We start from the raw sequence: 175,856 nt of genomic DNA, 5'->3' as shown, positions 1-175,856 counted from the left end.
CGTAGAACACCTTGATCAACGAGGAAGAGCCCTCCTCATGCCGTCCCGCACCTGCGAATCATCATCCAAGGGCTCCCCGCAACAGAGCCGCACCCAACTCGGAAAGTTGAAGAGCGTCGTTCGTACGGGAAACTCCGACATAGGACTCGACGGCCCCCGTATACGCGGCGGTACTTCGGCACATGTATGACGAGACACCCGATCCACACCCCGCGGGAGAGCGACACATCACATGCAAAACGCCCTGCATACGACATGAACGCAGAGGGCTGCGCCCCCGTAGAAGGCAGAAATACCTCCGAAGCACACAGGTCCGGACACGTACACGTCGCATTGCGAGGAAGAGGTGCGATGAACGGTTCCACACCCTGCCGGAACCCCGGCCCTGCACGGATCAGAGTGCTCGTCGTCGAGGCGGATCCTGTCGCCGCCAGAGCCCACGCGCTGTACGTGCGGCAGCTGACCGACTTCGAGCTGGTGGGCATCACCCACACATGCGCCGAGGCGCACCGCCAACTCAGCCGCACACGGGTGGACCTACTCCTTCTAGATCTTCACCTGCCGGACGGGCACGGCCTCGCACTCGCACGCACCCTGCGCGCCACCGGCTACCGCGCCGACGTGATCGCGGTGTCCTCCGAAAACGACCTTGCCGTGGTCCGCCAGAGCGTCGCACTGGGCGTCGTGCAGTATGTACTCAAGCCGTTCACCTTCCCCATCCAGCGTGAACGGCTGCTGCGCTACGCAGAGTTCCGATCCGCATCAGGCCTGGCCGGCGGGCAGGAGGAGGCCGACCAGATCTTCGCCGCCCTGCGCGGGTCGCAGCCGGCCGACCTTCCCAAGGGGCTCAGCGCCCCTACCTTGGAACGGTCAGACATGCCCTGCGTACGGCCGCCGAGGAAGGACTCTCCGCAGCTGCGCCGCTCGGCCTGGGCATCGGGATCTCCCGGATCACAGCCCGTCGGTACCTGGAGCACCTCGTCAGTACAGGCAGGGCCGAGCGCAGCCCTCGCTATGGGCAGGTAGGGCGGCCGGAACTCAATTACCGCTGGGTGAGCGCATCGGTGTCTCGCGAGCAGCTCCAGGCACGCACGATCCCGGCTGTGCACGTTGTGGATAACATCTGCCCATCACATCCAACTCGGGTGCCCCCAGGACGAATTCAGTCCTCACACTTCTCGGCATACAGGTACTCCGCCATCGCCTCGGTGTCTACCGACGGATCCATCACCCGCACGCTCAGGAGAGCACCGAACGCCCCCGGCCCCTTCTCGTCCATCAGCCCGCACATCAACGCCTGAGCATCCGCGTCGAGCGCCTTCCAGGCCTCTTCGTAGACCAGCTCGGCGGCAGCGCCGTCGAGGATGTCCTCCTTGCGGCCGGCCAGCACATCAACCACTACCTGCGCGTATTCGTCGCCGGTTAGGGCCTGGCACTCAGGCCGCTCCGAGACGTCCGCGTTGGTGTCAGCGGCGAAATTCTCTTCCAGAAGCGCCTTGCAGTCCTTGATCGTGTACGTGGCCTCGCTCCGCGACGGCGTGGTGCCGGCCTTGGCGCCGGTTGCTCCTTCGCCGGAGCTGGAACATCCGGTCAGCGCAAGGCAAGCGGACGTGATGACAACAATGGTGGTACGTCGCATGTGGCCCCCAAGTGTTTGCGGGATGGTAGCGATGGGTTGGTGGATGGGGCAGGACGGCTACAGCCGATCTCCAACCGATATCAGCGCCACCGGTCACGCTGCTGTCCGCGCGGTGGTGCCGATGGCTACTCCCCCGGCGCTCTCCCAGCGCCCTTCGGACGGCTCGGCGAGTTGGCGCGAGCGGCTTCCGCAGCTCCGCCCACCGGTAGGCGTTTCCCGTAGCGCAGTCGATGCCACATGGGCATGCCGAACCAGAGCCAGATGATCCCGCTGAAGGTCGCTGAGGCGATGATCCTGGATGCGTCGGACCCCATGGCCATGGTGACGATGAGCAGCATGGCGCTGCTCATCGCGATCATGAGCAGCGCCAGTCCCACGATGGCCATTCGGTTGGAGACTGCGAGCAGTTGGGAGCGCAGACCATGCCGGAAAACGACACGGTGGAAGGGGGCCGGAGCGGTCAGGCATGCGGCTGCGCTGAACGCGGTGATGAGCGTCGCGACGTACTGGTAGGTCTGCGCCTCACTCAGGGTCTCGAAGCGCGGGCTGAAGGCGAAGGTCATGAGGAAGCCGAGGAGGAACTGCACCCCCGTCTGCGCAACACGTACCTCCTGAAGCAACTCGGCGTATGCCTTATCGGGATTCAACCCGCCGATCTCACCAGGGTCGACCTGGCTGTTGCTGCCACGCTCCGACTTCTTCGACAGGACAACCGCCACGGAGTGGTCCCTTCCTTCTTGCCGGTGTAAGCCCAGCATGCGCCCTCACCTTCATGTGGAGCGGAGCGGCGGCTATCGCGGCTGCTGCTTGCCGCGTACCAGACACGCCAGAACCAGGAATGCCAGCAGAGATGCGCCGACGACAACGGTGCTCACGAGCGTTATGCCATGGAATTCGTCCTGCCACCCGGCGCCGCGCTGCCCCTGCCGATCGCTCGCATCGCGCACTCCCGAGGCCAGAGCCACGTCATCCGACGCTCCGGCGGCGGGAGTTGTACGGCCGGCAGCAATGTCATCGGCGCGGAAGTGCACATCGGAGCATGAGTAGTAGGTGTCTGGCATGTCGCTGTTGCGCCACACGGTGAGGATGAGGTGACGCCCTACTTTGTCCATGGGGAGCTGCCCCGTGAAGGTATATGCGCTGGCGTCCGGGACCGGATCCGTCACGGTGAGGAACGGCTCCGTTTCCAGGTGGGACCACTTCAGCGGTTTCTGCGAGTCGTAGTCGTCGTTGGTGACGTAGAGCTCGAATCGCCCTGGCGTCTGGACAGTTGTGGCGTAGCGGAAGGCGAAGTCTGCGCCTGGTATGAGCTCCGTGACGGGCCAGTCGTCCCGAGCAAGGTCGAGACCGCGGAACTTGGACTGACCTGCGCTGCATAATCGGCCATCGGGGATGCGCTTGCGCTTCTTCCCTTCCGCGTCCGTGACACGGACGTTGTCCCATTCGTAGAGCGCCCCTGGGTCACTGGCAGCGGCTGCCGCGCTGCATGCGGGGGTCCCCAAGTACCGGCCGGTCTCGGGGACGCACGCGACGCTTCGACTCACCGGGATGGTCGGCGCCCCGTGCGCGAGGGCCTGGTTCGGGGACGGCAGTGCCAGGCCTGCCAGGAGTCCCAACACCGTCCACGATCGCGCGACTGCAGTGCTGGTCATGCCGCTCCCTGGGTAGGTCGCGGCCGCCGGTCCCGGTCCGATTCCGCCCGCAAGGCGGGTGCGTGACTCATGTCACCGTCTACGTATAGAACCTGCCTCAAAGTTCAATTCATCGCCCCAGAATGTTTGAGCGTTCGCAGCCATGGTTTGTTCATCCGAACACGCCTTCGCGTTCCGCTCAGCTCTGGGATCGGGCAGGGCCCGAACGGGGCGTGTCCACACGGCTCAGGGCGGCGCGACGCACACCGCCCGCCGTCCCGCAATAGCCTCACAAGCCCCCGCAGTCACACCCGGCGGGGCTACAGTCGCCGTGCTTGGAACATCCGGGGTCGGCGCGAGTTCGCCACGGGACTGTGAGAAAACCTCGTACTACCGCACGTCAAACCCTTCTGCCGGCCATGCCATCGCAGGCCGCGCGACGACGAATGAGTCAATGACCGATGAACAGCCCATCGCAGAAGGAGCGCGTCGGCTCCCTGTACACGCGCTCACTGCCCTTGCTGATGATGTCTCTCGGGGCGCTCGGCTTCCTGATCGCCACCACTGCTATCTGGGATCTGGCCTGGCCTTGAGCCCCACAACAGCGCCGACTGCTTGACACCGGAAACGTTGCGGCTCACCACCCACGCCTTCGGGGCCCTCGCACGCAATTGGGGCGGGACGCCATTGGATCTGGCGCCCCGCCCCGATGATGTAGCGCTTGGAGATTGCGTCGCCCTACGAGAGAACGACGATTCCACGCCACGACCAGTCGCAGCTCACGTCTTTACGAAGGTTCCCTCACCGATGGTGTACGAGCAAGGAACCGACTCTCCAAACTGGCCCTTCGTCCAATGCCTGCCGACTCGGTACGAGTCGAACCTGTCATACATGGGCCAAGGGATGGCGTAGTGCCAGCCTCTTGGTTTCACCCAGAGGCACTCGCCGGTGTAACTCGTGTTGAGGTAGAGCGTGGCCCATTCGGCCCGGTTGTTCCAGAGGGAAGAGGCCGAATCGGTCATGGGGCCGAAGTACCAGGTGTCGTACCTTGCCTGGCCAAAATCCCCGGTGTAGTTCGAGTGCTCCCACTGGCAGTAGTAGCCGTCGAAGCACTGATTGAGGTCCGCGGAGGCCGGGCTGGCATTCGCCACCCCGAAGCCTATCGCGAGCATTCCCGCTACTGCTACCCCTGCGAGTTTTCGACGAAGCGCACTTAGCATGCGATCCACCCTTCTCCAGCCACTAAGCGACTGGAAAGTCACTTGCGCCGTCGAGCAAGACGGTAGGCGGCGAGCGAACCCTTCGCCAGATGTCACACTTATTACGGGACAAGAACAGCTGAAGGCGTTCACTGGGATGTTCACACAGGTGTAGATCACTGCCACGCAAACAGGGATCTTGATGCCATGTCGCCGACAGTCCCCAAGGGCACCGGGCGGAATGCAACGTTTACTGTCATGTACCTGCAACCTCGATTGCATCCACTGCCGCAGTCCCGAGTCTCAGGCTTGTCCCGCAAGCGGCGTGGGCGCAGCAACACGGTCGAACGGCGGGTGAACAAGTGGAACCACCACCGCTCAGTCGCGACCCACTACGACAAGCGCAACCACGCCTTCAGCGGCACGCTCACCATCACCACGATCCACATCTGGCCCAGGGACACGGTCCAAGAGCCATCAGAAACGCCCTAGGGTTCGGAACATGGCCGACAACACCGCCTTTCTCGCCACCGGTCCTCGCGTCGCCATACGCCACCTCACGTATGCCGACGGCGAAGCCTTCACCACGCTGGCCCGTGCGAGCCGCGAACTCCACCACCCCTGGCTCGCCCCGCCAGTCACCGCCGAGCATTTCGCGTACTTCGCGGAGCGGCTGATCGTGGACGCCTCGCGTGCCGGCTTCCTCGTCTGCGAGCAGGACAGCGGACGGATCGCCGGCTACGTCAGCATCAACAACATCGTCGAGTTCGGCTTCCATTGCGGTGCTCTGGGATACGGCGCCTTCGCGCACGCTGTGGGCAAGGGCCTGATGACCGAAGGGCTGCGGCTCGTCATCGCGCACGCCTTCGGACCCGCGCTCAAACTGCATCGTCTGGAGATCAACGTCCAGCCGCGCAACGCCGCTTCGATCGCGCTCGCCCGCCGCTGCGGATTCCGCCTCGAGGGGTTCTCGCCGGACTTCTTGTACATCGACGGGGCGTGGCGCGACCATGAGCGGTGGGCCCTCACAACGGAAATGGTCCGGCAGCGGACCAAATAGGGTCCCGCGCCGGAGCGAGGGCCCGGGGAGCGTCGCGCCATCCCTGGCCGAGGTACAGCCCGGGATTCAGGCTTCGCGCGCCGGCTGCTGATCCGCGGATCAGCGCGAGTCCTTGCGACGCGTGGCCGCGAGCGTCAACCCGGTTGCTCCCGCCGACTTCTTCCGCGACATCTGCCCGCCGGACTTTCCCACTGCGCCGCCGAAGATAGTCCGCAGCGGACGCAAGAAGTCGTCATGCGCAGCGCCATGGTGCGACATCACGAACACGGGCTGATCCACGTGGTCGATCCAGCGAACGGTGAACGGGGCGATCCAACGGTGACGGCACAAGCCGGTCCGAACTCCTTGTCGTACCAGCCCGCGGCACGAGACTTCATGCCACCGTGATGGAGGTCCGTAAAGCTAACGGTGGCTGTGCGCTTGGTGGATTCAGCGGCGGGCCGTGGAGATCCGGCAGTCGAAGGTGCTCGAAGGGTCCGAGGCCAAACCTTTGGCCTGCACACGGTGTTGGACTACTGCCGGCGCCAGGGCGATGGCTCCACAGGTAGGTCGGGGGCCCTGACAGGGCGACAATTCCCGCCGCACCACAGCGACTGAGACGGCGTCCGCTCTTGAGATGACCGAGAAGAGTCTTGCCAAGCAAGACGGCGCCCTCTTGTGTCCCGTTAAACTAATGACTACTGTCCAGCCCATCGCGACCCCACTGGCTGTCTCGCGACCTGAGCGCAGCACTCCGCACCAGAGTTTACGGGGAGGTCAGAGCGATGCGACAGGTCCGATGCAACGCCGAACCATGGGGCGGGAGTCGGGAGGGCTTCGCATGTTTCCTTCATCCGCAATCGATGGCCTCGATCCCGAGCCCGAGTCGGACGACCTGTTCGTACGCCAAGTTGAACGACGCGACCGTGACGCGCTCATAGCGCTGTTCACCGAAGCCCACACCGCCCCGGACGGAACACCCGCGACCTCGGTCGGCTGGTGGGTGCAGGACCTCTTCGGCCGCCCGCATCCCACGGTCAGCTTCTCGGAAATGCTGGTCGCCGAGGACCTGCGAACCGGCGCGCTGGTGTCGAGCCTGATGATGATCCCGCAGACCTGGTGCTACGACGGCGTTCCGCTCAAGGTCAACTGCCTGGAACTCGGGGCCACTCGACCCGAGTACCGGCGGCGGGGGCTGATGAGCCGCCAGCTGGAGCTTCTGCTCGAAGGAAGCGCCCGTCGAGGCGAGCTGATCCAAGCCCAGACCGACATCCTGTACTTCCAGCGTGGCTTCGGCTATCTCCCCGTCATGACGCAGCGTGCGGGCCGCGGCGGCCACGCACGTGAGCTGCCGCCGGTTCCGTCCGGCGGCGAACCCGTGCGGGTGCGCCCGGGCAGCGCGGCAGACATCCCGCTGCTCACCGAACTCGACGACCGGATGCGCCGGCGTGTCCTTCTCTCCTGTCTGCGCGACGAGGCGCAGTGGACGTACGAACTCTCGGGTCGAAGCCCGGGACACATGATGCGCAGCGAGATCCTGATCGTGGAATCCTCGACCGGTCCGGTCGGCTATCTGTTGCTCGGATACGGCGGAATCCCCAGCCACCCCATCCCCCACTGGCTGCCGGGCTTGGAGTGCCCGGAGCCGGTGGTGTCGGTCGCCGGATTCGAGCTGCTGTCGGGAGTCTCCTGGTGGGAGGTCGTTCCCAGCGTGCTGCGGCAGTTGACCGCGGGCGGCGAGATCGAGGGGCACGACAAGCCGATGGACGGCTACATGCTGTGGCTCGGCACCCAGCACCCTGCGTACGACGTCCTGTCAGACCTTCTCGTACGCAACCCACCGCACATCGGCTGGTTCCTGCGCGTCCCCGACAAGGCCGCTCTGCTCCAGGAGATACGTCCGGTACTGGAGCAGAGACTGATCGGCACCGCCGCTGAGAGCTTCACCGGCGAGCTACGGATCCACCTGTACCACCACGGCCTGAGCCTGCGCTTCGAGGCGGGCAAGCTGTTCGGCATCGGGCCGTGGCCCGCGCACAGCCGCAGAGGCTCCGACGCCTCCCTGCCCGAGCAGATGTTCCTGCAGTTGATCTTCGGACATGCGACATGGGACGAACTGGCCCCCGCGTTCCCCGACTGCCGGCTGCAGACCCGGACGGCTCGGCTGCTCCTCCCCCTGCTGTTCCCCCGCGGTACCTCAAGCATCTGGCCGCTGATCTGAAACGCCTTACCCCACTCTCAAGGAGCACGATCATGGTCATGGCTCATGCCTCGCATGTTCAGGACATCCTCGACACCTACGTGGCCCGCACTCCGCGATCACGTGCGCTGCACGAGGAAGCGAAGAAGTACCTTCCAGGTGGCGACACCCGGACCATCAACCACCACACCCCGTATCCGATCTTCATGGAGTACGGACGTGGCGCGAGACTGACCGACGCGGACGGCAACGAGTACATCGACTTCGTCAACAATATGAGCGCCATCGTGCACGGGCACGCCCACCCGGCTCTCGTGGCCGCGGCGCAGCGGCAGGTCCTGGACGGCACGGCGCTCGGCGCACCCGTCCCCGTGCAGATCCGGCATGCGGAGCATCTCACCTCCCGTATCCCGGCTTTGGAGCAGGTGCGGTACTGCAACTCGGGGACCGAGGCCACCATGATGGCCATCCGGACCGCGCGCGCCTTCACCGGCCGGGACACCATCGTAAAGATTACCAACGGCTATCACGGCATGCACAACGACGTGCAGGTCAGCATGATCACCGCGCTGCCCGGTGAGTGGTACCCGCAGGACGGCCTTCCCGACTCGTTCCCGTCGGCACACATCCCACGGGGCGTGCCCCGGAGCGTGCAGAACGACGTCCTGCTGTTGCCCTTCAACGACGTTGCCGCGGCTGAGGAGTTGTTCGAGAGGCACGGCGGGCGGATCGCGGGCATCATCGTGGAGCCGATGATGGGTGCTGCAGGTTGCATTCCCGCCTCTCCCGAGTACCTGCACGCGCTGCGACGTCTGACGAGCGAGCACGGCAGCCTGTTGATCTTCGACGAGTGCGCCACCTTCCGGCTCGGCCTACTGCAGCTGCACTACGGCATCGCTCCCGACCTGATGTCCCTGAGCAAGGTCATCGGTGGCGGTCTTCCGCTGGGCGCGTTCGGCGGCCGCGCGGATGTGATGTCGCTGTACGACCCGACCCGGCCTGGATCGGTCTTCCACGCCCAGGCGTTCGCCGGAAACAACCTCTGTCTCACTGTCGGACTCGCGGCGCTGGAGACGTTCGGGCCCGACGAGATCGAGCGGCTCAACCTGATGGGCGAGCACCTCAAGAAGCAACTGGCGGAGGCCGCTTCGGCAGCCGGGGTGAAGGTCGAGATGACCGGGTTCGGCTCGATCGGCCACCTTCACTGGGGGGAGGGTCCGATCCACAACCCTCACGACGCACAGACTCGGGCCGCGGACACCGGCGCCCTCGCCGAACTGGTGCATCTGAGCCTGCTGAACCGAGGAATCTATACGTCCCGCCGCGGCGTCTTCACCCTGTCCCTGCCCATGACAGACGGAGATCTGCAGCACTTCGCCACGGCACTGCGCGAGGTTCTGAACGAGTTGAAGCCGTACATCCGCGACACCCTGCCGCACCTCATTCGGGAAGGCGTCGCAGCGTCCAGGGAGAAGGCCTGAGATGGACCTGCCCGGACTCGGCCTGACGACGGTGGCGGGCCTCATCAAGAGCGGGGCCGTGTCTTCGGCGGAGTACGCAGCGGCGCTCTTGGACCGTATCGACGCGCGCGCGGATCTCTGCGCGTTCATCACCGTGGACCCCGATGCGCTGCTGGCTTCGGCCCGCCGCGCCGATGCGCACTTCGTCACCGCTCCGCCGGGTTCCCTCGGGCCCCTGCACGGTGTGCCGATCGCCGTCAAGGACAACATCGACACCGCGGATCTGCCCACCACAGGCGGCACCCCGGCCTTGCGTGACCACCGGCCTGCCGCGGACGCGCCTGCCGTCCGGGCGGCACGCGAGGCCGGGGCGCTGGTCCTCGGCAAGACGAGCCTGCACGAGCTGGCGTACGGGGTCACAGGGGAGAACCCCGCATTCGGTACGGCCCGCAATCCCTACGCTGCCGACCGGATCGCCGGCGGGAGCAGTTCGGGCACGGCCGTCGCAGTGTCCGCCCGGCTTGCACCTGCTGGTTTCGGGACCGACACCGGTGGGTCGGTCCGTATCCCTGCCGCGCTATGCGGCATTGCGGGACTGAGGCCCACAGCGGGCCGCTACGACGCTCGCGGCACCATGATGGTCTCCCGCACACGGGACACCGTAGGGCCCATGGCACGCACGGTCGCCGACCTCGCCCTGCTCGATGCCGCAGCCACGCGGGCAGCGGAGCCGCACGTCGACACCGATGACCTGCATGGTGTCCGCCTGGGAGTGATCCGAGGGCTCTTCTACGACGATCTCGCACCCGACATCGACGAGCTCATGGACAAACGCCTGAGCGAACTGGAGGCGCACGGGGCGCGCCTCGTGGATGTCGAACTGCCGGACGGCACCGATGAATTGATCACCGGGACCCACCCGATCGCCTTTCGTGAGACACCCGAAACCCTGCAGGCGTACCTGAACACTGTCCCAAGTGCACCCAGCCTGGCGGAGCTGATCGAGCAGTGCGGAAGTCCTGATGTCCGGCACATTCTCACCAGCATCTCGACAGACGGCAGGATTCCTGCCGTCGTGTACCAGAAGGCCATGGAGGTGTACCGACCCGCACTGCAGGCCGTCTTCCGGGACGTGTTCTCCGCGCATCGCCTCACGGCGCTCGTCGGACCGACCACACCGCTCACTGCCGTTGCTCCGGGCACGGAGACCGCCCGTCTCGGTGAGCGGGCCGTGCCGCTCCTTCTCGCCTATACGCGCAACACCAGTCCTGGCAGCGCCATGGGCTGGCCTGGACTGACGTTGCCCGCCGGACTGGGTGACACCGGATTGCCGGTCGGGCTGTCGCTCGACGGGATGCCCGGCCGCGACCGAGAACTCCTGCGGGTCGGGGGCGTCTGCGAACGCATCTTCGGGTTCCTTCCCGAGCCGCCCGGCTGAGCGGACCCTCGAGCACCCGCCCTGCTCAACTCGCCCTCACCAAGCCCAGATCGAAGAGGCCCGCACCGTGCCGATCCCGTTCCGGGAGGTCATCTCCCATCCCGACCTTCCCGCCAGATTCCCCGACGCGGAGATGATCGAGCGCTACCTCGGGGCGGGCAGCCCCGCGGGCGAGCTCATCTACCTGGGCCTCGGCGAGACCTGGACCCAGGTCGCCCCCGGTCTCGTGTCCGCTCTCGCCGGGCCGCTGCCGAGCCACAGCCACGGATACATCGTGTCGCAGTACGGCCTCCCCCGGCTGCAGCGGACCCTGCGGTCCTACATCGCCTCGTCCCACCGATTGCCCTCCGGTCTCGAAGCAGGACGGGACTTCGAAGTCGCGGTGACCAGTGGCGGCACACGCAACGCGATGTTCGACTTCGCACGACTGCTCCAGAGCGAGCCAAGCCTCGGCCTCATAGCCGAATCCGGTGTGACTCCCGTTCTCATCTCCACGCTTCCCGGCTGGAGTTACGAGAGTGTGGTCGACGCGCTCGGCTACCGGAGCCGGTATCTGCCGCTGTGGCAGGACAACGGATACCAGCCCTCGACCAAGGAGTTCGACGAACTGCTCGACTCCGTGATCGCCGACCCGGGGCAGAAGCCGGCCATCATCGCCATCAACGCCCAGCACAACCCCACCGGTGTCAACTGGCGTCCGGACACGGTCCGGCACATGATCCGACGCGCCCTGGAGGCCGGGGCCGCCGTCCTCATCGACGACGCGTACTACGGCGTACACGACCCAGGAGTGACGCCGACATCGGCTTTGCGCATACTCCTCGAAGAGCTCCAGGGCGCGCCCCCCGAGGCCCACCGCCGCTGGCTCGCCGTGCGCTCCCTGGGCAAGCAATTCCACTGCAGCGGCTGGGGAATCGGAGCGGCGACAGCCCATCCGGACACCCTGGACGCGCTCGTCAACACCGTCCTGCTGACCCGCAGCTTCGCCACGGCGGTCCCTCTCCAGGAGGCCATGGCCGACTGGCTGGAGGATCCGGCGGCCGAGCGCTACCGGGAAGAGAAGAATCAGGAATTCGCGGCCAAACGAGCCGAGGTCAGCGAGCTCGTCCGTACCCGCCTCGGCTATCCGCCCGACGCGATACACGTAGGCGACTGCACGGCATTTCTCTGTGTGAGACTCCCCTTCCCCGCGCACCGCGGCGGAGAGCACCTCGCGGAGTTCCTGGAGGAGTGCCTCAACAAGACCGGTGTTCTGATGGGCGTCGACCGCACGATCGCCGACCGCTCAGGCGAAGGCGCACACGAACCGATCTGCTTCCGGATCTATCTGGGGCCGCCGCAGGAAGTCCTCACCGAAGCAGTCACCAGGCTGGCCACTGCTGGATACACCTACCGGCTCTGACCGCGGCCGGATACACCTACTGGCCCTTACCGGCCAACTCTCCCTCCGTACACACCTGACGAGGACCACCCCATGGAGCACAAGCCCTACGTCATCGACCCCACCGGTCGTGACCTCCCAGGAGAGTCCGCTCATCTCCACTCCCTGGGTCCCGCCGTTCTCGTGGAACTCCCCGGCGGCATCCGGGCGTGGGCCGTCACCCATCACGCGGTGCTGCGACAACTCCTCATGGATCCCCGCGTCTCGAACGACCCCCGGCAGCACTGGCAGCCCTGGATCGACGGGGAGTACCGCGATCTGTGGATCCGGAACTGGATCGGCGTCGCCAATATGACGACCGCTCATGGCCCCGATCACCAGCGCCTGCGCAAGCTGGTCGCCCCCGCCTTCACCGCTCGCCGTATCAATGCCCTTGCGCCACGCGTCGAGCAGATCACGAACGACCTCCTCGACGCGTTGTCGACCGGCCGGCATTCCGAGGTCGTGGACCTGCGGGCCGCGTTCGCCTACGCCTTGCCCGTGCAGGTGATCTGTGTGCTCTTCGGCATCCCTGACAAGACCCGCTCCGCCATGGTCCGCCTCGTCTCACGCGTGGTGAACACCACGATCAGCCCGGAGGAGGCCGGCGCGACCAATGCGGAGATTCACACGATCCTGAGTGACTTGGTCGCGCTCAAGCGCCGGCAGCCTGGGGAGGATGTCACCAGCGTCCTCGTGCACGCGTACGACGAGGACAGCGGCGGCCGCCTCAGCGAAGCAGAGCTCCTCGACACGCTCCGCCTGTGTATCAGCGCCGGCTACGAGACTACCGGCCACCTCATCGTGAACGTCATTCGCACTCTGCTCACCCACCCCGCCGCACTGGAGCTCGTGCGTACGGGTGCCGTGGCCTGGCAGAACGTCATCGAGGAGACGCTTCGCTGGGCGCCGCCCGTCGCCAACGTGCCCCTGCGCTTCGCCGCCGAAGACATCGCCATCCCCGGCGGTCCGACCATCCGCAAAGGTGAGGCCATCCTGCCCGCGCTGGCCGCGGCGGGCCGGGACCCCCTGGAATACGGCGGCGACGCAGAGCAATTCGACCCCCGGCGCTGCCCCGTCGAGCACATGACCTTCGGCCACGGCCTCCACTACTGTCTCGGGGCTCCGCTGGCCCGCCTTGAAACCCGTATCGCGCTGGCCGCCCTGTTCGACCGCTTCCCGGACATGGCGCTCGCCGAACCGCCCGCCGCCCTGAAGCCGGTCGAATCCTTCATCATGAACGGCGTGCAGGCTCTGCCCGTACGGCTCCATCCGGGACGTTCGGAAACGGCCACCCGGCCCTCCTTGCTGCGTCGGGCGCGGGCAGACCACCCGACCGGGGCCCGACCCTGAATGTTCCAGGGCGACGACTCCTCTCCAACTCGTTGTCCCGTTATGCCTCGTCGTTATTGCTCCGTTTTCGTGGCCACTCCTACGCTGACGGCCCGACCCCACCACCTCGGAGAGAAGCGACCCCTACTTCATTCCGACGGTTACCCACAGCCGGGTCTCCGTCTGGTGAATGCTCGCAGCTGGATCTTTACCCTCCCCTACGCATCCTGCTGCGTGCGGGCGTCATTTCTCCCCTGGGACTTCTCCTTACCGGCGCATTTGCACCCCACTGCGCCTCTCCCTCTCCCGAGGAGATCGATGCCACCCCAACCGAAGCGCTCCTCCGACAAGCCGCTTCCTGCAGCACCCGGCAAACTCTTGACGGCCTGGCTCACGGGCGATGATCCGCATGCCGTTTACCGGGAGTTGCGCGCGATCGGTGAAATCGTCACCTACCCAGGCGGCCTGTTCGCGCTGAGCCACCGCACGTGCCGAGTGCTGCTCACCGACTCGCGCTGGGAGCCGGTGCCCCGTTCCGCCGGGCCGGAGAGCCTGGGGCTGCAGCGCTTGGGCCGCACCATGCTGTTTCGCTCCGGGGCGGAACACCGCACCGCGCGCAGGACGCACGGCGCGGCGGTCAGCAACCGGGGCCTGACGGACCTGCGGCCCCTGGTCGAACGCCGGGTGGACGAGGCCGTTCGCCGACTCCTCGATGCGTTGAATGCGGCGGGCGAGGGCGCCTCGGTGGACGCGGTCGCGCTGGTCTCCGATCCACTGCCCGTAGAAATCATCTGCGATGTGCTCGGACTGCCGCAGGACGGTCGCGGCGAGCTCGCCCGACATGCGGAACACTCCTTCCGCGTCCAGGAGTTCACCGCATCGCCCGAGGACTTGGCGGTCGCCAACCGTTCCATGCTTGAGGTGGCCCGGTACATCTCCGAGAACGATCCAAGCCTTGGCATCGACGCGATCGACAACCGCACGCTGATGCTGGCGGGCGGCGCCACGACGACATCCGCGCTCCTCGGAGCCGTGCTGCATTACGCGGCCTCCGGTGCTGTGCTGCCGCCTGCCGGCCCGCCAGGGGACGAAGCCAGGGTGCGTCTCGTCGACGAACTGCTGCGATACGACCCACCGGCCCATATGTTCACGCGTCGGGCGGCCGAGGACACGGAACTCGGCGGATTCCCGATGGCCGCGGGCACGCTGGTGCACGGAGTGGTCGCATCGGCCGCCCGCGACCCCGAGTTGCTCGACGACGGCGACGCGTTCCGGCCGGACCGGACCCCGGTGCCGCACCTCGCGTTCGGTGCGGGCCCGCACTTCTGCCCCGGATCGCGACTCGCACGGATGGAGGCGGAAGTTCTCCTCGACCGACTCGCCAGGGACGTACCGGCGTTCGTCAGTGCGGGCGCGCCGCGCCGGCCCGACTGGGCGCGGCTGATCCGGCACTTCGCACACCTGCCGGTGCGGCTCGCGCACGTGATGCGGGATTCCGCCCCGGCACAAGGCGAGGCACCACCCGGGGCCCGACGCTTCGCCCACGTCGGTGGCGGGGGTGCGGTGTGACCGTGAGCGCCGAGCACGTACCCCCGAATCGCCCGCATCCGGTGGAATCGAGCGAGGACAGCCTTGTACGGATCACCCAGCCGCACCCCGGCGTCGTCCAGCTCGCCCTGGGCGAACCTTGTCTCAGCACAGAACTCCTTGAGCGCCTCGCCGAACTGCTGACTCAGCACCAGGACGCCACAGCCGTGATCATCACCGGTTCGGGGCCCGGTTTCAGCCGAGGCGGCAAACCACGGTCCGTCCTCGCCGACACGCTCGCGCTCGCACGGGCGGGTGCCAGGGCCCATGACGCGCTGCGCGCCGTGCGCGGCGTCACCCTGTGCGCCCTGCACGGCGACTGCTTCGGCGCAGGAATCGCCCTCGCCCTCGAATGCGATCTGCGTATCAGCGACCCCGCCACCCGCTTCCGAATGCCCGAACTGGCCCTGGGGATCAGCCCGGCCTGGGCAGGAACAGCGCGCCGCATGCGCGAAGAGCTGGGTGCGGTACGAGCCCGATGGCTGCTCTACACCGGCGAGCCCGTAGACGCCCGGACCGCGTACGACTGGGGACTCGTCCAGGACATCGCCGAACCTGGACGTGCGCTGGACCGCGCGCTGGAGCTGGCCGAGCGACTGACCAAGGCGCCGGGACGCAGCGTCACCCACGCCAAAGCCTATGTGCAGGCGCAGAGTTCGGGCGACTGGCGCGCTCTGGATGCCCAGCTCCTGGACTCCTCCATCAGTGCGCTGCACAACGGCCTGAGACCTGGATGACGGGCGGCACCCGAAAGATCGACGCGCATATGACAAGCAATGCGCAAGGTACTGACAAGCGGCGATCCGCAGGATTCCTTCCACACCCCGCACAGGTATTTCGACGCGGTCAGCGTTGAACGGCAGAAGGAATCCAATGCGAAAGCGTTCACTCAGGAGATGGTCGATCACCGCGGCCGCCGCCACCGCACTCGCGGCCGGCGCCGTCCTCATTCCGGCTACCGCGGCCGAAGCACGACAGCCGTACGTGTTCCGGCTGTGCAACGAAGGCTGGAACTACTCCGTCCCGGCGGAGGTGTACGGCACGACTTCCGGCGGCCAGCTCTACAGATTCCAGCAGAGCCTGGTCAATCGCGGCGAGTGTCATGTCATCAACATCGACGCGCGCTTTACCGCCAAGGTCAACGTCCGGGCTTACGGCCCCGGCGGGGGCGCCTATGTCACCCACAGGGCCTTCGACACCGGCAAGGGTCTGAACATCACCACCTGGGGCGACCGCTACACCTACATCCCCTACAAGGTCACCTGAGAGGGACAGCGCAACACGGAGCTCCTGGCAGCACGTACGGCACTCTCATCCGCCATCTGCCAGGCGCTCTCTGGGAGTTCACGTGTTCCTACGGTCGCGGTCGCTGTCCTCCCGGACATGCGTGGTGTCCCAGATGGCGCGACAGGTGTCGAGTGCGTCGCGGTCGGTGCCCGGAATCGTAGGGATGAAAGGCGCCTGCCCGAGCAGCTCGGAGTGCGGGCGCCCGGCCGCGGCCCGAGGGTCCGCGAACCGGGTGTCAAAGGTGGCAGTCCTGTGCCAGTGCTGGCGGTCAAGCCACCAGGCGGCCCGGCGGGCGATACATCCGAGGACCGCGAGGAAGGCGAGCAGGACGACGATGGCCAGCAGTGCGACCAAGTAGTACGGAGTGGCGGTGACGATCCGGTCGAAGACGCCGAAGGCGTTCACATCCACCCCCTGTGCGCCCATCCAGAGACGGCTGAAAGGACCTTGATCTCGCCGGCCTTGTGCACGTGCAGTTCTTGTCTCATGTGCGTCCATCGCCTCGCGCGGAATCCTGACGCAAGTTGCTACGCACGCAGCGCGACCTTGGTTCACCCGACCTGGTAGACACCATCCTGGTCGGTCGCTTCCATGTACTCACTGAACTCCACGTTCGCCAGCCACAAGTTGGCGTCGACGGATGCGAAGTCGGAGACCATGGCGCGGAAGGTTCCGCCGTGTTCCTCGTACCCCGGGTCCACGTTCACGATGAGCAGCGTGCGGTCGTGGGGGCGGTCAACCGGTGCGGCCGTCCGGGCGTCGGCCACCGCCAGGTAGACGCAGCCGCTGTCGTCCGGGACAAGGTTGAGCAGTTGTTCTGCCGACAGGCCTTCGTACGCGGGATCGTTCACCAGACGAAGTCCACCCAGCAGTCCATCACTTGCGTCTTCCTCGACCCGCACGCACAGGTCGTCCCACACTTGCTCGGAGGTGAAGCACGTACGGATCAAGAAGTTTCCGTCGCCGTCAGGAAGGTTTCTCACGGGTGGTGACCTCGGTTCTGTCAGGTAGGGGTCACAGTCCAGCACATCGGATCCGGTGTGTCGCGATGGCTGCACAGGCACCTACATCCACGGAGTCAGGTGGTACATGGTTCGCGCACGACCGACATGTTGGCCGAAAGTGACATGTCCATCAGATTCGCGTGAACTCATGCACACACCGGTGCGTAGGAACCTGTGAACTGGCTGCAGGCGCTGCTGCGGCCAGTTCACTGATGCCATCCTTCGAGGAGGTCTGCTCATGTCGCTCCGACGCAAGCACCACCAGCACGAGGACTCCGCTGAGGATGATGCCCAGAGCGATGCCGAAGAGCAGTCCCCAGAGAGCGGTTCGCAGGTTTCCGACGACGCTGCCGAGCTGCTCGACGACATCGACGATGTGCTCAATGAGATCGAGAATCCGCAGGAATGGGTCGCTGCGTTCGTGCAGAAGGGCGGCCAGTAGGCGTGCACACGCCGGAATCCCGTAGCCAGGATGTTCTCTTCGTCAACGGTGGGGCCTTCCAGCATCAGTGTGCGACGTCCCCCGGTCTGGAACTAGGCGACGAGGCCGAAGCCTACTTCTGCGGGATCGAAGACATCGCATTCGCGATCTGCACCGGCCAAACCCTCGTATTCGACACGATCAGTGGCCGGGACCTGGCCGAGTTCGGGCTGATCCAGATAACAACCTATCCGCGCCCGACAGCCACGCTGCTGAGTACCGTCTCCGCGTACTTGGCCCATCGCGAGCGGCCACCCGTCAACTCGGCGGCGATCAGCGCGCCGACCAAGCTCTATCAACTGATGGTCCTCGCGCAGGACGATCTGCCGGTGCCCAACACATTTCATCTGGCAAGGCCCCTCCTGGCCGACTCCTACGCGGACCTCGCGGACCAGCTCGGCCTGCCGTTCATCCTGAAGGCGGTCAACGGCACCGGCGGGCGGCTGAACTATCTCATCGAAACCGAGGTCGATTTCCGCCGTTACCTCGAAGACCCCGCCCATGCCGAAGTCGCCTTCCTGGCCCAGCAGTTCATCCCCAACAACGGCACCTTCCGCGCCCTTGTCCTCGGCCGGGACGTACCGATCGTCATGCACCGCTGCAGCACCGACGGTTCACACCTCAGCAACACGGCGCAGGGCGGACATGCCACGTTGTTCGACGTGGACACCTTCGAGACGGATGTGCTCTGCATGGCGGTGCGCGCTGCTGCGCTGATGGGGTGTGAGGTCGCGGGGGTCAATCTCGTGCAGGACCGGAATACGCGCCAGTGGTACGTCCTGGAAGTCAGCTCCAACCCCGCGATCGCGACGGGTGCTTTCGCCCAGCAGAAGACTCGCGCCTACTCCGCCTATCTCCGCTCGAAGCTCGCGGCCAAGCCCTCCGTCGCCCGTCTGTGAGCAGCGGCAGCTCGCGGGGCGCGGCCCGGGACACGGCGGTTGTCCCACGCGCCGGCCCCGGGCCCCAGCAGGGTCGCTTCGCTCCCGGAGCGACCCCCAGTCACCGGCGACAGGTGCCAGTGACGGTGCACGCCGCTCAGGCAGCCTGCACCATCGAGTACTACGCGCCCAAGGTCGCGCAGGTTCAGCATGCGTCGGAGCGCACTCGCGAGCGTCCGCCACGTCGAGGGTCAGCCTTCGGGAACGGCATCAGAGCAAGGATCCCGCAAGGGATCCGCAAGATCCGAACGTCACGCTTGCCGGCACGTTCCCGCCATGGGAATTGGTCATGCCGCGTTGACAGTTCAGGAGAAGGTGAATGGGTACGAGCACCATCAAGAAGTGGGCCGCACGAGGCGCTGCCGCTGCCACGGTCGCGGTGTCCGCCGCACTGCTGCCCGGTTCCAGCGCCACCGCGGCCGTGGTACGGCCGGAGATTCTTTCTGTCTGCAATTACGGTCAGGACTTCCACGTCCTGGTCCGCCTCGAAGCCAAGAGTCTCTGGCCATGGCCGGGGCAGGCGCCGGAATGGACTTCTGGTCCCATCTATCGAGGAACTTGCACCGTCATCACCGTGCCCAAGGATCCCAGAATCGGCGGTGAGCGGATGGCCACCATCATGGTCAAGAGCTTCAGCAAGCAGATAAAGACCGCCCGCCAGACACCGGTCGATCCCAGTCGCGGCATGCACATCAATGTGCGCAATACCTTCCAGGCCCCCATCGTGGCCCGGTACTAGCGAGTTGGTGAGTGAGCGCAGGGCTCACGGCCGGCCTGCACGACAGCTGTTCCACTCCCGCTGGTCACGCGAAGGTCAAGACAAAATGTCAGTCTCCTTCGGCGCATTGACGCTGCATTGCGGTCACTTGTAAACGAATGGTGACCAAGATGGTGGTAGGGCGAGAGCAGCGCACTCCCCCGCCCATCCTCCCTTTCGTACTCCGATCCAAAGGACGACTGTGTTCAAGACCTCCCCAATAGCCGCACGCGCCGCGCGCGTTGCCGGTGTCGCGGCCGCCGCGACAGCCCTCACCCTCGGTCTCGCCGGCTCTGCCCTGGCATGTGACATCAGCGAGTTCAGCGCCGCCGCCGTCTGCGACGGTGAGCAGGGTGTCATCACTGTCACCGACAAGGACAGAACGGGCACACCCGCGACGGTTACCGTCTACCGACAGGCGGACGGTACCGAGAAGCTCATCGGCACCCAGGTGGTGAAGGGCAACCGCGAAGGTGTCACCATCACGTTCAAGGAGAACTGGCAACCGAAGGCCACGTACCGCGTGCATGTGAAGGCCGCCGACCAGGTCGACGAGGACATCAAGCCGCACCTCACGACCCCGGACAAGGGCTGCATGCCGGACAAGCCGACCGAGCCCCCGAAGCCGACGCCGACCCCGACTCCGACCCCGTCCAAGCCGGTCGAGACAACGCCTCCACCGACTTCGGCTCCGACACCGACCCCGACCCCGAAGCCCACTCCGGCGGGTGACTCCGAGCTGGCCGAGACCGGCTCCGACTCGAATACCGGCCTCATCGCCGGCATTGCCGGCGCCCTGGTCGTCACCGGCGGCGTGATGTTCGCACTGCGCAAGCGGGGTTCGGCCAACAGCTGACCCACTGGACCGGCCGTACGAGGACAGTCATGTCGCCTCGTACGGCCGGTTCTGCATGACCGTGCCGGCGTATCCCGCAGGCCCCATCAGAGTCGGCTCACTGATGCCTGACGACACATCACAAGAACCCACCGTGGATCTGCTCGGGATCGTCATAGGCGGAGCCGGCGAAGTCTTCGAAAGACATGTTGGCGATGGCCAGGTTGCCCACCATCTCCGCCACGGCTGCGGGCAGGATCCGGAACCGGCGTGTGAAACCCAGCCCAGGCACCTCAGCGTCTCGGTCCTCCATGTCCGGGTCAGTACTCACTGCCAGCAGCGTCTGTTCCCCTTGAATCGTGTGGCCATCGGCCAGGAACACGACTTCGTGCAGTGTCTCGTGCAGGTCTTGAGGGAGCGCAGCCAGCACCTCGTCGGCATCCGCTCCTGCCCAAGCCGGGTCGTTGACGAGATGGCATGACGGTTCGGAAGGGTCTTCGTCCCCCCACGGCTGCCGCAGGCCCAGGACGACTTGCTGCCAGGCAGCTCCGTCGGAGTAGTCGGTGCGGATCACGAGAGCGTCCCACACCGTGTCATCGGCCAAGTCGACAGGGGGATGGTTTTCCATGGCGGTCACAGCCCTGACCACGCGTTGTTGCCGCCTCGAGTTCATCGGCGCCAACTGCCCGGCAGGGCCTCGGCGCCGGACCTCTCTCAAGTGGCAAGGGTTCCGCAAGGGCAAAACAAGACGCGTCCTGACCATGAGGGGTGAAGCAACTCGACAGTGACGCCTTCCCGGCGCACCAGCATGTGAAGGAGATCCATGCACACGAGCACACGCAAGAGATGGTCGGCGCGGTTTGTGGCCCTGGCCATGGTCACAGGGGCGTTCGCCGCAGTGCCGGCGGCGTCGGCCCAGGCAGGCACCCCCGGCTTCTTCACGATCTGCAACAACAGCTCGTCCTTCGGCGTCGATGTACAACTGCCGGCCACAGGTACTCAGCGCGCCTACTACCTGCCCTTGATCGGATACAAGCAGTGCACGATCCAGACTCTGGAAAGGAATGAGACCCGCCGGGCGATCATCCACGTCCACGCCAACGGCCGCTCCAAGGAAGTACGCAACTTCACCTTCTCCAGCAATAGCGGCGTCGACGTCAAGGTTCGCGGCACTTTCACCACACCGATAGTGGCCCGCAGCTGAGCGTTTGAGCGGCTGGGATCGATCCGGCCGATGGCACACATCGAGTGGACCTGACGGCCTCTCAACCGGCGCCACCGGCCGGACCTTCCCCGGGCACAAGAGTTCAGCAAGGACACGACAAGGCACGTCGCGAATCCTTACTGACGCACCATCACCAGTGCGGCGCCCTGCGTCGCCCGTACTTCAGAAGGAAGATCATGGGACAGCTCACACGGAAGAAGTGGCCGGCACGGATCCTGGCTTCGGCCATGGTCGTCGGAGCCGCGGCGATTCTGCCGACGGCTTCGGCGCAGGCCGGCACGCCTGGCGCGTTCACCATGTGCAACAACGGCACAGACTTCACCGTCCATGCCCTCCTGCCTCCCACCGGCAACCGCCAGGGCTGGGGGTCCCGCAACCTGACCCGCGGCGAATGCGTTGGCGTCGCCCTCCTGAAGGGCTACAACCAGCGAGCCATCATCACCATCCGCTCCGGCACCAACCGCAAGGAAGTCCGCAACTTCACCTTCCCGACCAGCAGCGGTGTGCACGTCAACGTCCGGGGCACCTACGTCTACCCGATCGTCGCCCGTAGCTGAGCAGATCCGTGACGACGGCCGGCCTTCGCAGACAGCGAAGGCCGGCCGTCGTCCGTTGCCCGGGGTCGATGCCGGCTAACCGATTCCCCCTTCATCAGGACACATCCCGAGCAGCAAGGCCGACGCAAGGGCAAGACAAGACGTGTCTTGACCATGAGGGGTGAATCAACTCGACAGTGACGCCTTCCCGGCGCACCAGCATGTGAAGGAGAACCATGCACACGAGCACACGCAAGAGACGGTCGGCGCGGTTATGGACGCAGCGACTCCACAGCGAGACGGAAGGCCACACGACGGAGATCGGTCAGCCGAACCGGCCCAGGAGCGGGTTCGGGCGTGCGGCCCTGAAGGTGGGCATCGTCGCGCTCGCCCTCTTGCCTGCAGCCGCCCTCTCCGTAGTGACCTCGGGGAACTCCGCGCAGGCGTCCGCGGGCGCCAGCATCCTGCGGAACATGGAGACCGGACTCTGCCTGGACAGCAACTTCAACGGCGATGTCTACACCTCGCCATGTGGCTCGCCCATCGACAGCAACGCATTCCAGCTGTGGGAGCGGTTCGAATTCAGAGGCTCGGTGCAGCTGACGAACATCGCAACGGGACGCTGCCTTTCGCAGCGCTGGGACCGCCCCATTGCGACCGAGCCGTGCAGCCTGTCCCACCCCAGTGCCGGCTGGCAGTTCTGGGGAGTCGAAGGAGGCTGGGACAACATCGTGCTCCGCAACAGCTACTCCGACGCTCTCGATAGTGACCGGGCAGGGGGCGTCTACTCGTACCCGTACAACGGTGGCGGTTTCCAGCGCTGGAAGCTCGGCTACTGAGGCCCTCCTGTAATGATCTTGCGCCATGCCTCGGCACTCTCGCGCAGCTCGGCGGCGAAGGTCATCGAGCCGGCGAGCGGTGCCGGGGTACGCATCGTGTAGGGCGCACGCCCTATTCCGCAAGCCGCAGCGAAAGCTCTATCTCCCACTTCTCCAGGTCCGGCTCCAGGCGTGGATCGGTGTGGTAGCTCTCCAGGCGGCAGCCCCACACCTCACCCGCTTCCGTGCGCACCATGTCCCACTTCAGGCTCTTGGCATGCCCCCACTTGAGCAGGGAGGCGGCCAGGCCCAGAAGTTTGTCGGGGTGGCCGATGTGGTGGACCGTCGCATAGCTGCCGGCCGGGAGAGTGCCGGCGAACAGGTCGGCGTGCGGGAGCCGCACCCGCTCGCCGACGGGAACTCCGGCCACCACTTCCAGCTTCCCGCTCCAGGTCCGAGGGGTCGATCAGCTCGTACTTGAAGAACGGCCCGTCGACCGGAGTGATGCCGCGTTCGGCGAGCAGACCGACGATCTCGGGCAGCCGGTCGGCGATCAGCCCGAACTCCGACCAGGTGACGCGGCCCCGGACGCCGACGAACGGCTGCTCGGCCCGCTCAACGATGCGCGGTTGAGTCCCCATGCGCCGATACTGCCGGCCGCCCGGCACATCGCACCCCGACGGGCCGCGCCACATCCGTCAGCTGTCGCCGTCGAGCAGCCCCGCATCATGCGCGAGCAGCGCGATCTGCACCCGGTTGTTCAGGTCCAGCTTGGTGAGGATGCGGCTGACGTGGGCCTTCACCGTGGCGACGCTCATGAAGAGCTCCTCGGCGATCTGCGCGTTCGACTTGTCCTGGCCGACGGCGACGGCCACCTCGCGCTCGCGCTCGGCGAGTTCTGCGATACGGGTACGGGCCTGCTGTCTGCGGCCGCCGGCCGAGTCGGGGTCGGCCGTCTGAGTGATCAGCTGACGCGTCACGGCCGGCGAGATTGGCAGCACGATCATCATCCACCTGTCGATCACCCAGAACACGGTGACCGTCGGGCGCAACATGAGCGCCGACACCTACCAAGTCAGCGACGGCAAGCCGCTGTTCGAGCTCGGCGAGGAGAAGACCGGCGGCTGCACCCCCAACGATGTCGCGGGCGGCAAGAAGCTCCTGGTGCTCGACTGGTGCCTCAACGAGATCACCACATACGGGCAGATCAAGGAGGTCGATCCCAAGTCCGGGGAGATCAAGTGGCGTTACCGGCTGACGGACAAGAAGACCAAGAAGACCATGGCGTGGAAGTTCAACAAGGTGTACTCCGTGGACCCGCTCGTGGTCTCCGTCCACGAGTCCAAGGACCAGTTCAACTGGTCGGTGATCGCCCTGAAGCCCAACGGCAAGCTGCGCTCCACCATCAACGGCGGAAAGTACAAGTTCGAGCCCTGCGCGGGATCCGGTGACTCCGGGCGTGGCGCGCAGAACTGCGATGGCGACCTGGTTGGCAAGGGCCTATTTTATCTGACGACGAAGCTGGCGGGCGAGGACCTCATCGGCCGCACCGAGATCGTTGCCTTCGACCTCGACACCGGAAAGGTCAAGTGGCGTCCGGGGCCGAGGACAAGCGCCAGATCCTTCCCGTGGCGACCGAAGGGTCGTCCCTGATCGCCTACGTCGAGGCGAGGATGGGGAAGCCAGGCCGGATCGTGCGGATCGGTCCGAAGGGCGAAAGCCCAAGACCGTGCTGCAGTTCGGCAAGACGGCGCAGCCGCTTGAGTACGAGGCGATGGCCGGCCTGACCGCGCACCGCGACGGCCGCTTCTTCCTGTCGAACACCCCTGCTCACCGGCGACGACGTGGGTGAACAGGCCCGGCTGCTGTCCCGACCTACACCAAGGCCGGGGCGCCCTTCCGGTCTGCCGCCTGCGCTTGCTCCAGCTCATGATCGATAGATTTACGCAGATATCGGCCCCACGGACGGCTGCCGCTCGTTCCCGTGGACCAAAGTCGCGGGCGCGCCGATTTTCCGCCACCGCACTCGCGACCGACGGCCGATGTCACACTGAAGACTCCGTTGCTCGGCAGGTCGGTCACGGCAGTGGGTTCTCGCTCAGCTCGGCGTACAAGCGGGTGTACGGGGATCAGCCCGCAGGAGCATCGCAGCGCAGCGCTGACGCAGTGAGTGTTCGGGGAGACAGCTGCGGCTTGTTCGCTCGGCACGGCAATGTGGCCGACCGAGTCATGTTGGCACCTGCGTGCGTACACCAGCGCGCGGAAGAGCTCCCCCAGGGTCGGGAACCGCTCGTGCGCCGGACCTCCACCCAACTCGTCCAGCGCCCAGAGCGATTGAGGAATCGACGTGACCAGACTTGATCTCTCCCGGCCGGATCGTTGAACGCTGCGATCAGGGCGTCAGACTCCTACGGGGGCTTCCGCAGCACAAAAAACAGGGCCGCCCGGCACGACGCGCGCAAGGGGCCAGATGAGGCGCAAGTCGGTCAAGCAAGCCGCTCAAGCCACAGCCGTGGCCAGAATGTGGTTCCACCTGGAATCCCAGCGGCTCGCGACGAGAAGAGAGCCGCCTTGGTCTTCTGCGACATCCGCGCCTCCTCGCGGCGGGAGCACACCCATGCTCCCGCCGCGATTCGTTGAGGCCAAGGCTTTCTTGCACATGTGCCCCAACTGCAACGCTAAAGAACCAGCAGGAGTTCACGTGCTCCGGCCACCCCAAGTGCCACACCAACGCCGCGCATCGACACACTCGCTTGGCCTGGTGAACACTCCCCCAACAGTTCTCCGCCGAGCAGACAGCTCTCCGCGAGCCACTGCCACGCGCGCTCGGCCTTGTCCAGGTCGGCCGTAGTGATGAAGTCCTGTGGGCAGATCAGTTGGGCCTGACACCACACCGCCCACTCGACATCATGCTCAACAAGCTCACGGACACACCGCATGGCTTGCGCAGGATCCGTCCGATCGATGAACAGCAGCGTCAGCGTGAGGACGTCATGCGTGGCGCGGAACTCCATCGAAGCCCTGCGCCATGTCGGGCGTAACCGGCTGATCAGCCCGTACGCGAATGCCTGAGCGCATGTCCAGTCCTGCGCTTCCCATTCCGGCTCCGAAGGGTTCGCGTTACTGGAAGGAGTCGCCACAGCCGCAAGTACCTTGTGCGTTCGGATTGTCGATCGTGAACCCCTGCTTCTGCAGCGTGTCCGCGTAATCGATCACGGCGCCATCGAGGAATGGCCCACTCAGCTTGTCCACGACGACGGCGAAACCCTCGAACCACTGGAGGGATTCGCCGGCTGCCTCCATCGCGGCACGCTGGTTCGCCTCTGTGACATCGTCGGGTTCGGCGAAGCCTTCGTCGGAGTCTTCGTCCAGTTGCTTGCGCAGCGCCTTCGCGTACTCGTCGGTGAAGTACAACTGGTAGCGCATCCCTGAGCAGCCTCCTGGCTGCACCGAGATGCGCAATGCGAGTCCGGGCTCCTCCGGCTCCAGCAACTTGCGTATCTTCTCGACTGCGGCATCCGAGAGGTTCACGGAGTACCGCGGCCGCTGCGTGATCGTACGCTGCTCAGTCATCTAACCCGCTTCTTTGTCTGATGCCCTTGGTGACTGGTCGGCTGCTCGCCGGAAGACAGGGTGCAACTGATGCGAGGAGCAGCGCCCAGGTGACGCCCCAGACTCGGGCAACCTCCGTACACAGTCGGTCAGTTCGCCACGCAGGAGTTCCCCCCCACGTGGACACCAGCGGCGCTCAGTGCGCCCGGTTCGGGCACACACCCGACAGCAGTGACACCAACTCGGAAAGTCGAAGCGCGGTGTTCGTACGGGAAACTCCGTGAAAGGAACCGACAGTCCAGAACCTGCGGCGGTACTTCGGCCGCGTTGCTGGCGAGACACCCGGCCGTACTCGACAGGAGACCCACACCACGGATACGAAACGCCCTGCGTACGGCATGAACGCCGAGCGTCGCACGCCCGTAGAAGGCAGAAGAGCCCCCGCGGCAGACAGGTCCGGAAATGTTGCTGTGCGAGGAAGAGGTGCGATGAACGGTTCCGCGCCCGGCCGGAATCCCGACCCTGCACGCATCCGAGTCCTCGTCGTCGATACGGATCCGGTCGCGGCCAGGGCCCATGCTCTGTACGTGCGGCAGCTGACCGACTTCGAGGTGGTGGGCATCGCACGCACCTGCGCCGAGGCCCGCCGTCAACTCGGCTGCACGCGCGTGGACCTGCTCCTTCTCGATCTCCATCTGCCGGACGGGCACGGCCTCACGCTCGCCCGCGCTCTCCGCGCCGCCGGCCATCGCGCCGACGTGATCGCGGTTTCCTCCGAGAGCGACCTTGCCATGGTCCGCGAGAGCGTCTCGCTGGGTGTGGTCCAGTACGTACTCAAGCCGTTCACCTTCCACAACCTGCGTGACCGGCTCCTGCGCTACGCAGAGTTCCGAGCTGCATCGGGCGAGGCCAACGGGCAAGAGGAGGTCGACCAGGTATTCGCCGCCCTTCGGGGCCCCCAGCAGGCCGAGCCACCCAAGGGACTCAGCGCCCCTACCTTGGAACGAGTCAGGCACACCCTGCAGACGGCCTCCGACGAAGGACTGTCAGCAGCCGCGCTCGGCTCGGGAATCGGGATCTCCCGCATTACCGCACGCCGGTATCTGGAGTACCTCGTCGGCACGGGCATGGCGCAGCGCAACCCACGGTACGGACGGGTGGGGCGACCAGAACTCAACTACCGTTGGGTAAGCGACGTCGGCAGGTCGCGAGCGGGGACGGGTCGGCACTGCCCTGGCTGCACACGCTGCGGATGATCCTTGCTTGAAGGCTCGACACATGCAGGCAGCGGGGCCTCAAATAGGGGTCCGTGACACCAAGGTGTACGTGACAAGAGGCTGCTCTCCGGAGGTGTCAGTGGGGAGTTGCGGACGCATGGTTCCCAGAGGTCACACAGCCACTGACCGACGCACCGCCGCAGAAACGTCCCAGGGCACTTTCACTCGCATACATCAGGAGGCGCAAAGGCCGTGTCGCCGCACGTTCAAGCCATCCCTCTCGAAACCCGTTGCCGCCCCGAGATCAGGCCCTCACTTTGGAGCGTTGGGCCTTCCCCCGCGAAGGTGGGCACGCGGTTATTGATCACGCGGCGAGCGTGAGTTTAGCGGTGTGGTGTCGGTGTTCGTATTCGTTGGGGCTGAGGTGGCCGTTGGCGGAGTGCCGGCGGCGGGTGTTGTAGCGGGTCAGCCAGGCGAAGACGGTCCTGCGGCAGGTGTCGGAGTCGCCGTAGTCGTGTGCGCCCTGGAGGCAGGGACGCGTGGAAGCTTTCGCAGGCCGCGTTGTCGGCGCTGGTGCCGACAACGCCCATCGACCGGGTGACCCCGAGTTGGTCGCAGAGACCGGCGAAGGCCCGGGAGCCGTATTGGGCGCCGTGGTCGGAGTGGAACACGGCGCCGTCCAGGCGACCGCGGGTCGAGGCTGCCATCCGCAGTGCGTCGGCGACCAGGTCGGTGCGCATGTGGTCGGCGATGGACCAGCCGACGACCTTGCGGCTGAAGCGGTCCAGCACGGTCGCGAGATAGAGGAACTCCCCGTTCTCCAGGGGGAGATAGGTGATGTCGCCCATGTATTTGCGCCCCGGCTCGGTGGCGGTGAAGTCCCGCTGGAACAGATCCGGGACCGGTGAGGTGGCCGGGTCCGGGACGGTGGTGCGCACGCGTCTGCGTAGGCGGATGCCGGTGATGGAGAACGTCCGCATGATCCGGGCGACCCGCTTTTCGTTGACCCGCCGCCCTTTCCCGCGGAGTTCGGCGGTCACTCGCGGGGATCCGTAGGCGCCGCCGGACTCGCCGTGGACCTCGCGGATCTCCTCGGCCAGGACCCGGTCCTTGTGCTGCCGGGCGGCCCGGGCCTCGGCGCCGGCGAGCCACTTGTAGTAGCTGGACCGGTTCACATCCAGGACTTGGCAGAGCCGCTTCACCTCGTAGGTGTCCCGGTGGTCGTCAACGAACTGGAAGCGGCTCCTCACCAGTTCGTCTCTCCGGCGAAATACTTGGCCGCCTTGCGGAGGATGTCCCGCTCGGTGGCGAGCTTGCGCTCACTCGCCTCGAGCTCGGCCACCCGGGCCTCCAGCCGCCGCACCCGCTCGTCCCGATCAGCGGACGGCACCGCCTCCCGACGTTGGGCGCCCGGCTGCGCAGCCGCAGCGGTGACGCCACGACGCTCGCGGTCCCGCAGCACCCACTCACGCAGGGTCGCCCGGTTGATGCCCAGGTCAGCGGCGATGCTCTTGTAGGTCGCCCCGGGTGTGGACTCGTACAGGGCCACGGCATCGGCCTTGAACTCGTCCGAATAGTCCTTCATCGCCATCGGCGGTCTTCTCGCTTCCTCCGGATCAAGCAGATCCAGTATCAGCGTGTCCACCACTCAGGGGGAGGCCCCATCCGCCCGTTGCCCGGCGGCCGACGCGAGTGATCCGCCCATGGCTGAGGAGGGGCCCGGGCATGAGCCCGTGCGTGGCGCGGACGGACACGAATGGTGGAAGGAGGAAGGCACCGTCCGCCGAGCCGAAGCAGTGGATGAGCTGCGCGCGTACGGCGCGTGGCTCGGCCGGTGGCGCAAGCAGGCAGAGCGCGAACGCACCGAGCACCAGCTGCGTGACCTGTACGACCGGATCTACGCATGGCACCAAAAGCTCGCGCAGGAGGATGACCAGACGGAACTCGTACTGGCCGTTGGACTGTTGACCTTGCGGGAACCGATGGCGAGGCCGTACACCGGCATCTGCTGACACACCGCGTGGAGACCTCGGTGGAGCGCCGCTGCGCACGCGTGACAGTGAGGCTGTCGTCCGAGAGCGCCCTGCACCCGGCGGACCAGGACTTCCTGGACACCCACGACAGATAGCTACGGGAACGAGGCGCCGCGCCGGCCGAAGAGATCGTCGCCCAGGCGATGCATCCCCTCGGTCCCGAGACGCTGGAGCAGTTGGCGCAGTGGCAGGAGCGCGTGATGTCACGCCCCATGACGTTCAGCGCCGAGTGGCAGTCACCGCGTGATCCGGAGCCCGAAGCCCGGCTCTCGTACGCTCCAGCTCTGGTGATGCGCCCCCACAATGTCAACTCGCTCCTTCGCTTCTACAACCAGATTGCCGACACCATGGCGTCCGAGGCCCATGCACCACTGGGTCTGGCACAGATGCTCAGGGCACTCGGAACTGAAGAACGTGCGGCGTGGGACGGCGAGCAGCGCGCGCCACTCTTCGGCGGTGATCCGCTCTTCCCGGCAAGACCAATGCGCACCAGCACAGCATGCTCGGCCGCGTTGAGCACGACACCGGCGCATTGGTCCAAGGGCCACCCGGTCTGGGAAGACCCATACGATCGCCTGTCTCGTGTCAGCTCTGCTCGCGCAGGGCCAGCGGGTCCTGGTGACCAGCGCACGCGACCAACTGCTCACCGTCCTCCGTGACAAACTTCCGCCCGGGATCCGTGGCTTGTGCGTGCTGCTGCTCAGCTCGACGCGGCCGGACGGTGACGGAGAGCTGGAACTCCGCCCCCTCCTTGCTGCGTACCGCGTCGTGATGGCCCACGAGGCCCCGCGGAGCGCTGCCCGCCACCGAGCACGTGCCGTCTCCGAAGCCTGTCGCTGAGGTGTTCGCGGCCAGTCGCCTCAGCGACTGGGGGCTCTCCGGAGGCCATCAGGCTCCGGGACGCCCTCGCGGGTCTTGAGTCAACAGCGACAACCGAGTTGACGCTACTGCTCCACCGGAGCAGAACGGCGGTTCGGCTGTCGAGTACCGCCCGCCTCCCCGCGGCGGTAGGGCGCCGACTTGGCTGCTGCGAAGCGGAAGGCGCCGGGAATGGAAGAACTCCCCCAGCGGCAGAGCCACCGGCTGATCCCCGTACCAGCTCAACTCGAACGGCTGCGAGGCTGGACTGGCTGATGGTCGTGCCGCCGATGGATCTGGACGCGGAGGCCGCACCGACGGGCCGTTACCGCACGGCCGAGGGCCGGCTGATCGACGGCGGCGGCCATATCGCGCACGCGGATCTGGCCGTCGCGCTGCTGGACGAGATCGATCGCCCGCGCCACCACCGCATCCAGCTCGCGGTCGCGGACTAGGGCCTGTCGTCTGGATCAGTCCGGATCAGGCCGCGGGCACCAGGGCGCAGCGGACCACCAGCTCGTCCATGGAGAGGCCGAGCACCGCGGCGATCGCGGCCACCGTGAAGAAGGCGGGCGTCGGGGCGCGACCGGTCTCGATCTTGCGCAGCGTCTCGGCGGAGAGTCCGGCGGCCGCGGCCACCTCCACCATGCTGCGGTCGCCGCGCGCCCGGCGCAGCAACCGGCCGAGCCGCTCGCCGCGTTCACGCTCTTCGGGAGTGAGAGGAGTGCGCACCATGCCGTTATTCTAATGCCGGTATTCCAATACCGCCAGAACCGGTATAGTAATTGGCATGGTGGAGATCAAGACCGATACATCGATCGAGGCGATGCGCGAGGCGGGCCGCGTGGTGGCCCAGGCCCTCACGGCGGCCCGCGAGGCGGCGGACGTCGGCGTCACCCTGCTGGAGCTGGACCGCGCGGCGCGTGCCGTACTCGACAAGGCCGGCGCCGGATCGCCGTTCCTCGACTACCGCCCCAGCTGGGCGCCCGTCCCCTTCCCCGCCGTCATCTGCACGTCCGTCAACGACGCGATCGTGCACGGCATCCCCGACGACTACCGGCTGCGCGACGGCGATCTTGTGAGCGTGGACTGCGGCTCGATCCTGGACGGCTGGGTCGGCGACGCGGCCGTCAGCTTCACCGTCGGCCGCGCGCGCCCGGCGGACGGTCGTCTGATCGCCACCGCCGAAGAGGCACTGCAAGCGGGCATCGCGGCGGCGGTCGTCGGCAACCGCATCGGCGACATCGCCCATGCCGTCGGCCAGGTGTGCCGCTCGGCGGGTTACGGCATCCCGGACGGCTTCGGCGGCCACGGCGTGGGCCGCACGATGCACGAGGACCCGGGCGTCCCGAACGAGGGACGGCCGGGCCGCGGGATGCCGCTGCGCCACGGCATGGTGCTGGCGATCGAGCCGATGCTGATCGCGGGCGGCTCGGACGACCACTACACGGCGCACGACGGCTGGACGGTGCGCACGATGGACGGCAGCCGGGCGTCCCATGCCGAGCACACGGTGGCGATCACGAACGACGGCCCGCGCATCCTGACCGCGCTCTAGCCACCGCGCTCAATCACCGTGCTCCGGCCACCGCGCTCAAATCACCGAGCTCAAGTCACCGCACACTGACGACAGTAGCCGTCAGGGCGTCCGTACGAATTCCTTGGCCAAGGCCTCGCCCAGCATCACCGCGCCACTGTGGCTCTCGATCGGCGACACCCGCGTGTTCGTGAACAGGATGTACGTGACCCCTGACGCGACACCGCCGGTCCGCGGATCGGGGTTGATGCCGAGGGCCTTGGCCGTGGCGTAGGAGGCCTCACCGATGATGGCGCTCGGGCCCGTGTCACCGACGACGGCGTACTGGACCTGGTTGTTGTAGATGACGGCGACGACCGTGCCGCCCATGATGCGCTGCGTGCGGTAGTCCCAGACCGAGCTCGGCGTCGGCACCACGATGAAGGGCAGGGTCTCGGCGTTCAGCTGCTTGCCGTCGGACTGCTGGAAGGCGGTCGTGTTCTGGAACCACGGGTCGGTCGTGACACTGCAGTGAGTGGTGCGCTGCCCGTCGCAGTCGATGTCCATGTCGGCCTTCCAGAACACCGCCTCGCCCGTCTTGCAGACCGGGATGTTCGCGGACGTGCCGCTGTCCGACCTGTACCGGCCCGCGGAGATCTGCGTACAGCTCTTCACCTTGGCGAGCAGCTCGGACGCGGTGACCGAGCCCTCTCTTTCCGCGGGGCTCGTGGGAGCGGTCGCGCGATGGTGGGCATGGGCGGCGGCCGGCAGTACCGCGGCCGCCAGCAGGGCTGAACCGGCGGCCACGGTGAAAACCGCATGTCGAATACGCACAGGGAGCCTTTCTGTCCGAAAGTGTGCGAAAGGCTCCCTACCCGTTCGCGGGCCCGGCGCGTTCGATCAGCCGCCGGACGGGTTACCGCGAGAGGTTGCGGCTACGGGTTGCGGCTACGGGTTGCCGCTGGGACGGACCACCATCGCCGAGCCGCCGCCCCTGCGCACCTTCTCGGCCGCCGCCAGCCATCGCCCGTCGGGCAGCCGCTCGATGCCGGTCGCCGCGCCGATCTCCGGGTTCTGCCGGAAGCCGTGGCCGATCGCCTCCAGTTCGGCCCGCAGCGGGCTGTTCCACAGCGCCGGCTCGAGTTCCGTCGTCGTCTGGTTGCGCTGGCTGGCGCGCGGTGCCGCGATCGCCTCCACCAGCGGCAGGCCCCGGTCAAGACGTCCCGTCAGGGTCTGCAGCACGGTGGTGATGATCGTCGCGCCGCCCGGCGAGCCGACCGCCAGCACCGGCCGCCCGTCCTCCAGCACGATCGTCGGCGAGATGGAGGAGCGCGGACGCTTGCCCGGACCCGGCAGATTCGGGTCGTGGACCGCCGGGTTCGCCGGGGCGAAGGAGAAGTCGGTCAGCTCGTTGTTGAGCAGGAAGCCGCGTCCCGGCACGGTGATGCCGCTGCCGCCGGTCGACTCGATGGTCAGCGTGTACGCGACGACATTGCCCCACTTGTCGGCGGCCGTCAGATGGGTGGTGTTCTCACCCTCGTACGTCGTCGGCGCGGCCGTGCCCGATGCGGCGCAGGCCGCCGGGTTTGCGGGATCGCCCGGCGCCAGCGGACTGGTGAGCACGGCGTCGTCCTTGATCAGGCACTCGCGCGAGTCGGCGAAACGCTGCGACAGCAGACCCTTCGTCGGCACGTCCTCGAAGGCCGGGTCGCCGACCCACCGTCCGCGGTCCGCGAACGCGATCCTGCTGGCCTCGATGAAGCGGTGCAGATACTGCCGCTGCGTGGCCTTGGAGAGGTCGGTCCGCTCCAGGATGTTGAGCGCCTCGCCGACGCTGGTGCCGCCCGAGGAGACAGGGCCCATGCCGTACACGTCAAGACCGCGGTAGGAGACCTTCGTCGGCGCGCGCCGGACCGTCTCGTACGACCGCAGGTCCCGTGTCGTCAGATCGCCGGGCCGCACGATCCGCGTGGCGCCGGGGGCCACCGGCGGCTTGTTCACCGTCCGCACGATGTCCTCGGCGATCTCGCCGCGGTACAGCGTGCGGACGCCCTTGCGCCCGATCTCCTGGTACGTGTCCGCCAGGTCCGGGTTCTTGAAGACCGATCCGACCACCGGCAGTTCGCCGCCCGGCAGGAAGAGTCCCGCGGTGTCCGGGAAGTCCGCGAAGCGTGCGCGGTTGGCCTCGGTCTGGGCGCGGAAGGTGGCGTCGACGGTGAAGCCGTCCTCGGCCAGCTTCTCGGCCGGCTGGAGCAACTGCCGCAGCGGTCTGCTCCCCCACGCGTCGAGCGCCGTGTCCCAGGTCGCGGGTGTGCCCGGAGTGCCGACGCCGAGGCCGCTCGTCATGCCTTCCTCGAACGGGATGGGCTTGCCGTTCTCCAGGAAGAGCGAGGCGTCGGCGGTGCGCGGGGCGGTCTCGCGGCCGTCGATGGTGTGGACCTTGCGGGACTTGGCGTCGTAGTAGACGAAGAATCCGCCGCCGCCGATGCCCGCCGAATACGGCTCGGTGACGCCGAGCGCCGCCGCGGTCGCGACCGCGGCGTCCACGGCGTTACCGCCGCGCCGCAGCACCTCGATGCCGGCGGCCGAGGCGTCCGCGTCGACGCTGGCGACCGCGCCTCCGTAACCGACGGCGACCGGCGTCTTGCCGGGAGTACTGACCCCCGGTGCCGGCGGCGCGGCCGCGCCGATCGAGACCACGGCCGCGGCAAGGGCCAGAACCGACACATTTCGTGCGGCGGAGCGACGCATCCGTACCTCCAGTCAACGTACGTCCGCGCAGGGTAACTTCACCGCACCGTCTGCGTCAGGACCGCCTCGAACAATGTTCCAACAACACCGCTAACATGCGCGCCCATGGATGACGACGTACGCAACATCGTGCTCGGCGTGTTGGCCGCCGGCATCAGCGCCTCGCTCGGCTGGCTTGCCCGCACCTATCTGTGGCGGCGCAGACTCCACCGCAAGCAGACCTTCTTCGGGCTGCCCGGAAATTCCGAATCGCTGCTGGTCGTCAACCGCGAGGCCGGCCGGGACGGCTCGGTCCACCGGTTCGACGTCTTCGCGCTGCTCGAGCTCTCCGCGCTGATCAAGGACTGCGGCGCGCATGCCCAGATCGTCTGGCACGACATAGCCCAGCAGGGCTTCGGCGACCGCACCGAGTTCTGCGTCGGCGGACCGGTCTCCAACCGGCGGATGGCGGCGCATCTGCACTCGATGCTGCCCGGAGTGCGCATCAACACGGACCCGGATCCGGGCCCGGACCAGGGCGCGTTCCAGATCGGGTCGGAGCGCTACCGCATGGAGCCGGGCGTCGCCGAGTACGTCCTCCTGGCGCGGCTGACCGCCGGGCAGGACTCGCGGCCCGTGTTTCTCTTCTGCGGCCAGCGCGCCATCACCAACCAGGCGGCGACCCGCTATCTCGCCCGGCACCACGAGAAGCTCGCCCGCAAGCACGGCGGCAACTCCTTCTGTCTGCTGCTCAAGGTCGTCAACTCCGCGGCGTACGGACCCGACGTGGTCGAGCTGGTCGCCGATGTGACCCGCTCGGCGCAGTCGCCGGCCCCGGCCGCCCGGAGCTCGCAGCGGGCGAACACCTAGGGCCTTTCGTTTGGATCAGGCCGGATCAGTGAGCGGGTCTGGTGCCATGGGGCCTCACCGGGCCCTCAGGGCCCAGGGGACGGATCGCAAGGCGGAGGAGGGAGGCATGGCGGAGCCATGCCGACCGACGACAACGCGGCGAGGCGCGGTGCCAGGGCACGCGAGCCCGGCAAGATCCAAACGACAGGCCCTGGGACCAGCTACGCGGCGGTGAGCGGCAGCGACTTGATGCCGTTGATGAAGTTCGAGACCAGCCGTCGCGGCTCTCCCGCGGTCACCAGCGGCGGCAGCGCCGCCATCGCCTCCTCGTGCAGCACGCGCAGCTGGAGCCTGGCGAAGTGAGCGCCGAGGCAGACATGCGGCCCGTCGCCGAAGGAGACATGCGGATTGGGTGAGCGCGCGAGGTCGAGAGCGGCCGGCCGGTCGAAAACCCGTTCGTCGTGGTTGGCGGATGCGTGGAAGACGACGACCTTGTCTCCCGCGCGGATCCGCTGCCCGGCGAGCACGGTGTCTCGCACCGCCGTGCGGCGGAAGCTGAGAACGGGCGGATGGCGCCGCAGCAGCTCGTCCACGGCCCGGTCCAGGTCCACCTCGCCGGCCCGCAGGCTCCGCTGCGCGTCGAGCTGCTCGGCGAGCACCAGGAAGCCGCCGGGCGCTGCGCTGCGTACGGTGTCGTTGCCCGCGACGGTGAGCAGGAAGAAGAACATCTCCAGCTCTGCGTCGGTCAGTTCGGACGTGGCGAGCGAGGTCATGACGTCATCGGCCGGACGGTCGCGTTTGTACGCCGCCAGCTGCTGGGCGTAGCCGAACATTTCCTGGAGCATGGCCGGCGAGCGCGGATTGACCGGCCGGCCGTCGGGTCCGAGCACGGGCGGCTCATCCGGGTCCTGGTAGGCGATGACCCGCTCGGTCCACTTCAGCAGCAGCCCGCGGTCGCTCTCCGGGACGCCGAGCAGATCGGCGAGATTGAGCAGGGCGTAGTCGTCGGTGACGGCGTGCACCAGGTCGAAGACGGGGCCCGACTCGCGTGCGGCGACGAGCAGTTGGCGGGCGCGCGCCCGAGCCCTGGCGGTGAACCGGTCGATGCGTCCCGGGGTGAAGGCGCGGCTGACGAGCCTCCGCAGCCGACCGTGGTCCGATGGGGTCTCCCCCGCGAAGCGAGGGGAAGGGTCCTGGTTGAGCATCATGCGCCGGATGAACGGCAGATCGGCCGGATCCGGATCGCGGATCTGGGTGGCTCCGAGGTGCGAGGAGTACGACGCCGAGTCCTTGAGGACCCGTACGACGTCGGCGTGCCGGGTGACCGCCCAGAAACCGGGTCCCGCGGGCCAGCCCAGTACTTCGTACTCCTCCTGCCAGGCCACCGGATGATGGTCCCGCAGCGCGCGATAGGCGTCGTACGGGGGCCCGGCGGCGTAGATCCGCGGGTCGAAGACATCGGGCACGCTCTGATCCGGTGCACTCTGATCGGGCATGCCTGGCATTGTCATACGCGGACGGCGGCCCGGAGAAAGTCTTCGACGGTACGGATCAGCTGAAGCGGGGTCTCGTCCATGGCGTGGTGTCCGGCGCACGCCAACTCGGCCAGTTCGCCCCGCTCGTAGCAGCGCATCCACGTCTGGCGCATGAAGTCCGCGCTGATCGCCGGGTCGAGCGCGCCGGTCACCGCCAGCGCCGGAGTCTCGGAGCCCGCCACCTCGGTGTGGAAGTCCTCGCCCGCCCAGGAGTCGAGCCAGGCGCGGAGCGCGGCTGGGTCACTGTGGGCCAGCGACCGGTCGACCATCCGGTCCAGCCAGGCCGCGGGCCGCATCCATCCGGTCGTCGAGTCGATGATGACGCGGCGGTTCTCCGGCTTCTCGGCGGCCGATGCGAACAGTTCCCACTGCTCCGGCGGCATGGTCAGCCCGCTCGCGGGCACGGGCGAGATCCCGACCAGCCGTCGCACCCGGTGCGGCGCCGCGGCCAGCACACGCTGGACGACCGAGCCGCCCATCGAGTGCCCGACGAGCGAGAACGAGTCCCAGCCGAGCCGGTCGGCGAGCCGGAGGATGTCGTCGGCTCCTTCGGCGGTGGTGAACTCGCCGGGCGCGTGCAGCGCCTCGCCGTAGCCGCGCAGATCGACGAAGAGATAGCTGAAGCTCTCCCGGTCGAGGTCCGGCAGTACGGCGGCGTAGTCGGCGCGGTCGGCGAGCCAGCCGTGCACGGCGATGACGTGGTGGGGGCCCGATCCGTGAAGGGAATGGGGCAGGAGGAAGGGGGCCACGGCTACTCCGATCGCCGGCGGGCCTGACTCCACCACGGTGGGGTCAACGCTCTTTCCGGGCAAGGGACGGGAGGGGGCCTGCGGTTGCGCGATGGCGCGTTCTGTCTGTCGGTCCGGTCGAGCCGCTCCTGCCCGGCGCGCGGGATGAAAGGGGTGTTCAGCGTCACACCGGGTGTTGCCGGAAATACGAGCACTTCCGGAACCTCCGGTCTCGGCTCGGGCTCTTCGTCCGCGACAGAGATCGCATCGGAGGTTTCCCCTTGAGCCGCATACGCCCGCGCTTTCCGCTCGGCCGCCGCACCACCCGCCATGCCGTGACGGCCGGCGCAGTGACGCTCGCCGCCGCGCTCACCGCCTGCTCCGGCGCCACCGCGGACTCGGGCAGCGCGGCGGCGGGCGGCGGCAAGAAGCCGACCGAAATCTCGGTGAGCCTCTCGGGCAAGCAGGCCAAGGCGGGCGAGCCGGTACGGGTGACGATCGCCGACGGGAAGCTGACACAGGTCACGGTCACCGACTCCAAGGGCGCGCGGCTCGACGGCCGGCTGTCGTCGGACGGCAGGAGCTGGATCTCCTTGCGCGCGGCCGCCCCGGGCACCGGTTACTCCGTCGCGGCGAAGGACGGCAACGGCGGCAGCGCCACCGCCGAATTCACCACCGCGGCACCGGAGAAGGTCAACAAACTGACCCTGGCGCCCGGTAAGAACTCCACGGTCGGCATCGCCCAGCCGCTGTCCATCGTCTTCGACCACCCGGTGAAGAACAGGGCCGAGGTCGAGAAGCACCTCAGGGTCACGACCTCGAACAAGACCGAGGGTTCCTGGGGCTGGATGCAGGACTGGTCCGGCAAGGACCGGGTCGACTGGCGGCCCAAGGAGTACTGGAAGCCGGACACCAAGGTGACGCTCGCGGCCGAGCTGAACGGGATCGACTCGGGCTCGGGCGGCTGGTTCGTACGCGACTACACGACCAACTTCACCATCGGCAAGAACCAGTTGGTCGCGGTCGACCTCGACAACCACCGGCTGAAGCTGGTGCGGGACGGCCGGGAGATCAAGGACGTGCCGATGTCGGCGGGCACACCCGGCGGCGAGAAGGCGTCCTGGCGGGGCAGGACCGTGCTGATGTCGAAGGAGGGCACGATCAATATGCGCTCCGAGACGGTGGGCCTCGGCGACGCCTACGACAAGATGGTCGACTACTCGATGCGGCTGACCTGGTCGGGAATGTATGCACATGCCGCTCCGTGGAACGCCGGGTACTTCGGCAGCGCCAACAAGAGCTCCGGCTGCATCGGCATGAGCGACGCCGACGCGCGGTGGATCTACGACCAGGTACAGGTCGGCGACCCGTTCGAGGTCACCGGCGACGACGCCAAGGGAACCCAGGCGCTCAACAACGGCTACGGCGAGTGGAATCTGTCCTGGAGCGAGTGGCAGGCGAAGAGCGCCCTGCGCTGACGCTTCGCCCGTTCCGGGCCATCGCTACTGACGCGACGTCCAATTATCGTTACCCTCACGTAACTTACCGAGGAGTTACTTCGGGTAAGGCCGCGCGGTTACCGTCGAGTCACTTCGCAAGTGACACGAGTGAGGAGTGACCGTGGGACAGCCGCGCAAGGTTCTGCGTACGGCCGCGATCGGCACGGTTTCCGCCGCGCTGCTCGCGGGCCCGGCCGTCGGGGCCGCCCCCGCCGCACCGGTGGCGGGGGCGGTCCAATCCGCCTCCTCGGGCGTACGGTTCGTCGACATCGAGGGCGACGGCGGCACCGTGCTGAAGGCCAATGTCGTCACACCCGCAGACGCCGACGGCAGCCGCACCTATCCGGTGATCGTGCTGCCCACCAGCTGGGGCATGCCGCAGATCGAATACCTCGCCCAGGCCAAGAAACTCGCCGACTCCGGCTATGTGGTGGTGAGTTACAACTCGCGGGGCTTCTGGCAGTCCGGCGGAAACATCGAGGTCGCCGGCCCGCCCGACATCGCCGACGCGTCCAAGGTGATCGACTGGGCGCTGGCGAACACGCCCGCCGACCCGGACAGGGTCGGCATGGCCGGAGTCTCGTACGGCGCGGGTATCGGCCTCCTTGCCGCCGCGCACGACAAGCGCATCAAGGCCGTCGTCGCGCTCAGCGGCTGGGCCGACCTCATCGACTCCATCTACAGCGGCCGCACCCAGCATCTGCAGGCCGCCCTGCTGCTCAGCGGCGCCGGCTATCTCACCGGCCGCCCGAGCCCCGAACTCCAGAAGGTCATGGCCGACTTCCTCGGCTCCAACCTCGCCGAGGAGGAGAACATGATCGCGTGGGGCAAGCTGCGCTCCCCCGCCACCTACCTGGACCGGATCAACGCCAACGGCGCGGCAGTCATGCTCGGCAACGCCTGGGGCGACTCGCTCTTCCCGCCCAATCAGTACGCGGCCTTCTACGAGCGGCTGAAGGGTCCCAAGCGGCTGGAGTTCCGGCCCGGCGACCATGCGACGGCCGAGGGCACGGGTCTGCTCGGTCTGCCCAACGACACCTGGACCAGCGCCCACCGCTGGTTCGACCACCATCTCAAGGGAGTCGACAACGGCGTGGACCGCGAGCTGCCGGTGCGGCTCAAGTCCCGTACCACCGGCGGCTACGAGAGCTACCCGGACTGGAAGTCGGTCACCGCGACACAGCGCAAAATCGAGCTGGGCGGCACCAAGCGGATCCACGCCAATGTCGACTCGGGCGCCAACGGCGGCGTCATCTTCCTCTCCAGCATCCTGGACCAGTTCGCCAAGCTCCCCCCGATGGCGTCGATCCCGCTGCTGCCCCGTTCCTTCGCGGCGGTCTGGCAGTCCGAGCGGTACGGATCCGAGCAGCAGGTGCGCGGCACCGCGAAGCTGCACACCACGGTCACAAGTACCAAGGAGAGCGGCACCCTCGTCGCCTATCTCTACGACGTGGGCCCGCTCGGCCTCGGCAAGCTGGTCAGCAATGCGCCGTACACCTTCCACGGCAAGACGCCCGGCAAGCCGTTCGCCGTCGACCTGGAGCTCTTCTCCACCGCCTACGACGTACCGGCCGGCCACCGTCTCGCCGTGGTCGTCGACACTGTCGACCCGCTCTACATCGAGCACAACCCGTCCGGCGCGCAGCTGACCTTCTCCTCGTCCGCAGCCGACCCGTCCTATCTGTCGGTCCCGCTGCGGCAGAAGTGATCACCGGCTGCTGCCAGGTCGTGCCCCATGTGCTGCTGCACCGTGCTCCCGGGCCCTAGCGGGCCTGGGCGGGACCCCCTGGCAGCAGCAGTCCCCGTTCGGCCGGAACGACGTCCTCGGCCGGTGTGGAGGGCAAATCGTAGTCGAGATCCGACGCGATGAGCTTGCCCTCGGGTCGGAATTCCTCGTAGCTGAGCATCAGTCAACCCCCGTCAGTGCTTGAGAATCTTGGAAAGGAAGTCCTTGGCGCGGTCGCTCTCCGGATGGGTGAAGAAGTCGTCCGGACTGCGGTCCTCGATGATCCGGCCGTCGTCCATGAACACCACACGGTTGGCGGCGGAGCGGGCGAAGCCCATCTCGTGCGTGACGACCACCATCGTCATGCCGTCCCGGGCGAGTTGCTGCATCACCTCCAGCACCTCGTTGATCATCTCCGGGTCGAGTGCCGAGGTCGGCTCGTCGAACAGCATGACCTTGGGGTCCATGGCGAGCGCGCGGGCGATGGCCACGCGCTGCTGCTGTCCGCCGGAGAGCTGGGCCGGGTACTTCTCGGCCTGGTCGGCGAGGCCCACACGGTCGAGGAGGCGGTGGGCGCGCTGTTCCGCGTCGCCCTTCTTGCGGTCGCGGACCTTGATCTGGGCGAGGGACACGTTCGACAGCACGGACTTGTGGGCGAAGAGGTTGAAGGACTGGAAGACCATGCCGACGTCGGCACGGAGTCCGGCGAGCGCTTTTCCCTCATCCGGCAGAGGCTGTCCGTCGATCGTGATGCTGCCGGACTCGATGGTCTCGAGTCTGTTCACCGTCCGGCACAGCGTCGATTTTCCCGAGCCGGAAGGGCCGATGACCACCACCACCTCTCCGCGTCCGACGGTGAGGTTGATGTCCTTGAGGACGTGCAACGATCCGTAGTACTTGTTGACATCACGCAGCTCGATCAACGGATCGACGGCCATACGCAGCCCTACCCACTCTCAGCTGTGTCGAGATCACGCAAACTATCCAGTCCGATAAGGGACTTCACACTCGACACGCATAAATAGGGCATAAGCCGTATTTATGATTCAGGCCTCGGCGGCTTCCGCGTAGACCTGGGAGAGCTCGGGCACTCCGTTGACCGCCCAGTCGAGCCCCGCCTCCACAACGCCGATCTCCCGCCCCGAGGCCAGCCGCACCACCGGATGGCCGCCGGGCCAGATGTGCCAGCTCGCGCCCGGGACCGTACGCACGATCACGGTGCCGAGGTAGAGACCCGCGTCATTGCCCAGCCAGGGCAGCTCCTCCGGGTCGTCGCGCCAGCGCGGCGGCAGCTGGTCGAGAGCGGTCAAGGAGGCCGGGGAGTCGTCCAGTTCGAGCCCCAGCTGCCCTGCTCGGACACGCAGCAGCTCACACTCCGAGAGCAGCTCGGCGATGGCCGCCGCGCGCTCCGGGTCGTTCTCGGCGGCGGCGAGATCGGTCTCCTCCTTGTCAGCGCCGTGCCGCCTGAGCCAGTTGTCCAAGAAAGGGATGTTCATACCACTCAGCCTCGCATCCCGGCCGCCGGACGCACCACAGGGCGCGCGTCAAGCAACATCAGATGTCCAGATCGACAACGACCGGGGCGTGATCCGACGCGCCCTTGCCCTTTCTCTCCTCACGGTCGACGTAGCTGTCCTTGACCGCCTTGGCGAACGGCTCATTGCCATAGACCAGGTCGATGCGCATGCCCCGGTTCTTGGGGAAGCTCAGCTGGCGGTAGTCCCAGTACGTGAAGGGGTGGTCGTACTTGAGCGGGCGCGGCACCACGTCGCCGAGGCCCGTCTCGCGCAGCGCCGTGAGCGCCGAGCGCTCGGGCTCGGTGACATGCGTCTGGCCCTCGAAGAACTCCCGGTCGAAGACGTCGTCGTCGGTCGGAGCGACATTGAAGTCGCCGAGCACCGCGAAGGCGCGGGCCGCCGAAGCGTCGGCGGCGACCGCCGCCTTCAGGGCCTCGATCCACTGCAGCTTGTAGGCGTAGTGCGCGTGGCCGGGCTCGCGGCCGTTCGGCACGTACACCGACCAGAGGCGGACCGGGCCGCAGGTCGCGGAGACCGCACGCGGCTCCTGCACCCCGTCGTACTCCGGGCCGCCGGGCAGGCCCTTGACGACATCCTCCAGGCCGAGCCGGGAGACCAGCGCCACCCCGTTCCACCGGCCGGTGGCGTGCACCGCGGACTCGTAACCGAGCTCGCGCAGCTCGTCCGCGGGGAACTGCTCCTCGGTGGTCTTGGTCTCCTGGATGCACAGCACGTCCGTGCCGCTGCTCTCCAGCCAGGCCAGCAGCCGCGGCAGCCGGGCGGTGATCGAGTTGACGTTCCACGTGGCGATGCGCATACGGAGAAGCGTAGCCGGGGGGTGTGACAGTCAGAGCTCGGTGGTCTCGCCCGGTGCGAGACGGCTGTGCTCGGCGCCGCCCAGGTTGCCGATATGGGTGTCGTAGATGGGCCGGGCGAGGTCGGTGAGCAGTGCGTCGTGGACGTCGATGGCACGGCGCGGCTTGACCTCGCGGACGTACTCGATGACCTCGGACACCTTGCTCCAGGGAGCCATCACCGGGAGCATCAGCGTCTCGACGACCTGGGCCGGGACGGTGAGCGCGTCGCCGGGGTGGAAGACCGAACCGTCCACCAGGAAGCCGATGTTGGTGATCCGCGGGATCTCCGGGTGGATGACGGCGTGCAGTTCGCCGTGGACCTGCACGTCGAAGCCCGCGGCGGTGAAGGTGTCGCCGTGGCCGACAGTGCGGACGCGGCCCGGGAAGGCCGCCGAGAGCTTCTCGGCGACGCTCCGCAGCGTCCAGACCACGGCGTCCGGATTGGCTTCCAGTGCCGTGCGCAGCCGGCCCTCGTTGAAGTGGTCCGGATGCTCGTGCGTCACGAGGACGGCGTCGGCGCCGACCGCGGCGTCCTCCTCACTGAAGCCGCCGGGGTCGATGACGAGGGTCTGCCCGTACTTCTCCAGCCGGATACAGGCGTGCGATTTCTTCGTGAGCCTCATGGACCCATCCTGCTACGGACACTCCCTAGGGCGTGGTCTCCTCCTGGATGACGGCGTGGGCGACTTTGAAGGCCGAGTTCGCCGCCGGAACGCCGCAGTACACCGCCGTATGGATCAGCACTTCCCTGATCTCGGCGGGCGTCAGGCCGTTGCGCAGTGCGGCCCGCGTGTGGAACGCCAGCTCCTCCAGGTGACCGCCCGCGACCAGCGCGGTCAGCGTGATGACGCTGCGGGTGCGTCTGTCGAGCCCCTCTCGGGTCCACACCTCGCCCCAGGCGTAGCGGGTGATCAGCTCCTGGAAGTCACCGGTGAATCCGTCCGCGCCGGCCGTCGCGCGGTCGACATGCGCGTCGCCCAGCACCTCGCGGCGGACCTTCATCCCGGCGTCGTACGGATCGGGCCGGCCGGAGTACACCGCCTCGGGCTGTCCGGGCGAGGCGGGCGCGATCTCCGCGACCGGGGTCACCGGCGCGGAGATCGCCGGCGTCACCGGGGGCGCCGGGATGGCGCTGAGCGTGTCCTGCCAGGAGGTGGAGAAGTGGCGGCCGAGCAGATCGGTCACCGCGGCGGGCTGCTCGACGGGCGCGAGATGAGACGCGCCGGGCACGAGCGCGAGCCGGGCGTCCGGTATGCCGGCGACCAGCGTGCGGGCCTCGGCGGGACCGGTGACCTGGTCCTCGGAGCCGACCAGGACCAGCGTCGGAACGCCGACCCGGCCGAGTTCGGCGCGTACGTCGAAGGCCGCGAGCGCCTCGCAGGAGGCGATGTAGCAGCCGGGGTCGGTGGTGCGCACCATCTGGACGGCCCACTCGACGATCGCGGGCTGCGCGGCGGCGAAGCCGTGTGTGAACCAGCGCTCCGGCGCGCTGCGGGCGATCGGGTCCAGACCGTTGGTGCGTACGATCACGCCGCGCTGGCGGAACTCGTCGGCGGTGCCGAACCGCGGCGAGGCGGCGACCAGTGCGAGCGAGGCCACCCGGTGCGGATGGCGCAGCGCCAGCTCGATGCCGATCGCGCCGCCGATGGAGCAGCCCACGTAGCCGAAGCGCTGGATCCCGAGCTCGTCGAGCGTCGCGAGCAGCCGGTCGGCCAGCTCGCCGACGGCGGTCGCCGGGTGGGCGGGTGCGCCGCCGTGGCCCGGCAGATCGAAGCGGAAGACCCGCCACTCGCGGGAGAGATCGGGCGTCTGCCGGTCCCACATGTGCCATGTAGTGCCGAGGGAGGGTCCCAAGATCAGGACCGGTGCGTCTTCTGGCCCGTCAATGCGGTATTGCAGGCTCTTAGCCGTCGTCTCACTCACCCGCTCACGCTCCCACATCTCACAACTGCCCCTATGACGGGGGTCACGGCTGTACGGGCCTGACCAGCTGGAACACCTCGCGGGCAGCGTAGCGCTTGAGGCATCGGACGATTTCACGTCGGGTCTTGCCCTCATTGATGCGGCGTTCGTAGTACTCCTGGGTGCGCGGGTCGAAGCGCAGGCGGGTCTGCACGATCCGGTGCAGGGCGGCGTTGGCCTGCCGGTCGCCGCCGCGGTTGAGGCGACGGTACTGCCGAGTGCCCGTGCGCGGAAACCCCGCGATAGGTGACCGCGCATGCTGCGGGGCCTGTGCGCAGTGCCCGCTCAGCTGCCTGGGGTAGTGCGTGTGGTGCGGCCTGCGAAGGGAAGGAGACGGTGCAGTCGGGGTTGACCGCTCCGAGACGGTTGTAAGGCCGGCAGAACAGGTGGGTACGGGCCTGAACCGTCTGGGGATACCGGCCGCCGTCCTGGCCCTGTCCTTAACGCTCGCCGGATGCGGGGGCATTGGCACCGGGACAGCCGACGACGCCCGGTCGGCGACCGTCGGTGCAGGGGACGCATCACCCACCGCGTCCGGCGTCCCCAGCACGACACGGGCCAGGCCCCGACAGACACCGGCGGACGCCGATGCGTCCGCCGCATCCGTCCCCGCGCAGCTGCCGAGCCTGGGCCCCCAGACGCTGGCCGGAATCCCCAAGAACGCGTGCGGCAGGTTGTCCTGGTCACCGGCCGCGGCAAGGACTCCCCGAAGTCGCAGGTGGTGCTGTACCGGCGTACCAGCGCGGGCTGGGAGCCAGGAGCCACTTGGCCGGCGCACAACGCTCTCAAGGGCTGGACGGACGACCATCGCGCCGGCGATCTCCACTCGCCCATGGGTGTGTTCACCCTCACCGATGCCGGCGGGCTGCTGGCCGATCCCGGCACCAAGCTGCCGTACGACCAGTCGTCGCAGGGCTTCAGGTTCGGCGGCACGGGCTTCGAGGGCGAGCCGCTTGCGGGCTCCTTCGACTACGTCATCGCGATCAACTACAACCGCAAGGCCGGAACCTCCCCCCTCGACTGGACCCGCCGCCTCGGCGACGACAAGGGCGGCGGCATCTGGCTGCACGTCGACCACGACGGGCCTACGCACGGCTGCGTGAGCCTGGCGCGGAAACACATGAAAGAACAGCTGCTCACGCTCGATCCCGACCAGCACCCGGTGATCGTCATGGGAGACGCCGAGTCCCTCAAACGCTGACGCGAACAGTCGAAGACGAAAGCCAGGAGCGCTCCGGAGATCCCGGGGCGCTCGGGCGCTCGGGCGCTCGGGCGCTCGGGCGCTCGGGCGCTCGGGCGCTCGGGCAAGTGCCGAACAGGAGGGGAACGTTGATCCGTACTCGCTGGTACGTGACGGTGTCCATCTCCGCCAACGGGATCAACGCGCAGGATGCGATGGAGGACGGCGCGGCCCAGGCCCGTTCCAGCGGCGGGAGTGAACGGTGAGGTAGCGCATGCCGAGCGTTCGGGCCGAGCATCTGCCAATGGCCCTGTAGCGGCCCGCCGGGTCGCAGGGCCTTGAGGGTGCCCCCATCCGGAGACTGGACGCACCCCCGTACGCTCCCAACCTGGTCCTGAAATGATCAGTACGGCCGGGTCGGCACCCTGGTGCGGTAGGCGCCCGGGGTCGCACCCGTCCACCGGCGGAACGCGCGGATGAACGCCGCCGCATCGGCGTACCCGAGCCGTACGGCGATCTGGTCGAGTCCCAGTCCGAGGGTGGACAGCATCTCGACAGCGCGAGCGTGCCGCGCTCCGTCGACGAGACGCCGGTAGGAAGTGCCCTCCACAGCCAGACGCCGGTGCAGTGTGCGGGTGGAGACGTGCAGCGCGGCTGCGGCAACGCCCATGTCGGGGATCCCGTCCGGCCACTGCATGAGCAGTTCCCGTACCCGCGCTGCGAATTCGGTGTGGGCGCGCCGGGCCAGCAGGAGGCTGCACTCGCGTTCGCACACCCGCATCGTGTGGCGGTCCGCCTGCGGCAGCGACTGCTCCAGTACCGCGGCCAGGGTGACGATCGCGTTGCGCGGCGCCCCGAAGGCGATCGGCGCGTCGGCGAACGCCTCGTACGCTGCGGGCTTTTCAGGCCGCGGGAAGCGCACCTCCAGCCGGAGGGGGGTGAAGGCCCGACCCAGAATGGTGTCCAGGATGGTGCGGATGTTGGCCATTTCCCGCTCGACGAAGAAGTGCCGGACGGGCTGGGGCACAAACCCGTCGTCCAGGACGAGGTGGACCTCGTCCCCTTCCTCCTGAAGGTGGATCCCGACCATGGTGAAGGTGAGTTCCAGGTAGCGCAGTCCCACAGCCGCCGCTTCGCGCAGTGTTGGGCTGGCCAGCAGTGCGAAGCCCCACACGCTGTACTTGCGCAGCGGAATCCGGCTGCCGACCTCCAGCCCCAGGCCGGGAGCATCGCCTGTGGCACGGACCAGGTTCTGCGCCACGACGAGCTCCTGCCAGGCGCGGACGTGTGCGGCATCGTCGGCAAGAGTGTTCTCGTCCACACCGCTGCCGTCCAGGCATGCCGGTACGGGAACTCCGCGCTCGACCCCGACATCCACCATCGCTCGCACGCCTGCGATGCCTCGCGGGAACAGCCGCGGAGCCGTGGAGACTTCGTCGACCCCCGCCCCGTGTCCGGAACGGCCAACAGCATGGCCGCCATTGCCTAGAACCAGCATTGCCAATCCCCCTAGCATCGGAAGGGATCGATGCGGCGAATCCCGCCGCAGGCTGTCATTCAGCCTAACCGGGATCTGCGTGCCGGCCAGGGGGGCATATGCGGTATCAGCCACGGTCACCAGTAGGGCTCAGCGCGCGCCACAGCCATCGCGTGTGCAACCGCTGTACCGGAATGCGTTCTTCCCAGTACCCGTGAAACCACGCCGGTCAGGAGACCACGGAGTGGAATGGGGACCACACTTCCGAATCGCACAGGCGGAGTGATTGATGGACGAATTCAGCACGTTGGAAGTAATGCTGGTCGACAATGAGGACCTTGTGCGCCGCGGTTTCCGGCATGCACTCGGGAAGGCATCGGACATCACCGTGGTCGCCGATACGAGGGTCGGCGAGGAGGCATTACGAATGTTCGAGCTGCGGCGACCGCAAGTCGTACTCGTCGATGCCGAATACGAATTCATCCGCAAACTCGCCAAGCCTTCGGCGGCGGCAGCACCAGGAATCGCACCCGGAATCGTACCCGGAATCGTCGTCCTCACCAGCATCGACCTCGACAGCCATCTGTTCGGGTCGCTGAAGGCGGGCGCAAGCGGTTTTCTGCTCAAGAGCAGCAGCCAGGAGGAGCTGACCTCAGCCGTCCGCGCGGTCGCCGGCGGCGCGGCTTTCATCTGCCCCACGATGACCCGACGGCTGATCGATCGGTTCGAGATTCTTCCGCCGCCACAGGAGCGCTCCCACGCGGTCGCCCTGGCCACCCTGAGCGGCCGGGAGACCCAAGTCCTGTCCGGTATAGCCATGGGGAGGTCGAATCAGGAGATCGCCCGCGAGCTGCATGTAACGCCCGCCACCGTGAAGTCCCACGTCTCGCGCATCCTCGCCAAACTCGAGTTGCCGAACCGGATGCACGCGGCGCTGATGGCTCAGCGGAGCGGTCTGGTGCACCCGCCCCAGCCTGCGCAGGCTCCACGGGCCTCCGCAGGCCCTCCAGTAGCCCCCAGCCCCTCAAGCCCCCTCTCCTCCGGGCGGTCCCGCGCCCCTGGTCAGGCGGACTTGGTGAAAGCGAGGACCACGTTGTGACCGCCGAAACCGAACGAGTTCGAGATGGCCGCGGTGACCTTGGTGTGCCGAGGACTTCCCGTGACGATGTCCACCTTCACCTCGGGGTCCTTGTCGTCGAGGTTCCTGGTCGCGGGAATCACGTCGTTGAAGATGCTCAGGACCGTGAAGATGGCCTCGATCGCGCCCGCCCCGCCTATGAGATGGCCCGTGATCGACTTGGTCGCCGTCACCAGAGCATGCGGACCGATCGATTCCAGCAATGCCGACGCCTCGATACGGTCACCGACGGGCGTACCGGGAGCGTGAGCGTTGACGTGAACGATGTCGTGCGGGCCGAGGCCGCCGGAGCTCAAGGCCTGGCGGATCGCACTGATCTGACCGTCCGCTGAGGGAGCTGTCATGGCGTGGGCGTCGGAGCTCATCCCCGTACCGGCAAGCGTGGCATACGCCCGCGCGCCACGAGCTCTTGCGGAATCGGCTCGTTCCAGAACGACGGCTCCGGCGCCCTCCGCCATGACGAAGCCGTCACGCGCGCTGTCGAACGGCCGCGATGCGCTCTGAGGTTCGTCATGACGGCTGGACAGGGCTCCCATGCGGGCGAAGGCCGCCATGGACAGCCGCCCGATGCATGCCTCGGTGCCGCCGGCGACAACGACGTCGGCCCGCCCGGCACGAAGTATGGCGAGTCCCATGGCGATTGCCTCCGCTCCAGAGGCACAGGCGCTGGTCGGTGCGTGGGCGCCGGCACGGGCGCCGAGGTCCAGACTGACGGCGGCGGCCGGGCCGTTGGGCATCAGCATCGTCACAGCGAAGGGCGACACGCGCCCCGGCCCCTTCACCGAGGACAGGTCGTGCTGGTCGACCAGGGTCTTCCCGCCGCCGAGGCCGGTGCCCATCACCACGGCCAACCGCTCCGGCGCCACCGCGGGCGCGCCGGCGTCGGCCCATGCCTGCCGCGCCGCCACCATCGCAATCTGCTGGCAGCGGTCCATCCGCCGGGCCTCGACCCGGTCCAGTACCTCGGTCGGTTCCTGACTCAGTCGGCCTGCCAGCCGTACGGGCAGGTCGCGGGCCCACGCTTCGTCGAGCACGGTGACCGGGGATTCGCCGGCGAGCAGCCCCGTCCAGGTGGAGTGGACGTCGGCACCCAACGGCGTGGTCATTCCCAAGCCGGTGACCACAACGCCGGTTGTGCCGAGGACCCCGTCCGGGGAACCGGGGAGATCGGGGAGCTTCGGATAACCCAAGAAGTAGTCGTCAGATGCTTCGTAGGACATCACGGTTCCCTTTCTGAAGCCTTCTAGGGAATGGTCTCCCTTGGACACGGGCGTGGGCACGGGCCATTCGTTGTCAACTGGCCGTCGTCATTACGGTAGAGAGCACGAGGTGCTTTCCATAACGGCCGGCGGACGGAACCGTGAGGGCGACCGGAGGCTGGTTGTCATCCGTCCTACGACTTACCCGGCACTCGCCTCCGGTAGGGGGTGGACGCCTTCCGCCGGCGGATACCCGATATTTCTCCGCCGACCTAGCATCTCTCCGAGTGGAACGAACGTGACGCAGGCGTACAGCAATGGCTGGGCAAATAGCCAAGTCCTCGCGGCCAGTGGGGGAAATGGCGGGGCAATGGCAATGGCCAAGCCGAACAGGAGGACCACGATGTCAGAGGATGCCATCACAGAATTCCGACTCGAGCCGACGACCTTGGTCGAGCTCTGCAGGTATCGCGCGTCCAGGGACCCGGATCGACGGATGTTCGCCTTCCTGGAGAACGGCCTCGAAGAGTCCGACTCGCTCACCCTCGCCCAACTCGACGCCCGCGCAAGGGCGATCGCCGTGCGTCTGAGCAGGCATGCCCCGCCGGGCGCCCGCGCCGTTCTGAGTTACCCGCCGGGTCTGGACTTCGTGTCCGCCTTCTTCGGCTGCCTGTATGCCGGCCTGATCGCGGTGCCGGCTCCTCCGGTTCTGCGCGTCGGCGTCGACGACCGCTATACGCGCTTCCGGGCAATCGTCAACAGCTGCCAGCCGGATCTGGTGCTGTCGAACGGGTCCAGGCTGGACCGTGTCGACACTTTGCTGAAGGACATGTCCACACCGCGCCGGCCGACCTCTGTGGCGACTGACGAGATCAGTGGGACGGACGCATACGGCTGGAATGCCCCCCGCATCGGCCCGGACACGATCGCGTACCTGCAGTACACCTCCGGCACGACCGGTCCGCCCCGGGGTGTGGAGCTCACCCATGGCAACGTCCTGCACAACCTCTCGCTGATCCTGGCCAACGGTTCCCGGGACACGGACGACTTCGACCGGCTGCCGCCCGTTGTGTCCTGGCTGCCTGTGTTCCACGACATGGGACTGATCACCGGGGTCCTGCAGCCGCTCTATGTCGGGTACGACGCCGTACTGATGCCGCCGTCGGCGTTCACCCAGGATCCGGTCAACTGGCTCCGCGCGATATCGGACCGCGGGGCGGGCATAAGTTCGGCACCCGGTTTCGGGTACGAGCTGTGCGTGCGGCGCGTCTCCGAGCAGCAGCTGCGTTCCCTCGATTTCAGCGGCTGGCGGATCGCGGTGGTCGGGGACGAGCCGGTGCGTGCAAAGATGATTGACCAGTTCAGTGCCGTGCTCGCCCCGTTCGGCTTTCGCCGAGAGGCGTTCTTCCCGAGTTACGGCATCGCCGAGTCCACCGTGATGCTCAGCGGCGGGCCGGTGGAGCCCGAACCGGTGATCCGGCGGTTCGACGCGGTGGCGCTGGCGAAAGGCAAGGTGCAGCGAGCCGGTCGCGAGGACGGGGCCCGCCGACTGGTCGGCCTGGGCCAGTTGCACCCGTCCATGACCGTCGCGGTGGTGGATCCGGCCACCGGCGAACCGTGCGCCCCGGACGAGACAGGGGAGATCCTGGCATCCGGACCGAGTATCGGTGCCGCGTACTGGAACGCCCCGGAGGAGACGGCAAGTACGTTCAACGCCACCGTGCGCGGCCACGAGGGCCGCCAGTTCCTGCGCACCGGCAGCCTCGGCTTTCTGGACGGCGGTCAGCTCTTCGTCACCTGCCGGGTGGACGACCTCATCGTCGTGGAGGGCATGCAGCACTACCCGTACGACATCGAGGCGACCGCTGGAGGAAGCCACGCGGCCATACGGGAAGGCTGCTGCTGCGCATTCACCGTCGAGGACGGCGGACGCACGCGCCTCGTCGTCCTGGCTGAGATCAACAGCCGGCACCGCGTCGTGGCCGGCCCCCCGCCGGACGCTCCGTCAGGTGCACGCGCGACCGTCGGGGCGGACGAGGTCGAAGAAGCCGTCCGGGAGGCCGTCTTCGCCGGGCACAGCCTCCGGGCCGACGAGGTCCTCCTGGTCAAGGCCGGTTCGCTGCCGTTCACCACCAGCGGCAAGCTGCAGCGCTCGCGGTGCCGGTCCAGGTACCGGGCGCGGGTGTTCGAGACGGTCTGAACCTCGCTCCATGCAGGGAGGGCGCGCGAACTGCCGCCGCCTTCTTCCTCCTTCCTCCGTTTGGAGTGGTCTCATGCAAACCAAGCATCAGCACGGTGTCCGCCTGCCCGAGGGCGTGGCCGGTGAGCATGGCGCACTGACGACGTTGATCGACCTGTGCCGCACTCGTGCGGCAGCCGAGCCCGACCGGAAGAGCTTTGTGTTCCTGGGCGATGGTGTCGATGAATCCGACTCACTGACCCTGGCCGAACTCGACCGCTATGCGCGGGCGATCGCCGTGACGCTGCTGAAGCAGGCTCCAACCGCACGCGCATGCGCGCTGCTGAGTTACCCGCCCGGACTGGAGTTCCACGCCGCCTTCCTGGGCTGCATCTATGCGGGTCTGATCCCGGTGCCGGTAGCTCCGCTCGACGGCACGCGGGGCAATGCCAAATGGACTCGGGTGGAGTCGATTGCCGCCAGTTCCGAGTCCCGGCTGTTCCTGTCCACCGGCCCTATGCTTGCCGCCGCGGAGCCCGTCCTCACCGGCACCGAAGGGCTCGCCCGACTCGACCGGGTGGCGACCGACGAGGTATGCCTGGACCTGGCCGGGCAGTGGACCCCGCCGGTGATCGCCGCTGAGATGGTCGCCTACCTGCAGTACTCCTCGGGATCGACCGGAGTGCCGAAGGGCGTCGCGATCACTCACAGCAATGTGCTGAACAATCTGTCGTTGATATACGACAACACGCGTCGGTCTGCCGACGACGCCGGGCTGCCCCGCCCGTCGTCGGTGTCGTGGCTGCCGCCGCACCACAACATGGGCCTCATCTGCAACGTCCTCGAGTCCCTCTTCTCCGGCCGGGACGTCACACTGCTGCCGACGATGACGTTCGTACAGCGTCCGCTCACGTGGCTGCGGGCGATCTCCCGGCTCGGACGCGCGGACAGCTGCGCGCCGAACTTCGCCTACGACCTGTGTGTCCGCCGGGTGACCGACGCTCAGCGCCGGGAACTCGACCTCAGCCGTTGGGAGATGGCTCTGGTCGGAGGTGAGCCAGTCCGCGCCGATACCCTCGACCGCTTCTGCGCGGCATTCGCAGAGGCCGGCTTCCGGCGCGGGGCGCTGTCCCCCGCGTACGGCCTCGCCGAGGCGACAGTGATGGTCACGGCCGTGCCGGTCGGCCAGGGCCCGGAGGTCCTGCGCGTGGACTTCGAGGCGCTCGCCGCCGGAAAAGTGCGCCCAGCCGCGTCGGCACTGGACAGTCGGGAGCTGGTCGGCTGCGGCCCGATCCATCCGTTGAGCACGGCTGTCGCCGTCGACCCGGAGACCGGCAAGCCCTGCGATGAGGACGAGGTGGGCGAGATCTTCGTGTCCGGCCCGAGCGTCGCAACGGGCTACCTGAACGCTCCCAAGGAGAGTGCCGAGACCTTCATGGGGACCCTTCCCGACCAGCCGGGCGAGCGGTTTCTCCGTACCGGTGACCTCGGATTTCTGCACAGCGGGGAGCTGTTCATCACCGGTCGGGCGAAGGACGTCATCATCATCGCCGGTGCCAACCACTACCCGCAGGACATCGAAGCCACTGTTGAGGCCAGCCATCCGGCAGTCCGCGAGTTCGGTGCTTGCGCGGTGTCGGTCGACGACGGCGCACATGAACGGCTCATCGTGCTCGCCGAGACGACGGCGGCAGCCGGCGGCGGGAGTGACGAGCCGGTGACCGCGCAGGAGATCAAGCAGGAGATCAGGCGCGCCGTCCATGCAGGACACCGCATCCAGGTACACGATGTCGTCCTCCTCAAGCCGGGGACGCTGCCGCTCACGACGACCGGCAAGCTGCAACGTCGCGACAGCCGGGACCGATACCTGGGGGGTTCCTTCGAGGCCGCCCTCATCGAATGAGGGGATGCGGTCGAGTGGCGCCGCCGGCTGTTGAGCTCAGTCGGCGGTGGCGGTGGCGGCGCGGTCGTCGGATGCCGGTGTGCGAACGGCGATGAGGGCGACGTCGTCGCTGCTGTCCTGAGCGAGGCCGGTGAGGAGCTCGTCGCAGAGGGCTCCCAGGGTTTCTTGGGCGAGGGCGGCGGCGTGCTGGCGCAGCCGGGCCGCGCCGCGGTCGAGGTCTTCAGTACGCCGTTCGATGAGGCCGTCGGTATAGAACAGGATCGTGGCGTTCGCCGGCAGGACTTCGGTCGCGTCGGGGCGTCGGGATCCACTCCCAGAAGCATGCTGCGGCCGTCGGTCAGGAAGCGTGTGTCGCCTTCAGCTGTGATCAACAGCGGGGCGGGATGGCCGGCGGCGGCGTACTGAAGAGCCCACGGCTCATGCTCGGCCGGTTTCTCGACCAGCGCGTAAAAGCAGGTCAGGGTCTGGTGTGGGTAGAGGATGCTGTTGGCCGCGTCCATGCGGCCAAGGATCTTGCGTCAGGTCCTGTCAGGGTGTCGTGGTTGACACGACATAAACCCTGGGCCGGGACGTATCGGTCATGTCGACGGTGATGTCCTGGGAGGGTCGCGGCTGCTTCTGCGTGTGCGTGGTGCCGGCCCAGTCGCCGTCCGCTCCGAAGTCCCAGCCGACCGTCTCGGCGTCCCGCTCGTTGATGGTCACCGCGTCGTCCTCGAGCGCGGCGCGGCTGGTCCCGACACCCTCGAGGAACAGGTCGAGGCCGGCGGATGTGGTGCGGAACTGCACATACAGCCGACTGGTCTTCCAGTTGCTCGTCTCGTAGTAGGCGACGCTCGTGGACTTCGGCGGGATCGGAACCTCGAAGACACGGCGCTTCATCTGGGACGGCCAGGTCTTGCGCAGCCCGCTGGCCGACGACTCGGCCTCCTTGTCCCGGCCGCTGTTCCGGCTCTGCTCGGCGGAGATCACCAGATAGCCGGCCGGGATGCCGACGAGCAGCACGATGGTGATCGCCGTCAGCCAGCGCCTGAGCAGCATGTGGCGCCGGCCCTCGGGCGGGCGGAAGCTCTCGTCCGAGGACGTGGACTGTCGGGGCACTGTCATGTGACTACGGTTCCTGGGTGGGGCGGGGTGAGCTGGAGTTGCGAAGGGCCTGCGCATAGCGCTCGTACCGCTCGTGGCGCTCCACCCGGCGCCGGTTGGCGCGGCGGAAGCGGCGCGCGACGAGCCGCGCGAGGTCTGCGGCGCCGACCATACCCGCCTCGGGGCCCAGCTGTGCTTTCGCGATGCGCGCCTCTGGCCGGTAACCGCGGCCGGTGAGATGGCGGCGGAAGGCGTCCCTGGCCGGGCCGATGAGCAGGTCGTCGGCCGCGCTCACACCGCCGCCGATGACAAAGCAGGACGGGTCGAGGGCGGCCGCGAGATTGGCGATGCCGACGCCGAGCCACTGGCCGATGTCCTGGAACAGCTCGATGCACATGGCGTCGCCCTCGCGGGCGAGCTCGGTGATCAGCGGTCCTGTGATGTCGCCGACATTGCCGCCGACCCGGTCGATGAGGCTGTGCGCGACGGGCGAGTCGGCGGCGGCGAGCTCACGGGCCTCGCGCACCAGCGCGTTGCCGGAGCTGTACTGCTCCCAGCAGCCGCGGTTGCCGCACGGGCAGCGGTGTCCGCCGGGCACGACCTGCATATGGCCGAACTCGCCGGCGACTCCGTACTTGCCGCGCTTGACCTGGCCGTCCTCGAGGATCGCGCCGCCGATGCCGGTGCCGAGCGTGATCATGACGAGATGGTCCTCGCCGCGTCCGGCGCCGAAGCGCCACTCCGCCCAGGCGGCGGTGTTGGCGTCGTTGTCGACGAGGACGGGCACCGCGAGCCGGCCCGCGAGCGCGTCGCGCAACGGCTCGTTGCGCCAGGCGAGATGCGGCGCGAAGAGGACCTTGGAGCGGTCCGCGTCGACCCAGCCGGCCGCGCCGATGCCTACCGCGTGCACGTCGTGCCGGTCGGAGAGGTCGAGGACCAGCTCGACGATGGTGTCCTCGACGACCTTGGGGCTCTTGGACTTGTCCGGCGTCTCGGTGCGGACCTTCTCCAGGATGATCCCGTCGGCGTCGACGACGCCCGCCATCACCTTCGTACCGCCGATGTCGATGCCGACGGTGGGGACGCGGGGGGCGGTGAGATGCGAACGCCGCTCGCGGGTGCCGACGGTACGCAGGACGGTGGCGCGGGCGGAGCCGCGGTTCGCGAAGTCGCGGTAGGTGCTCATGTCCCTGCGGGGTCTCGGGGGCGGTGCCTGTCAGGGCCTTGATTCTGCCATCCGCGGCCGCCCCGCGCGGTCGGGCGCGGTCCGAGCCGGATCCAGGCCCGCGGCCCGGGGCGGGATCCGGCGCGGTTCGGGCAGGGACCGGAGTGGCCAGGGGGCGTCCGCAAGGTCCGGGCGGGTCCGGGGCGGAGCCCGGGTGATCCGGGCCGGTCCGCACGGCGGCCCGGATCCGGGCGGGGTCCGGGGCGGAGCCCCGGGTCACGGATTCGGGTGCCCGCCCAGGTGCGTCGGCGTCGGGGCCCGCTCCAGTTCGTGGCGGAGGTCCTCCAGCTCGCTGCCGCCCGCCATCTGGCGGGTGAGCTCGTCGAGCGTGACCGAGTCCTTGGTGTGGCTGGCGGACATCGTTCCGCGCTTGAGCAGGATGAACCGGTCGCCGACCAGAAACGCGTGGTGCGGATTGTGGGTGATCAGCACGACTCCGAGGCCCGCGTCCCGTGCCGCCGCCACGTACTTCAGCACCACACCGGACTGCTTCACACCGAGCGCGGCGGTCGGCTCGTCCAGCACCAGGACCTTCGCGCCGAAGTAGACGGCCCGGGCGATGGCCACACACTGGCGCTCGCCGCCGGACAGCGTCCCGATCGGCTGGTCGACGTCGCGCAGGTCGATGCCCATGCGCAGCAGCTCGGAGCGGGTGGTCTCGCGCATCTTCTCGACGTCGAGCCGCTTGAAGGGGCCCGCGCCCTTGGTCGGCTCGGAGCCGAGGAAGAAGTTCCGCCAGACCGGCATCAGCGGGACGACGGCCAGGTCCTGGTAGACCGTGGCGATGCCGCGGTCCAGCGCCTCGCGCGGGTTGGCGAGGCTCGCTTCCTCGCCCTCGATGCGGAAGGTGCCCGCGTCATGCTGGTGCAGACCCGCGATGATCTTGATCAGGGTGGACTTGCCCGCGCCGTTGTCGCCCAGCACGCAGGTGATCTCGCCCGCGTGGACCACCAGGGACACGCCTTCGAGCGCCCGGATGTTGCCGTAGTACTTGCTGACGTCGTCGAGCTCGACCAGCGCGGTCGAGCGCGCGTCGGACGTCTTCGCTGTCTTCGCGGTTGTCATCGCGTCGCCTCCGCACGCTTGCGGACCCATGCGTTGAGCAGGGTGGCCAGGAGGAGCATCGCTCCGAGGAAGAACTTGAACCAGTCCGGGTTCCACTCCGCGTACACGATGCCCTTGCTGGTCATGCCGAAGATGAACGCGCCGACCGCCGAGCCGATGGCGGAGCCGTAGCCGCCGGTGATCAGACAGCCGCCGATGACGGCCGCGATGATGTACGTCAGCTCGTTGCCGACGCCCTCGCCGGACTGCACCACGTCGAACGAGAAGAGCAGGTGCTGGCCGGAGATCCAGGCGGCGAAGGCGACGCCCATGTACAGGCCGATCTTGGTCCTGGTGACCGGGACGCCGACCGCCCGGGCCGCGTCCGCGTTGCCGCCGACCGCGAAGATCCAGTTGCCGAAGCGGGTGCGCAGCAGGATCCAGGTGGCCACCGCGACGAGGGCGATCCACCACAGGATGGTCACCTTGAGCGTGACGTCGCCGAGGGTGAGCTCGGAGGCGAAGAGCTTCTTCGCCGACTCGAAGCCGTCCATGTCGGCGATGGACTTGGTGGAGACCGTGCCGCTGATCAGCTTGGTGAAGCCGAGGTTGAGGCCGGTCAGCATCAGGAACGTGCCGAGCGTGATGATGAAACTGGGAAGTTTCGTACGGGTCAGCATGAACCCGTTGAAGACGCCGACCGCCAGCGTGACCAGCAGCGAGACAAGGACGCCGGCCCAGACGTTCGCCGTCATCTGGTAGCTGAACATCGCGGAGATCAGCGCGGAGCTGGTGACCATCACACCGGCCGAGAGGTCGAACTCGCCGCCGATCATCAGCAGCGCGACGGGCACGGCCATGATGCCGAGCGTGGAGGCCGCGTACAGCACGGTCGAGAAGCTGGACGCGCGCAGGAAGGAGTCCGCGACGATCGAGAAGAAGATGAAGACGGCGACGGCACCGACGACCGAGCCGAGCTCGGGCCGGCCCATCAGCTTGCGCAACGGCGAGGTGCGCAGCAGCCGTTCGTCGGTCTTGCCGGGCTGCCGGGTGCCGGCAGGTGGTGCGGTAGCACTCATCGTGTCCCCCGCTCGGTGTAGGCCTCGAGCGCGGCGGCGCTGCTCTCGGTGATGATCTGCGGCCCGGTGAGCACGGGCCGGCCGCCGCCGAGGACATCGGCGTTGTACTTGTAGAGCCACAGCAGGTCGATGGCCTGGTACCCCTGGAGGTACGGCTGCTGATCGACCGCGAAGCCGAGGGTGCCCGCCTTCAGCGCCCCGGCGACCTTGGCGTTGAGGTCGAAGGTGTCGACCTCGGCCTTGCTCTCCGCGGTCTTCTTCGCCTGTACGGCGGCGTCCGCGAACGGCGCGCCGAGCGTGACCACGGAGTCGATCGAGCGGTCGGCCTGGAGCTTCGCCTCGATGGAGGCCTGGACGTCGGGCATGTTGGTGCCGTCGACGTACAGGTTCTGCAGCTGTCCGCCGAACGTCTTCTTGACGCCCGCGCAGCGCTGCTCGTGGCCGACGTTGCCCTGCTCGTGCAGCACGCACAGGGCCTTCTTGCGGCCGCGCTTGTCGAGTTCGTCGCCGACGGCCTCGCCGGCGACGGTCTCGTCCTGGCCGATATGGGTGAGCGCGCCGTACGCCTTGGACTGCTCGGAACCCGAGTTGACGGTGATCACCGGGATGCCGGCCCTGGTGGCCTTGGCGACGACGTCCTTCATCGCGTCCGGCTTGGCCAGCGTGACGATCAGGCCGTTGACCTTCTTGTCGATGGCGGCCTGGACGAGCTGGGCCTGCTGCTGGCCCTCGTCGCTGTGCGAGTACAGGAAGTTGATGTTGTCCTTGGCTGCGGCCTGCTTGGCGCCGTTCTGGACGATGTCCCAGAAGGTGTCTCCGTCACCGGAGTGCGTGACCATGGCGAAGGTCCAACGGGGCGTGTTCACCGCCGCCTTGCCCGCGGCCGCCTGGGCCTTGCGGGCGTCCTCGGCGCGCTTGCCGCCCGTGCTGCTGCATCCCGCGAGAGAGGCTCCGAGTACCGCCGCCAGCACCGCGCCGAGTGCGCGTGCCCCTGTCCTTGCCCAAGGGTCTTTCGTCTGGATCTTGCCGGGCTCGCGTGCCCTGGCACCGCGCCTCGCCGCGTTGTCGTCAGTCGGCATGGCTCCGCCATGCCTCCCTCCTCCGCCTTGCGATCCACGGCACCAGACCCCGCTCACTGATCCGGCCTGATCCAGACGAAAGACCCTCACCACGACGCCGTGCCCTTCATGCCGTACTTCCCGGTGCGGCCGGGGGGCGAATGATCGCGCCCCGGCCGCCCAAGTATGTGTCACGGCAGGTCGGCGGGTCGGCATGGGGTGTGCCGGGGTTGTCATCAGGCAGACCCGATGAGTCATCGGGTGCCGTCGGCGGTCAGCTTCTCGAGGGCCGGCACGTCCTTCTCGGTGATCAGCGCCGGGCCGGTGAGGATCGGCTTTCCGCCGCCTATGACATTGCGGTTGACCTTGTTGAGCCACAGCTCGTCGATGGCGAGGTAGCCCTGGAGGTACGGCTGCTGGTCGACGGCGAAGCCGATCTCGCCGGCCTTGAGCTGCTTGACCACTTCCGCGTTGAGGTCGAACGTGTTGACCTCGGCGCTGGAGCCCGCGCCCGACTTGGCCTTGACGGAGGCGGCGGCGAACGGCGCGCCGAGCGTGACGACGGCGTCGATGTCCTTGCCGCTCTGCAGCTTCGCCTCGATGGAGGAGGTGGAGGCGGGCATGTTGGTGCCCTCGACGTTGATGTTCTCGACCGAGCCCTTGAAGGTCTTCTTCACGCCCGCGCAGCGCGCCTCGAGCGAGACATTGCCCTGCTCGTGGATGACGCAGAGCGCCTTCTTCTTGCCGCGCTTGTTCAGCTCCTCGCCGACCGCCTCACCGGCCACGGCCTCGTCCTGACCGATGTGGCTGAGCGCGCCGACCGCCTTGGAGAACTCGGCGCCGGAGTTGATGGTGACGACGGGGATGCCTGCGGCGACGGCCTTCTTGACGACCTCCTGGACCGCTTCGGGCTTGGCGAGGGTGACCACGATGCCGTCGACCTTCTGGTCGATGTAGGTCTGGACGAGCTGCGCCTGCTCCTTGCCCTCCTTGTTGGCGGCGTAGAGGAACTCGACGTTGTCCTTCTTGGCCGCGACCTTGGCGCCGCTCTGGACGATGTCCCAGAAGGTGTCGCCCTCGCCGGAGTGCGTCACCATCGCGATCTTCAGCCGTTCGGTGGCGGCGGGCACGCCGCCTCCGCCGCCCTCCGAGGGGCTGTCCTTCGCCTCCTTGCCGCCGGAACTGCTGCATCCGGCGACGACGACCAGGGCACATGCGGCGAGCAGCGCTGCTGCCGTGCGGTTGGTACGCATGGTGGTTCCGCCTTCTCTCCCGGCCGCCCGGTTGCGGCTGGGAGCGTTTTTACGGCGGCTGCGCGACCCCGTCAAGACTTTGTCCGAACATTCTTACGCGAAGGACATTCTTACGTGACCTGAACGTGCCGGTCGGATGCCCGCTCAGGGCCGTACGAGCAGCTGGAACTCGAAGGCGTACCGCGAGGCCCGGTAGATGTGTGACCCGAACTCGACCGCGCGGCCCGTGTCGTCGAACGTGGTGCGCTCCATGGTGAGCACCGGAGCGCCGGCCGGCTCGGTGAGCAGTTCGCCCTCGTCGGCGGTGGCGGCCCGCGCACCCACCGACTGGCGTGCGCTGTGCAGCGTGATCCCGGCGGCCCGCATCATCCGGTACAGACCCGTTGCCTCGAGCCGAGCGGTGTCGCAGTCGAAGAGGCCGGCGGGCAGATGGTTGCGCAGCAGAGCCATGGGCTCGCCGTGCGCGTACCGCAGCCGCTCGATCAGCTGGACGTCACTGCCCTCGGCGACGGCGAGAGCGGCGGCGACCTCGGCACTCGCCGGTTCGACGGTGTTGCGCAGGACGACGGTGGCCGGCCGCTGACCGGCCGCCTCCAGGTCGTCGTACAGGCTGCTGAGCTCCAGCGGACGCTTGACCTGGCTGTGCACGACCTGGGTGCCGACACCGCGGCGGCGCACCAGCAGGCCCTTGTCGACGAGGGACTGGATGGCCTGGCGGACGGTCGGCCGGGACAGGCCGAGCCGGCCCGCCAGCTCGATCTCGTTGCCGAGCAGACTTCCGGGGGTGAGGGTCCCTTTCTCGATGGCTGCTTCCAGCTGCTGGGACAGCTGGAAGTAGAGCGGGACCGGACTGGTGCGGTCCACGCTCAGCTGGAGAGACAGGGACGAATCCGTCACGTGTCTGGGCTGCTTGGGCACGGGGCGAGCGTAGTCGCAGGGAATGTTGACGGGAAGTCGTGAAGTTCGGTTGTCAGGACAAAGTCTTGACACGATGCCTGGCACGGCAGCACCTTTGGGCCATGCGCATCGGACTCATCGGGACGGGACGAATCGGGACTTTCCACGCGGGGGTGCTCAGCCGCCACCGGGAAGTCGGCTCACTGGTCGTGGCGGACGCCGACCCGGCCAGGGCCGCCGCGGTCGCCGAGCGGACCGGGTCCACCGCGGCGCCCAGCGCACGCGAGATCTTCGCCTGGGGCGTGGACGCGATCGTGATCGCCTCGGCGACCGCGTCGCACGCCGATCTGATCGCCCGCGCTGCCCGCGCCGGGCTCCCGGCCTTCTGCGAGAAGCCGATCGCGCTCGATCTGCCGGGCACGCTGGGAGCGCTCCACGAGGTCGAGTCGGCGGGCACGGTGCTCCAGCTGGGCTTCATGCGCCGGTTCGACGCGGGTTACACGGCGGCGCGCGAACTGGTGCGTTCGGGCCGCCTCGGCCGGCTGCACACCGTACGGGCCATGACCTCCGACCCCGCCCCGCCGCCCGCCGAGTATCTGCCGCTCTCCGGCGGCCTGTACCGGGACTGCCTGGTCCATGACTTCGACATCCTGCGGTGGGTCACGGGCCGCGAGGTCGTGGAGGTGTACGCGACCGGGTCGGACGCGGGCCCCTCGATGTTCCGCGAGGCCGGCGACGTCGACACGGCTGCGGCCGTGCTCACCCTGGACGACGGCACGCTGGCCACGGCCACGGCCACCCGGTGCAACGGCGCGGGCTACGACGTCCGCATGGAGCTGGCCGGCGAGCTCGACCAGGTCGCGGTCGGCCTGGACGACCGCACACCGATCAGCTCCACCGAACCGCAGGGCCCGCCGGCCGCCGACAAGCCGTGGCCGGGCTTCCTGGAGCGATTCGCGCCGGCGTACGAGGCGGAGCTGGACACCTTCGTCCGAGTGGTGGCGGGCGAGGCGGACAACCCGTGCGACGGCCGCGAGGCGCTGACGGCGCTGCGGATCGCGGAGGCGTGCGAGCTGTCGCGCCGGGAGCACCGGCCGGTCCGCCTGGAGGAGATCCCGTCGGACTGACCGCCCGCGTCCGGCCTGATCGGCCGGACGGGCCCTAGGCGGGCTCCTCCTCGTCCAGCAGGCCCGCATCATGCGCCAACAGGGCAATCTGTACTCGGTTGTTGAGATCCAGCTTGGCCAGGATCCGGGACACATGCGTCTTGACCGTCGGCACGCTCATGTACAGCGTCGCCGCGATCTCCGCATTCGACTGGCCTCGTCCCACGGCGACCGCAACCTCCCGCTCCCGTTCCGCCAGCGAGGCCAGCCGCCGGGCCGCAGCGCCGCGGCGGGTCTCCGGTGCGCGGTCGGCGACATGGGTCATCAGCTGGCGGGTGACCGCCGGTGAGAGCACCGGATCGCCGGACGCCACCCGGCGGACCGCGGCGACGATTTCGGCGGGCGGCGTGTCCTTGAGTACAAAACCGGCCGCGCCCGCCCGCAGCGCGCGCAGCACCTGCTCGTCCGCGTGGAAGGTGGTGAGGACGACGATCTCCGGCGCATCCGGCCTGCTGCGCAGTTCCTCCGTGGCGGTCAGCCCGTCCATCGTCGGCATCCGGATGTCCATCAGCACCACGTCGGGCGTCAGCCGGTCGACGAGTTCCGCGACCTCGGAGCCGTCCGCCCCCTCCCCCACGATCTCCAGATCGTCGGCCCCGCCGAGCATGAGGGAGAGCCCTGCCCGTACGAGCGGATCGTCGTCGACGACGAGCAACCGGATAGTCATGCCGCCCACGGTAGCCAGGCCCGGACACGGAACCCGCCGTCGCCCGTCGCTCCGTGCTCGAGCCGGCCGCCCGCGAGCGTGGCGCGTTCGGTCAGCCCGATCAGGCCCTGGCCGGATCCCGGCACCTTCGGCACCTCTCCGAGAGGGGCCGGGTTGTCGACGTCCACGGTGAGACCGCTGCCCGGTCCGCCGACGACCGCGACGGTGACCTCCGTGCCCGGCGCGTGCTTGCGGGCGTTGGTCAGGCCCTCCTGCGCGATGCGGTAGACCGTGCGCCCGATGGCGGCCGGGACGGCATCCGGGTCGTTGATCCGGTTGTCGAGAGTGACCTTCATCCCGGCGTCCCGGGACTCGGCGACCAGCGATTCCAGCGTGGCGAGCGTCGGCTGCGGCCGGTCCGCGCCGTCGCCCTCGCCGGGCGCCCGCAGCACGCCGATGATCTCGCGCAGGTCCTGGAGCGCCTCGTGCGCGCTGTCACGGATCACACCGGCGGCCCTGGCGACCTCGGCGGGCGGCGCGTCCGGCCGGAACTCGAGGGCCCCCGCGTGGACGCTGAGCAGGGTGAGCCGGTGCGCCAGCACATCGTGCATCTCGCGGGCGATGGCCTCACGGGCCAGCCTCTGCGCCTGCTCGGCGCGCAGCTCGGCCTCCGTCTCGGCCCGGTGGGCCCGCTCGCGCAGTGCGACGACCAGCTGGCGGCGGGAGCGTACGAGCATGCCCCAGCCGGTCATCAGCAGGATCAGGACCAGCCCGGCGATCACCGAGGCCAGAAAGGACATGCCCGGGTCGGGGCGGACGGCGGCCTGGACTACGGAGCCCGCGACGGCGAGCGCCCCGACGATCGCGACGGGCTTGAAGGGCCGGTGCACGGCCAGGCTGAACAGGCTCACCAGCAGCGCGCCCGCGGCGACTGGCACCAGCACGCAGACCACGATCAGCGCGACCGCGAGCCCGACCGGCGCCCGCCGCCGCACCCACAGGGCGCAGCAGGCCACCGCGCCCACGAGTTGGTCGGCGAAGACGACCAGGTCGGTGTTGCCCGCCTGCTGGCTGGTCTCGGCGGCGAGCATGCCGATGATCGCGGCGAAGACGAAGAGCAGGATGTCCACGACCCAGTCGCGCACGGTACGGCGCGGCCTGGCCCGGCCTCCGTCGCCCGGCCTGTCCGGGTCGGACGGTCCTGCCATGGCCGACGGAAGCAGCCAGGGGTATTCCGTACGCGTCATGTCGACAAACCTACGCAGGTGAGCGGTGTCCGGCCGTGCCTCGGCGGCGGGAAGCTACCAAAGTCGCGGACGTCGAGACTTTCGACGCTGCGGCACATCCCGAGGGCCGACGCGAGGGCCCGGCCCGGGCCGCGAGGATCGCGGCATGAAGAAGATTCTCGAGGGCGTCGGCACCGTGCTGCTGGTCGTGGGCGGGTGCGGAGTGATCCGTGAGCTGACCGGTTGGTTTCCCTTTCTGGGCTTCACCCGCTTCGTCACGGAGCACATCGCGTTTCTGCACGGCCGCGAACTCTTCACGCACATCGTGCTCGCGGTGGTCGGCTTCGGCGTGCTGATGATCGCCGACCAGTACCGCAAGGCGTGAGCGCCGGGGTCAGACCTTCGCGTTGTTGAGCCGCGTCACTTCGGCCAGGTGCTCCGCCATTCGGTTGCTGACGCCGCCGCCGGTGAAGAGCACGGCCCCGACGACGGAGACCGGCACGGACAGCCCGAGTACGCCGAGCAGCTCGGGCCAGTCGCGCTCGGCCGTGCACTTGTTGCCGTCGCTGTACCCCTCGTCGGCGGTCGACCGCTCCGTGAAGAGCCGCGCCTCGCAGGCCGACTCGTAACCCGCGTCGTACGGAGTGAGCAGCAGCACGCCGAACCACACCCAGAGCAGCGCCGCGACCGAGAGCAGCCCCGCGCCCCATGCCTGCGCGCGCTTGGCACGGCTGCGGAATTCGATGTCGTAAGGGAGTGATCGCATGGGCCCCGAAGCTAGCAACGGCCAGGCAGGCGGCCCGGATCGGGTCGCTCGACTAGGCGTTTTCGGGGAGTTCGTACGTGCCGAACTCGGGGCGGCCCGCCAGTTCGAGCGTGTGGATGGACACGCCCGTGCTCGTCGTGCGGGACTCGACATGCTTGAAGGCGGTCGGCACCGCGCCGTTCGCGAAGAAGTGCCGGCCCTTGCCGAGGACGACCGGGAAGACGAGCAGATGAACCGTGTCGATCAGGTCGTGCGCCATCAGGGACTGGGCGAGGGCGGCGCTGCCGTGGATCTGGAGCTCACCGTCCGTGCGTTCCTTGATTGCGGCGACCTCTTTGACGAGATCGCCCCTGACGACGGTGGTGCCGTCCCAGTCGGCCTTGTCGATCGAGTCCGACACGACGTACTTCGGCAGCGAGTTGAGCCGGGAGGCAACCGGGTCATTGGGGTCCGTCACCTTCGGCCAGTAGCCCGCGAAGATCTCGTACGTATGGCGGCCCAGGAGAAACGCGCCGGCCCGGTCGAAGACCTCGGTGATGAACCGGCCGAAGTCCTCGTCGGCGTACGGCACGGTCCAGCCGCCGAGGTCGAAGCCGCCGCTGCGGTCCTCGTCGGGGCCGCCGGGAGCCTGGTGGACGCCGTCGAGCGTGACGAATGCAGTGATCGAGAGCTTTCCCATGACTGCGCCTGCTTTCGAGTCGTGCGGGTCTCCTGCCATCAGCTCAGACCACGCTCCGGCCCGCAACTCATCGCTCTAACCCGTGTGCGTCGAGAACGTGCCGCCCGTCGGGCCCTGCTTGTCGCCGCCCCGCGCCTTCCGCAGCGCGTTGGCGAGGCCCTCGATCGTGAGCGACTGGAGGATCACCCGGCCGTTGCCCTCCAAGGTGGCGAGCGACAGGCCCTCGCCGCCGAAGACGGCGTTCATCAGCCCCTGGCGGTTCAGGCCGCCGACCCGCTGGACTCCGTACTGGATGCCTTCCTCGAAGGCGACGATGCAGCCGGTGTCGACCTCGACGCGGCCGCCGAAGTCCGCCGGGTTCAGGTCGATGAAATTGCCCGCGCCACAGATGATCACCGTTCCGGTGCCGGTGAACTTCTCCAGGATGAAGCCCTCGCCGCCGCTGCGGCCCGTCTTGCCGCCCCGGAAGGCGATGCCGAAAACGACGCTGGACTCGGCGGCCACGAAGGCGTCCTTCTCGGCGAACCAGGCGCGCGAGCCGTCGAGTTCGAGCGCGCGCATCTCACCGGGCAGGACGCCGGCGAAGCCGACCGTGCCTTCACCGCCGGTGCAGGTGAAGTACTGGAAGGCCAGCGACTCGCCGGCGAGGGCGCGCTGGCCCGCCTGCATGGCGGTGCCCATGGCCTGGCGCAGCACGCCGCCCATGCCGCCGCTCCCGGGCTGCTGGCCGCCCGCGGACGGTGAACCGGGTCCGGAGAGGCGGGTCTCCATCGTCACGTTGGACGTCTTGAACAGGAACTTTCCGGCCTCGCAATAGACAGTCTGGCCGGGCTGGAGGGAGACGACCGCCATCTGCATGGCGTTCCCGACGATCTCTTGCTGAAGGGTCACACCGGGATTCAACGTCCGTTTGCCGCCAGCGCGGAGGAGGCGGGGCCGCTTTCCTTGAGCCCGTAAGCACTACGGATAAAGCCGATGAAGCGGGCAAAAGGGGAGCGCATGTCCAGGACAGCTCTGGTGACCGGAGGCAGCCGCGGGATAGGAGCGGCGATCGCGCTGCGGCTCGCGCAGGAGGGCGTCGATGTCGCGATCACCTATGTGCGGGACGAAGAGGCCGCACAGGAGGTGGTGCGCAAGATCGAGGCGGCCGGGCAGCGGGCCGTCGCACTGCGGGCGGACGCGGCCGACGCGGAGGCGGCGGGCTCGGTCGTCGGACGGGCCGTGGACGCGCTCGGCTCGCCCGGCTCGCTCGACATCCTGGTCAACAACGCGGGCGTCGGTGTGCTCGGCCCGATCGGGACGCTGTCGGCCGACGACGTGGACCGGGCGCTGGCGGTGAATGTACGGGCGGTCTTCCTGGCCTCGCAGACGGCGGCGGCCCGCATGGAGCGCGGCGGCCGGATCGTCTCCGTCGGCACCTGCATGACCAAGTACGTGCCGGGCCCGGGCGGCACGCTCTATGCCATGAGCAAGGCGGCGCTGATCGGTCTGACGAAGGCGCTCGCGCGTGAACTGGGCGACCGCGGGATCACGGCGAACCTGATCCACCCGGGCCCGATCGACACCGGCATGAACCCGGCGGACGGGCCGTACGCGGACCCGCAGAAGGCGAGTACGGCGCTGGGCCGCTTCGGCACACCTGACGAAGTCGCGTCGCTCGTGGCGTACGTGACGAGCGACGAGGCGGCGTACATCACGGGCGCGGAGCTCTCGGTCGACGGCGGCCACGCGGCCTGACCTCGGGGCTGTGCCCCGAACCCCTGCCGGCCATCGGGCACGGAGCCGACGGGGCCGCCAGTTCCGGCCGGCGGCCGTGTGCCCCGGACTCGGCTTCGCGTCACGCACGCCGCCTGGTGCGGAGCCCTGGCGGGCCGCCGCTTCCGGCCGCGCGCCGGGCTGCGCCCGAACCCGCGCCTGCGGGTTCGGGCGCGGAGCTCTCGGTCGACGGCCGCCACGCGGCCTGACCTCGGGGCTCGCCCCGAACCCCTGCCGGCCATCTGACACGACGGGGCCGCCAGTTCCGGCCGCTGGCCGTGTGCCCCGCACTCGGGCCTCTCGCCCGCGCACGCCCCCTGGTGCGGAGCCCTGGCGGGCTGCGCCCACCGGCGCTCCGCTCGCCGGGGCGTCGGCGGAGCCGAGGTGCCCGGCCCGGATCGAGGAGCCTGCCCCCAGGCCCCGGTCACGTCCCTCGGCGACGATCGGCTCTTCCGCGGGGCCGGACTTTCCAGCGCCGCGCGGGCCCTGTTGTCGGCCCGGCAGTTCCCACCGATGTCCGGGCTCCGCCTGAAGCTCGCCCACGGCGGTGGTCTGGAGGCCTGACCGGGGGACTCGCCCCGGGGCCTTCACGCCTCCGCCCATGGCTGGACGTGTGCCCCGCACTCGGGCCTCGCGCCACGCACGCCGCCTGGTGCGGAGCCCTGGCAGGCCGCCGGTTCCGGCCGCGCGCCGGGCTGCGCCCGAACCCGCGCCTGCGGGCTGGAATTTCCAGGCCCGCCCGGTGGGCCTCAGCGCCGCCTCCCACGGCCTGCGGGTGTGGGAGGCCGGCTGAGGTGTGATGCCCGGTCCGGGGCAAGGGGCACCCCCCGGACCACGGACGTCCCGGGCGGCGAGGGGCGGTCCCTCGGACGAAGTCCGGCTCACGCCCGCAGGGCGTACGGGGTCTGGGGGCGGAGCCCCCAGACCAACATCAGCCGCCCAGTTCCTGGTGGCGGGCCTTCAGGCGGGCCGCGCCGTCCGACGTCAGCGAGCCGAACAGGCGGAGGCGGGAGATGCCTCCGTCGGGGTAGATGTCCACCCGGACATGCGTGCCCACCGCCGGGGTGTCGAGCACGAAACGGTGGTTCGTGTCCGGCTGGAGGCGCGTCCGCGGGAGGACCTCGGTCCAGGAGTCCGAGCCGTCCGAGCCGTCCGAGACGGACAGGGACGCCCAGCCGGCCGAGTTGCCCTTGAGATACGCCGTGTCGATCTCCACCGCGCGGATCTCGGACTGGGCCACCAGCTGGTAGCGAATCCAGTCGTTGCCCTTGTCGCGCCGCCGGCGGGTCTCCCAGCCGTCGTCCATCTTGCGCGAGCGGCCCGGCTGGATGGTGTTGGTGGCCGGCGAGTAGAAGCGGTCGGAGGCGTCCTCGACCTGGCCGCCGTTCTCCAGCGCGACAAGGTCGAAGGTGCCCAGCGTGCCGAGCCAGGCCGGGTCGGGCGCGACCTCTCCGTAGACGCGCAGCCGTGCGATGCCGCCGTCGGGATGCTGGTTGACGCGCAGATGCGTGAAGCGCTGCTCGACGTCGACCGCGAAGCCGTTCGCCGCGTGGCCGCCGACCGCGGTGCGCGGCACGAGAGTCACCCACTTCACGTCGTCCGCGAGGAGGTCGTCGGGGGACGGGGAGCCGGGCAGGGACGTGGCCTCGACGGAGACCGCCTGCGGATAGTTCCCGCGGAAGTGCGCGGTGTCGACGACGATGCCGCGTACGACGCCGGGCGCACCGAGGCGTACCAGCGCCCAGTCGTGGTCCTCGTCCGTCGGATGCGGCCGGTCGGCCGATACGCCACGGCGGCGGCGGGTCTCCCAGCCGTCCATGATCTTGCCCTTGTGGCCGAAGTGCTCCGGGTCGAACTCCGCGGGCTCGGGCTTCAGCAGGTTCTCGCGCTCGGCGAAGAACTCGTCGTTGGCGGCGAGGACGCCCGCGCCGAGACGGCGGTCGGCGAGGTCGGCGTGGTGCACAAACGGAAAGTCGGCCGTGCGGTAGTCGGCGTACGGGTCGCCGCCGCCGAACGGGCTGGCGTCACCGGTGAAGGAAGGGATGGACACGATCAGTTGTTCCTTTCGAGCAGCCGGCCGGTCGGTGCGGCCAGGGTGCCGTTCTCGACGATGCGTTCGCCGCGCAGCCAGGTCGATGTGACGACTCCGTGCAGGGTCTTGCCCGCGTACGCCGTCACCTGGTTGCGGTGGTGCAGCCGGGCCGGGTCGACGGTGAAGGTCTCGTCGGGCGCGAGGACCGCGAAGTCCGCGTCGCGTCCCGCCTCGATGGCGCCCTTGCGGTCGAGTCCCGCGAGCCGGGCCGGGGCCGCCGACATCCAGCGGACCACGTCCTCGAGGCTGTGGCCGCGCTTGCGGGCCTCGGTCCAGATCGCCGGGAGACCCAGCTGGAGCGAGGAGATGCCGCCCCAGGCGGATGCGAAGTCCGGGGTCTTGAGGTCGGTGGTGCACGGCGAGTGGTCGGAGACGATGCAGTCGATCGTCCCGTCGGCCAGGCCCTGCCACAGCGCGTCCTGGTTGGCCGCCTCGCGGATGGGCGGGCAGCACTTGAACTCCGTTGCGCCGTCCGGGACTTCCTCGGCGGTGAGGGTGAGGAAGTGCGGACAGGACTCGACGGTGAGCCGCACGCCTTCCGCCTTGGCGGCGGCGATCAGCGGCAGCGCGTCACTGGACGACAGATGAAGTACGTGCACCCGGGCGTTCAGCCGCCGGGCCTGCGCGATCAGGTTCTCGATCGCGGTGTTCTCGGCGTCCCGGGGCCTGGACGCGAGGAAGTCGGCGTACTTCGGGCCGGACTCCTGCGGGGCGGCGGCCAGTTGGTGCGGGTCCTCGGCGTGCACGATCAGCAGTCCGCCGAAGCCGGCGATCTCGGCCAGCGAACGGGCGAGCTGCTCCTGGTCGAGCTCCGGGAACTCCTCGACGCCGGACGGCGACAGGAAGCACTTGAAACCGAAGACACCGGCGTCGTGCAGCGGCCGCAGATCCTTGACGTTGGCCGGCAGGGCTCCGCCCCAGAAGCCGGTGTCGACATGGGCCTTGGGCCGGGCGACATCCTGCTTGGTCCGCAGATTGTCGACGGTGGTGGTGGGCGGAAGGGAGTTGAGCGGCATGTCCAGCAGCGTGGTGATGCCACCGGCGGCGGCCGCGCGCGTGGCGGTCCAGAAGCCCTCCCACTCGCTGCGGCCGGGGTCGTTCACATGGACATGCGTGTCGACGAGGCCGGGAAGGACGACCTGGTCACCGAAGTCCTCGAACCGGGCTCCGGCCGGCACCTCGGTGTCGTACGGCAGCACCGCGGCGATCTTCTCCCCGGCGACGGCGACCGAGGCGGCACGCGTCCCTTCCGGAGTGATGACGCGTGTCGAGCGCAGCACCAGGTTCACGTCCACGTTCACGTCCGCGTTCACGTCCACATTGGACACCCGTGCCCCTCACTTCCGCTTCACCCGGCTTTCCGCCCGGAAAATTCAACGAACTGTTGAAGGAGTCTTCACTTCCGAGTCCGGCCAGTCAAGACCCCGCCAAGACGCCGCCCCCGGCGCTCCATCACCTTGGACGTTTCCATGAAGTGAAACTAGAATTTCACTGAGCAGAAGGTAGCTTTACCCTAGGAATGAGTCGAGAGAGCGCGGGAGGTGCGGACGACACCCTGACAAACACCCCCTGACCGGCAGAGACGCCTTTGACGAGTGCACTGTGCCGGACTCAGCCGCCCGGTAGGCTGCTCACTTGTCTGCCTGCCCGAAAGGACCGCCCACGTGCCGACGCCCAGCGCCAGCGCCACCGACGCCGCCAAGACCGCGAACAGCGGCGGCGTGCAGTCCCTGGAGCGCGCCTTCGACCTGCTCGAAAGAATGGCCGACGCCGGCGGCGAGGTGGGTCTCAGCGAGCTCTCGGCCAGCAGCGGGCTGCCGCTGCCCACGATCCACCGCCTGATGCGCACGCTCGTGGCCTGCGGTTATGTACGCCAGCAGTCCAACCGCCGCTATGCGCTCGGCCCCCGTCTGATCCGCCTCGGCGAGTCCGCGTCCCGGCTGCTCGGCACCTGGGCCCGCCCGTACCTGGCGCGGCTGGTCGAGGAGACCGGCGAGACGGCGAACATGGCGCTGCTCGACGGCGACGAGATCGTTTATGTCGCGCAGGTGCCGTCCAAGCACTCCATGCGCATGTTCACCGAGGTCGGCCGACGGGTCCTGCCGCACTCCACGGGCGTGGGCAAGGCGCTGCTCGCGAACACCGCGCCGGACGAGGTGCGGGCGCTGCTCGCGCGGACCGGCATGCCCGCCGCGACGGAGAAGACGATCACCACGCCGGACGGCTTCCTGGACGCGCTCGAACAGGTCCGGCGCAGCGGCTACGCGGTGGACGACAACGAGCAGGAGATCGGGGTGCGCTGCCTCGCGGTCCCGGTCCCGAACTCCCCCACCGCGGCGGCGATCTCGATCTCGGGCCCTGCGGGCCGGGTCACGGAGGCGGCGACGGAGAAGATCGTCCCGATCCTCCAGGAGGTGGCGGAGGAACTGTCCTCGGCGCTGGCGAACACGGCGGCGCAGGGCTGACGCGCGGTTCGGGTAACCCGGGGCGTTCCCGTAACCGGCGGCGTTCGCGTAACCGGCGGTGTTCCCGTGACCGATGGTGTTCGTGTGGCCGGGGTGTTCGCGTAACCGACGGCGTTGCCGCCAACGCGGCTCGGCCCGTGGTTACGCGCGCCTGCGCGGCGGGATCTCGCCGAAGTGGTCCACCGCGTTCCGGACCTGCATCAGCGCCGGGCCCAGCGCGCTCACCGACCCGATCGCGCCCGCGATCAGCAGTAACGACCGCCGCATCCGCGGGATTTCGGGGTCACCCGCCGCCACCATCGCGGCCAGTACCGCCAGTTCGTCCTCCGCGATGCCGCGGTCGGGGAACTCGGCGGGATGACCGGCCAGTTCACGGCGAAGCCGGGAGACGGCGGATCTCAGCGCCGTCGCCCTCGGGTCCTCGCCGCTCTCTGTCACCCGCGTCTGCCCTACGCTCCGCAACAAAGCCCTCCCCCTCGCACGTCGTTGTGCCGATTCGACGACCGTCAGCAGTTGGACGGACACTGAGGGTCGCGGGAAAGCTACGCCATCCGATGCGGTACGCGCCACTCCACGGACGGAATTCAGTAGGAGGGCTGTACGGAGTCGATCGCGCCGCGCCAGACAGTGACATCAACGGTCACGTAGTGGCTGGGATCCGACTCCGGCGACCTCCCCTGGAAAGTCACCAGGCCCACGTTCCCCGTCTCGCTCAGCACACAGAACTTCGCACCCTTCGAGAGGTTCTCGATCTTGAGCGAGGTGGCGAAGCGGGTTTCACCCTTGCAGGTCGCCAGATCGGCCTTCTGATCCGTGCGCAGCAGGATGATCTTGCTGTTCGTGGCAGTGATGGTGCCGAGGTAGTACTCGTGCTCGAAGTCGACGGTGTTGGCGCCGTCACCCTCGGTCGGCTTGACCGGATCGTCGCCGAGGTTGATGCCGTAATCGTCGGTCACATTGAGGCCGTTGTACGTCTTGGGCGTCGGGTCCTTGACCGGTTCGCTGGGCTTCGAGGACTTGTCGCCGCCCGGGCTGTCGGTGGCGCCGTTCCCGCTCGCGTCCGGCGTGCTGCCGGGGTTCTCCTGGCCCTGCGACTGGTTGTCCTTGTCCTTGTCCTTGCCGGACAGATAGATGCCGCCGCCGACGAACGCGCCGAGCACCGCCACGGCGATGACGACGGCGATGCCGACGCTTCGGCCGTTCTTCTTGGGCGCACCGGGCACACGGGCGCCGGAGGCCGCCTGGTACGGCTGCACCGGGTACGGCTGCACCGGCCTGACCTGTTGAGGCGCGGTGTGCGCGTGCGGGGTTGCGTGTGCCTGCGGGTAGCCGTAGGTCGGGTTGTGGGGTGCCGGCCCGAAGCCGGGCGGCGGGGTCGCCGGTGCGGACGCCGTGGTGGGCGGCGGAACGGGAGCGGACGCGTGCATCTGGGCCTGGCCGGCCGCCTGGGTGGGCGCGTAGTGCGGCGACTGGGCGGGCGGCTGCTGAGCCGGAGCCTGAGTGGCGGCCTGCGTGGGCGGGTGGGCCGGCGGCTGCAACGGAGCCGGGGCCTGTCCGGCCGGCGGCGTCACCGGCGGCGCGGGGGCTGCCGCGCGCGTCGTGATCTCGGCCGCGACCGCACCGGGCAGCCACTCCTCGGGACGCCGCAGCACCGTTTCCGCATTGGCGGTCTGGCACATGGTCAGCAGCTCGGCGACCGACGGCCGGCCCTCCGGCTCCTTCGTCAGACAGCGGGTCACCAACTCCCGCAGCTGGTCGGGCAGTTCGGTGAGGTCGGGCTCCTCGTGCACGATCCGGTACAGCACGCCGTGCGAAGTGCCTTCACCGAAGGCTGCCTTGCCGGTCGCCGCGTACGCCGCGATCTGGCCGAGCGCGAAGATGTCGGTCGCCGGGGTGACCGTACTGCCGGCCGCCTGCTCGGGGGCCATGAAGGACGGCGTGCCGATGGTGACGCCGCTGCTGGTGAGCGAAGTGGCGTCGGCGGCACGGGCGATGCCGAAGTCGATGACGCGCGGCCCGTCCGAGGCGAGCAGCACGTTGGCGGGCTTGAGGTCGCGGTGGACGATGCCCGCACCATGGATGACATGGAGCGCCTCGGCGATACCGGCGACCAGCAGCAGCACAGTCTCCACCGGCAGCTTGCCGTGGTCGCTGACGGCGTCGGCGAGTGAGGGCCCGGGGACGTACGCCGTGGCGAGCCAGGGCTGCTTGGCCTCGGCGTCGGCATCGATGACCGGCGCGGTGTACAGGCCCTGAACGCGCTGCGCGGACTGCACCTCCTGTGCGAACCGGCGGCGGAATTCCGCGTCTTGGGCGAAGTCCGGCCTGATCACCTTGATGGCGATGGGCCGGCCACCGGGCGTGTACGACAGATAGACCTTGCCCATGCCGCCGGCGCCGAGCTTGGCGGCGAGCTTGTATCCCGCAACGTTCTTCGGGTCGTCCTCGCCCAGCGGCTGAAAGACCGTGCCCTCGTGTGCTCGCCCACTCATCGACTCTCGTCCCCCATGCCGAACTTCAGTACCGGAGGGCACCCTATCCAAGGCGCGCCCCGCTCTCCACGTCGGACGACGGGTGCGGTGCACGCGGTTGCGGAAGACGGCGAGCGGTCCATGAATCGTTCGGCATTTCGACCGGCGAGGTTCGGCACTTCGACCGGTTATGAGGTAGGGAGTCCTTATGGCACACCCGCACTCAGGCCCCCACGCGCGGCCATCCAAGGAACCCGTCGTCGCCGGGCTGTTGCTCGCCGCCGGTGGCGGACGGCGGCTCGGCGGACGGCCGAAGGCACTGCTCGAACACCGAGGGCGGCCGCTGGTCGAGCACGCGGTGCGCGTGCTGCGCGACGGCGGCTGCGGCCCGATCCATGTGGTGCTCGGCGCGGCGTCGGACCGGGTCCGGGAGCGGGCCGAACTCGCGGGCTGCGTACTGGTCGACAACCCGGACTGGGAGCAGGGCATGGGCTCCTCGCTGCGCGCGGGCCTGGAGTCGCTGGCCGGCACAGGCGCGGACGCCGCGCTCGTGTCGCTGGTGGACCAGCCGGGGATCGGCGCAGCCGCGGTGTCCCGGGTCCGGGCGGCGTACGGCTCCCGGGATGCGCTCGCGGCCGCGGCGTACGAGGGTGAGCGGGGGCATCCGGTGCTGTTCGGCGCGGACCACTGGAAGGGCGTCGCGGCGAGCGCGGTGGGTGACCGCGGGGCGCGCGCGTATCTGCAGGAGCACGCGGCCTCGGTGGCCCTGATCGAGTGCGGCGACATCGCCCAGGCGTACGACATCGACACGGCGGAGGATCTGACGCACCTCGAGCAAGGCCGGTCCGGCACGTGAGTGACACCATGCGTGAACGGCGTGGCACTGAGAGCCATGGTCCCTCGACCCGGAGAATCTCGATATCAACAAACCATTGAACTTCCACCATGAGGAAACTACTATCCACTGGTCAGAAGCGCCCGACTCCACAGAAGCGCCCGCGACCGCACCTCGGCTCCGGCGGCACCGAGTGCCGTATACCTTGCCCCGGCGGCCGTCAGGCACCGCCCGCTGAAGGAAGTGACAGCTCATGTCCGCACCAGCGCCCTCCCCGCTGGCCATCGTCGAAGCCGAACACCTGCCCCGGCAGGAAGAGGTCCTGACCGACGCGGCCCTCGCGTTCGTGGCCGAGCTGCACCGGCGGTTCACCCCGCGGCGTGACGAGCTGCTCGCCCGCCGCGGCGAACGCCGCGCCGAGATCGCCCGCACTTCATCGCTGGACTTCCTTCCGGAGACGGCCGCCGTCCGCGCCGACGACTCCTGGAAGGTCGCACCGGCCCCGGCGGCCCTGAACGACCGCCGGGTGGAGATCACCGGACCGACCGACCGCAAGATGACCATCAACGCGCTGAACTCGGGCGCGAAGGTCTGGCTCGCCGACTTCGAGGACGCCTCCGCTCCCACCTGGGAGAACGTGATCCTCGGCCAGCTCAATCTGATCGACGCCTATGAGCGCCGGATCGACTTCACCGACCCGAAGTCCGGGAAGTCGTACGCCCTGAAGCCCGCCGACCAGCTCGCCACGGTCGTCATGCGCCCGCGCGGCTGGCACCTGGAAGAGCGCCATCTGCAGTTCGACGGACGCCCGGTGCCGGGTGCGCTGGTCGACTTCGGCCTGTACTTCTTCCACAACGCCAAGCGCCTGATCGAGCTCGGCAAGGGCCCGTACTTCTATCTGCCGAAGACGGAGTCGCATCTGGAGGCCCGCCTCTGGAACGACATCTTCGTCTTCGCGCAGGACTACGTCGGCGTCCCGCAGGGCACGGTCCGCGCGACCGTCCTGATCGAGACGATCACCGCCGCGTACGAGATGGAGGAGATCCTCTACGAGCTCCGCGACCACGCGGCGGGCCTCAACGCCGGGCGCTGGGACTACCTCTTCTCGATCGTCAAGAACTTCCGTGACGGCGGCCAGAAGTTCGTCCTCCCGGACCGCAACGCGGTCACGATGACGGCCCCCTTCATGCGCGCCTACACCGAACTCCTCGTCCGCACCTGCCACAAGCGCGGCGCGCACGCGATCGGCGGCATGGCGGCCTTCATCCCGTCCCGGCGCGACGCCGAGGTGAACAAGGTCGCCTTCGAGAAGGTCAAGGCGGACAAGGACCGCGAGGCGGGCGACGGCTTCGACGGCTCCTGGGTCGCGCACCCGGACCTGGTGCCGATCGCCATGGCCTCCTTCGACGCGGTGCTGGGCACCAAGCCGAACCAGAAGGACCGGCTGCGCGAGGACGTCTCGGTGGCGGCCGGCGACCTGATCGCCATCGACTCGCTGGACGCCAGCCCGACGTACGACGGCCTGCGCAACGCCGTCCAGGTCGGCATCCGCTACATCGAGGCATGGCTGCGGGGACTCGGCGCGGTCGCGATCTTCAACCTGATGGAGGACGCGGCGACCGCGGAGATCTCCCGCTCCCAGATCTGGCAGTGGATCAACGCGGGCGTGGTGTTCGAGAACGGCGAACTCGCGACGCCGGAGCTGGCGCGCAAGGTGGCGGCGCAGGAGCTGACGGCGATCCGCGAGGAGATCGGCGAAGAGGCGTTCGCGGCGGGCAAGTGGCAGCAGGCCCACGACCTGCTGCTGCACGTCTCACTCGACGCCGACTACGCGGACTTCCTGACGCTGCCGGCGTACGAGCAGCTGATCGGCTGAACCTGTCTGTACGCCTGACGACGCCCCCGGTACCGCACAGCACCGGGGGCGGAGCCGTATCTAGGCCTTCTCCGTGTGCCCCAGGGTCCGGCCCGGCGCCACCCGGTCACGGACCAGCCGCTTGACGGCCGTCGGCTCCGGAAACCCCTGCTCGCGCCGGTCCCAGACGACCTCGCCGTCGACCCGCACCACGAACACACCACCGGTCCCCGGCTTGAGCGCGAGCTCGGTCAGCTCGGCCTCGAAGGTGGTGAGGAGTTCCTGGGCCAGCCAGGCGGCTCGCGGGAGCCAGCGGCACTGGGTGCAGTACTCGATCTGCACGTGGTGAGCAGACGTGTTCAAAACTGGACGCCACCTTCCGGCTGGTGCGGGCGTACGGTGCGGACTCCATTGTCCCAGGTGGCGTCGGCCGAGAAGTCGCCCCACTTGGGTAGGCGCACAGAGCTATGTGCCATCTGGACGGAATGAACGGGCTTGGCTACCTTCGCCGTAACCGGGCTGCGGGGGCGGGCCCGCGGGAGGGGGCCCGAGCGCCGTGCTTGCCGAGGTTGCCGCCGGAGTGATCGTCGAAGCCGTCGCGGGAACGGCGCGCTGGCTCAGGAAAGAGTCAGCCGGACCAGACGACGCGGAGCAGGCGCTCGTGCGCTGGTTCGACACCTATCAACTCTGCGGTCCAGGCCTCGATATGGACCTTCCGCCAGACCTGGCACCCGCGCGCGTTGAGGAGTTCCTCCGCTGCGACGACAGTCATGCCGTACTGCATGAGCTGCTCGCCGCGCGGCTTACCGATGCGCCGGAGGCAGTCGTCGAACAGCTTCGTCAGGCATACGAAGCCGCAGGGCGAGCCATGCTGGCTCCCGCCGGTGCGGATGGTGTGGGCGAGGAGCTCTTCGACTACTTCGACGTGGAAATCGCCTCAGCAGTCGGCCGATTGGCCGCCTCCAATGCAGAACTGCACCAGTGCGTACGCAACGAGGCGTTCTCAGCGCGCATCGCCGCCGTGCTCGGCGCGATCGAGCAGCATGTGCGGGCCCTCACTGTCCGCGACTCGGCTTGCCTGGCGGCGGACCAGGCCTTTATGACGGAATACCGCCGCCAGCTCGCGTCGGCGCACGGATCACTGGAGCCCCCAGACTTCGCGCGCCGACGACGCGTACCGATCGACGCCCTCCACGTCAGTCCAAGCATCCAGCGGGATCTGGAGCGGCACTCCACCGGGGAAAATGGACAGGGGGTAGGCATCGCGGAGTTCGAGGACATCATCGATCGGACGGTGCTGCTCGGGGACCCTGGCTGCGGCAAGTCCACCACCTGCCAGGTCCTCATGCACCGGCGCGCGACCGACGCCGGTGGGCCGCTGCCCTTCCTCGTCGTGCTTCGAGACTTCGCACTCTCGGACGCCGACGAACGCTCGGTCGTCGACCACATCGAACACCGGCTGGAGACGTACTACCAATGCCCTCCCCCGCCCGGTGCGGTCAACCGACTCTTGCTCGCCGGGACGGCATCGGTGATTTTCGACGGCCTCGACGAACTGGTCGACTCCGCGCGCCGCCGGGAGGTCACCGAGATCGTCGAGCTCTTCGCCACCCGGTACCCGCAGGCAGCCGTCCTCGTGACGTCACGCGTCGTGGGCTACAACGAGGCACGGCTCGACGACCGCTTCTTCGAGTGCTACCGGCTGGGACCCTTCGACGAGGCGCGGACCGAGGCCTACGTCACCAAATGGTTTGCCCAGGAGGAGGGGCAGACGGCGGAGGAGTCGCGGCATGTCGCAGACGCTTTCCTGGCCGAGAGCGGCGGCATCGAAGATCTGAGATCCAATCCCCTGATGCTCGCGCTGATGTGCCTCCTCTACCGAGGCACGGGCAGCATCCCGCGCAGCCGCCCCGAGGTGTACGAACAATGCGCGACGATGCTCTTCCACAAGTGGGACGTACGGCGCAGGATTCACGTCGAACTCAAGATGGCCTACCTGGTCGAGCCCGCCCTGCGGCACCTTGCCTATTGGCTCTTCACCCAGGACCGCGATCCTCACGCGGTCGCTGAACGCGAACTCGTCGGCAGGGTCGTGGACTTCCTTCGCGCGCGTGGCTACGAGGACCTTGGGGAAGCCGAGTCTGCGGCACGGCAGTTCGTCGGCTTCTGTCGCGGACGAGCCTGGGTGTTCAGCGAGGCAGGCACAACGGCACACGGCGAGAGCCTCTACACCTTCACGCACCGCACCTTCCTCGAATACTTCGCCGCGGCACAGCTGGCCAGCACCAGCGACACTCCGGAGGCCCTCGCACGGCGTCTGGCCCCGCGCGTGGCCCGGCAAGAGTGGGACATCGTGGGGCAGCTCGCTGTCCAGATGAAGGAGCGCACAACGGAGGACGGCGGCGCGCGAGTATTCACCGCGCTGCTGTCCGAACGGCGCCGCAGGTCTTCGGCCGGGCGCGGAAACGTGCTGGCGTTCCTAGCCCGTTGTCTCACGTATGTGGATCCACCACCCCGTCTCGTTCGGCAGCTGACCCGCGCGGCAGTAGAGCACGTGGCCAGCGGAGACGCGCGCTCGGACGAATTCAGCGGGCCGGTCAGCTGGTTGCTGAGCAGTTGTCGGCACTGCAGCGATTGCGTCAGCGACGAACTCGCCTCGGCGATCGCCGACCTGGTGACCTCGGAGGACGAGCACCGGCGGTTCACAGGCCTGCGCCTTGCCGCGTACACGGGAAATGGCACCGCCGGCCGGTCCCCGTCGCCGGAGCTGCAGAGCCTGTGGTGGGGCTTCGCGTATCGCATGATCCGCGAGTACGCGGAGCAATACCGGGCAACGGCGCACATTGACGTCGGTCTGATGGATGTGTGCCTAGGGCATGGTCTCGCCGGTCTCGGGGACTACCTGCCACAGTTCCGCACAGGGATCAGCTCGCTTTTCGAGTCCTGGCCGACGGGGATCTTCGGCAACTGGCATCCCTATGCCACTCGGTGCATCTATGTGCTCCTCGGCGGCCAAGAGGGCTCACGCCCTCCCTTCGAAAGTGCCGTCCGAGACTGCTCGGCGGTCGGTGCTTGGTTACGTGAACACCCCAATGCCCCGTGGGCGTCAGCGCCGGTCGACGTGTCGGGTTTCCTGGAGTACTTCACACAGGACCTTGCCTCGTCGACGCCCGGTACCCCTGCCGTACTGGACCCGGATGGCTACCTGGGCGCTGCCGTCCTGCTCCTGACGTCGATCGAGGCCAGCCAGGACGTTTGCCCCCGGCACCTGCCAGAGGTGCTCGGTCCGCTGGCCGGACTTGCCCCATACCTGCAGGCGCGGCACGGCGACGGGACGACGGCCCTCCCCGACCTGCCGGTCCCGGACGGATTCGGCGAACTCCTGCGATCGTGGGCGCGGCGCGAGGTGCGATTCGTGCGGCAATAGCGTCTGGCGACGCCCGTCCGAACGCACCCAAGGCGAGTTTCGGCAGCCGGTAGGGGGCTCGGGCAGCCAATTGGCGTCAGCTCTCTAGCGGACCACCACCGTGCGCTGTGCCGAGAAGTCACCCCACTTGCCGTCGGGCAGCTTCGCTCGGAGCTTGACGCTGAAGCGGGTGCCTGGCTTGTCGGTGACCATGAGTTCGTACGTCGCCGTCCCGGCCGGCGGCATCGCGCCCCAGACGATGGTGGTCGTCAACTTCCCGTTGAGGAACAGCTGATGCTCCTTGACCTGCGTGCCGGTCTCGGGTGGGGTCCAGGTCAGGTCGATGGCCCCTTTGCGGGCCGTGGCCTTGAGATTGGCGGGAGCGGTGCTCGGTCCGTCGCCCGGGGCGGCCGGGGTCGTGAGGTCCACGGCGGTGCTGTCCGGCGACGAGTTCTCGGCGGCGTCCCGGGCGCGGACGGTGAAGGTGTAGACGGTGCCCTGGCGAAGTCCGGTGACGCGGGCGGTGGTTGAGCTGCCGGGCACGCTGTGGATGCGGGAGTCCTCCTGGTAGATGTCGTACGAGGTGACCTCGATGTTGTCGGTGGCTTTGCCCCAGCTCAGGGTGACCGCCCGGCTCCCGTCGACCTTGCCCTGGAGCTTGGCCGGCTGCGTCGGCGCCTTCTTGTCCTCCGGCGTGGGGGCCGGGGTGGTGACGGCCACGGCAGGGCTGGGCTCCGACAGGTTCCCCGCAGCGTCGCGGGCCCGCACGGTGAAGCTGTACGCCGTCTTCGGGCTGAGCCGGTCCACGTCGACCATGTGCTTGGTCGCGGGCAACGACTTGACCCGGGTGCCCTGCTGGAACACCTCGTAGCCGGTGACGGCCTTGTTGTCGGTGGCGTGGTCCCACATGACGTGGACGGATGTTGCGCTGCCGGCCTGGGCGGTCACGCCGGAGGGCTTGGAGGGGCTCTGGGTGTCTTTGTCCTCGCCTCCGCAGGCGGTGAGAAGAGAGCTGAGAAGGAGGGCGGCGGCGCAGGCCAACGCGGGGAAGGTGGGGGGACGTTGCACGGTCGGGCCTCCGCGGACGACGGCAATGGTCCAGACCTATATCCCATGGACGGCCGCTGCCGACAAGAGGGCCGGGCGAGATGCACCTGCCAATACGCCCGGATCTTCCTCATCGGACTCTTTCGGCTTTCTTAGGGCTTCTTGAAGAAGCCCTTCCGAGCCGCCCTCCACGCCCTGTCACCTCTACGCTCTCGTCAACCCCCCACGATCCCGGTGGGCGCGGTCGCGCCTACCGGGGTCCCCTTGCTGGACCGATTTCTCCTTTCGAGGTGTCGTACGCATGAGTTCCCGCCGAGCCGCTCGACCTCAGCCCCGGTCCCACGCCCGCCCCAAGAGCGGGCTGCGGGCACGCAATGTCGTCCTGGCGCTGGGCGCATTCACCGTCGCGACGGGCGTCGGAGTCACTCTTGCGACGGGCGGCGGCCAGGGCGGGGCAGCGGACCGGGTGAAGACGAACGCTGCCGACGATGTGCCCGGCTCGGCGAACGCCGATGCCGCGGCGGGCAGCGCCACGCCCCTGGCCACGCCGTCGGCGAGCCCGAGCGTGACCGCCTCCCCCAGCCCCAGCATCAAGGTCTCGGCCAAGCCCAAGCCGAAGGCGAGCCCGATCGCCACCCCGAGGACGCCGGCGAAGAGCCAAGGCACCTCGGGCGGTGGCGCCGCGCCGACCCCGAGGTCCGGTGACTCGGGAGGCGACGGCGGATCGTCGAACGGCGCCGAGGCGCAGGTCCTCGCTCTCGTCAACAAGGAGCGCGCGGCGGCCGGATGCTCGCCGGTGACCTCGAACGCGAAGCTGGTCAGGGCAGCCGACGACTACAGCGACGTCATGGCCGACTCCGGCGTGATGTCCCACACCGGGCCCGACGGCTCCACGATGACCAGCCGGGTGGAGGCCGCCGGGTACGCCTGGTCGACACTGGGCGAGAACATCGCCCAGGGGCAGTCCGACGCGGCAGCGGTCATGGACGCCTGGATGAACAGCCCCGGCCACCGGGCGAACATCCTCAACTGCAGCTTCAAGGAGATTGGCGTCGGCGTGCATTTCGGGGACGGCGGCCCCTGGTGGACGCAGAACTTCGGAACCGGCCGCTAGAAAGCCACGAAGCTACGAAGTTACGAAGCCGGGCCAGGGCCCCATGGGAGGGGCCCGGTCACAGCTTGGCTGCGACCAGGCCGAACGTCACCTGCACCCGAGCCCCTCCCATGGGGCCCCGAGTGATCCGCAGCTCTCCGTCGGCGGCGCGGGCGGCACGGGCCACGATGTCCAGTCCGAGGCCGGTGGAGCCGCCGACGCTGACCCCGCGGGTGAGCGCGGCGTCCGGGTCGGCCACGCCGGGGCCCGCGTCATCCACGGTGAGCAGCACGTGCCGGTCGGTGCGTTCCACGCGTACGGCGAGGTTGGTGCCCTGAGGGGTGTGCCGGAAGACGTTGCCGATCAGTGCGTCGACGACGGCGGCGAGGTCGTCCTCCGGGAAACGTACGGGGGTGGGCCTCGGCGTGAAGGAGCGTTCGCAGAGCCGGTCCTGCTGCCCGGCGAGCACCGACCAGAAGTCGAGCCGCATGGCGACGACCTCGGTCACTTCGCACGGTCTCGCGGGCATGGTTCCCGCGCCCTGGCCCGACGCGGCCAGTGGGGTCCGCGCCGCCGTGATGATCGAGTCGAGCTCGCTCTCCAGCTGCGCGACGGCAGCCGTGACCCGCCGGGCGCCGGGTGAGCCGCCCATCAGGTCCGCCTCCAGGTAGAGGGCGGTCAGCGGGGTTCTCAGCCGGTGGGACAGGTCCGCGACCATCTCCCGTTCGATGGCGAGCAGTTCCACCACCCGGTCGGCCATGGTGTTGAACGCGACACCGGCCTCTTGCAGCTCCGGCGGGCCGTCCGGTTCCACCCGTACGCCGAGATCTCCCGCACCCAGCTCGAGCGCGGCACGCTTGAGGCTCCGGGAGGAGCGGACCACGCGGGCGCCCAGCCGGTCGGCGACCAGGACCGAGCCGCCCACGAGGCCGAGCGCCAGCAGCGACATGACGCCCCACGAGGCCCACACGCCCCGGGTGAGATCGGGTCCGGGCACATATGCCTGGACGACCGCCACCCGGTCCTCGGCGAGGACGACGGGCTGGAGGTAGACCCAGCCCTCGGCGGTGTCCATGGCCAGCGTCTCGCGGTTCCGGACGGCGCGCTCCAGCGCTTCCGGCGGGGCGTGCAGGGTGCCGACGAGTTCTCCCTCGGGGAGGCGTACGGCGAGCCGGTCCGGCGAGCTGAGCCCGGAGACCGCCTGCTTGACGTCCTCGGCCCTCGTGGTCAGGGCGAGGACGGGGGAGAGAGCGGCCGCCCGTTGTTCGGCGGCTGTGGTCACCCGGTCCCGGGCCTGTTCGCGTACCAGGAGGGCGAGGGGGATGAGGAAGGACAACGCGACCATCAGCGTGGCGGCCAGTGCGATTCCCGCGAGGGCACGTCTCATGGGGCGGTGACCAGTTTGATTCCGATTCCGCGCACCGTGTGCAGAAAGCGCGGATCCGACGCTCTTTCGCCCAGTTTCCTGCGGAGCGCGGAGAGATGGACATCCACCGTCTGATCCTCCAGATACGGCTGCTGCCACACCTCGGCGAGTATGCGCTGACGGGATATGACCTGGTCGGCATGGGCCGCGAGGTAGGCGAGCAGGTCGAACTCCCGCCGGGTCAGCGACAGTTCCTGTTCGGCGAGATGCGCGGTGCGGGCCAGCGGATCGATCCTGAGGTCAGCGACCTGGACGACCGGCTGCCGGTCCCCACCGGTTCCGGCCGGCACGGATCGCCGCAGCACCGCGGCCAGTCGGGCGGCGAGCTGCCCTCCGGAGAAGGGCTTGACCATGTAGTCGTCGGCTCCGGCGTTGAGCAGCCTGATGATTTCCGTGTCGTCGTCCCGAGCCGTGGCGACGAGCACGGGAACCCTGGAAATGCCGCGGATCATCCGCAGTACGTCGAGTCCGTCCAGATCGGGCAGCCCCAGGTCGAGAACCACGATGTCGGGCGGAGCCTGGGTGACTTCGCGCAGCGCTTCAAAACCCTGGTGGGCGGTCTTCACCACATAGCCGTGCGCGGTGAGGACCTCGATCAGCGCCGCACGGATCACAGGGTCGTCCTCGACGACAAGTACGGAGGCCATGAGCAGGCACGTTAGCCGGTCCGCCACTATGGTGTCGTGCCCCGGTTCCTGCGCTACCTGCTCATCTGGCTGTCCTGCACGGCGGCCAGTGTCACGGCCGTCATCATCACGGTCCACTTCGTGGTGGGATCGACCAGACCGACCGCACCGGTGGCGCAGTCGGCGCCGACGGACTTCGCCGCCTCGCCGTCGCCCTCGGCGACACCGAGCCCGTCGCGGAGCCCCAAAACGACCCCGAGTGCGTCGCGCAGCCCGGAGCCGACGCCGTCACGGAAGACCGAGAATCCCCGTACCGCGACGCCGACTCCCGCGGCTCGCACGACTTCTCCTCCACCCGAGCCGTCGGAGCCGTCGAACCAGGGCTGCGAGGAAGGCGGCTCTGGCGTGCACACCATCCCGTCCGAGGGCGGCCAGGCCACCGTGCGCTACGGAAGCGGCGGGGTCTGCCTCATCTCGGCCGTGCCGAACCAGGGCTTCACGGTGAGCACCACGCAGAGCGCGCCCGAGACGCTGACGGTGACCTTTTCGGCCAGCCGCCATCGTTCGGAGGTGACGGCGACGACGGAGCCGGTGGACAAGGCGAGTGTGAGCGAGACGTCGTTCTAGGGTTCGCCGGGCGCATACACGCCAAAGGCCGGATGCTGGAGATATGCAGCTACGGCCGAAGGAGAGGAAGTCCGCCCGCCACCGCTCAGCGGGAATGGTCGGGCTGCATATGGACGGCAGCATGGCGGCCGGGCTGGTGTACGAGACGCTGAGCGCGATCTTCAGGCCCGCGCCGCCCGGGGCCGGGGCGATCGGATCGGACGGTGGTCCGACCGTCTCGACCAGGTCCTTCGACGTACGCAGACAGCATCCCCTCAGCGAACTGGTACGGCTGCGTGACGAGGTCCCCGCGCTCGTGCACGGCCGCCCCGCGGACGTGAAGCGCCTCGTCGCGGGCCTTCGGTCGTACTTCACGGTGGTGGAGGAGACAGGGGCGCGGGACGTCGGCCACAGGCAGGAGGAGCGGGGGCTGCGGATCGGGCCGAAGGAGTGACCGGTCGAAGCGATGACCGGTCGAGCGATGAGTTTCGGGCGGCGGGGTCGTCTCCCCTGTATGGACTCCACATCGCAGACCTCCACCCCTGACCTCCGCCCTGCCGCCGACGCCGTGGCGGCGCTGATCGACGCGATCGGCGACGAACGGCTCGACGACCCGACCCCTTGTCCCAAGTACGCCGTACGGGAGCTGCTGGGCCATCTCGTCGGCCTTGCCACCGCCTTCCGCGACGCCGCACGCAAGGACCTCGGGCCGACGACGAACACCGACCCCGGTTCCGTGCTGCCGGTGCTCGAAGCGGACTGGCGGACCGTGCTTCCGCAGCGGCTGGACGAGCTGGCGCAGGCCTGGGACCGGCCCGGAGCGTGGGACGGTGACACGCAGGCCGGCGGCATCACCTTCCCGGCCGCGATCGCCGGGCGCGTGGCCGTCAACGAGCTCGTGATCCACGGCTGGGACCTGGCACGCGCCACCGGCCAGGCGTACGCGCCCAGTGAGGCGAGCCTGGCGGTGTCGTACGAACTGCTGAAGCCGGCCGATGACGATCGGAGCCCGGACGGCATGTTCGGGCCCATTGTCACGGTGTCCGGGGACGCGCCGCTGCTCGACCGTGTCGTCGGGCTCAGCGGCCGCCGCCCGGACTGGCGGCCCGGGGACTGAGCAGTTCGCGGGCCTGCTCGCGGAGGCTCTCGTCGCTCGGGACGATCCGGGGCTCCACTCCGGAGGTCACCACCCGCAGGTCGCGCTCGGCGAGCGCGGTCAGTCGGGCCGTGACCTCAGGTATGAGCGCGTCCGGGCCGAGGGCGTGCAGAGCTTCGAGGGCGGTCACCGGGTCGGCGTTGCGTTCGGCGGAGTCCAGGAGGTACTCCGCCGCGCGGGCGGGGTCCAGGCCGTTGCCGGTGGCGTGCAGGGCGAGGACCGCCGACGGAGCCTGCTCGGGATCGTCGAGCAGAGCTGCCAGGTCCGGGCCCAACGCGTGTGCCGCGGGGCCCAGTTCGGCGGCCGCCCGGGACGCGTGCCGGGCCGACCAGCGGGTCCAGGTGTTGCCCAGGGACTCCTTCAGGACGCCGGAGAGTACCGGGACGGCCTCCTCCTCGGATCCGGTCAGCCGCCACAGCGCGCGAGCGATCTGCACGTCCCTGTTGAGCTCCGGAACGGTGCGCTGCTTGCCGGGCGCGGTCAGCGCGGCACGCAGCTGCGGCAGGAGCACGGCACCGTCCGGACCGAGGTCGGCGATCGCAGCGGGCGTCTCGGGGGACACATGCTCGGCCGCGAGTTGGCGCTTGAGCGCCTTCACCAGCGGGCCGGTTTCTCCGGTGAGCTCCCGCAGCGCTTTGGCCGCCGCGTACCGGCCTCCTTCCGGGCCCTTTCCGGCCGCGCGCCGCAGCAGCGCGGCCGTGCCGTCGCGGGCGCCGGGCGGGCAGACCGCGGCGAGCGCCGGCGGGACTTGGGACGGGAACCGTCGCAGCGCTTCGGTCAGTTCGGGCGTCGCGGCCGCGGCCCGCACTCCCCAGTGCGCGAGCAGCCCGGTCAGCTGGATCGGCTCGTTGCCGTCGAGGCCGTCGTCGGTCAGCCGGTGGCGGATCGCGTCCAGCAGCTCGGCGGCGAAGGGAATCGCAGGCTCGGTCCGCGAGCCGGGAAAGCCCGCCGCGGCCGCCAAGGCCCGAGGGCGGTCGGGCAGATCGCGGGCCAGCAGGGGGACGGCCCGCTCGGGCGCCACGGAGACAAGGACCGCAAGGGCACGGTCGGCGAGGTCGCCGTCCGCGGACGCGACGGCTGCCAGTGCCGGTGCCGCCGCGGCGGCCCGGCCGCCGAGCTTGCCGAGGACCGGCAGCAGCGCTTCGGTGTGCGGGCTCTGCGGGGACGAGTCGTCGCCGAGCAGCGCAAGCAGAGGAGGTGCCAGCGACTCCGGCGCGCTGCGGGAGATCATGCACGCATGGTCGGCCGCCCACACTGCCTCCGCCCGTGCGTCGGCGTCCTCGGAGCGCAGCGCCGCATCGAGCAGTTCGTACGCCGCTGAGCGGTCCGCGTCCGTGTCGCGGCGCAGCAGCACTTCGACGACGTAGTGCAGTGGCTCGGTCCGGTCCTGGTCGAAGCGGCCGGAGACCAACGGGTCCGCGGGAAGCAGCGACAGCATCGCTTCCCGGTGCTCCGCCGACCAGGGCAGGCCCGCGTCGAGACAGGCGAACACGGCGACGACGCGCAGCTCGCCGGGCTCGTCCGAGGACATCGCGGCGAGCGCGGTCGCGCCGGTGCCCGCCGGGTCGAGGCGGACCGTGGCGGCCAGCGCCTCCGCCCGCACGCCGGGCTCCTGTTCGTCGGCCCAGCGCTGCCGCAGCACGGGAAGTGCCGCGCCGGCGGCGCCGGTCCGGCCTGCCGCCCAGGTGGCGGCCTGCCGCACCTGCGCGTCCGAGGCCTCCATCAGCGGGAGTATCAGCGGCAGTTGGGCCGCGACCGCGGCACGGCATGCGCCGGGTGCGTCCAGGCCGTACTCGTCCTCGCTCTCCGCTATCGCGCCGAGCAGCACCAGCAGATCAAGGGTCCGCACTCCGGCCGCGGCCATTCCGGCGAGATACGGCACCGCCGCGGCGGTCGCGGCGTACACAGTGCCCTGGTGCACGAGGCTGGACCAGAGCTCGTCAAGGGCTTCGGTGGACTCGCCGTCGTCGTCGGACGCCAGCGCCCGCAGCGCCTGCGGCAGGTCCTCCGCGCTGCCGTAGGCGTGGCTCAGCTCTGTCCACCGGGGGCCGTCGAGACCGGCGAAAACCTGTGCAAGATCCATGTCCCCGAGCATGGCACGGGGGTCTGACAACGCCCGTCGACCGGCCTGCCGTTGCGGCGCAGGCGCCTCTCGGCGGCGTCGTCACGGCACCCCACGCTTCTCGTCGTACGCGGCACGCGACTCCGCGATGGTGACGCGATGACGGTCGGCCCAGTCGGTCAGCGTCTGCAGCCTGCTGTGCAACTCCCTTGCCACCGGGGTGAGTACGCACTCCGCCTTCGGCGGCACCGTCGGGTAGACCGTGAAGGTCAGCAGTCCGTCCCGCTCCAGATTGCGCAGGGTCAGCGTGAGAATCCGCCGAGCGCTAGTGGCCTTTGCCGTGCCCGACACCCCCGAGGAAGTGGAGGTGAACCAGCGTGACCGGGCGGCTCAGGACCGGCAGATGGAGGTAGCGCGAATCGGCGTCCTCAAAGTCGAGGCTGCCATTCACCGCGTAAAGGAGCTGGAGCGCCGCATCCACGGCCGGAGCTAGGCCGTTTCGAATGGATCTAGACTTTGCAGCTCGCTGCCGTCACCGGCTCTGACGGCGGTGGACGCCCTGGATCACTGGAGGGAGGGTGGCGGTGCACACTGTGCCCTGGGTGCACGTCGTTCCGGAGCAAGGCGCCCTGCCTGTCGATCTGCTGCTTCCCAAGACCGGCAGGACGTACGTAGCGCGTCTCGACGGCCGGGAGATGCGCGACACGGACGCCGCCTTCCAGCAGTTCTACGACGGACTGAGGCTGCCTGATTACTTCGGGTGGAACTGGGATGCCCTCTCCGACTGTCTGCGCGATCTGCAGTGGCTGCCCGCGGACCACTACGTACTGATCGTCGAGGCCGCGGATGAGGCACTGTCGGACGATGCCGCCGGACGGCAGCTGCTCCTCAGGACCCTTCTGCGGGCAGGACAGCGATGGTCCTACACACAGCGGCCCGAGGGCATCGACCTCAGCAGACTCGTAGTCGTCATGTCCTGCGACGCAGCATCCGTTTCGGACCTGCAAGAACAGCTGCGGTTGTGCTGGGAAGAGACGGTCTCGTCATAGGAGCGGCTTCATCTCGCGGGCCAGAGGAAGATGCCCGCGACGTGGAGTCCCGCCAGGCAGATGGTCGCGGTCTTCTCAAAGCGGGTGGCGATGCCGCGCCACTGCTTCAAGCGGTTGATGCACCGCTCAACCGTGTTGCGATGACGACGTTAGCTTCGCCCATGTCGGTAACGGCCGTTGCCCGGCCGGCGATGCTGGTCATGCAGACCAGACTAACGAGCTGGTGCATGGTTGGCGGTGAGGCGTCGAGGGGTTCGCTTGGGCTCCGGTTTCACATCTGCTGAGCTGATGTCAGGTCTGCGCTCTGCTGATGGGACAGCAGGCCGGCGATGGCTTGGACGGTCTCGCTCATGTGCTCGCGACGGCCGAGGTGGCGGGCCAGGGCCCGCCAGTTCTTGAGATGTGCAATGCCGTGCTCGACGCGGATACGGCGTGAGGAATGCGCCTTGCGCTGGCGCTCGTACATCTCCTCGTACCAGTCCGGTGCGTTCTTCTTGAACTTGCGGTGCGGTGGGGTGACCACGCGTCCGCCGGTCTGTGCGCCCAGCCCTTGGTAGCCGGCATCGGCGAGGATCTCGACCGCGGGCCCGCCGGCCAGGAGCTTGACCAGCCCTAACTGGCGGGCGTGGGTGATGTCCGCGCAGCTTCCGGGCCGGGTCGAGCTGCAGAACAGCACGCGGCCTTCGCCGTCCGTGACCACCATGGATTTGACGGCGTTCTGCTTGTTCTTGCCGGAGATGAACTTGTCCCGGTCCTTGCGTCCGGCGGCCGGCCGCCGGACCCGGATCTCGGTGCCGTCGATGATGCCGGTCTTTCCGGTCGCGCCCAGATGGTCTACGACTTCGGCCAGGGTCCGCAGCCGCACATCGGGGCTGATGGTGCACCCCCGCTCGGCGAGCAGCGGACGCACCTCGTTGATGGCTCGAGTGATGGTGGAGCGGTCCGCGCCGAACCAGCAGGCCAGCACGTCGTGGGTGGCCCCGTGACGGAGATGGATAAGGGTCGCCAGGAGCCGGTCGATGAACACCAGCCGGTGCTTCGCGCCGGCGCCTACGGCCCGCTTCCGCTGCCGGGAGGCAAGCCTTGCCTGGTGGCGTTCGTGCCACAACGGGCCGATTTCGGCGACGAGTTCAGCGATCACATCGGCCGTCAGGCCCGTGATCCGCCGGTTGCTGATGACCACTGCTCGAGTCGCATTTCCCACCACACAACCATGATCAACGATCAAGGGTTCGACGCCTCACCGCCAACCATGCACGAGCTCGTTAGGGCGTGTTGCGAAATTGCTGGCACAGCTAGTTGTTGACGGCGATCGCTATGCCGACCTCGTCGGCCATTCCGCCCTCAGCGTGATCGATTGCCGCTGGCTGCAGCGGTGTTGGAGCGTTCGAGGATGACCGTAGCCATCGCGCATCTCAGCGATCCGCATATCACGACCGGTCCCCTTGCCGGCGCTCCCTCGGAGGGGCTGAACCGGGCACTGGGCCGTGTCCTCGCGCTTGACCCGCAGCCCGACTGCGTGGTGATCACCGGCGACCTAGTCGATCAAGGCAGTCCGCAGGAATACAAGATCCTGCGCGAGGTGATCGGCAGCTTCCCGCTGCCACTGCACCTGACAGCAGGCAATCACGACGATCCCAAGGCGCTGCTGGAGGAGTTCGGCGGCACGCGTTTTCTGGGTGGTGCGACAGGGGCGCACTACAAGGTGGACTACCCCGCGTTCACCCTCATCGTCCTGGACTCGAAGGTGCCCCGCTCAGCAGGCGGCCACCTGGGAGCCCCGCAGCTGGAGTGGCTCGATGGCGTCCTCGCTCGCAGACCGCAGAACCCGGCGATCGTCTGCCTGCATCACCCTCCGATCGCGGTCGGCATCCCGTTCTTGGACGGGATGCGCCCTGGACGACGGTGACGAGCTAGGGGAAGTACTCGCCCGACACAGCCAAGTCGCCAGGATCCTGGCCGGCCACGTGCACCGCCCCGTCGTTGCTGGCTTCGCGGGCAGCACCCTGGCCATCGCTCCCAGCACTCACCTCCAGAGTGGCCTGATGCTGCGCCAGGGAGTCCCCAACTACCTCCCGGAGCCGACGTCCTTCATGCTCCACCTCCTCAGCGGCCCTTCCTGGGCCACGCACATCGTCCCCGTCAGCCACGCCGCAGCACCGATCGCCGGTTTCTAGGTAATCGGGCGAAGATGCTGGTCACAGCCACTCGTGGATCACTGCGACCGGCACCGTCGCTTCGTAGCGGACCGCAAGCTCGTCGTATCTCGTAGCCACCGCCCGGTGCCGCTTGAGCCTGTTGATCCCGCACTCGACGGTCGGCCACCGCGAGAGCCGAGTCGCTTGCGGTTGTGGACCTGGTCGGCCTTCTCGGGGATGGCGCAGCCGATCCCACGCCTACGCATGCAGGCTCGATTGGCGCGAGAGCCATATGTCCTATCGGCCCGGACCTTCTGGATCGCCGACACCACCGCGGACGCGCTGCCGGTGTCGGCGGTGGTGTCGGCGATCCGGCCTCGTACAACTGGACGTCCTGTACTGGTATCTGCTGCGCCTCACCGGCGCGAGCCCCTTCGTGCACTCGAGCTGCCTGGACATGAAGACGCTGTAGGCGACCAAGGCGCGCCTGCCGCAGCGTGCCGTGGCGAAGGGCACGATCCCGCCCGACCTGCTCTCGCAGCGCAGGCACACGCACCACGCGCTGGATGGCGCGATCGAACAGGCGGAGCTGTTCAGCAACCTCGTGACTCCTCCCCCCGGGTAAGTCCGGGGGGTTCTCCATTCGGTGGCTAGGCCACGTCAGGAAGGACCAGCCCGGCCCTCACAGCGACGTTGAGTGCGCCGATCTGATCGGCGTTGGAGGTGTGACCGCAACTGGTGCACTCGAACTTCTCTTGGGTGGTGCGGTTCTCGCCGGACACGTGCCCGCAGGCGGGGCAGGTGCGGGAGGTGTTGCGGGGGTCCACGGGGATCAGTCGACGACCGGCGCTTTCAGCCTTGTGCGCGAGGATGCCCAGGAACACCCCCCAACCCGCATCGTGGATGCTTCGGTTCAAGCCCGCCTTCGCCGCAGCACCATTTGGCAGGAAGCTGCCGAGCTGTTCGGGGTCGGGCTTGGGCTTGGGTGCGCGGACCATATTCGTGATGCTCAGGCGTTCGTGCGCGATCACGTCGTAGGTGCGCACCAGCGCCAGGGCGGTCTTGTGCGCGTGGTCGGTGCGCTGACGGCGCACCTTACGGTGCAGCTTGGCAACCTTCTCCACCGCCCGGCGGTGCTTGGCGGTGCGGCTCTCCCGCTTCCGACGCGGGAACACTTTGAGTGCCCGCTGCGCTTCGGCGAGAGCATCTGCATGGCGCTTGCCGTGCCTCGGGTTGGGCTGGTGCTCGCCCTCAGAGGTGGTGAGGAAGTGGGTTACGCCCATGTCGATACCGGTCACGGCTCCGGCCGCAGGCAGCGGCTCGACGGGGACCTCGTCGCAGGCGAGGATCACGTACCACCTCTTGCCCTCACGCTTCACGCTGACGGTCTTGACCCTGCCCTTCACCGGGCGGTGCTGGTGCACGCGGACGTGCCCGACCCCTTGTAGACGGACGCGGGTCACGGGGTCGTGCGGGGTGGAATCCCAGCGACAGCCGTCGCCGTCCTTGGGAAAGTCCACCGTGTCGAACCACATGGCACCCCGAAAGCGCGGATAACCCGGCTTCTCCCCGGCCTTGACCCTGCGGAAGAACGCCTGCATCGCCTTGTCCAGCCGGCGCAAAGTGGCCTGCTGCGAGGAGAAAGACCAACGGCCCTGACTCTCCGGATCGAACGCCCGGATCTCCTTGAGCTGCGCCGACTGCTGCCCGTACTTGATGCTCGTCTTCGACGAGTGCCGGTAGGCGTCACGGCGTTCCTGCAAAGCCCCGTTGTAGAGGGAACAGTGATCGCGCAGCATCTCGCCCAGAGCCTGCCCCTGACGGACCGTGGGGCGAAGGAGGAACCTATACCCGCGGTGCACGTTCGCCCTCCACCTCCTTCCGCTGCTTCGTCCCGGGGCCCACTGGGTGTTGATGCATTGCTTCGATCAGCCCGCGCAGCCGGACCGCGACACTACCGTCGAAAACCCGGCGGCGGCACTTCAGGTACCACACCACATGCAGCCCAAGGCATACACGCCACCGGAGTACCGGCGAACCTCCGCGTCACGGCCATGACGATCACCATATACATGACCCAAATCTACTCAATGCGGGTCAACAGTGCAGGCTCGCGCCAACAGTTGAGGCCAACAACGGCCCAGAGGAGGGACTCCCCCACGCCCAAGGGCCTGAGCCCTTTCGCAACCTCATGGCGTGGCCCGGGCGCTGAGCCCGGCCCGGCCGGAACGCTCCAAATTCCGTGCAACGAAGGGGTGTACGAGCCGTTCGACTCTCTGATAGGAAAGCTTCCTAACAGAACACGAGAACGACGAACTCCCGATGGAGGCATGGTGCCCACCCCCCATAAGCGCGCCAAGAGTCCGATCAGGTTCCTCCCCCGCGTGGCACTCGGAGTCGCGCTGATCGCGATACCCGCCACCGCTTTCGCGGCCGCCTCACCCTCCGGCTCCGACGCGCCGGCCACTACCACGGCAGCGCCGGCAGCCGTCGGACTCGACGACCCGGCGAAGAAGGAAATCGCCATGAAGCTGGTGTCCAGCGCCGAGAACTCCTCGCTGGACTGGAGGGCGCAGTACAAGTACATCGAGGACATAGGCGACGGGCGCGGTTACACCGCCGGGATCATCGGATTCTGTTCCGGTACCGGCGACATGCTCGATCTGGTGGAGCTGTACACCGAACGCAAGCCCGGCAACGTACTCGCCAAGTACCTGCCCGCCCTGCGCAATGTCGACGGCAGCGACTCGCACGAAGGCCTCGACCCCAACTACACCAAGGACTGGGCGAAGGCGGCCCAGGACTCGGAGTTCAAGAAGGCGCAGAACGACGAGCGCGACCGCGTCTACTTCAACCCGGCGGTCAACCGCGGCAAGAGCGACGGCATCGGCGTTCTCGGCCAGTTCATCTACTACGACGCGATCGTGATGCACGGCGACGGCGGCGACTCCACCAGCTTCAGCAACATCCGCAAGAAGGCACTCGCCAAGGCCAAGCCGCCGGCCCAGGGCGGCAACGAGAAGGCCTATCTCAATGCCTTCCTGGACGCCCGGGTCTGGGCGATGAAGCAGGAGGAGGCGCACGAGGACACCAGCCGCGTCGACACGGCGCAGCGCGTCTTCGTCAAGAAGAACAACTTCAACCTCAACACGCCGCTGGACTGGAAGGTCTACGGCGAGAGCTTCCACATCGACTGAGACTGAGCACGGCGCAAAACCCAGAGGGCCGGGTGCACCGCAATTGCGGGCGCCCGGCCCTTCGGCGTGCCCTCAATCGATCGATACGCTCAATTGCGCAGAAATACTTGAGCACTTGACCACAGCGATGCTAGAAACCGGTCACTTCGCAAGGTGCTCGTGCCCCGGCACACCCCCCTCGGCTCCGGAGACCCCCAATGACGACTCCCTGGACCCGTCGCGGCTTTCTGCGCGTGACAGGCTGCACCGCCCTCGCCCTGACGATCACCGGACCGGCCTTCACCGTCGAAGCCGCCGAAGCCGCCGACGCGTACGACGCGCTGCGCACCACCTGGCGTGATCTGATCCTCGGTACCGGCTTCAGCCCCACCGCCGAGCCCTTCAGGACCAGGCTCACCGAGATCGGCACCGCGGCCGCCGGCTGGCGCGACTCGATGGCTCCGGCGAGCGGCTCGCTCTGGCCCGACCTCGTCTTCGCCGACCCCGAGCCGGACACCGACCAGGAGTCGTACGGCTTCTCCGCGCGGATCGTGGACAGTTACTCCCGGCTGCGCACCATGGCCGAGGCGTATATCCGCCAGGGCACCGGCCTCACCGGGAACGCCGCCCTCACGGCGGACGTCCTCACCGGCCTCGACCATCTCCACACCCAGGTCTACAACGCGACTCAGGCGCGGTACGGCAATTGGTACAGCTGGCAGATCGGCGCGCCCCAGATCCTCCTCGACATCTGTGTGCTGATGTACGACCGGCTGTCGGCCGCCCAGATCGCCAACTACTGCGCCGCTGTCGACCACTTCGTACCGGACTCGGCGGTCGCCTCCTACACCGGCACCAGCACCGGCGCCAACCGGGTCGACCTCTGCCGCGTCCTCGCCCTGCGCGGGGTCGTCGGCAAGAACTCCGCGAAGATCGCTCTCGCCCGGGACGCGCTCTCCCCGGTCTTCCCGTACGTCACCAGCGGCGACGGCCTCTATACCGACGGCTCGTTCATCCAGCACACCTATGTGCCGTACACCGGCGCGTACGGCTCGGTGATGCTCGGCGGGCTCGGCCTGCTCTTCGCCCTGCTCGCCGGATCCGGCTGGGCCGTCACCGACCCCAACCGCCAGATCGTCCTCGACGCAGTGGAGGACGCCTGGGCGCCCTTCCTCTTCAACGGCCTGATGATGGACGGGGTCTCCGGCCGCTCCATCAGCCGCGGCGTCCAGGGCACGGACCCCAAGCAGACCCAGCAGGACGACCACACCCGCGGCCACGGCGTCATCACCTCGATCGCTTTGCTCGGACAAGGCGCGAGCAGCGCCGAGAACGCCCGCTGGCGCGGCCTGGTCAAGGGCTGGCTGCAGCGCGACTACTACAGTCCGGCCACCAGCAGTCCGGCGCTGAGCATCGCGGGACTCGCCCGCCTCGCCGCCGTCCAGAACGACGCCTCGGTCACCGCGATCGCCGAGCCGAATGGGCACCGGCTGTTCGCGGCCATGGACCGGGCAACGCACCGCCGGCCCGGGTGGGCCGCGTCGATCAGCATGGCGTCCAAGAGGATCGCCCACTACGAGACCGGCAACGGCGAGAATCTGCGCGGCTGGCACACCGGCAACGGAATGCTCTACTGGTGGGGCGACAGCTACGGCAACGGGCAGTACTCGGACGCCTTCTGGCCCACCGTCGACCCGTACCGGCTGCCCGGCATCACGGTCTCCAGGAAGCCGCTGGCCGACGCCGCGGGCGGCGACTGGGGCGCGTCCCGGCCGGACGTCAACTGGGTGGGAGGCGCCACCGACGGACAGCACGCGGCGATCGGACAGTACGTGAAGGGCCTCTCCAGCACTCTCGTCGCGAAGAAGTCCTGGTTCTGCCTCGACGACACGATCGTCTGCCTCGGCGCCGGCATCGGCTGCACGGACGGGACGGCCGTCGAATCGGTCGTCGAGAACCGGAACCTGGGCCCGGCGGGCAACCACGTGCTGACCGTCGACGGCGTCGTCCAGCCGTCCGCGGCGCTCCCGTGGTCCGCCACGCTGTCCGCCGCCGGCTGGGCCCACATCGGCGGCTTCGGCGGCTATGTCTTCCCGGGCGGCAGCACGCTCAAGGCGCTGCGCGAGCAGCGCACCGGCAAGTGGAGCGACATCAACAAGGGCGGTTCCACGAGCGCGCTGTCCCGCCGTTATCTGACGCTCTGGTTCGACCACGGCACCGCCCCGGTCGACGCCGGATACGCGTACCAGCTGCTGCCGGGCGCGAGCACCGCGCAGACCTCGGCACGCGCCTCCGACAGCGGCTGGCTGCAGATCCTCGCCAACACCGACGACCAGCAGGGTGTCCGCGTGCCCTCGCTCGGCTTCACCGGAGTCAACTTCTGGTTCGGCGGGACGGTGGGACCGCTCGTCGCGAGCGCGCCCTGCGCGGTGATGATCCGGGAGAAGGGTGACGGCACGGCGGTGGTCTGTGTGTCCGATCCGATGCGGATGCAGACCTCGCTCACGCTCACCTGGAACCGCGCCGTCACCTCGGTGATCTCCAAGCCCGCCACGGTCACTTCGGCGACCACCGGCAGCTCGCTGCGCCTGACCTTCGGGAATCTGAGTGGCACCGGCGGCGCCACTCAGAAGATCACCGTCAGGCTCGGCTGAAGCCGACCCGTAGCCTCGTCGGCCTTGCGTGCAGGGTGTGCTCCGGCAGCGTGCCGGGACCGCAGGACGCCGTGCCGATGCCGTGGTGGCCGGCGTCGATGTTCACGAACACCCGGTCCCGCGGGGTGAGTTCGGCGGTGTGCCGGGCTGCGTCGAGATCCTCGGAGGTCCAGCGGCGCACCGTGAGGTCGATGTGCGGTTCACCGGTGACGATCAGTCCGCCGCCGTCTCCGGTGAGCCGCGCCTCGCGTACCTCGCGGCGGTTGCCGTTCTCCTGCGGCCGTACGTACGGGGTCTGCATCGCGTCGACCGTCAGACGGTGCCGGCCGACACGAGCGGCCGCTGTGGTGTCGCGGTATGCCTCGCCGGGGCCCCGGCCGTACCAGTCCACGGCGGAGATCGAGCCGGGCAGGGACAGTCGGATGCCCAGGCGCGGCAGCGGCACCGGCCACTCGCCGGCCGGAGCGGTGGTGAGATCGAGCCGGAGCCGCTCCGCGTCGCCGGTCCAGCGCCAGGTCGCGGTCATCGCGGCGTCGGTGCCGGCGGCCGCCGTCCGGGTGGTCACGGTCAGGCCGTCGCCCGCGGGCTCGACGGAGAGCACCTTGGTGGTGAGCCGGTGCAGTCCGAGGGCCCGCCATTGGTCGGCCAGCCGGAGGCCCAGCTCGTCGTTGTCGGTCGGGGCGCGCCACAAGTCGAGCCGGGGGCCTTCGAGTTCGAGGTCGCCGACGCGGACCAGCCGTCCGGTCACCGTGTCGAACACCCCGGGGCCGAGCTCCAGACGAGTGCCGCGGCGGACCGCGGAAACGGGCCGTTTCCGCGGCACCCGGGCGCCGTCGACCGCCGCCTGGCCCCAGGCGATCTCGTGTCCTGCTTCGGCCCAGGGTTCGTCCTTGGCGAGTTCCGCGCAGACAGTGAGCCATCGCTCGCCGCCGTCCCCGGCGGGCACCTCCGGCCAGGTCAGTACGGCGCTCTCACCCGGCGGCAGGACCGGGACGTCGAGATCGCCTCCGGCGGTGTCCTCGACCCGCCAGCGGAACGCCAGATGGGCCGTGTCCCGGAAGTCGTGACCGTTGCGGACCGTGATGGTGCGGGCGGCCGCGTCCACCGTGATCCGTACCGGCTCGACGACCTTCTTGTACTCGGCGAGCCCGGGCGAGGGCGTACGGTCCGGGAAGACGAGACCGTCGGCCACGAAGTTCCCGTCGTGCACCGGCTCGCCGAAGTCCCCGCCGTACGCGAAGAACCGCCGCCCGTCCGCCGTCCGCCGCGCGATCCCGTGGTCGATCCACTCCCAGACGAACCCGCCCTGCAGCCGCGGGTAGGTCTCGAACAGCCGCTGGTACTCGCTCAGTCCGCCGGGTCCGTTGCCCATGGCGTGCGCGTACTCGCAGAGGATGAACGGCAGCGCACGCCGGTGAGCGTCCAGTGACGGGTCCTCGGTGACGGGCTCCTCGCGGCGTCCGATCAGCTCGGTCTCGGCGTGGTCGGCGTACATCCGGCTGTAGACGTCGACGTATCCGCTGTCCCAGTCGCCCTCGTAGTGGATCGGGCGGCCCGGGTCGCGGGTGCGTGCCCAGGCGGACATGGCGGCCAGGTTCTCGCCCGTGCCGCTCTCGTTGCCGAGCGACCACATGATGACGCTGGGGTGGTTCTTGTCCCGCTCGACGACCCGGCTCATCCGGTCGAGGCACGCGTCCTGCCAGGCCGGGTCGGCGCTCGGGTTGCCGCGCCAGCCGGTCAGCTCGAAGCCGTGTGTCTCCAGGTCGCATTCGTCGACGACCCACAGCCCGAACTCGTCGCACAGCTCGAGGAATTCACTGCTGGGCGGATAGTGACTGGTGCGCACGGCGTTGATGTTGTGCTGCTTCATCAGCAGCACATCGCGCAGCATGGTCTCGTACGAGAGCGTGCGGCCGGTCTCCGGGTCCCATTCGTGCCGGTTGACCCCGCGCAGCAGGATCCGGCGGCCGTTGACCTTGAGCAGGCCGTCCTCGACGGCGACCCGCCGGAAGCCGATGCGCAGCCGGACGCGTTCGCCGGGGGTGACCAGTTCGGCCTCGTACAGCCGTGGCTGTTCGGCGGTCCACGGGACAGCGCCGGATATGCGGTGCGGTCCCGCCGGGTCCGCGTCGGTGATGCCGAGTTCCGGCACATGCAGCCGGGCCGCAGCTCCGGACGTCTCGACCGACAGGATGCCCTCGCCCGTGGTGTGGTCGTAGTCGGCGTGCACGAACAAGTCGTCCAGTCCAGCAGCCGGGCGGGCCAGCAGCCGGACGGAGCGGAAGATGCCCGAGAGCCACCACATGTCCTGGTCCTCGAGGTAACTGCCGGCGGACCACTGGTGCACCCGGACCGCCAGGACGTTCCGGCCGGGCCGCAGTACGTCCGTGACGTCGAACTCGGTGGGCAGCCGGCTGCCCTTGCCGTCGCCGAGCGGGGTCCCGTTCAGCCAGACGGCGAAGCACGAGTCGACGCCTTCGAAGCGCAGGACGCCGCGGCCGTCCGGCCAGGCGTCGGGCAGGGTGAACTCCCGCCGGTACTCGCCGGTCGGGTTCTCGTCGGGGACGCGCGGCGGATCCACCGGGAAGGGATAGGTGACATTGGTGTACGCGGGCGACCCGATGCTGTGCTGCTGCCAGCAGGAGGGCACCGGCAGGGTGTCCCAGCCGCTGTCGTCGAAGCCGGGGTCCTCGAACCCGGGGGTGAGAGCGCCGAGTCCGGGCGCAGCCCGGAATCGCCAGTCGCCGTCCAGCGGGACGGCCTGGGCGTCCGAGGCGAAGGAGGCGCGGGGCGCGAGCCGGCCGCGCCCCGGGGAGGGGTCCTCGACGTATCCGGTACCGGGGTCGGGGACGGGTGCGGGCGGATTCACCATGATGGCGGGCTCCTAGGAGGTGTCTTTCGGGTCAGGCCGACCGGGCGAGCTCGGAGGGCCCGACCTCGTGGACGAACGGCAACCCACGGGCGTAGCGCTCCAGTTCGTCGACGGCCCAGTCCGTCATCCTGCCCAGCTCGTTGCCGAGCGATCCGGCGACGTGTGGGGTGAGGAGCACATTGGGCAGGTCGTACAGCGGCGAATCGGCGGGCGGCACATCCGGTTCGGTGACATCGAGCACGGCGCTGATCCGGCCCGTCCGCAGCTGCTCGGTGAGCGCCCGGGTGTCCACCAGCGAGCCCCGGGAGGTGTTGATGAGTGTGGCCCCGTCACACAGCAGCCCCAGGCGGTCCGCGTCGAACATGTGGTGGGTCTCGGGGAGTTGGGGCGCATGGATGCTGACCACATGGCTGCGGCGCACAAGGTCGTCGAGTCCGGTGGCCTCGGCCCCGAGCGCGGCGGCGTCGGCCGGTCCGAGGTAGGGGTCGTGGAGGAGGACGTCGAGGTCGAACGGCGCGAGCAGTTCGACGACCCGGCGGCCGATCCGTGACGCGCCGACGATGCCCACGGTGCGGCGGTAGTTGCCGAGTCCGGAGAAGCCCGCGAGATGGTCGGGAGCGGCCCGGGTCCGGCGGTAGCTGCGGGCGCTGTCCAGGACGCCCTTGTTGGCGAAGAGGATCGCGGCGAGCGTGTACTCCGCGACCGGCAGGGCGTTGGCCGCCGCCGCCGAGGAGACCGCGATGCCGCGCGCCCAGACGGCGTCGGTGACATGGTGCTTGACGCTGCCCGCGGCATGGATGACGGCCCGCAGTTTCGGCATGGCCCGCAGCGTGTCCTCGGTCAGCGGTGGACAGCCCCAGTGCGTGAACAGGACTTCGGCACCGGCCAGGGCTTCGGCGAGGGCGGGCCCGGGGCTGCCGTCGCCGGCGGTCAGTACGAGCGTGGTGTCGACGGTGGCGGTCCGCAGCAGCCGGTCGAGCATGCCGTCCCGGTGCAGCCGGTCGTGCACACTCCGGCCCATGCCGAGGACGGTGCGCGGCTGTGCGGACGGTGGCTGGTTCGCGGTGCTGTTCAGCTGTGTTCCTTCGGGTTTCGGCATGCTCGTCCTGCTCACTTCACCGCGCCTGCGGTCAGTCCGGAGCGCCAGAAGCGCTGCAGTGCGACAAAGGCGATGATCAGCGGGACGACCGCGACGAGCGAGCCGATGATGGTCAGCGAGTAGAACTCGGGCTGTACTTGGACCTGTCGGTCCCACATGTAGAGGCCGAGGTTGACGGGGTAGAGGTGTTCGTCGTTGAGCATGATCAGCGGGCCGAGGAAGTTGTTCCAGCTGGCCGTGAACGAGAACAGGAAGATGGTCATGTACCCGGGAGCCAGCATCGGGAGCGCGATCCGGGTGAAGGTCCGTACTTCGCCCGCGCCGTCCACCCTGGCGGCCTCCAGCACCTCGCCCGGCACATAGCCCTCGGAGAAGACCCGGGCGAGATAGACGCCGAACGGGTTGACCAGGGCGGGCAGCAGCAGAGCCCAGTAGGTGTTGACCACACCCGCCTCGGAGGCGAGCAGATACATCGGCAGCTGGACGACGGTGGCCGGGACCAGCACGCCGATCAGCACCACGCCGAACAGCTTCTCCTTGCCCGGGAATGCGTACTTGTCGAAGGCGTAGCCGGTGGCGACGCAGACCAGTGCGGAGGCCGCCGAGCCGACGACGGAGTACAGCACGCTGTTGCCGAGCCAGCGCAGGAAGATGCCGTCGTTGTAGCTGAACACATCGGCGAGATTGGCGAGGAGGTTGAAGTCGCCGAAGGAGAAGCCGGAGGTTCCGAAGAGGTCGCGGTGGTTCTTGGTCGCGGCGAACAGCAGCCAGCTGACCGGCATCAGCATGTACGCGGCGACCACGATCAGCAGGCCGTTGACGACGGCCTTCGACATCAGCACGTTCGAGGACGCGGGACGCCGGGCCGGTTGCCGGTGGGTTCGGGCGGTCGGCGGCGCGGTTGCGGGGGCCTTGGCCGCGGTGTCGGTGCTCATGCCGTCTTCCCCCGGTTGCCGAGCTTGGTGACGATGAAGGAGAGCACCGCGCCGAGGAGCGCGAGCAGCAGCGAGGCCGCGGCGGCAAGCCCGTAGTCGTGCTGGAGGAAGGCCGCCTTGTAGATGAACATGGTCGGCGACCACTCGGTGTCGATGGACGGCGCCCGCAGGCTCATGATCTTCGGCTCGGTGAAGAGCTGGATGGCGCCGACGCAGGTGAAGAGGGTGGTCATCACGACCGCGGAGCGGATCATCGGAATCTTGATCTGCACGGCGGTACGGATCGCTCCGGCGCCGTCGACGACGGCCGCCTCGATCGTCTCGCGCGGGACCGCCTGGAGCGCCGCATAGAAAATGATCATGTTGTAGCCGGTCCACTGCCAGGCGGCGACGTTCACGATGGACGACAGCACGTGTTCGGCCGAGAAGAAGGACCACGATCCGCCGGCGGCGTCGATCCAGTCCAGCACCGGGCTGAGTCCCGGCGTGTAGAGATAGATCCAGATGATCGTGGCGATCAGACCGGGCACGGCGTGCGGCAGGAAGTACGCCAGCTGGAAGAACCGCCGGGCACGGGCGTGGGCCGAGTCGACCAGCAGCGCGAGGACGAGGGCCGTGCCGACCATGGCCGGGATGTAGATCGCGCAGTACAGGGCGATGTGCAGGAAGGACTCGCGAAAGCCCGGGTCCGACAGAGCCTTGGTGTAGTTGGCGAGGCCGCCGAATACCCGCTCGGTGCCGCCGAATCCCAGGCCGGCGGAGCGCTCCTCGTACAGGCTCATCCAGACCGCGTAGCCGATGGGCGCCGCCATCACCGCGGCGAAGAGCACGAAGAACGGAGTGAGGAAGAGAGCGGCCGCGCGGTGCTGGCTGCGCCGGAGGCGGTTCGCGCCCGGCCGGGCGCTGCGTGCGGTGCTCGCTGCGCTCTCTGTGCTCTCTGTGCTCTCTGTGCTCTCTGTGCTCTCGACGGGAGCGGGGGGTGCTGCCACGGTGGTGCTCCTTGCGGGAGGCGGACGGGTCTGGAGGCGGCGGCCGCCGGGCGCGCGGTGCGCCCGGCGGCGGTGGATCACTCCGCGAGCTTCAGACCCCGGTCCTTGATCGCCGTCCGTGCCGTCTGCTGGCCGGCGGCCAGACCGTCGGTGAAGGTGGTCTTCACCGCCGCGTCCTGGATGGCCTGGTAGACGTTCAGCTGCACCGGGCCCCAGGTCCAGCCGGGCTGGATGGTGTCGACCTGCTCGGAGCCGAGTTTGTAGAGGTCCTGGCCGCCGAGGTACGAGGTGTCGAACTCCTTGGCCGCCACGGCACGCATCTCCGGGTTCGCGGGCAGGGCGCTGCTCGGCGACTTGAGCGAGCCGAGGCGGGCCTTGACCGCGTCGCCGTTGGTGGTGACCCACTTGATGAACTCGACGGCGGCCTCGGCCTTCTTGCTGCCCTTCATCACCGCGTACGAGGTGCCGCCGTAGTTGCCGCTGGCGGGTGTGCCCCAGTGCGGGATCGGTGCCGCGGCCCACTTGCCCTTGAGGTCGGGCATGGCGGTGGACATCCCGCCCGCGGACCACGAGGCGCCGAGGAAGGCCAGGGTCTGGCCGGAGAGCCGGGCCTTGGTCTCCTCGGGGCTGTAGCCGGCGAAGTTCTGCACCAGGTCGTCCTGGATCAGACCGTCCCAGTAGGCCGCGACCTTCTTGGAGCCGGCATCGTCGACGGCCGGCTTCCAGGAGTCGCCCTCCGTGGCGAACCACTTGCCGCCGGCCTGCCAGGACAGCGCGGCGAGCAGGGCCGGGTCGGTCTTGGGGAAGCTGGCTATCCGGGCGTTCTTTTCGGCCTTCTTGACCTTCTCGGCCGTGGTCTTGAACTCGTCCCATGTCTTGGGGACTTCGATGCCGTACTTCTTGAACAGGTCGCTGCGGTAGTAGAGCAGCTGCGGTGTGGCGTCGAACGGCACCGACCAGGTCTTGCCGCCGAAGGTCACCAGGTCCTGAAGTCCCTTGGGGAACTTGCTCTCGACCGTGTCGGCGGCGTACTCGCTGATGTCGACGAGGCTGCCCTGGCTCGCGAACTCCGGGACCATCTGGTACTCGATGGTGGCGATGTCGGGTGCGTTGCCCGCCTTCACCGCGTTCGAGATCTTGGTGTAACCGTCCGGCTGGCCGGGGATCTCGGAGAACTTCACCTGGATGTTCTTGTGCGTCCGGTTGAACTCGTCAACCGTGTTCTGCGCCCCCAGAGTCCAGCTCCAGTAGGTGAGAGTGATCGGCTTGCCGTCCGATCCGGCGTCGTTCGAGCTGTTGCCGCTCCCGCCGCAGGCCGTGGCGAGCAGCGCGAGTGCGGCCGCCGACGCGGCGAGAGCGAAAGTGGACGTGCGGGAAGTGCGCGACATTGCACGGCTCCTACGTGAACCTCGTACGGGAAGAGGCGAACGCAGCACATCATTTGTGAGCGACCGATCGACGTCAAGAGCGAACGCACAAGACAATCAATACGATCGGAGAACGCCGATCAATCAGTCGCTACGAACCTGTGTGCCGTCGGCACCGCCGGGAGCGGAGCCGCAGGAGGCCCGGACTCTCAACTCCGGCAGCAGGTCCAGGTGCTGACGGGGCATCGGCTGCCGGCCGCCGTCGCGCTCGGCGATCCGTTGCAGCAGCAGCTTCGCCGCCAGTTCGCCGACCGACCGCTTCGGCGGGGCGACCGCGGTCAACGGCACGTCCGCGAGAGAGGCCACCTCGTCGTCGTACGCGACGATCGCCAGGTCACCGGGCACACTGATGCCCTTCGACTGAAGCTTCGGCACCAGCACGATGGCGTCCTCGTCGCTGTGGACCAGCGCCGCGGTGACGCCGTGCCGGGTGACCGCGTCGGCGAGATGCGCGGCCAGCGCGTCGTAGCGCGCCTGACTGTCGCGGTCGGTCGCCATCGTGAACGGTGAACCGGGGGCCGGAACCAGGCCGTGCGCCTCGACGGCGGCCCGGTACCCCGCGGTGATCTGAGCCGCGTGCGGGCCCTCCTGGACCACCGCCGTGACCTTGCGGTGCCCCAGCGACGCGAAGTGGCCGAGGGCCACCGCGGCACCGTGCGCACGGTCCGTACGCACCCGGTCGAACCCCGCGGCCGGATTGCCCGGCGGCGCCCAGCGCTCGACGAGCACGACCGGCGCCCCGCACTCCAGCAGCCATTTCTCCTGGCCGCCGGCCGGCACCCCGCCGAACCAGCTCGGGGCCGCAAGCAGCCCGTCGGCACCGCCGGCGAGCAGATGCTCGGCCTGCACCGGGTCCTCTGTGTCGAGATAGCCCGACATGCCGAGGACCAGCCGGCCGCCCTGCACCTCGACGGCGTCCCGCGCACCGCGCACGATGTCGGCGAAGATGAAATTGGTGGTCGGGACGATCATTCCGATCACCGCGCCGCCGGTCTCCGCGCACCCGGCCTTCGGCTCCCCGGACGGCTCCCCGGACGGCTCGCCGCCGGGCCAGACGACGGAACCGTGCATCCGGTGCACCCGCCCCTGGGCGGCCAGCGTCTCGACGTCGCGGCGCAAGGTGACCGCGGAGACTCCCAGTTCGGCCGCGAGGTCGGACACCCGCAGGCTGCCGCGCTCGCGGACGAGCTCGAGCACCCGCTCATGACGCTGGTCGACATGCAGTCGCATCCTGTCCCCCATGTTCCGATCCGCCGGTGGGGACACTGTACGCCTCGCAATCGTATCGATCACTTTTCGATCCATTCGATCGACGAAAGGGTCCAGCGGCCCCTGCCGGACGGACCGGTCAGTGGACGGCGGCCGACTCCGCCTGCGCCGGGACCATCGGCGAACTGCCCTTCCTGCCCAGGTGGTTGAAGGCCAGATTGAGCACGATGGCCACGATGCATCCGGTCGAGATCCCGGAGTCGAGGACGACGAGCGCGTCCTTCGGGAAGGCGTGGTAGAAGCCCGGCGCGGCGATCGGGATCAGGCCGATGCCCAGCGAGGCGGCGACGATCAGGGCGTTCTCGCCCTTCTCCAGCGCGGCCGAGGCCAGCGTCTGGACGCCGCTCGCGGCAACCGAGCCGAACAGCACGATGCCCGCGCCACCGAGGACCGGCAGCGGTACGAGTGCGATCACGGAGGCGGCGACCGGGCACAGGCCCAGCAGGATCAGGATGCCGCCGCCCGCGGCGACGACAAACCGGCTGCGTACCTTCGTCATCGCGACGAGGCCGATGTTCTGGGCGAAGGCGCTGCACATGAAGCCGTTGAAGAGCGGGCTGACTGCGCTGCCGAGCGTGTCGGCGCGCAGCCCGCCCTCGATGATCCGCTCGTCCGCGGGCCGGTCGACGATCTTGCCGAGGGCCAGCATGTCGGCGGTCGACTCGGTCATGCAGACCAGCATCACGATGCACATCGAGACGATCGCCGCGATCTCGAACTGCGGTGCGCCGAAGTGGAACGGTGTGGGAAAGCCGATCACGTCGGCGTTCTTGATGGCGTCGAGGCTGGTCATGCCCAGCGGTACGGCGATGATGGTGCCCGCCACCAGGCCGAGCAGGATGGCGATCTGCTGAAGGAAGCCACGCAGCACCCGGCGCAGCAGCAGCACGATCACAAAGGTGAGGGCCGCCATGCCGATGTTCTTCATCGAACCGTAGTCGGCGGCGGTGGAGTTGCCGCCCTGCGACCAGTTGAAGGCGACCGGCAGCAGCGAGACGCCGATCAGGGTGATGACGGTGCCGGTGACGACGGGCGGAAAGAAGCGGACGAGTTTCGAGAAGTACGGCGTCAGGACAAAGCCCAGCACGCTGGCGACGATGATCGCGCCGAAGATGACGGTGATGCCGTCGGCTCCGCGGTCCTTGCCGATGGCGATCATCGGCGTCACACCGGCGAACGAGACTCCGTTGACGAACGGAAGCCTGGCCCCGACCTTCCAGAAGCCAAGGGTCTGCAGCAGGGTGGCTATGCCCGCGGTGAACAGGCTCGCGCCCATCAGGAAGGCCGTCTCCGTGGCGCTGAGCCCCACGGCCGGCCCGACGATCATGGGTGGGGCCACCACCCCCGCGTACATCGCGGCCACATGCTGCAGGCCGCTGGTGAACATTTTCAGGGGAGGCAGGGTCTCATCGACCGGATGCTTCCCCTCCGGTGCTGCGACTGCATCTTTCGATGGGCTGGACTGTGCGGCCACGTGTGGTGCCTCCGGTCGGTTACGCATCGGCGGTGACGCGGGTGTCAGGGAGGTGGTGCGCATGGTGCAGCGGTGAGCACAGTGCTTCGGGGGTGTGAAGACACGAGTCACCGTCCCGGGGGGGGGGGGGGGGGGGGGGGGGGGGGGGGGGGGGGGGGGCGCGGCGGGCGGGGGGGGGGGGGGGGGGGGGGGGGGGGGGCGGTGGGGGTGGGGGGGGGGGGGGGGGGGGGGGGGGGGGGGGGTGGGCCGCGCGGGCGGGGGGGGGGGGGGGGGGGGGCGGGGGGGTTGGCGGGGGGGGGGGGGGGGGTTGCGGGGTTGGGGGGCGTCGGGGTCCGGGGGTGACATCGGTGTTGGGGGGGTTTTAACCCCCCCCCCCCCGGGGGGGGGGGGCCCCCCCGGGGGGGGGGCCCCCCACTCCCCGGTCACGGCTGCCATGGACCCCGCTCGGGTCCACGGCCTCCGGTCGAGGGCCGTCCCCCTCGACCGGACTCCTGAGGGCCGAGGCCCTAGTCCTGCGCGGCGATCCGCGCGAGGCGCCGGGCCTCGTCCCGCGTCGAGCGGGCGATGGCGTCCTCGTCCACCGTGGTGAGGTGGTTGTCCTCGACGACGGTCTTGCCGTTGACGAGGGAGAGGGTGACGGGCGCTGCCGCGCCGAAGACCAGGGCGGTCACCGGGTCGGCGATGGAGGAGTGCGCGAGCGTGTCGAGCTTCCAGAGCACCAGGTCGGCGAGCTTGCCGGCTTCCAGCGAGCCGATCTGCTCGGTGCGGCCGAGGACCTGAGCGCCGCCGTAGGTGCCGAGGCGCAGCGCCTGGCGGGCGTTCAGGGCGGCCTCGCGGTGTGCGCCGAGCCGGTTGATGAGCAGCGCGTTGCGCAGTTCGGTGTGCAGTTCGCCGGACTCGTTGGATGCGGTGCCGTCGACGCCGAGGCCGACCGGGACGCCTGCGGCGAGCATGTCGGGCACGCGGGCGATGCCTGCCGCGAGGCGGGCGTTGGAGGACGGGCAGTGCGCCACGCCCGTGCCCGTACGGCCGAAGGCGGCGATGTCCGAGTCGTTCATGTGGACGCAGTGGGCCATCCACACGTCGGAGCCGAGCCAGCCGGTCGACTCGAAGTAGTCGGTCGGGCCCAGCCCGAAGAGCTCCTTGCAGAACTCCTCCTCCTCGACCGTCTCCGAGCCGTGGGTGTGCAGCCGCACGCCCTTGCGGCGCGCCAACTCGGCGCCCTGCTGGAGCAGTTCGGTGGTGACGGAGAACGGCGAGCAGGGCGCGACGGCGATCTGGGTCATCGCGTCGAAGGAGGCGTCGTGGTGCTTGTCGATGGTCTCCTCGGTGGCGGCCAGCGCGCCTTCCAGCGACTCGACAGCGAAGTCCGGCGGCAGACCGCCGTCCGACTTGCCGCGGTCCATGGAGCCGCGGGCGAGCGTGAAGCGGACGCCCATCTCGCTCGCCACGCCGATGATCGCGCCGGACAGGTCGCCGGCGCCCTGCGGGTAGACGTAGTGGTGGTCCATGGCGGTGGTGACACCGCCGCGGGCCATCATGGCCAGCGAACCCTGTGCGGCCGCGCGGGCCATCGGCTCGTCGATGCGCGCCCACGTCGGATACAGCGCCACCAGCCAGTTGAACAGGTTGTGGTCGGTGGCGAGACCCCGGGTGATCCACTGGTAGAAGTGGTGATGCGTGTTGACCAGGCCGGGGGTGGCGAGATGGCCGGTGCCGTCGATACGGCGGACCACGTTCTCCAGGCCGGCGGGTGCCTTGCCGGCTCCCACGGATTCGATCCGGTTGTCCGCGACGACGATGTGCCCGGAGGCATATTCGGTGTCGCTCGCGTCCACGGTCGCGATGGCACAGTTCTCGATGACGATGCGCGAAGCCGCCATGGCGGGTCCTCGTTCTTCCCATTGGTGGAACGGACCCGGGGGTCGAGCGGGGTGACGACCGGATCCGCGGTGCTGTTGTTGCGCAGATGCCCCCGCTCTCCCCCTGGGACCTCGGGGGGTGTCTTTCGGATCTTGCCGGGCTCGCGTGCCCTGGCACGGCACCTCGCTGCGTTGTCGTCAGTCGCCTACGCTCCGCGTGGGCTCCATCCTCCGCCTTGCGATGTACCGCACCAGACCCCGCTCACTGATCCGGCCTGATCCGAAAGACACCCCCCAGACGCCGGCGCACACGTCGGGGGTGCAGAGAACTTCTACAGGTTGGTCATGTCGACCGGGATCTGCGGCTCGACGCCGTCCCTCAGAACGGTGGCCTCGATGAGGCCGTACGGCCGGTCGGCCGCGAAGTAGACCTCGTTGTCGTTCTTCAGCCCGAAGGGCTCGAGGTCCACCAGGAAGTGGTGCTTGTTCGGCAGCGAGAAGCGGATCTCGTCGATCTCGCTGCGGCTGTTGATGATGCGCGAACCCATTTGGTACAGGGTCTGCTGGAGCGAGAGGGAGTAGGTCTCGGCGAAGGCCTGGAGCAGATGCTTCCTGGCCTGCTCGTAGGACTTCTCCCAGTTCGGCATCCGCTCCGCGTCGGACGACCAGCTGTAGCGCCACTTGGCGGACACCTGGGTCGCGAGGATGCGGTCGTACGCCTCCTGGAGCGTCGTGTACTTGTCCTTGACGTAGCCCCAGAACTCGGAGTTGGTCGAGTTCATCACCGTCAGGTCCTTGAGACCGGAGATGACCTGCCACTTCTCACCGTCGAAGGTGATCTGGCTGACCCGCGTCTCCTGGCCCTTGCGGACGAAGGAGTGCTTGACCTCGTCGGCGCCGATGAACTTGGAGTTGCCGTCCGAGGTCTCGATGCGCTCCCAGGCGTACTCCTCGATGCGGATCCGCGCCTGGTGGATCGGCTCCTGCGTGGTCACGAAGTGCCGGGCGAGATGGATGCCGAACTGCTCGGCGGACTCGATGCCGTACTCCTTGGCGAACGCGTACACCGTGTTCTTGGTGGTGTCGGTCGGCAGGACGTTGGCGTTCGAGCCGGAGTAGTGGACGTCGTCCATGTCGCCGGAGAGCGCGACCGAGACGTTCAGGTCCTTGATGTGGTGGGTGTCGCCGTCCCGCGTGATCTTGACGACGCGGTTCTCTGCTTTGCCGTACTGGTTCTGGCCGAGAATCGTGGGCATGTCTGCTAGCTCCCTCGGTAAACGGAGTAGCCGAACGGGTTGAGCAGCAGCGGTACGTGATAGTGCTCGCCCGGCGTGACGGCGAACGTGATCGCCACCTCCGGGAAGAACGCACCGCTGTCCCTTACGCGGGGGGCGTCCTGCTGCGCCTCGGCTTGCTTGTTGGCGTTGTTCTTGGCGAAGTACGCCTCGGTCTCGAAGTCGAGACGTACGTGGGTGGTGCCCTCCGGCAGCGCCGGCAGGTCCTTGCAACGCCCGTCCGCGTCGGTCGCGGAGCCGCCGAGCGCCACCCACTGCGCGTCAAAGCCGCTGCGGGCCGCGAGCGAGATGGCGACGCCCTCGGCGGGGCGGCCGACGCTGGTGTCCAGGATGTGCGTGGACACAGAAGCCGTGGTCTCGGTGCTCATGAGCTCTCTCCTTCTGCGAGGCGGGCCAGCCGGATCCGGTTGATCTTCACGAGCTCGCCGCGGGCTGTTTCCCGCTCCTGCTCGTGGGTGTTCCCGATCCGGACCTTGACCGCGTCCCGCATCTGCTCACCGGTCGCACCGGTGGCGCAGATCAGGAAGACATGGCCGAACTTCTCCTGGTAGGCCAGGTTCAGTTCGAGCAGCTCGACCTTGAGCTCCTCGGAGGCTCCGGCCATCCCCCGCTGTTCGCGGGCGGAGGTCGGGTCCCCGGGCTTCGGCCGGCCGATCGGCGGGTGCCCCGCCATCGCCTCGGCCAGATCCTCGGCGGTCAGCTCGGCCATGGCGGCGTCACTGGCGTCGAAGAGGGCCTCCACGGTGGCGTACGGACGCTGGGCGAGCAGCTTGCTCCCCCACGCCGAACTGGCGCACACCTCATGCAGTGCGGCGAGGGCCGCACTGTCCTGTGAGGTGTTGAACCGGGCGAGGCCCGGTGTCGGACTCGAAGTCACGGGAGCCTCCGTGGCTATTGTGCGTCGTGCATCGGACGGGCTGCGGATAGCTAACGCCCTCGGCAACATCACGTCAACACTTTGTTGAAAACTCGGCAACACAAAAGCCGCCGCCCGGGCATCCGGACGACGGCCTCCAGCCTGCTTGCCTCAGTCGCCCTTGGCGGCGTTTTCCCTGTTCAGGGCATCTTCTCGCGGTTCAGGTAGTTGTAGACGGTGAAGCGGCTGACCCCCAGGGCGCCCGCCACCGTCTCCACACCGTGCCGTACGGAGAACGCGCCACGCGCCTCCAGGGTCCGTACGACGCCCTGCTTGGTCTTGCGGTCCAGCTCCGACAGCGGCATGCCGTGCCGGCGCTCCATCGCGGCCAGGATGTGGTCGAGCGAGTCGGAGAGCTGCGGCAGCCGTACGGCGATCACGTCCTCGCCCTCCCAGGCCAGCACCACATCGTCGGGCTGCGCCTGCTCGGGGCTCAGTATCTCCGCGCCCATGGCGTCGACCAGCGGCTTCACGGCGCTGACAAGGGGGTGGTCGGCAGGCTCGGTCACTTCTCGCCCTCCCCGATCACATTGACCTGAAGCGAGACCCGAGTGGCGCCGGCTTCGAGGGTCCTGCGCAGCAGCGCGTCGACGGCGGTGAGCACCTCACCCGCGTCGCCCTCCGCCGTGTTGCCGAACGGCCCGACGTCCACGGCGTCCAGTTCGGCCGCATTGATGACCTCACGGGCGACCACGGCATGGGCAGGCGCCTCATCCAGGTCGAACGGTTCGGTCGTGAACTCCACTCTCAGTCGCACCATGCCCCCACGTTAGCGACGGTATGGATTCGATGAGCGCCACCCTCTCCACAACCCTGGATACCGGACGGTAATGTCGCGTCCCGCCGGGCGCACGTGACCGGCGGGTGAGCGCAAAGGGGCCCACAACATGGCGGAGACGTCTCACGATCGGTGGCAGCGGGCGTGGAGCCACCGCGAGCAGCTGCTCAAGGTGGCCCGCCGCAGATCCATGAGCGCGGAGGATGCCGAGGACGCCGTGCACGAGGCGATGCTGCGCGCCGCGGAGAATCCGCACCTCGACGACGAGCGGCTGGGCGCCTGGCTGACGACGGTGACGATGCGGCTGTGCGTCGACCGGTATCGCCAGGTCAACCGCGAGGCCGAGGTGGTGCGCAGCAGCCCCACGCTCGTACCGCCGGGCCCGGTGCCCGTCGAGGAAGCGGTGTGCGACCGGGCCGAGGCGAAGTGGCTGGCCGTACGGAGCGGGGAACTGCCCGCGCGGCAGGCGCAGGCTCTCTGGCTGAAGTCCCAGGACCTGGACGTGGACCAGGTCGCCGTGCGGATGGGGCTGAGCTACCGGACGGTCGAGTCGCTGCTCGCCAGGGCCCGCCGGACGCTGCGGAACTCGCTGGCCGGCACGCTGGGTCTGGCCCTGTGGCTGTGCAGCCGCGGACGGCCGCGGACGGGCGGGAACGCTCACGCGGTGGCCGTGGCCGGGACGGCGGCGACGCTGGCCATCGCGGGGTTCGTCGTGCCGTACGCGCAGGACTGGGCCCGGCCCGGTTCGTCGCCGGAGCCCGCGGCGCCGGCCGTTTCCGAGGCCGCGGAAGTGCGGGGAGCGGACGACAAGGGCCGGGTGCCGCCTCCGGCTGCGCCTCCCGGCGAGAGCGCGACCCAATCACCCGGCGACCGGACGACGCTGGTGCCTCTGTCCGTGCCGTCTCTGCCGTCCCTGCCGTCGGTGCCAGAGGTCCCACTGTCCGCTCCCGACGCCCCAGACGTCCCAGACGTGCCCGAGGTGCCCGCCGTAACGTCCGTACCGGAGCTGTCCGTGCCGTCGGCGCCGGTGCAGACGACTCCCCCGGTCCCCCTGGACGTGCCGGACCCGCGGGACACCGCCGTCGAGCTGCCGGGCGACGCCGCGCACACCCGCGTTCAGCCCTGATTTCGGGCCCGTAAAAAATCTCGCGATTGCCGCGACGGACGGGCCGCCCTTCCCCGTAGAGCAGATGTAGGAGCTGCTCCACGGCTGAAGGGTGAACCGGATGGGTGTCGAGATCTGTGTGGAAGGGCTGACCAAGTCCTTCGGCCACCAGGTCATCTGGCAGGACGTCTCGCTGACGCTGCCCGCCGGCGAGGTCTCGGTCATGCTCGGCCCCTCGGGCACGGGCAAGTCGGTGTTCCTCAAGACGCTCGTCGGGCTGCTCAAGCCGGACCGCGGTTCGATCCGGATCGCGGGCAGCGACATCACCAAGCTCCGTGAGCACGACCTGTACGAGGTACGGAAGCTGTTCGGCGTGCTGTTCCAGGACGGCGCGCTGTTCGGGTCGATGACGCTGTACGACAACATCGCCTTCCCGCTGCGCGAGCACACCCGCAAGCCGGAGAGCGAGATCAGACGGATCGTCCTCGAGAAGATGGACATGGTCGGCCTGATCGGCGCCGAGGAGAAGCTGCCCGGCGAGATATCCGGCGGGATGCGCAAACGGGCCGGGCTGGCGCGGGCCCTGGTGCTCGACCCGGAGATCATTCTGTTCGACGAGCCCGACTCGGGTCTCGACCCGGTGCGGGTGGCGTATCTCAATCAGCTGATCGTCGATCTCAACGCGCAGATCGACGCGACCTTTCTGATCGTCACGCACGACATCGCATCGGCCCGGCAGGTCCCGGACAACATCGGGCTGCTGTTCCGCCGCGAGCTGGTGCTGTTCGGCCCCCGCGAACAGCTCCTGACCAGCGACGAGCCGGTCGTACGACAGTTTCTGAACGGCCGGATGCAGGGGCCGATCGGGATGGCGGAGGAGAAGGACGCGGCACTGGTCGAGCGTGAGCTCGCGCAGCTCGGCGAGGCCGCGGATCCCGCGCCGCAAGGCATACCCGAGCTGACGCCGCGCCTGCTGCCCACCGCGGGGATCACCCGCCCACCGCGCTGGGAGGCGGTCGCCCAGCGAGAAGAGCTGCGGCAGCTGCGTGCCGCGGTGCGGGGGAAGGGGGCGGACCTGTGAGCCTGTCGCCCACCGGTGCGCTGAGGCACACGGGCAGCTTGTTCGCGATGGCGCTGGATGTGCTGCGGACCATACCCAAACGCCCGTTCCAGCTACGGGAGTTCATCCAGCAGGCGTGGTTCATCGCGAGCGTCACCATCCTGCCCACAGCGCTTGTCTCCATCCCCTTCGGCGCGGTCATCGCCCTCCAGATCGGCAGCCTGACGCGGCAGTTGGGCGCGCAGTCCTTCTCGGGCGCGGCCTCGGTGCTCGCGGTGCTGCGGGAGGCATCGCCGATCGTCACCGCGCTGCTGATCGCGGGCGCGGGCGGCACCGCGATCTGCGCGGACCTGGGGGCGCGCAAGATCCGCGAGGAGATCGACGCGATGCAGGTGCTGGGCATCGACCCGATCCACCGGCTGGTCGTGCCGCGGGTGCTGGCCTCGATGGTGGTGGCGGTGCTGCTCAACGGCCTGGTGTCGGTGGTCGGAGTGGCCGGCGGCTACTTCTTCAACGTCATCCTCCAGAACGGCACGCCGGGCGCGTATCTCGCCTCCTTCACCACTCTCGCCCAGCTGTCCGATCTCTGGGCCGCCGAGCTGAAGGCGCTGGTGTTCGGCGCCATCGCGGCCGTCGTCGCCTCGTACAAGGGACTGACCGCCAAGGGCGGGCCGAAGGGCGTGGGCGACGCGGTGAACCAGTCCGTGGTGATCACCTTCATGTTGCTCTTCGTGACGAACTTCGTGATGACCGCCGTGTACTTCCAACTCGTCCCGCAGAGAGGGTAGTTGTGCGACTTGTCGACCGCCCGCTCCGCTCCTTGGAGGAGCTGGGCACCCAACTGGTCTTCTACGGCCGCTCGCTGGCCTGGACCGGCCGCACCGTGCGCCGCTACAAGAAGGAGATCCTCCGGCTGCTGGCCGAGGTCAGCTTCGGCCGCGGCGCCCTTGCGGTCGTCGGCGGCACCGTCGGCGTCATCGCGTTCCTCTCCTTCTTCACCGGCACCGAGGTCGGACTGCAGGGCTACGCGGCCCTCAACCAGCTCGGCACGTCCAACTTCGTGGCGTTCCTGTCGGCGTACTTCAACACCCGGGAGATCGCGCCGCTGGTGGCCGGACTCGCGCTGTCCGCGACCGTCGGAGCCGGATTCACCGCGCAGCTCGGGGCGATGCGGATCAGCGAGGAGACGGACGCGCTGGAGGTGATGGGCGTTCCCTCGCTGCCGTTCCTGGTGACCACCCGCATGATCGCCGGCTTCGTCGCGGTGATCCCGCTGTATGTGGTCGGGCTGCTGTCCTCGTACTTCGCCGCCCGGACCATCACCACCGGCTACTACGGCCAGTCCGCGGGCACCTACGACCACTACTTCCAGCAGTATCTGCCGCCGGTCGACGTCCTGTGGTCCTTCGGCAAGGTGATCGTCTTCGCCGTCGTGATCATCCTGGTGCACTGCTACTACGGCTACTACGCGAGCGGCGGCCCGGCCGGTGTGGGCGTCGCGGTCGGCCGTGCGGTGCGCACCTCCATCGTCGCCATCAACGTCCTAGACTTCTTCCTCAGCCTGGCGATCTGGGGCGCCAACACGACCGTACGGATTGCGGGGTAGGGCCGGTGCGGATCGTCCGACTCAGGCTGTACGGCATCGTCTTCATCGCGGTCATCGCGCTGCTGCTGGCGCTGTCCGTGGCCGTCTATCAGCAGGTGTTCACCTCCGTCGTACGCGTCACGCTGGAGGCCGACACGCTCGGCAACCAGCTGGATCCGCGGGCCGACGTCAAATTGCGCGGGCTGCTGGTCGGCGAGGTGCGCGAGGTGCGGGCCGACGGCGAGAAGGCGACCCTCGACATCGCGCTCAAGCCGGAGCACGTCTCCCGCATCCCGGCCGATGTGCACGCCTGGCTGCTGCCCAAGACGCTGTTCGGCGAGAAGTACGTCGATCTCGTGGTGCCGCGCGGCTCCTCCGGCCGGCACATCCGCGCCGGGGACGTCATCACCCAGGACCGCACCAAGGCGGGCATCGAGCTCCAGCAGCTGATGAACGACCTGCTGCCGCTGCTGCGTACCGTACGGCCCGCCGAACTCAACGCCACGCTCTCCGCGTTCGCCACCGCGCTCGAAGGTCGAGGCGACCGGATCGGCGCCAACCTCACCCGCGTCGAGGGCTATCTGGCCAAGCTCAACCCCCACATGCCGGCTCTCAAGGAGGACATCTCCCGGCTCGCCGACGTGGCCGAGATCTACGGCGACGCGGCACCCGATCTGCTGAGGATCCTGCGGAACACCGTCACCACGAGCCGGACCCTCGTCGAGAAGCAGGACCAGCTCGCCGCCCTCTTCACCTCCACGGCCACCGTCGCGGGCACCGCCGACGGGTTTCTCGACGAGAACGGGGAACGGCTCATCACCCTCGGCCGTGTCTCCCGGCCCACGCTGGCGCTGTTCGCCCGCTATGCGCCGGAGTACCCCTGTCTCCTCGACGGTCTGGTGAAGCAGGAGGCGGCCTCCGAACAGACCTTCAGAGGCGGAGAGATGCACATCACCCTCGAATTCGTCCGCCCGCGACCCGCGTACCGCCCCGGTGAGGAACCGCGTTACGCGGAGCGTTCAGGACCCGACTGCCGAGGGCTGCCGCGTCCCCATGCCCCGGCGCCGGACGTCAAGCTCGACGACGGTACGTCGAAGGTGTCCGCGACAGACGCCGAACAGCGCGCCGTGAGCTCACTCGTGGCGCCCGTCATGGGCGTGCCGGCCGACGAGGTCCCGGCGGTCGCGACGCTGCTGTTCGGTCCGATGGCACGCGGAACGGCGGTGAGCGTCGCATGAGGGTGGCACGGGCAACGCAGACCGCGTCGCCGCTGATCAAGTTCAGCCTCTTCGCCGTGGTGACCGTACTGGCGACCGCACTGCTCGCCGCCACGATCGTCAATGTCTCCTTCACCCCTGAGCACACGTACAAGGCGGTGTTCAGCGATGTCACCAGCCTGGAGGAGGGCGACGACATCAGGGTGGCCGGGGTGCGCGTCGGTGAGGTCAAAGACGTCGCGATCAAGGACCGGACGCTGGCAGAGGTCACCTTCTCCGTCACCCGCGACCGGCCGCTGCTCACCAGCACCGGAGCCGTCATCCGCTACCGGAACCTCGTCGGGCAGCGGTACATCGCCCTGACGGAGGGCGCGGGCGACAGTACGCGGCTGCGGCCCGGCGGCCGGATTCCGCTCGCCAGGACCCAACCGGCGCTCGATCTCAACGCGCTGCTGAACGGGTTCAAGCCGCTGTTCGCCGCGCTCAGCCCCGAGGACATGAACCAGCTCGCCACCGAGATCATCAAGACGCTGCAAGGCGAGGGCGGAACGGTCAACAGCCTGCTCGCCCACACGGCTTCGCTGACCACCACGCTCGCCGACCGCGACAAGCTCATCGGCTCGGTGATCGACAACCTCAACACGGTGCTGTCGACCCTGGACAAACGCAGTGCGCGCTTCTCCGGACTGCTCAAGCAGTTGCAGCGGGTGATCTCCGGTCTGTCCGCCGACCGCAAGCCCATCGGCGAGTCGCTGGTGAACATCGGCGCCCTGACAGAGGCCACCTCGGGACTGCTCAAGGACGCCCGCCCGGCGCTGCGCGACGACATCGCCGGGTTGGCGGATCTCACCGGAACGCTGAACAGGAACGAGAAGACCGTGGAGGGCGTGCTGAAGCGGCTGCCGAACAAGCTCAACAAACTGACGGGGACCGCCTCGTACGGCTCCTGGTTCAACTTCTATCTCTGTGACTTCGACGGCCGGATCGTGCTGCCGAAGACCCGAGAGGTGCTCACCCCCGAGCTCCATGTCGCCCGGGCGAGGTGCGCATGATCCCCTTCCGGGAACGCAACCCCGTGCTGATCGGGGCAGTCGGCCTCACCACGCTGGCGCTGCTGACCGTTGCCGCGTTCAACGCCGACAGCCTGCCGCTGATCGGGGACGGAGAGACGTACAGCGCCGCCTTTTCCGAGGCGGGCGGTCTCAAGCCCGGTGACGAGGTCCGCATCGCGGGAGTGAAGGTCGGCAAGGTCGACGAGGTCGATCTGGACGGCGACCACGTCAAGGTGGTCTTCCGGGTCAAGGGCGATCCGGCCTTCGGCACCAGGACCGGCGCGTCCATCCGCGTCAAGACGATCCTGGGCGCGAAATACCTCGCGCTGGAGCCGAAGGGGCCGGGGCAGCTGAAGCCGGACAGCGAGATCCCGCTGAACCGGACGACCCCCGCCTACGACGTCGTGGCCGCCTTCAGCGATCTGACCACCACCACCGAGAAGATCGACACGGACCGGCTGGCGAGGGCCCTGGACACCGTCTCCACCACGTTCAAGGACTCGCCCGCGGAGGTGCGGGCGTCCATCAAGGGCCTGTCGAAGATCTCCCGTACGGTCGCGTCCCGCGACGAGGCGCTGCGTGAACTCCTCGACCAGGCAAACGGGGTCACCGGGGTGCTCGCCGAGCGGTCCGGCGATTTCTCCGCCATGGTCAAGGACGGCGACCAGCTGTTCAAGGAGATCTCCCGGCGGCGGGCGGCGATCCACGCGCTGCTCAAGAGCTCGGCCGCGCTCGGCATCCAGCTCTCCGGCCTGGTCAAGGACAACCAGAAGGAGATCGGCCCGGCGCTCAAGGGCCTGAACTCGGTGGTCACGATGCTCGAACGCAATCAGGCGAGCCTCGACCGCAGCGTCAAGCTGCTCGCCCCGTATGCGCGGGTCTTCACCAACACCCTCGGCAACGGCCGGTGGTTCGACAGCTACATCCAGAATCTGGTCGCCACTCCGGTGGTCCCGCGGACGGGAGATTCGTCATGAGCACGCGTGAGTTGGGCGCGCGTCTGCTGCGTACCGGACTGTTGCGTACAGGCCTGATGCGTAAAGGCCCGTTGGGTACGCCCCTGCTGCGCCGGGTCTCGCTGCTCACCGCGCTGGTGGTCGTCGCCGCTCTCGTCATGGTGGTGTGGCCGGGGCCCGACCCCGTCCGGGTCACGGCGTACTTCCCGCGCACGGTCGGCATCTATCCCGGGTCCGACGTGCGCGTGCTGGGCGTCCGGATCGGGGAGGTCAAGAAGATCACTCCGGAGGGCGAGCGGGTCCGGGTGACGCTGGAGTACGAGGCCGGGCGCAAGGTTCCGGCGGACGCCAAGGCCGCGATCATCAACTCCTCGGTGGTCAGCGACCGTTACGTCCAGCTGCTGCCGGTCTACCGGAGCGGACCGGCCATGCGCAGCGGCGATGTGATCCCGGAGCGCCGCACGGCCGTACCGGTCGAGCTGGACCGGATCTTCGACAGTCTCCACACGACGGCGGAGGGCCTTGGCCCGCGCGGCGCGAACAAGGACGGTTCGCTCTCCCGGCTGCTGGGTGTGAGCGCGGACAACCTCGAAGGCCAGGGGCGGCAGTTGAACCAGACCGTGAAGGATCTCTCGCTGGCCCTCACCACGCTGTCCGACGGCCGGCAGGACCTGTTCGGCACGGTCCGCAATCTGCAGGTGTTCACGGCCGTGCTGGCCGCCGACGACAGGAGTGTGCGGTCGTTCAACGACAGTCTCGCCAAGGTGGCCGACCAGCTGGCCGGGGAGCGCAAGGACCTCTCGGCGGCGCTGAAGCATCTGGGCGTTGCGCTCGCCGATGTGTCGGACTTCGTGAAGAACAACAAGAAGGCGCTGACGGCCGATGTGAAGGGCCTGAGCAAGGTCACCAAGGTGCTGGTCACCCAGCGGGCCGCGCTGGCGGAGCTGCTGGAGGTCTTCCCGGCCGGTCTGTCGAATCTGCAGAACGCCTACAACCCGGGGTCCGGGACACTCGACACCCGCAACAACGCCGAGCAAGCGCAGGATCCGGCCGCGCTGCTGTGCTCGCTGCTGAGCACGGCCGGTGAGGCAAAAGCCGCCGACTGCAAGGAGCTGGACAAGCTGTTCGACTCCCTGCCGGAGCTGGGGCCGGCCAGTCGGCCGGTGTCCGGGACCGGATCGGTCGACCGGACGCTGGGCGGAATCCTGGAGGCGGGCGCATGAGGGGGTCGCGTCGTCGCACGCTGGTATGGGCGGCCGCCGGTTCGCTGCTGCTGTCGGGCTGCGAGTTCAACGGCTGGTACGACGTCCCGCTGCCCGGGGGCGCGGCCGCCGACGGCAACGCCTACCGGATCACCGTCGAGTTCCGGGACGTACTCGACCTGGTGCCGCAGTCCGCGGTGAAGGTCAACAACGTCACGGTGGGCGCGGTCGAGAAGGTGGAGCTGAACGGCTGGCACGCCCGGGTGCGGCTGCGGGTCGCGGACTCGGTGAAGCTGCCGGGCAACGCGATCGCCGAGCTGCGGCAGACCAGCATGCTCGGCGAGAAGTACGTGGCGCTGTCGGCCCCCGTGGACGCGGCCCCCACCGGCCAACTCACCGACGGCGCACGGATCCCGCTGTCCCGCAGCGGCCGCAACCCGGAGATCGAGGAGGTGCTGTCCGCGCTGTCGGCGCTGCTCAACGGCGGCGGGGTGGCCCAGCTCAAAACGATCACCACCGAACTCAACAAGGCCCTGGAAGGCCGGGAGAACCGGGTCAAGTCCCTGCTGACGGAGCTGAACACGTTCATCGGCGGGCTCGACGCGCAGCGCAAGGAGATCGTCCGCGCGCTCAACGGCATCGACCGGCTGGCCAAGCGGCTCGGCCAGGAGAAGAAGACGATCGCCCAGGCTCTCGACACCGTGCCGCCCGCCCTCAAGGTGCTGGCGGACCAGCGGCGCAAGCTGACGGCGATGCTCACCTCCCTGTCGAAGCTGGGCCGGACCGGCACCAAGGTGATCAACACCTCACGCGCCGACCTGGTCGCCAACCTGCGCAGTCTGCGGCCGGTCCTGGAGCAGCTGAACAAAGCGGGCGACGATCTGCCGAACGCCCTGGAACTGCTGACGACCTATCCGTTCCCGCGCAATGTCGTCGGCGCGATCAAGGGCGACTACGTCAACCTCAAGGTGACCGCCGATCTCGATCTGGCGAGCATCTACGGCAATCTCACCGACGAACCCGCCAAGCCGGGCACCCCGGGCAAGCCCGGGCTTCCGGAGCTGCCCGAGGTACCGGAGCTCCCCGGGCTGCCCTCGGTCCCCGGTCTCCCCCGGCCGACCGGGCTGCCGGACGCACCGGAGCTGCCGGACAACCCCGGCGACCCTTCGGCCCCTTCGGAGGGCGGTCCGCTGTGCCCGCCGGTGTGCACCAGCAGTTACACCGCCAACGAGGACGGGGACCGCTTCGGGCCCGGGATCGATCTCGCCCTGGCAGAGCTCCTGTTGAAGGGGATGCAGCCGTGATCACACGTACGGTCAAGGCCCAGTTGCTGGCCTTCGCCACCGTCACCGCCGTCGGTGTGTCCTACGTCGGAGCCCAGTACACGGGTCTTGCCGACAGCTTCCTCGACCGCGGCTTCACCGTCCGGGCCGACTTCGCCGCGTCCGGAGGCATCTTCCCGGGCGCCGAGGTCACCTATCGGGGAGCGCCGGTGGGCCGCGTCGGCGAGCTGCGGCTGACCGGCTCAGGCGGGGTGTCGGTGACGCTGGATATCGAGGACGAGCAGCGGATCCCTTCCGACACCCTGGCCGTGGTGGCGCACCGCTCGGCGGTCGGCGAGCAGTACGTCGATCTGCAGCCGCGCGTGTCGACCGGCCCCTATCTCCGGGACGGCAGCACGATCGCCCGTCGTGACACCCGGGTGCCGCTGCCCACCACGGATCTCGTCCTCAGCCTGGACCGGCTGGTCAACTCCGTCGGCAAGGAGGATCTGCGGATCACGGTCGACGAGCTGGGCAAGGCGTTCGCCGGAACCGGACCGCAGCTGAGCCGGCTGGTGGACTCGGGCAACAGCCTCGTCGAGTCGGCGTCCGACTCGCTTCCGCAGACGATCTCGCTGATCGAGGACTCGCGGAAGGTCCTCAAGACGCAGACCGACAAGGGCTCCGCCATCACCTCCTTCTCCCGCGACCTGGCGGCCCTCACCGCCGAGTTGAAGGCCGGCGACGGTGACATCCGCCGGCTGATCGGCGCCGGTGCGCCCGCCGCCCATGAGGTCAACTCGCTACTGACGGCGACCCGGCCCCATCTACCGGTCCTGCTCGGCAATCTGATCAGCGGCGGCCAGATCACGGTGGCACGGCTGCCCGGTGTGGAACAGGCCCTGGTCACCTTCCCGGTGGTGGTCGCCGGCAGCTTCACCGTGATCCCGGGCGACGGCACCACCCACTTCGGCATGGTCGCGGGCGCCGATGATCCGCCGCCGTGCCGACAGGGCTACGGGACGCAGCGCCGCGACCCCGCGGACACCTCCGGTCGGGCGGCGAACACCGAAGCCCGCTGCACGGCCCCGCGCGGCGGCAAGACATCGGTCCGCGGCGCCCAGAACGCCCCCGGCGCATCGGGGCGCTCCGGTTCCAGCGGCGCGGACCCGGCCGCGTACATCACTCCGTACGACCCGGAGACCGGCACTGCCGCCGGACCGGACGGAACGCCCGTCGAGATCGGCTCGACGGGCGGCGAACAGAGCGTGTTCGGAAAGGACTCGTGGCAATGGCTGCTCGTCGGACCGATGGCATGAGGGCATACGGGCGCCGCATCGGCGGCCGGCTGAGGGAGACCGCCCGGCACCGCTGGGCGCTGCCCGCGGTCGCCGCGGCGACCGCGCTGACGATGGCGCTGACCGGCTGGCTGGGCGTGCGGCTGTACGAACAGCAGGCGGAGAACCGGCGGCACCAGGACATCCTGGCCGCGGCCCGCCAGTCGGCGCTGAACTTCACCTCGCTCGACTACCGGCACTACGCGCGGGACAGCGAGAACGTGCTGAAGGGCGCCGCGGGCGACTTCAAGGAACAGTTCGCGGCGCAGACCGCCGAACTGACGAAGCTGGTCGCCGCTAACAAGTCGGTCTCCGAGGGGCAGGTGCTCGAAGCCGGTATCACCCGGGCCGACGAGCGCACCGCCCGCGTCCTGGTGGTCGCCGACAGCAAGGTGACCAATACCGCCGCCCCCGCCGGGCAGGCCCGCACCTACCGGCTCCAGCTCGACCTGGTACTCGAAGGCGGCCGCTGGCTGACGTCCGACGTCGAGTTCGTCGGCTGACCACGCCCCACTGTGAGGAGAGAGACCGTGGCAAACCAGACCCTCCGAGGCCGCGGCGTCGGCTCGCCCGCCCGCCGCTCCATGACCGCGGCCGCCCGCGCGGCGGCAAGGCGCACCGAGCGTGCGGGCACGGACGCGGACGCCCCCGCGACAGGGCCGGCTGAGCCCGTGGTGGCCGGGCGGACCGTGCACGTGGAAGACGAGGAGCCGACGGCGTCGGAGGCGGCCGAGCCGGACTGGGAGGCACCTGACTGGGGGGACCCGGATCCGGCCGATCCGCTCCCGGCACCCCTTTCGGCCTCCGCCGGGTCGGAGGAAGCCGCCGCCGGGCGCTCGCACGGGCGCCGCCGAGTGCTGATCAGTGCCGTGCTCGCCCTCGCCGTCGTGGCCGGACTGGCCGCGAGCACGGTGCTCGGCCTGCAGTACGGCGACGGCCGACAGGCGGAGCGGGCACGGACGCAGGCTCTCGCAGCCGCGCAGAAGGCCGCGCCGGTCGTCCTGTCGTACGACTACCGGCACCTGGAGCGCGACTTCGCGGCGGCGCGCGGCCATCTCACCGGCTCCTTCCGCGACGAGTACCGGAAGACGACCACGGCGGTGGTGGCGCCGACCGCCACGAAGTACCAGGGCGTGGTCAAGGCGACGGTGGTGCGGCCACCGGGCGGTGGTGCCCCGGCGGCCTCGGTGGTGTCGGCCTCGCCGGAGCGGGCCGTGGTGCTGCTCTTCGTCAATCAGGTCACCAGGAGTACCCAGGTCCCGGGGCCCCGCGTCGATCTGAACCGGGTGCGCATGACGCTCACGCTCACCTCCGACGGCTGGAAGGTGAGTGCCGTGGACGCGCTCTAGCGCTACGAATCCGTACGGCGGTCCATCCCCGCCGGGGCACCCAGGGTGCCCCGGCGGGGCTTTTTTGTGGCCGCGTCTTGACAGCCCTCCCCCACTCCAGGCAATCTTCCATTAAGCAGAAACAAACTTCCGCAATACGGAAGGAGCGCCGCCCCTCATGGCCCGCTTCTCAGAAGGCGCAGTCACGGACCAGCGCTTCGATGTGAACCTGTCGATCCTCTTCACGGAACTCCCGCTCCTGGAGCGCCCGGCGGCAGCCGCCGTGGCGGGCTTCACCGCGGTCGAGCTGTGGTGGCCCTGGATCGAGACCCCCACTCCGCCGCAGGCCGAGCTCGACGCCCTCAAGAAGGCGCTCGACGACGCGGGCACACAGCTGGTGGGACTGAACTTCTACGCCGGACAGCTGCCCGGTCCCGACCGTGGCGCGCTCTCCGTGCCCGGCGAGGAGTCCGACCGCTTCCGCGCCAATATCGACGTGGCCGCGGACTTCGCCGCCTCGGTGGGCTGCAAGGCGCTCAACGCGCTGTACGGCAACCGCGTGGAGGGTGTCGACCCGGCCGTCCAGGACGAACTCGCCCTGGAGAACCTCGTCCTGGCGGCCCGCGCGGCCGACCGCATCGGCGCGACCCTGCTGATCGAGACCCTCAACAAGCCGGAGTCGCCGCTCTACCCGCTGGTGAGCGCCCAGTCCGCGATCGAGGTCGTCGACAAGGTCAACGCGGCGACCGGGCTCGGAAACGCGACATTCCTCCTCGACATCTACCACCTGTCGATGAACGGCGAGGACGTCAACCAGGTCATCGACGCGTACGCCGACAAGACCGGCCACGTCCAGATCGCCGACAACCCGGGCCGCGGCGCGCCGGGCACGGGCTCGCTGCCGCTGGCCGAGCTGCTGGGCCGCCTGAAGAAGGCGGGCTACGAGGGCTGGGTCGGCCTGGAGTACAAGGCCGGCGACCGCCCGAGCGCCGAGTCCTTCGACTGGCTCCCGGCCGACGCCCGCGCGGCGCGCTGACCACTTCTTCCCGTACCACCAGGTTTTGAGAGGCACCCTCACCATGAGCAATCTCGCTGATTCCTCCCAGCCCACCCGTCCGGCGATTGCCTGGATCGGCCTCGGCATCATGGGCTCCCCCATGTCCGAGAACCTGATCAAGGCGGGCTACTCCGTCACCGGCTTCACGCTGGAGCAGGACAAGCTGGACCGGCTGGCCGCGGCCGGCGGCACCGTCGCGCCCTCGATCGCCGCCGCCGTCAAGGACGCCGACGTCATCATCACGATGGTGCCCGCCTCCCCGCAGGTCGAGGCCATCTCGTACGGCGCGGACGGCATCCTGGAGAACGCCAAGCAGGGCGCGCTGCTGATCGACATGTCCTCGATCACCCCGCAGACCTCGGTCGACCTGGCGAAGAACGCCGCCGGCAAGGGGATCCGCGTGCTGGACGCCCCGGTGTCCGGCGGCGAGGCCGGCGCCATCGAGGCCGTGCTCTCCATCATGGTCGGCGGCGAGCAGGCCGACTTCGACAGCGCCCTGCCGATCCTCGAGGCGCTCGGCAAGACCATCGTGCTCTGCGGCCCGCACGGCTCCGGCCAGACGGTGAAGGCCGCCAACCAGCTGATCGTCGCGGTCAACATCCAGGCGTGCGCCGAGGCCGTGGTCTTCCTGGAGAAGTCCGGCGTGAACCTGTCGGCCGCCCTCGACGTCCTGGGCGGCGGCCTGGCCGGCTCCACGGTCCTGACCCGCAAGAAGGACAACTTCCTGAACCGGGACTTCAAGCCCGGCTTCCGGATCGACCTGCACCACAAGGACATGGGCATCGTCACCGACGCCGCCCGCAATGTCGGCGCGGCCCTGCCGGTCGGCGCCGTGGTCGCCCAGCTGGTCGCGTCCCTGCGCGCGCAGGGTGACGGCGGCCTGGACCACTCGGCCCTGCTGCGCTCCGTCGAGCGCCTCTCGGGCTCGCAGGTCTGATCCCCCAGATTTCCGGGTGGCGCCGGCGCTGACACCTGTCCTGTCGCGCCCAGGCGCCGGCGCCACCCGGAACACCATCCTTCGTTTTCAACAAATTGTTGACGCGTCGTTCTCTGTGAATTTACGCTCCAGGGGCCGTCAGCAGCCCCAGCACGGAAGGTCAATCCCGCCACCATGACGCAGCGTGTGCTCACGACCGAGTCAGGCGCCCCGGTCGCCGACAACCAGAACTCAGCCACCGCCGGCGTCGGTGGCCCGCTCCTCCTGCAGGACCAGCACCTGCTGGAGAAGCTCGCCCGCTTCAACCGCGAGCGCATCCCGGAGCGCGTGGTGCACGCCCGCGGCTCCGGCGCGTACGGCTACTTCGAGGTGACCGACGACGTCACCGGCTTCACCAGGGCCGACTTCCTGTCCGAGGTCGGCCGGCGCACGGAGACCTTCCTCCGCTTCTCCACCGTCGCCGACTCGCTCGGCGGCGCGGACGCGGTCCGCGACCCGCGCGGCTTCGCGCTGAAGTTCTACACCGACGAGGGCAACTACGACCTCGTCGGCAACAACACCCCGGTGTTCTTCATCCAGGACCCGATCAAGTTCCCGGACTTCATCCACTCGCAGAAGCGCGACCCGTTCACGGGCAAGCAGGAGCCGGACAACGTCTGGGACTTCTGGGCGCACGCGCCCGAGGCGACGCACCAGATCACCTGGCTGATGGGCGACCGCGGCATCCCCGCCTCGTACCGCCACATGAACGGCTACGGCTCGCACACCTACCAGTGGACGAACGCGGCGGGCGAGGCCTTCTTCGTCAAGTACCACTTCAAGACGAACCAGGGCATCCGCTGCCTCTCCTCCGAGCAGGCCGCCGAACTCGCCGGCAAGGACGCCAACAGCCACCAGACGGACCTGCTGCAGGCCATCGAGCGCGGCGTCAACCCGTCCTGGACGCTGTACGTGCAGATCATGCCCGCGGCCGAGGCGGCGGAGTACCGCTTCAACCCGTTCGACCTCACGAAGGTGTGGCCGCACAGCGACTACCCGCTGCAGCGGGTGGGCCGGCTGGTCCTCGACCGCAACCCCGACAATGTCTTCGCCGAGGTCGAGCAGGCCGCGTTCTCGCCGAACAACTTCGTGCCGGGCATCGGCCCTTCGCCGGACAAGATGCTGCAGGGCCGGCTGTTCGCGTACGCGGACGCACACCGCTACCGGCTGGGCGTCAACCACACCCAGCTGCCGGTGAACGCGCCGAAGGCGACGACGGCCGAAAACTACGGCCGCGACGGCCTGATGGCCACCCGCAACGGCTCGCGCCACGACAAGAACTACGAGCCCAACTCGCACTCCGGCCCCGCGCAGTCGGACACCGCACTCTCGGCCCCGCTCGCCGTCCAGGGCTGGACCGGCACCCACGCGGCCCCGTCCCACGTCAAGGACGACCACTTCTTCCAGGCCGGTGAGCTCTACCGGCTGATGTCGGCGGAGGAGAAGTCCCGTCTGATCGCGAACATCGCCGGCGGCCTGTCCCAGGTCACGCGCGACGACGTGATCGAGAAGAACCTCGCCCACTTCCACGCCGCCGACGCCGACTACGGCAAGCGCGTCGAAGAGGCGGTCCGCGCCCTGCGCGAGGACTGACCGGGCAGAGCAGCGCCCGGCCCTGACGGGAGGTCAGACACCGGGCGCCCAGCTCGCTCCGCGGACCCCGATGAGGGGTGGTCTGCGGGGCGGGCGGAGGCTGGGGAGTGTCCGCAAAGTATCGCCGTCCGCCCGGAGGGCGTCGCATGTCAGGCGAGACGTTGCGGACACGACCTAGGGCCGCGGCGGTCGTGCGATGCCAGTGCGGTGGTGAAGGCTCCGCAGCCGCTTCTTGACCAGAAGGAAGCGACTGCGGGACCAATCGCCGCCGCCGCGGTCCCAGCCATCTAGGGTCTGTCGTCTGGGTCAGGCCGGATCAGTGAGCGGGCTCTGGTGCCGTGGATCGCAAGGCGGAGGAGGGAGGCATGGCGGAGCCATGCCGACCGACGACAACGCGGCGAGGCGCGGTGCCAGGGCACGCGAGCCCGGCAAGATCCAGACGAAAGGCCCTTAGCTCCGCCCGGCGGTGCGAATGTACTGTCGCGCCAGCCTCGCGCCGTCGGGCGGCCATCACGGCCAGGTGGACGGCCTACGAACCACCCGGGCTCCTGCGCCTTCCGATGCGCCGCCGCATTCCGCGCCCCGCAGCGCGACGCGCCAGGACGTCGGCAAGTTCCCTCAGCACCAGGGCTTCCTCGGCGTTGTCGCCCAGATGCGCGGCCACCTCCGCGGCGTCTGCGTGGAGTTCGCACGCTTCCTCCAGTCGCCCCACGGCGGCGAGCGCGAGCCCAAGTCTGCTGAGCGCGTCGCACAGGGCGTGCTCGTGCGCCCTGACATCCTCCGCGGCCAGCTGCCTGAAGACGTCCACGCCCTCGACGGCCCGCAGCACGGCGTCTTCCGGTCTGCCCGCCTTCAACAGCTTCGCGCTGAGATGGATCAACGTGTCGGCGAACCACCTCTGGAAGGCCCCCGGGGCCGCCTGTGCCTGGCGTCTGCGGATCTCCACGGCTTCCTGTGCGGGTGCGACGGCCTCCGCGTGCCGGCCCAGGTCCGCGAGCGCAACGCTGAGGTTGTGCAGTGCTCCCGCGAGTTCCACCTCGAGGTGTGCGGGGTCGTCCCCGCGTGTCCATCGGCGTCCGATGGACACGGCCTCTTCGGCGGCCACCCGGCGCAGTTCCGGATCGCTCTCCTGGATGCCGAGGTTCGCGAGGGAACGTCCCACCAGACGTTCGAAGTCAGGCTGGTACCGGGCGAGTTCCCGGTAGATCCTGATGGACTCCTGTGTCGCGACGACGGCCTCCGCCCGCCGCCCGGCCCCGAAGTGCGCCATGCCGAGGATGGTGTGGAGCCCGCCCCGGTCGCTCGCCGTTCCGTGACCGTCGACCACTGCCAGCGCCGCCTCCGTCACAGCGGTTCCGTCGTCGAAGTAACGCCACTGGAAGAGGCGGAACCCAAGTTCGAAGGCGATGCGCACCACGACGTCCGGATGGCTCCCGGAGAAGGTCAGGGCGGCAGCGGTGAGGTTCGCGCGCTCGCTCCTGATCCAGCCGAGCGCTTCACTGCGGCTGCCGAACCGCCGACCGTTGCGCTCCTGAGGCAGGTCCGCCAGGAGCGCGCTCGCGGCTTCGAAGGTCGTGGAGTAGTGCTCCAGCAGCCGGTCCACCGCCTTCGCCCGCGCCTGCGCACTGTCCCCCTCCGCCAGTTCCGCCGCGTACAGCCGGATCAGGTCGTGCATCCGCCATCGCCCTCCGCCCACCGGCTGCTCGCTCAGCAGTGCGGTACGCGCGAGGCCCGCGAGCAGGCCGCGGGCCGGGCGGCCGATCAGGGCTCCGGCCGAGTCGGTGGACACGTCCGGGCCGGGGTTGAGGGACAACAGCCGAAAGAGCAGGGCCTGTTCGGGATCGAGTCGACGGTACGAACCCTCGAACGCGGCCCGGACCGCGAGGGAATGGCCGCCGTCGTCGTAGCGCAGGTGCTCCAGGCGGCCGCGGGTGTCCGCGAGTTCGGAGGCCAGTTCGGCCAGAGAGAAGCCCGGGTCTCCCGTGAGCCGGGCCGCCGCGATCTCCAGCGCGAGCGGGAGCCTGCCGCAGTGCCGTACGACCTCTTCCAGTGCCTCACACTCGCGCGCAGGGCGAGTGTCGTCGGGACGCGCGCGGGTGAGGCTGGTGCCGATGAGTTCACGGGCCGGATCCGGCGCGAGTTCGTCGAGGCCGAGCTGGCGGGCGGGGAGGGCCGCCAGGATGTCCCGGGAGGTGACCAGCAGCCGGTGTTCCCTGCGGGCGGGGATGAGGGCACTGACCTGCGCGGCCGTGGAGGCGTTGTCCGCCACCACGAGGACTCTTCGGCCCTGGTCGGCCATGCGGGCCAGTTCGGAGCGGTACACGGCCGCCTGCTCGTCCGTCGTGGAGGGCAGGTCCTCTTCACGTACGCCGAGTGCCCGCAGCAGCGCGGCAAGTGCCTGCCCGCCGGTGACCTGGCCCTCGGGGTCGTAGCCGCGCAGGTTCACGAACAGGACACCGCCGGGGTACCAGTTGCGTACGACCGCCTCGTGCGCGACATGCAGCGCCAGCGCCGTCTTGCCGATGCCGGCGAGTCCGGACACCGCAAAGACGACGACGGCGGCGGAGGGGCCCTGGCCCGCGGGGTCGAGAAGTTCCAGCAGCTGCTCCGCCTCACCCGTCCGCCCGACCAGATGAGCCGGGCCGGCCGGGAGCGCGGCGGTGGCCTGCGGTACGGGGCCGGTGCCCGCGGTCAGGAAGTTGTACTGGTCGCCGGCGACCTGTTCCACCCGTCCCGTTCCCAGGGCGCGGGCGTGCTGCTCCATGCGCCGCGTCCGGCGCATCTCCCCCGCCATCCGGCTACGGCCCCGTCGGGTGCTGGTCGCCACCGATCTGTGTGATGCGCGCCGAGCCCGACGATTCGGCCTGCTGCTCCACGCCACCCGGGGGCAGGGAACCGCCTGCGGTACCCCGGCTGCCGCCGACCTGAGTGGTCCGTGAATCGCCCGTCGCCGTCGCCTTCTGGACCACGCTGCCGCCTCGCGTCTCGCGTCCCGCCCACCATCCGAGCGGCGCTCCTACCGCGCCCGCGACCACCGCGGCGAACGCGGCAGCGATCGCCCAGCGTTCGGTCTCCGTGCGCGGAAGCCATCCGAAGGAGGCGGATCCGGCCAGCCAAAGACAGATGCCGAACGCCGCGACCGATGCTGTCACCGCCAATAACCACCGACCCGCTCGCACCACCGCGGCCCCTCCCGTCGTGTTCCCCTCACTTCAAGGGTTCCAGGCTCCGGCCGGTCTGGGAACACGGCATCAGGCCCCCGGGACTCCGTCGTCGGAGTCCCGGGGGCCTGTGCGCGTGGACGCGAAAGTGTCAGACCTTCAGCGGCCTGATCGACGTCGGGGCGTGGCCCGGTTCCGTCGCCAGGTCCTCCCACTCGTTCACGCCGTCGATCTGGACGCCCATGGAGATATTGGTGACCCGCTCCAGGATCGCCTCGACGACCACCGGCACGCGGTACTCCGCCGCCAGCTTCTTGGCCTCCTCGAAGGCCGCCAGCAGTTGGTCCGGCTCGGTGACGCGGATCGCCTTGCAGCCGAGGCCCTCGACGACCTTGACATGGTCGACGCCGTAGACGCCCAGCTCCGGGGAGTTGATGTTCTCGAACTCCAGATTGACCTGGAAGTTGATGTCCAAGTTGCGCTGCGCCTGACGGATCAGGCCCAGGTAGGCGTTGTTCACCAGGACATGGACGTACGGGATCCGGTGCTGCGCGCCGACCGCCAGTTCCTCCAGCATGAACTGGAAGTCGTAGTCGCCGGAGAGCGCGACGACCGTGGCCTCCGGGTCGGCGGTGGCGACACCCAGCGCGGCCGGGATCGTCCAGCCGAGCGGGCCCGCCTGGCCGCAGTTGATCCAGTGGCGCGGCTTGTAGACGTGCAGCATCTGCGCGCCGGCGATCTGCGAGAGGCCGATGGTGGTGACGTACCGCGTCTGAGGGCCGAAGGCCTTGTTCATCTCCTCGTACACGCGCTGCGGCTTCATCGGCACGTTGTCGAAGTGCGTACGGCGCTGAAGGGTGGCCTTGCGCTCCTGGGCCGAGGCGGCCCATTCGGAGCGGTCCGGCAGCCTGCCCGCGGCCTTGAGTTCCTTGGCCACCTCGACGAAGAGCTCCAGCGCGGCCTTGGCGTCGGACGCGATGCCGTAGTCGGGCGCGAAGATCTTGCCGATCTGGGTGGGCTCGATGTCGACATGGACGAACTTGCGGCCCTTGGTGTAGACGTCCAGGCCACCGGTGTGGCGGTTGGCCCAGCGGTTGCCGATGCCGAGGACGAAGTCCGACTCGAGGAACGTCGCGTTGCCGTAGCGGTGCGAGGTCTGCAGGCCGACCATGCCGGCGTTCAGCTCGTGGTCGTCGGCGATGGTGCCCCAGCCCATCAGGGTCGGGATGACCGGGGTGCCGGTGATCTCGGCGAACTCGACCAGCAGGTCGGACGCGTCGGCGTTGATGATGCCGCCGCCCGCGACGATCAGCGGCCGCTCCGAGTCGAGGAGGAAGGACACCGCCTTCTCGATCTGGGCGCGGGTCGCGGCCGGCTTGTAGACCGCCAGCGGCTCGTACGTCTCCGGGTCGAACTCGATCTCCGTCAGCTGGACGTCTATCGGCAGGTCGATCAGGACCGGTCCGGGACGGCCCGAGCGCATCAGGTGGAAGGCCTGCTGGAAGACGCCGGGGACCTGCGCGGCCTCCAGGACCGTGGTGGCCGCCTTGGTGACCGGCTTGGCGATCGAGGCGATGTCGACGGCCTGGAAGTCCTCCTTGTGGATCACCGCGGTCGGCGCCTGGCCGGTGATGCACAGGATCGGGATCGAGTCGCCGATGGCGGAGTAGAGGCCGGTGATCATGTCGGTGCCCGCGGGGCCCGACGTACCGATGCAGACCCCGATGTTGCCGGGGTTGGCGCGGGTGTAGCCCTCCGCCATGTGAGAGGCGCCCTCGACGTGGCGGGCGAGCGTGTGGTCGATGCCGCCGCCTTCCTGGAGGGCCTTGTAGAAGGGGTTGATCGCCGCGCCCGGCACACCGAACGCGTTCGTGACGCCTTCGCGCTTGAGGATCTCAACTGCTGCACGCGCAGCGGTCATACGAGGCATGGGTGCTCCTGCTTCGGCCAGGCGGAGTCGGGCTCTGTTGCGTCACTCAAGAGCCGCTATTCCGTATTGCGGAAGTATTGTTCTGCTATACGGAAGCAATGTAGGACGCCCACGGTATGGAGTCAAGGGATGGCCGAACTCCCTCCCCAAGGCCGCGCACTTGTTGGACGATGGACAGGAGTACGAGGAAAGAGGGGGTAGCGCGATGGCGGACACAGTGCCGGTGCGCTGTCCGTCCTGCCGCCGCGAGCATCTGTATGCAGCACCGGTCTATCCGTGCGCGTGCGGAGCCCCGCTCGCGCCGCCGCTGCTGCGCGCCGCTCCCACGGAGCCGATCACGCGCCGCACCTGGCTGGACGACTGGGTGACGGTTCGCTGCACGGAGTGCGGAAGGCAGGACCACTGGCCGCAGCCTGAGCTCGGCTGCCCCTGCGGGACGGTGCTGCGCATCCCGGTGCGCCCGGTGAGCACGCCGGTCCCGACGACACTCCGAGGCCTGACCGTCGCCTCGCCGTCGCACATCCCGCTGCCCCGCACGGCGACGGTGCCGCGGCCCTCGTTCCGCCCGGTCACCATCCGCACCGCGCGCGACGCGGTGACCGCCGCCGCGCTCTATCTGAAGTGGCTGGGCTTCCGGGACATCGTGCAGCCGGAGGTCAGGCCCTCGTCCGGGATCGACCTGCGCGGCCCCGGCCTGGTGGCCCAGGTCGAGCCGTCGACCCGACCCGCGAATCTGCGTTCCGTGGAGTGCCTGTGGCTGAACGGGCTGAACTCCTCCGCGGCGAGCGTCTTCTTCTCACTCGCGGGTTACGCGGACGATGCCAGAAGCCGCGCGGACGACCTGGGCATCCCGCTGTTCATCATGGATCTCACGGGCAGCCCGCAGCCGGTCAACGGCCCGGCGGACGAACTGGTCTCCATGGGCGCGTGACACCGGCCTCCGGCGCCCGCGCCATACTTCCCGTATGCGTATCCGACCGGCCGCACGCTCCGAGCTGACCCTGCTCCAGGACATCGAGCGAGCGGCCGGCGAGCCGTTCCGTGCACTGGGCATGGCCGCGATCGCCGACGACGATCCGCTGCCGGTCGAGGTACTGGAGCACTACCGCAGCGCGGGCCGCGCCTGGGTCTGTGCCGAGGACGCCGATGACGCCGAGGACGGCCGTCCGGTGGCGTATCTGCTCCACGACGAGATCGACGCCGCCGCCCATGTCGAGCAGATCTCGGTCCATCCCGCCGCCGCCCGCCGGGGCATGGGCAGCGCGCTGATCGACCACCTCGCCGCGCGCGCCGGAGCCGACGGCCGTACGGCGCTGACACTGACGACCTTCGCCGAGGTCCCGTGGAACGCGCCGTACTACGCCCGGCTCGGCTTCCGCACGCTCGACGAGTCCGAACTCACCGAAGGACTGCGGGAGATCAGACGCCTGGAGAAGGCCCACGGCCTGGACCGCTGGCCACGCGTCTGCATGCGCCGCGAGCTCTGAGCCACCCGTGGGGCGGTGTCATTGGACCTAGGGCCTGTCGTTCGGATCTTGCCCGGCTCGCGTGCCCTGACACGCACATCTGCTGCGTTGTCGTCAGTCGCCAATGCTCCGCAGTGGCTCCTTCCTCCGCCTTGCAGCTGCACGCGCCAGACCCCGCTCGCTGATCCGGCCTGATCCAAACGACAGGCCCTAGCGCAGGTCTCCTTCGGCGTACTCCGCGCTCGAGCCCCCGGCCGTACGCTCGCGCAGCTCGATCCGGCGGATCTTGCCCGAGACGGTCTTCGGCAGCTCCGCGAACTCGATGCGGCGGACGCGCTTGTACGGCGCGAGGACGGCGCGCGAGTGCTCGAAGAGCAGCTTCGCCGTGTCCGGCCCAGGCTCCCAGCCCTCCGCCAGCACGATGTACGCCTTCGGGACGGCGAGCCGCAGCGCGTCCGGCGCGGGCACCACCGCCGCCTCCGCCACCGCCTCGTGCTCCAGCAGCGCACTCTCCAGCTCGAACGGCGAGATCTTGTAGTCGGACGCCTTGAAGACGTCGTCGGAGCGCCCGATGTAGGTGATGTAGCCGTCGGCGTCGCGGGCGCCGATGTCGCCGGTGCGGTAGAAGCCGCCCGCCATCGACTCGGCCGTGCGTTCCGGGTCTCCGTGGTAGCCGGTCATCAGACCGACCGGCCGGTCGAGAAGATCGAGTGAGATCTCGCCCTCGGCCGCGCCGGGCTCGCCGGTCACCGCATCCAGCAGCTCCACCCGGTAGCCGGGGCTCGGCCGGCCCATCGAACCGGCCTTGAGGAGCTGGCCCGGGCTGTTGGCGACCTGGACGGCCGTCTCCGTCTGCCCGAATCCGTCCCGGATGATGACTCCCCACTCGCGGCGGACGGTCTCGATGACCTCCGGATTGAGCGGCTCACCGGCGGCGACGACCTCGCGCGGCGGCGTGCGCAACAGACCGAGGTCCTCCTGGATCAGCATCCGCCACACCGTCGGCGGTGCGCAGAAACTGGTCACGCCGGCCCGGTCCATCTCCGCCATCAGCCGGCCCGCGTCGAAGCGCGTGTAGTTGTGGATGAAGACCGTCGCCTCGGCGTTCCACGGCGCGAAGAGATTGGACCAGGCGTGCTTGGCCCAGCCCGGCGAGGAGATGTTCAGATGCACGTCGCCGGGCCGGAGTCCGATCCAGTACATGGTCGCCAAGTGGCCCACGGGATACGACACATGGGTGTGCTCGACGAGCTTGGGGCGGGCCGTCGTGCCGGAGGTGAAGTACAGCATCAGAGGGTCGTCGGCGGCTGTGACACCGTCCGGCCGGAAGCCGGCGTCGGCCGCGTACGCCTCCTCGTAGGAACGCCAGCCGTGGACCGGTTCGCCCACCGCGATCCTCGTGTAGTCGCCGGGCACCTCGGCGAACTTCGCGGTGTCCTCGGAGCGTACGAGCACATGCGCCGCGCGGCCGCGCTCGACGCGGTCCCGCAGATCGAGCGGGCCGAGCAGCGGGGTCGCCGGGATGACGACGGCCCGCAGCTTCATGGCGGCGAGCGCGCTCTCCCACAGCTCCTGCTGGTTGCCGAGCATGACGAGGATGCGGTCCCCGGCACGGACGCCCTGGGCGCGCAGCCAGTTGGCCACGCGGTCGGAGCGTACGGACATCTCGGCGAAGGAGGTCTGGGTCTCGCGGCCGTCCTCGTCGACGATGTGCAGCGCCGTGCGGTCATTGCCGTCCGCGATCACGTCGAACCAGTCCAGCGCCCAGTTGAACCGCTCCGGGCGCGGCCATACGAAGCCCTCGTATGCCGCTCTGTAGTCCTCCCGGTGCCGCAGCAGGAAGTCCCGTGCCGCCCGGAACTCCTCCGTAGCGCTGCCTTGCCCCATGCGTCCTCCTCATCAAGAACCCGACGGAGATCCCACTACCCCGATACGAGGTGACCCAGCACAATGACGCCATGGTGTCCGCCGACCGTTTCCTCGCCTTCGCCGCGATGTCCCTGCTCGTGATCGTGATCCCGGGACCGAGCGTGCTCTTCGTGATCGGCCGCGGGCTGGCCCACGGCCGCCGGACGGCGGTCGCCACCGCTCTCGGCAATGTCTTCGGCTCGTACGTCCTGGTGGTGGCCGTCGCGCTGGGCATCGGTGCGCTGGTGGAAAGGTCGGCGACGGTCTTCCTGGCGGTGAAGCTGGCGGGCGCGGCCTATCTGGTCTTCCTCGGAGTGCAGGCCTTCCGGCACCGCAAGGACATGAAGGTCTCCGACATGTCCGCCCCGGCCGGGCCCGCGCGGGGCGATGTCCGCACGGTGGTGGACGGCATCCTGGTCGGCGTCACCAATCCCAAGGGCATCGTCTTCTTCGCCGCGGTGCTGCCGCAGTTCGTGGACCACTCGGCGGGCAGTCTGCCCGCGCAGATGCTGCTGCTGGGCCTGGTCCCGATCGCGATCGGTCTGGTCACCGACACGCTGTGGGGCCTGGGCGCGGCGGCGGCCCGCGGCTGGTTCGCGCGTTCGGAGCGGAGGCTGTCGCTGGTCGGCGGCGCGGGCGGGTTCGCGATGATCGGCCTGGGTGTGACGGTGGCGGCGACGGGCCGCTCGGACTGAGCCCTGAGCTAGCTCAGAAACGTCTCGAAGCGGATGTCGTACGCCGTCGTCGCCGACATCGTGGTCAGCATGCGCTCCGCCTCCTCGGTCACCTCGTCCCGCTGCGCCCGCGTCAGCTTCCCGAATACCTGCACGGTCAGCGTCGCCGACTCCTTCGTCTCGGCCAGCTGCCAGATCCCGGCCAGGAAGCCGTCGACGAGCAGCGTGCTGTACGCCTGGTTGCCCCGCCAGGTGCGGCCCTTTTGCTCCCCGCCCAGCACGCGGCTGCGGTCGGCGTGCGAGAGCAGCAGATTGTCGAACTCGGGCAGGAAACGCGGCGGCGCCGGGGTCTCGGCGTCCGGCCTGGGCGCGTCCGGGAGGTCGAAGAGCTCGACGCCCTTCTCGTCCTGGAAGACGGCGAGCCCGGGCCGCAGCCGCTCGAAGACCTCCCGCATCCGGGTCAGCCCGCACCAGGTCTGCATGTCCTTGACCGACGCGGGCCCGAAGGCGGCCAGATAGCGCAGCACGGCATCGTCCGCCGAGGCGGCCGGCTGTGCGTTGCGCCCGAACCAGTGCTCGGCCGTGGTCAGCGTGACCTGACCGCTGCGGCCCCACAGGCCGCGCGGCGTGATCTGCACCAGCGGAAGCACGCAGCGGACGGCGACGGAGAGCGAAAAAGGATCGGCGTCCGGCCACTCCTTCAGCAGCGCCTCTCGCAGCTGCTTCATGGTCATCGGCTCCTCCTCGACCAGCTCGCGGCCGAGCGCCGCGAGACGGTCCGTGCCGACGCCGGCCAGCCCGCCCCGGGCCTGGAAGATCTTCAGCTCGCGGTCCGGCCCGCCGGCCTGCATGAGGGGCCGCAGCGCCAGGCAGTCATCGGCGGAGTGCGTATGGATGGTGGACCGCATGGTGACCAGGCGGGCGACCTCACGGGATGCCATCAGCGCGGAGAGCTCTTCGGGGTCGAACGCGTCCAGGCGGGCGGCGAGTGCGTAATACGGCGGCTTCACATTCTGCGCCTGGAGGCCGACGAGGTGCTCGACGGCCGCTTTGACGGACATCTCGGACCGGGGGACGCGGCGCAGCAGCAGCTGACGGTCGAGGGTGGCGCGGTTGAGGGCGCGCTTGCCGAGCACGGGGTGCGTCGTCTTGTTCGCCGTCTTCGAGTTGTTCGTCGTCTTCGAGGCCATGCACATCACGCTACTCAGCCTTGCGGACAGGCTCTGTCCGCAAGACCGCTCGCGTTCATGACCTGGCGTCCGTCGCGCCGGGGCAATTCGACACGGTTATCCTGCACGAGGCCGTACAGGCGCGGGCGGGCCGCGCCGTGTGCCCGACGTGGGAGGTGAGAGCGCGATGCCGCTGACTCCGAAACGCCCGCAGTGGCGCCGTCGCCCGCTCATCCCCGCGAACCCGCCGCCGCCGGAGGCCGCGCAGGGCGATCCCGGCGCCCCCTCCCCCGTGGACAAGGAGCAGGGCACCATCGTCCAGGCGGCGCTCTACCGCGACGGCCGCCGCGTCTCGGCGCCCGACTCGCTCGCCGAGACCTATCGCCAGCTGGGCGAGTACCCGGACGGCATGGCCTGGATCGGGCTGCACCGCCCCACCGAGTCCGAACTCTTCTCGCTGGCCACCGAGTTCGACCTGCACGAACTGGCCGTCGAGGACGCGATGGAGGCGCATCAGCGCCCGAAGCTGGAGCGCTACGGCGACACGCTCTTCGTCGTCCTGCGCGCGGCCCGCTATCTCGACGCGCAGGAGGAGGTCGACTTCGGCGAACTGCATGTCTTCGTCGGCAAGGACTTCCTGATCACGGTCCGCCACGGCGCGGCCCCAGACCTGTCGGCGGTACGCCGCCGCATGGAGGGCACTCCCGAACTCCTGGCGCTCGGCCCGGAAGCGGTGCTGTACGCGATCCTGGACGCGGTGGTCGACGGGTACGCCCCGGTCGTCGCCGGTGTCCAGAACGACATCGACGAGATCGAGACCCAGGTCTTCGGCGGAGACCCGGCGGTCTCCCGCCGTATCTACGAACTCGCCCGCGAAATGGTCGAGTTCCAGCGCGCCACCCGCCCGCTGGTCGGCATGCTCCACGCCCTGATGGCGGGCTTCGCGAAGTACGGCACGGACGAGGAACTGCAGCGCTATCTGCGGGACGTCGCCGACCATGTCACGCACACGAGCGAGCGCGTCGACAGCTTCCGCCAGGCGCTCGCGGACATCCTCACGGTGAACGCAACGCTGGTGACGCAGCAGCAGAACGAGGAAATGCGGTCGATGGCGCAGGCCGGCATCGAGCAGAACGAGGAGATCAAGAAGATTTCGTCGTGGGCGGCAATCCTCTTTGCTCCGACGCTCGTCGGAACTATCTATGGCATGAACTTTGAGCACATGCCTGAGTTGAGTTGGCGGTTCGGTTACCCCTTCGCGATCGGCCTGATGGGGGTTGTTTGCGTCAGTTTGTACGTGATTTTCAAGCGGCGGGGCTGGCTATAGGATCCTGCACTCGCTCCTGAAGCTACTCGCACTGTTTGCTCTCGCACCTGCCGAAAACAGAGCCGCAACAGGCTCTGGGGAGCCCGTGGGGAGAAATGATGCGGGTGATCTCCTCGCCCTATTTTCGACGAGCCTCTGACCAGGTCTTTTGAACACCAGCGAACGCTGGGGAGATTCCGGGGGGAATCAGATCGAGTACAGCCTCGTCGAGAGGACCCCCGACCGCGAGCTGCTGCCGATGGCCGAAAGCCTGGGACTCTGCGCCGCCCTGTGGTCCCCGCTCGGCGGCGGTCTGCTCACCGGCAAGTACCGCCGCAGCGCCGAGGGGCGGCTGACCGATCTCAGGTCATGGGCTGCCCGGTCGCCTATCTGCCGGGGCTGACGATGCGGCGGATCGCCGACCTCTACGCCGGCGACGCCAAGGCCGACGCGAAGGACGCGTTCATCATCGCCGACGCCGCCCCATGTCTTCGAATACCACCCGGACAATCCGGATGTGCTGGAGCTTTCGAGCCATGTGAACGGCGGCTGCCGCTACTACCGCCACCCGGGCATCGAGCCGGGCGCCTGGGTGGACCTGAAGGTCGAGTTCGACGCCCGGTCCGTCGTCTGGTGGGTGAACGGGGACCGCGTGTTCGCAGCCGGTACCGGTGTGGGCGAGCGGTGGGGTGCCCACCTCATCGTGAACCCCCGTCTGCGCGGGCCTGTACCACCCCGCGCCGGAGCCGGATGTGACGGACATGCCGTTTCGGGGTGAAGCGGCTTCGCGCGTACCGGCCTTGAGGGGGAGGCCAGCCGATGGCCGTCACCCGGTGCGGGTGACGGCCATCGTGTGCGAGCGGGGTCAGGCGCTGGGGTCGTGGGCGGTGCCGACGAGTTCTTCGAGGACGTCTTCCATGGTGACGAAGCCGATGACGGTGTCCTTGTTGCCGGTGACGGCGGCGAGGTGGGTTCCGGCGGCGCGCATGGCGGTCATGGTGTCGTCCAGGGGGGTGTCGATGGCGACCTTGGTGATGGGGTGCAGGGAGGTGCGGGGGAAGGGCTGGGTGCGGTCGGCGGCACCGAGGGCGTCCTTGATGTGGAGGTAGCCCAGGATCGCCTCGCCGGGTCCGATCACCGGGAGGCGGGAGAAGCCGTTGGCGGCGGCCGCCCGTTCCAGGCCCTGCGGGGTGGCATCGTGGCCGACGGTGATCATCTTGTCGAGCGGCACCATCACTTCGCCGACTGGGCGTGTGCCGAGTTCCAGTGCGTCCTGGAGGCGTTCGCCGTCTTCGGGGTCGAGCAGGCCGGCGGCGCTGGAGTCCTTGACCAGCCGGGCAAGTTCGCCGTCGGTGAAAACGGAGGCGACCTCGTTCTTGGGTTCGACGTTCATCAGCCGCAGCAGGGCGTTAGCGAAGGCGTTGATCCCGAAGATGACCGGCCGCAAGGCCCGGGTGAGGGCGACGAGCGGCGGGCCGAGCAACAGTGCGGTCGGCGCGGGTGCGGCGAGCGCGATGTTCTTCGGCACCATCTCGCCGAACAGCATGTGCAGATACGTGGCCAGGGTCAGCGCGATGACGAACGCGATCGGGTGGATCAGCGCGTCGGGGATGCCGATGGCGTGGAAGGGGGGTTCCAGCAGGTGCGCGATGGCCGGTTCGGCGACCGCGCCCAGCACCAGTGAGGACACGGTGATGCCGAGCTGGGCGGTGGCCATCATCGCCGAGAGGTGCTCAAGACCCCACAGTGTGGTCTTCGCACGCAGGTTGCCCTTGAGGGCGGCCGGTTCGATCTGGCTTCGGCGCACTGAGATCAGTGCGAACTCACCGCCGACGAAGAATGCGTTGGTGACCAGGGTGAAGGCGCCGATCAGCAGCTGGATCGTGGTCATCGGCCCTGTTCCTTGAGGGTGGTGGAACCGGCGGGCGCGGTGATGGAGACCCGGTCGGCGCGGTGGTGCTGGACATCGACGACGAAAAGGTCCCAGCCGCCGACGGTGATGGTGTCGCCCTGGGCGGGGATGCGTGCGAGCCGGGTGGCGATCAGGCCGGCCAGGGTCTCGTACGGGCCTTCGGGTGCGGCCAGGCCGATGTCTGCGAGCTGGTCGAGGCGGACGCTGCCGTCGGCCTCCCAGACCGGACGGCCGTCCTGGTCCGGGGCCCGGAGGAGGTCGGGGGCTTCGATGGGGTCGTGTTCGTCGCGCACCTCGCCGACGACCTCTTCGACGATGTCCTCGACGGTGGTGACGCCGGCGGTGCCGCCGTACTCATCGATGATCACGGCCATGACGCGGGCCTTGCGCAGCCGCCCGAGCAGCGTGTCCACCGGCAGTGAGTGCGGCACCAGCAGCGGCGGAGTGATTAGGTCGGTAACCGGAGTCATGGCCCGCTTGTCCGCCTCCAGGGCGAGGACGTCGCGGATGTGGAGGGTGCCGATCACCTCGTCGAGGCTGTCGCGGTAGACGGGGAAGCGGGACAGGCCGGTGGCCAGGGTCAGGTCTGCGGCGTCGGCGGCGGTGGCGTGGGCTTCCAGGGCCTGCACGTCCACGCGCGGGGTCATCACGTTCTCCGCGGTCAGTTCGGCCAGGTGCAGGGTGCGGACGAACAGCTCGGCCGAGTCCGCCTCGATCGCGCCCTGGCGGGCGGAGTGCCGGGCGAGCGCGACCAGTTCCTCCGGCGTGCGGGCGGAGGCCAGCTCTTCCTGCGGTTCCAGGCCGAAGCGGCGCACCAGGCGGTTCGCGGTCTCGTTCAGGTGCCGGATCAGCGGCGCGAAGGCGGCGGTGAAGCCGCGCTGCGGGCCGGCCACGACCTTGGCGACCGCCAGCGGGCTGGAGATTGCCCAGTTCTTGGGGACCAGCTCGCCGACCACCATCAGCACCACGGTGGCGATGGTGACACCGAGCAGGGTGGCCACCGTGGAGACCGCCCCGGAGGGCAGCCCGGCCGCTTCCAGCGGGCCGCGCAGCAGCGCGGCCAGCGAGGGCTCGGCGAGCATGCCGATCACCAGCGACGTCACAGTGATGCCCAGCTGGGCACCGGACAGCTGGAAGGTCAGGCGCTTGGCAGCCTTCAGGGCGCCCTCGGCGCCGCGCTCACCCGCCGCGGCGGCGCGCTCGAGCTCACTGCGCTCGACGGTGGTGAGGGAGAACTCGGCGGCGACGAACACCGCGCACGCCAGCGTCAGGGCCAGCGAGAGGAGCAGCAGCAGGACTTCGGTCACCGTGCCACCCCCGCTCCCCGGCTCGGACTCTGCGGGCAGGGCGTGGCACGGTGAGGACTGGGAGGTTCACCCATTGCGGGTCTGCTGCTCCTTCTTGGCTCGGTGGATCGGGCGGATCCACGGGTGTTGCGCTGGTGGCTGGGGCGGCAGTGTCCCCGAACTCATCGTAAAGGGTCGGCAAAATCTCTTCATCGGGTTGCTTCGACTCCCGGCCGGACGCTTTTCGGACTTTCTCCTCCACGCCGCCGGGATGCCGCCTCTGCGGGGCACCTACCCCTATGCTTCTACAGCCGTGTAGAAAATGCGAGGGTCGGCCCGGATGTTCTCGGCTGCCCCCGTGCGGGCGACGGGACGACCGGCCGGAAGGGGCGCGCCACGATGGACAGCCCACCGCCCCCGGCCGGGTGCGTCGCGCGCATCCTCATCTCCATCCGCAATGCCCCGGGAGAGCTGTCGTGGATTCGATTGACCCGGACAAGGTGCTGGACAAGGTGTAACCGGACAAGAGCCTGAAGGAAATCCTCGCCGCTCCCGTCGCCGCGCCCAAGGCGGTCTCGGACCGGGACGGCGAACTCCTCGATGAGACGTTCGGCGTCAAGACGGTCGCCGATCTGGCCGACCTGAAGTACGCGCGCTGGGCGCAGGCCCTGGCAGCCGTGCTCAACACGTCGGTCAAGTAACCAAGATCTGCGGACCGGTGCATTCCACGGCTCCCGGAATACACCGGCCCGCTGCGCAAACACACGTACACATGAAGGAGTGAACGCCACGATGGTGTTCAAACGACTGCTCGGCTCGCTCGGCGCGGGCAGGCCCGCGGTGGACACGGTCCTCGATGCGGGTGCGGTCCTGCCCGGCGGCAGCCTCAGCGGACAGGTCCATCTCAAGGGCGGCAACGCCGACTTCACGATCGAACAGATCACCCTGGAGCTTGTGGCCCGCGTCGAGGCCGAGCACGACGGCGGAGAGTCCCACGGGACGGTCGTCTTCGACCGGTTCACCCTCGGCGGCCACTTCCACCTCGCCGAAGGCGAGCAGCGCAGCGTTGCCTTCACCGTGAGGCTGCCGTGGGAGACCCCGGTCACCGAACTGCACGGCCAGAGCCTCGGGGTCGCACTCGGCGTGCGCACCGAACTGGAGGTGGCCGACGCGAAGGACAAGGGCGACCTCGACCCACTCACGGTGCGACCGCTGCCCGCCCAGGAGGCGGTTCTCGAAGCCCTCGGCCAGCTCGGCTTCGACTTCAAGTCCGCCGACCTCGAGTACGGCCGGATCCGCGGCACCGGCCAGCAACTCCCCTTCTACCAGGAGATCGAACTCGCCCCGTCCCCGCAGTACGCGCAGGCAGTCAACGAGATCGAGCTGACCTTCCTCGCCAACCCGGGCGGGATGGAGGTGATCCTGGAGGCGGACAAGCGCGGCGGCTTCTTCTCCGAGGGCCACGACGCGGTGACCCGCTTCACCGTCGGCCCCCACGAGATCCAGCACCGCGACTGGATCGCCGATGTCGACGCCTGGATCCGTCAACTGGCGGAGTACCGCGCCTCCTACGGTCCCCACGGCTCGTACGGGAACGGCAGCCACCGCGGCCATGGCGATCACCGCCACGGCGACGGACACAGTCATCGCTCCGGCCCTGGCATGGGCACGGTCGTTGCGGCAGGTGCGGCGGGGCTGGCCGGCGGGATGGCCGCGACCGAAGTCGTCGACGAGGTCGGGGACTTCTTCGAAGGCGACGAGGAAGAGGGAGGCGAAGGCTGAGGCTCCCTTGCCGACCCTGGTAACTTCTACATCAATGTAGAAAGAGTGGTGGTCCGGGCCGTCCCTTTTCCGGCCCAAGCCGCCCTGACACGTACGGAGTTCTCATGGCCCTGTGGGACCGCATCAAGGAGTCCGCATCGACGATGCAGACCCAGCTCAACGCCAAGAAGAACGACCTCAAGAGCGGTGCCTTCCGCGACGCCAGCATGGCGATGTGCGCGCTGGTCGCCGCCGCCGACGGCACCATCGACCCGTCCGAGCGGCGCAAGGTGGCCCAGCTCATCGCGAGCAACGAGGTGCTGCAGAACTTCCCCGCCGAGGACCTCCAGCGCCGCTTCGACGACAACTGCGACAAGTTGACCGCGGACTTCGACTTCGGCAAGGTCACCGTCCTGCAGGAGATCGGCAAGGCCAAGAAGAAGCCGGCCGAGGCCCGTGCCGTGATCCAGATCGGCATCGTCATCGGCGGCGCCGACGGCGACTTCGACAAGGACGAGCAGGCCATCGTCCGCGAAGCCTGCTACGCGCTCGACCTGCCGCCGCACGAGTTCGACCTCTAGACCCCATCCCGCACGGCGAGGCCTTCCGTCTTCACGGCAGGTCCTCGCCCTGCGGGGTTGCGGCCCCGGCCCTCTTCTGGCAGGCATGGGCGGCATCCGCCCAGCACAACAGGTATCGAGAGGAAACAGGCAGGAGATCTCCGGCGACCCGATCGCGTCCTGCCCCTGATTCTCTACAGCGGGGTCGCCGTCTTCAGGATGAAGAACAGCGTGACGGCCGAGTTCGCCGAGGACAGCGCGGAGACCATGGTGCCTGCCGCCGCTCCCCACGCCGCCAGGCCCACCGCAGTGAAGAGCGGCGGCCAGCTGCGTGCGGCGGGGGTCGGCCTGAGCAGCGCAGCCACCCGGCGCGGCACCGGCCCTGGGGACGCGAAGCCCGCCAGCGTCGCCACGGGCGCTCCGCGCGAGACCAGCGCCGCCTTGCCGACCGACCGCGCCACGACGCGCCGGCTGCCGACGGCGGCGGCCGCCTCCTCGTCCGCCCATCGCTCGGCGGTGTACATCACAGCCGTACGGAGTGGCCGCAGGAACGGGTTCGCCCGCGCCGCGAACTGCACCGCCAGCAGGAACCGGTGATGACGGGCGGTCAGATGGGCGCGCTCATGGGCGAACAAGGCCCGGCGCTCGGATGCACTCAGCGCGGCAAGCATCCCGGTGGTCACCACGATCCGGTCCCGCCTGCCCGGCAGCGCGTAGGCATACGGCATCTCGTCCGGCAGCACCGCCACCGACGCGGCGGGCAGCCCCGCCAGCGCCCTGTCGGCCCGGCGTCGCACCCGGTGGTGCCGCCACGCCGCCCGCGTACACGCCGTGATCACGACGATCAGGGCGGGGATGGCAGCCTTGCCCGCGACTTCGTCGTACGGAACCGCCTCGCGCACCTCGGGGTCCGACCAGCCGTCCGGCAGCGGATTGCCCGGCAGTTGGGCGGTGCCGACCACCATCAGCAGCGCCAGGCACAGCGTGCTGCACATCGCGAGCACGGCAGCAACGGTGGTCAGCAGCCAGGTGGCGGCGCGCGGATGGAGGTGCTGTTCGGCCAGGCGCGCGATCGGCCATGCCGTTAAGGGCAGTACAAGTGGCAGGAAGACGAAGACCCCCATGCCCTCAGTCTTCCTCCTCGCCGGCCGTCTGGGCCAGTAGGTCTCGTAGCAGCCGCTCATCGCCCGGCGACAGGGCGGTGACGAAGCTGGTCAGGACAGCTTCCCGGTCCGTCTCGGCGTCCAGGACCTTCCTCATGCGCAGCGCGGCGAGTCCGGCCTCGTCGGCTACCGGGGTCCACTCGAAGGACCGGCCGGCCCGCTCCCGGGCGACCGCCCCCTTTGTGTGCAGGCGGGTCAGGATGGTCATCACCGTCGTGTACGCCAGATCGCTACCGAGCCGCTCCTGCACCCAGGCGGCATTCACCGGCCCCGGCGACTGACGCAGCGCGGCAAGCACCTGCGCCTCCAACTCGCCCTGGCCCCGCCGTCGGGGATGCTGTCCGGCGACGCCCTTGTCGTGATCCGCCATACCCTCTCCCTTCCGCCTTCCGCCCCGCGTGCTGCCGCAGCGGCGGTTCATCGTACTGAGTCATGGTCCGGCCGTCGGTCTCCGTTCGACGGGCGTTGGCGCTACCGACGTCTACGCCCTCGCGGCCGCGGTGTCCGCATCAGTTCCCTGGACGACTGCCCGGGTCACGCGATGCGTCGGGGCCGAGCCGGGTCCGCAGCGACTTCTCCTCGTCCGGCGACAGTTCGGCGACGAACCGGCTCAGCACGGCCTGCCGGTCACTCCCTCCATCAAGCACCTGGTGCATCCGCCGGGCTGCCAGCCCGGCTTCGTCGACTACGGCACTCCACACAGAAGAGGCTTGTCCTGGTTCCTGCCCACCTGGCTGTCCCATCCGTCACGGCTGCCGGATGCGGGCGAAGGGACTTCCGGCGCACACGTTCACGACGCCCATCCATCCCATCACCTTCTACGCCGTTGTAGATTCTTGACTCCGCCGTCACGTATCCAAGGCCCGAGCAGGACGCAGGGCACGGCAGCCGGGGCCCGTCGGGCCGGGTGGTGTAGAGGTGACCTGCGCTGCTGACTACACCCAGGCAGGCACCTAAGGCACCCTGTGGCCGAACGAAGGCGGACGGGGAACCTGGGGGCTGTCGAGCGGGCATCCCCGGCCGGTTGCCGAGGCCGTGGTATCCGGCTGTGTGGACACACAGCCGCACCTACGACCGACCACAGCCTGGCTCGAGCGCGCCACCGTGGCGGATGCGGGCGACAAGGGTGACGCACTGGTTCAGACTTTCCACTGAAGGAGCATTCCGTTTCTCACCCCCCGATTAGGGGTCCCCCGGTGCTCGATGTCCCATTCTGGCTGTGGGCGGCGTTCGCCGTCACCGTGCTGGTGTCGCTGGCCGTGGACCTGCTGGCGCACCGGGAGGCGCATGTCATCGGGTTCAAGGAAGCCGCAGCCTGGAGTGGAGTATGGGTCAGCCTCGCCCTCGTCTTCGGCGCGGTCGTCTTCCTCGTCCTGGGCACGACGCCAGGGGTGGAGTACACCACCGCGTGGCTGCTGGAGAAGAGCCTGTCGGTCGACAATCTGTTCGTCTTCGCGCTGATCTTCGCCTACTTCAGAGTGCCGCGCGCCTACCAGCACCGCGTGCTTTTCTTCGGCGTCATGGGCGCTCTGGTGTTCCGCGGAATCTTCCTGGCCGCCGGTGTCGCCGTGGTCAGCCGCTTCACCGCGGTGCTGTTCGCCTTCGCGGCGGTCCTGTTCTACAGCACCTACAAAATCCTCAAGGGGGAAGAGGAAAGCTTCGACCCGGGCAAGAGCTTCGCAGTGCGGCTGCTGCGCAAGGTCATGCCCGTTCGGGACGAGTACGCCGGGATGAAGTTCTTTGTCAAAGAGGCCGGTAAACGCGTCGCCACCCCGCTGCTCGCCGTCGTCGCCGCCATCGAGGCAGCCGACCTCATCTTCGCCGTGGACAGCGTGCCGGCCGTGCTCGCGGTCAGCGACGACGCCTTCATTGTCTATACCAGCAACGCGTTCGCCATCCTCGGTCTGCGGGCGCTGTACTTCCTGCTCGCGGGCCTGCTGGACCGATTCCACTACCTGAGCAAAGGCATCGCACTGATCCTCGCCTTCATCGGCGTGAAGCTGATCCTCCAGGCATCCCACAAGACGATCAACAGCAGCATCCCGGAGATCCCGTCACCGCTCAGCCTGGCGGTCATCGTCACAGTCCTGGGCGTGTCCATCGGCCTGAGCATCAGGCGCCCCATCCAGCCTGCCGAGGAAGGAACTGCCCCGGCCGGACGGAACGGGAACGGCGTCGCCGCCGACTCGGCTGACGAGCACCTTCCGGCGGATGGACGGGAGCCGGGGGCCGGGGCGGACGAGACCCGGCGGCCGGGCGACCCGCCGCAGGACAGCTGACCAAGTCACCCGCCATGCAGTCGCCCTTGGCTCGGCTTGCCCGACGTTCTGCATTGCCGCCGACACTCCGGGCAGTCGCGACGGCATCGCGTCGGCGTCTGCGCCACAAAGCCACTACAAAATTTGTTCCATTTTATTGCAATCAACCTATTCTGGATGTATGCGCAGCAAAGAGCGTGACACCGGATCGCAGGCCGGACACGTCTGCCCCGCCTGCAAACACCCCGTGACCACAGTGGTCAAGCGACACAAGACGCTTGGGACCTTCGTCCCCCTCTGGGCTCCGGGCCCCTGCCACAACCCCGACTGTCCGGAGTTCGAGCCGGAGTGGGTGCGCAAGGAGCCGGAACGCGACGGACCGGAACGGCAGGAGCCCGGACAGCGGGAGACAGAGCCTTCGTGACGGGACCGGCCCGGCGACTCTGTGTCCGCATCGGGCGCTGCGGCCGATCGATCGGCCGCAGCAGTGCCCCGCCAAGGGTTCCATGGCAACCAGCACGGTCTCGCGATGCCGGAACGGGCAGCGAGGAGAGCGTTGAGATCGGTGCCGGTCCAACCGCGTGCTTCCCCCCACTGTCGCTCAGGGACAGGAACTGGGGCGTTCTTCACTCCTGCCGCCTGCCACCAGCGGGGAGTTGGTCTGGCGTGCCTGCCGCAGCGTCCGACGCTGTCAGTACATGTGCTCGCCCGGAGAGCCGCCTCGCGGTGGAGTCAGCAGCTCACTCGGCCAAGATCCGGACCGGTCACGGGCCCCCTGTCCCCGACAGTCACGGAGCGCGCCTCAGGCCGTGCCGCGGATGGACTGGCTTCCCACGTCGTCCCTGCCCGCGACGCGCGCCATCCTTGGGGAGAATCTGGGGAGCATGGAGCGTGCTGGGGAGCGCGTGGGGAGAATCGACTGCGTAACGCGATACGGGCTTGAAAGATGCCGAAAGACTCATCCGCGCAGGTCAGAGGCGACTGTAGCCGCATTTCCGCAGGTCAGCGCCATGGGGTAGACACCTTCAAGAAGATTTCGTCGTGGGCGGCGATCCTCTTTGCTCCGACGCTCGTCGGAACTGTCTATGGCATGAACTTTGAGCACATGCCTGAGTTGAGTTGGCGGTTCGGTTACCCCTTCGCGATCGGCCTGATGGGGGTTGTTTGCGTCAGTTTGTACGTGATTTTCAAGCGGCGGGGCTGGCTATAGGATCCCGGACTGGCGGCGGCTGCATGGCCCTTCAGGACCTGCCGAGCCGCACCACATCCCCCGCTCCGCCACCGGCGAGGACATCGATACGGACACCGCTGTCGGGGTCCGTGAAGGTCTGGCCGGGTGTGAACGCCGCCAAGTCGAGTCCGGTGCAGCCGGTGGGCGGCGTCGCGGTCGGGTTGCCGTTCATGACGCGGACCGGTCCCTCGCCGGTCGGGGCCGCGGAGTCGACCTTGTAGATGAGGACGCCGGTCGAGCACGCGTCCCGGTCGTTGCCCTCGGCCCGGCGGGACTCCGCGACGTACGCCGTCGTCTCGCTGGTGCGCAGTACGGCGATCTTGGTGCCGCCGGGCCGCTCCACCGGGGTCAGGCGCGCGGTGCGCCGTCCCGGCGCGGCCAGGCAGGCGACCTGGCTGTCGCGGGTCCAGCCGAGCTTCCACGAGTGCCAGCCCAGGTACTGCGGGGCGTGGCCGGCGATGTTGCCCATCACGTCCCAGCCGCCGACGTACTGGTGAGTGGCGCCGGTGAACGAGTACAGGTCAGGGAGGCCGAAGGTGTGGCCGGTCTCGTGGGCAGCGACTTTGGGGCCCCAGCGCCACAGGTCCTGACCGAAGGTCACCGCCCACTTGATACGGGCGCCGTCGGCGGTCACGCCGGACCCTGTGGGGTCGTAGAGGTAGGTCGGGGAGAAGGAGATCGCGGACGCCGCCCTGGTGGGGACGACATAGACCATGTCGTAACGGGAGAAGTCCGCGTACGGGTCGGCGGCCGCGATCGCGTCGCGCATGTACTTCTCGTGGGTCTCGAAGGTGAGGCCGCGTTCGAAGCCATACGAGTGAGCATCCGCGGGCATGCGGATCCAGCGGTGCAGTGAGGTGATGGCGAGACGGGAGCGGCCGTAGCTGGCCGTGCGCATCCACTTGGCGGCCGGGGCGAGTTGAGCCGCGTACTCGTCCGTGGAGTCGGCGGCCCGTGCGTCCGGGAAGTCGACGAACAGCGTCAGGACGCGCCGGGTTCCGGAGGCGGGCTGGAACTGGACACGGTCGGTGTCGTGTCCTTCGTCGGTCCAGCCCGTCCTTCCGGGGAGCGCGCAATCGGAGGCGGGAGCGGCTGACTGGGGCGCAGGTGATGGGGCGGCCGCGTTCGCCGTGGCGGGGGCGGTCAGGCACGAGGCGAGGGCGAGAGCCGCGGTGGCGGAACGCAGACAGGTCGGCAGGACAGACATGGGACTCCTGTCGGAGGCGGGCGATGACTGACAGGGCATGAGCGGCGAAGCGAGGATGGCGGGTCAGGCGCGGCCCGCGGCCAGGTCCATCAGGCGGGCGAGGACGCGGCCGCCGGAGGCGGTGACGCCGTCGTGCTCCCACTCATTGGTGACCCAGACGTGGCAGGCGCCGACTTCGCGAGCCGTGCGAAGGGAGAGTTCGGCGTCGACGTACATGTCGTCGTGGTAGACGACGGCGGCCAGGGGGACCTGGTTGGCGGCCAGGCGGTGAAGGTCGTACAGCGGGGGCCAGTCGGTGCGCTGGGCCAGGAGTTCCGCGGCGTCCGCGAAGGGGCGCAGGCCCTTGATTTCTTGGAACATCCAGGGGTAGATCATCTCCCCGGTGAGGAGGAAAGGTTCCGCCTCCTCGGCGAACTCAGGGAAGTCGACGAGCGCCCGGGAGGCCGCCCAGCCGGTCGGGCCTGCCCCCTGCCCGAACAGCGTCTCCTGCATGACGGCGAACAGCGGGTTGTCGGTGAAGCCGGTCAGGGCCTCCACCTGGTGGAGGAAGGTGTCCGTCAACTCGCCGTATGCGTCCAGGGATTCATCGAGCAGCCAGTGGATCCGCTCGAAGCCGTCCCCCATGCCGAGAGCGAGGCCGAGGGTGCGCAGGCGGCGGGCCGTGAGGCGGTCCCCTCCCGGCAGCCGGATGTCGTCGGCAGCGAGGAGGTCGGCGGTCTTGCGGAGTCGAGCGGCGTCGTCCGGGTATCGGGCGTAGAAGTCGAGGACACGCTCCCGCACTCGGGGGTACGTACGTGCGTACACGTCATCGGCGGTCGCGGCGAGACCGGGGAGGCCACCGGTGACGTAGCAGGCCCGCAGACCTTCGGGGGCCTGGGAGAGGTAGGTGAGGGTGATGAAGCCGCCGTAGCTCTGGCCGAGCGTCTCCCAGGGCGCGTCGCCACACAGTCGGCGGCGTATCAGTTCCGCGTCGGCCACGATGGCGTCGGCGCGGAAGCAGGCCAGATGCGCGGCCAGTCGGGCCGGGGAGTCGAACCGGGAGGCCGTGCGGGCGGTGATCGGGGTGGAGCGGCCGGTGCCGCGCTGGTCGAGAAGCAGCACCCGGTGGGTCTTCAGCGCCTGAGGCAGCCACCCCGGCGAACCTGCCGAAGGGCGCGGCGCCTTGCCGCCGGGACCGCCCTGCAGATAGAGCAGCCACGGCAGTTGTTCACCGGTCCGGGCCGGGTCGACGACCTCGCGCGCGAACACCTGGATGGTCGGGCCGGCCGGAAGGGAGTGGTCCAGCGGGACGGTGAAGACGTGATCGGTGGTGGCGTACGCCGGGTTCATGGATCCCCTTCACGGAACGCAAGCCCAAAGTGGTGCGTGGAGTGGTGTGTGACATTGCATAGGTAGCGTGCATCACCGACCCCGTTCCGAGGAGCTCTCAGTCGGGCATAGCACCGCGTTATGGGGCCTGTGCGCCTCAGGCCGAGCGCTTTCCGGTGCCGCGCGCAGGTCGCTTGGTTCCGGCCGAGGAAGAGCCGCCGCCGCCGGCCCACAGCGAGCGGACATGCCCCAGGTGCCTGGCCATGCACTTCTCGGCCTTCTTGGCCTCGCCCTCGAGCATCAGGTCGAGGAGCTCCAGGTGCTCCTCGGCAGAGGGGATCAGCTCGCCACGCTTGTCCAGGCCGGTGAGCCCGTACAGTCGGGAGCGCTTGCGCAGGTCGCCGACGGTCTCGACGAGGCGCTCATTGCCCGAGAGTGCGAGGAGCGACAGATGGAACTGCCGGTCGGCCTCCAGGTAACCGATCAGGTCGTGGTCACGGGCTGCCCGGACGATCGCCTCGGCGACCGGGCGCAGCGCCTCCAGCTCCTCGCGCGCGGCGCTGCGGGTGACCAGGCCGACCGTGGGGATCTCGATCAGGGCGCGGATCTCCGTGTACTGGTCGAGGTCGCGCTCGCTGACCTCGGTGACCCTGAAGCCCTTGTTCCGGACGGGCTCGACCAGGCCCTCACGGGCCAGGTCGAGCATCGCCTCGCGCACGGGGGTGGCGGAGATGCCGAAGTCCTCGGCGAGCGTGGGCGCCGAATACACCATGCCCGGCCGCAGCTCACCGGAGATCAAAGCCGCTCGCAGGGCGTTGCTGACCTGGTCGCGCAGCCGCTCCCGGGTGGCATTGAGATCGTGGTGCTTCAGATGCCCCATGCGGTGGTGATCCCTTCGATCTGGTCCGGACCACAACCGTACAATGTCACGTTGCTCCTGCGGTCGACAGGGTGTAGGTCCGGCTCGAGGTGTAGAACTCCAGCGCCGCCCGGCCCTGTTCGCGCGGCCCGTGGCTGGATGCCTTGGCGCCGCCGAACGGCAGGTGGAAGTCGACGCCGGTGGACGGTGCGTTGATCCTGATCATTCCGGTGTCGAGCCGGTCGAGTCCACACAGCGCCGTGTTCAGATCGGCGGTGTGGACGGAGGTGACCAGGCCGTACGGCACGGAGTTGGTGATCCGCACCGCGTGGGCCAGGCCGTCGGCGGGCAGCAGGGCCGCAATGGGGCCGAAGACCTCTTCGCGCAGCAGCCGGTGGCCCACCGGGACCTTCTCGACCAGGGTCGGGGCCGCGTACCAGCCGGGCTTGTCGGACACTGTGCCGCCGGCCAGCGCGCACAGGCCGTGCCAGGCGTCGCCGACCTGGCTTCGAGCGTGTTCGTTGATGAGCGGCCCGCACACGGTCGCCGCCTCGGCCGGGTCGCCCACCGGCACGGCCCGCAGCGCTTCGGCGAGTGCTTCGCGCAGGGGCTCAAGAGCCGCGCCGACCGCGATGACGCGGCTGGTGGCGGTGCACTTCTGGCCCGCGTACCCGGCGATGGACGCGGCGAGGTGGGTGGCGGCCTGCGCGATGTCGGCGTCCGGAAGGACGATCGCCGCGTTCAGGCCGCCCATCTCGGCCTGGACCGGAACGCCACGTGCCGTGGCGGCGCGGGCGACGGCCTGGCCGACGACGGTCGAGCCGGTGAAGGAGACCACGTCAGCGGCGGAGACGAGCGCGTTGCCCTCCGTCGCCCCGCCCGGCAGGACGGTGAACACCCCGGCGGGCACGGCCTGTTGGATGATCTCGGCCAGGCGCTGCGCACAGGCGGTGGCCTCGGGTGCGGGCTTGAGGACGACCGCGTTGCCCGCCGCGAGCGCCGGGGCGGCCTTCCAACTCGGAATGGCGAAGGGGAAGTTCCAGGGCGTGATCAGCCCGGCGACGCCGTAGGGGCGGCGGCGGGAGAGCAGCAGTCCGGGGCCCGCGGCGGTCTCGTGGACCGCGCCGACGGGCTCGTACGGAGCCTGGGCGTAGTAGCGCCAGATTGCGGCGGTGCGCGCGACTTCGGCACGGGCCTCGGTGAGGGGCTTGCCCACCTCGCGGACGGCGAGTGCGGCGAGCTCGGCCGCCGCGGCATCGATGGCATCGGCGACCGCGCCGAGAGCGGCCGAGCGGGCGGCCGCCCCGCCGAGCAGCCAGCCCGGCTGAGCGGCGCGGGCCCGCTCCACGGCGTCGACCGCCGCGAAGGCGCCGGGCGCCGGAATCTGAAGGATTACGTCGGACGGGTCGGCCGGATTGCGTGAGGTGATGAGGGATGCGGTGGCGGTCACAGGAGGAAACCTCCGGGGAAGGGGTCGTCCGGGTCGAGGAAGTACTGGGCGGTGCCGGTGATCCAGGCGCGTCCGGTGACGGTCGGCACGACGGCGGGCACCGCGCCGACGGTGGTCTTCTCGATCAGGCGGCCGGTGAAGCGGGTTCCGATGAAGGACTCGTTGACGAAGTCGCGGCCCAGGGGCAGCTGCCTGCGTGCGTACAGCTGGGCCATCCGGGCGGAGGTGCCCGTGCCGCACGGGGAGCGGTCGAACCAGCCGGGATGGATGGCCATCGCGTGCCGGGAATGACGGGCGTCGGAGCCGGGAGCTGCCAGGTACACGTGCTTGACTCCGGCGATCTCCGGGCGCTCGGGGTGTACGGGCCGCTGGGCCGAGGCGTTGATCGCGTCCATGATGGCGAGCCCTGCGGCCAGCAGGTCGTCCTTGCGTGCACGGTCGAACGGCAGCCCCAGCGCGTCGAGTTCGACGAAGGCGTAGAAGTTCCCGCCGAACGCGAGGTCGTAGGTGACCGTGCCGTGGCCGGGCACGTTGATCTTGCTGTCCAGAGCGGCGCAGAAGGCCGGCACATTGGTGAGCGTGACCGCCCTCGCCGCCCCGTCCGTCACCTGGACCTCGGCGGTCACGAGTCCCGCCGGGGTGTCGAGCCGGACCGTGGTGACCGGTTCGGTCACCGGCACCATGCCCGTCTCGACCAGGACGGTGGCGACCCCGATCGTGCCGTGTCCGCACATCGGGAGCAGCCCGGAGACCTCGATGTAGAGGACTCCGTAGTCGGCGTCGGGGCGGGTGGGCGGCTGGAGGATGGCGCCGCTCATGGCGGCGTGGCCACGCGGCTCGTACATCAGGAGCGTCCGGAGATGATCCATGTGCTCGATGAAGTGGAGCCGCCGCTCGGCCATGGTGGCGCCGGGGATCGTACCGACGCCGCCAGTGATGACGCGCGTGGGCATCCCCTCGGTGTGTGAGTCGACTGCGTGGAAGACATGGCGCGTACGCACGGGCTTCCTTTCGGTCAGCGGGCGGAGTGGTCAGCGGTGGCCGTCGGCGACGGCCTTCTCGGTGGCAGCCCGGACTCCCGCTTCCGTCTCGCCGGTGAGCGGGAAACGCGGCGGGCGGGTGGGCCCGCCGGGCCGCCCGACGATCTCCATGGACAGCTTGATGGACTGAACGAACTCCGTCTTGGAGTCCCAGCGCAGCAAGGAGTGCAGGGACTTGTACAGCGGGAGGGCCGTGCCAAGGTCACCTGCGACGGCGGCGTGGTACAGCGTGGAGCAGCTGGCGGGGAAAGCGTTGGGGTATCCGGCGATCCAGCCGACGGCGCCGGCGACGGCGAGCTCGAGGAGCACGTCGTCGGCGCCGATCAGCAGATCCAGTTCCGGAGCGAGTTCGGCGACCTCGTAGGCCCTGCGGACGTCACCGGTGAACTCCTTCACGGCGACGATGCTGCCGTCCTGGTGCAGCCGGGCCAGCATGCCGGGGGTGAGATCGACCTTCGTGTCGATGGGGTTGTTGTACGCGACGACCGGCACCCCGGCCCGGGCGACCTCGGCGTAGTGGGCGCGCACGGCCGGCTCGTCGGCGCGGTACGCGTTCGGGGGCAGCAGAAGCACCGAGCCGCAGCCCGCCTCGGCCGCCTGTTCCGCCCAGCGCCGCGCTTCGGCGCTGCCGTAGGCGGAGACCCCGGGCATGACCCGCGCCGCGTCGCCCGCGGCCTCGACGGCGGTGTGCACCACGCGGGCCCGCTCCTCGTCGGTGAGGGTCTGGTACTCGCCGAGCGAGCCGTTGGGCACGACGCCGTCGCAGCCGTTGTCGAGCAGCCAGCGGACGTGGTCGGCGTAGGCGTCGTAGTCGACGGACAGGTCGGCCCGCAGGGGCAGGACGGTGGCGACCATGATGCCGCGCCAGGGGTGGATGCTGTTCCAGGTGGTGGCGGTCATGCGAGAACCTCTCTATGGAGTGTGACATTTCATTTGGGTGGCGGGGTGCCCACGAGGGGCCTGCCGGTCAGCCGTCGGCGGGTGGGAGAGCGCCGGGCTCGGATTCGGTTTCCGACTCGGCGGCCCTGCCCCTGTGCCGAGGCACGACCGGGCTGTCGAGGGCCGCAAGCGCCGCGAGGGGAAGGGGGACCGCGAAGGGACGGCGTTCGGCCGGGAGGTCGGCAGCTCCGCCGCGTGCCGCGAGGCAGGCCACGGCCGGACCGCACATCCGCCCCTGGCACCAGCCCATACCAGCCCTGGTGAACAGCTTGACGGTGCGTGCATCACGCGCTCCCAGGTCCTCGACCGCCTCACGGATCCGCCCGGCGGTGACCTCCTCGCAGCGGCACACTTCGGTGTCGTCCGTGAGCCAGTGCGGCCAGCCAGAACCGGGCGCGTGGGCGGCGGCCATCACATCGGCGAAGGAGCGCATCCGGTCCCGGCGGCGCTGGAGCTCCCGCACCCGGCCGCCATGGGCAGGGCGTCCCAGCAACCGGGCGGCAGCGGCGACTCCCGCCAGCTCCCCTTCCGCACGCGCAAGTTGAGCCCCTCCGACTCCCCCGGTCTCGCCTGCCGCCCACAGGCCGCGCACCGAGGTCTCCTGGAGACCGTCCAGGGCGAGCGCCCTGGTGCCGTCCGGCAGTGTGCGGGTGGCGCAGCCGAGCGCCGTGGCCAGTTCGATCTGGGGGATCAGGCCGTGCCCGACGGCCAGCGCGTCACAGTCGATTCGGCGTCCCGTCCCCGGCACGGGCCGCCAGTCACGATCGAGCCGGGCGACGGTGACGGCCTCCACCCGGTCGGCGCCGTGCACCTCGGTGACCGCACTGCGCAGCCGTACCCGCACCCGGTGCCGCAGCAGCGCGGCCCCGTGGACCAGCGCCTCGACCGCCTTGTGCGGATTGGTGACGAGCGCCCCGGGGTGCCGGGCGTACCGCAGATATCCGGACGCCTCGACGACAGCCGGCACCGTCGCGCCGGCGGCTGCCAACGAGGACGCGACCGCGAGCAGCAAGGGGCCGCTTCCCGCCACGACGACCCGCCGGCCGGGCAGCACCAGGCCGGACTTGAGCATGGCCTGCGCTCCCCCCGCAGCGACGACACCGGGCAAGGTCCAGCCGGGAAACGGCAGTTGACGTTCGTACGCCCCGGTCGCGAGCAGCACCGCACGGGCCCGCACGAGCACGGGGCGCTCATCACCTCCGTCGACTCCGGTGACGGCGTGCACGGCCCACAGCCCCTCGCCGTCCGGAGCGTCACCGCCGTCCCTGGTCACGCCCCATACGTGGTGTCCGGGAAGAAGACTGACATCGCTCTGAGCCAGTCGTCGACGCAGATCGGTGTAGGCGGACCAGTCATGGTGCAGGGCCTCGGGCCGCACTGCTCCGGCGGCCGGTGCGGGATGCCGGTAGAACTGCCCGCCCGTGTGCACGGAGGCATCCAGCAAGGCTACGGAGAGGCCGAGTTCACCGGCCGTGACGGCACCGGCCAGGCCCGCGGAGCCGGCTCCGACGACCGCCAGGTCGTACGGCTCAGACTCCGAGGTAATCATGGCCGTGTCCCTCCTGTGTGGTGATCACGTCACCGGGGTGCGCGGGCACCAGGCAGGCCCTGCGGTTCGGCTGTGCATTGATGGTGGCCAGGCAGTCGAAGCACTGGCCGATGCCGCAGAACACGCCTCGCGGGCGGCCTTCGCCCCGGGTGGTACGCCAGGCCAGAATGCCGGCGCCCCATAGTGCGGCGGCTACCGACTGCCCGGGTCGGGCGGTGATGCGACGGCCGTCGAAGGTGATCTCGAACGACGGATCGGGCTGCGCCCCGACCAGTTCGGCGGGTGTACGGGCCACTGCGGGCCTCCTTTCTCGACGGGCGCGGATGAATGTGCGGACGGATTCAGGCATCGGCGAGCGGACTCGGCGCGGCCGGGGTGAACCGTTCGGGCCTGAAGGGGCTGATGTCGAGGGGTGGTTCCCCATCGGCCAGGCACTTGGCGACGATCAGACCCGTCGCCGGCGCGAGCCCGATTCCCGCCCCCTCATGGCCGCACGCGTGCAGCAGGCCGGCCACGCGCGGGTCGGGGCCGATCGCGGGCAGGTGATCCGGGAGATACGGGCGGAAACCGGTGTACGTACGCATCGCCCGCACCTCGGCCAGCACCGGGAAGAGCGCCGTGGCCCCAGCTGCCAGACGCCGCAGCGCTTCCACCGACAGCGTCCGGTCGAAGCCGACCCGCTCACGGCTGGCGCCGATCAGGACCGGTCCTGCCGGAGTGCCCTCGACCACCGCCGAGGTCTGCAGCGCGGCGGATCCGCTCGCCACGTCCGCCACGTAGTCGGCCGCGTACACCTTGTGGCGCACGACGCGCGGCAGCGGCTCGGTGACGAGGACGAATCCCCGACGGGGCCGAACGGGAAGGTCCACACCCGCGAGGCGGGCGAAGTCGCCGCCCCAGGTACCGGCGGCGTTCACCACGTACGGTGCGTGGAGCTCCCCCTTGGGTGTCCGGACTCCGCGCACCTCGCCACCGTCGCCGACAAGAAGTCCGGTGACCTCCTCTCCCAGCCTCAGACCCACCCGGTCGCCACCGGCGCGCAGCAGGTGCGCGGCGGCAAGTGCGGGCATGACCTGGGCGTCTGTGGGGTAGTGGAAGCCGCCGGTCAGACCGGGGGCAAGGTGCGGCTCCAGGTCGTGGAGCCCGCCACCGGAGATCTCCTCGGCGGTGACACCCGCCTTCCGCTGCCGCGCCGCGAACTGCCTCAGCGCGGCCATCCCGGCCTCGTCCGAGGCGACGACGAGACCGCCTTTGAGTTCATACTCGATCCGCGGCGGCAGCAACCCGGCCAGTTCGGTCCACAACCGCGCGGACAGCAAGGCGAGCTCCAGCTCCGGGCCCGGCTCTTTGTCGGAGACGAGGAGGTTGCCCTCGCCGGCCCCGGTGGTGCCGCCCGCGACGGCACCGCGGTCGATCACGGTGACACGGAGACCGGCGCCGACGGCGTAGTAGGCACAGGCCGCGCCGACCGCACCGGCGCCGACGACGATGACGTCCGAAGAGTTTCTCGTGAGCACGGCAGTAATATTTCACATTGCACATCGGCTCGCCAGACTGCAGCGCCAAGCTCTTCGGACACGGGTGGATAACGAGGCGGCCGATGCCTTGTCAGTGCAATTTCACATTACTATGTTACAGGTCACATTCCAGCCGCCCTCGGCTGTCCAACTGCTTCCGGAGTGACCACTCATGGACAAGCGCACCTGCACCGCTCTCGCCACAGCACTGGTGGCGACCCTCGCCCTCGGCACAGCCGGCTGCTCCGGCGGGCCGGAGGCGAGCGGCGAGCGCAACGGCAAGAACCCGGCAACGACCAACAACGGCCAAGTCGTTGGCGGGACACCGAAGAAGGGCGGCACCCTCACCGTTCTCTCCAACCAGGACTTCACCCACCTCGACCCGGCCCGTAACTGGGTGATGGGCGACATGGACTTCGGAACCCGGCTGCTCTACCGCACCCTCGTCACGTACAAGGCGGAACCGGGCACCAAGGGCGGCGAGCTGGTCCCCGACCTCGCCGAGGACCTCGGCGTCTCCTCCAACGGGGCCAGGACGTGGACCTTCAAGCTCAAGAAGGGCCTGAAGTACGAGGACGGCTCGCCGATCACCGCCCAGGACATCAAGTACAACGTGGAGCGGTCCTTCTCCCCCGACCTGCCCGGCGGCCCCGACTACGCGGCCCGCTATCTCGCGGGCGCCGAGGGCTACCGGGGTCCGGCCCAGGGCAAGCACCTCGACTCCGTCAGGACCCCCGACGACCACACGATCGTCTTCGAACTGCGCAAGCCCTTCGCGGAGTTCCCCTACGCGACGGTCCTGCCCACCTTCGCCCCGGTGCCGAAGGCGAAGGACAAGGGGCCCCAGTACGACAACCGCCCCTTCTCGTCGGGGCCGTACAAGATCGAGTCATACGGCCGCGACAAGCAGTTGGTGCTGGTCCGCAACACCCACTGGGATGCGAGCACGGACACCGTGCGCAAGGCGTACCCGGACAGAGTGGTCGTTGTGATGGGGCTCAAGGCCAACCAGATCGACGACCGGCTCATCGCCGGCCAGGGCCAGGACGCCTCCGCGGTCCCCTGGGGCAAGCTGCGTCCCGAGTCCACTCCCAAGGTGCTGACCAAGGCCGATGCCAAGAAGCGGCTGCTCGCCGAGTCCACCAACTGCACCGAGATGGTGCAGATGCACACGGGCCGGGCGCCGTTCGACAACGTCAAGGTGCGCCAGGCCGTGCAGTACGCCCTGGACCGCGACGGCATCCTGACCGCCTCCGGCGGGCCGGCTCTCAACGACGTGGCCACCGCCTACATGCCCGGTCCGCTCTTCGACGGCGGCAAGCAGCCGGACGTCCTCAGGATCCCGGCGGCCGGTGACGTGGAGAAGGCGAAGCAGCTGCTGAAGGAGGCGGGCAAGCCGGACGGCTTCTCCACCAGCATCACCGTCTCCAACGGCGACAAGGGCGTCGGCGAGGCGATCCAGCAGTCCCTCGGCCGGGCCGGGATCAAGGTCACCATCGAGACCGTGGACCCGTCCGCCTTCTACGACACCATCGGCGACACCAAGAACCGCACCGACCTCGTCTACACCGGCTGGTGTCCCGACTATCCCTCCGGCTCCACCTTCCTGCCCTTCGTCTTCGACGGCCGTTACATCAAGGAGAAGGGCAACTCCGGCAATCACTCGCTCTTCCGCGACGAGGCGGCCATGAAGCGGATGGACGAGATCGCCGCCATGACCGATGCCGGGCAGGCGGGCAAGGCGTGGCGCGAGCTGGACAGAACGATCCTCGCCAAGGCCCCGGCGGCACCCGCCGTCATCGAGCGCATGCCCCTTCTGCTCGGCACCAACGTCGCGGGCGCGTTCGGCCACACCTCCTTCGGCGGCCAGATCGACTACGCCACGGTCGGCCTCAAGGACCCCTCCAAGAGCAGCAATTGAAGGTACGTCACCTCATGGCTTCCACCGTCTCCGTTCCGGTGGGCAGCAGCCCCTGGCAGCTCGCCCGCGCGGAACTGCGCCGTCGCCCCTCTGTGAAGGTCTCCCTCGTCGTGGTCGCGCTTTTCGCGGTCATGGCAGTGGCCGCCCCGCTGCTGAGCGGGCTGGGCGGCTGGTCCCCGGAGGAGTTCGACAAGTCCGCCGTCGACCCCTATCTGGGCGGACAGCCCATCGGTCCGCTCGGTGGCGTCTCGGCCGAGCACTGGCTCGGCGTCGAACCCGTCACGGGCCGGGACCTGTTCGCCCGTGTCGTGCACGGCGCCCGGATCTCCCTGCTCATCGCCTTCGCCGCCACCGCGATCGTCGTCATCGCGGGGACGGTGGCCGGGATCGCGGCCGGCTACTTCGGCGGCCGCACCGACGCCGTGCTCTCCCGCCTGATGGACCTCACCATGTCCTTCCCGTCCCTCATCTTCATGATCGCGATGATGTCCGTGGCCAAAGACGTCAACCGGGTCGTCCTGATGACCGCCGTGATCGGCCTGTTCGGCTGGCCGGGCATCGCCCGCGTCGTGCGCGGCCAGACGCTCTCGCTGAGGCATCGCGAGTACGTGGACGCAGCACGCGTCGCCGGATCCGGGCCTTGGCGGATCATCGGCCGGTCCATCCTCCCGGGCGTCGCCGGGCCCGTCATCGCGTACACCACCCTGATCATCCCGGGGATGATCGCCACCGAAGCAGCCCTGAGCTACCTGGGCGTCGGCGTCCGTCCGCCCACACCCTCCTGGGGGCAGATGATCGCCGAGAGCGTCGCCTTCTACGACACCGATCCGATGTACTTCGTCATCCCGAGCCTCTGTCTGTTCCTCACTGTGCTCGCGTTCACCCTGCTCGGCGACGCGCTGCGCGACGTCCTCGACCCGAGAGGGAACCGCACGTGATCCTCTACCTGGGCCGCCGGATCGTCGCCGTCATCGGCGTTCTGATCGCCGTCGCCGCAGTCACCTTCACCATCTTCTACGTCCTGCCCTCAGACCCGGCCGCCGCGGCCTGCGGCAAGTCGTGCAGCACCGAGCGCCTGGAGGCGATCCGCGCGCACATGGGGCTGGACCAGCCGCTGTGGCGGCAGTTCGCGGACTTCGTCAGTGGCATCTTCACCGGCCGCACCATGGGCAGCGGCCAGTACGCGCTGCGCTGCGACTTCCCGTGCCTGGGCTACTCGTACGAGAACAGCCAAGGCGTGTGGGACCTGCTGATGGACCGGCTCCCGGTCTCCGCCTCACTCGCCCTGGGCGCCGCGGTGATCTGGCTGTTCCTCGGCCTGACCGCGGGAGTCACCGCCGCCCTGTGCAAGGACACCCTCACCGACCGCGCCCTGATGGTCGGCGCGGTCGCCGCCGCCTCCCTGCCCGTCTACTTCACCTCGGTGATGCTCATCTACGGGCTGATCCGAACGGCCGGTCTCCTCCCCTACCCGCAGTACGTGGAGTTCACCTCCGACCCTCTCCACTGGGCCTCGAACCTGCTGCTGCCCTGGCTGGCCCTGGCCATCCTGTACGCGGCCATGTACGCGCGCCAGAGCCGCAGCTCGATGATCGAGACGATGGCGGAGCCGTACATCCGCACCGCCCGCGCCAAGGGTCTGCCGCGCCGGACGGTGGTGGTCAAGCACGGGCTGCGGGCCGGCGTGACGCCCATCCTCACCATCTTCGGGATGGACCTGGGCGGACTGCTCGCGGGCGCGGTGATCACCGAGTCCATCTTCGGGATCCCCGGCATCGGGCGGCTCTTCTACGGAGCGCTGTCCACCGGCGATCAGCCGGTCATCCTCGGCGTCACGCTGCTCGCCGCCACCTTCATCGTCGTCGCCAATCTGGCCGTCGACCTGCTCTACGCCGTCGTCGACCCCCGAGTGAGGTACTGATGGGCTCCCCCGAACCCGTGCTCTCGGTACGGGACTTGACGGTCACTTTCGCCACTTCTCGCGGTCCGTTGCGGGCCGTGGACCGCCTCGGCTTCGAGGTGCGGCACGGAGAGACCCTCGGCATCGTCGGCGAGTCCGGTTCCGGCAAGTCCGTCACCTCCCTGGCGGTGATGGGCCTGCACACCGGCGCCTCGGTCACCGGCTCCATCTCCTTGGGCGGCCGGGAGCTGACCGGTCTGCCGGAGCGCGAGCTGAACCGGTTGCGCGGCCGCAGGATGGCGATGATCTTCCAGGACCCGCTTTCCAGCCTCCATCCGTACTACACCGTGGGCGAACAGATAGCCGAGCACCACCGCGTGCACTTCGGCAGCGGCAGAAGGGCCGCCCGTGAGCGGGCCGTGGAGGCGCTGGCCGAGGTCGGCATCCCCGAGCCGAGACGCCGGGCGCGGGAGTACCCGCACCAGTTCTCCGGCGGCATGCGCCAGCGCGTGATGATCGCGATGGCCCTGGCCTGCGAACCCGAGCTGCTCATCGCGGACGAGCCGACCACCGCCCTGGACGTCACCGTCCAGGCGCAGATCCTGGAGCTCATCGCACGGATCCAGCAGGAGCGGGGGCTGGCCGTCATCATGATCACGCACGATCTGGGCGTGGTCGCCCGCGTCGCCCACGAGGTCCTCGTGATGTACGGGGGCAGGGCCGTCGAAAGGGCCGACGTGGACGCTCTGTTCGCGCTGCCGGCCCACCCCTACACCCGCGGCCTGCTCGACTCCCTTCCCCGCCTCGACGACAGCGACGGCCAGCCGCTGCGGGCGATCCCCGGCAGCCCACCGTCCCTGCTCAACCCCGCTCCCGGCTGCGCGTTCGCGCCCCGCTGCCCCAGGCTCGCCCGGTCCTCCGACCAGGAGCGCTCCCGCTGCGAGACGGCGCTCCCGCTGCTCGAGGGTCCGGCGGCACATCCGGCCGCCTGCCACTTCCCCGCGTACGAAGGCATCGCCTCATGACTCCCACTGAACCTCTGTTGTCTGTACGGAACCTGACGATGACGTTCCCCGGACGGCGTCGGTCCGCCCCGGTCCGGGCCGTCGACGGCATCACCTTCCACGTGGCCGCGGGCGAGACGCTGGGGCTGGTCGGAGAGTCCGGCTGTGGCAAGTCCACCACCGGACGCATGATCGTCCGACTCCTGGAACCCACCGCCGGCTCCGTCGCCTACGACGGACACGACATCAGCCACCTGTCCCAGCGGGAACTGAAGCCGCTCCGCAAAGACCTGCAGATGGTCTTCCAGGACCCGCACTCCTCCCTCAACCCCCGTCAGACGGTGGCCCGGATCATCTCCGACCCGCTGCTCGTACAGGGCAGTTCGACGGCGGACGCCCGCACGCGCACCGCTGAGCTGATGGAACTGGTGGGGCTCATCCCCGAGCACATCGACCGCTACCCCCACGAGTTCTCCGGCGGACAGGCCCAGCGCATCGGCATCGCCCGCGCACTGGCCACCGGCCCCCGGCTCGTCGTCGCCGACGAGCCGGTGTCCGCGCTCGACGTCTCCGTCCAGGCCCAGATCGTCAACCTGATGGAGGAGCTGCAGCGCGAACTCGGCCTGGCCTACCTCTTCATCGCCCACGACCTGTCGGTCGTCAAGCGGGTGTGCGACCGGGTCGCCGTGATGTATCTGGGCCGGATCGTCGAGATCGGCCCGAAGGACCAGGTCTACGCCGCCCCGGCCCACCCGTACACGCGCGCACTGCTGTCGGCCGTACCGCTGCCCGACCCGGCCGCCGAACGGGCCCGCGAGCGGATCACCCTGCTCGGCGACCCGCCGAGCCCGGCCTCGCCCCCGCCCGGCTGCACCTTCCATCCGCGCTGCCCCAAGGCCCAGGAGATCTGCCGTACCGAAGCACCGTCACTGGGGAACACGGCACCGGGCGGGGCACGGGAGGTGGCCTGCCACTTCCCGGAGGCCGCCTGAAACGGTTGTGCCCTGGATCCGCGAGGTTCCAGGGCACAACCAGGGTCTGCTGCCGGCTTACGACTTGGTGATGCGGACGGTCTCCCCGTAGCCGTCGGCGCCTGTCACCTCGATCTTCACTCCGGCGTTGCTGTCCTCGAACGACTGGTTGATCCAGTACGGCGCATCGTCCAGCGGGTGACAGCCGCTCTTGGGCACGTCATTGGGTTTGGCGTCCATCACGCGTATCGGCCCCTCGCCGGTCTTGACGGACGTGTCCACCTTGTAGACCAGGGCTCCTGTCGAGCAGGCGTTCTCGTCGTTGTGGACCGCCCTTCGTGATTCGACGACGTACGCGGTATTGGCTCCTGTCTTGATCACGGCCATCTTCTTGTAGCTGGTGTACTCGACGGCGCTCAGGTACACGGTGTCCGTGCCCGCCGTGGCCCGGCAGAGGACCTGATCGTCGGCGGTCCAGCCCAGCTTCCAGGAGTGCCAGGCAAAGAACTGCGGACCCTTGCCCGAGACGTTCCCCATCACGTCCCAGCCGCCGATGTAGCGGTGGATGTCGCTGCTGGAGTCGAAGGAGTACAGGTCCGGCAGACCGAAGGTGTGGCCCGTCTCATGGGCCGCCACCTTGGGGCCGAAGTCCCACATGTCCTGGCCGAAGGTGACCGCCCACTTGACGGTGGTGCCGTCGGCGCGGATGCCGGTCGTACCCGGCGCGTAGACGTAGGTGGGGGTGAAGGAGATGGCTTGCGCGTTCTTGGTCGCGACGACGTAGACCATGTCGTACTGCGAGAAGTCCACCTTCGGATCCGCCTTGTTCACGGCGTCCTTGATGTACGCCTCGTGCTCCTCGTGCGTCAGCCCGCGCTCGTAGCCGTAGTCGGTGGAGTTCTTCGGCATACGCAGCCAGTCGTTGTGCCGGCTGATGGACAGCCATGTCTTGCCGTACGAGGCCTTCCACATCCAGTCCGCGACCGGTGTGAGCTGGGCGGCGTCACTGGACGTGGTCTCGGTGGCCGCCGCGTCCGGGAAGTCCACGAAGAGCATGATGACTCTCTTGGTCCCGGTGGGCCGCTGGAAGACGTTGTAGTCCGTGTTCTGGCCTTCGTCCGTCCAGCCGGTGGTGCCGGACAGTCGGCACGAGGACACGGGGTCGGCCGCCTCGGCGGACGGCGTACTCAGCAGGAGCAGGAGCAGGGCGGCGAGTAGCAGCGGCAGAAGAGCCGGCCGGGTGGTCCGCGAGAGATGTGGGGGTCTCACGTGATCACTACCTTTCCATGAATGGCGTGTGACATTTCACATAAGACTGATGACGCACGGCCCTGTCCGAAAGCCGTCGCCGGTCCATAACATCCGCGCCATGGACTTGGAGATACGGCACCTACGGGTGGTGTGCGCGATCGCCGAGGCGGGGAGCCTCACCCGCGCCGCCGCCGCACTCCACATGACGCAGCCAGGACTCAGCGCCCAACTGCGCCGTATCGAAGCCATGCTGGGCGGGACCCTGTTCGACCGGCGACAGGAGGGCAGCGTCCTCACACCCTTCGGCGAGCTCGTCATCGGGCGGGCCCGCGCCGTCCTGCCGGGCATCGACGGGCTGCTTGCCGACACGGCCCGGGCCGCCCGCCGCATGTCGGCCGCAGACCGGATCCGCGTCGGCTCGGTCGGCGCCCCGCTGCTCGGTCATCTCCTCCTGGCCGTGAAGGCGTTGCTGCCCGAAGCCCACCTGACCGCCCGCTGTCAGTACTCCCCCGGTGCTCTGCTCGACGACCTCGCCGCAGGCCGGCTGGAAGCGGCAGTACTCGGTGACCACCCCGACCAGGAGCTGCCGCAGCGTGAGGGCGTGGCACTCCACGCGATCGTCACCGAACCGGTCTTCGTCCTCCTGCCGGCGACCCATCCGCTTGCCGCGCGGGACGAGGTCCCGCTGCCCGAGCTTCTGGACGAGGACTGGGCGGTTCCCCGGCCCGACAGCGACCGGACCCGCGAATACTGGGCTTCCGTCTGCGCCCTGACGGACCGCGCTCCGTTCGCCCCTTACGAAGCGGAGGGGCGGCAGCTGATCGAGATCGTACGGGCGGGCCTGGCGGTCAGCCTCTGCCAGGCCACGTTCATCGAGGTGCCCGGCGTCGCGGTCCGCCCCCTGGCCGAGAACCCCTTGTGGTACCGGCACATCCTGGCCTGGCACCACGATGGCCCTCTCAAGGCCTGCGGCACCGAGATCCTGCGCCGGGTCGTCGACGGCTACCTGTCCACCTGCTCCGCCAGCCCGACGTACGCGCGCTGGCGGGAGCGGCACCGGGCTGAGGCCCGGCCCTGAACTGTCCGAGGTGCCGCTGCGAGGGCCCGCTGGACTCTCCCTGCCGGAGTGAACCATCTGCCAGGTTCGTCCCGGGCTGGCCGGATTTTCGTGCGTACCCGTACTTGAGCGTCCCCTGATTGTTCCGGCTCTGGTCCGGCGGCCAAGGTGGCAGGCACGAGGTTGTCCCACCAGACGTCCCCACCCCACGGCCCGGCCGTCGAAGGCCAGGAGCGTGAAGGAGCTCCACGTGATCACAGTCGAGAAGACACGCTCCGTTACCTTCGGTTGTCCCTCGACCCGGACCGCCAACCGGGCGAAGCTGGCCGTGTGCGTCATGCCTGCCGCTGCCGAATCGGTGCCCGTCCTGCGGCGTTTCGCCCGTGATGTGGCGCGGCGGTGGGCGCCGTCCGACGCGGTCGACGAGGCGCTGGCCGTCATCGTCACCGAGCTGGTCGGGAACTCGGTGCGGCACAGCGGCGGTCCTGACGTGGCCGTGCTGCTGGCCGTCACCGACGCGACGCTGACGGTCCAGGTCCAGGACACTGGGCAGTGGCGGCCCCGGCCGGCCGCGCGCCGCGTGAGTGAGGACGAGGTCGGCGACATGGCGTGCTGCGGTCGTGGCCTGCGGATGGTGGACGCATACGCGACCAGCTGCGCCGTCATCGTCACGCGGAGCGGTACCCGGGTGGCTGCGGAGCTGATGCTGGGAGCCGGTGAGGGACAGCCGCTCGGCGGTGGGGTCACCGGGCCCTGCTGAGGGCTGCTTCGTAGCGGCTCGCGACGATCTGAGCAGCGGTTTGCCGCCTCTCACGCACCGGTCTAGCGTGGCCAGCACAGGGCTGCGGGATCGGTCCGGACCGCTCCGTCCGGTGCCGCGGACGAGGCAGGTGATCGCGTGCGAATCAGCCCCGACCACACTGTCGCGGCGACCGGCGGGAGCTTCCGATTCATCGGCCGGCAACGTGAGTTCGGCTTGCTCGTGGACGTGCTCCGCCATCCGCCCGGAGTCGTGATGATCGAAGGCGAGGCCGGGATCGGGAAGTCCCGTCTGGTCCGCGAGGCCGTGCGGTCAGCGGGGGACCGCCGGGTTCTGACGGGCTTCTGCCACCCGCTGCGCGAGCCTTTCCCGTTCGGCCCGGTCGTGGACGCCCTGCGGAAGGCGGGCCGCTGGCTACCGCCGCCGGGGCGCATTCCGCCGACCGCCGGTGCGTTGGCACGGCTCCTGCCGGATCTGGCAGACCGGCTGCCGCCTCCGCCGCCGCGGCCGGAGGACGCCCAGTCCGACCGCCACCAGCTGGTGCAGGCGGTCCGCTCCTTCCTGGAGGCACTGGGCGCTGCGACCCTCGTCGTCGAGGACCTGCACTGGGTCGACGAGGCCACCCGCGAACTGCTCCTCCTTCTCGCCAGGGACCTGCCCGAGCAACTGAGCCTGGTGCTCACCTTTCGGGCCGAGGATCTGCCCGTGGACACTCCGCTGCTCGGGGCCGCGTACCGCCGCCCGCCCGGGACCGGTGGCACCGTGATCCGCCTGGACCCACTGTCCGAGCAGGACGTGCAGGAACTGGCGCATGCCGCGCTCGGCCCGCGCGCCACACCGGCGCTGAGTCGCGTCCTCTACCACCGCAGCGAGGGTCTGCCGCTGGTCGCCGAGGAGGACCTGATCACTCTCTGCGAGCATGACCAGTTCCTCAGCAGCGACGATCTCGCCGCCCTCGAACACGCCGAGGTGCCCAGAAGCCTGCGCGAAGCGGTCGCCGAACGCCTGGCAGCCCTGTCACCGGCCGGGGCGGCGATCGTCGACGCGGCCTGTGTGCTCGCCGCCCCCACCGCCGAGCCCCTCCTCGCCGGCGTCGCCGGACTGGACGCGGACAGCGGCGCCAAGGGTTTGACCGAGGCGCTGCGGTCCTCCCTCCTCCGCGAGACCGGATCGAGCCAGTACGTGTTCCGGCATGTCCTCGCCCAGCAGGCCGCCTACCAGCACATCCCCGGCCCTCAGCGCGCCCGCCTGCACCGGCGGGCGCTCGAGGTGCTGGAGTCGCAGTCGCCTCCGCCGCTGGTGCAGATCGCGCATCACACCCTCGCCCTGGGCGATCACGAGGCATGGCTGCGGCAGGCGGAGGCCGCCGCCGACCAGGCGATCGCCCTGGGTGACCAGGGCACCGCCGCCACGCTGCTGCAGCAGATCCTGGACCAGCCGCAGCCGGACACCGGCCTGCGGTCGCGGGCCGCCCTCGCGCTGGCGCGGATCGCCGTCAACGGCGTGGACTACGCCGCCAACGCTGCCGTGCTGCGCCGCATCCTCGCCGACCCGCAGCTGCCGGTGGCCACGCGTGGCGACATCCGCCTGACGCTGGGCATCATCATGATCAGCCAAGTCGGCGACCGGGCCGGCTTCCGGCAGCTCGACGAGGCTGTCGAGGAGCTGAGCAGCCGCCCCGAACGTGCCGCCAGGGCCATGACCGCCTTGGCGATGAATGAGCAGGACGGCGCCTCGGATCATGCCTGGACCTGGCTGGACCGGGCCGAGGACACGATCCGGGACAGCCCCGACGTGGCCATCCGGGCGACGGTGCACGCCACCCGGCTCACGCTGCTCGCCCGGGACGGCAATGCCGAGGTATGGCCCCTCCTGGAGCGGCTGCCGCGATGGCCGGACGACGCGGAAGTCCTCCGGCAGACGGCCCGCGCCCTCTACAACGTCGGCGAAATCGCCATCGAGCTGGGCCACGACCGTGATGCCATCGCGCTGCTGGAGGAGAGCCGGGCGCTCGCCGGGCGCGCGGGGATTCCGTATCTGGAGTGCTACTGCCGCATCGCCCTGCTTCGACTGGCCGGTCTGGCCGGCCACTGGACAGACCTGGAGCAGCGCTTTGCCACGCTCGGGGACGAGTTCCCCGACATCCGCATGGCCTCGGCGGAGCAGGCCATGGTCAACGCACGGCTGGCAGCAGCCCGTGGCCAGCACGCCCGCGCTCTGGAGTGGCTGGATGCGGCCGCCGCCTCCGGGGAGCGGGAGTCCCAGGTGACCATGGCGTGCCGGGCTGCCGCGGAGATCGCCGCGATCCGGCTGGCGCAGGGGGAACCGGAGGCCGCCTTGGCGACCACCGACCCGGCGGTGGCGGCGCTGCGCCGGGCAGGCGCGTGGGCGAGGGCCACCGGTCTGGTACCTGTCGCCGTCGAAGCGGCTCTCGCGCGCGGCGGCCGGGAGGCCGCCGGACAACTGGCCCAGGAGGCCGAAGGCGGGCTGCGAGGCCGAGACGCGCCTGGTGCCATCGCCGAACTGCACCTCGCGTGGGGCCTGTTGCGCGACGAGGACGCCGAAGCTGCCGCCGAGCAGTTCGGGCGTGCCCGCGAGATGTGGCAGCAGATCGGGCGCCCGTACGAGTCCAACCGCGCGGCCGAACGGCAGGGGTGCGCGCTGGGCCGCTCCCATCCCGACGTGGTCGTCAGGCATCTCACCCAGGCCATCGACGCGTACGAGCGGCTCGGCGCTGCCTCCGACGCCGCCCGGTGCCAGCGGACCCTCCGTGAACTCGGCCTGGCCCGCCCGTCGCCGCGCGGACGTCGCGGCTACGGGGACCAACTCTCCCCACGCGAACGGCAGGTCGCCGAGCTGCTCGCCCGAGGTGCCACCAACCAGGACATCGCGCAAGCACTGTTCCTGTCTCCCCGTACCATCGAGCAGCACGTGGCCCACGTGCTCAAGAAGCTCGGCGTCACCAGGAAGAACGTCCGCAACGCCCTCTCCGGATAGGACGTTGTGGTCGGCGGGCACCCGCCCGCGGCGCGCTCGTCGTGCCGGGCCACATCAGCCCTCCGCTTGACAGTCGCAGTTGCACCGACACCGCTACTCGCGGCCCCGAACTGCCCGTCTGCTGCCCGAGTGTGGGTTTTGCGGGCGATGCAGGCATGTTCCAAAAGCTTTTTGACACTGGGACGTTGCAGATGTCCACGAACGGTAACGGCGTTGCCGTGGGTCGAGGAGCCGCCTTTCGCGGGGAGGGTTCGCCGTGCGCATGATGATCACGCATCCGACCACGGGGCCGCCGGCCCCTCTTCCAATGAAACGGGGACCTCACTATGGCGTCCGCTCTCAGTGCCAAGTCCTTTCTCGTCGCCGCCGCGGTCCTTGCGGGGACCACGCTGCTGACTGCCTGCCAGGACGACACCACCGGTCAGGGCTCTTCGTCGAAGACCGCTGCTCCCACGGCGTCGGCGAAGGTGCCGGTGGGGTCGAAGGGGGTCAGCGGGACTTTCGCCGGCGGCACGGTGGAGTACCTGGCGCCGGGCAAGTACATCGTGAACACCAACGGCAAGGAGCAGCAGTTCCTCACCGCCGAGGACACCAAGGTCTACGGCGCGGGCACCATCTGCGGGAAGTACAACCCGGCCGCCAACACCCCCTGCACGGTCGATGAGCTGGAGAAGGTGCTCAAGAACGGGTCCATAGCGGCAGACGTGGTCATGAAGGACGGCGTTGCCGCCACGGTTACCGAGCGTGCCGCACCCGACGAGGGTGACCCGGTCGACGACAGCAAGGACGGCTCCGGCGCCCCGGCCGGGGGCGAGGACGAGGGAACGATTGACGGCATCAACAAGGGCAAGGGCGTCAACGGCACCTGGTTGGGCAAGGTGTCGTACCTGGCGCCGGGCAAGTTCACCGTGTCGGACATGAAAGGAACCGAGCAGCAGTTCTTCTTGGCGAATGACACCCAGATCTGGGGCTACGGCGTCATCTGCGGTGACAGCAACACCGGCGAAGGTGGGCAGGGGGGCACCGAATGCACCGAGGAAGAGCTGGAGAAGGCCGCCAAGGGTTCCGGCCTGACCGCCAAGGTCGTCATCCTCAACGGCATCGCCACCACGATCACCGAAGACCACTGACACCGCGAACGCGAGTACACGCAGCGCGGCCCGGCAAGGCCGCGCTGCGCCCGCACCCGGCGTCGCGTTCTCGTGAAGTCCGCGCTGATAGGCCGATTGACCGATGCCGCCGCATCCCACCCGGATGTTCATTGGTCGCAGCTCCCCGGCCGTGCGCGGCCCCGGAGTCACGAGCAGGACACGGGGCGCAGGCACCGTTCCTGATGCTCGGCTGCACCGGGCCTGTCGTCGCTCAAACCGTCGGCGGCCGACCGTACTAAGGAACCAAGGATGGGACGACAAATGACCGCCAGAGTGACGATGGGCTCGCAGGACACCCGGGCGTCGAGGAACCAAGGGGTGGTGGCCCAGATGTACGCCGATCTGAGCCGTGGGGACGGTGAAGCGGTCCTCAGCACGCTGAGTGAAACGATCGAGTGGGTTGTCGCCGCCGGGTTGCCCTACGGCGGAACCTACCGCGGCCGTGAGGCAGTGCTGGTCAACGTGTTCGCCCGGTTCGACACGCAGTGGGACGACTTCGCCGTTGCCCCGGCAGAGCTCGTTGCCGTCGAGGACGTGGTGATCGCCCTGGGGCACTACGAGGGGCGGGGCCGTGAGACGGGTAAGGCGATGAAGGCACGTTTCGCGCATGCGTGGCGCTTCGAGGACGGTGTGCCGGTCTCGTTCGAGACCATCGCGGACACGGGCATCATGGTCGCCGCCATGTCATAGGCGCCGAGCCGTCATCCGGTTGTCCACCAGCGCGAAGCCACGGGCAAGTTCGCTCCGGATCATGCGAGTCCGCCGGTGCGCACCGATCGCGGCAGGGCTTCTGCGCACCTGGTTGTGCCCGTCGCCGGGGACCGGCGGCGGGCGTTCCACCGGCCGCCTCTGCGTCAGCGCGTGTGAACCGTTCGGTGGAGTGTCCCGTAGGGCCCGGTGCGGCGGCGTGGAAGCTCGTCGCGTTCCCAGACCTACGGAAGGAAACGGCATGGCTGGTGGCCAGATCAACATTGACCCGGCAGAGATCGAGGAAGCAGCGGCCTGGCTGCGGACCCAGAAGGAGATGCTGCAGCAGAGCCTCCGGGAGGCCGACACCAAGATGGGCGACGTCGTCGCCGCGGCTTACAGCACGCCGGGCTCCGAGACGAAGTTCAAGCCGTACTGGGACGAGTACAACCGCGGCACGCGCGACGCCATCGAGGGTTTGCAGGGCGTCAGCGAGTTCCTGAAAGCGGTGGCCGACGCGTTCGTCAGCACCGACGACCAGACCGCCGGATCCATCGGCTGACCCACGGCCCACGACCCACGGCCGGGCGCCGGAAGCGGGTGAACCACTGCCGCCGTCCGGACCCGGCCGTCCTCCCGTACGGATCAAGGGGCCAAGGGATCAAGGGACTACGGAGGTACCCGCGTGTCGCGCATTCGCATTCCGATGGACGAGCTTGAGGAGGTGATCAAGATGCTCGACGAGATACGTGACCGGATCTCCAGGACCGCCGGCCTCGGCTCAGTCGGTTCGGAGGCCGACGTGGGCGACGAGAACCTGAGCGAGGCCGTCAGCAGCTTCGACAGCGCTTGGAAAGGAGGGCACGAGCGGGTTCAGGAGAACGTCGACACCTTCAAGCAGGCCGCCCAAGGCATCGTCGACAACTTCCGTTCCACAGACGACCAGTTGGGTCAGGAACTCGCCAAGGACCAAGGGGGCGGCGCATGAGCGGCCCGGCACCAGCCCTGCGCATACCCGCCAACTACGGGCTGCGGCTCCCGGAGTCCTGGTGGAATCTCGACCTGGACCCGAGCACCCGGGACGGATCGATCCGCCGCCGCATCATGGAGGACGTCGGCGAGGACATCCCCGCCGACGCACGTGAAGGGCTCGACTCGCTGATCCGCGCGGCCCGTCGCAGCGCCCGCGAGGCCCATGCCCGGGGTGCGCTCCAGTTCGCCGGCATGTTCGACCTCATGGAGGACGGCTCCGTCCTCATCGGCAACGTCATGGTGCTGCGTTTCGACCTGCCGGAGGACGCCCCCGCCGATCTGACCGAGCTGATGCTCGCCTACGCGGTAC

At 69.0% G+C, this 175,856-nt stretch carries 163 protein-coding genes and 11 pseudogenes (1 of these 174 only partly in view); 88 read left to right on the top strand and 86 right to left on the bottom strand.

Features of this window, described 5'->3' with window-relative positions:
• Positions 1–351: 351 nt before the first annotated feature.
• Positions 352–1,055, top strand: a pseudogene (locus ACH4YL_RS24880) (response regulator); the annotation flags it as partial.
• A 107-nt stretch (positions 1,056–1,162) separates the two neighbouring features.
• Here ACH4YL_RS24880 and ACH4YL_RS24875 read toward each other — a convergent pair.
• The 3 genes from ACH4YL_RS24875 to ACH4YL_RS24865 form a co-directional block, all read right to left on the bottom strand.
• Positions 1,163–1,639, bottom strand: coding sequence for a hypothetical protein (locus ACH4YL_RS24875; protein WP_398509615.1), 477 nt, complete (start codon positions 1,637–1,639; stop codon positions 1,163–1,165).
• Between the two features lie 125 nt (positions 1,640–1,764).
• On the bottom strand, positions 1,765–2,358 hold the full coding sequence (locus tag ACH4YL_RS24870) for a DUF6328 family protein (RefSeq protein WP_398509614.1): 594 nt from the start codon (positions 2,356–2,358) through the stop codon (positions 1,765–1,767).
• 72 nt (positions 2,359–2,430) lie between these two features.
• Positions 2,431–3,291 (bottom strand): lytic polysaccharide monooxygenase, encoded by an 861-nt coding sequence (locus ACH4YL_RS24865; RefSeq protein ID WP_398509613.1) that lies wholly within the window; start codon positions 3,289–3,291, stop codon positions 2,431–2,433.
• 440 nt (positions 3,292–3,731) lie between these two features.
• On the opposite strand from ACH4YL_RS24865, the gene ACH4YL_RS24860 reads away from it, so the two are divergent.
• Positions 3,732–3,863: a hypothetical protein gene (locus ACH4YL_RS24860; RefSeq protein WP_398509612.1), complete on the top strand. Its 132-nt coding sequence runs from the start codon at positions 3,732–3,734 to the stop codon at positions 3,861–3,863.
• 186 nt (positions 3,864–4,049) lie between these two features.
• On the opposite strand, the gene ACH4YL_RS24855 is transcribed toward ACH4YL_RS24860, so the two are convergent.
• The gene (locus tag ACH4YL_RS24855) at positions 4,050–4,490 is read right to left on the bottom strand and encodes a peptidase inhibitor family I36 protein (RefSeq protein ID WP_398509611.1); all 441 of its coding nucleotides are present in this window, start codon (positions 4,488–4,490) and stop codon (positions 4,050–4,052) included.
• 288 nt (positions 4,491–4,778) lie between these two features.
• Here ACH4YL_RS24855 and ACH4YL_RS24850 point away from each other — a divergent pair, with 288 nt between their 5' ends.
• From ACH4YL_RS24850 to ACH4YL_RS24805, 10 genes are all read left to right on the top strand, one after another.
• A complete protein-coding gene (locus tag ACH4YL_RS24850; RefSeq protein WP_398509610.1) occupies positions 4,779–4,961 on the top strand; it encodes a hypothetical protein in 183 nt (60 codons plus the stop codon).
• 10 nt (positions 4,962–4,971) lie between these two features.
• Positions 4,972–5,529, top strand: a complete 558-nt coding sequence (locus ACH4YL_RS24845; protein WP_398509609.1) for a GNAT family N-acetyltransferase — start codon at positions 4,972–4,974, stop codon at positions 5,527–5,529.
• 820 nt (positions 5,530–6,349) lie between these two features.
• Positions 6,350–7,729 (top strand): GNAT family N-acetyltransferase, encoded by a 1,380-nt coding sequence (locus ACH4YL_RS24840; RefSeq protein WP_398509608.1) that lies wholly within the window; start codon positions 6,350–6,352, stop codon positions 7,727–7,729.
• 38 nt (positions 7,730–7,767) lie between these two features.
• Positions 7,768–9,189, top strand: a complete 1,422-nt coding sequence (locus ACH4YL_RS24835) for an aspartate aminotransferase family protein (protein WP_398509607.1) — start codon at positions 7,768–7,770, stop codon at positions 9,187–9,189.
• 1 nt (position 9,190) lies between these two features.
• Positions 9,191–10,606 carry an amidase family protein gene (locus ACH4YL_RS24830; RefSeq protein ID WP_398509606.1) on the top strand — a complete coding sequence of 472 codons (1,416 nt, stop codon included), beginning with the start codon at positions 9,191–9,193 and terminating at the stop codon, positions 10,604–10,606.
• A 67-nt stretch (positions 10,607–10,673) separates the two neighbouring features.
• The gene (locus ACH4YL_RS24825; RefSeq protein WP_398509605.1) at positions 10,674–12,008 is read left to right on the top strand and encodes a pyridoxal phosphate-dependent aminotransferase; all 1,335 of its coding nucleotides are present in this window, start codon (positions 10,674–10,676) and stop codon (positions 12,006–12,008) included.
• A 72-nt stretch (positions 12,009–12,080) separates the two neighbouring features.
• Positions 12,081–13,379 (top strand): cytochrome P450, encoded by a 1,299-nt coding sequence (locus ACH4YL_RS24820; protein ID WP_398509604.1) that lies wholly within the window; start codon positions 12,081–12,083, stop codon positions 13,377–13,379.
• 297 nt (positions 13,380–13,676) lie between these two features.
• Complete coding sequence (locus tag ACH4YL_RS24815) at positions 13,677–14,927, top strand: cytochrome P450 (RefSeq protein ID WP_398509603.1); 1,251 nt, start codon at positions 13,677–13,679, stop codon at positions 14,925–14,927.
• Positions 14,928–14,929: 2 nt separating this feature from the next.
• Positions 14,930–15,682 carry an enoyl-CoA hydratase/isomerase family protein gene (locus tag ACH4YL_RS24810; protein ID WP_398509602.1) on the top strand — a complete coding sequence of 251 codons (753 nt, stop codon included), beginning with the start codon at positions 14,930–14,932 and terminating at the stop codon, positions 15,680–15,682.
• Between the two features lie 136 nt (positions 15,683–15,818).
• On the top strand, positions 15,819–16,211 hold the full coding sequence (locus ACH4YL_RS24805; protein WP_398509601.1) for a hypothetical protein: 393 nt from the start codon (positions 15,819–15,821) through the stop codon (positions 16,209–16,211).
• A 78-nt stretch (positions 16,212–16,289) separates the two neighbouring features.
• Here the strand turns inward: ACH4YL_RS24805 and ACH4YL_RS24800 are convergent, their stop codons facing one another.
• Positions 16,290–16,658, bottom strand: a complete 369-nt coding sequence (locus ACH4YL_RS24800; RefSeq protein ID WP_398509600.1) for a hypothetical protein — start codon at positions 16,656–16,658, stop codon at positions 16,290–16,292.
• 125 nt (positions 16,659–16,783) lie between these two features.
• Positions 16,784–17,215, bottom strand: a complete 432-nt coding sequence (locus ACH4YL_RS24795) for a DUF6924 domain-containing protein (RefSeq protein ID WP_398509599.1) — start codon at positions 17,213–17,215, stop codon at positions 16,784–16,786.
• Between the two features lie 259 nt (positions 17,216–17,474).
• Between ACH4YL_RS24795 and ACH4YL_RS24790 the strand changes: the two genes are divergently transcribed.
• The 4 genes from ACH4YL_RS24790 to ACH4YL_RS24775 all read left to right on the top strand — a co-directional run bounded on the left by ACH4YL_RS24790 (position 17,475) and on the right by ACH4YL_RS24775 (position 20,268).
• The gene (locus ACH4YL_RS24790) at positions 17,475–17,678 is read left to right on the top strand and encodes a ubiquitin-like protein Pup (RefSeq protein WP_398509598.1); all 204 of its coding nucleotides are present in this window, start codon (positions 17,475–17,477) and stop codon (positions 17,676–17,678) included.
• A gap of 2 nt (positions 17,679–17,680) precedes the next feature.
• Positions 17,681–18,616, top strand: coding sequence for a RimK family alpha-L-glutamate ligase (locus ACH4YL_RS24785; protein WP_398509597.1), 936 nt, complete (start codon positions 17,681–17,683; stop codon positions 18,614–18,616).
• A gap of 358 nt (positions 18,617–18,974) precedes the next feature.
• On the top strand, positions 18,975–19,394 hold the full coding sequence (locus ACH4YL_RS24780) for a hypothetical protein (RefSeq protein WP_398509596.1): 420 nt from the start codon (positions 18,975–18,977) through the stop codon (positions 19,392–19,394).
• 220 nt (positions 19,395–19,614) lie between these two features.
• Positions 19,615–20,268 (top strand): LAETG motif-containing sortase-dependent surface protein, encoded by a 654-nt coding sequence (locus ACH4YL_RS24775; protein ID WP_398509595.1) that lies wholly within the window; start codon positions 19,615–19,617, stop codon positions 20,266–20,268.
• A 118-nt stretch (positions 20,269–20,386) separates the two neighbouring features.
• Here the strand turns inward: ACH4YL_RS24775 and ACH4YL_RS24770 are convergent, their stop codons facing one another.
• A complete protein-coding gene (locus tag ACH4YL_RS24770) occupies positions 20,387–20,875 on the bottom strand; it encodes a DUF6924 domain-containing protein (RefSeq protein WP_398509633.1) in 489 nt (162 codons plus the stop codon).
• Between the two features lie 195 nt (positions 20,876–21,070).
• On the opposite strand from ACH4YL_RS24770, the gene ACH4YL_RS24765 reads away from it, so the two are divergent.
• From ACH4YL_RS24765 to ACH4YL_RS24755, 3 genes are all read left to right on the top strand, one after another.
• Entirely contained in the window at positions 21,071–21,451 is a 381-nt protein-coding gene (locus tag ACH4YL_RS24765) for a hypothetical protein (protein ID WP_398509594.1), read from the top strand.
• Between the two features lie 197 nt (positions 21,452–21,648).
• Positions 21,649–22,029, top strand: a complete 381-nt coding sequence (locus tag ACH4YL_RS24760; RefSeq protein WP_398509593.1) for a hypothetical protein — start codon at positions 21,649–21,651, stop codon at positions 22,027–22,029.
• Between the two features lie 215 nt (positions 22,030–22,244).
• The gene (locus ACH4YL_RS24755; RefSeq protein ID WP_398509592.1) at positions 22,245–22,847 is read left to right on the top strand and encodes an RICIN domain-containing protein; all 603 of its coding nucleotides are present in this window, start codon (positions 22,245–22,247) and stop codon (positions 22,845–22,847) included.
• A gap of 112 nt (positions 22,848–22,959) precedes the next feature.
• Here the strand turns inward: ACH4YL_RS24755 and ACH4YL_RS24750 are convergent, their stop codons facing one another.
• Both ACH4YL_RS24750 and ACH4YL_RS24745 read right to left on the bottom strand, forming a co-directional pair.
• Entirely contained in the window at positions 22,960–23,256 is a 297-nt protein-coding gene (locus ACH4YL_RS24750) for a hypothetical protein (protein ID WP_398509591.1), read from the bottom strand.
• 268 nt (positions 23,257–23,524) lie between these two features.
• Positions 23,525–23,818 (bottom strand): annotated as a pseudogene (locus ACH4YL_RS24745) (response regulator transcription factor); the annotation flags it as partial.
• 61 nt (positions 23,819–23,879) lie between these two features.
• Between ACH4YL_RS24745 and ACH4YL_RS24740 the strand changes: the two are divergent.
• Positions 23,880–24,479: a hypothetical protein gene (locus tag ACH4YL_RS24740; protein ID WP_398509590.1), complete on the top strand. Its 600-nt coding sequence runs from the start codon at positions 23,880–23,882 to the stop codon at positions 24,477–24,479.
• A gap of 76 nt (positions 24,480–24,555) precedes the next feature.
• Complete coding sequence (locus ACH4YL_RS24735) at positions 24,556–24,678, top strand: hypothetical protein (protein WP_398509589.1); 123 nt, start codon at positions 24,556–24,558, stop codon at positions 24,676–24,678.
• 826 nt (positions 24,679–25,504) lie between these two features.
• Here the strand turns inward: ACH4YL_RS24735 and ACH4YL_RS24730 are convergent.
• Together ACH4YL_RS24730 and ACH4YL_RS24725 are read right to left on the bottom strand one after the other, a co-directional pair.
• A complete protein-coding gene (locus ACH4YL_RS24730) occupies positions 25,505–25,966 on the bottom strand; it encodes a hypothetical protein (protein WP_398509588.1) in 462 nt (153 codons plus the stop codon).
• Positions 25,947–26,399 (bottom strand): HesB/IscA family protein, encoded by a 453-nt coding sequence (locus ACH4YL_RS24725; RefSeq protein WP_398509587.1) that lies wholly within the window; start codon positions 26,397–26,399, stop codon positions 25,947–25,949. The genes ACH4YL_RS24730 and ACH4YL_RS24725 overlap by 20 nt, the downstream gene beginning before the upstream one ends.
• Positions 26,400–26,866: 467 nt before the next feature.
• Between ACH4YL_RS24725 and ACH4YL_RS24720 the strand changes: the two genes are divergently transcribed.
• Positions 26,867–27,634 carry a response regulator gene (locus tag ACH4YL_RS24720; protein WP_398509586.1) on the top strand — a complete coding sequence of 256 codons (768 nt, stop codon included), beginning with the start codon at positions 26,867–26,869 and terminating at the stop codon, positions 27,632–27,634.
• A gap of 325 nt (positions 27,635–27,959) precedes the next feature.
• Here the strand turns inward: ACH4YL_RS24720 and ACH4YL_RS24715 are convergent.
• Positions 27,960–29,186, bottom strand: a pseudogene (locus tag ACH4YL_RS24715) (IS3 family transposase).
• 112 nt (positions 29,187–29,298) lie between these two features.
• Here ACH4YL_RS24715 and ACH4YL_RS24710 point away from each other — a divergent pair.
• The 3 genes from ACH4YL_RS24710 (at position 29,299) to ACH4YL_RS24700 (ending at position 30,941) form a co-directional block, all read left to right on the top strand.
• Positions 29,299–29,607, top strand: a complete 309-nt coding sequence (locus ACH4YL_RS24710) for a hypothetical protein (RefSeq protein WP_398509585.1) — start codon at positions 29,299–29,301, stop codon at positions 29,605–29,607.
• A gap of 603 nt (positions 29,608–30,210) precedes the next feature.
• The gene (locus ACH4YL_RS24705) at positions 30,211–30,468 is read left to right on the top strand and encodes a hypothetical protein (protein ID WP_398509584.1); all 258 of its coding nucleotides are present in this window, start codon (positions 30,211–30,213) and stop codon (positions 30,466–30,468) included.
• A 293-nt stretch (positions 30,469–30,761) separates the two neighbouring features.
• A complete protein-coding gene (locus ACH4YL_RS24700) occupies positions 30,762–30,941 on the top strand; it encodes a hypothetical protein (protein ID WP_398509583.1) in 180 nt (59 codons plus the stop codon).
• Positions 30,942–30,966: 25 nt separating this feature from the next.
• On the opposite strand, the gene ACH4YL_RS24695 is transcribed toward ACH4YL_RS24700, so the two are convergent.
• A complete protein-coding gene (locus ACH4YL_RS24695) occupies positions 30,967–31,221 on the bottom strand; it encodes a helix-turn-helix domain-containing protein (RefSeq protein ID WP_398509582.1) in 255 nt (84 codons plus the stop codon).
• Between the two features lie 55 nt (positions 31,222–31,276).
• On the opposite strand from ACH4YL_RS24695, the gene map reads away from it, so the two are divergent.
• Entirely contained in the window at positions 31,277–32,044 is a 768-nt protein-coding gene (gene map, locus ACH4YL_RS24690; RefSeq protein ID WP_398509581.1) for a type I methionyl aminopeptidase, read from the top strand.
• Positions 32,045–32,125: 81 nt separating this feature from the next.
• On the opposite strand, the gene ACH4YL_RS24685 is transcribed toward map, so the two are convergent.
• Positions 32,126–32,836: a glycoside hydrolase family 75 protein gene (locus ACH4YL_RS24685; RefSeq protein WP_398509580.1), complete on the bottom strand. Its 711-nt coding sequence runs from the start codon at positions 32,834–32,836 to the stop codon at positions 32,126–32,128.
• Positions 32,837–32,950: 114 nt separating this feature from the next.
• Positions 32,951–34,753 carry a gamma-glutamyltransferase gene (ggt, locus tag ACH4YL_RS24680; RefSeq protein ID WP_398509579.1) on the bottom strand — a complete coding sequence of 601 codons (1,803 nt, stop codon included), beginning with the start codon at positions 34,751–34,753 and terminating at the stop codon, positions 32,951–32,953.
• Between the two features lie 105 nt (positions 34,754–34,858).
• On the opposite strand from ggt, the gene ACH4YL_RS24675 reads away from it, so the two are divergent.
• The gene (locus tag ACH4YL_RS24675) at positions 34,859–35,602 is read left to right on the top strand and encodes a hypothetical protein (protein ID WP_398509578.1); all 744 of its coding nucleotides are present in this window, start codon (positions 34,859–34,861) and stop codon (positions 35,600–35,602) included.
• 200 nt (positions 35,603–35,802) lie between these two features.
• On the opposite strand, the gene ACH4YL_RS24670 is transcribed toward ACH4YL_RS24675, so the two are convergent.
• Both ACH4YL_RS24670 and ACH4YL_RS24665 read right to left on the bottom strand, forming a co-directional pair.
• Positions 35,803–37,077 carry a cytochrome P450 gene (locus tag ACH4YL_RS24670; protein ID WP_398509577.1) on the bottom strand — a complete coding sequence of 425 codons (1,275 nt, stop codon included), beginning with the start codon at positions 37,075–37,077 and terminating at the stop codon, positions 35,803–35,805.
• An 11-nt stretch (positions 37,078–37,088) separates the two neighbouring features.
• Positions 37,089–37,865: an alpha/beta fold hydrolase gene (locus tag ACH4YL_RS24665; RefSeq protein WP_398509576.1), complete on the bottom strand. Its 777-nt coding sequence runs from the start codon at positions 37,863–37,865 to the stop codon at positions 37,089–37,091.
• Between the two features lie 260 nt (positions 37,866–38,125).
• Between ACH4YL_RS24665 and ACH4YL_RS24660 the strand changes: the two genes are divergently transcribed.
• Both ACH4YL_RS24660 and ACH4YL_RS24655 read left to right on the top strand, forming a co-directional pair.
• The gene (locus tag ACH4YL_RS24660) at positions 38,126–39,322 is read left to right on the top strand and encodes an Ig-like domain-containing protein (protein WP_398509575.1); all 1,197 of its coding nucleotides are present in this window, start codon (positions 38,126–38,128) and stop codon (positions 39,320–39,322) included.
• A gap of 142 nt (positions 39,323–39,464) precedes the next feature.
• The gene (locus ACH4YL_RS24655; RefSeq protein ID WP_398509574.1) at positions 39,465–41,051 is read left to right on the top strand and encodes an alpha/beta fold hydrolase; all 1,587 of its coding nucleotides are present in this window, start codon (positions 39,465–39,467) and stop codon (positions 41,049–41,051) included.
• Between the two features lie 55 nt (positions 41,052–41,106).
• Here the strand turns inward: ACH4YL_RS24655 and ACH4YL_RS24650 are convergent.
• The 7 genes and pseudogenes from ACH4YL_RS24650 to ACH4YL_RS24620 all read right to left on the bottom strand — a co-directional run.
• Positions 41,107–41,250: pseudogene (locus ACH4YL_RS24650) on the bottom strand (hypothetical protein); the annotation flags it as partial.
• 13 nt (positions 41,251–41,263) lie between these two features.
• Positions 41,264–42,007 carry an amino acid ABC transporter ATP-binding protein gene (locus ACH4YL_RS24645; RefSeq protein ID WP_398509573.1) on the bottom strand — a complete coding sequence of 248 codons (744 nt, stop codon included), beginning with the start codon at positions 42,005–42,007 and terminating at the stop codon, positions 41,264–41,266.
• A gap of 108 nt (positions 42,008–42,115) precedes the next feature.
• The gene (locus tag ACH4YL_RS24640) at positions 42,116–42,565 is read right to left on the bottom strand and encodes a DUF6278 family protein (protein WP_398509572.1); all 450 of its coding nucleotides are present in this window, start codon (positions 42,563–42,565) and stop codon (positions 42,116–42,118) included.
• A gap of 58 nt (positions 42,566–42,623) precedes the next feature.
• Positions 42,624–43,403 (bottom strand): exodeoxyribonuclease III, encoded by a 780-nt coding sequence (locus ACH4YL_RS24635; protein ID WP_398509571.1) that lies wholly within the window; start codon positions 43,401–43,403, stop codon positions 42,624–42,626.
• Positions 43,404–43,433: 30 nt separating this feature from the next.
• Complete coding sequence (locus ACH4YL_RS24630) at positions 43,434–44,066, bottom strand: MBL fold metallo-hydrolase (RefSeq protein ID WP_398509570.1); 633 nt, start codon at positions 44,064–44,066, stop codon at positions 43,434–43,436.
• A gap of 25 nt (positions 44,067–44,091) precedes the next feature.
• Positions 44,092–45,366 (bottom strand): 4-carboxymuconolactone decarboxylase, encoded by a 1,275-nt coding sequence (pcaC, locus tag ACH4YL_RS24625; RefSeq protein WP_398509569.1) that lies wholly within the window; start codon positions 45,364–45,366, stop codon positions 44,092–44,094.
• 43 nt (positions 45,367–45,409) lie between these two features.
• Positions 45,410–45,613: pseudogene (locus tag ACH4YL_RS24620) on the bottom strand (IS110 family transposase); the annotation flags it as partial.
• A gap of 190 nt (positions 45,614–45,803) precedes the next feature.
• Here ACH4YL_RS24620 and ACH4YL_RS24615 point away from each other — a divergent pair.
• Positions 45,804–46,606, top strand: a pseudogene (locus ACH4YL_RS24615) (L,D-transpeptidase family protein).
• A 382-nt stretch (positions 46,607–46,988) separates the two neighbouring features.
• Here ACH4YL_RS24615 and ACH4YL_RS24610 read toward each other — a convergent pair.
• On the bottom strand, positions 46,989–47,966 hold the full coding sequence (locus ACH4YL_RS24610; protein WP_398509568.1) for an AraC family transcriptional regulator: 978 nt from the start codon (positions 47,964–47,966) through the stop codon (positions 46,989–46,991).
• Positions 47,967–48,351: 385 nt separating this feature from the next.
• Here ACH4YL_RS24610 and ACH4YL_RS24605 point away from each other — a divergent pair, with 385 nt between their 5' ends.
• Positions 48,352–49,161, top strand: a complete 810-nt coding sequence (locus tag ACH4YL_RS24605) for a LuxR C-terminal-related transcriptional regulator (protein ID WP_398509567.1) — start codon at positions 48,352–48,354, stop codon at positions 49,159–49,161.
• Here ACH4YL_RS24605 and ACH4YL_RS24600 read toward each other — a convergent pair.
• Positions 49,125–50,420 carry a beta-ketoacyl-[acyl-carrier-protein] synthase family protein gene (locus tag ACH4YL_RS24600; RefSeq protein WP_398509566.1) on the bottom strand — a complete coding sequence of 432 codons (1,296 nt, stop codon included), beginning with the start codon at positions 50,418–50,420 and terminating at the stop codon, positions 49,125–49,127. The two genes, ACH4YL_RS24605 and ACH4YL_RS24600, sit on opposite strands and share 37 nt — an antisense overlap.
• 349 nt (positions 50,421–50,769) lie before the next feature.
• Between ACH4YL_RS24600 and ACH4YL_RS24595 the strand changes: the two genes are divergently transcribed.
• Positions 50,770–52,599, top strand: a complete 1,830-nt coding sequence (locus tag ACH4YL_RS24595) for a fatty acyl-AMP ligase (protein WP_398509565.1) — start codon at positions 50,770–50,772, stop codon at positions 52,597–52,599.
• A gap of 73 nt (positions 52,600–52,672) precedes the next feature.
• The gene (locus ACH4YL_RS24590) at positions 52,673–54,481 is read left to right on the top strand and encodes a fatty acyl-AMP ligase (protein WP_398509564.1); all 1,809 of its coding nucleotides are present in this window, start codon (positions 52,673–52,675) and stop codon (positions 54,479–54,481) included.
• A 36-nt stretch (positions 54,482–54,517) separates the two neighbouring features.
• Here ACH4YL_RS24590 and ACH4YL_RS24585 read toward each other — a convergent pair.
• The 8 genes and pseudogenes from ACH4YL_RS24585 to ACH4YL_RS24550 form a co-directional block, all read right to left on the bottom strand.
• Positions 54,518–54,981, bottom strand: a pseudogene (locus ACH4YL_RS24585) (PP2C family protein-serine/threonine phosphatase).
• Positions 54,982–55,009: 28 nt separating this feature from the next.
• A complete protein-coding gene (locus tag ACH4YL_RS24580; RefSeq protein ID WP_398509563.1) occupies positions 55,010–55,585 on the bottom strand; it encodes a hypothetical protein in 576 nt (191 codons plus the stop codon).
• Positions 55,586–55,589: 4 nt separating this feature from the next.
• Positions 55,590–56,750: an ROK family glucokinase gene (locus tag ACH4YL_RS24575; RefSeq protein WP_398509562.1), complete on the bottom strand. Its 1,161-nt coding sequence runs from the start codon at positions 56,748–56,750 to the stop codon at positions 55,590–55,592.
• Between the two features lie 255 nt (positions 56,751–57,005).
• Positions 57,006–57,854: an ATP-binding cassette domain-containing protein gene (locus tag ACH4YL_RS24570; RefSeq protein WP_398509561.1), complete on the bottom strand. Its 849-nt coding sequence runs from the start codon at positions 57,852–57,854 to the stop codon at positions 57,006–57,008.
• Complete coding sequence (locus ACH4YL_RS24565) at positions 57,851–58,912, bottom strand: ABC transporter permease (RefSeq protein ID WP_398509560.1); 1,062 nt, start codon at positions 58,910–58,912, stop codon at positions 57,851–57,853. The genes ACH4YL_RS24570 and ACH4YL_RS24565 overlap by 4 nt, the downstream gene beginning before the upstream one ends.
• On the bottom strand, positions 58,909–59,883 hold the full coding sequence (locus ACH4YL_RS24560; protein WP_398509632.1) for a sugar ABC transporter substrate-binding protein: 975 nt from the start codon (positions 59,881–59,883) through the stop codon (positions 58,909–58,911). The genes ACH4YL_RS24565 and ACH4YL_RS24560 overlap by 4 nt, the downstream gene beginning before the upstream one ends.
• 341 nt (positions 59,884–60,224) lie before the next feature.
• Positions 60,225–61,223, bottom strand: coding sequence for a sugar ABC transporter substrate-binding protein (locus ACH4YL_RS24555; protein ID WP_398509559.1), 999 nt, complete (start codon positions 61,221–61,223; stop codon positions 60,225–60,227).
• Between the two features lie 144 nt (positions 61,224–61,367).
• Entirely contained in the window at positions 61,368–62,087 is a 720-nt protein-coding gene (locus tag ACH4YL_RS24550) for a GntR family transcriptional regulator (RefSeq protein ID WP_398509631.1), read from the bottom strand.
• A gap of 155 nt (positions 62,088–62,242) precedes the next feature.
• Between ACH4YL_RS24550 and ACH4YL_RS24545 the strand changes: the two genes are divergently transcribed.
• Positions 62,243–63,247 carry a Gfo/Idh/MocA family oxidoreductase gene (locus tag ACH4YL_RS24545; protein ID WP_398509558.1) on the top strand — a complete coding sequence of 335 codons (1,005 nt, stop codon included), beginning with the start codon at positions 62,243–62,245 and terminating at the stop codon, positions 63,245–63,247.
• Positions 63,248–63,281: 34 nt separating this feature from the next.
• On the opposite strand, the gene ACH4YL_RS24540 is transcribed toward ACH4YL_RS24545, so the two are convergent.
• Both ACH4YL_RS24540 and ACH4YL_RS24535 read right to left on the bottom strand, forming a co-directional pair.
• Positions 63,282–63,953, bottom strand: coding sequence for a response regulator (locus ACH4YL_RS24540; protein WP_398509557.1), 672 nt, complete (start codon positions 63,951–63,953; stop codon positions 63,282–63,284).
• Positions 63,950–65,179, bottom strand: coding sequence for a sensor histidine kinase (locus ACH4YL_RS24535; protein ID WP_398509556.1), 1,230 nt, complete (start codon positions 65,177–65,179; stop codon positions 63,950–63,952). The genes ACH4YL_RS24540 and ACH4YL_RS24535 overlap by 4 nt, the downstream gene beginning before the upstream one ends.
• A gap of 145 nt (positions 65,180–65,324) precedes the next feature.
• Between ACH4YL_RS24535 and ACH4YL_RS24530 the strand changes: the two genes are divergently transcribed.
• Positions 65,325–65,543, top strand: coding sequence for a hypothetical protein (locus ACH4YL_RS24530; RefSeq protein WP_398509555.1), 219 nt, complete (start codon positions 65,325–65,327; stop codon positions 65,541–65,543).
• A gap of 9 nt (positions 65,544–65,552) precedes the next feature.
• On the opposite strand, the gene ACH4YL_RS24525 is transcribed toward ACH4YL_RS24530, so the two are convergent.
• The 3 genes from ACH4YL_RS24525 to ACH4YL_RS24515 form a co-directional block, all read right to left on the bottom strand.
• Entirely contained in the window at positions 65,553–65,924 is a 372-nt protein-coding gene (locus tag ACH4YL_RS24525; protein ID WP_398509554.1) for a hypothetical protein, read from the bottom strand.
• A 52-nt stretch (positions 65,925–65,976) separates the two neighbouring features.
• A complete protein-coding gene (locus ACH4YL_RS24520; protein WP_398509553.1) occupies positions 65,977–66,603 on the bottom strand; it encodes a dihydrofolate reductase family protein in 627 nt (208 codons plus the stop codon).
• 75 nt (positions 66,604–66,678) lie between these two features.
• Positions 66,679–67,494, bottom strand: a complete 816-nt coding sequence (locus tag ACH4YL_RS24515) for an AIM24 family protein (RefSeq protein WP_398509552.1) — start codon at positions 67,492–67,494, stop codon at positions 66,679–66,681.
• Positions 67,495–67,602: 108 nt separating this feature from the next.
• On the opposite strand from ACH4YL_RS24515, the gene ACH4YL_RS24510 reads away from it, so the two are divergent.
• Entirely contained in the window at positions 67,603–68,340 is a 738-nt protein-coding gene (locus ACH4YL_RS24510; RefSeq protein ID WP_398509551.1) for an SDR family NAD(P)-dependent oxidoreductase, read from the top strand.
• Positions 68,341–69,289: 949 nt separating this feature from the next.
• On the opposite strand, the gene alc is transcribed toward ACH4YL_RS24510, so the two are convergent.
• Positions 69,290–70,411: an allantoicase gene (gene alc / locus ACH4YL_RS24505; protein ID WP_398509630.1), complete on the bottom strand. Its 1,122-nt coding sequence runs from the start codon at positions 70,409–70,411 to the stop codon at positions 69,290–69,292.
• A complete protein-coding gene (allB, locus tag ACH4YL_RS24500) occupies positions 70,411–71,745 on the bottom strand; it encodes an allantoinase AllB (protein WP_398509629.1) in 1,335 nt (444 codons plus the stop codon). The genes alc and allB overlap by 1 nt, the downstream gene beginning before the upstream one ends.
• 369 nt (positions 71,746–72,114) lie before the next feature.
• On the opposite strand from allB, the gene ACH4YL_RS24495 reads away from it, so the two are divergent.
• Positions 72,115–72,915 carry an IclR family transcriptional regulator gene (locus ACH4YL_RS24495; RefSeq protein ID WP_398509550.1) on the top strand — a complete coding sequence of 267 codons (801 nt, stop codon included), beginning with the start codon at positions 72,115–72,117 and terminating at the stop codon, positions 72,913–72,915.
• Positions 72,916–73,056: 141 nt separating this feature from the next.
• On the opposite strand, the gene ACH4YL_RS24490 is transcribed toward ACH4YL_RS24495, so the two are convergent.
• Complete coding sequence (locus tag ACH4YL_RS24490; RefSeq protein WP_398509549.1) at positions 73,057–73,380, bottom strand: DUF5955 family protein; 324 nt, start codon at positions 73,378–73,380, stop codon at positions 73,057–73,059.
• A 119-nt stretch (positions 73,381–73,499) separates the two neighbouring features.
• Positions 73,500–75,407: a serine/threonine protein kinase gene (locus tag ACH4YL_RS24485; protein WP_398509548.1), complete on the bottom strand. Its 1,908-nt coding sequence runs from the start codon at positions 75,405–75,407 to the stop codon at positions 73,500–73,502.
• 187 nt (positions 75,408–75,594) lie between these two features.
• Here ACH4YL_RS24485 and ACH4YL_RS24480 point away from each other — a divergent pair, with 187 nt between their 5' ends.
• Complete coding sequence (locus tag ACH4YL_RS24480) at positions 75,595–76,242, top strand: NTP transferase domain-containing protein (protein WP_398509547.1); 648 nt, start codon at positions 75,595–75,597, stop codon at positions 76,240–76,242.
• Between the two features lie 232 nt (positions 76,243–76,474).
• Positions 76,475–78,097, top strand: coding sequence for a malate synthase A (gene aceB / locus ACH4YL_RS24475; protein ID WP_398509546.1), 1,623 nt, complete (start codon positions 76,475–76,477; stop codon positions 78,095–78,097).
• Positions 78,098–78,157: 60 nt separating this feature from the next.
• On the opposite strand, the gene ACH4YL_RS24470 is transcribed toward aceB, so the two are convergent.
• Positions 78,158–78,439: a SelT/SelW/SelH family protein gene (locus ACH4YL_RS24470; protein WP_398509545.1), complete on the bottom strand. Its 282-nt coding sequence runs from the start codon at positions 78,437–78,439 to the stop codon at positions 78,158–78,160.
• Positions 78,440–78,632: 193 nt separating this feature from the next.
• Between ACH4YL_RS24470 and ACH4YL_RS24465 the strand changes: the two genes are divergently transcribed.
• Positions 78,633–81,503 (top strand): NACHT domain-containing protein, encoded by a 2,871-nt coding sequence (locus ACH4YL_RS24465; protein ID WP_398509544.1) that lies wholly within the window; start codon positions 78,633–78,635, stop codon positions 81,501–81,503.
• Between the two features lie 84 nt (positions 81,504–81,587).
• Here ACH4YL_RS24465 and ACH4YL_RS24460 read toward each other — a convergent pair whose 3' ends face one another.
• On the bottom strand, positions 81,588–82,550 hold the full coding sequence (locus ACH4YL_RS24460; protein WP_398509543.1) for a fibronectin type III domain-containing protein: 963 nt from the start codon (positions 82,548–82,550) through the stop codon (positions 81,588–81,590).
• Positions 82,551–82,830: 280 nt separating this feature from the next.
• On the opposite strand from ACH4YL_RS24460, the gene ACH4YL_RS24455 reads away from it, so the two are divergent.
• A complete protein-coding gene (locus ACH4YL_RS24455; protein WP_398509542.1) occupies positions 82,831–83,643 on the top strand; it encodes a CAP domain-containing protein in 813 nt (270 codons plus the stop codon).
• Positions 83,644–83,701: 58 nt separating this feature from the next.
• On the opposite strand, the gene ACH4YL_RS24450 is transcribed toward ACH4YL_RS24455, so the two are convergent.
• The 3 genes from ACH4YL_RS24450 to ACH4YL_RS24440 are packed head-to-tail and all read right to left on the bottom strand — an operon-like array spanning position 83,702 to position 86,015.
• On the bottom strand, positions 83,702–85,009 hold the full coding sequence (locus ACH4YL_RS24450; RefSeq protein ID WP_398509541.1) for an ATP-binding protein: 1,308 nt from the start codon (positions 85,007–85,009) through the stop codon (positions 83,702–83,704).
• Positions 85,006–85,695 (bottom strand): response regulator transcription factor, encoded by a 690-nt coding sequence (locus tag ACH4YL_RS24445; RefSeq protein WP_398509540.1) that lies wholly within the window; start codon positions 85,693–85,695, stop codon positions 85,006–85,008. The genes ACH4YL_RS24450 and ACH4YL_RS24445 overlap by 4 nt, the downstream gene beginning before the upstream one ends.
• Positions 85,696–85,748: 53 nt before the next feature.
• The gene (locus ACH4YL_RS24440) at positions 85,749–86,015 is read right to left on the bottom strand and encodes a hypothetical protein (RefSeq protein WP_398509539.1); all 267 of its coding nucleotides are present in this window, start codon (positions 86,013–86,015) and stop codon (positions 85,749–85,751) included.
• 64 nt (positions 86,016–86,079) lie between these two features.
• On the opposite strand from ACH4YL_RS24440, the gene ACH4YL_RS24435 reads away from it, so the two are divergent.
• From ACH4YL_RS24435 to ACH4YL_RS24425, 3 genes are read left to right on the top strand one after another with little or no spacing between them, the layout of a single operon-like run.
• Positions 86,080–86,301, top strand: a complete 222-nt coding sequence (locus ACH4YL_RS24435) for a hypothetical protein (protein ID WP_398509538.1) — start codon at positions 86,080–86,082, stop codon at positions 86,299–86,301.
• A gap of 43 nt (positions 86,302–86,344) precedes the next feature.
• A complete protein-coding gene (locus ACH4YL_RS24430) occupies positions 86,345–86,734 on the top strand; it encodes a hypothetical protein (RefSeq protein ID WP_398509537.1) in 390 nt (129 codons plus the stop codon).
• A gap of 60 nt (positions 86,735–86,794) precedes the next feature.
• On the top strand, positions 86,795–87,397 hold the full coding sequence (locus ACH4YL_RS24425) for a TIGR03086 family metal-binding protein (RefSeq protein ID WP_398509536.1): 603 nt from the start codon (positions 86,795–86,797) through the stop codon (positions 87,395–87,397).
• On the opposite strand, the gene ACH4YL_RS24420 is transcribed toward ACH4YL_RS24425, so the two are convergent.
• Positions 87,360–89,519 (bottom strand): hypothetical protein, encoded by a 2,160-nt coding sequence (locus ACH4YL_RS24420; RefSeq protein WP_398509535.1) that lies wholly within the window; start codon positions 89,517–89,519, stop codon positions 87,360–87,362. The genes ACH4YL_RS24425 and ACH4YL_RS24420 overlap by 38 nt on opposite strands.
• Positions 89,520–89,600: 81 nt before the next feature.
• A pseudogene (locus ACH4YL_RS24415) lies at positions 89,601–89,819 on the bottom strand (winged helix-turn-helix transcriptional regulator); the annotation flags it as partial.
• Positions 89,820–90,082: 263 nt separating this feature from the next.
• On the opposite strand from ACH4YL_RS24415, the gene ACH4YL_RS24410 reads away from it, so the two are divergent.
• Positions 90,083–90,547 (top strand): barstar family protein, encoded by a 465-nt coding sequence (locus ACH4YL_RS24410; protein WP_398509534.1) that lies wholly within the window; start codon positions 90,083–90,085, stop codon positions 90,545–90,547.
• Between the two features lie 8 nt (positions 90,548–90,555).
• Here the strand turns inward: ACH4YL_RS24410 and ACH4YL_RS24405 are convergent.
• Positions 90,556–90,687, bottom strand: a pseudogene (locus ACH4YL_RS24405) (IS5/IS1182 family transposase); the annotation flags it as partial.
• 131 nt (positions 90,688–90,818) lie between these two features.
• Positions 90,819–91,751, bottom strand: a complete 933-nt coding sequence (locus ACH4YL_RS24400) for a transposase family protein (protein ID WP_398509533.1) — start codon at positions 91,749–91,751, stop codon at positions 90,819–90,821.
• A 189-nt stretch (positions 91,752–91,940) separates the two neighbouring features.
• Between ACH4YL_RS24400 and ACH4YL_RS24395 the strand changes: the two genes are divergently transcribed.
• Both ACH4YL_RS24395 and ACH4YL_RS24390 read left to right on the top strand, forming a co-directional pair.
• Positions 91,941–92,456: a metallophosphoesterase gene (locus ACH4YL_RS24395; RefSeq protein ID WP_398509532.1), complete on the top strand. Its 516-nt coding sequence runs from the start codon at positions 91,941–91,943 to the stop codon at positions 92,454–92,456.
• 136 nt (positions 92,457–92,592) lie between these two features.
• Positions 92,593–92,724: a hypothetical protein gene (locus ACH4YL_RS24390; RefSeq protein WP_398509531.1), complete on the top strand. Its 132-nt coding sequence runs from the start codon at positions 92,593–92,595 to the stop codon at positions 92,722–92,724.
• Positions 92,725–93,335: 611 nt separating this feature from the next.
• On the opposite strand, the gene ACH4YL_RS24385 is transcribed toward ACH4YL_RS24390, so the two are convergent.
• Complete coding sequence (locus ACH4YL_RS24385) at positions 93,336–94,547, bottom strand: RNA-guided endonuclease InsQ/TnpB family protein (RefSeq protein ID WP_398509530.1); 1,212 nt, start codon at positions 94,545–94,547, stop codon at positions 93,336–93,338.
• Positions 94,548–95,018: 471 nt separating this feature from the next.
• Between ACH4YL_RS24385 and ACH4YL_RS24380 the strand changes: the two genes are divergently transcribed.
• Positions 95,019–95,882 (top strand): chitosanase, encoded by an 864-nt coding sequence (locus ACH4YL_RS24380; protein WP_398509529.1) that lies wholly within the window; start codon positions 95,019–95,021, stop codon positions 95,880–95,882.
• 197 nt (positions 95,883–96,079) lie between these two features.
• Positions 96,080–98,515 (top strand): polysaccharide lyase 8 family protein, encoded by a 2,436-nt coding sequence (locus ACH4YL_RS24375; protein ID WP_398509528.1) that lies wholly within the window; start codon positions 96,080–96,082, stop codon positions 98,513–98,515.
• Here ACH4YL_RS24375 and ACH4YL_RS24370 read toward each other — a convergent pair.
• The 13 genes from ACH4YL_RS24370 to ACH4YL_RS24310 all read right to left on the bottom strand — a co-directional run bounded on the left by ACH4YL_RS24370 (position 98,502) and on the right by ACH4YL_RS24310 (position 113,410).
• Positions 98,502–101,387 (bottom strand): glycoside hydrolase family 2 TIM barrel-domain containing protein, encoded by a 2,886-nt coding sequence (locus tag ACH4YL_RS24370; RefSeq protein ID WP_398509527.1) that lies wholly within the window; start codon positions 101,385–101,387, stop codon positions 98,502–98,504. The two genes, ACH4YL_RS24375 and ACH4YL_RS24370, sit on opposite strands and share 14 nt — an antisense overlap.
• 31 nt (positions 101,388–101,418) lie before the next feature.
• Entirely contained in the window at positions 101,419–102,486 is a 1,068-nt protein-coding gene (locus ACH4YL_RS24365; protein WP_398509526.1) for a hydroxyacid dehydrogenase, read from the bottom strand.
• Positions 102,487–102,497: 11 nt separating this feature from the next.
• Positions 102,498–103,421 (bottom strand): carbohydrate ABC transporter permease, encoded by a 924-nt coding sequence (locus ACH4YL_RS24360; RefSeq protein ID WP_398509525.1) that lies wholly within the window; start codon positions 103,419–103,421, stop codon positions 102,498–102,500.
• Positions 103,418–104,410 carry a carbohydrate ABC transporter permease gene (locus ACH4YL_RS24355; RefSeq protein WP_398509524.1) on the bottom strand — a complete coding sequence of 331 codons (993 nt, stop codon included), beginning with the start codon at positions 104,408–104,410 and terminating at the stop codon, positions 103,418–103,420. The genes ACH4YL_RS24360 and ACH4YL_RS24355 overlap by 4 nt, the downstream gene beginning before the upstream one ends.
• Positions 104,411–104,487: 77 nt before the next feature.
• Entirely contained in the window at positions 104,488–105,798 is a 1,311-nt protein-coding gene (locus ACH4YL_RS24350; RefSeq protein ID WP_398509523.1) for an ABC transporter substrate-binding protein, read from the bottom strand.
• A gap of 123 nt (positions 105,799–105,921) precedes the next feature.
• Complete coding sequence (locus ACH4YL_RS24345) at positions 105,922–107,067, bottom strand: substrate-binding domain-containing protein (protein ID WP_398509522.1); 1,146 nt, start codon at positions 107,065–107,067, stop codon at positions 105,922–105,924.
• 118 nt (positions 107,068–107,185) lie between these two features.
• Entirely contained in the window at positions 107,186–108,607 is a 1,422-nt protein-coding gene (locus ACH4YL_RS24340) for a nucleobase:cation symporter-2 family protein (protein WP_398509628.1), read from the bottom strand.
• 479 nt (positions 108,608–109,086) lie between these two features.
• Positions 109,087–110,463 carry an 8-oxoguanine deaminase gene (locus ACH4YL_RS24335; RefSeq protein WP_398509521.1) on the bottom strand — a complete coding sequence of 459 codons (1,377 nt, stop codon included), beginning with the start codon at positions 110,461–110,463 and terminating at the stop codon, positions 109,087–109,089.
• Positions 110,464–110,774: 311 nt separating this feature from the next.
• Positions 110,775–111,698, bottom strand: a complete 924-nt coding sequence (gene pucL, locus ACH4YL_RS24330) for a factor-independent urate hydroxylase (RefSeq protein ID WP_398509520.1) — start codon at positions 111,696–111,698, stop codon at positions 110,775–110,777.
• Positions 111,699–111,703: 5 nt separating this feature from the next.
• Entirely contained in the window at positions 111,704–112,105 is a 402-nt protein-coding gene (uraH, locus tag ACH4YL_RS24325) for a hydroxyisourate hydrolase (protein ID WP_398509519.1), read from the bottom strand.
• Positions 112,102–112,614 carry a 2-oxo-4-hydroxy-4-carboxy-5-ureidoimidazoline decarboxylase gene (gene uraD / locus ACH4YL_RS24320; RefSeq protein ID WP_398509518.1) on the bottom strand — a complete coding sequence of 171 codons (513 nt, stop codon included), beginning with the start codon at positions 112,612–112,614 and terminating at the stop codon, positions 112,102–112,104. The genes uraH and uraD overlap by 4 nt, the downstream gene beginning before the upstream one ends.
• Positions 112,615–112,793: 179 nt before the next feature.
• The gene (locus ACH4YL_RS24315) at positions 112,794–113,162 is read right to left on the bottom strand and encodes a helix-turn-helix domain-containing protein (RefSeq protein WP_398509517.1); all 369 of its coding nucleotides are present in this window, start codon (positions 113,160–113,162) and stop codon (positions 112,794–112,796) included.
• Positions 113,159–113,410, bottom strand: a complete 252-nt coding sequence (locus ACH4YL_RS24310; protein WP_398509627.1) for a thiamine-binding protein — start codon at positions 113,408–113,410, stop codon at positions 113,159–113,161. The genes ACH4YL_RS24315 and ACH4YL_RS24310 overlap by 4 nt, the downstream gene beginning before the upstream one ends.
• Before the next feature lie 130 nt (positions 113,411–113,540).
• Between ACH4YL_RS24310 and ACH4YL_RS24305 the strand changes: the two genes are divergently transcribed.
• The 15 genes from ACH4YL_RS24305 to ACH4YL_RS24235 all read left to right on the top strand — a co-directional run bounded on the left by ACH4YL_RS24305 (position 113,541) and on the right by ACH4YL_RS24235 (position 129,161).
• A complete protein-coding gene (locus ACH4YL_RS24305; RefSeq protein WP_398509516.1) occupies positions 113,541–114,557 on the top strand; it encodes a sigma-70 family RNA polymerase sigma factor in 1,017 nt (338 codons plus the stop codon).
• 100 nt (positions 114,558–114,657) lie between these two features.
• Positions 114,658–115,617, top strand: coding sequence for an ABC transporter ATP-binding protein (locus ACH4YL_RS24300; RefSeq protein WP_398509515.1), 960 nt, complete (start codon positions 114,658–114,660; stop codon positions 115,615–115,617).
• Positions 115,614–116,384, top strand: coding sequence for an MlaE family ABC transporter permease (locus ACH4YL_RS24295; protein WP_398509514.1), 771 nt, complete (start codon positions 115,614–115,616; stop codon positions 116,382–116,384). The genes ACH4YL_RS24300 and ACH4YL_RS24295 overlap by 4 nt, the downstream gene beginning before the upstream one ends.
• A gap of 2 nt (positions 116,385–116,386) precedes the next feature.
• The gene (locus tag ACH4YL_RS24290) at positions 116,387–117,202 is read left to right on the top strand and encodes an MlaE family ABC transporter permease (RefSeq protein WP_398509513.1); all 816 of its coding nucleotides are present in this window, start codon (positions 116,387–116,389) and stop codon (positions 117,200–117,202) included.
• Positions 117,203–117,207: 5 nt separating this feature from the next.
• Positions 117,208–118,419, top strand: a complete 1,212-nt coding sequence (locus ACH4YL_RS24285) for an MCE family protein (protein ID WP_398509512.1) — start codon at positions 117,208–117,210, stop codon at positions 118,417–118,419.
• Positions 118,416–119,450, top strand: coding sequence for an MCE family protein (locus ACH4YL_RS24280; protein WP_398509511.1), 1,035 nt, complete (start codon positions 118,416–118,418; stop codon positions 119,448–119,450). The genes ACH4YL_RS24285 and ACH4YL_RS24280 overlap by 4 nt, the downstream gene beginning before the upstream one ends.
• Positions 119,447–120,427 (top strand): MCE family protein, encoded by a 981-nt coding sequence (locus ACH4YL_RS24275; protein ID WP_398509510.1) that lies wholly within the window; start codon positions 119,447–119,449, stop codon positions 120,425–120,427. The genes ACH4YL_RS24280 and ACH4YL_RS24275 overlap by 4 nt, the downstream gene beginning before the upstream one ends.
• Before the next feature lie 56 nt (positions 120,428–120,483).
• A complete protein-coding gene (locus tag ACH4YL_RS24270; protein ID WP_398509626.1) occupies positions 120,484–121,629 on the top strand; it encodes an MCE family protein in 1,146 nt (381 codons plus the stop codon).
• The gene (locus ACH4YL_RS24265) at positions 121,626–122,912 is read left to right on the top strand and encodes an MCE family protein (protein WP_398509509.1); all 1,287 of its coding nucleotides are present in this window, start codon (positions 121,626–121,628) and stop codon (positions 122,910–122,912) included. The genes ACH4YL_RS24270 and ACH4YL_RS24265 overlap by 4 nt, the downstream gene beginning before the upstream one ends.
• Complete coding sequence (locus tag ACH4YL_RS24260) at positions 122,909–124,189, top strand: MCE family protein (protein WP_398509508.1); 1,281 nt, start codon at positions 122,909–122,911, stop codon at positions 124,187–124,189. Before ACH4YL_RS24265 ends, ACH4YL_RS24260 begins: the two co-directional genes overlap by 4 nt.
• On the top strand, positions 124,186–124,710 hold the full coding sequence (locus ACH4YL_RS24255) for a hypothetical protein (protein ID WP_398509507.1): 525 nt from the start codon (positions 124,186–124,188) through the stop codon (positions 124,708–124,710). The genes ACH4YL_RS24260 and ACH4YL_RS24255 overlap by 4 nt, the downstream gene beginning before the upstream one ends.
• A gap of 27 nt (positions 124,711–124,737) precedes the next feature.
• The gene (locus ACH4YL_RS24250; protein ID WP_398509506.1) at positions 124,738–125,556 is read left to right on the top strand and encodes a hypothetical protein; all 819 of its coding nucleotides are present in this window, start codon (positions 124,738–124,740) and stop codon (positions 125,554–125,556) included.
• Positions 125,557–125,713: 157 nt separating this feature from the next.
• Positions 125,714–126,571, top strand: a complete 858-nt coding sequence (locus tag ACH4YL_RS24245; RefSeq protein WP_398509505.1) for a TIM barrel protein — start codon at positions 125,714–125,716, stop codon at positions 126,569–126,571.
• Positions 126,572–126,614: 43 nt separating this feature from the next.
• A complete protein-coding gene (locus ACH4YL_RS24240; RefSeq protein WP_398509504.1) occupies positions 126,615–127,529 on the top strand; it encodes a 2-hydroxy-3-oxopropionate reductase in 915 nt (304 codons plus the stop codon).
• Between the two features lie 174 nt (positions 127,530–127,703).
• A complete protein-coding gene (locus ACH4YL_RS24235) occupies positions 127,704–129,161 on the top strand; it encodes a catalase (RefSeq protein WP_398509503.1) in 1,458 nt (485 codons plus the stop codon).
• A 529-nt stretch (positions 129,162–129,690) separates the two neighbouring features.
• Here the strand turns inward: ACH4YL_RS24235 and ACH4YL_RS24230 are convergent.
• The 3 genes from ACH4YL_RS24230 to gcl form a co-directional block, all read right to left on the bottom strand.
• Positions 129,691–131,925, bottom strand: a complete 2,235-nt coding sequence (locus tag ACH4YL_RS24230; protein WP_398509502.1) for an ATP-binding protein — start codon at positions 131,923–131,925, stop codon at positions 129,691–129,693.
• A 34-nt stretch (positions 131,926–131,959) separates the two neighbouring features.
• Positions 131,960–132,313: a hypothetical protein gene (locus ACH4YL_RS24225; RefSeq protein ID WP_398509501.1), complete on the bottom strand. Its 354-nt coding sequence runs from the start codon at positions 132,311–132,313 to the stop codon at positions 131,960–131,962.
• A gap of 160 nt (positions 132,314–132,473) precedes the next feature.
• Complete coding sequence (gene gcl, locus ACH4YL_RS24220; RefSeq protein ID WP_398509500.1) at positions 132,474–134,252, bottom strand: glyoxylate carboligase; 1,779 nt, start codon at positions 134,250–134,252, stop codon at positions 132,474–132,476.
• Between the two features lie 205 nt (positions 134,253–134,457).
• Here gcl and ACH4YL_RS24215 point away from each other — a divergent pair, with 205 nt between their 5' ends.
• Complete coding sequence (locus ACH4YL_RS24215; RefSeq protein ID WP_398509499.1) at positions 134,458–135,183, top strand: hypothetical protein; 726 nt, start codon at positions 134,458–134,460, stop codon at positions 135,181–135,183.
• A 34-nt stretch (positions 135,184–135,217) separates the two neighbouring features.
• Complete coding sequence (locus ACH4YL_RS24210) at positions 135,218–135,739, top strand: GNAT family N-acetyltransferase (protein ID WP_398509498.1); 522 nt, start codon at positions 135,218–135,220, stop codon at positions 135,737–135,739.
• 189 nt (positions 135,740–135,928) lie between these two features.
• Here ACH4YL_RS24210 and ACH4YL_RS24205 read toward each other — a convergent pair whose 3' ends face one another.
• Positions 135,929–137,605, bottom strand: a complete 1,677-nt coding sequence (locus ACH4YL_RS24205; protein ID WP_398509497.1) for an AMP-binding protein — start codon at positions 137,603–137,605, stop codon at positions 135,929–135,931.
• Positions 137,606–137,676: 71 nt separating this feature from the next.
• Here ACH4YL_RS24205 and ACH4YL_RS24200 point away from each other — a divergent pair, with 71 nt between their 5' ends.
• Complete coding sequence (locus ACH4YL_RS24200; protein WP_398509625.1) at positions 137,677–138,321, top strand: LysE family translocator; 645 nt, start codon at positions 137,677–137,679, stop codon at positions 138,319–138,321.
• Positions 138,322–138,329: 8 nt separating this feature from the next.
• Here ACH4YL_RS24200 and ACH4YL_RS24195 read toward each other — a convergent pair whose 3' ends face one another.
• Positions 138,330–139,490, bottom strand: a complete 1,161-nt coding sequence (locus tag ACH4YL_RS24195; RefSeq protein ID WP_398509496.1) for a winged helix DNA-binding domain-containing protein — start codon at positions 139,488–139,490, stop codon at positions 138,330–138,332.
• A 166-nt stretch (positions 139,491–139,656) separates the two neighbouring features.
• On the opposite strand from ACH4YL_RS24195, the gene ACH4YL_RS24190 reads away from it, so the two are divergent.
• The 4 genes and pseudogenes from ACH4YL_RS24190 to ACH4YL_RS24175 all read left to right on the top strand — a co-directional run bounded on the left by ACH4YL_RS24190 (position 139,657) and on the right by ACH4YL_RS24175 (position 141,553).
• On the top strand, positions 139,657–140,796 hold the full coding sequence (locus tag ACH4YL_RS24190) for a magnesium and cobalt transport protein CorA (protein WP_398509495.1): 1,140 nt from the start codon (positions 139,657–139,659) through the stop codon (positions 140,794–140,796).
• A 148-nt stretch (positions 140,797–140,944) separates the two neighbouring features.
• A complete protein-coding gene (locus ACH4YL_RS24185) occupies positions 140,945–141,178 on the top strand; it encodes an aldo/keto reductase (RefSeq protein ID WP_398509494.1) in 234 nt (77 codons plus the stop codon).
• Positions 141,148–141,258, top strand: a pseudogene (locus ACH4YL_RS24180) (transposase); the annotation flags it as partial. The gene ACH4YL_RS24185 and the pseudogene ACH4YL_RS24180, both read left to right, overlap by 31 nt.
• A gap of 34 nt (positions 141,259–141,292) precedes the next feature.
• Positions 141,293–141,553, top strand: coding sequence for a hypothetical protein (locus ACH4YL_RS24175; RefSeq protein ID WP_398509634.1), 261 nt, complete (start codon positions 141,293–141,295; stop codon positions 141,551–141,553).
• Positions 141,554–141,640: 87 nt separating this feature from the next.
• On the opposite strand, the gene ACH4YL_RS24170 is transcribed toward ACH4YL_RS24175, so the two are convergent.
• A complete protein-coding gene (locus ACH4YL_RS24170) occupies positions 141,641–142,666 on the bottom strand; it encodes a hemolysin family protein (protein ID WP_398509493.1) in 1,026 nt (341 codons plus the stop codon).
• On the bottom strand, positions 142,663–143,994 hold the full coding sequence (locus ACH4YL_RS24165) for a hemolysin family protein (RefSeq protein ID WP_398509492.1): 1,332 nt from the start codon (positions 143,992–143,994) through the stop codon (positions 142,663–142,665). The genes ACH4YL_RS24170 and ACH4YL_RS24165 overlap by 4 nt, the downstream gene beginning before the upstream one ends.
• Before the next feature lie 771 nt (positions 143,995–144,765).
• Here ACH4YL_RS24165 and ACH4YL_RS24160 point away from each other — a divergent pair.
• Positions 144,766–145,755 carry a sporulation protein gene (locus tag ACH4YL_RS24160; RefSeq protein WP_398509491.1) on the top strand — a complete coding sequence of 330 codons (990 nt, stop codon included), beginning with the start codon at positions 144,766–144,768 and terminating at the stop codon, positions 145,753–145,755.
• 104 nt (positions 145,756–145,859) lie between these two features.
• Positions 145,860–146,315 (top strand): tellurite resistance TerB family protein, encoded by a 456-nt coding sequence (locus ACH4YL_RS24155; protein WP_398509490.1) that lies wholly within the window; start codon positions 145,860–145,862, stop codon positions 146,313–146,315.
• A gap of 173 nt (positions 146,316–146,488) precedes the next feature.
• Here the strand turns inward: ACH4YL_RS24155 and ACH4YL_RS24150 are convergent, their stop codons facing one another.
• From ACH4YL_RS24150 to ACH4YL_RS24140, 3 genes are all read right to left on the bottom strand, one after another.
• Complete coding sequence (locus ACH4YL_RS24150; protein WP_398509489.1) at positions 146,489–147,418, bottom strand: M56 family metallopeptidase; 930 nt, start codon at positions 147,416–147,418, stop codon at positions 146,489–146,491.
• A 4-nt stretch (positions 147,419–147,422) separates the two neighbouring features.
• Positions 147,423–147,827: a BlaI/MecI/CopY family transcriptional regulator gene (locus ACH4YL_RS24145; protein ID WP_398509488.1), complete on the bottom strand. Its 405-nt coding sequence runs from the start codon at positions 147,825–147,827 to the stop codon at positions 147,423–147,425.
• A 139-nt stretch (positions 147,828–147,966) separates the two neighbouring features.
• Complete coding sequence (locus tag ACH4YL_RS24140; protein ID WP_398509487.1) at positions 147,967–148,200, bottom strand: BlaI/MecI/CopY family transcriptional regulator; 234 nt, start codon at positions 148,198–148,200, stop codon at positions 147,967–147,969.
• Positions 148,201–148,653: 453 nt separating this feature from the next.
• Here ACH4YL_RS24140 and ACH4YL_RS24135 point away from each other — a divergent pair, with 453 nt between their 5' ends.
• Positions 148,654–149,736, top strand: a complete 1,083-nt coding sequence (locus ACH4YL_RS24135) for a TerC family protein (RefSeq protein WP_398509486.1) — start codon at positions 148,654–148,656, stop codon at positions 149,734–149,736.
• 997 nt (positions 149,737–150,733) lie between these two features.
• Positions 150,734–150,925, top strand: a pseudogene (locus ACH4YL_RS24130) (CorA family divalent cation transporter); the annotation flags it as partial.
• A gap of 31 nt (positions 150,926–150,956) precedes the next feature.
• Here ACH4YL_RS24130 and ACH4YL_RS24125 read toward each other — a convergent pair.
• The 9 genes from ACH4YL_RS24125 to ACH4YL_RS24085 all read right to left on the bottom strand — a co-directional run bounded on the left by ACH4YL_RS24125 (position 150,957) and on the right by ACH4YL_RS24085 (position 160,815).
• Positions 150,957–152,153 carry a M6 family metalloprotease domain-containing protein gene (locus tag ACH4YL_RS24125; protein WP_398509485.1) on the bottom strand — a complete coding sequence of 399 codons (1,197 nt, stop codon included), beginning with the start codon at positions 152,151–152,153 and terminating at the stop codon, positions 150,957–150,959.
• A 63-nt stretch (positions 152,154–152,216) separates the two neighbouring features.
• Positions 152,217–153,482, bottom strand: coding sequence for an alpha/beta fold hydrolase (locus ACH4YL_RS24120; protein ID WP_398509484.1), 1,266 nt, complete (start codon positions 153,480–153,482; stop codon positions 152,217–152,219).
• A 136-nt stretch (positions 153,483–153,618) separates the two neighbouring features.
• Positions 153,619–154,341 carry a GntR family transcriptional regulator gene (locus ACH4YL_RS24115; RefSeq protein WP_398509483.1) on the bottom strand — a complete coding sequence of 241 codons (723 nt, stop codon included), beginning with the start codon at positions 154,339–154,341 and terminating at the stop codon, positions 153,619–153,621.
• 46 nt (positions 154,342–154,387) lie between these two features.
• The gene (locus ACH4YL_RS24110; protein ID WP_398509482.1) at positions 154,388–155,770 is read right to left on the bottom strand and encodes an aldehyde dehydrogenase family protein; all 1,383 of its coding nucleotides are present in this window, start codon (positions 155,768–155,770) and stop codon (positions 154,388–154,390) included.
• Positions 155,767–156,771, bottom strand: a complete 1,005-nt coding sequence (locus ACH4YL_RS24105) for a proline racemase family protein (protein ID WP_398509481.1) — start codon at positions 156,769–156,771, stop codon at positions 155,767–155,769. The genes ACH4YL_RS24110 and ACH4YL_RS24105 overlap by 4 nt, the downstream gene beginning before the upstream one ends.
• Positions 156,772–156,801: 30 nt before the next feature.
• On the bottom strand, positions 156,802–157,710 hold the full coding sequence (locus ACH4YL_RS24100; protein WP_398509480.1) for a dihydrodipicolinate synthase family protein: 909 nt from the start codon (positions 157,708–157,710) through the stop codon (positions 156,802–156,804).
• A gap of 67 nt (positions 157,711–157,777) precedes the next feature.
• A complete protein-coding gene (locus ACH4YL_RS24095; protein WP_398509479.1) occupies positions 157,778–159,298 on the bottom strand; it encodes an FAD-dependent oxidoreductase in 1,521 nt (506 codons plus the stop codon).
• On the bottom strand, positions 159,279–159,593 hold the full coding sequence (locus ACH4YL_RS24090; protein WP_398509478.1) for a (2Fe-2S)-binding protein: 315 nt from the start codon (positions 159,591–159,593) through the stop codon (positions 159,279–159,281). The genes ACH4YL_RS24095 and ACH4YL_RS24090 overlap by 20 nt, the downstream gene beginning before the upstream one ends.
• A 46-nt stretch (positions 159,594–159,639) precedes the next feature.
• Positions 159,640–160,815 carry an NAD(P)/FAD-dependent oxidoreductase gene (locus tag ACH4YL_RS24085; RefSeq protein ID WP_398509477.1) on the bottom strand — a complete coding sequence of 392 codons (1,176 nt, stop codon included), beginning with the start codon at positions 160,813–160,815 and terminating at the stop codon, positions 159,640–159,642.
• Positions 160,816–160,987: 172 nt separating this feature from the next.
• Here ACH4YL_RS24085 and ACH4YL_RS24080 point away from each other — a divergent pair, with 172 nt between their 5' ends.
• The 5 genes from ACH4YL_RS24080 to ACH4YL_RS24060 are packed head-to-tail and all read left to right on the top strand — an operon-like array spanning position 160,988 to position 166,632.
• Positions 160,988–162,736: an ABC transporter substrate-binding protein gene (locus ACH4YL_RS24080; RefSeq protein WP_398509476.1), complete on the top strand. Its 1,749-nt coding sequence runs from the start codon at positions 160,988–160,990 to the stop codon at positions 162,734–162,736.
• Positions 162,737–162,750: 14 nt separating this feature from the next.
• The gene (locus tag ACH4YL_RS24075; RefSeq protein ID WP_398509475.1) at positions 162,751–163,674 is read left to right on the top strand and encodes an ABC transporter permease; all 924 of its coding nucleotides are present in this window, start codon (positions 162,751–162,753) and stop codon (positions 163,672–163,674) included.
• Positions 163,671–164,657: an ABC transporter permease gene (locus tag ACH4YL_RS24070; protein WP_398509474.1), complete on the top strand. Its 987-nt coding sequence runs from the start codon at positions 163,671–163,673 to the stop codon at positions 164,655–164,657. The genes ACH4YL_RS24075 and ACH4YL_RS24070 overlap by 4 nt, the downstream gene beginning before the upstream one ends.
• Positions 164,657–165,661: an ABC transporter ATP-binding protein gene (locus ACH4YL_RS24065; RefSeq protein WP_398509473.1), complete on the top strand. Its 1,005-nt coding sequence runs from the start codon at positions 164,657–164,659 to the stop codon at positions 165,659–165,661. Before ACH4YL_RS24070 ends, ACH4YL_RS24065 begins: the two co-directional genes overlap by 1 nt.
• Complete coding sequence (locus ACH4YL_RS24060; protein ID WP_398509472.1) at positions 165,658–166,632, top strand: ABC transporter ATP-binding protein; 975 nt, start codon at positions 165,658–165,660, stop codon at positions 166,630–166,632. The genes ACH4YL_RS24065 and ACH4YL_RS24060 overlap by 4 nt, the downstream gene beginning before the upstream one ends.
• Before the next feature lie 57 nt (positions 166,633–166,689).
• On the opposite strand, the gene ACH4YL_RS24055 is transcribed toward ACH4YL_RS24060, so the two are convergent.
• Positions 166,690–167,880, bottom strand: coding sequence for a M6 family metalloprotease domain-containing protein (locus ACH4YL_RS24055; RefSeq protein ID WP_398509471.1), 1,191 nt, complete (start codon positions 167,878–167,880; stop codon positions 166,690–166,692).
• Positions 167,881–167,980: 100 nt separating this feature from the next.
• Here ACH4YL_RS24055 and ACH4YL_RS24050 point away from each other — a divergent pair, with 100 nt between their 5' ends.
• The 8 genes from ACH4YL_RS24050 to ACH4YL_RS24015 form a co-directional block, all read left to right on the top strand.
• Positions 167,981–168,940 (top strand): LysR family transcriptional regulator, encoded by a 960-nt coding sequence (locus ACH4YL_RS24050; RefSeq protein WP_398509470.1) that lies wholly within the window; start codon positions 167,981–167,983, stop codon positions 168,938–168,940.
• Positions 168,941–169,169: 229 nt separating this feature from the next.
• A complete protein-coding gene (locus tag ACH4YL_RS24045; RefSeq protein ID WP_398509469.1) occupies positions 169,170–169,679 on the top strand; it encodes an ATP-binding protein in 510 nt (169 codons plus the stop codon).
• A 138-nt stretch (positions 169,680–169,817) separates the two neighbouring features.
• Positions 169,818–172,676, top strand: coding sequence for an AAA family ATPase (locus ACH4YL_RS24040; RefSeq protein ID WP_398509468.1), 2,859 nt, complete (start codon positions 169,818–169,820; stop codon positions 172,674–172,676).
• Positions 172,677–173,002: 326 nt separating this feature from the next.
• Positions 173,003–173,806 (top strand): hypothetical protein, encoded by an 804-nt coding sequence (locus ACH4YL_RS24035; RefSeq protein ID WP_398509467.1) that lies wholly within the window; start codon positions 173,003–173,005, stop codon positions 173,804–173,806.
• A 282-nt stretch (positions 173,807–174,088) separates the two neighbouring features.
• Positions 174,089–174,517, top strand: coding sequence for a nuclear transport factor 2 family protein (locus ACH4YL_RS24030; RefSeq protein WP_398509466.1), 429 nt, complete (start codon positions 174,089–174,091; stop codon positions 174,515–174,517).
• Between the two features lie 259 nt (positions 174,518–174,776).
• Positions 174,777–175,076 (top strand): WXG100 family type VII secretion target, encoded by a 300-nt coding sequence (locus ACH4YL_RS24025; RefSeq protein WP_398509465.1) that lies wholly within the window; start codon positions 174,777–174,779, stop codon positions 175,074–175,076.
• Between the two features lie 123 nt (positions 175,077–175,199).
• On the top strand, positions 175,200–175,502 hold the full coding sequence (locus ACH4YL_RS24020) for a hypothetical protein (protein ID WP_398509464.1): 303 nt from the start codon (positions 175,200–175,202) through the stop codon (positions 175,500–175,502).
• A protein-coding gene (locus ACH4YL_RS24015) for a hypothetical protein (protein ID WP_398509463.1) crosses the window boundary here: on the top strand, positions 175,499–175,856 show its 5' portion. It continues 278 nt past the right edge of the window; only the first 358 of its 636 coding nucleotides appear in the window; it begins with the start codon at positions 175,499–175,501; its stop codon lies beyond the right edge, outside the window. The genes ACH4YL_RS24020 and ACH4YL_RS24015 overlap by 4 nt, the downstream gene beginning before the upstream one ends.

The organism is Streptomyces sp. NPDC020681, from assembly GCF_044334895.1.
Classification (GTDB): domain Bacteria; phylum Actinomycetota; class Actinomycetes; order Streptomycetales; family Streptomycetaceae; genus Streptomyces.
The sequence above is the reverse complement of the archived record's forward strand: the minus strand, read 5'-3'. Positions and strand labels throughout refer to the sequence as shown.

Excerpts from the sequence above, each read along its gene's own strand:
- ACH4YL_RS24875 (WP_398509615.1), bottom strand. The coding sequence starts at position 1,639 with ATGCGACGTACCACCATTGTTGTCATCACGTCCGCTTGCCTTGCGCTG.
- ACH4YL_RS24865 (WP_398509613.1), bottom strand. The coding sequence starts at position 3,291 with ATGACCAGCACTGCAGTCGCGCGATCGTGGACGGTGTTGGGACTCCTG.
- ACH4YL_RS24860 (WP_398509612.1), top strand. The coding sequence starts at position 3,732 with ATGAACAGCCCATCGCAGAAGGAGCGCGTCGGCTCCCTGTACACGCGC.
- ACH4YL_RS24855 (WP_398509611.1), bottom strand. The coding sequence starts at position 4,490 with ATGCTAAGTGCGCTTCGTCGAAAACTCGCAGGGGTAGCAGTAGCGGGA.
- ACH4YL_RS24845 (WP_398509609.1), top strand. The coding sequence starts at position 4,972 with ATGGCCGACAACACCGCCTTTCTCGCCACCGGTCCTCGCGTCGCCATA.
- ACH4YL_RS24840 (WP_398509608.1), top strand. The coding sequence starts at position 6,350 with ATGTTTCCTTCATCCGCAATCGATGGCCTCGATCCCGAGCCCGAGTCG.
- ACH4YL_RS24835 (WP_398509607.1), top strand. The coding sequence starts at position 7,768 with ATGGCTCATGCCTCGCATGTTCAGGACATCCTCGACACCTACGTGGCC.
- ACH4YL_RS24830 (WP_398509606.1), top strand. The coding sequence starts at position 9,191 with ATGGACCTGCCCGGACTCGGCCTGACGACGGTGGCGGGCCTCATCAAG.
- ACH4YL_RS24820 (WP_398509604.1), top strand. The coding sequence starts at position 12,081 with ATGGAGCACAAGCCCTACGTCATCGACCCCACCGGTCGTGACCTCCCA.
- ACH4YL_RS24815 (WP_398509603.1), top strand. The coding sequence starts at position 13,677 with ATGCCACCCCAACCGAAGCGCTCCTCCGACAAGCCGCTTCCTGCAGCA.
- ACH4YL_RS24805 (WP_398509601.1), top strand. The coding sequence starts at position 15,819 with ATGCGAAAGCGTTCACTCAGGAGATGGTCGATCACCGCGGCCGCCGCC.
- ACH4YL_RS24800 (WP_398509600.1), bottom strand. The coding sequence starts at position 16,658 with ATGGGCGCACAGGGGGTGGATGTGAACGCCTTCGGCGTCTTCGACCGG.
- ACH4YL_RS24790 (WP_398509598.1), top strand. The coding sequence starts at position 17,475 with ATGTCGCTCCGACGCAAGCACCACCAGCACGAGGACTCCGCTGAGGAT.
- ACH4YL_RS24780 (WP_398509596.1), top strand. The coding sequence starts at position 18,975 with ATGGGTACGAGCACCATCAAGAAGTGGGCCGCACGAGGCGCTGCCGCT.
- ACH4YL_RS24770 (WP_398509633.1), bottom strand. The coding sequence starts at position 20,875 with ATGGAAAACCATCCCCCTGTCGACTTGGCCGATGACACGGTGTGGGAC.
- ACH4YL_RS24765 (WP_398509594.1), top strand. The coding sequence starts at position 21,071 with ATGCACACGAGCACACGCAAGAGATGGTCGGCGCGGTTTGTGGCCCTG.
- ACH4YL_RS24760 (WP_398509593.1), top strand. The coding sequence starts at position 21,649 with ATGGGACAGCTCACACGGAAGAAGTGGCCGGCACGGATCCTGGCTTCG.
- ACH4YL_RS24755 (WP_398509592.1), top strand. The coding sequence starts at position 22,245 with ATGCACACGAGCACACGCAAGAGACGGTCGGCGCGGTTATGGACGCAG.
- ACH4YL_RS24740 (WP_398509590.1), top strand. The coding sequence starts at position 23,880 with ATGAGCGCCGACACCTACCAAGTCAGCGACGGCAAGCCGCTGTTCGAG.
- ACH4YL_RS24725 (WP_398509587.1), bottom strand. The coding sequence starts at position 26,399 with ATGACTGAGCAGCGTACGATCACGCAGCGGCCGCGGTACTCCGTGAAC.
- ACH4YL_RS24720 (WP_398509586.1), top strand. The coding sequence starts at position 26,867 with ATGAACGGTTCCGCGCCCGGCCGGAATCCCGACCCTGCACGCATCCGA.
- ACH4YL_RS24710 (WP_398509585.1), top strand. The coding sequence starts at position 29,299 with ATGGCTGAGGAGGGGCCCGGGCATGAGCCCGTGCGTGGCGCGGACGGA.
- ACH4YL_RS24700 (WP_398509583.1), top strand. The coding sequence starts at position 30,762 with ATGGTCGTGCCGCCGATGGATCTGGACGCGGAGGCCGCACCGACGGGC.
- ACH4YL_RS24695 (WP_398509582.1), bottom strand. The coding sequence starts at position 31,221 with ATGGTGCGCACTCCTCTCACTCCCGAAGAGCGTGAACGCGGCGAGCGG.
- map (WP_398509581.1), top strand. The coding sequence starts at position 31,277 with ATGGTGGAGATCAAGACCGATACATCGATCGAGGCGATGCGCGAGGCG.
- ggt (WP_398509579.1), bottom strand. The coding sequence starts at position 34,753 with ATGCGTCGCTCCGCCGCACGAAATGTGTCGGTTCTGGCCCTTGCCGCG.
- ACH4YL_RS24675 (WP_398509578.1), top strand. The coding sequence starts at position 34,859 with ATGGATGACGACGTACGCAACATCGTGCTCGGCGTGTTGGCCGCCGGC.
- ACH4YL_RS24670 (WP_398509577.1), bottom strand. The coding sequence starts at position 37,077 with ATGCCCGATCAGAGTGCACCGGATCAGAGCGTGCCCGATGTCTTCGAC.
- ACH4YL_RS24645 (WP_398509573.1), bottom strand. The coding sequence starts at position 42,007 with ATGGCCGTCGATCCGTTGATCGAGCTGCGTGATGTCAACAAGTACTAC.
- ACH4YL_RS24640 (WP_398509572.1), bottom strand. The coding sequence starts at position 42,565 with ATGAACATCCCTTTCTTGGACAACTGGCTCAGGCGGCACGGCGCTGAC.
- ACH4YL_RS24635 (WP_398509571.1), bottom strand. The coding sequence starts at position 43,403 with ATGCGCATCGCCACGTGGAACGTCAACTCGATCACCGCCCGGCTGCCG.
- ACH4YL_RS24630 (WP_398509570.1), bottom strand. The coding sequence starts at position 44,066 with ATGAGGCTCACGAAGAAATCGCACGCCTGTATCCGGCTGGAGAAGTAC.
- ACH4YL_RS24610 (WP_398509568.1), bottom strand. The coding sequence starts at position 47,966 with ATGGTGGATGTCGGGGTCGAGCGCGGAGTTCCCGTACCGGCATGCCTG.
- ACH4YL_RS24605 (WP_398509567.1), top strand. The coding sequence starts at position 48,352 with ATGGACGAATTCAGCACGTTGGAAGTAATGCTGGTCGACAATGAGGAC.
- ACH4YL_RS24600 (WP_398509566.1), bottom strand. The coding sequence starts at position 50,420 with ATGTCCTACGAAGCATCTGACGACTACTTCTTGGGTTATCCGAAGCTC.
- ACH4YL_RS24595 (WP_398509565.1), top strand. The coding sequence starts at position 50,770 with ATGGCAATGGCCAAGCCGAACAGGAGGACCACGATGTCAGAGGATGCC.
- ACH4YL_RS24590 (WP_398509564.1), top strand. The coding sequence starts at position 52,673 with ATGCAAACCAAGCATCAGCACGGTGTCCGCCTGCCCGAGGGCGTGGCC.
- ACH4YL_RS24580 (WP_398509563.1), bottom strand. The coding sequence starts at position 55,585 with ATGACAGTGCCCCGACAGTCCACGTCCTCGGACGAGAGCTTCCGCCCG.
- ACH4YL_RS24575 (WP_398509562.1), bottom strand. The coding sequence starts at position 56,750 with ATGAGCACCTACCGCGACTTCGCGAACCGCGGCTCCGCCCGCGCCACC.
- ACH4YL_RS24570 (WP_398509561.1), bottom strand. The coding sequence starts at position 57,854 with ATGACAACCGCGAAGACAGCGAAGACGTCCGACGCGCGCTCGACCGCG.
- ACH4YL_RS24565 (WP_398509560.1), bottom strand. The coding sequence starts at position 58,912 with ATGAGTGCTACCGCACCACCTGCCGGCACCCGGCAGCCCGGCAAGACC.
- ACH4YL_RS24555 (WP_398509559.1), bottom strand. The coding sequence starts at position 61,223 with ATGCGTACCAACCGCACGGCAGCAGCGCTGCTCGCCGCATGTGCCCTG.
- ACH4YL_RS24545 (WP_398509558.1), top strand. The coding sequence starts at position 62,243 with ATGCGCATCGGACTCATCGGGACGGGACGAATCGGGACTTTCCACGCG.
- ACH4YL_RS24540 (WP_398509557.1), bottom strand. The coding sequence starts at position 63,953 with ATGACTATCCGGTTGCTCGTCGTCGACGACGATCCGCTCGTACGGGCA.
- ACH4YL_RS24535 (WP_398509556.1), bottom strand. The coding sequence starts at position 65,179 with ATGACGCGTACGGAATACCCCTGGCTGCTTCCGTCGGCCATGGCAGGA.
- ACH4YL_RS24530 (WP_398509555.1), top strand. The coding sequence starts at position 65,325 with ATGAAGAAGATTCTCGAGGGCGTCGGCACCGTGCTGCTGGTCGTGGGC.
- ACH4YL_RS24525 (WP_398509554.1), bottom strand. The coding sequence starts at position 65,924 with ATGCGATCACTCCCTTACGACATCGAATTCCGCAGCCGTGCCAAGCGC.
- ACH4YL_RS24520 (WP_398509553.1), bottom strand. The coding sequence starts at position 66,603 with ATGGGAAAGCTCTCGATCACTGCATTCGTCACGCTCGACGGCGTCCAC.
- ACH4YL_RS24510 (WP_398509551.1), top strand. The coding sequence starts at position 67,603 with ATGTCCAGGACAGCTCTGGTGACCGGAGGCAGCCGCGGGATAGGAGCG.
- ACH4YL_RS24485 (WP_398509548.1), bottom strand. The coding sequence starts at position 75,407 with ATGAGTGGGCGAGCACACGAGGGCACGGTCTTTCAGCCGCTGGGCGAG.
- ACH4YL_RS24480 (WP_398509547.1), top strand. The coding sequence starts at position 75,595 with ATGGCACACCCGCACTCAGGCCCCCACGCGCGGCCATCCAAGGAACCC.
- aceB (WP_398509546.1), top strand. The coding sequence starts at position 76,475 with ATGTCCGCACCAGCGCCCTCCCCGCTGGCCATCGTCGAAGCCGAACAC.
- ACH4YL_RS24455 (WP_398509542.1), top strand. The coding sequence starts at position 82,831 with ATGAGTTCCCGCCGAGCCGCTCGACCTCAGCCCCGGTCCCACGCCCGC.
- ACH4YL_RS24450 (WP_398509541.1), bottom strand. The coding sequence starts at position 85,009 with ATGAGACGTGCCCTCGCGGGAATCGCACTGGCCGCCACGCTGATGGTC.
- ACH4YL_RS24445 (WP_398509540.1), bottom strand. The coding sequence starts at position 85,695 with ATGGCCTCCGTACTTGTCGTCGAGGACGACCCTGTGATCCGTGCGGCG.
- ACH4YL_RS24430 (WP_398509537.1), top strand. The coding sequence starts at position 86,345 with ATGCAGCTACGGCCGAAGGAGAGGAAGTCCGCCCGCCACCGCTCAGCG.
- ACH4YL_RS24425 (WP_398509536.1), top strand. The coding sequence starts at position 86,795 with ATGGACTCCACATCGCAGACCTCCACCCCTGACCTCCGCCCTGCCGCC.
- ACH4YL_RS24420 (WP_398509535.1), bottom strand. The coding sequence starts at position 89,519 with ATGGATCTTGCACAGGTTTTCGCCGGTCTCGACGGCCCCCGGTGGACA.
- ACH4YL_RS24395 (WP_398509532.1), top strand. The coding sequence starts at position 91,941 with ATGACCGTAGCCATCGCGCATCTCAGCGATCCGCATATCACGACCGGT.
- ACH4YL_RS24390 (WP_398509531.1), top strand. The coding sequence starts at position 92,593 with ATGCTGCGCCAGGGAGTCCCCAACTACCTCCCGGAGCCGACGTCCTTC.
- ACH4YL_RS24375 (WP_398509528.1), top strand. The coding sequence starts at position 96,080 with ATGACGACTCCCTGGACCCGTCGCGGCTTTCTGCGCGTGACAGGCTGC.
- ACH4YL_RS24370 (WP_398509527.1), bottom strand. The coding sequence starts at position 101,387 with ATGGTGAATCCGCCCGCACCCGTCCCCGACCCCGGTACCGGATACGTC.
- ACH4YL_RS24365 (WP_398509526.1), bottom strand. The coding sequence starts at position 102,486 with ATGCCGAAACCCGAAGGAACACAGCTGAACAGCACCGCGAACCAGCCA.
- ACH4YL_RS24360 (WP_398509525.1), bottom strand. The coding sequence starts at position 103,421 with ATGAGCACCGACACCGCGGCCAAGGCCCCCGCAACCGCGCCGCCGACC.
- ACH4YL_RS24350 (WP_398509523.1), bottom strand. The coding sequence starts at position 105,798 with ATGTCGCGCACTTCCCGCACGTCCACTTTCGCTCTCGCCGCGTCGGCG.
- ACH4YL_RS24345 (WP_398509522.1), bottom strand. The coding sequence starts at position 107,067 with ATGCGACTGCATGTCGACCAGCGTCATGAGCGGGTGCTCGAGCTCGTC.
- ACH4YL_RS24340 (WP_398509628.1), bottom strand. The coding sequence starts at position 108,607 with ATGCGTAACCGACCGGAGGCACCACACGTGGCCGCACAGTCCAGCCCA.
- ACH4YL_RS24335 (WP_398509521.1), bottom strand. The coding sequence starts at position 110,463 with ATGGCGGCTTCGCGCATCGTCATCGAGAACTGTGCCATCGCGACCGTG.
- pucL (WP_398509520.1), bottom strand. The coding sequence starts at position 111,698 with ATGCCCACGATTCTCGGCCAGAACCAGTACGGCAAAGCAGAGAACCGC.
- uraH (WP_398509519.1), bottom strand. The coding sequence starts at position 112,105 with ATGAGCACCGAGACCACGGCTTCTGTGTCCACGCACATCCTGGACACC.
- ACH4YL_RS24305 (WP_398509516.1), top strand. The coding sequence starts at position 113,541 with ATGGCGGAGACGTCTCACGATCGGTGGCAGCGGGCGTGGAGCCACCGC.
- ACH4YL_RS24300 (WP_398509515.1), top strand. The coding sequence starts at position 114,658 with ATGGGTGTCGAGATCTGTGTGGAAGGGCTGACCAAGTCCTTCGGCCAC.
- ACH4YL_RS24280 (WP_398509511.1), top strand. The coding sequence starts at position 118,416 with ATGAGGGTGGCACGGGCAACGCAGACCGCGTCGCCGCTGATCAAGTTC.
- ACH4YL_RS24275 (WP_398509510.1), top strand. The coding sequence starts at position 119,447 with ATGATCCCCTTCCGGGAACGCAACCCCGTGCTGATCGGGGCAGTCGGC.
- ACH4YL_RS24270 (WP_398509626.1), top strand. The coding sequence starts at position 120,484 with ATGCGTAAAGGCCCGTTGGGTACGCCCCTGCTGCGCCGGGTCTCGCTG.
- ACH4YL_RS24265 (WP_398509509.1), top strand. The coding sequence starts at position 121,626 with ATGAGGGGGTCGCGTCGTCGCACGCTGGTATGGGCGGCCGCCGGTTCG.
- ACH4YL_RS24255 (WP_398509507.1), top strand. The coding sequence starts at position 124,186 with ATGAGGGCATACGGGCGCCGCATCGGCGGCCGGCTGAGGGAGACCGCC.
- ACH4YL_RS24245 (WP_398509505.1), top strand. The coding sequence starts at position 125,714 with ATGGCCCGCTTCTCAGAAGGCGCAGTCACGGACCAGCGCTTCGATGTG.
- ACH4YL_RS24240 (WP_398509504.1), top strand. The coding sequence starts at position 126,615 with ATGAGCAATCTCGCTGATTCCTCCCAGCCCACCCGTCCGGCGATTGCC.
- ACH4YL_RS24235 (WP_398509503.1), top strand. The coding sequence starts at position 127,704 with ATGACGCAGCGTGTGCTCACGACCGAGTCAGGCGCCCCGGTCGCCGAC.
- ACH4YL_RS24230 (WP_398509502.1), bottom strand. The coding sequence starts at position 131,925 with ATGGAGCAGCACGCCCGCGCCCTGGGAACGGGACGGGTGGAACAGGTC.
- gcl (WP_398509500.1), bottom strand. The coding sequence starts at position 134,252 with ATGCCTCGTATGACCGCTGCGCGTGCAGCAGTTGAGATCCTCAAGCGC.
- ACH4YL_RS24215 (WP_398509499.1), top strand. The coding sequence starts at position 134,458 with ATGGCGGACACAGTGCCGGTGCGCTGTCCGTCCTGCCGCCGCGAGCAT.
- ACH4YL_RS24210 (WP_398509498.1), top strand. The coding sequence starts at position 135,218 with ATGCGTATCCGACCGGCCGCACGCTCCGAGCTGACCCTGCTCCAGGAC.
- ACH4YL_RS24205 (WP_398509497.1), bottom strand. The coding sequence starts at position 137,605 with ATGGGGCAAGGCAGCGCTACGGAGGAGTTCCGGGCGGCACGGGACTTC.
- ACH4YL_RS24200 (WP_398509625.1), top strand. The coding sequence starts at position 137,677 with ATGGTGTCCGCCGACCGTTTCCTCGCCTTCGCCGCGATGTCCCTGCTC.
- ACH4YL_RS24195 (WP_398509496.1), bottom strand. The coding sequence starts at position 139,490 with ATGGCCTCGAAGACGACGAACAACTCGAAGACGGCGAACAAGACGACG.
- ACH4YL_RS24190 (WP_398509495.1), top strand. The coding sequence starts at position 139,657 with ATGCCGCTGACTCCGAAACGCCCGCAGTGGCGCCGTCGCCCGCTCATC.
- ACH4YL_RS24170 (WP_398509493.1), bottom strand. The coding sequence starts at position 142,666 with ATGACCACGATCCAGCTGCTGATCGGCGCCTTCACCCTGGTCACCAAC.
- ACH4YL_RS24160 (WP_398509491.1), top strand. The coding sequence starts at position 144,766 with ATGGTGTTCAAACGACTGCTCGGCTCGCTCGGCGCGGGCAGGCCCGCG.
- ACH4YL_RS24155 (WP_398509490.1), top strand. The coding sequence starts at position 145,860 with ATGGCCCTGTGGGACCGCATCAAGGAGTCCGCATCGACGATGCAGACC.
- ACH4YL_RS24150 (WP_398509489.1), bottom strand. The coding sequence starts at position 147,418 with ATGGGGGTCTTCGTCTTCCTGCCACTTGTACTGCCCTTAACGGCATGG.
- ACH4YL_RS24145 (WP_398509488.1), bottom strand. The coding sequence starts at position 147,827 with ATGGCGGATCACGACAAGGGCGTCGCCGGACAGCATCCCCGACGGCGG.
- ACH4YL_RS24140 (WP_398509487.1), bottom strand. The coding sequence starts at position 148,200 with ATGGGACAGCCAGGTGGGCAGGAACCAGGACAAGCCTCTTCTGTGTGG.
- ACH4YL_RS24125 (WP_398509485.1), bottom strand. The coding sequence starts at position 152,153 with ATGTCTGTCCTGCCGACCTGTCTGCGTTCCGCCACCGCGGCTCTCGCC.
- ACH4YL_RS24120 (WP_398509484.1), bottom strand. The coding sequence starts at position 153,482 with ATGAACCCGGCGTACGCCACCACCGATCACGTCTTCACCGTCCCGCTG.
- ACH4YL_RS24115 (WP_398509483.1), bottom strand. The coding sequence starts at position 154,341 with ATGGGGCATCTGAAGCACCACGATCTCAATGCCACCCGGGAGCGGCTG.
- ACH4YL_RS24100 (WP_398509480.1), bottom strand. The coding sequence starts at position 157,710 with ATGACCGCCACCACCTGGAACAGCATCCACCCCTGGCGCGGCATCATG.
- ACH4YL_RS24095 (WP_398509479.1), bottom strand. The coding sequence starts at position 159,298 with ATGATTACCTCGGAGTCTGAGCCGTACGACCTGGCGGTCGTCGGAGCC.
- ACH4YL_RS24080 (WP_398509476.1), top strand. The coding sequence starts at position 160,988 with ATGGACAAGCGCACCTGCACCGCTCTCGCCACAGCACTGGTGGCGACC.
- ACH4YL_RS24075 (WP_398509475.1), top strand. The coding sequence starts at position 162,751 with ATGGCTTCCACCGTCTCCGTTCCGGTGGGCAGCAGCCCCTGGCAGCTC.
- ACH4YL_RS24065 (WP_398509473.1), top strand. The coding sequence starts at position 164,657 with ATGGGCTCCCCCGAACCCGTGCTCTCGGTACGGGACTTGACGGTCACT.
- ACH4YL_RS24060 (WP_398509472.1), top strand. The coding sequence starts at position 165,658 with ATGACTCCCACTGAACCTCTGTTGTCTGTACGGAACCTGACGATGACG.
- ACH4YL_RS24050 (WP_398509470.1), top strand. The coding sequence starts at position 167,981 with ATGGACTTGGAGATACGGCACCTACGGGTGGTGTGCGCGATCGCCGAG.
- ACH4YL_RS24035 (WP_398509467.1), top strand. The coding sequence starts at position 173,003 with ATGGCGTCCGCTCTCAGTGCCAAGTCCTTTCTCGTCGCCGCCGCGGTC.
- ACH4YL_RS24030 (WP_398509466.1), top strand. The coding sequence starts at position 174,089 with ATGACCGCCAGAGTGACGATGGGCTCGCAGGACACCCGGGCGTCGAGG.
- ACH4YL_RS24025 (WP_398509465.1), top strand. The coding sequence starts at position 174,777 with ATGGCTGGTGGCCAGATCAACATTGACCCGGCAGAGATCGAGGAAGCA.